At 70.2% G+C, this 228,621-nt stretch carries 194 protein-coding genes, 3 tRNA genes and 5 pseudogenes (1 of these 202 only partly in view); 97 read left to right on the top strand and 105 right to left on the bottom strand.

Features of this window, described 5'->3' with window-relative positions:
• A protein-coding gene (locus ACIBVL_RS04660; RefSeq protein WP_399091637.1) for a WxL protein peptidoglycan domain-containing protein crosses the window boundary here: on the top strand, positions 1–730 show its 3' portion. Its footprint begins 269 nt before the window's first position; 730 of the gene's 999 nt are visible here — the last part of the coding sequence; the start codon falls outside the window, past its left edge; its stop codon occupies positions 728–730.
• Here ACIBVL_RS04660 and ACIBVL_RS04655 read toward each other — a convergent pair.
• Together ACIBVL_RS04655 and ACIBVL_RS04650 are read right to left on the bottom strand one after the other, a co-directional pair.
• Positions 727–1,065: a P-II family nitrogen regulator gene (locus ACIBVL_RS04655; protein WP_399091634.1), complete on the bottom strand. Its 339-nt coding sequence runs from the start codon at positions 1,063–1,065 to the stop codon at positions 727–729. The genes ACIBVL_RS04660 and ACIBVL_RS04655 overlap by 4 nt on opposite strands.
• A complete protein-coding gene (locus ACIBVL_RS04650) occupies positions 1,062–2,435 on the bottom strand; it encodes an ammonium transporter (RefSeq protein WP_399091631.1) in 1,374 nt (457 codons plus the stop codon). Before ACIBVL_RS04650 ends, ACIBVL_RS04655 begins: the two co-directional genes overlap by 4 nt.
• 113 nt (positions 2,436–2,548) lie before the next feature.
• Between ACIBVL_RS04650 and era the strand changes: the two genes are divergently transcribed.
• Positions 2,549–3,502 (top strand): GTPase Era, encoded by a 954-nt coding sequence (gene era, locus ACIBVL_RS04645; RefSeq protein WP_399091628.1) that lies wholly within the window; start codon positions 2,549–2,551, stop codon positions 3,500–3,502.
• A gap of 21 nt (positions 3,503–3,523) precedes the next feature.
• Here the strand turns inward: era and ACIBVL_RS04640 are convergent, their stop codons facing one another.
• The 4 genes from ACIBVL_RS04640 to ACIBVL_RS04625 form a co-directional block, all read right to left on the bottom strand.
• Positions 3,524–4,486, bottom strand: a complete 963-nt coding sequence (locus ACIBVL_RS04640; RefSeq protein WP_399091625.1) for a hypothetical protein — start codon at positions 4,484–4,486, stop codon at positions 3,524–3,526.
• Positions 4,486–9,618, bottom strand: coding sequence for a tetratricopeptide repeat protein (locus ACIBVL_RS04635; RefSeq protein ID WP_399091622.1), 5,133 nt, complete (start codon positions 9,616–9,618; stop codon positions 4,486–4,488). The genes ACIBVL_RS04640 and ACIBVL_RS04635 overlap by 1 nt, the downstream gene beginning before the upstream one ends.
• The gene (locus tag ACIBVL_RS04630) at positions 9,615–11,042 is read right to left on the bottom strand and encodes an esterase/lipase family protein (RefSeq protein ID WP_399091619.1); all 1,428 of its coding nucleotides are present in this window, start codon (positions 11,040–11,042) and stop codon (positions 9,615–9,617) included. Before ACIBVL_RS04630 ends, ACIBVL_RS04635 begins: the two co-directional genes overlap by 4 nt.
• Positions 11,043–11,161: 119 nt before the next feature.
• Positions 11,162–12,022, bottom strand: coding sequence for a helix-turn-helix transcriptional regulator (locus ACIBVL_RS04625; RefSeq protein ID WP_399091616.1), 861 nt, complete (start codon positions 12,020–12,022; stop codon positions 11,162–11,164).
• 148 nt (positions 12,023–12,170) lie between these two features.
• Here ACIBVL_RS04625 and ACIBVL_RS04620 point away from each other — a divergent pair, with 148 nt between their 5' ends.
• A complete protein-coding gene (locus ACIBVL_RS04620; RefSeq protein WP_399091613.1) occupies positions 12,171–13,031 on the top strand; it encodes an NAD-dependent epimerase/dehydratase family protein in 861 nt (286 codons plus the stop codon).
• 9 nt (positions 13,032–13,040) lie between these two features.
• Here the strand turns inward: ACIBVL_RS04620 and ACIBVL_RS04615 are convergent, their stop codons facing one another.
• Genes ACIBVL_RS04615 through ACIBVL_RS04600 form a run of 4 tightly spaced genes read right to left on the bottom strand, consistent with a single transcriptional unit; the run spans position 13,041 to position 17,035 of the window.
• Positions 13,041–14,300, bottom strand: a complete 1,260-nt coding sequence (locus ACIBVL_RS04615) for an MFS transporter (RefSeq protein WP_399091610.1) — start codon at positions 14,298–14,300, stop codon at positions 13,041–13,043.
• Positions 14,297–15,619 (bottom strand): GH1 family beta-glucosidase, encoded by a 1,323-nt coding sequence (locus tag ACIBVL_RS04610; protein ID WP_399091607.1) that lies wholly within the window; start codon positions 15,617–15,619, stop codon positions 14,297–14,299. Before ACIBVL_RS04610 ends, ACIBVL_RS04615 begins: the two co-directional genes overlap by 4 nt.
• 58 nt (positions 15,620–15,677) lie before the next feature.
• Positions 15,678–15,944 (bottom strand): protealysin inhibitor emfourin, encoded by a 267-nt coding sequence (locus ACIBVL_RS04605; RefSeq protein ID WP_399091604.1) that lies wholly within the window; start codon positions 15,942–15,944, stop codon positions 15,678–15,680.
• 20 nt (positions 15,945–15,964) lie between these two features.
• A complete protein-coding gene (locus tag ACIBVL_RS04600; protein WP_399091602.1) occupies positions 15,965–17,035 on the bottom strand; it encodes a M4 family metallopeptidase in 1,071 nt (356 codons plus the stop codon).
• A gap of 333 nt (positions 17,036–17,368) precedes the next feature.
• Here ACIBVL_RS04600 and leuA point away from each other — a divergent pair, with 333 nt between their 5' ends.
• The 3 genes from leuA (at position 17,369) to ACIBVL_RS04585 (ending at position 21,268) form a co-directional block, all read left to right on the top strand.
• Positions 17,369–19,099: a 2-isopropylmalate synthase gene (gene leuA / locus ACIBVL_RS04595; protein ID WP_399091599.1), complete on the top strand. Its 1,731-nt coding sequence runs from the start codon at positions 17,369–17,371 to the stop codon at positions 19,097–19,099.
• A gap of 174 nt (positions 19,100–19,273) precedes the next feature.
• Positions 19,274–19,969: a TerB family tellurite resistance protein gene (locus ACIBVL_RS04590; RefSeq protein ID WP_399091596.1), complete on the top strand. Its 696-nt coding sequence runs from the start codon at positions 19,274–19,276 to the stop codon at positions 19,967–19,969.
• A gap of 108 nt (positions 19,970–20,077) precedes the next feature.
• Positions 20,078–21,268: an exo-alpha-sialidase gene (locus tag ACIBVL_RS04585; RefSeq protein WP_399091593.1), complete on the top strand. Its 1,191-nt coding sequence runs from the start codon at positions 20,078–20,080 to the stop codon at positions 21,266–21,268.
• Here ACIBVL_RS04585 and ACIBVL_RS04580 read toward each other — a convergent pair.
• Positions 21,247–22,170, bottom strand: coding sequence for a hypothetical protein (locus ACIBVL_RS04580; RefSeq protein ID WP_399091590.1), 924 nt, complete (start codon positions 22,168–22,170; stop codon positions 21,247–21,249). The genes ACIBVL_RS04585 and ACIBVL_RS04580 overlap by 22 nt on opposite strands.
• The gene (locus ACIBVL_RS04575; RefSeq protein WP_399091587.1) at positions 22,167–22,700 is read right to left on the bottom strand and encodes a SigE family RNA polymerase sigma factor; all 534 of its coding nucleotides are present in this window, start codon (positions 22,698–22,700) and stop codon (positions 22,167–22,169) included. The genes ACIBVL_RS04580 and ACIBVL_RS04575 overlap by 4 nt, the downstream gene beginning before the upstream one ends.
• A gap of 80 nt (positions 22,701–22,780) precedes the next feature.
• Between ACIBVL_RS04575 and ACIBVL_RS04570 the strand changes: the two genes are divergently transcribed.
• Entirely contained in the window at positions 22,781–23,233 is a 453-nt protein-coding gene (locus tag ACIBVL_RS04570) for a protein phosphatase (protein ID WP_399091584.1), read from the top strand.
• Here ACIBVL_RS04570 and ACIBVL_RS04565 read toward each other — a convergent pair.
• On the bottom strand, positions 23,214–23,681 hold the full coding sequence (locus tag ACIBVL_RS04565) for a GNAT family N-acetyltransferase (protein ID WP_399091581.1): 468 nt from the start codon (positions 23,679–23,681) through the stop codon (positions 23,214–23,216). The genes ACIBVL_RS04570 and ACIBVL_RS04565 overlap by 20 nt on opposite strands.
• A 151-nt stretch (positions 23,682–23,832) precedes the next feature.
• Here ACIBVL_RS04565 and ACIBVL_RS04560 point away from each other — a divergent pair, with 151 nt between their 5' ends.
• The 7 genes from ACIBVL_RS04560 to ACIBVL_RS04530 are packed head-to-tail and all read left to right on the top strand — an operon-like array spanning position 23,833 to position 31,251.
• A complete protein-coding gene (locus tag ACIBVL_RS04560) occupies positions 23,833–24,645 on the top strand; it encodes an SCO2525 family SAM-dependent methyltransferase (protein ID WP_399091578.1) in 813 nt (270 codons plus the stop codon).
• 12 nt (positions 24,646–24,657) lie between these two features.
• Entirely contained in the window at positions 24,658–26,520 is a 1,863-nt protein-coding gene (locus ACIBVL_RS04555; RefSeq protein WP_399091575.1) for an SCO2524 family protein, read from the top strand.
• 3 nt (positions 26,521–26,523) lie between these two features.
• Entirely contained in the window at positions 26,524–27,444 is a 921-nt protein-coding gene (locus tag ACIBVL_RS04550) for an SCO2523 family variant P-loop protein (protein ID WP_399091572.1), read from the top strand.
• On the top strand, positions 27,441–28,427 hold the full coding sequence (locus ACIBVL_RS04545) for an SCO2522 family protein (protein WP_399091569.1): 987 nt from the start codon (positions 27,441–27,443) through the stop codon (positions 28,425–28,427). Before ACIBVL_RS04550 ends, ACIBVL_RS04545 begins: the two co-directional genes overlap by 4 nt.
• 1 nt (position 28,428) lies before the next feature.
• On the top strand, positions 28,429–29,397 hold the full coding sequence (locus ACIBVL_RS04540; RefSeq protein ID WP_399091566.1) for an SCO2521 family protein: 969 nt from the start codon (positions 28,429–28,431) through the stop codon (positions 29,395–29,397).
• Positions 29,398–29,440: 43 nt separating this feature from the next.
• Positions 29,441–30,403 (top strand): hypothetical protein, encoded by a 963-nt coding sequence (locus ACIBVL_RS04535; RefSeq protein ID WP_399091563.1) that lies wholly within the window; start codon positions 29,441–29,443, stop codon positions 30,401–30,403.
• Positions 30,400–31,251 carry a DUF6879 family protein gene (locus ACIBVL_RS04530; RefSeq protein WP_399091560.1) on the top strand — a complete coding sequence of 284 codons (852 nt, stop codon included), beginning with the start codon at positions 30,400–30,402 and terminating at the stop codon, positions 31,249–31,251. The genes ACIBVL_RS04535 and ACIBVL_RS04530 overlap by 4 nt, the downstream gene beginning before the upstream one ends.
• A 9-nt stretch (positions 31,252–31,260) precedes the next feature.
• On the opposite strand, the gene ACIBVL_RS04525 is transcribed toward ACIBVL_RS04530, so the two are convergent.
• Positions 31,261–32,520 carry an MFS transporter gene (locus ACIBVL_RS04525; protein ID WP_399091557.1) on the bottom strand — a complete coding sequence of 420 codons (1,260 nt, stop codon included), beginning with the start codon at positions 32,518–32,520 and terminating at the stop codon, positions 31,261–31,263.
• A gap of 133 nt (positions 32,521–32,653) precedes the next feature.
• Between ACIBVL_RS04525 and recO the strand changes: the two genes are divergently transcribed.
• Positions 32,654–33,400: a DNA repair protein RecO gene (gene recO, locus ACIBVL_RS04520; protein WP_399091554.1), complete on the top strand. Its 747-nt coding sequence runs from the start codon at positions 32,654–32,656 to the stop codon at positions 33,398–33,400.
• Positions 33,401–33,437: 37 nt separating this feature from the next.
• A complete protein-coding gene (locus ACIBVL_RS04515; protein ID WP_399091551.1) occupies positions 33,438–34,274 on the top strand; it encodes an isoprenyl transferase in 837 nt (278 codons plus the stop codon).
• A 162-nt stretch (positions 34,275–34,436) separates the two neighbouring features.
• On the opposite strand, the gene ACIBVL_RS04510 is transcribed toward ACIBVL_RS04515, so the two are convergent.
• The 4 genes from ACIBVL_RS04510 to ACIBVL_RS04495 are packed head-to-tail and all read right to left on the bottom strand — an operon-like array spanning position 34,437 to position 37,551.
• The gene (locus ACIBVL_RS04510) at positions 34,437–34,847 is read right to left on the bottom strand and encodes a Fur family transcriptional regulator (protein ID WP_399091548.1); all 411 of its coding nucleotides are present in this window, start codon (positions 34,845–34,847) and stop codon (positions 34,437–34,439) included.
• Between the two features lie 59 nt (positions 34,848–34,906).
• Entirely contained in the window at positions 34,907–35,809 is a 903-nt protein-coding gene (locus tag ACIBVL_RS04505; protein ID WP_399091545.1) for a metal ABC transporter permease, read from the bottom strand.
• Positions 35,810–35,819: 10 nt separating this feature from the next.
• Positions 35,820–36,578: a metal ABC transporter ATP-binding protein gene (locus ACIBVL_RS04500; protein WP_399091542.1), complete on the bottom strand. Its 759-nt coding sequence runs from the start codon at positions 36,576–36,578 to the stop codon at positions 35,820–35,822.
• Between the two features lie 19 nt (positions 36,579–36,597).
• A complete protein-coding gene (locus ACIBVL_RS04495; RefSeq protein WP_399091539.1) occupies positions 36,598–37,551 on the bottom strand; it encodes a metal ABC transporter substrate-binding protein in 954 nt (317 codons plus the stop codon).
• Between the two features lie 195 nt (positions 37,552–37,746).
• On the opposite strand from ACIBVL_RS04495, the gene ACIBVL_RS04490 reads away from it, so the two are divergent.
• The 6 genes from ACIBVL_RS04490 to ACIBVL_RS04465 all read left to right on the top strand — a co-directional run bounded on the left by ACIBVL_RS04490 (position 37,747) and on the right by ACIBVL_RS04465 (position 43,894).
• Entirely contained in the window at positions 37,747–39,129 is a 1,383-nt protein-coding gene (locus tag ACIBVL_RS04490) for a glycine--tRNA ligase (RefSeq protein WP_399091536.1), read from the top strand.
• A gap of 199 nt (positions 39,130–39,328) precedes the next feature.
• Complete coding sequence (locus ACIBVL_RS04485; protein WP_399091533.1) at positions 39,329–40,279, top strand: hypothetical protein; 951 nt, start codon at positions 39,329–39,331, stop codon at positions 40,277–40,279.
• On the top strand, positions 40,227–41,171 hold the full coding sequence (locus tag ACIBVL_RS04480; protein WP_399091530.1) for a hypothetical protein: 945 nt from the start codon (positions 40,227–40,229) through the stop codon (positions 41,169–41,171). The genes ACIBVL_RS04485 and ACIBVL_RS04480 overlap by 53 nt, the downstream gene beginning before the upstream one ends.
• A gap of 110 nt (positions 41,172–41,281) precedes the next feature.
• Entirely contained in the window at positions 41,282–42,304 is a 1,023-nt protein-coding gene (locus ACIBVL_RS04475) for an aldo/keto reductase (protein WP_399091527.1), read from the top strand.
• A 25-nt stretch (positions 42,305–42,329) separates the two neighbouring features.
• Positions 42,330–42,941 carry a TetR family transcriptional regulator gene (locus tag ACIBVL_RS04470; protein ID WP_399091524.1) on the top strand — a complete coding sequence of 204 codons (612 nt, stop codon included), beginning with the start codon at positions 42,330–42,332 and terminating at the stop codon, positions 42,939–42,941.
• Between the two features lie 50 nt (positions 42,942–42,991).
• The gene (locus tag ACIBVL_RS04465; protein WP_399091521.1) at positions 42,992–43,894 is read left to right on the top strand and encodes a UTP--glucose-1-phosphate uridylyltransferase; all 903 of its coding nucleotides are present in this window, start codon (positions 42,992–42,994) and stop codon (positions 43,892–43,894) included.
• A gap of 19 nt (positions 43,895–43,913) precedes the next feature.
• Here ACIBVL_RS04465 and ACIBVL_RS04460 read toward each other — a convergent pair whose 3' ends face one another.
• From ACIBVL_RS04460 to ACIBVL_RS04450, 3 genes are all read right to left on the bottom strand, one after another.
• Positions 43,914–45,047: a serine hydrolase domain-containing protein gene (locus ACIBVL_RS04460; RefSeq protein WP_399091518.1), complete on the bottom strand. Its 1,134-nt coding sequence runs from the start codon at positions 45,045–45,047 to the stop codon at positions 43,914–43,916.
• Between the two features lie 71 nt (positions 45,048–45,118).
• Positions 45,119–45,337, bottom strand: coding sequence for a hypothetical protein (locus ACIBVL_RS04455; protein ID WP_399091515.1), 219 nt, complete (start codon positions 45,335–45,337; stop codon positions 45,119–45,121).
• 84 nt (positions 45,338–45,421) lie between these two features.
• The gene (locus tag ACIBVL_RS04450; protein WP_399091512.1) at positions 45,422–46,852 is read right to left on the bottom strand and encodes an MFS transporter; all 1,431 of its coding nucleotides are present in this window, start codon (positions 46,850–46,852) and stop codon (positions 45,422–45,424) included.
• Between the two features lie 101 nt (positions 46,853–46,953).
• Here ACIBVL_RS04450 and ACIBVL_RS04445 point away from each other — a divergent pair, with 101 nt between their 5' ends.
• Entirely contained in the window at positions 46,954–47,817 is an 864-nt protein-coding gene (locus ACIBVL_RS04445; protein WP_399091509.1) for a helix-turn-helix transcriptional regulator, read from the top strand.
• A gap of 38 nt (positions 47,818–47,855) precedes the next feature.
• Here ACIBVL_RS04445 and ACIBVL_RS04440 read toward each other — a convergent pair whose 3' ends face one another.
• Positions 47,856–49,301: an MFS transporter gene (locus ACIBVL_RS04440; protein ID WP_399091506.1), complete on the bottom strand. Its 1,446-nt coding sequence runs from the start codon at positions 49,299–49,301 to the stop codon at positions 47,856–47,858.
• Between the two features lie 78 nt (positions 49,302–49,379).
• Between ACIBVL_RS04440 and dusB the strand changes: the two genes are divergently transcribed.
• A complete protein-coding gene (gene dusB / locus ACIBVL_RS04435; RefSeq protein WP_399091503.1) occupies positions 49,380–50,534 on the top strand; it encodes a tRNA dihydrouridine synthase DusB in 1,155 nt (384 codons plus the stop codon).
• On the opposite strand, the gene ACIBVL_RS04430 is transcribed toward dusB, so the two are convergent.
• The 3 genes from ACIBVL_RS04430 to ACIBVL_RS04420 form a co-directional block, all read right to left on the bottom strand.
• Positions 50,535–52,688 (bottom strand): CDP-alcohol phosphatidyltransferase, encoded by a 2,154-nt coding sequence (locus ACIBVL_RS04430; RefSeq protein ID WP_399091500.1) that lies wholly within the window; start codon positions 52,686–52,688, stop codon positions 50,535–50,537.
• Between the two features lie 166 nt (positions 52,689–52,854).
• Positions 52,855–54,795: a glycogen debranching N-terminal domain-containing protein gene (locus ACIBVL_RS04425; RefSeq protein ID WP_399091497.1), complete on the bottom strand. Its 1,941-nt coding sequence runs from the start codon at positions 54,793–54,795 to the stop codon at positions 52,855–52,857.
• The gene (locus tag ACIBVL_RS04420) at positions 54,792–56,198 is read right to left on the bottom strand and encodes an MGH1-like glycoside hydrolase domain-containing protein (protein WP_399091495.1); all 1,407 of its coding nucleotides are present in this window, start codon (positions 56,196–56,198) and stop codon (positions 54,792–54,794) included. Before ACIBVL_RS04420 ends, ACIBVL_RS04425 begins: the two co-directional genes overlap by 4 nt.
• 120 nt (positions 56,199–56,318) lie before the next feature.
• On the opposite strand from ACIBVL_RS04420, the gene ACIBVL_RS04415 reads away from it, so the two are divergent.
• Both ACIBVL_RS04415 and ppdK read left to right on the top strand, forming a co-directional pair.
• Positions 56,319–57,539 (top strand): ROK family protein, encoded by a 1,221-nt coding sequence (locus ACIBVL_RS04415; RefSeq protein ID WP_399091492.1) that lies wholly within the window; start codon positions 56,319–56,321, stop codon positions 57,537–57,539.
• A 422-nt stretch (positions 57,540–57,961) separates the two neighbouring features.
• Positions 57,962–60,709 (top strand): pyruvate, phosphate dikinase, encoded by a 2,748-nt coding sequence (ppdK, locus tag ACIBVL_RS04410; protein ID WP_399091489.1) that lies wholly within the window; start codon positions 57,962–57,964, stop codon positions 60,707–60,709.
• Positions 60,710–62,133: 1,424 nt separating this feature from the next.
• Here the strand turns inward: ppdK and ACIBVL_RS04405 are convergent.
• The gene (locus tag ACIBVL_RS04405; RefSeq protein ID WP_399091486.1) at positions 62,134–62,265 is read right to left on the bottom strand and encodes a hypothetical protein; all 132 of its coding nucleotides are present in this window, start codon (positions 62,263–62,265) and stop codon (positions 62,134–62,136) included.
• A 213-nt stretch (positions 62,266–62,478) separates the two neighbouring features.
• On the opposite strand from ACIBVL_RS04405, the gene ACIBVL_RS04400 reads away from it, so the two are divergent.
• The 7 genes and pseudogenes from ACIBVL_RS04400 (at position 62,479) to ACIBVL_RS04370 (ending at position 71,595) form a co-directional block, all read left to right on the top strand.
• Positions 62,479–63,396 (top strand): pentapeptide repeat-containing protein, encoded by a 918-nt coding sequence (locus ACIBVL_RS04400; protein ID WP_399091483.1) that lies wholly within the window; start codon positions 62,479–62,481, stop codon positions 63,394–63,396.
• 199 nt (positions 63,397–63,595) lie between these two features.
• Positions 63,596–65,060: pseudogene (locus ACIBVL_RS04395) on the top strand (ABC transporter ATP-binding protein); the annotation flags it as partial.
• Between the two features lie 733 nt (positions 65,061–65,793).
• Complete coding sequence (locus ACIBVL_RS04390; protein ID WP_399092064.1) at positions 65,794–66,480, top strand: ABC transporter ATP-binding protein; 687 nt, start codon at positions 65,794–65,796, stop codon at positions 66,478–66,480.
• Positions 66,477–68,774: an FtsX-like permease family protein gene (locus tag ACIBVL_RS04385; protein ID WP_399091480.1), complete on the top strand. Its 2,298-nt coding sequence runs from the start codon at positions 66,477–66,479 to the stop codon at positions 68,772–68,774. Before ACIBVL_RS04390 ends, ACIBVL_RS04385 begins: the two co-directional genes overlap by 4 nt.
• A gap of 438 nt (positions 68,775–69,212) precedes the next feature.
• Complete coding sequence (locus tag ACIBVL_RS04380; protein ID WP_399091477.1) at positions 69,213–69,887, top strand: O-methyltransferase; 675 nt, start codon at positions 69,213–69,215, stop codon at positions 69,885–69,887.
• A gap of 137 nt (positions 69,888–70,024) precedes the next feature.
• On the top strand, positions 70,025–70,954 hold the full coding sequence (locus ACIBVL_RS04375; RefSeq protein WP_399091474.1) for an oxidoreductase: 930 nt from the start codon (positions 70,025–70,027) through the stop codon (positions 70,952–70,954).
• Positions 70,955–71,028: 74 nt separating this feature from the next.
• Positions 71,029–71,595: an antibiotic biosynthesis monooxygenase gene (locus tag ACIBVL_RS04370; RefSeq protein ID WP_399091471.1), complete on the top strand. Its 567-nt coding sequence runs from the start codon at positions 71,029–71,031 to the stop codon at positions 71,593–71,595.
• Positions 71,596–71,685: 90 nt separating this feature from the next.
• On the opposite strand, the gene ACIBVL_RS04365 is transcribed toward ACIBVL_RS04370, so the two are convergent.
• Both ACIBVL_RS04365 and ACIBVL_RS04360 read right to left on the bottom strand, forming a co-directional pair.
• Positions 71,686–73,779 carry a SulP family inorganic anion transporter gene (locus ACIBVL_RS04365; RefSeq protein WP_399091469.1) on the bottom strand — a complete coding sequence of 698 codons (2,094 nt, stop codon included), beginning with the start codon at positions 73,777–73,779 and terminating at the stop codon, positions 71,686–71,688.
• Positions 73,776–74,381, bottom strand: coding sequence for a carbonic anhydrase (locus tag ACIBVL_RS04360; RefSeq protein ID WP_399091466.1), 606 nt, complete (start codon positions 74,379–74,381; stop codon positions 73,776–73,778). The genes ACIBVL_RS04365 and ACIBVL_RS04360 overlap by 4 nt, the downstream gene beginning before the upstream one ends.
• Positions 74,382–74,659: 278 nt before the next feature.
• Here ACIBVL_RS04360 and ACIBVL_RS04355 point away from each other — a divergent pair, with 278 nt between their 5' ends.
• Both ACIBVL_RS04355 and ACIBVL_RS04350 read left to right on the top strand, forming a co-directional pair.
• The gene (locus ACIBVL_RS04355; protein ID WP_399091463.1) at positions 74,660–75,646 is read left to right on the top strand and encodes a winged helix-turn-helix domain-containing protein; all 987 of its coding nucleotides are present in this window, start codon (positions 74,660–74,662) and stop codon (positions 75,644–75,646) included.
• Positions 75,646–77,133 (top strand): ATP-binding protein, encoded by a 1,488-nt coding sequence (locus ACIBVL_RS04350; RefSeq protein ID WP_399091460.1) that lies wholly within the window; start codon positions 75,646–75,648, stop codon positions 77,131–77,133. Before ACIBVL_RS04355 ends, ACIBVL_RS04350 begins: the two co-directional genes overlap by 1 nt.
• A 25-nt stretch (positions 77,134–77,158) precedes the next feature.
• Here ACIBVL_RS04350 and nirD read toward each other — a convergent pair whose 3' ends face one another.
• From nirD to ACIBVL_RS04320, 6 genes are all read right to left on the bottom strand, one after another.
• Complete coding sequence (nirD, locus tag ACIBVL_RS04345; RefSeq protein ID WP_399091457.1) at positions 77,159–77,521, bottom strand: nitrite reductase small subunit NirD; 363 nt, start codon at positions 77,519–77,521, stop codon at positions 77,159–77,161.
• Positions 77,518–80,115: a nitrite reductase large subunit NirB gene (gene nirB / locus ACIBVL_RS04340; RefSeq protein ID WP_399091454.1), complete on the bottom strand. Its 2,598-nt coding sequence runs from the start codon at positions 80,113–80,115 to the stop codon at positions 77,518–77,520. Before nirB ends, nirD begins: the two co-directional genes overlap by 4 nt.
• Positions 80,115–81,329, bottom strand: a complete 1,215-nt coding sequence (locus ACIBVL_RS04335) for an NAD(P)/FAD-dependent oxidoreductase (RefSeq protein ID WP_399091451.1) — start codon at positions 81,327–81,329, stop codon at positions 80,115–80,117. Before ACIBVL_RS04335 ends, nirB begins: the two co-directional genes overlap by 1 nt.
• Before the next feature lie 182 nt (positions 81,330–81,511).
• Positions 81,512–82,228 carry a class F sortase gene (locus ACIBVL_RS04330; protein WP_399091448.1) on the bottom strand — a complete coding sequence of 239 codons (717 nt, stop codon included), beginning with the start codon at positions 82,226–82,228 and terminating at the stop codon, positions 81,512–81,514.
• 115 nt (positions 82,229–82,343) lie between these two features.
• Entirely contained in the window at positions 82,344–82,886 is a 543-nt protein-coding gene (locus ACIBVL_RS04325) for a hypothetical protein (RefSeq protein WP_399091445.1), read from the bottom strand.
• Positions 82,887–83,102: 216 nt separating this feature from the next.
• Entirely contained in the window at positions 83,103–83,540 is a 438-nt protein-coding gene (locus tag ACIBVL_RS04320; protein ID WP_399091442.1) for a gamma-glutamylcyclotransferase family protein, read from the bottom strand.
• 170 nt (positions 83,541–83,710) lie between these two features.
• On the opposite strand from ACIBVL_RS04320, the gene ACIBVL_RS04315 reads away from it, so the two are divergent.
• Together ACIBVL_RS04315 and ACIBVL_RS04310 are read left to right on the top strand one after the other, a co-directional pair.
• Entirely contained in the window at positions 83,711–85,357 is a 1,647-nt protein-coding gene (locus ACIBVL_RS04315; protein ID WP_399091439.1) for a M4 family metallopeptidase, read from the top strand.
• 101 nt (positions 85,358–85,458) lie between these two features.
• Positions 85,459–86,139, top strand: coding sequence for a DUF6215 domain-containing protein (locus ACIBVL_RS04310; protein ID WP_399091436.1), 681 nt, complete (start codon positions 85,459–85,461; stop codon positions 86,137–86,139).
• Positions 86,140–86,224: 85 nt separating this feature from the next.
• On the opposite strand, the gene ACIBVL_RS04305 is transcribed toward ACIBVL_RS04310, so the two are convergent.
• Entirely contained in the window at positions 86,225–87,730 is a 1,506-nt protein-coding gene (locus ACIBVL_RS04305; protein ID WP_399091433.1) for an MFS transporter, read from the bottom strand.
• A gap of 191 nt (positions 87,731–87,921) precedes the next feature.
• Between ACIBVL_RS04305 and ACIBVL_RS04300 the strand changes: the two genes are divergently transcribed.
• Positions 87,922–88,656 carry a TetR/AcrR family transcriptional regulator C-terminal domain-containing protein gene (locus ACIBVL_RS04300; RefSeq protein WP_399091430.1) on the top strand — a complete coding sequence of 245 codons (735 nt, stop codon included), beginning with the start codon at positions 87,922–87,924 and terminating at the stop codon, positions 88,654–88,656.
• Between the two features lie 173 nt (positions 88,657–88,829).
• Here the strand turns inward: ACIBVL_RS04300 and ACIBVL_RS04295 are convergent, their stop codons facing one another.
• Together ACIBVL_RS04295 and ACIBVL_RS04290 are read right to left on the bottom strand one after the other, a co-directional pair.
• Positions 88,830–90,935, bottom strand: a complete 2,106-nt coding sequence (locus tag ACIBVL_RS04295; RefSeq protein WP_399091427.1) for a molybdopterin oxidoreductase family protein — start codon at positions 90,933–90,935, stop codon at positions 88,830–88,832.
• Positions 90,936–91,107: 172 nt separating this feature from the next.
• Entirely contained in the window at positions 91,108–91,785 is a 678-nt protein-coding gene (locus tag ACIBVL_RS04290; protein ID WP_399091424.1) for a vancomycin high temperature exclusion protein, read from the bottom strand.
• A 188-nt stretch (positions 91,786–91,973) separates the two neighbouring features.
• On the opposite strand from ACIBVL_RS04290, the gene ACIBVL_RS04285 reads away from it, so the two are divergent.
• The 5 genes and pseudogenes from ACIBVL_RS04285 to ACIBVL_RS04265 all read left to right on the top strand — a co-directional run.
• Positions 91,974–92,753 (top strand): sirohydrochlorin chelatase, encoded by a 780-nt coding sequence (locus tag ACIBVL_RS04285; protein WP_399091421.1) that lies wholly within the window; start codon positions 91,974–91,976, stop codon positions 92,751–92,753.
• Between the two features lie 221 nt (positions 92,754–92,974).
• Positions 92,975–93,637: a hypothetical protein gene (locus tag ACIBVL_RS04280; protein ID WP_099935260.1), complete on the top strand. Its 663-nt coding sequence runs from the start codon at positions 92,975–92,977 to the stop codon at positions 93,635–93,637.
• A gap of 95 nt (positions 93,638–93,732) precedes the next feature.
• Positions 93,733–94,317 (top strand): YrhB domain-containing protein, encoded by a 585-nt coding sequence (locus tag ACIBVL_RS04275; RefSeq protein ID WP_399091418.1) that lies wholly within the window; start codon positions 93,733–93,735, stop codon positions 94,315–94,317.
• An 85-nt stretch (positions 94,318–94,402) separates the two neighbouring features.
• On the top strand, positions 94,403–94,603 hold the full coding sequence (locus ACIBVL_RS04270; RefSeq protein ID WP_399091415.1) for a hypothetical protein: 201 nt from the start codon (positions 94,403–94,405) through the stop codon (positions 94,601–94,603).
• Positions 94,604–94,768: 165 nt separating this feature from the next.
• Positions 94,769–94,954 (top strand): annotated as a pseudogene (locus ACIBVL_RS04265) (transposase); the annotation flags it as partial.
• A 65-nt stretch (positions 94,955–95,019) separates the two neighbouring features.
• Here ACIBVL_RS04265 and ACIBVL_RS04260 read toward each other — a convergent pair.
• The gene (locus ACIBVL_RS04260; protein ID WP_399092061.1) at positions 95,020–95,646 is read right to left on the bottom strand and encodes a TetR/AcrR family transcriptional regulator; all 627 of its coding nucleotides are present in this window, start codon (positions 95,644–95,646) and stop codon (positions 95,020–95,022) included.
• Between the two features lie 81 nt (positions 95,647–95,727).
• Between ACIBVL_RS04260 and ACIBVL_RS04255 the strand changes: the two genes are divergently transcribed.
• On the top strand, positions 95,728–96,117 hold the full coding sequence (locus ACIBVL_RS04255; protein ID WP_399091413.1) for a Dabb family protein: 390 nt from the start codon (positions 95,728–95,730) through the stop codon (positions 96,115–96,117).
• 66 nt (positions 96,118–96,183) lie between these two features.
• Here ACIBVL_RS04255 and ACIBVL_RS04250 read toward each other — a convergent pair.
• A pseudogene (locus tag ACIBVL_RS04250) lies at positions 96,184–96,494 on the bottom strand (transposase); the annotation flags it as partial.
• Positions 96,495–96,732: 238 nt separating this feature from the next.
• Here ACIBVL_RS04250 and ACIBVL_RS04245 point away from each other — a divergent pair.
• The 4 genes from ACIBVL_RS04245 to ACIBVL_RS04230 all read left to right on the top strand — a co-directional run bounded on the left by ACIBVL_RS04245 (position 96,733) and on the right by ACIBVL_RS04230 (position 102,598).
• On the top strand, positions 96,733–97,992 hold the full coding sequence (locus ACIBVL_RS04245) for a deoxyguanosinetriphosphate triphosphohydrolase (protein ID WP_399091410.1): 1,260 nt from the start codon (positions 96,733–96,735) through the stop codon (positions 97,990–97,992).
• Between the two features lie 133 nt (positions 97,993–98,125).
• Positions 98,126–99,391: an NAD(P)/FAD-dependent oxidoreductase gene (locus ACIBVL_RS04240; protein ID WP_399091407.1), complete on the top strand. Its 1,266-nt coding sequence runs from the start codon at positions 98,126–98,128 to the stop codon at positions 99,389–99,391.
• 29 nt (positions 99,392–99,420) lie between these two features.
• A complete protein-coding gene (gene dnaG, locus ACIBVL_RS04235; RefSeq protein WP_399091404.1) occupies positions 99,421–101,322 on the top strand; it encodes a DNA primase in 1,902 nt (633 codons plus the stop codon).
• A gap of 115 nt (positions 101,323–101,437) precedes the next feature.
• Positions 101,438–102,598, top strand: a complete 1,161-nt coding sequence (locus tag ACIBVL_RS04230) for an RNA polymerase sigma factor (RefSeq protein WP_399092058.1) — start codon at positions 101,438–101,440, stop codon at positions 102,596–102,598.
• Positions 102,599–102,632: 34 nt separating this feature from the next.
• On the opposite strand, the gene ACIBVL_RS04225 is transcribed toward ACIBVL_RS04230, so the two are convergent.
• The 4 genes from ACIBVL_RS04225 to ACIBVL_RS04210 all read right to left on the bottom strand — a co-directional run bounded on the left by ACIBVL_RS04225 (position 102,633) and on the right by ACIBVL_RS04210 (position 108,363).
• On the bottom strand, positions 102,633–104,561 hold the full coding sequence (locus ACIBVL_RS04225) for an ABC transporter ATP-binding protein (protein WP_399091401.1): 1,929 nt from the start codon (positions 104,559–104,561) through the stop codon (positions 102,633–102,635).
• Complete coding sequence (locus ACIBVL_RS04220) at positions 104,561–106,294, bottom strand: ABC transporter ATP-binding protein (RefSeq protein WP_399091398.1); 1,734 nt, start codon at positions 106,292–106,294, stop codon at positions 104,561–104,563. The genes ACIBVL_RS04225 and ACIBVL_RS04220 overlap by 1 nt, the downstream gene beginning before the upstream one ends.
• 145 nt (positions 106,295–106,439) lie before the next feature.
• Positions 106,440–107,894, bottom strand: coding sequence for an FGGY family carbohydrate kinase (locus ACIBVL_RS04215; protein ID WP_399091395.1), 1,455 nt, complete (start codon positions 107,892–107,894; stop codon positions 106,440–106,442).
• Positions 107,895–108,057: 163 nt separating this feature from the next.
• The gene (locus tag ACIBVL_RS04210) at positions 108,058–108,363 is read right to left on the bottom strand and encodes a YtxH domain-containing protein (protein WP_399091392.1); all 306 of its coding nucleotides are present in this window, start codon (positions 108,361–108,363) and stop codon (positions 108,058–108,060) included.
• A 124-nt stretch (positions 108,364–108,487) separates the two neighbouring features.
• Here ACIBVL_RS04210 and ACIBVL_RS04205 point away from each other — a divergent pair.
• From ACIBVL_RS04205 to ACIBVL_RS04195, 3 genes are all read left to right on the top strand, one after another.
• Positions 108,488–108,560, top strand: a tRNA-Asn gene (locus tag ACIBVL_RS04205).
• A 5-nt stretch (positions 108,561–108,565) separates the two neighbouring features.
• Positions 108,566–108,638: transfer RNA gene (locus ACIBVL_RS04200), tRNA-Asn, on the top strand.
• Between the two features lie 179 nt (positions 108,639–108,817).
• Positions 108,818–108,891 (top strand) — tRNA-Ile (locus ACIBVL_RS04195).
• Positions 108,892–109,157: 266 nt separating this feature from the next.
• Here the strand turns inward: ACIBVL_RS04195 and ACIBVL_RS04190 are convergent.
• Positions 109,158–110,147: a helix-turn-helix domain-containing protein gene (locus tag ACIBVL_RS04190; protein WP_399091389.1), complete on the bottom strand. Its 990-nt coding sequence runs from the start codon at positions 110,145–110,147 to the stop codon at positions 109,158–109,160.
• A 246-nt stretch (positions 110,148–110,393) separates the two neighbouring features.
• Between ACIBVL_RS04190 and ACIBVL_RS04185 the strand changes: the two genes are divergently transcribed.
• Positions 110,394–111,431, top strand: coding sequence for a phenylacetaldoxime dehydratase family protein (locus ACIBVL_RS04185; protein ID WP_399091386.1), 1,038 nt, complete (start codon positions 110,394–110,396; stop codon positions 111,429–111,431).
• Positions 111,432–111,472: 41 nt separating this feature from the next.
• Positions 111,473–112,492, top strand: coding sequence for a carbon-nitrogen hydrolase family protein (locus tag ACIBVL_RS04180; protein WP_399091383.1), 1,020 nt, complete (start codon positions 111,473–111,475; stop codon positions 112,490–112,492).
• Between the two features lie 214 nt (positions 112,493–112,706).
• Here ACIBVL_RS04180 and ACIBVL_RS04175 read toward each other — a convergent pair whose 3' ends face one another.
• Entirely contained in the window at positions 112,707–113,720 is a 1,014-nt protein-coding gene (locus ACIBVL_RS04175; protein WP_399091380.1) for an AraC family transcriptional regulator, read from the bottom strand.
• A 198-nt stretch (positions 113,721–113,918) separates the two neighbouring features.
• On the opposite strand from ACIBVL_RS04175, the gene ACIBVL_RS04170 reads away from it, so the two are divergent.
• Positions 113,919–114,152: a type II toxin-antitoxin system VapB family antitoxin gene (locus ACIBVL_RS04170; protein WP_033530157.1), complete on the top strand. Its 234-nt coding sequence runs from the start codon at positions 113,919–113,921 to the stop codon at positions 114,150–114,152.
• Positions 114,149–114,556 (top strand): PIN domain nuclease, encoded by a 408-nt coding sequence (locus tag ACIBVL_RS04165; protein WP_399091376.1) that lies wholly within the window; start codon positions 114,149–114,151, stop codon positions 114,554–114,556. Before ACIBVL_RS04170 ends, ACIBVL_RS04165 begins: the two co-directional genes overlap by 4 nt.
• 417 nt (positions 114,557–114,973) lie before the next feature.
• Here ACIBVL_RS04165 and ACIBVL_RS04160 read toward each other — a convergent pair whose 3' ends face one another.
• Together ACIBVL_RS04160 and ACIBVL_RS04155 are read right to left on the bottom strand one after the other, a co-directional pair.
• On the bottom strand, positions 114,974–115,924 hold the full coding sequence (locus ACIBVL_RS04160) for a phosphotriesterase (protein ID WP_399091373.1): 951 nt from the start codon (positions 115,922–115,924) through the stop codon (positions 114,974–114,976).
• Between the two features lie 73 nt (positions 115,925–115,997).
• Positions 115,998–116,687, bottom strand: a complete 690-nt coding sequence (locus ACIBVL_RS04155; RefSeq protein ID WP_399092055.1) for a GntR family transcriptional regulator — start codon at positions 116,685–116,687, stop codon at positions 115,998–116,000.
• Positions 116,688–116,919: 232 nt separating this feature from the next.
• Here ACIBVL_RS04155 and ACIBVL_RS04150 point away from each other — a divergent pair, with 232 nt between their 5' ends.
• The 8 genes from ACIBVL_RS04150 to ACIBVL_RS04115 all read left to right on the top strand — a co-directional run bounded on the left by ACIBVL_RS04150 (position 116,920) and on the right by ACIBVL_RS04115 (position 126,641).
• Entirely contained in the window at positions 116,920–117,735 is an 816-nt protein-coding gene (locus tag ACIBVL_RS04150) for a sugar isomerase domain-containing protein (RefSeq protein ID WP_399091370.1), read from the top strand.
• A complete protein-coding gene (locus tag ACIBVL_RS04145) occupies positions 117,732–118,424 on the top strand; it encodes an SDR family oxidoreductase (RefSeq protein WP_399091368.1) in 693 nt (230 codons plus the stop codon). The genes ACIBVL_RS04150 and ACIBVL_RS04145 overlap by 4 nt, the downstream gene beginning before the upstream one ends.
• Positions 118,421–119,749 carry an FAD-dependent oxidoreductase gene (locus tag ACIBVL_RS04140; RefSeq protein WP_399091365.1) on the top strand — a complete coding sequence of 443 codons (1,329 nt, stop codon included), beginning with the start codon at positions 118,421–118,423 and terminating at the stop codon, positions 119,747–119,749. Before ACIBVL_RS04145 ends, ACIBVL_RS04140 begins: the two co-directional genes overlap by 4 nt.
• 183 nt (positions 119,750–119,932) lie before the next feature.
• Positions 119,933–120,904 carry an ROK family protein gene (locus ACIBVL_RS04135; RefSeq protein WP_399091362.1) on the top strand — a complete coding sequence of 324 codons (972 nt, stop codon included), beginning with the start codon at positions 119,933–119,935 and terminating at the stop codon, positions 120,902–120,904.
• Positions 120,905–121,239: 335 nt separating this feature from the next.
• Entirely contained in the window at positions 121,240–122,898 is a 1,659-nt protein-coding gene (locus ACIBVL_RS04130; protein ID WP_399092052.1) for a glycoside hydrolase family 13 protein, read from the top strand.
• An 80-nt stretch (positions 122,899–122,978) separates the two neighbouring features.
• Complete coding sequence (locus tag ACIBVL_RS04125; RefSeq protein ID WP_399091359.1) at positions 122,979–124,334, top strand: ABC transporter substrate-binding protein; 1,356 nt, start codon at positions 122,979–122,981, stop codon at positions 124,332–124,334.
• Between the two features lie 10 nt (positions 124,335–124,344).
• Positions 124,345–125,724: a carbohydrate ABC transporter permease gene (locus tag ACIBVL_RS04120; RefSeq protein ID WP_399091356.1), complete on the top strand. Its 1,380-nt coding sequence runs from the start codon at positions 124,345–124,347 to the stop codon at positions 125,722–125,724.
• Positions 125,721–126,641 carry a carbohydrate ABC transporter permease gene (locus ACIBVL_RS04115; protein WP_399091353.1) on the top strand — a complete coding sequence of 307 codons (921 nt, stop codon included), beginning with the start codon at positions 125,721–125,723 and terminating at the stop codon, positions 126,639–126,641. The genes ACIBVL_RS04120 and ACIBVL_RS04115 overlap by 4 nt, the downstream gene beginning before the upstream one ends.
• Positions 126,642–127,201: 560 nt before the next feature.
• Here ACIBVL_RS04115 and ACIBVL_RS04110 read toward each other — a convergent pair.
• Positions 127,202–128,236 carry a LacI family DNA-binding transcriptional regulator gene (locus ACIBVL_RS04110; RefSeq protein ID WP_399091350.1) on the bottom strand — a complete coding sequence of 345 codons (1,035 nt, stop codon included), beginning with the start codon at positions 128,234–128,236 and terminating at the stop codon, positions 127,202–127,204.
• 522 nt (positions 128,237–128,758) lie between these two features.
• Between ACIBVL_RS04110 and ACIBVL_RS04105 the strand changes: the two genes are divergently transcribed.
• The 5 genes from ACIBVL_RS04105 to ACIBVL_RS04085 all read left to right on the top strand — a co-directional run bounded on the left by ACIBVL_RS04105 (position 128,759) and on the right by ACIBVL_RS04085 (position 132,491).
• A complete protein-coding gene (locus tag ACIBVL_RS04105; protein ID WP_399091347.1) occupies positions 128,759–128,950 on the top strand; it encodes a hypothetical protein in 192 nt (63 codons plus the stop codon).
• 9 nt (positions 128,951–128,959) lie between these two features.
• Positions 128,960–129,199, top strand: a complete 240-nt coding sequence (locus ACIBVL_RS04100) for a TIM barrel protein (protein WP_399092049.1) — start codon at positions 128,960–128,962, stop codon at positions 129,197–129,199.
• A 171-nt stretch (positions 129,200–129,370) separates the two neighbouring features.
• Positions 129,371–130,339, top strand: a complete 969-nt coding sequence (locus ACIBVL_RS04095) for a sugar ABC transporter substrate-binding protein (protein WP_399092046.1) — start codon at positions 129,371–129,373, stop codon at positions 130,337–130,339.
• Positions 130,340–130,434: 95 nt separating this feature from the next.
• Positions 130,435–131,454: a Gfo/Idh/MocA family protein gene (locus ACIBVL_RS04090; protein ID WP_399091344.1), complete on the top strand. Its 1,020-nt coding sequence runs from the start codon at positions 130,435–130,437 to the stop codon at positions 131,452–131,454.
• A 74-nt stretch (positions 131,455–131,528) separates the two neighbouring features.
• Positions 131,529–132,491 (top strand): sugar phosphate isomerase/epimerase family protein, encoded by a 963-nt coding sequence (locus ACIBVL_RS04085; RefSeq protein WP_399091341.1) that lies wholly within the window; start codon positions 131,529–131,531, stop codon positions 132,489–132,491.
• A gap of 184 nt (positions 132,492–132,675) precedes the next feature.
• On the opposite strand, the gene ACIBVL_RS04080 is transcribed toward ACIBVL_RS04085, so the two are convergent.
• The 3 genes from ACIBVL_RS04080 to ACIBVL_RS04070 form a co-directional block, all read right to left on the bottom strand.
• Positions 132,676–133,095 (bottom strand): ester cyclase, encoded by a 420-nt coding sequence (locus tag ACIBVL_RS04080; protein ID WP_399091338.1) that lies wholly within the window; start codon positions 133,093–133,095, stop codon positions 132,676–132,678.
• 44 nt (positions 133,096–133,139) lie between these two features.
• On the bottom strand, positions 133,140–134,090 hold the full coding sequence (locus ACIBVL_RS04075) for an alpha/beta fold hydrolase (RefSeq protein WP_399091335.1): 951 nt from the start codon (positions 134,088–134,090) through the stop codon (positions 133,140–133,142).
• A 100-nt stretch (positions 134,091–134,190) separates the two neighbouring features.
• The gene (locus tag ACIBVL_RS04070; RefSeq protein WP_399091332.1) at positions 134,191–134,955 is read right to left on the bottom strand and encodes a 3-oxoacyl-ACP reductase family protein; all 765 of its coding nucleotides are present in this window, start codon (positions 134,953–134,955) and stop codon (positions 134,191–134,193) included.
• Between the two features lie 128 nt (positions 134,956–135,083).
• Between ACIBVL_RS04070 and ACIBVL_RS04065 the strand changes: the two genes are divergently transcribed.
• Both ACIBVL_RS04065 and ACIBVL_RS04060 read left to right on the top strand, forming a co-directional pair.
• Positions 135,084–135,677 carry a TetR/AcrR family transcriptional regulator gene (locus ACIBVL_RS04065; protein WP_399091329.1) on the top strand — a complete coding sequence of 198 codons (594 nt, stop codon included), beginning with the start codon at positions 135,084–135,086 and terminating at the stop codon, positions 135,675–135,677.
• 113 nt (positions 135,678–135,790) lie between these two features.
• Positions 135,791–135,970, top strand: a complete 180-nt coding sequence (locus ACIBVL_RS04060) for a TetR/AcrR family transcriptional regulator (protein ID WP_399092043.1) — start codon at positions 135,791–135,793, stop codon at positions 135,968–135,970.
• 453 nt (positions 135,971–136,423) lie between these two features.
• On the opposite strand, the gene ACIBVL_RS04055 is transcribed toward ACIBVL_RS04060, so the two are convergent.
• A complete protein-coding gene (locus ACIBVL_RS04055; RefSeq protein ID WP_399091326.1) occupies positions 136,424–137,233 on the bottom strand; it encodes an IclR family transcriptional regulator in 810 nt (269 codons plus the stop codon).
• Positions 137,234–137,625: 392 nt separating this feature from the next.
• On the opposite strand from ACIBVL_RS04055, the gene shiA reads away from it, so the two are divergent.
• The 3 genes from shiA to ACIBVL_RS04040 all read left to right on the top strand — a co-directional run bounded on the left by shiA (position 137,626) and on the right by ACIBVL_RS04040 (position 140,924).
• A complete protein-coding gene (gene shiA / locus ACIBVL_RS04050; RefSeq protein WP_399091323.1) occupies positions 137,626–138,984 on the top strand; it encodes a shikimate transporter in 1,359 nt (452 codons plus the stop codon).
• A gap of 320 nt (positions 138,985–139,304) precedes the next feature.
• Positions 139,305–140,291 carry a zinc-binding dehydrogenase gene (locus tag ACIBVL_RS04045; protein WP_399091320.1) on the top strand — a complete coding sequence of 329 codons (987 nt, stop codon included), beginning with the start codon at positions 139,305–139,307 and terminating at the stop codon, positions 140,289–140,291.
• An 84-nt stretch (positions 140,292–140,375) separates the two neighbouring features.
• The gene (locus ACIBVL_RS04040) at positions 140,376–140,924 is read left to right on the top strand and encodes a TetR/AcrR family transcriptional regulator (RefSeq protein WP_399091317.1); all 549 of its coding nucleotides are present in this window, start codon (positions 140,376–140,378) and stop codon (positions 140,922–140,924) included.
• 495 nt (positions 140,925–141,419) lie between these two features.
• Here ACIBVL_RS04040 and ACIBVL_RS04035 read toward each other — a convergent pair whose 3' ends face one another.
• The 4 genes from ACIBVL_RS04035 to ACIBVL_RS04020 form a co-directional block, all read right to left on the bottom strand.
• Positions 141,420–142,457: a hypothetical protein gene (locus ACIBVL_RS04035; RefSeq protein ID WP_399091315.1), complete on the bottom strand. Its 1,038-nt coding sequence runs from the start codon at positions 142,455–142,457 to the stop codon at positions 141,420–141,422.
• A 12-nt stretch (positions 142,458–142,469) separates the two neighbouring features.
• Complete coding sequence (locus ACIBVL_RS04030) at positions 142,470–142,679, bottom strand: hypothetical protein (RefSeq protein ID WP_399091312.1); 210 nt, start codon at positions 142,677–142,679, stop codon at positions 142,470–142,472.
• Positions 142,680–142,700: 21 nt separating this feature from the next.
• Positions 142,701–143,519: an SDR family NAD(P)-dependent oxidoreductase gene (locus tag ACIBVL_RS04025; protein ID WP_399091309.1), complete on the bottom strand. Its 819-nt coding sequence runs from the start codon at positions 143,517–143,519 to the stop codon at positions 142,701–142,703.
• Positions 143,520–143,672: 153 nt separating this feature from the next.
• Positions 143,673–143,873 (bottom strand): hypothetical protein, encoded by a 201-nt coding sequence (locus ACIBVL_RS04020; RefSeq protein WP_399091306.1) that lies wholly within the window; start codon positions 143,871–143,873, stop codon positions 143,673–143,675.
• A 181-nt stretch (positions 143,874–144,054) separates the two neighbouring features.
• On the opposite strand from ACIBVL_RS04020, the gene ACIBVL_RS04015 reads away from it, so the two are divergent.
• A complete protein-coding gene (locus ACIBVL_RS04015; protein ID WP_399091303.1) occupies positions 144,055–147,627 on the top strand; it encodes a BTAD domain-containing putative transcriptional regulator in 3,573 nt (1,190 codons plus the stop codon).
• 125 nt (positions 147,628–147,752) lie between these two features.
• Here the strand turns inward: ACIBVL_RS04015 and ACIBVL_RS04010 are convergent, their stop codons facing one another.
• The gene (locus tag ACIBVL_RS04010) at positions 147,753–150,134 is read right to left on the bottom strand and encodes a GMC oxidoreductase (protein WP_399091300.1); all 2,382 of its coding nucleotides are present in this window, start codon (positions 150,132–150,134) and stop codon (positions 147,753–147,755) included.
• A gap of 1 nt (position 150,135) precedes the next feature.
• A complete protein-coding gene (locus ACIBVL_RS04005) occupies positions 150,136–151,248 on the bottom strand; it encodes an alpha/beta fold hydrolase (protein WP_399091297.1) in 1,113 nt (370 codons plus the stop codon).
• A 715-nt stretch (positions 151,249–151,963) separates the two neighbouring features.
• Between ACIBVL_RS04005 and ACIBVL_RS04000 the strand changes: the two genes are divergently transcribed.
• Entirely contained in the window at positions 151,964–153,187 is a 1,224-nt protein-coding gene (locus tag ACIBVL_RS04000) for a DUF4190 domain-containing protein (protein ID WP_399091294.1), read from the top strand.
• A gap of 79 nt (positions 153,188–153,266) precedes the next feature.
• On the opposite strand, the gene ACIBVL_RS03995 is transcribed toward ACIBVL_RS04000, so the two are convergent.
• Positions 153,267–153,590 (bottom strand): hypothetical protein, encoded by a 324-nt coding sequence (locus ACIBVL_RS03995; protein WP_399091291.1) that lies wholly within the window; start codon positions 153,588–153,590, stop codon positions 153,267–153,269.
• 597 nt (positions 153,591–154,187) lie between these two features.
• On the opposite strand from ACIBVL_RS03995, the gene ACIBVL_RS03990 reads away from it, so the two are divergent.
• The 10 genes from ACIBVL_RS03990 (at position 154,188) to ACIBVL_RS03945 (ending at position 163,303) form a co-directional block, all read left to right on the top strand.
• Positions 154,188–154,613: a hypothetical protein gene (locus ACIBVL_RS03990; protein WP_399091288.1), complete on the top strand. Its 426-nt coding sequence runs from the start codon at positions 154,188–154,190 to the stop codon at positions 154,611–154,613.
• A gap of 159 nt (positions 154,614–154,772) precedes the next feature.
• Positions 154,773–155,603 carry an ABC transporter ATP-binding protein gene (locus ACIBVL_RS03985; RefSeq protein WP_399091285.1) on the top strand — a complete coding sequence of 277 codons (831 nt, stop codon included), beginning with the start codon at positions 154,773–154,775 and terminating at the stop codon, positions 155,601–155,603.
• Positions 155,604–155,617: 14 nt separating this feature from the next.
• Positions 155,618–156,472 carry an ABC transporter permease gene (locus ACIBVL_RS03980; RefSeq protein ID WP_399091282.1) on the top strand — a complete coding sequence of 285 codons (855 nt, stop codon included), beginning with the start codon at positions 155,618–155,620 and terminating at the stop codon, positions 156,470–156,472.
• Between the two features lie 169 nt (positions 156,473–156,641).
• Positions 156,642–157,757, top strand: a complete 1,116-nt coding sequence (locus tag ACIBVL_RS03975) for an ABC transporter substrate-binding protein (RefSeq protein ID WP_399091279.1) — start codon at positions 156,642–156,644, stop codon at positions 157,755–157,757.
• Positions 157,758–157,840: 83 nt separating this feature from the next.
• The gene (locus tag ACIBVL_RS03970; protein WP_399091276.1) at positions 157,841–158,902 is read left to right on the top strand and encodes an LLM class flavin-dependent oxidoreductase; all 1,062 of its coding nucleotides are present in this window, start codon (positions 157,841–157,843) and stop codon (positions 158,900–158,902) included.
• Positions 158,902–159,561 (top strand): cysteine hydrolase family protein, encoded by a 660-nt coding sequence (locus tag ACIBVL_RS03965; protein ID WP_399091273.1) that lies wholly within the window; start codon positions 158,902–158,904, stop codon positions 159,559–159,561. The genes ACIBVL_RS03970 and ACIBVL_RS03965 overlap by 1 nt, the downstream gene beginning before the upstream one ends.
• A gap of 5 nt (positions 159,562–159,566) precedes the next feature.
• The gene (locus tag ACIBVL_RS03960) at positions 159,567–160,892 is read left to right on the top strand and encodes an NtaA/DmoA family FMN-dependent monooxygenase (protein WP_399092039.1); all 1,326 of its coding nucleotides are present in this window, start codon (positions 159,567–159,569) and stop codon (positions 160,890–160,892) included.
• A gap of 1 nt (position 160,893) precedes the next feature.
• A complete protein-coding gene (locus ACIBVL_RS03955; protein WP_399091270.1) occupies positions 160,894–162,306 on the top strand; it encodes an MFS transporter in 1,413 nt (470 codons plus the stop codon).
• Entirely contained in the window at positions 162,306–162,806 is a 501-nt protein-coding gene (locus tag ACIBVL_RS03950) for an NAD(P)H-dependent oxidoreductase (protein ID WP_399091267.1), read from the top strand. Before ACIBVL_RS03955 ends, ACIBVL_RS03950 begins: the two co-directional genes overlap by 1 nt.
• Positions 162,803–163,303 carry a flavin reductase family protein gene (locus tag ACIBVL_RS03945; protein ID WP_399091264.1) on the top strand — a complete coding sequence of 167 codons (501 nt, stop codon included), beginning with the start codon at positions 162,803–162,805 and terminating at the stop codon, positions 163,301–163,303. The genes ACIBVL_RS03950 and ACIBVL_RS03945 overlap by 4 nt, the downstream gene beginning before the upstream one ends.
• Positions 163,304–163,589: 286 nt before the next feature.
• Here the strand turns inward: ACIBVL_RS03945 and ACIBVL_RS03940 are convergent, their stop codons facing one another.
• From ACIBVL_RS03940 to ACIBVL_RS03920, 5 genes are all read right to left on the bottom strand, one after another.
• Entirely contained in the window at positions 163,590–164,165 is a 576-nt protein-coding gene (locus ACIBVL_RS03940; protein ID WP_399091261.1) for a DUF1097 domain-containing protein, read from the bottom strand.
• A gap of 2 nt (positions 164,166–164,167) precedes the next feature.
• Positions 164,168–165,202 (bottom strand): alpha/beta fold hydrolase, encoded by a 1,035-nt coding sequence (locus tag ACIBVL_RS03935; RefSeq protein ID WP_399091259.1) that lies wholly within the window; start codon positions 165,200–165,202, stop codon positions 164,168–164,170.
• Positions 165,203–165,257: 55 nt separating this feature from the next.
• A complete protein-coding gene (gene fmdA / locus ACIBVL_RS03930; protein ID WP_399091256.1) occupies positions 165,258–166,505 on the bottom strand; it encodes a formamidase in 1,248 nt (415 codons plus the stop codon).
• Positions 166,506–166,540: 35 nt separating this feature from the next.
• Entirely contained in the window at positions 166,541–166,822 is a 282-nt protein-coding gene (locus tag ACIBVL_RS03925) for an FmdB family zinc ribbon protein (RefSeq protein WP_399091253.1), read from the bottom strand.
• Positions 166,823–166,933: 111 nt separating this feature from the next.
• Entirely contained in the window at positions 166,934–168,028 is a 1,095-nt protein-coding gene (locus ACIBVL_RS03920; protein WP_399091250.1) for a substrate-binding domain-containing protein, read from the bottom strand.
• A 164-nt stretch (positions 168,029–168,192) separates the two neighbouring features.
• Between ACIBVL_RS03920 and ACIBVL_RS03915 the strand changes: the two genes are divergently transcribed.
• Positions 168,193–168,633 carry a MarR family winged helix-turn-helix transcriptional regulator gene (locus ACIBVL_RS03915; protein WP_399091247.1) on the top strand — a complete coding sequence of 147 codons (441 nt, stop codon included), beginning with the start codon at positions 168,193–168,195 and terminating at the stop codon, positions 168,631–168,633.
• Between the two features lie 98 nt (positions 168,634–168,731).
• Here the strand turns inward: ACIBVL_RS03915 and ACIBVL_RS03910 are convergent, their stop codons facing one another.
• Both ACIBVL_RS03910 and ACIBVL_RS03905 read right to left on the bottom strand, forming a co-directional pair.
• Positions 168,732–169,073, bottom strand: a complete 342-nt coding sequence (locus tag ACIBVL_RS03910) for a hypothetical protein (protein WP_399091244.1) — start codon at positions 169,071–169,073, stop codon at positions 168,732–168,734.
• A gap of 475 nt (positions 169,074–169,548) precedes the next feature.
• A complete protein-coding gene (locus tag ACIBVL_RS03905) occupies positions 169,549–170,607 on the bottom strand; it encodes an RICIN domain-containing protein (protein WP_399091241.1) in 1,059 nt (352 codons plus the stop codon).
• A gap of 766 nt (positions 170,608–171,373) precedes the next feature.
• Here ACIBVL_RS03905 and ACIBVL_RS03900 point away from each other — a divergent pair.
• Positions 171,374–172,231 carry a hypothetical protein gene (locus ACIBVL_RS03900; RefSeq protein WP_399091239.1) on the top strand — a complete coding sequence of 286 codons (858 nt, stop codon included), beginning with the start codon at positions 171,374–171,376 and terminating at the stop codon, positions 172,229–172,231.
• 75 nt (positions 172,232–172,306) lie between these two features.
• Here ACIBVL_RS03900 and ACIBVL_RS03895 read toward each other — a convergent pair whose 3' ends face one another.
• The 7 genes from ACIBVL_RS03895 to ACIBVL_RS03865 all read right to left on the bottom strand — a co-directional run bounded on the left by ACIBVL_RS03895 (position 172,307) and on the right by ACIBVL_RS03865 (position 183,586).
• Positions 172,307–175,222: a helix-turn-helix transcriptional regulator gene (locus ACIBVL_RS03895; protein WP_399091236.1), complete on the bottom strand. Its 2,916-nt coding sequence runs from the start codon at positions 175,220–175,222 to the stop codon at positions 172,307–172,309.
• 335 nt (positions 175,223–175,557) lie between these two features.
• Positions 175,558–176,388: a hypothetical protein gene (locus tag ACIBVL_RS03890; protein WP_399091234.1), complete on the bottom strand. Its 831-nt coding sequence runs from the start codon at positions 176,386–176,388 to the stop codon at positions 175,558–175,560.
• Positions 176,389–176,492: 104 nt separating this feature from the next.
• Complete coding sequence (locus tag ACIBVL_RS03885) at positions 176,493–179,294, bottom strand: LamG-like jellyroll fold domain-containing protein (RefSeq protein WP_399091231.1); 2,802 nt, start codon at positions 179,292–179,294, stop codon at positions 176,493–176,495.
• Between the two features lie 138 nt (positions 179,295–179,432).
• Complete coding sequence (locus ACIBVL_RS03880; RefSeq protein WP_399091228.1) at positions 179,433–180,269, bottom strand: carbohydrate ABC transporter permease; 837 nt, start codon at positions 180,267–180,269, stop codon at positions 179,433–179,435.
• Positions 180,266–181,222, bottom strand: a complete 957-nt coding sequence (locus ACIBVL_RS03875; RefSeq protein WP_399091225.1) for a carbohydrate ABC transporter permease — start codon at positions 181,220–181,222, stop codon at positions 180,266–180,268. Before ACIBVL_RS03875 ends, ACIBVL_RS03880 begins: the two co-directional genes overlap by 4 nt.
• A gap of 19 nt (positions 181,223–181,241) precedes the next feature.
• The gene (locus ACIBVL_RS03870; protein ID WP_399091222.1) at positions 181,242–182,537 is read right to left on the bottom strand and encodes an ABC transporter substrate-binding protein; all 1,296 of its coding nucleotides are present in this window, start codon (positions 182,535–182,537) and stop codon (positions 181,242–181,244) included.
• Positions 182,538–182,647: 110 nt separating this feature from the next.
• Complete coding sequence (locus ACIBVL_RS03865; protein ID WP_399091219.1) at positions 182,648–183,586, bottom strand: glycosyl hydrolase; 939 nt, start codon at positions 183,584–183,586, stop codon at positions 182,648–182,650.
• A gap of 356 nt (positions 183,587–183,942) precedes the next feature.
• Here ACIBVL_RS03865 and ACIBVL_RS03860 point away from each other — a divergent pair, with 356 nt between their 5' ends.
• The 3 genes from ACIBVL_RS03860 to ACIBVL_RS03850 are packed head-to-tail and all read left to right on the top strand — an operon-like array spanning position 183,943 to position 187,067.
• Positions 183,943–184,986, top strand: a complete 1,044-nt coding sequence (locus ACIBVL_RS03860; RefSeq protein WP_399091217.1) for a glycoside hydrolase family 43 protein — start codon at positions 183,943–183,945, stop codon at positions 184,984–184,986.
• 9 nt (positions 184,987–184,995) lie between these two features.
• Positions 184,996–186,036 (top strand): LacI family DNA-binding transcriptional regulator, encoded by a 1,041-nt coding sequence (locus ACIBVL_RS03855; protein WP_399091214.1) that lies wholly within the window; start codon positions 184,996–184,998, stop codon positions 186,034–186,036.
• A 2-nt stretch (positions 186,037–186,038) separates the two neighbouring features.
• Positions 186,039–187,067 (top strand): LacI family DNA-binding transcriptional regulator, encoded by a 1,029-nt coding sequence (locus ACIBVL_RS03850; RefSeq protein ID WP_399092036.1) that lies wholly within the window; start codon positions 186,039–186,041, stop codon positions 187,065–187,067.
• Positions 187,068–187,180: 113 nt separating this feature from the next.
• Here the strand turns inward: ACIBVL_RS03850 and ACIBVL_RS03845 are convergent, their stop codons facing one another.
• Together ACIBVL_RS03845 and ACIBVL_RS03840 are read right to left on the bottom strand one after the other, a co-directional pair.
• Complete coding sequence (locus ACIBVL_RS03845; protein WP_399091212.1) at positions 187,181–188,002, bottom strand: glycoside hydrolase family 32 protein; 822 nt, start codon at positions 188,000–188,002, stop codon at positions 187,181–187,183.
• Positions 188,003–188,387: 385 nt separating this feature from the next.
• Positions 188,388–189,026 carry a TetR/AcrR family transcriptional regulator gene (locus tag ACIBVL_RS03840; RefSeq protein ID WP_399091211.1) on the bottom strand — a complete coding sequence of 213 codons (639 nt, stop codon included), beginning with the start codon at positions 189,024–189,026 and terminating at the stop codon, positions 188,388–188,390.
• Positions 189,027–189,166: 140 nt separating this feature from the next.
• Here ACIBVL_RS03840 and ACIBVL_RS03835 point away from each other — a divergent pair, with 140 nt between their 5' ends.
• Together ACIBVL_RS03835 and ACIBVL_RS03830 are read left to right on the top strand one after the other, a co-directional pair.
• The gene (locus ACIBVL_RS03835; RefSeq protein ID WP_399091208.1) at positions 189,167–191,521 is read left to right on the top strand and encodes an MMPL family transporter; all 2,355 of its coding nucleotides are present in this window, start codon (positions 189,167–189,169) and stop codon (positions 191,519–191,521) included.
• Positions 191,522–191,796: 275 nt separating this feature from the next.
• The gene (locus ACIBVL_RS03830; protein ID WP_399091205.1) at positions 191,797–193,281 is read left to right on the top strand and encodes a ricin-type beta-trefoil lectin domain protein; all 1,485 of its coding nucleotides are present in this window, start codon (positions 191,797–191,799) and stop codon (positions 193,279–193,281) included.
• A 171-nt stretch (positions 193,282–193,452) separates the two neighbouring features.
• On the opposite strand, the gene ACIBVL_RS03825 is transcribed toward ACIBVL_RS03830, so the two are convergent.
• From ACIBVL_RS03825 to ACIBVL_RS03775, 11 genes are all read right to left on the bottom strand, one after another.
• Positions 193,453–194,622, bottom strand: coding sequence for an esterase-like activity of phytase family protein (locus tag ACIBVL_RS03825; protein WP_399091202.1), 1,170 nt, complete (start codon positions 194,620–194,622; stop codon positions 193,453–193,455).
• The gene (locus ACIBVL_RS03820; protein ID WP_399091199.1) at positions 194,619–195,575 is read right to left on the bottom strand and encodes an ABC transporter permease; all 957 of its coding nucleotides are present in this window, start codon (positions 195,573–195,575) and stop codon (positions 194,619–194,621) included. The genes ACIBVL_RS03825 and ACIBVL_RS03820 overlap by 4 nt, the downstream gene beginning before the upstream one ends.
• The gene (locus ACIBVL_RS03815) at positions 195,575–196,708 is read right to left on the bottom strand and encodes an ABC transporter permease (protein ID WP_399091196.1); all 1,134 of its coding nucleotides are present in this window, start codon (positions 196,706–196,708) and stop codon (positions 195,575–195,577) included. Before ACIBVL_RS03815 ends, ACIBVL_RS03820 begins: the two co-directional genes overlap by 1 nt.
• Positions 196,705–198,285 (bottom strand): ABC transporter ATP-binding protein, encoded by a 1,581-nt coding sequence (locus ACIBVL_RS03810; RefSeq protein WP_399091193.1) that lies wholly within the window; start codon positions 198,283–198,285, stop codon positions 196,705–196,707. The genes ACIBVL_RS03815 and ACIBVL_RS03810 overlap by 4 nt, the downstream gene beginning before the upstream one ends.
• 16 nt (positions 198,286–198,301) lie before the next feature.
• Positions 198,302–199,396 carry a BMP family protein gene (locus ACIBVL_RS03805; protein ID WP_399091190.1) on the bottom strand — a complete coding sequence of 365 codons (1,095 nt, stop codon included), beginning with the start codon at positions 199,394–199,396 and terminating at the stop codon, positions 198,302–198,304.
• 124 nt (positions 199,397–199,520) lie between these two features.
• Positions 199,521–200,249, bottom strand: coding sequence for a purine-nucleoside phosphorylase (gene deoD, locus ACIBVL_RS03800; protein WP_399091187.1), 729 nt, complete (start codon positions 200,247–200,249; stop codon positions 199,521–199,523).
• The gene (locus ACIBVL_RS03795; protein ID WP_399091184.1) at positions 200,249–201,007 is read right to left on the bottom strand and encodes a glutamine amidotransferase; all 759 of its coding nucleotides are present in this window, start codon (positions 201,005–201,007) and stop codon (positions 200,249–200,251) included. The genes deoD and ACIBVL_RS03795 overlap by 1 nt, the downstream gene beginning before the upstream one ends.
• Positions 201,008–201,067: 60 nt before the next feature.
• The gene (locus ACIBVL_RS03790) at positions 201,068–202,126 is read right to left on the bottom strand and encodes a LacI family DNA-binding transcriptional regulator (protein WP_399091181.1); all 1,059 of its coding nucleotides are present in this window, start codon (positions 202,124–202,126) and stop codon (positions 201,068–201,070) included.
• Positions 202,116–203,459 (bottom strand): amidohydrolase, encoded by a 1,344-nt coding sequence (locus ACIBVL_RS03785; protein ID WP_399091178.1) that lies wholly within the window; start codon positions 203,457–203,459, stop codon positions 202,116–202,118. The genes ACIBVL_RS03790 and ACIBVL_RS03785 overlap by 11 nt, the downstream gene beginning before the upstream one ends.
• Positions 203,460–204,005: 546 nt before the next feature.
• Positions 204,006–205,334, bottom strand: coding sequence for a trypsin-like serine peptidase (locus tag ACIBVL_RS03780; RefSeq protein WP_399091176.1), 1,329 nt, complete (start codon positions 205,332–205,334; stop codon positions 204,006–204,008).
• Positions 205,335–205,661: 327 nt separating this feature from the next.
• Positions 205,662–206,147, bottom strand: coding sequence for a hypothetical protein (locus ACIBVL_RS03775; RefSeq protein WP_399091173.1), 486 nt, complete (start codon positions 206,145–206,147; stop codon positions 205,662–205,664).
• Positions 206,148–206,604: 457 nt separating this feature from the next.
• Here ACIBVL_RS03775 and ACIBVL_RS03770 point away from each other — a divergent pair, with 457 nt between their 5' ends.
• On the top strand, positions 206,605–207,306 hold the full coding sequence (locus ACIBVL_RS03770; RefSeq protein ID WP_399091170.1) for a class I SAM-dependent methyltransferase: 702 nt from the start codon (positions 206,605–206,607) through the stop codon (positions 207,304–207,306).
• Between the two features lie 119 nt (positions 207,307–207,425).
• A pseudogene (locus ACIBVL_RS03765) lies at positions 207,426–208,164 on the top strand (SpoIIE family protein phosphatase); the annotation flags it as partial.
• A 200-nt stretch (positions 208,165–208,364) separates the two neighbouring features.
• Here ACIBVL_RS03765 and ACIBVL_RS03760 read toward each other — a convergent pair.
• From ACIBVL_RS03760 to ACIBVL_RS03745, 4 genes and pseudogenes are all read right to left on the bottom strand, one after another.
• Positions 208,365–209,264, bottom strand: a complete 900-nt coding sequence (locus tag ACIBVL_RS03760; protein ID WP_399091168.1) for an SDR family oxidoreductase — start codon at positions 209,262–209,264, stop codon at positions 208,365–208,367.
• Positions 209,265–209,322: 58 nt separating this feature from the next.
• Entirely contained in the window at positions 209,323–210,063 is a 741-nt protein-coding gene (locus ACIBVL_RS03755) for an SDR family oxidoreductase (protein WP_399091165.1), read from the bottom strand.
• 115 nt (positions 210,064–210,178) lie between these two features.
• Positions 210,179–210,478: a hypothetical protein gene (locus ACIBVL_RS03750; RefSeq protein WP_399092097.1), complete on the bottom strand. Its 300-nt coding sequence runs from the start codon at positions 210,476–210,478 to the stop codon at positions 210,179–210,181.
• 214 nt (positions 210,479–210,692) lie between these two features.
• Positions 210,693–211,094 (bottom strand): annotated as a pseudogene (locus tag ACIBVL_RS03745) (SDR family oxidoreductase); the annotation flags it as partial.
• Between ACIBVL_RS03745 and ACIBVL_RS03740 the strand changes: the two are divergent.
• A complete protein-coding gene (locus ACIBVL_RS03740; RefSeq protein WP_399091162.1) occupies positions 211,083–211,955 on the top strand; it encodes an ABC transporter ATP-binding protein in 873 nt (290 codons plus the stop codon). The pseudogene ACIBVL_RS03745 and the gene ACIBVL_RS03740 sit on opposite strands and share 12 nt — an antisense overlap.
• Here the strand turns inward: ACIBVL_RS03740 and ACIBVL_RS03735 are convergent.
• From ACIBVL_RS03735 to ACIBVL_RS03695, 9 genes are read right to left on the bottom strand one after another with little or no spacing between them, the layout of a single operon-like run.
• Entirely contained in the window at positions 211,891–213,282 is a 1,392-nt protein-coding gene (locus ACIBVL_RS03735) for a hypothetical protein (RefSeq protein WP_399091159.1), read from the bottom strand. The genes ACIBVL_RS03740 and ACIBVL_RS03735 overlap by 65 nt on opposite strands.
• On the bottom strand, positions 213,279–214,640 hold the full coding sequence (locus tag ACIBVL_RS03730) for an MFS transporter (protein WP_399091156.1): 1,362 nt from the start codon (positions 214,638–214,640) through the stop codon (positions 213,279–213,281). The genes ACIBVL_RS03735 and ACIBVL_RS03730 overlap by 4 nt, the downstream gene beginning before the upstream one ends.
• Entirely contained in the window at positions 214,637–215,308 is a 672-nt protein-coding gene (locus ACIBVL_RS03725) for a cysteine hydrolase family protein (RefSeq protein ID WP_399091153.1), read from the bottom strand. Before ACIBVL_RS03725 ends, ACIBVL_RS03730 begins: the two co-directional genes overlap by 4 nt.
• Positions 215,305–215,559, bottom strand: coding sequence for an acyl carrier protein (locus tag ACIBVL_RS03720; protein ID WP_399091152.1), 255 nt, complete (start codon positions 215,557–215,559; stop codon positions 215,305–215,307). The genes ACIBVL_RS03725 and ACIBVL_RS03720 overlap by 4 nt, the downstream gene beginning before the upstream one ends.
• Complete coding sequence (locus ACIBVL_RS03715) at positions 215,556–215,990, bottom strand: holo-ACP synthase (protein ID WP_399091149.1); 435 nt, start codon at positions 215,988–215,990, stop codon at positions 215,556–215,558. Before ACIBVL_RS03715 ends, ACIBVL_RS03720 begins: the two co-directional genes overlap by 4 nt.
• Positions 215,977–217,014: a methyltransferase gene (locus tag ACIBVL_RS03710; protein WP_399091147.1), complete on the bottom strand. Its 1,038-nt coding sequence runs from the start codon at positions 217,012–217,014 to the stop codon at positions 215,977–215,979. Before ACIBVL_RS03710 ends, ACIBVL_RS03715 begins: the two co-directional genes overlap by 14 nt.
• A complete protein-coding gene (locus ACIBVL_RS03705; RefSeq protein WP_399091144.1) occupies positions 217,004–218,041 on the bottom strand; it encodes an NAD(P)H-dependent flavin oxidoreductase in 1,038 nt (345 codons plus the stop codon). The genes ACIBVL_RS03710 and ACIBVL_RS03705 overlap by 11 nt, the downstream gene beginning before the upstream one ends.
• Positions 218,028–218,870, bottom strand: a complete 843-nt coding sequence (locus ACIBVL_RS03700) for an aminoacyl--tRNA ligase-related protein (RefSeq protein ID WP_399092033.1) — start codon at positions 218,868–218,870, stop codon at positions 218,028–218,030. The genes ACIBVL_RS03705 and ACIBVL_RS03700 overlap by 14 nt, the downstream gene beginning before the upstream one ends.
• A 2-nt stretch (positions 218,871–218,872) precedes the next feature.
• Positions 218,873–219,757 (bottom strand): diiron oxygenase, encoded by an 885-nt coding sequence (locus ACIBVL_RS03695; protein WP_399091141.1) that lies wholly within the window; start codon positions 219,755–219,757, stop codon positions 218,873–218,875.
• 425 nt (positions 219,758–220,182) lie between these two features.
• On the opposite strand from ACIBVL_RS03695, the gene ACIBVL_RS03690 reads away from it, so the two are divergent.
• Both ACIBVL_RS03690 and ACIBVL_RS03685 read left to right on the top strand, forming a co-directional pair.
• Positions 220,183–220,869 carry a TetR/AcrR family transcriptional regulator C-terminal domain-containing protein gene (locus tag ACIBVL_RS03690; protein WP_399091138.1) on the top strand — a complete coding sequence of 229 codons (687 nt, stop codon included), beginning with the start codon at positions 220,183–220,185 and terminating at the stop codon, positions 220,867–220,869.
• Positions 220,870–220,986: 117 nt separating this feature from the next.
• Positions 220,987–221,976, top strand: coding sequence for an NAD(P)-dependent alcohol dehydrogenase (locus ACIBVL_RS03685; RefSeq protein ID WP_399091135.1), 990 nt, complete (start codon positions 220,987–220,989; stop codon positions 221,974–221,976).
• Between the two features lie 249 nt (positions 221,977–222,225).
• Here ACIBVL_RS03685 and ACIBVL_RS03680 read toward each other — a convergent pair whose 3' ends face one another.
• The 6 genes from ACIBVL_RS03680 to ACIBVL_RS03655 all read right to left on the bottom strand — a co-directional run bounded on the left by ACIBVL_RS03680 (position 222,226) and on the right by ACIBVL_RS03655 (position 228,535).
• Positions 222,226–223,197 (bottom strand): hypothetical protein, encoded by a 972-nt coding sequence (locus tag ACIBVL_RS03680; RefSeq protein ID WP_399091132.1) that lies wholly within the window; start codon positions 223,195–223,197, stop codon positions 222,226–222,228.
• Between the two features lie 217 nt (positions 223,198–223,414).
• Positions 223,415–224,404, bottom strand: coding sequence for a zinc-dependent alcohol dehydrogenase family protein (locus ACIBVL_RS03675; RefSeq protein WP_399091129.1), 990 nt, complete (start codon positions 224,402–224,404; stop codon positions 223,415–223,417).
• The gene (locus ACIBVL_RS03670; protein WP_399091126.1) at positions 224,401–225,288 is read right to left on the bottom strand and encodes a carbohydrate ABC transporter permease; all 888 of its coding nucleotides are present in this window, start codon (positions 225,286–225,288) and stop codon (positions 224,401–224,403) included. Before ACIBVL_RS03670 ends, ACIBVL_RS03675 begins: the two co-directional genes overlap by 4 nt.
• Positions 225,285–226,244 (bottom strand): carbohydrate ABC transporter permease, encoded by a 960-nt coding sequence (locus tag ACIBVL_RS03665; RefSeq protein WP_399091123.1) that lies wholly within the window; start codon positions 226,242–226,244, stop codon positions 225,285–225,287. Before ACIBVL_RS03665 ends, ACIBVL_RS03670 begins: the two co-directional genes overlap by 4 nt.
• Positions 226,245–226,323: 79 nt before the next feature.
• Entirely contained in the window at positions 226,324–227,679 is a 1,356-nt protein-coding gene (locus ACIBVL_RS03660) for an ABC transporter substrate-binding protein (protein ID WP_399091121.1), read from the bottom strand.
• A 94-nt stretch (positions 227,680–227,773) separates the two neighbouring features.
• On the bottom strand, positions 227,774–228,535 hold the full coding sequence (locus tag ACIBVL_RS03655; RefSeq protein WP_399091118.1) for a DeoR/GlpR family DNA-binding transcription regulator: 762 nt from the start codon (positions 228,533–228,535) through the stop codon (positions 227,774–227,776).
• Positions 228,536–228,621 lie beyond the last annotated feature (86 nt).

Below are 228,621 nucleotides of genomic sequence, written 5' to 3'. Positions count from 1 at the left end.
CGTGAAGTCCCCGGGGGAGAGGATGCGGGGCGTGGGCGCGTGGGCCGAGCTGCCGAAGGACCGGGTCACCGTGGCCGGCCACAAGACCGTCACCGTGCCGTTCACCGTCAAGGTGCCCGAGGGCGCGGAGCCCGGCGACCACCCGGGAGCGATCGTCGCGCTCGACGAGCGGATCGACCAGGGCGACGGCGCGGTCGCGCTCGGCGTGCAACGGGCGGTCGGCGCCCGGGTCTACCTCTCGGTCGGCGGCCCCACCCTTCCCGCCCTCGCCGTCGAGAACGTCCACATCAGCCACCACCAGCCCCTCGTCCCCGGCCTCGGCGACAGCACGGCGACGATCTCCTACACCCTGCACAACACGGGGAACGTCACCCTCGAACCGAAGGTGCGGCTGACGGCGAGCGGCCTGTTCGGCCGCGCGCTCCTGACCCGCGACCTGAAGAAGATCCCCTCCCAGCTGCTCCCCGGCCAGCGCGTCCACCTCACCGAACGCTGGAGCGGCGCCCCCCAGCTCGACTGGGCGGACGTGAAACTGACGGCGACCGCCAAGGACACGAAGGAGTCGGCGACGGCGTCGTTCGTGGCGGTGCCGTGGCTGGTGGTGGGGACAGTGGTGGTCGGGATCGCGGGAGGGGTGTGGTTCCTGATCAGGCGGCGCCGCGACCCCCTGGCGGCGCGACCGGCCCCCACACACCCGCAGCCGAAAATCGGCCAGACCAGCGGAGCCTAGAGCGCGTCCGGCCCTCGCTCACCGGTCCGCACCCGTACGACGGTCTCGACGGGCAACGCCCACACCTTCCCGTCCCCGATCTTCCCGGTCCGCGCGGCCCCCACGATCGCGTCGATCACGGCGTCGGACTCCGCGTCCTCGACGACGACCTCGATACGCACCTTCGGCACGAGATCGACCTGGTACTCGGCACCCCGGTACACCTCGGTGTGGCCGCGCTGGCGGCCGTACCCGCTGGCCTCGGTCACGGTCAGGCCGTGGACCCCGAGTTCCTGAAGAGCGGTCTTCACCTCGTCGAGGCGGTACGGCTTGACGATCGCGGTGATGAGCTTCATGCCTGCGGCTTGACCTTCTGGGCGGAGGGGAGGACGGAGTGGGCGACCGGGGCGCCATGGCCCAGGACGCCGTGATCGTATGCGGTCTCGGCGTGAACCGTAAGGTCCAGGCCGGTGTGCTCCTGGTCCGCGTCCGCCCGGAAGCCGATCGTGCGGTCGAGCAGCTTGCCGATGCCGTACGTCACACCGAAGGCGTACGCCGCCACGACCACCACGGCCACCAGCTGCCTGCCGAGCTGGGCGAGCCCGCCGCCGTACAGAAGACCCTCCGCGCCCCCGGTCATCGACTCGACCGCGAAGACACCGATCAGGAGGGTGCCGATGACACCGCCTACCAGGTGGACGCCGACGACGTCGAGCGAGTCGTCGTAGTCCAGCCTGAACTTCCAGCTCACGGCGTACGAGCAGACGACACCGGCGGCGAGGCCGACGACCAGGGCACCGAGGAGGGAGACCGAGCCGCACGAGGGCGTGATCGCGACCAGACCGGCGACGGCGCCGGAGGCCGCGCCCAGGGTGGTGGGGTGGCCGTCGCGCTTCTGCTCGACGAAGAGCCAGCCGAGCAGACCGGTGCAGCCGGCGGCGAGGGTGTTGAGGAAGGCCGCGGCGGCGAGGCCGTTGGCGCCGAGGGCGGAGCCCGCGTTGAAGCCGAACCAGCCGAACCAGAGCAGACCCGCGCCCAGCATCACCATGGGCAGGTTGTGCGGACGCATCGCGTCCTTCTTGAAGCCGAGGCGGGGCCCGAGGACCAGGCACAACGCCAGTCCGGAGGCGCCGGAGGTGATCTCGACCGGGAGACCGCCCGCGAAATCGAGAGCGCCGAGCCCGTTCAGGATCCAGCCGCCCGGGCCCCACACCCAGTGGGTGACGGGAACGTATACGAGCAGCGCCCAGACGGGGACGAAGACCAGCCATGCGCCGAACTTCGCGCGGTCGGCGATCGCGCCGCTGACCAGGGCCGCCGTGATGATCGCGAAGGTGAGCTGGAAGGTGGCGAAGAGGAGGGTGGGGACGGTGCCCTGGACGCTGTCCGGTCCGAGGCCCGCCATCCCGGCGTGCTCGAGCCCCCCGATCAGCCCGCCGCCGATGTCGTCGCCGAAGGCCAGGGAGTAGCCGGCCGCCAGCCACACCACCGTGACCAACGCGATCGACACGAAGCTCATCATCAGCATGTTGAGGACGCTCTTCGTGCGGACCATGCCGCCGTAGAACAGGGCCAGGCCCGGGGTCATCAGCAGGACGAGGGCGGTCGCGGCGAGCAGCCAGGCGGTGTCGCCGGTGTTCACGTGCGCGGCGGCGAGAGGCGTCACGGTGTCTCCATCGGTGCGAGGGCTCGTCAGAGAGTCACCGGCGTGCGTTTCCAGTCGCATACGGATGTGTTTCCGCGACGTTTCGTTGCGTGGAGGTTTCCGGGAGCTCACCACGGAAGGTTCTGCCGCTCGTGTGTGCGGCGGGGCTCGATGGATCAGGGAGAATGGGGGCCATGAGCGTTCGTAACCAGTCATCCGAGCAGCCGGCCGGGACCCTTCACCGTGCCGGCTTCGCCTGCTTCGTGGGCCGCCCCAACGCGGGCAAGTCCACCCTCACGAACGCTCTGGTGGGGAAGAAGGTGGCGATCACCTCCAACCGGCCGCAGACGACCCGGCACACGGTCCGGGGCATCGTGCACCGGCCCGACGCCCAGCTGATCCTCGTCGACACCCCGGGTCTGCACAAACCGCGCACGCTGCTCGGCGAGCGCCTCAACGACGTGGTCCGCACCACCTGGGCGGAGGTCGACGTGATCGGCTTCTGTCTGCCGGCCAACGAGAAGCTGGGCCCCGGCGACCGGTTCATCGCCAAGGAGCTCGCCGGGATCAAGCGGACCCCGAAGGTCGCGGTCGTCACCAAGACCGACCTCGTGGACCCCAAGGCGCTCGCCGAGCAGCTCATCGCGATCGACCAGCTGGGCAAGGAGCTGGGCATCGAGTGGGCGGAGATCGTCCCGGTCTCGGCGGTGGGCGACAAGCAGGTGGAACTGCTGGCCGACCTGCTGGTCCCCATGCTCCCGGAGAGCCCCGCCCTGTACCCCGAGGGCGACCTGACGGACGAGCCCGAGCAGGTGATGGTCGCCGAGCTGATCCGCGAGGCCGCCCTGGAGGGCGTCCGCGACGAACTGCCGCACTCCATCGCCGTGGTCGTCGAGGAGATGCTCCCCCGCGAGGACCGTCCCGCCGACAAGCCGCTCCTCGACATCCACGCCAACATCTACATCGAGCGCCCCAGCCAGAAGGGCATCATCATCGGCCCGAAGGGCCGCCGCCTGAAGGACGTGGGCATCAAGTCCCGCAAACAGATCGAGGCGCTGCTCGGCACCCCGGTCTTCCTGGACCTCCACGTCAAGGTCGCGAAGGACTGGCAGCGCGACCCGAAGCAGCTGCGGAAGCTGGGCTTCTAGGGCCGAACGACAGGCCCTGGGTCACACCGCGCGTGGTGACGGTGCCGGTGCGGTCAGCTGGCCCGTGGCGGTGAGGGCCAGGCGGGAGAACAGCTGGCCGGAGAATCCGAAGAGCAGGGCGACGGCCAGGGCGATTGGGCGTTCGGGGGCGCCCCACGAGTTCTCCAGGAACACCTGACCGAGGAGGTTGAGGTCGGGGTCGGCGAGCATCCGCACGAGCAGCAGGCCCCCGACCGCGGCCAGCGCACCGCCGACCGGCGCGAGGACGAGCACGCCCCAGGACGACGGACGCTGCGAGCGCATCACCCCCACGACCGGCGACAGAAAGCCGCCCAGCGCGCCCAGCAGCATCGTCTCCCGGTGGTCGAGCACCCTGCCGATCAGCAGGATCGCGAACAGCCCGGTCAGCGCCAGCCACAGCGCGACGCGCTGCTGGTCGTAGTCCCGCTCGGCCGCGCTGTCCTCGAGCTCGTGCACGCGCTGCGCGGCGGCGAGCACAAGAGCCCGGGCCTCGGCCGAACGCGGGTCGGCGGCGGCCTCGGCGGCGAGCTTCGCGGCCAGCTCCGCGTCACCCGCATCGCTCGACGCGGCGAGCTGGATCAGCAGCACCTCCCGCTGGGCGAGGACCTCGTCGGGCGGTTCGACACCGAGAAGCCGACGCTCCGAGGCATGCAGCGCCCGCCAGGCCGCGGCGAGCTTCGACAAGGGGATCGCGATCACCCCGTACCGGGAACTCAGCCGCCACACCACCGTGCCACCCAGCTCCAGAGCATCCAGTCGGCCCGCCACGGCGGCGACCACCGCCTTCTCCGGCGAATCGTCGCCACGGGCCGCGGCCAGGCACTCCACCCGGGACCGGCAGTCCCGCAGCCGCGCCTGCAGCAGCCGATAGCGGGGGGCGGCTATCAGCCCTCGGCTGGTGATGTACACGATCAACAGATAGCAGACACAGACCAGTTCCAGTCCCCAACTGCCGACTCGCATCAGGCTTCCCCCTGTTGTGTCGCGATGCGTGAATGATCGCCCATCGCCGCACGGAGGACGAGACTCAGCTCGACGGCCCGGTCCGGGCGGGCGGCGATCAGGGTGGCGATCTCGGAGGCGGCTTGGTGGCGCTCCTCCGCGGTGGGCTCCCGTTGCCGGGCCGCGGTGGTGAGGACGGCCTCGGGGGTCGGCTCTTCGGTGCCGACGGGTTCGTCCGCCAGAGCCCGCGCGGCCAGTCGGTGTACGGCGGAGGCCCAAGGCGCCCCGGAGACGAGCTCCTCGATCACAGCGAGTAGGCCCAGTGTTTCGTGATGCGCGGCGCTCACCGCCTCGCGCAGACCCGCGTGAAGCGCCTGCGGGTCCATGACCGGTCCGTAGGCGGACGCGACTCCGTCCCGGGCCGCCAGCGTCAGGATGGCGCGGTGGATACGGAACAGCCGCTCCATGCCGGGTTCGGAGCTGCTCGCGGCGGCCAGGTCCAGGGCGGTGTCCGGAGCGAGGAGGTCTTCGGCATGCGCTGTCAGGTGCGCTGCCGAGTTCGCCCAGTCGGTTCCTCCGGCGCTGCTGTAAAGCCACTGGACGAGGGCCTCCCGCACGACCAGCGGACGATACGCCGCGTCGATCGGGGTTCCGGCCGCTATGTGTCGCAGCAGATCCCTGTGAAGGTCGGCGGTCGTGTCGATCAGCGTCCATTGGCCGAGCGCCAGGAGGGCTTCACCGCCGAGCAGGTCGGGGTGGGCGTGCAGAAAGACGCGGGAATCCTCCCAGGTCGGGGTGTCGAGCCAGGAAGCCGTCAACTCCAGCGCCGCCTCTGTGACGTCCAGCCATTGCCGTGCCCCGTCCCCGTCGCCGCACAGGCGCAACACGGTCGCCCGCTGCTCGGGGTGCGAACGCACCACCTGGCGCAGGAACCCGCGTGACCGGAGGACGATGCGCGCGCCGACGCCGGCGTCGGCCGGGGGCTGGACGGCGAGCGGACACAGGGTGTGCACGGCTGCTTCGTGGGCTTCGACACTCAAGAGGAATTCGGCGAGCCGGCAGGAGAACTGCGCGGCGACGAGCGGTCGGTCGCTGAACGCGTCGATGGCCTCTCGATAGCTCTGCTCGGCCGCTTCCTCCTGTCCGCCCTCCGTCAGCCGGCGCGCGAGGTTGTCGAGTGACTCGCCGAACTCGGGGAGGTGGGCCACAGGGTTGTCGCGGGCGAGCTCGCGCCGGATGCCGACGGCTTCCCGAGCCGCTGCCAGGGCTTCGTCCCGCCGCCCGACTCCGGCGAAGTGGACTCCGATGTTGTTGAGTGCCATGGCGAGGCCGGAAAGGAAGCCTTCGGGGTTGGCCCGGCAGAGGTCGCGGTAGAGACGGACGGCTTCCTCGGCGGGTGGTACGGCTTCCTCACGTTGCCCGACCGCTGCCAGATGCTTGGCGAGATTGCTGAGTGCCAGGGCGAGGTTGGGGAGATAGGCGGCCGGGGTTTCGCGGGCGAGTTCGCGGCGGAGGCGGACAGCCTCCCGGGCCGGTTCCAGGGCTTCGTCCGGTCGTCCCGCCTCTGCCAGCGCCATGGCGACGTTGTTGAGCACCATGGCGAGGTCGGGTGTATGCGCCGCAGGGTTCTCCTGAGCGAGGTCGCGGTAGAGAGCGGCAGCCTCCTGGGCCAGTTCCAGGGCTCTGTCCCACTGCTCGACCGCACCCAGGCGGAGGGCGAGTGTGTTGAGCGAGTCCGCCAGGTCGGGGGTGTGGATCGCGGGGTTGTCACGGACGAGTCGGCGGCGGATGTCGAGGGCCTCCTGGGCCGCTTTCACGGCTTCGGCGTGCCGCCCGACCTTCGACAGCCGCAAGGCGAGGGTTTCGAGTGAGCTCGCCAGGTCGCGGGTGTGGGCTGTGGGGTTCTGCCGGGCGAGCTCGCGGCGGATACCGAGAGCCTCCTCGGCCAGGCCGACGGCTTCCTTGTGTTGCCCCACCTCCCCGAGTCGCAGGGCGAGGTTGTTCAGTGAGATCGCCAGCCCGCGTGTGTGGATCTCGGGGTTGTCGCGGGCGAGTTCGCGGCGGATGCGGACGGCTTCCTGGGCGGGCTCCACGGCTTCCTGCCGCCGCCCGACCGCCGCCAGCCGCAGGGAGAGGTTGTTGAGTGAGTTCCCCAGACCGGGTGTGTGGGCTTCGGGGTCGTCGCGGGCGAGTTCGCGGCGGATGCGGACGGCTTCCTGGGCGGGCTCCACGGCTTCCTGCCGCCGCCCGACCGCGCGGAGCCGATTGGAAAGGTTGCTGAGAGCCATCGCCAGCTTGGGGCGGTGGATACTCGGACTGTCCTGGGCGAGTTCGCGGTAGAGGGACACGGCCTGTTGGGCCGGAATCACAGCTTCCGCCACCTGTCCGATCTCTGCCCGATGCGCCGCGAGGTTGAGGAGTGACGCCGCCCGGTTGGGCAGATGGACGCCGGAGTCGGGGTGGGTGAACTCGTCGAAGAGGGAGGCGGCTTCCTCCATGGCCTGTGCGCCTTCCTCCCACCGCCCCGCTTCCGACAACTGTCTGGCGAGGTTGTTGAGTGAGGCTGCCAGGTAGGGAAGGCGGGTGGCCGGGCTGTCGAGGGCGAGTCCGCGATGCAGCGAGGTGGCTTCTTCGACCGCTGCCAGAGCCTCGTCCCGACGTCCGACGTCCGACAGCCGACTGGACAGGTTGTTGAGCGAGACCGCCAGATCGGCGAGGTGGGCCTCGGGGTTGTCGCGGGCGAGCCGACGGCGAAGGTCCACGGCTTGCCGTGCCGGTTCCACGGCTTCCTTCGGTCGTCCGGCCCCGCCCAGATGCATGGCGAGGTTGTTGAGCGAGTCGGCGAGGTCGGCGAGGTGGGCGGCAGGATCGGACTCGGCGAGTTCGCGGTGGATGCCAACGGCTTCGTCGGCCAGTTCGACCACGTCGAAGGGGAGCTCGGCCTCTTTGCAGAGCACGGATAGGTCGTTCAACGCCGACGCGAGGACGTGCATGTACGCCGGGGCGTTCGCCTCGACGAGTTGCCGGAGTACGGCGATGCCGACGTTCGTCGCCGGCAGCGCGTGATCCGCGAGATGCCGCCGCAGATAGGGGTTCGCTTCCTGCGGATGCGCCCCGTTCCCGGTCTGCCTCAGGACCAGCGCGGCGAGCTCATGGATGACGGTCCACGGAGCGGGTGTCCTGCCCTCCGCCACGTCGCTCGCCCCGCGTCTTTGCAGATGACCGACAAGCTCCCGGTGATAGAGCCGGTACACGGCCTGCTGCCCGTCGCTGTCCTCCACGATGTACCGGCCGTAGTGCAGCAGGACCCAGTCGATGTCCTCGGGCCCATACGTCGTGCCGTCATGACTCACGGCCTTCGCCACGGTCTCCCACACACCGTGCGCGGGCATGCCGTTGCCCGCCCCCCAGGCCAGTGCCGTCAGGAGATCGTCCGCCGCGTGCGGCAACAGGTGGCCGTCGCGGTGCAGTGCCGCGCCGGAGGCGAGGTCGCGGTCGAAGGCGTCGGTGATGCCCTCCGGGATCAGCTCGCGCCAGGGCCGGTCGGGGTCCGCGGTGAGATGGCGGGCGAGGGAGGAGGCCACGACACGGGCGAAGAGGAAGCCGCCGTTGCCGCCGATGGCCCGCAGGGCCAGCACCGGCGCGATGTCGTCGGCCGTTGCCCTGGACACGCCGTCGGCCACCAGTCGGCTGCGTACGTACACGGCGATGTCCCCGGCCGTGTCCTCCTCCTCGTCCAGATCCAGCACGCGCACTGTGGACCCGACGGTACGGGTCAGAGCCGCGTCGAGGTTTTCCCCCGGCTCGTGGTGGGGCTGGAACGGCCGGTCCCGCGAGGCCAGCAGTACCGTGCACAACCGGCTCAGCGGCACGAGGAGCTGGTCCGCGATGGGGCCCGCCTGCTCCGAGGCCGCCTCGTCCAGGCCGTCGAGCACCAGGACATGGCGTCGCGCGCCCCCCGCCTCCAGGCCCTCCAGCGCGGCGATCAGGCCCGCCGGTGTCTCCGGCGCGGGCAGGCCCAGTTTCTCGGCCAGCGCCTCGGCCATGTCCTGCAGGCGCATGCCCCGCAGGTGCAGTGCCGCGTCGACGCTGTTCTCCCCGGGGTCCGGGTCGTCCTTCGACAACGGGGCGTGGATGAGGACGGCCCGGCGTTCCTCCGGGTGGGAGAGCGCGGCGATACGGCCCGCCACCGCGGACTTTCCCGAGCCCGCGCTGCCGGTCAGCAGCAACAGGCCCGCCCGGCCCTCCGCCAGCCAGTCCGTGATCTCCCGCAGAATCCGGTGGCGCCCGGTGAAGAACCAGCCTTCCTCCGTCGGGTCGATGCCCTTCGCCGCGAGGACCAGGTGCTCCACCAGGGCCTCACGCGCGTTCGGGCGCCACAGGGGGTTGCGGAACATCGGCTCGGGCGTGCCCGCTGAGGCCCGTACCGGAATCTGGCCGCTCTCGGGCCAGTCCTCCATGACGGCCAGGGCGAGGGTCTCGCCGCTGATGCCCTTGTTGCGCACGCTCCACTCGTGCCGGTACCGGCCCCCAGGGAGGGTGCCGTCCCGCGTCGGCCCATGGCGCAGTACCTGCAGCACCGTCTCCAGCAGAAGGCCACGGGCGCCCTCTGCGCGCTCGTGCGCACGACAGGCGGCCAGCACGCCCAGCCAGGCCCTCCGGGGCTCGGGCAGGGTCCTCTTGGCCATCGAGGTGAGGGCTTTCTTCAGGGCTGCGGGGGCGCCCGCTCCCGCGTGGCAGGTGTCGAGGAGGATCAGAATCTGGTCGGCCCGGCCGGACAGTGCCCGGTTGGTGAGGCGCTCGGCGCTGAAGTAGTCCTCGTCGTCGTCGAGGTTCTGCGTCCCACGGGTGATGAGCTGGAGGTCCCCCCCGGCGGTGACCTCGGCGTGTCCGGACCAGGCCACCACCGCTGGGCCGTGCTGCCCCTCGGCCTTCCACTCCGTCGCCCACCGCCCGAGTCCGACGGTCAGCTCGTCCTGGTCCGGGTTGGCGAGGACCAGCGACCGGTAGCCGAAGGGGCTCAACTCGCCCGCCAGGTCCTCGATCTGCTGGACCGCCCCGTCGAGCGGCACGAACCGTCGCGCGTCCTCGTATGCGTCGTACACGACGACCAGGAATGTTCCCTCGTGCCCCGAGACCGCGTCGGCGTTCACCTGTCCTCGCCTTCGTCCCCCACGAGTGCCAGAGCCGTCACCGCGCCGGCCGGGTGGTCCGTCTCCGCGTGGACCGTCACGCAGTACGCCCCCGGGCCGAGGTCCGTGAACTGCCCGCCGTAGCGGCCGCCTCCCAGGTTGCGCAGCGTGCGCTGCGCGCAGAAGCCACCCGGGCCCTTCAGCTGTGCCAGGACGGCCAGTTCGTCCGCTCCCTCACCTGCCAGGGCGGCCTGCGCGTGCACCGGCAGCGGTTCGCCGGCGGCCACCTGGTCGGGGACGCGCACGCTCAACGGGTGGGCAGGCTCGGTGCCCCGCCAGACGCGTGGTGCGGGGGCGAGCCACCCGTACAGCTTCTCCCGCACACCGGCGTGTGACTTGAGGCTGCCATGCAGAGCGAACGAGATCCCGACGGCCTCGCTGTCGAGGGGGACCTCGGCGGGGTAGGCCGCGAACCGTGGCACGCGCCCGTCGCCACCCCCGTCCGCGTCCCCGGTGGTCTCGCACAACCGCAGTCGCTCGCCGTCCAGGGTCGCGGTCGTCGCCGTCGGCTGCCGCACGCCCACCACGGGCAGGCACAGGCGGTCGCTGCCGCCCTGCGCCGCCCGTTGCAAGGCGGCCGTACGGATCTGCGTGTGGAAGCGGTGCGCGTCCCGCAGGAGGCAGGGGTCCACACCGGGCAGGCCGCCCGCGATCTCCCGCGGATACAGCAGTCCCGTAGCGCTCTCGAGGCAGGCGTAGTAGGGCGTGAGCTGGTGCAGGCAGGGAAGGCTGCGGGCGAAGTCCGTCAGGGCGCCGATTCTCGGTCCTCGCCGGCCGACGCGGTGGCCGCTCACCAGGGAGTCCAGCGCCCCGATCGAGCCCCGGTGCGGCGTGCCCAGGGTGATCAGCCTGCGGGTGACCTCCGCGCCGCCCAGGCACTCGACGTAGTAGCGGCCCACCAGGCCGCCCATGGAGTGGCAGATCAGCGCCACGCGTGCGTCCCGGCGCCCGGGTGCGGACGCCTGCCAGCGGCCCAGGGCCTCGTCCACCCGGCGGGCCAGAAGACGTGCGTTGTAGCGGCACGACAGCCGCCAGTCGTAGGCGAACTCCACGAGATTGCCCGGTGCTTCGGACGTCGTACCGTCCAGCGTGAAGGTGTCCGTCAGCCAGGCGAGGAGGCGGTCGTAGCCGGCGATCAGCGGCCACACACCCGGTAACGCGTGCAACGAGCCGAACAGGGCGACCGGTTCGACGCTGTCCCCGGGATGGTCGTCGCCGATGTCCTTCGGAAGGGCCAACTGCTTCACCGAGCTGCCGAACGTTCTGATGGTCCCCCACACCGTTTCCGGCGAAGGCCCCCACACCTCGCGTCCGTCCACCGCCAGGCGGCTGCCCATGATGCCAGGAACGACCACCACCAGGTCCTCGACCGGCTCGCGCTCCATCGCGCACCACCCCCGTTCACCGTGCGCATTGTTTAGTAGGCAGGTGATGCCCGGGGGAGGCACATGGGCAAACAGAGACAAGTGGGTGATGTGGAGCGGTAGTTCTCGAGGTGGGGGTCTCAGTCCCCGTGCTCCACCCCGCTCGTTGCGAAGTCCTGCAACCCCACCACCCGCAGCAACCGCAGCCGTTCATAGGTGACCGTGCCCGGGCGGGCCGTGTGGATGATCAGGTACTGGTGGTGTTCGTGGCTGAGCATGACCTCGCAGTCGAGGTCGAGGAGGCCGACCAGGGGGTGCTGGAAGCGTTTGGTGGCGCGGTGGCGCAGGGCCACCTCGTGGGCGTCCCAGAGGTGGGCGAACTCCTCGCTCTCCGCGCGGAGTTCGGCGACCAGTGCGGCCGGTTCCGGGTCGTCGGGGCGGGCGGCGGTCACTGCGCGCAGATTGGCCACGGCCGCGCGGGCGTGTTCCTCGCGGTCCTCCTCCGGGAACAGGGCGCGCGCGTCCGGGTCCAGGAAGTAGCGGCGGGCCAGGTTGCGTTCGCGCCGGGGGCGGGACATGACGTCGAGGGTCAGGGCCCTGGCCATCGCGTTCTGGGCCAGGACCTCTGCGCAGTCGGTCACCACCTGCGCCGGGGTGTCGTACAGGCGGTCCAGGATCAGCATCAGGCCGGGCGGCACGTGGGCCGACGGCGTCTCGCGGCGCGGGGGCTCCTCGCCGGCCAGGTGGAAGAGGTGGTCGCGTTCGTCGTCGGTGAGGCGCAGGGCGCGGGCCAGTGCCGTCAGCATCTGGCGGGACGGCCGCGGACCCCGGCGCTGTTCCAGGCGCGTGTAGTAGTCCACCGACATGCCCGCCAGCTGGGCCACCTCCTCGCGGCGCAGTCCGGGGGTACGGCGGCGGGGGCCCGGGGCCAGGCCCACGTCCGAGGGGGCCAGCCGGGCCCGGCCGTGGCGCAGGAAGTCGGCGAGTTCGGTCCGGTTCACCTCTCCAGGCTGCGGCACCCGGCCCGGCTTATCCAGGGACTGCCGGTCCCCTGATCGACGGGTCCCTCCCGGCCGGCCCGGCTCCGCCCGAGGGTGGTGGCACAGACCGAGTGGCACAGACCGAGTGGCACAGACCGAGGAGCAGATCATGCTGACACTGGTGACGGGGACGACGGGACAGGTCGGGAAGCGGTTCGTGCCGCGGCTGCTGGCCCAGCGGGAGTCCGGCGAACAGGTACGGGTCCTGGTGCGCGACGCGGTGCGCGGGGAGCCCTTCGCCGAGCTGGGTGCCGAGGTCGTCGTAGGGGATCTGCGGGACGAGGACGCGCTCGCCAAGGCGGTGGCCGGGGCGGACGCGGTGGTGAACGTCGCGGCCTCCTTCCGCGGGGTGCCCGACGAGGAGGCCTGGGCCGTCAACCGGGACGCGGCGGTGGAGCTGGGCCGCGCCGCACTGGCCTCCGGGGTACGGCGGTTCGTGCAGGTCAGCACGGGGATGGTGTACGGCGTGGGACGCGGGCGACCGTTGACCGAGGACGACGAGGTCCGGCCCGGCGGCCAGATGTGGGGTGCCTACAACGAGTCCAAGGCGGCGGCCGAGCGGGAGTTGCTCGCGCTCGTGGGGGAGGGGATGCAGGTACGGATCGGGCGACTGCCCTTCGTCTACGGCGACGGCGACCCGCATCTCGCCCAGTCCCTGCGCTGGGCCGCGCACTGGGCCCCGGCCCAGCGGCTGCAGATGGCCCACCACGCCGACGTCGCCCAGGGGCTGCTGCGTCTCCTGTACGCGCCGGCCGTGAGCGGGCCGATCTACAACATCGCCGACGACGCCCCCGTGACGGCCGTGGAGCTGTACCAGCTCAACGGCGTCGAGCTGCCCGCCGACATGCACACCCATACCGATCCCGACCCGTGGTTCGGGATCATGTCCAACCAGCGGATCCGCCGGGACCTCGGTTTCCGGCCGATCCACCCGTCCGTCTGGTCCGCCCGGGACGCCGGAGCCCTGTAGATCCGGGCTTCAGTCCACCCCCCTGATCCGCCCCACCAGCACCGCCCCCGCCAGTCCGACGACCGCCGCCACCAGGTACAGCACCCGGTAGCCGCCCAGGTACGTCACGATCGGCGCGGCGAGGACGGGCGCCGCGACCTGGGGCAGGGCGTTGGCGACGTTGATGACGCCGAGGTCCTTGCCCCGGTCCATGGCCTTCGGCAGGACGTCCGTCATCAGGGCGAAGTCCACGGAGGTGAACACGCCGAAGCCGATGCCCAGGACCGCCGCCGCGACGATCGCGCCCGGCCAGGTCTGCCAGACCGCGAGTCCCGCCGTCGCCACCGCCATCAGCACCCCCGACCAGACCACGAACGGCTTCCGCCGGCACACCCGGTCCGACCAGACCCCTCCCACGACGACCGTGGCGAGCAGCGTCACCCCGTTCACGGCCGTGAGGATCAGCACGCCCTCCTCGGGGTCGGCGTAGTGCAGCCGGTCCCGCAGGTAATAGAGCAGGTACAGCAGGACCAGCGCGTTGCTGAGGTTCATCAGGAAGCGGGTCAGCCAGGCCCAGCCCAGGTCGGGGTAGCGGCGCGGGCTGAGCCAGAAACCGGCCAGGAAGGCCCGCGAGGACCACCTCGGCCGTTCTTCCACCCCCAGCCGCAGATCCTCGTAGCGCAGCACGTACGGCAGCACGCCCACCGCCGTGAACACCGCGCACGCCACGTACCCGGCCCCCACGCCCCCGGCGGCCGTCGCGAGCGCCGTCCCGCCGACCACACCGAGGACCTGCGCGACCCCCAGCCAGCCGCCCACCGCACCCCGTTGGAGGCGCGGCACCCGGTCCGGGACCGCCGCCGTCACCGCCGCGAAGGCCGCGTTCAGGGTGAGCTGCACCAGGCACCAGCCCAGTGCCATCGTCCACACCCCGTCCGCCACCGCGAGCAGCAGCAGGGAGAGGGCGCCGCCCGCCGCACCCGCCACGATCCACGGCGTACGGCGGCCGTACCGGGAGGTCGTACGGTCCGACAGCGCGCCGAAGAGCGGGTTCGCCGCCAGCGACACCAGCGCGCCCACGCCCGTCACCCAGGCCAGCATGGTCTCCTTGGACATGCCGGAGCCGGGCGCGAAGTCCTTGGCCTGAGAGGCCAGCAGGATCTGCAGGGGGCCGTACCAGCCCACCCAGATCGCCCCGTTGGCGAGGGAGAGCGCCGAGGCCCAGCCCTTCCCCACCCGCTCGACCGGCTCGGCCAGCGCGGCCGCCGGGGCCCGGTCCGCGGTCGTCATCTCTGCGCCCGCAGGACGTCCCGCAGCCAGCCGTACGACGCCTTCGGGGTCCGGGCCCGGTTCGCGAAGTCGACGTGGACCAGGCCGAAGCGGCGCTCGTAGCCCTCCGCCCATTCGAAGTTGTCCAGCAGGGACCACACGAAGTAGCCGCGGACGTCCACGCCCGCCTCCATCGCCTTGTGCAGGGCCCTGATGTGGCCGTCCAGGTAGGCGATCCGGGCCTGGTCGTCGAGGCCCTCGTACGAGCAGCCGTTCTCCGTGATGACCACCGGCGGGAGCCGGTCGCCGTAGCGGTCCCTGAAGGTGGTCAGCAGCTCGGTCAGGCCCTCGGGGACCACCGGCCAGCCGAAGTCGGTCACCGGGACGCCCTCGATCTCCCGGACGGAGAAGGGCAGTTCGGCCGGCATACGGATCCCGCCGAACTCGATCTCCGTGCCCTGCGGGGCGCCCACCCGGGTCGGGGCGTAGTAGTTGACGCCGTACCAGTCGAGCGGCTCACCGATGACCTTGAGGTCGGCCGCTACGTCCCCGGGCATCAACTCGCCGAGCCCCTCCGGGTATTCGCCCAGCAGGAGCGGCTCCGCGAACAGGCGGTTCAGCAGGACGTCGTAGAAGGCCGCCGCCTCCAGGTCGGCCGGCTCCTGGGAGGCGGGCCAGGTCGGGCCGTGGGAGTTGGCGACGCCGATGTCCGTGGCACCGGCCGCGCGCAGGGCCCGTACGGCGAGACCGTGGGCCAGCAACTGGTGGTGGGCCACCGGCAGCGCGTCGAACAGCAGCTGCTTCCCGGGGGCGTGGGTGCCGAGCGCATGGCCGAGCAGGGTGTGTTCGGCGGGCTCGTTGAGGGTGATCCACTTCTTCACCCGGTCGCCCAGCCGGTCCACGACCACCGACACGTACTCCGCGAACCGGGACGCCGTGTCGCGCTCCAGCCAGTCCAGATCCGCCGGCAGGTCCCAGTGGAAGAGGGTCGGGACCGGACGTACGCCCGCCGTCAGCAGTTCGTCGACGAGACGGTCGTAGAAGTCGAGGCCGTTCGCCGCGTTCACCCTCGGCCAGGAGACCGAGAAGCGGTACGCGTCCACGCCGAGCCCCGACAGCAGGGCCACGTCCTCGGCGTACCGGTGGTAGTGGTCGCAGGCCACCGCCGCCGTGGAGCCGTCCTTCACCCGCCCCGGCTCGGCCGTGAAGGTGTCCCACACGGACGGCTCTCGCTCGTCCACCGCGCCCTCGATCTGATGGGCGGAGGTGGACACACCCCACAGGAAGCCGGCCGGGAACTGGGGTATCGGGTGGGCCGCGGCACGCGGATCGTTCGCCATGGGCGGGATCATCCTTACCGATCGGTAAGGAAGTCAACGTCCCGGCGTGAACTACCAGTTACGCCCCTTCCTTAAGGACCTTCGAGATCAGCTCCCGCTGCTCCGGGGTGAGCCGGGGGTCGGCCGCGTACACCGTCTTCCCGTCCACCGTGATCTCGTAAGCGAATCCGTCGGGCACGCCCATGGGCGGCACCCCCTGCCCGGCGGCGACCGCCTGCTCGGCCAGGGTGTGCCACCCCTGGGCGTCGGGCCGCCCCGAGGTGTTCACCTCGGCCTGCCGATCGATGCCCGCGAACCCGCCCGTGCGCCTCACCTGAATACGCATGGGTCCTGTCTAGCCCTCGGTCAGAGAATCCGCACCCCCACCTGTTCCCACGCCTTCTCCACGGCCTGGAACTCGTCGCCGCCGTCGCCGAAGCGCTCGCGCGCCGCCTGGACGGTCAGCTTGGCGAAGTCGGTGAAGAGCGCCTTCGACGACAGCTCGCCGCCGGTCAGCACGTCGTACCAGATCTGGCCCGCCTTCTCCCAGGCGTGGCCGCCGATGGCGGTGGCGACCAGGTAGAACGCGTGGTTGGGGATGCCGGAGTTGATGTGCACGCCGCCGTTGTCACGGCCGGTGCGGACGTAGTCGTCCATGGTCGCGGGCTGCGGGTCCTTGCCGAGGACGTCGTCGTCGTACGCCGTGCCCGGGGCCTTCATCGAGCGCAGGGCCGATCCGGTGACACCCGGGGCGAGGATGCCCGCGCCGATCAGCCAGTCGGCCTCGGCGGCGGTCTGGCCGAGCGAGTACTGCTTGATGAGCGAGCCGAAGACGTCGGACATCGACTCGTTGAGGGCGCCCGGCTGGCCGTAGTAGGTCAGGTTCGCCGTGTACTGGGTGACGCCGTGGGTGAGCTCGTGGCCGATGACGTCGATGGAGTTGGTGAAGTCGACGAAGATCTCGCCGTCTCCGTCGCCGAACACCATCTGCTCGCCGTTCCAGAAGGCGTTGTTGTAGCCCTCGTCGTAGTGGACGCTGGCGTCCAGGGGCAGGCCGTCGTCGTCGATCGAGTGACGCCGGTAGGCCTTGAGGTAGAGGTCGAAGGTGGCGCCGAGCCCGGCGTAGGCGCGGTTCACGGTGGCGTCCCGGCCGGGGTCCTGCCCCTCGGAGCGGACCTTGGTGCCGGGCAGGTCGGTGCCGTGCCCGGCGTCGTAGATGGTGCGCAGCGGCTGGTCGGACGGTGCCTTCACCGTCGGACCCGCCCACAGGCGGAACTCGGTGGTCACCCGGCGCCTGGCGCGCAGCTCGCTGTCGCGCACCAGGGTGCGCTGGGCGGGCCCGGAGAGGGCGGGGTCGTCGTGCCGGGCCAGCTTGTCGAGGACATGCGGCGGTACGACGGTGCAGAAGACGGGCTCGAAGCCCCCGTTCGTCGTCATGAGCGGCACCCTTGCACTGTGTTATGCCGCTGTCACCACAGGCAACCATGATCGGTGAAAAACGGTGACAAACACGGCCGATCCCCAGCGGGGAGTGGTATAGCGCACGTTTCGCCCCTTTGGTCCCCGCGGTCCCGCATACTGATACGGACCCCCGCGACAGAAGCGGCTCGGCTAGGCTGCGGAGCACTATGCGTTTCGGGCTGCTTCTCCTTAGCTGCCGCGGCGAGGGCCTGTAGTCGAGGCCGACCCCCTCCCCGCGGAGCTTGGTGTTGCGTGTCGGCCGTCCTTCCGTCCGGACGTTCTCCGGTCACCCTGAGGAGCCAACGCACCATGGCGAACCGCCAGCAGCCCAGTCAGATGCCGATCCACAAGTACGGTCAGTACGACCAGGTCGACATCCCCGACCGCACCTGGCCGAACAACCGGATCACCGTAGCCCCCCGCTGGCTCTCCACCGACCTGCGCGACGGCAACCAGGCCCTGATCGACCCCATGTCGCCCGAGCGCAAGCGCCGGATGTTCGACCAGCTGGTCAAGATGGGCTACAAGGAGATCGAGGTCGGCTTCCCGGCCTCCGGCCAGACCGACTTCGACTTCGTGCGCTCCATCATCGAGGAAGAGGGCGCGATCCCGGACGACGTCACGATCTCCGTCCTGACCCAGGCCCGCGAGGACCTGATCGAGCGGACCGTGGAGTCCCTGAAGGGCGCCAGGCGGGCCACCGTCCACCTGTACAACGCCACCGCGCCGGTCTTCCGCCGGGTGGTCTTCCGCGGCTCCAAGGACGACATCAAGCAGATCGCCGTCGACGGCACCCGCCTGGTCATGGAGTACGCGGAGAAGCTGCTGGGCCCGGAGACCGAGTTCGGCTACCAGTACAGCCCCGAGATCTTCACCGACACCGAGCTGGACTTCGCCCTGGAGGTCTGCGAGGCGGTGATGGACGTCTACCAGCCCGGCCCGGGCCGCGAGATCATCCTGAACCTGCCGGCCACGGTCGAGCGCTCCACCCCCTCCACCCACGCGGACCGCTTCGAGTGGATGAGCCGCAACCTCTCCCGCCGTGAGTACGTCTGCGTCTCCGTCCACCCGCACAACGACCGCGGCACCGCCGTCGCCGCCGCCGAGCTGGCGCTGATGGCCGGCGCCGACCGCGTCGAGGGCTGTCTGTTCGGCCAGGGCGAGCGCACCGGCAACGTCGACCTGGTGACCCTGGGCATGAACCTCTTCTCCCAGGGCGTCGACCCGCAGATCGACTTCTCCGACATCGACGAGATCCGTCGCGTGTGGGAGTACTGCAACCAGATGGAGGTCCACCCGCGCCACCCGTACGTGGGCGACCTGGTCTACACGTCCTTCTCCGGCTCCCACCAGGACGCCATCAAGAAGGGCTTCGACGCCATGGAGGCCGACGCGGCCGCGAAGGGCGTCACCGTCGACGACATCGAATGGGCCGTCCCCTACCTGCCGATCGACCCCAAGGACGTCGGCCGCTCCTACGAGGCCGTCATCCGCGTCAACTCGCAGTCCGGCAAGGGCGGTATCGCGTACGTCCTGAAGAACGACCACAAGCTGGACCTGCCCCGCCGGATGCAGATCGAGTTCTCGAAGATCATCCAGGCGAAGACGGACGCCGAGGGCGGCGAGGTCACGGGCGGCGACATCTGGGCGGTGTTCCAGGACGAGTACCTGCCGAACCCGGAGAACCCGTGGGGCCGCATCCAGGTCCGCACCGGCCAGTCGACGACCGACACGGACGGCGTGGACACCCTCACGGTCGAGGCGACGGTCGACGGCGAGGACACCGTCCTGACCGGTACCGGCAACGGTCCGATCTCGGCCTTCTTCGACGCCCTGCAGTCCATCGGCATCGACGTACGTCTGCTGGACTACCAGGAGCACACGATGAGCGAGGGCGCCTCCGCGCAGGCCGCCTCCTACATCGAATGCGCGATCGACGACAAGGTCCTGTGGGGCATCGGCATCGACGCGAACACGACACGTGCGTCCCTGAAGGCGGTCGTCTCCGCCGTCAACCGCGCGACGCGCCGCCCCTTCTGACCGGTGGTTCGGGGCCTTGATCGTCGTATACGGCGGTCGAGGCCCCGTCGCTTATCGGCCACCGCCGCGTGGAGGTCACGGAAAGGTCTCGTCCTGGGTACTGACTACTCCTCCCCGATGTGGCTAACATCACGCAGACGTGGCGATGTTGCCGCGGGGTTACGGAGGTGCGACGTGCTGCCAGGACGGGGACGAGACGGCCAGGTCACCAGGCATGCGCGCATCCTGGGCACCCGCACCGCGTGGACGCCCGTCGGGGACGGCGAGTTCTTCTGCCCCGGCTGCGGCGGCGACCGCAACTACCAGCGGCTGACCGGCCGGCGCCGCTTCACCCTGCTGGGCGTGCCCGTGCTCTCGCGCGGCGACACCGGCCCGGTCGTCGAATGCGCGGCCTGCCGGGACCAGTACGGCACCGACGTCCTCGACCACCCCACCACCACCCGCTTCTCCGCGATGCTCCGCGACGCGGTCCACACCGTAGCCCTCGCCGTCCTCTCCGCGGGCGGCACCTGCGCGCGTACGTCCCTGGAGACGGCGGCGGACGCGGTGCGCGCGGCCGGCTTCACCGACTGCACCCAGGAACAGCTCGCCGCCCTCGTCGACGCCCTCGCCTCCGACACCGGCCGCAGCTACGGCGAACCCTGCGGCGCCGGGCTCGCCATAGAGCTCCACGAGGCCCTCGACCCGCTCGCCCCGCACCTCGCCCCGCCCGGCCGCGAGTCGATCCTGCTGCAGGGTGCCCGCATCGCCCTCGCGGACGGGCCGTACACCCCGGCCGAGCGGGAGGTGCTGGCGACGGTGGGGGCGGCGCTGACGCTCCCCGCGGACGACGTGACACGGCTGCTGGTGGCGGCCGGCACGCCCTCCTGACACCCGCCCGGGAGCAATCCCCGGGGGAGCGACCCCTCATGGGGGCAGGGAAGAGGAAGAGCAGCCCGTTGGTGTGCTCGCCGGCCCCGAACCCGTGGGAGTTCCTCGATGACCCTCCTGAGCCGTACCCTCCTCGCCACCGCCGTCTTCCTGACGCCCTTCACCGCCGCCCCGGCCGCCGCCACGACCCGCTGCGCCTCCTCGGTGCCGTACGTCTCCGGGCAGGGCGGCTACGCCTCCTACCGCATCCCGGCCGCCGTCACCACGCTCCGGGGGACCGTCCTGGCCTTCGCCGAGGGCCGCCGGAACGGGCCCGGGGACACCGGGGACATCGACATCGTGCTGCGCCGCTCCACCGACGGCGGCTGCACCTGGGGCCCGCTGACGGTGGTCGCCGCCGGCGCGGGGGACACCCGGGGCAATCCGGCGCCGGTGGTCGACCCGCGCACCGGCGCCGTGGTCCTCGTGAGCTGCGCCAACCCCGGGACGGCGACCGAGGCGCAGATCATGCGCGGGGAGGCGCCCGCCCGCCGGGTGTACGTGCAGCACAGCCGGGACGACGGGATCGGCTTCACTCCGCCCCGGGACATCACGGCCGAGACCGGCCTGCCCGGCTGGCGCTGGTACGCCACCGGCCCCGGCCACGCCCTCGCCCTCACCCGGGGCCCGTACGCGGGCCGCCTCGTCGTCCCCGCCAACCACTCCGCCACCCCGCCCGCCGGCTCCCCGGACACCGGCCGGGAGCCCCGCTACTACGGCGGCCACGCCCTGCTCAGCGACGACGGCGGGCGCACCTGGCGGCTGGGGTTCGTCGACGCCGACCACGACGGCACGGTGAACGTCAACGAGTCCTCGGCCGCCGAACTCCCCGACGGCCGCGTGTACTTCACGGCCCGTGACCAGGGCGGCAGGGCCCCCGGCAACCGGGTGGACGCGGTCTCGCGGGACGGCGGCGAAACCCTGACCCGCCCCTACGCCCCGCAGCCCGCTCTCTCCGGTGTCCCCGTCGTCCAGGGCAGCGCCCTCCACCTCCCGGAGCCCGGTGCCCCCTTGCTCTTCTCCGCCCCCTCCGACCCCACCGCCCGCCGGGCGGCGGCGGTGTGGCGCGCCACGGACCCGGCCGCGGGCTTCACCCCGGCGGTGACCCTGTCGGCGCTCCCGGCCGCGTACTCCGACCTGGTACGGGTGGACGCGGAGACGGTGGGGGTGCTGTACGAGACGGGGACCGCGGGGCCGTACGAGACGATCCAGTTCCGGCGGCTGGACGTCGACGACCTCTACGGCAGGGTGCGGTCGTAGGTCTTGTCGTCGTCGGAGTCGTAGACCAGCTTGCCGGCGGCGTCGTAGCCCTTGACGTGCGGGGCGAGAACGACCTGCTGGTTGAGGACACCGGCGGCGACGAACCAGCCGTGGTCGAGGACCGCCGGGTCGGCGCTGCTGTCGCCGTAGGAGACGGTGACCTTGGCCACGGACGGGTCGACCGTGCCGATCATCCCCCATCGGAACGGAAGCTTCCACTTCCCCTTGTCGATGATCGACTGCTGGTACAGATCGCCGCCGTTGGCGTCGGGCACGACCGGGCCCGCGTCCGGCCCTTCGGCCCCGCTCGCGCTGGTGCTGATGCCGGCGGACACACCGTCCTTGACGTTGCAGATCACCCGGAAGCCGGCCGGCCGGTCGCTCACGCCGACGACGTGGATCCCGTCGCCGGGGGTGTTGGAGTCGCCGGTGCTCTTCGCCGCCAGGATGATCCGGTAGTTGTCCACGTTCCCCTGGTCCCCGCCCATCAGGGACGACACGTGCTCGGTGGCGAGACACTGCTTCAGCGCCTTCGCCGCCTCGGTGAAGGTGATGCCGTCGAGCAGTTGCCCGTCCGTCGCGGGCCGGCCCGGCCCGGACGCAGCGGCGGACGCCGCCGGGGTGCGCGGGGCGCTGACCGACGGCTTGGGCTCCGCCGCCGTCACCGAGCCCTCGGTGCCGCTCCCCCCGGCCCAGGCGTAAGCCCCTACGGGCACCGCGGTCAGCGCCAGCAGTGTCGCCCCGGCCACGGCCGTCCGCCGCCGCCGCTCGGCCACCCCACGCCGCCGGATCGCCGGATACGGCGCCGGAACGGGCCGTACGGCGTCCGCGTCCCGCGCCAGCAGCTCGCGCACCTGCTCCTCGAACTCGTCGTCGACGTAGACGTGCTGTTCCCCGCTCACCTGCTGCCTCCCTGGGCCTGACCGGAAACCGTGCGGCTGGGGGCCAGTCCCGGATACGTACGCAACTTCGCCAGCCCCTTGGACGCCTGGCTCTTGACCGTGCCGGGCGAACAGCCGAGCACCTGGGCGACCTCTGCCTCCGAGAGGTCCTCCCAGTACCGCAGCACGACCACCGCCCTCTGCTTCTTCGGGAGCCGGGCCAGCCCGGCCATCAGCGAGCCCCGCTCATCCACCCGCCCCGTGGCCTCGTCCCGCCCCGCCCGCTCCGGCGGCGCCGCGGTCAACGCCTCGGTGACCCGCCGCTTGCGGAACCGGTCGCTGTTGCAGCTGACCAGCATCCGCCGGACGTACGCCTCCGGGTTGTCGCTCCGAGAGATCCGCCGCCACGAGCGGTACGCCTTCGCCAGCGCGGTCTGCGTCAGATCCTCCGCGTGGTGGACGTCGCCCGTGAGCAGATACGCGGTCCGCACCAGCCGAGACCACCGCGCTCTGACGAACTCCTGAAACCGATCCTCAAGTTCGGCTTGCATCAAGCACCCTCCTCGCCCTCCAGACCACCGGTCGGGGGGAATCGGTTGCCCGCAAGCCACGACCACGTTCCAATGAGGGGATGGACGGTGACGCGTGGGCCTGGCGGACGGGACAGCCCGGGGTGCTCGTACTGCCTTCGGGGCGGAGAGTGCGAGGACGGGGCCTGCGCATACCACTCGACCCGACGGCACCCACCCCCTCGTACGGTCTCTACCTCCTCGCCCGAAGGCCCCCCGAGGTGGCCTGGGAGGCGCGCTGGGTCCGCTGGCCCGACTTCCGCCTCCCCACGGACCGCACCGACGCCCCCGCGGCCCTCACCGAGGCATGGCGGCGGGCGGCGGACGAACGCGTCGAGATCGCCTGCGGGGGTGGCCGGGGCCGCACGGGCACCGCACTGGCCTGCCTCGCGGTACTGGACGGCGTACCTCCCGCCGAGGCGGTGTCCTTCGTCCGCCGCCACTACGACCGACGGGCGGTGGAGACGCCTTGGCAGCGGGGGTATGTGCGGCGGTTCAGAGAACCAGCGTCATGAGGAGGCGGTCTTCGCCGGGGCCGAAATGGTTCTCGCGCGGGCCCTCGGGGTCGGGCGTGAACTTCAGGAACTCGTAGAGGGCGACGGCCGGGGCGTTGCCCGGTTCGACCCAGAGCTTGACGGTGTGCGCGCCCTCGTCCCGCAGCTTCTCCAGCACTTCGGTCATCAGCCGTCGGCCCAGTCCTTTCCGCCGCTTGCCGGGCGCGACGCCCAGGCTGAAGATCCAGCTCTGTCCCCCGCTCGGCGGCGTGGCCAGCACATATCCGCACAGGATGCCGTCCTCTTTCGCCACCAGCAGATGGTCTGCGAACGTGTCCATGAACTGGCGCAGGACGGACTCGGGATACGGATCTTTGGGAAAGGCCTCACGATCGACACGGGCGAGGTCGGGCAGATCCGTGTCGTCGACGTTGTCCACGGAAACGGACAGGGGGCGAAGTGCTGGCATCGCACCAGAATTGCCCGGTGAAACGGACCGTTCAAGTCCCTGGATCAGGTGTCCGGGGACGCGTGCTGCCGTGCGCCCCCCATGCCTCCTTCACCCGAAGGAGATCGCAACGAGGAGAAGCCCGGGTACGACCGTGTTGATACCGTGGGGCATGTCTTTGGGATCACCGGGAAACCCGGCGCAGTTGAACGCAGAGGCACGGTGGGACGCCTTCGACCCCGTGGCCTACGTCCGCAAGAACTACCGCACCGTGCTCCCCGTCGACGCGGAGATCATATCGATCGTCCGCGCCCACTTCAGCGATCATTTCCGTGGATTTCCCGGCCTGCGGGTTCGGGGTATCGACGTGGGCGCCGGAGCCAATCTGTATCCGACCTTCGCCATGCTGCCCTGGTGTGACGAGATCACCTTGCTGGACCGATCCACGCCGAACCTGCACTATCTGAAGCAGCAGTTCGACCGGCACGACCACGGCTGGGACGCCTTCTGGCGGGAGCTGTGCCTGGACGACGCCTATGCCACCATGCACGGCGGGCCCTGGCAGCGGTTCGGCGATGTCGCCCGGGTCGAGCAGGGCGACATCTTCGCGCTGGTCGACCGACCGGAACAGTGGCAGCTCGGGACCATGTTCTTCGTCGCCGAATCCCTTTCCACCTCCTACGAGAGGTTCCGCAAGGGAGTGGAGTGCTTCCTGCGATCCCTCACACCGGGTGCGCCTTTCGCGGCGGCTTTCATGGAACACTCCGAGGGCTACTGGGTGGGAGAAACCCCCTTTCCCGCATGCGACGTGAGCGAATCCGACATCCGTGACAGCATCAAGGGCTACGCCGAACGCCTGCGGATCTACCGGGTCGGCGAGCCGGGGGAGGTGCGCCCCGGCTATACGTCCATGATTCTTGCTTGCGGTTTCCGCCGGGCGGGTAACTCTCGAATGGCCCTTCCGGCGGGGCGAAGCGATCTGTGAGGGGGCCACAGAATGCAGATCAAGCCGCGTCAGAACCTGTTGGAGATCTGGCAGGCTCTGGCCCGTCACTCCTTCGATGCGGGGACCTGGTCCTGGGGTGAGCTGGGCGGGCTCAGCAGCGTGACCGACGCGGAGCGGCTGCTCTGTCTTCTCTACCCGGCCACCGAAATGGAGCCGTTCCGCCTGGACGATCCCGACACCACGCAGCTCGACGTGGAAAGGGCGCTGAGGAACGCGGGCGACTCCAGGGAGCTCCCCGCGAAGCTCGTGGAGATCCTCGCCGACTTCATGGAGAAGCACCGCGGGCAGGAGGGCCCCACCTTCGTCGGTGGCCACTCCTTCGCGCCGGAGGACCCCGAGCAGGAACTTACCCGGGAACAGCGGGACGTCGGCGTCGTCGACTCCTACTCCCTGTCGATCACCGTGTGCCTGGCCACCCTCGGCTTCCTCAAGGTGTACCGGGGCAAGACGAGGCGGGTCTCCACCCTCGCCCTCATCGACCGGCTCCGGGACGAGACCAGCGCCCGGCTCACCGCCGCCATGATCAGCATGCTGCGCTCCTTCACCGTCGACGTCGTCGACAACTCCTCCGACCAGGGACAGGCGCTCACCCGGCTCCTCGGCCGCGGCCGGCTCTCCGACCGGCAGGTCCTGCAGCGCTTCCAGGACCGCTTCAAGTCGCTGCGCGCCCTCATCGCCGAGAGCGTCACTCTCGGCCTCGACGTCGACGTCACCGACGAGCTCCGCAACGAGAACCGCCTCTTCGAGTGCGGCTGGGCCTGGAGCGTGGTGGAAGGCGCCCCCGAGATCGACCTGGAGCCCAGTACGGCCCACGATGTCGGCAAGCAGCCCCAGGGCGTCGCCCGCCCGGTGCCCTATCTCTACTTCACCGTCGTCGCCCTCGACGGCATCGTCGACCTCTTCTCCGAGCGCACCCTCGTTCTCGGCCTGCTCACCGCCGAACAACAGAGGCTGGCCGAGGCGCTGCGGCTGCGCTGGGAGATCACCCAGCAGTACTGGTCCGCCATCGCCCGCTTCGACGACGCGGCCTGGCCGCTGGAGGACATCCCCTGGCGCACCACGCTCCAGCAGTTGGAGTCGGAGTACTTCTCCCTTTCCGTCGCCTCGATCCTCGTCTACGACCTGGTGCGCCGCCGCGCCACCGACGACGACCTCACCCGCACCGTCGCCGTCATGGAACGCCTTGCGGAACGCGGCCGGATCACCAGCGGCACCACTCGTGACGACCCGGCGATCGGCCTGCACAATCCCGGCGTCAGCCTGCCGCTGCTGGGCAGCGAGAAGCTCGGCCCGGCCATGAAGTGGACGATGACGGATTTCTCCGCGCACCTGCTCAAGCGGACGATCCAACTGTGCGCGCTGTCCCGGAACATCGCCTCGCAGGACCGGCTGCTGCGGCTCGCAGAGGGCATCCTCGACCACCTCTGGGCCCGCCGGATCACAGAGGGCGAGGGCGTCGGCCTGTGGGACAACGTGCACGCCGTCTACCCGGAGTGCCCCGCCCGCGAGAGCCCGTTGTCCTGGAGCATCACCGAGCGCGTCACCGAGTGCATGGTCGCCGCACACGGCCTCTACTCGCAGAACCCGATCCGCAGCCAGGAGATGTCCACGCTGGCCCAGGCGGCGCTCAGCGAGGCCGCCCACCTCTTCGGCAAGGAGCAGATGAACCAGCCGGCCCCTGCCCCGAGGAGTCCCCAGGGCGAACAGGTCAGGGCCATCGAGGCCGACCTGCGCCGCGCCCGCCAACTGCTCGACCGGCAGCCCGGCACCGCTCACTCGCTGGCCCTCGGCGTCCTCGCCCGGCTCTACGAACTCGACCGTGCACGGGGCGACTCCGGATCCCGGGGGGTATGAGCCGTGCTGGTCTTCGCCGCCTCCGACAAGGGAGGCACCGGCCGCTCCGTGACCAGTGCCAACCTCGCCTATCACCGCGCCCTCGACGGGGACGATGTCTGCTACCTGGACTTCGACTTCGGGTCACCCACCGCGGCCGCCGTCTTCGACCTGCCCGATGTCGTCTCCGAATCCGAGAGCTGCGGCCTGCACTCGTATCTGCGGGGCAGGATCGGCAAACCGCTTCGGGTCGACGTCTGGGCCCGCACCGAACACCCCGACCTGCGCAATCGGCCCGGCGGATCAGGCCGGCTGGTCCTGCTGCCCGGCGACCGCGCCGGCGGTGAGTTCGTCACCGACGAGGAGAACCTCCACCGCTGTGTCGATCTCGTCCTGAGTCTGCAACGCGAATTCGACGTCATCGTCGTCGACCTGAGCGCCGGACGCAGTTATGCGATGGACCTCGCACTCGTCGCCACCTCACCCCGCGGTGGGCTCGGTCGGCTGAAAACACGTTGGCTCGTCTATCACCGTTGGACCCGCCAGCACGTCATGGCCGCCGCCGAACTGGTGTACGGAAAGCAGGGCATTGTCCAGGCCGGTATCGCCATGGGGCACCGGCCCGACACGCTCGACGGTTCGATCCGTTTCGTCCGGGCGGCCGTACCGGATCTGGAGTCGCTCCTGTGGTCGCGGGTGTCGCCCGCGCAGTTCGCATGGATGCGGAAGTGCGACAAGGAACTCGAGGAACTCGCCGCCGGCCGTGGCATCGGCAGGACCCGCGTGCTGACCTCCATTCCGCTGGAACCCGTCCTGCAATGGCAGGAACGCCTCATCACCGACGAGGACGTGTACGACCGCGGGATCGCCGGCAACGAGACCTGGCAGGCCATGGGGGACCTGGCCCAGCGGGTCACCGACGACAAGTTCTGGGGAGAGTTGTGAACCGGCCCGCGGCCGCCTTCCGGGAGACCAGCGCCGAGCCGCGCACGGAATCCCTCCCGTTCGCCCACCTCTCCCTGGAGTTGGGCCACTTGTACATGGAGGACTTTCTCGAGGGGCCGTCCCGGCTGCGCCGCCACTTCGCCGCCGTACGGCCCTGGGCGGACGCCGCCCGGGCCGGCCTCGGCCCGCTGCACTCCGGCAAACGCCCCCGAATCAGTACCTGCTTCCTGATCGACGACTACTTCTCCCGGCTCTCCACCCCCGCCGAGTTGATACCGCCGCTCCTGGAAGCCGCCGCCGAGGCCGGACTGACCATCGACTACCTGGCCCGCGAGTCGGGATGTGCCGTGGCCGACCCCGCGTACCGGGACCAGGCCGAACCCGCGGAGTCCGTGTTGCACCGGCTGGTGGAGTCCCCGCCGCCCGGCAGCAGCGGCTTCCGCCCGCCTGTCAGCCGCACCGGCTGGCTCACCAACGGCCGGCGCGCCCCCGGTGGGCGCACCTCCGCCGCCCTGGACTCCACGGGCACGGTCTGGCAACCGCCCAGCGAGACCGGCGCCCGCGGCCACTCCGTCTTCATGGACGTCGAGCTGTGGAACGGCCCCGAGGACGACCGCACCTGGTCCTGCGCCTTCCTCGCCTCCGTATGGCAGCTGGTCCGCCTCGGACTGCTGCGCGACAACGGCCGCGCGGTGCTCACCCCCATTCCCTGGGACGACAAGGAGTTCCCGCCCGACTGGGACGCGCTGCCGCCGGTCCTGAGGCTGAACGGGACCGCGCCCCCCTTCACCGCGTACGTCACCTGCAGCGTGCTCCCCGCCCGCTTCCTGCCCGTCGAACACGCCGTACGCGTCATCCTCGACCAGGTCCATGTCGAGGCCGAGGCGCTCGCGCAGGCCGCCGAGCGGTCCGCGGGGGAGGGCTTCGCCGTGCCCACGGCGGTGGTGGACCGCACCTCGTACGTGTTCCCTCCGGGGTTGTGACATGAGCGGCCTGGGCACCACCTCGGGTCCTGTGCTCGTCTGCGGTGAGGTGCGCACCAGCCTGCTGCTCACCCGCGACGCGGTGGACGAGCGGACGGCCGTACAACTGCTGCGGCTGCGCGCCGACGAACGCGTACGGGTTTCCCGGCACCCCAACCGGTACGCCGTCTCCCCGGACGTCCTCACCGGCGTCGACTGCCGGCTGCCCACCGCCACGGGCGCCCGGAGCCGAGCGGTGGGCACGGTGACGGCCCGCGCGGTACTCACCGAGGGCCGGGTCCTGCAGTCCACCGCGTACTTCTCCGCACCCGCATCCGGCCCCGACCGGCGCCAGCCCTGGGGCTACTACCTGGTCCGGCCCGGTCGCCTGATCCCGGTCGGCCGGCTGCCCGAGAAGTCCGTCGCCGAAGGATTCCTGACTGGGCGGCAACCGGGCGTGCTGGACGTCGGATCCATCGCCGAGAGCCTGCTGGCGAGGATCTCCCGGCAGCACTGGATCCTGGACTACGACACCCCGCTCTCCACTGCCGACACCAGCCTGCGCTGGACGGCGGCAGCGGCCGCCGAAGGCGAGGAGGCGTCCCTGCTGTTCACCAAGGCGGAGGACGCTCTGCGGATCGTCGACCTGCGACTGCCGCGCGGCACCGCGCCCGCCGCGGCGGCCGGGCTCTGCGAGGACCTGGCCCTGCACGACTGGCTGCTGACGACGGTGGCGTACAAACTCGACGGACTGCGGCTCGGCTCCGAGGACGGCCGGGCCGTCCTGAAGGTACTGCGCCCGCTCGTCGACCATCTGCTGCACCTGTGGATGCCGCAGGCCCGCGCCGACCGTGCCCTGCACAGCGTCTGGGAGCAACTGGACAAGAACTCCGGCTTCAGCAGGCAGTGGAACACCCTGGCCCAGCGCATCCGCGACCAACTGGCGTTGCAAACGATTCGGTTCAGGAACGAGGTGCCGACCTCGCCCTGACCGGGCACCATCCTACGGATACCTGGCGGGGGGAGAGGCGGGCATGGACGGAGCATCGGGCACACCGGGGTCGGCCGGGACGGGAGGGGTGCGGATAGCGCCCGTCGTGCTCAAGACATTGATCACCGTCGTCGTGAGCACGGTCGCGTACGTGATCACCAACCTGGTCAACCAGTCCGGGGACGACCTGTGGAAGCTCGCGGTGTCCATCGTCATCGGCGGTTCGGCACTCATCGTGCAGTACATGGTCGACTTCGAGCAGCGGCTGACCGCGATGGAGACCGGCCAGCGCGACCGAACCCGAGAACTCCACGACCACTTCGTCCAGCTCAGTGAGGCCGCCGGGCTGCTGAGCGAGCTCGACCAGGCGGGCATGAGCACCAGTGACGCAAGGCGGCTCATCAAGAGCGCGAACCAGGTGGGGCTACAGGGCCCGGAGATCGTGAAGGCCTTCACCCGTGCTGAGATAGAGAGCCTTGCATCGGTCGTCACGGCCCTGACCGGCATGACCGCCCACTGGCAGCGGGACAACAACGAATGGCTCATCAGACTCACCGAGTGCGCCCAACGCACCATCGACGCCACGAGCAGCTCCGTGGACCGGCGCTTCTGGGACACCGACCCGGCGGGACCCTATCTGGACGCGCAGATCGAGGCGATGCGGGATCCCGGGGTGAACATCCGGCGACTCTTCATGATCAACGCCGGTGAGGAGAGCGACCCCGGCTTCTTGGCGCTCTGCCAGGGACAGCGTGATCTCGGGATCAAGGTGCGCTACATGGTCCTCTCCCCGCAGCGGCACACCCGGGCTGCGGCGCGGGACGTCGTGATCTTCGACAGCGCGGTGTACCTGGAGTTCGAGCCGGACCGGCAGCAGAGCAACCTCCAGACCAGGCTGGACGCGGATGCCCGTCGTGTCGACGGCCAGGTCAGGCGCTTCAACGACTTGTGGGAGGCCGCCATCGAGCCGAGCCCGGACCCCGCACCCCAGCCGCAGGCGCAATGAAGCCCCTGGTCGCCGTCGTGGTGGGCGGCGTCGTGTATCTGTTGGCCATTGCCCTTGGACCGTCCGGCGAGGACGGCAGCCCGCAACTCGTGCTGGCCGTACTGTGCGGCGGCATCGTGCTGATCGTGCAGTTCCTGGTCTCCTTCGTGAACCAGCTGCACGCTCTGCAGGACTCCGTGGACAAGCGGCTCGCCGACATCGGGCGGGCGACGAAGCTCTTCATCGCGGTGGAGAAGCTGCGCGGTGACGGGGTGCCCCGGCTCGCTGAGCATGCCACCCAGGTCGTCTCCATGGGACCCGAGATCCTGCGGGCGTTCGCGTACGCCGAGATCGACCGCCTGGCCGCGCAGATGAACGACTTCACCAGCCTCAGCGCGGAGTGCCCCGGCGTGAACGACGACTGGCTGATTACTCTCACACGGTGCACGAGAACGAGCATCGACGCCGTCAGCACCGCGGTCGTCGACGACGGCTTCTGGAGCACCGAACCGGCCGGCCGCTATCTGACGGCCCAGCGCCAGGCGATCACCGAACGCGGGATCACGGTCAGGCGGCTGTTCATCGTCAAGCGCCCCGAGGAGTCCGCCGCCCTCGCCCCGGTCTGCGCCGAGCAGCGGGACCTGGGCATCGACGTCCGGGTGGTCGCCCTGGAGGAACTCCTGCCCCACTCACGCCGCGGCGGGATGATCGACTTCGTTGTCTTCGACGAAGCGCTGTCCTACGAGATCCGCGCCGACCAGCTCAGCGTGAACTCCTTGACCACGATCAACGCCCGCGCGGCCGAGGTCGAACCCCTGGTCCGCCGGTTCAACCTGCTGTGGAACGAGGCCGACCCGGGGGCAGTCTGAGCGCCCAGGTCAAGAAGCTTCGGCTGCCTCAGCGGTCTCCTTGGCCGTCACCGGAGTCTCCCCCCTCCCCCCAACCCCCACCAACAGCAAAGGCGTAACCAACAGCGCCACCCCCGCCGCCGCGAGGGCGGTGCGGGGGTCGGTGAGGGTTGCCAGGGTGCCCCAGAGGGCTGTGATCGTGGCGGTGGTCGCCCGGCCGGCGACCGTCCAGGCCGAGAGGGTACGGGCCACCCGGTCCGTCGGGGTCAGCTCCAGGCGGGTCGTGGCGAGGACGGGGTTGTAGATGCCCACGCAGGTGATCAGGCCGAACTCCACGGCCATCACCAGCGCCAGTCCGCCCGCGCCGGGTCCTACGAACGCCAGCCCGAGCGGCCAGCAGACGCGCAGGATTCCCGTCGTCAGCAGGACGCGGCGGCGGCCGTGGCGGGCGACCAGCCGGGGGGCGAGCCGGGAGCCGAGCAGGCCGCCCAGGCAGGGCATCGCGAAGACGGTCGTGTACTGCCAGGGCTCGAAGTGCAGCGGGCCCAGCATCAGCACGGTCAGCGGCGGCGAGCCGGCCATGATCAGGGCGTTGACCAGGACCGTGTTGAGGAACAGGGGACGCAGACCGCGGTGGGTGAGCAGATGGCGCCAGCCCGCGAGCAGGGCTCCGGCGGTCAGTCGGCCCGTGGAGTCCTTCCGAGCCGGATCCGGCTCCGGGCCGGCGATCGCACGCAATCCCAGTGCCGACAGCAGATAGCTGATCCCGTCCGCCGCGACCGTCACGACCGGGCCGAACAGTCCCATCAACGCCGCGCCGAGCGGCGGCCCGAGCATCGTGGACGTCCACGTCGTCGACTCGAACCGGCCGTTCGCCGCAAGCAGGTTCTCCGGCGGCACCAGCGCCTTCAGGAAGGCCCCGCTCGCCGACGTGAAGGAGATGTCCGCCACCGCGACGACCACCGACACCAGCAGCAGCTGTGCCAGGGAGAGGACGCCGAGCACGTAGGCCGCGGGGACGCTCAGCATGGCCCCGCACCGGATCAGGTCCGCGGCGATCATCACCGGCCGCTTCCGGCGGAACTCCACCCACGGCCCGAGCGGCACCGCGAGCACGGCCCCCACCGCGGGCCCCACGGCCGCCAGCGCCGCCACCTCCGACGGCCCCGCGTGCAGTTCCAGTACGGCGATCAGGGGAAACGCGCTGAAGGCCACCCAGGTTCCGACGCTGCTGACGGTGTACGCCGACCACAACCACCCGAAATCGCGCCCCAGCGCCTGCCGCACCACCCGGCGGATCCTAACGGCCCGGGCACAGCACCCCCGCCGCGTAGGCGAGAATGGGCCGCATGAGCCTGTTCCGCGACGACGGCATCGTGCCGCGCACCCAGAACCCGGGTGAACGGTTCCGGGGCGGTGTGCGATGAGTCTCTTCAGGGATGACGGAGTCGTCCTGCGGACCCAGAAGCTCGGTGAGGCCGACCGGATCATCACCCTCCTCACCCGCGGGCACGGGCGGGTGCGGGCCGTGGCACGCGGGGTGCGGCGGACGAAGTCGAAGTTCGGGGCGCGGCTCGAGCCCTTCTCCCATGTCGACGTGCAGTTCTTCGCCCGGGGGAGCGAGCTGGTCGGACGCGGTCTGCCGCTGTGTACGCAGAGCGAGACCATCGCGCCCTACGGCGGCGGCATCGTGACCGACTACGCGCGCTACACCGCCGGGACGGCCATGCTGGAGACCGCCGAGCGGTTCACCGACCACGAGGGCGAGCCGGCCGTGCAGCAGTACCTGCTGCTCGTCGGGGCGCTCAGGACCCTGGCCCGGGGCGAGCACGCGCCCCACCTGGTCCTCGACGCCTTCCTGCTGCGATCCCTCGCCGTCAACGGCTACGCCCCCAGCTTCGAGGCCTGCGCGAAGTGCGGCATGCCCGGGCCGAACCGGTTCTTCTCGGTCGCCTCCGGCGGCAGCGTCTGCGCCGACTGCCGGGTGCCCGGCAGCGTCGTACCCTCGCCCCAGACCCTGGTGCTGCTGGGCGCGCTGCTCACGGGAGACTGGGAGACCGCGGACGCGTGCGAGCCGCGGTACGTCCGGGAGGGGAGCGGGCTGGTCTCCGCCTACCTGCACTGGCATCTGGAGCGCGGCCTGCGCTCCCTTCGGTACGTAGAGAAATAAGCCGCGAGAAACAAGGGCAAGAGGAGAGACGAGACACATGGTCGTACGCGGGTTCCTGGGGCGGCAGCGTCGGGAGTACAAGGCACCTGAGCCGCATCCCTCCGGCGCCCGCGCGCCGAAGCTCCCCGGCGAACTGGTTCCCGAGCATGTGGCGATCGTCATGGACGGCAACGGGCGCTGGGCCAAGCGGCGCGGCCTGCCCCGGACCGAGGGGCACAAGGTCGGTGCCGAGCGGGTGCTGGACGTGCTGCAGGGCGGGATCGAGATCGGCGTGAAGAACATCTCGCTGTACGCCTTCTCCACCGAGAACTGGAAGCGCTCGCCCGACGAGGTCCGCTTCCTGATGAACTTCAACCGCGACTTCATCCGCAAGACCCGCGACACCCTCGACGAACTCGGCATCCGTGTGCGCTGGGTGGGCCGGATGCCCAAGCTGTGGAAGTCGGTCGCCAAGGAGCTCCAGGTCGCCCAGGAGCAGACCAAGGACAACGACCGCCTCACCCTGTACTTCTGCATGAACTACGGCGGACGTGCCGAGATCGCCGACGCCGCGCAGGCCCTCGCCGAGGACGTGAAGGCGGGCCGGCTCGACCCCGCCAAGATCACCGAGAAGACCCTCGCGAAGTACCTGTACTACCCGGACATGCCGGACGTGGACCTGTTCCTGCGCCCCAGCGGCGAGCAGCGCACCTCCAACTACCTGATCTGGCAGAGCGCGTACGCCGAGATGGTCTTCCAGGACGTGCTGTGGCCGGACTTCGACCGGCGTGACCTGTGGCGGGCGTGCGTCGAGTTCGCCTCGCGGGACCGCCGCTTCGGCGGGGCCATCCCGAACGAGGAACTGCTGGCGATGGAGGGCAGGCCGACCACCTGACCGGCCACCTCGCATCCGTCGGGGGTTCACGGAGGTCATCGACGATCCGGACATGAGACCGCGCGGGACCCCCGCCCTCACCCTGGCCGTGTGCGCCCTGCTGGGCCGGCCCCGCCCGCGCGGCCGCGGAACAACCGGGCGAGGGGCACGGCGGGCAGCGGCTCAGCCCGTGGCGCAGTCCGCGCAGGTGCCGAAGATCTCCACGGTGTGCGCCACATTGACGTACCCGTGCTCCGCCGCGATCGCCTCCGCCCACTTCTCCACGGCGGGCCCCTCCACCTCGACCGCCTTGCCGCAGGTGCGGCAGACCAGGTGATGGTGGTGGTCGCCGCTGGAGCAGCGGCGGTAGACGGACTCGCCGTCGGAGGTGCGCAGGACGTCGACCTCGCCGGCGTCGGCGAGGGACTGGAGGGTGCGGTACACCGTGGTCAGACCGACCGAGTCGCCCTTGTGCTTGAGCATGTCGTGCAGTTCCTGCGCGCTGCGGAACTCGTCGACCTCGTCCAGTGCCGCCGCCACGGCGGCGCGCTGCCGGGTGGCGCGGCCCTTCACGGGCGGTCCAGCGGTCGTCACCGTTGCCTCCTCACGTCTGCGGCTTGCCGGGCCATTGTGCCAGCCCGGGCTGTGCGCGGTCAGACGCCGATCCCATCCCCGGCCCCCCGGCCGGCCGGAATCGCGCACTCGGCCGGGTCCCCGGCGGGCCGGGCGGCGGCTGCCGCACGGGCGCGGCGCCGGGCCAGCGGGGCGGTCAGCGCGCTCAGCGTGAGGAACGCGGCGATGGTCAACAGCACGATCGTCGCGCCGGGCGGGACGTCCTGGTAGTACGAGGTCACCGTGCCGCTGATCGTCACCGTCACACCGATCGCCACCGCGATCGCGAAGGTGGCGGCGAAGCTCCGGCTCAGCTGCTGGGCGGCCGCCACCGGCACCACCATCAGCGCGCTCACCAGCAGCAGGCCCACCACGCGCATCGCGACGGTCACCGTCACCGCCGCCGTGACCGCGGTGAGGAGGTTCAGGGCGCGGACCGGCAGGCCCGTCACCCTCGCGAACTCCTCGTCCTGGCTGACCGCGAAGAGCTGGCGGCGCAGGCCGACGGTGACCAGCACCACGAGGGCCGCGAGGAGGCAGATCGCCGTCACGTCCGAGTCCGACACCGTCGACAGGGACCCGAAGAGGTACGACGTGAGGTTCGCGTTCGACCCGGTCGGCGCGAGGTTGATGAACATCACGCCGCCGGCCATACCGCCGTAGAAGAGCATGGCGAGGGCGATGTCGCCGCGGGTCCTGCCGTACCAGCGGATGAGTTCCATCAGCACCGCGCCGAGCACCGAGACCGCCGTCGCCATCCAGACCGGGGACGCGGAGAGCAGGAAGCCGAGGCCGACGCCGGTCATCGCGACGTGGCCGATGCCGTCGCCCATCAACGCCTGGCGGCGCTGGACCAGATAGATGCCCACGGCGGGGGCCGTGATGCCGACCAGGACGGCGGCGAGCAGCGCCCGCTGCATGAAGGCGTAGTCGAGGAAGTCCATTACCAGCCCATCAGTTCAGCAGGCCCGTGCGCATCGGCTCGTGCTCGTGCGGGTGTACGTGGTCGTGGCCGGGCAGGGCGTGCTGGCCGACCGCCCGCGGGGGCGGGCCGTCGTGGAGCACACAGCCGTCGCGCAGGACGACCGCCCGGTCGATCAGAGGCTCCAGCGGGCCCAGCTCGTGCAGGACGAGCAGGACGGTCGTACCTGCCGCGACCTGTTCCTTCAGCGTCTGCGCCAGGACCTCCTGGCTCGCCAGGTCCACCCCCGCCATCGGCTCGTCCATGATCAGCAGTTCCGGCTCGGAGGCGAGGGCGCGGGCGATCAGCACCCGCTGGTGCTGGCCGCCGGAGAGCGCGTCGACGTTGTCCTTCGCCCGGTCCGTCATGCCCACGAGGTCCAGGGCACGCCGTACGGCCTCCCGGTCGGCCTTGCGGAAGACGCCGAAGCGGGTGCGGGAGAGGCGGCCCGAGGAGACGACCTCCGTGACTGTGGCCGGGACGCCGCCGGCGGCTGTCGTGCGCTGGGGGACGTAGCCGATGCGGGCCCACTCGCGGAATCGGCGCTGCGGGGTGCCGAACAGCTCGATCTCACCCGAGCCGATCGCCACCTGGCCGATGATGCCGCGTACGGCCGTCGACTTGCCGGAGCCGTTGGCGCCGAGCAGGGCGACGACCTCTCCGCGGCGCACGGTGAGGTCGATGCCGCGCAGGACGGGGCGCGAGCCCAGGTCGGCGCGGACTCCGCGCAGGGATATGACGGGCTCGGTCATGCCGCTCTCCGATCGCAGGTCACTTGGCTCCCAGGGCCGTCTGCAGCGCCTTGAGGTTGGCCCTCTGGACCGAGAAGTAGTTGTTGCCCCGGGACTTGTCCGTGATGCCCTCGATCGGGTCGAGGACGTCCGTCTTCAGTCCGGCGTCCGAGGCGATGGTCTTCGCGGTCTTGTCGCTGACGAGCGTCTCGTAGAACACGGTGGTGACGCCGTCGGCCTTGGCCATCTTCTCAAGCTCCTTCACCCGGGCGGCGCTGGGCTCCGACTCGGGGTCGAGGCCGTTGATGGCCTCCTCGGTCAGGCCGTAGCGCTCGGCGAGGTAGCCGAAGGCGGCGTGGGTGGTGATGAAGACCTTGGTCCTGGTGTCGGCGAGCCCGGTCTTGAACTCGGTGTCGAGGCCGTCGAGCTTCTTCACCAGGGCCGCGGTGTTGGTCTTGTAGTCGGCCGCGTGATCCGGGTCGGCCTTCTCGAAGGCCTTGCCGACGCCCTCGGCGACCTGGGCGTAGCGCACCGGGTCGAGCCAGATGTGGGGGTCGAGGCCGGACAGCTCGTCGTTCTCGGAGTCGTCGTGGGAGGCCGCGTGGCCGCCGACCTCGTTGCCGTGCTTCTCCAGCGTGGTGAGGGAGCCGGCGTCGATCTTCGTCTTGATCTCGGACTGGGCCACGGCCTGGTCGACGGAGGGCTGGAGGTTCTTGAGGTAGAGCACCGCGTCGGACTCCTGGAGCCGCGCGGTCTGCTGGGCGCTGATCTCCAGGTCGTGCGGCTCCTGGCCGGGCTCGGTCAGGCTGGTGACGTGCACATGGCCCCCGCCTATCTGCTCGGCGAGGAAGGCCATCGGGTAGAACGACGCGACGACGTCGAACTTGTCCGTGTTGGCCGCGGCGCTGTCGGAGGAGCAGGCGGTGAGGGTGCCGAAGCCGAGGGCGGTGACCGCCGCGAGGGCGGTGCCCGGTATGAGTCGTCGCACGTTCATGACAGTCATTTTCAACTAATATGGAAACCGTTGTCAACAAGCTTCCGGAAAGAGGCCGGCAGGGCCCGTGGGGGCGACGGTCCCGGCCTCGGGAACGGGATCCGATTTGGTCGTGGGGGAGCCCCCGCCGGTACCCTGAATCATTCGCTGGAAGCATCTCGCTTCGTCGTCCGTCGTCGTTATGAAGAGAGCACCGTGGCCGCCGACAAGATCGACACCATCGTCAGCCTGAGCAAGCGCCGTGGCTTCGTATTCCCGTGCAGTGAGATCTACGGCGGTCAGAAGGCCGCCTGGGACTACGGACCGCTGGGTGTCGAGCTCAAGGAGAACCTGAAGCGCCAGTGGTGGCGCTACATGGTGACGTCGCGCGAGGACGTGGTCGGCATCGACTCGTCCGTGATCCTGGCCCCCGAGGTCTGGGTCGCCTCCGGTCACGTCGCCACCTTCTCCGACCCGCTGACCGAGTGCACCTCCTGCCACAAGCGGTTCCGCGCGGACCACCTGGAAGAGGCGTACGAGGCCAAGCACCACCGCGCGCCGGAGAACGGCCTGGCGGACGTGAACTGCCCCAACTGCGGCAACAAGGGCCAGTTCACCGAGCCCAAGCAGTTCTCGGGTCTGCTCTCCACCCACCTCGGCCCCACGCAGGACACCGGCTCCATCGCCTACCTGCGCCCCGAGACCGCCCAGGGCATCTTCACCAACTTCGCCCAGGTGCAGACCACTTCGCGCCGCAAGCCGCCGTTCGGCATCGCGCAGATGGGCAAGTCCTTCCGCAACGAGATCACGCCCGGCAACTTCATCTTCCGCACCCGCGAGTTCGAGCAGATGGAGATGGAGTTCTTCGTCAAGCCGGGCGAGGACGAGAAGTGGCAGGAGTACTGGATGGAGCAGCGCTGGAACTGGTACACCGGCCTGGGCCTGCGCGAGGAGAACATGCGGTGGTACGACCACCCGAAGGAGAAGCTCTCCCACTACTCGAAGCGCACCGCTGACATCGAGTACCGCTTCCAGTTCGGCGGCAACGAGTGGGGCGAGCTGGAGGGCGTCGCCAACCGCACCGACTTCGACCTCTCCGCGCACGCCAAGGCCTCCGGCCAGGACCTCTCCTACTTCGACCAGGAGGCCCAGGAGCGCTGGACCCCCTACGTCATCGAGCCCGCGGCCGGTGTCGGCCGCGCGATGCTGGCCTTCCTCCTCGACGCCTACATCGAGGACGAGGCGCCGAACGCCAAGGGCAAGCTGGAGAAGCGCACCGTCCTGCGCCTCGACCACCGCCTGGCCCCGGTGAAGGTCGCCGTGCTTCCCCTTTCGCGGAACCCGGAGCTGTCGCCCAAGGCCAAGGGCCTCGCCGCCGCCCTGCGCCAGCACTGGAACATCGAGTTCGACGACGCCGGTGCCATCGGCCGCCGCTACCGCCGTCAGGACGAGATCGGTACGCCGTACTGCGTGACGGTCGACTTCGACACCCTCGAGGACAACGCGGTGACCGTCCGCGAGCGTGACTCGATGAAGCAGGAGCGCGTGTCCCTCGACCAGATCGAGAGCTACCTGGCGGGTCGCCTGATCGGCGCCTAGGTGTATTGATCACGAGCGTCGTCCGCCCGGAGGGCCGGGCAGGCGGGACTTTCACCACACGCCCTAGCCGCTCACGGCACCCGGAGCAGTGAGGAGGCCGGCCCCGACGGGGGATTGACGTCGGGGCCGGCCTCACGCTGTTCAGGCGCTTGGAGCAGTCCAGCGGGAAGGGTGCGAGAGATGACCATATTCTCCAGACATGCCACCTTCGCGTGCCCGCCTCAGCGTCATGGCGGCGGTCCTCGGTGTCGTGGCGGTGCTCGGGATCGTATGGCTGGTCAGATCCGCCACCGTCGACAGCGGGACGTCCGCCGACCATGACGCGACCGGCTCCGTCGGCACGCGGACCGGCAGCGGTACGCACGACGACGGAACGACCGCGTCCGGCACCGCCTCCGGCAACGGCACGTCGGGCGGCGGCACGTCGACCGGCGGCGAGACGGCCGGCGACGGCGAGAGGAACGACGGCGGGAGGAATGACGGCGAGACGGGCGGCGACGGCGAGACCACCGACGGCGGCCGGCGCTCCCTGCACGTGAACGGCCTGCACCTCGACGGCGACCGGGGTGGTGAGGGCTGTCTCACCGTCATCAACAAGACGGGCATGACCGGAACCGTCGACAGCGTCTCCTTCGCCGTGAAGTCGGGGCCGCAGGGTGCGGCGGTCCGGTCCGACGACGGCGCGCACTGCTCGGGCGACTACCACCCCGAGGACGATCCCAACGACCGGCCGCCGCCGCCCTGCCGTGCCGTCCGGCTGCCCCCGAGCGGGCGGTGCCTGGCGGGGGTGGTCCCGGCGGCGGGCGCCAAGCCGGGCGCGTACGACGTCGAGGCGTGGGTGCATGTCCGCTATCTGTGCGACGACCCGGAAAACTCCCCCTGCAGCGAGATCCACTGGGGTGCTCGGCCGCCGACGAGGCAGGACCCGGTGTTGGTCATCAGTGACACCAAGTGCAACGTCCCGCAGCCGTCGCTGGACGTCGGGCCGTCGCGGGACGCGCCCCCCGAGCCCGAACCGGACGACTCGCCGGCCCCGGATTCCCCGCCAGAGCCGGACAGCTCTCCTTCCCCTCCCTCCCCTCCTTCCCCGGAGAACGATGACGGACGAGGACCCGCCGCCGACCCCACCTGCCTCACCGGCGGCGGCTGACCCGGCCCCCGCTCAGCAACCCGTCTCCGTCCGGATCCGGCAGTTCGCGGAGGCGGTGGGGCCGACCACGCTGGTGACCGCGCTGCTCTTCTACTTCGGCTACATCGCCACCCGCGCGCGGTACGAGTACTTCGGCGTCCCCGTGGACATGACCGGCCGTTCCAACCAGGACCTCATGCTGGACGGCCTGGAGGTGATCTACGTTCCGGCGGTCATCCTCTTCCTCGCCGCCCTGGCGCTCGTCGGCATCCACGCCCTCGTCCTGTGGGTGCTGTCCCGCGACTCGGGAGAGGGCGGCCCCGCCGCCAGTACCAGCGCGTTCGTCGCGTACGGCTTCCTGCTCATCGGCGTCCTGCTGACCGCGCAGGCGCTCATCGGGGTCTTCACACCGAACTACGAGACCAGCGTGCGGATCGGCATCGTGCCGGTGTCGCTGGCCTTCGGACCCGCGGCGGTGGCGTACGGCGTCTGGATCTACGGCCGGCAGCGCGGACATCCGCTGCTGTCGGAGCGCCTGGCCCGCAACGGCGCGATGTTCGCGATCCTGCTGTGCGTGGCCGGGCTGTTCTGGGCGTCGACGCAGCTGGCGTGGGCGTACGGCCAAGGCCGGGGCGAGGAGGACGTGGAGCGGCTCGCGGACCGCCCCGAGGTCGTCGTCGACACCAGGGTGCCGCTGAACGGTCTGCCCACCGGCGTGACCGAGACACGGGTGGGCGCGGCGGGGCAGACGGCGGGGGCGTACCGCTACCGGTACCAGGGCTTCCGGCTGCTGCTGGCTTCCGGCGGGCGGCTGTTCCTGGTCACTGCGGACTGGGAGAAGGGCCGGGACCAGACGGTCGTCCTTCCGTACAAGAACGACATCAGGGTGCAGCTCGTGCCCCACGGCGACTGACAGAGGGCGGCCCGCGAAGCGCGGCCGGGGGACCGGGGCGACGGCTCGCGGCTGACAAATATTGACTGACAGATATTGAAATCTGTCAGCCATCCTGTGAAGCTGGGTGCATGACCACGCACTCGACGATGCAAACCCGCCCGCTCGGCACCACCGGCCCCCGCGTCTCGGCCCTCGGCCTCGGCTGCATGGGCATGACCGCGCTGTACGGCCACGCGGACCGGGCCGAGTCGATCGCCACCATCCACGCCGCACTGGAGGCCGGTGTCACGCTGCTCGACACCGGCGACTTCTACGGCATGGGCAGCAACGAGCTGCTGATCGGCGAGGCCCTGCGCACCGCGCCCGCCGCGCGCCGCGAACAGGCGCTGACCAGCGTGAAATTCGGCGCGCTGCGCGGCCCCGACGGCTCCTGGGCGGGCTACGACGGCCGCCCCGCCGCCGTGAAGAACTTCGCCGCCTACTCCCTCCAGCGCCTCGGCGCCGACCACATCGACGTCTACCGCATCGCCCGCCTCGACCCGGACGTCCCCGTGGAGGAGACGGTCGGCGCGATCGCCGAACTCGTCGAGCAGGGGTACGTCCGCCACATCGGCCTCAGCGAGGTCGGCGCCGAGACCATCCGCAGGGCCGCCGCGACCGCGCCGATCGCCGACCTCCAGATCGAGTACTCGCTGATCTCCCGGGGCGTCGAGAAGTCGATCCTGCCCACCACCCGTGAGCTGGGCATCTCCATCACCGCGTACGGAGTCCTCGGCCGGGGCCTGATCTCCGGCCACTTCACCGCCGACCGGCGGCTCGCCGCCGACGACTTCCGGGCCCACTCGCCCCGCTTCCAGGGCGAGAACCTCCGGCACAACCTCGACCTGGTCGAGGCGCTCCGCAAGATCGCCGAGCAGAAGGGCGTCTCCGTCGCCCGGATCGCGATCGCCTGGGTGCTGGCCCGGGGCGAGGACATCGTCCCGCTGGTCGGCGCCCGCACCCGGGAGCGGCTCGCGGAGTCGCTGGGCGCCCTGGACGTCGTACTCGACGCGGCGGACCTCGCGGCGATCGAGGAGGCCGTCCCGGCCGACGCGGCGGCGGGCGACCGTTACGCCGCGGCTGCCATGGAGCGCCTCGACAGCGAGCGCTGAAACCCCCTCCAGGTACGGTCTGAGCATGGCACCGCAGACCTCCGAGACCCTGACCGCCGAGCGGATCCTCGAAGCGACCGAGGAGGTGCTGCGGCGCCACGGTCCGGCCAAGGCCACCGTGGTGGACGTGGCCCGCGCGCTCGGCGTCAGCCACGGCAGCGTCTACCGCCACTTCCGTACGAAGGCGGCGCTGCGCGAGGCGGTCACGAAACGCTGGCTGGACCGCACGTCGGAGGCGCTCGCCGGCATCGCCGCCGACACGGCTCGCGACCCGGGGACCCGGCTGCGCGACTGGCTCGCCGCCCTCTTCGAGGCCAAGCGGCGCAAGGCGGGCGACGACCCCGAGCTGTTCGCCACCTACATGGTGCTGTCCGAGGAGAGCGGCGAGGTGGTCGGCGAGCATCTCGCCGACCTGACCGGTCAGCTCACGCGGATCATCGAGGCGGGGGCCGGGGCCGGGGCCTTCACCGCCCCCGACCCGGCGACCGAGGCCCGCGCCGTCTTCCAGGCCACCGGCCGCTTCCACGACCCCGGCTACTTCGAGGTGTGGGAGCGGCCCGAGGCCGACGCCGACTTCACGGCGCTGGTGGACCTGCTGCTGAGGGGACTGCGGGCGGGCCGGCGGGCCGCGGACTAAAGTGTGCGGCCCGACCGTGAGACGACCGAGACAGAACCCGGAGAGACCTGATGCCCCCGACGATCCGCAGGGCCGTGATCCCGGCCGCCGGGCTCGGTTCCCGTCTGCTGCCGCTGACCAAGGCGACGCCGAAGGAGATGCTCCCGGTCGGGGACAAGCCGGTGATCGAGCACACCGTGCGCGAACTGGTGGACTCCGGCATCACCGACATCACCATCGTCGTCTCCGGTGGCAAGTCACTCATCCAGGACCACTTCCGCCCCAACCCCGCCCTGGTCGACCAACTGCGCGCCGACGGCAAGCAGGCCTACGCGGACGCCGTCGAGGAGATCGCCGAGCTGGCCCGCAAGGGCCACATCACCTACCTCGACCAGCGCGGCCCGTACGGCAACGGCACGCCCGTGCTGAACGCCGCACGCTCCTTCGGCGACGAGCCGGTGCTGGTCCTGTGGCCCGACGACGTGTTCGTGGCGGAGGTGCCCCGGGCCCAGCAGCTGGTCCGCGCCTACGAGCGGACCGGCTGCCCCGTGCTCGCCCTCATGCCGATGGACCCCGCCGACTCCCAGCGCTACGGCGTCCCCGTCGTCAAGGAGGACCTCGGCGGCGGCACCCTCCGCATCACCGGCCTGGTCGAGAAGCCCGACCCCGCCACGGCCCCGTCCTCCTTCGCGGCCATCGGCGGCTATGTCATCACCCCCGGTATCGTCGACGAACTCCGCGAGCAGACCCGCCGCTGGTACGAGCACCGCACCGGCGAGATCTACCTCACCGACGCGATCAACGCCTACGCGGCCACCCGGGCGGTCTACGGCCAGGTCATCCAGGGCCGCTGGTACGACACCGGCAACCCCGCCGACTACCTGGTCGCCCAAATGGCCCACGCCCTGGCCCACCCGGAATACGGACCGCTGCTGCGGGGCCTCGTCAGCGACCTCGGCGCCGACGAAGCCTAGGGGGTCCACCGGGCAGGCCTCAGACGCCCGCCGCACACCGCCAGAAGTCCCGCATCAGCGGAGTCGGCGTCGGGTTCTCCATCGCCACCTGCGTCAGCAGAATCGTCACCGCGCCCGTGGCCGGGACGACGTGTGCCGTGGTGCCCGTCCCGCCGACCCAGCCGTACCGCCCGGGTGCGTTCCACGGATCCAGGGGAGCGACGTCGACCTGGCCGCCGTACCCCCACCCCTGGCCCTCCAGGAACAGCGCCCCCCGTTCCCGCTGCGGGATGCTCAAGTGGTTGCTCGTCATGCGGCTCACCGAGGTCGGTGAGAGAAGCCCACCGCCCCCGTTCAGCAACAGCCGCCCGAACGCCAGCCAGTCGTCGGCCGTCGACACCAGGCCCCCGCCCCCCGAGGGAAACGCCGGAACCCCGCTCCACTGCCCGTCCGGCCCGTCGGCGAGCTCCAGCGCGCCGAAGCCGTCGGGACGGTACGCGGTGGTGAAGCGGTCCCGTTTCTCCTTCGGCACCTCGAACGCCGTGTCCTTCATGCCCAGCGGCTCGAACAGCCGCTCCGCCAGGAAGTCGGGCAAGGCGCGGCCCGACGCCCGCGCGATCAGGATGCCCTGCAGGTCGGACGCCGTGCCGTACAGCCATGCCGCTCCCGGCTGGTACAGCAACGGCACCCGGGCCAGATCAGTCAGCCAGGTGTCCGGGTCGGGGTACGCCTGCGGGGCGCGGCCGTCCTTCTGCACGGTGAACAGGGCCCGGACCGCCGGGAGGGCGAAGTCGGAGGGGAAACCCCAGCCGGGGCGGGAGGTCAGCAGATCCTCGACCGTGATCGGGCGGGACGCCGGGACGACGTCGTCCACGGGACCGGACGGCGTACGGACCACGACCGGATCCGACAGCTCCGGCAGCCACTCGGATATCGGGGATTCCAGACCCACCACCCCCTCCTCCACCAGCAACAGCAGCGCCGCGGCGGTGAGCGGTTTGGTGATGGAGGCGATGCGGAAGAGGGAGTCCCGGGCCATCGGGGCCGATCCGTCGGCGTCCACGGAACCGACGGTCACCACCTCCACCTCGTCGCCGCGGGCCACCAGACCCACCGCTCCCGGCACCGTGCCGTCGTCCACGTACCGTCGCAGGGTCTTGTACAGAGCGCTCATGCCGCGGGCCTTCCGGTGCGGGTCGTCCTGTCGTCAGCCACGACACCTACGACTCCCCGCGCGCCCGGAACTCATCGCTGCTGCGCGCCCCCCGACGGATCCACCGTCGCCTGGTGGGCCTCGGCCAGGTGCTCGGCCGCCTTCAGCCAGGGCAGGAACTGCGCGCCCTTGCGCCAGCCGCAGGTGTCACAGGTGATGGTGCGCTGCACACCCGCGCGCCGCACCTGGACGACGTGTTCACGTCCGTGCTGGTCCCAGCGGGTCACCTTGCTCGTGTTGATCTGCAGCATGACGCCTCCCGCAGGGAGTGTGCAGCAAGACCAACATCAACGGGGGATCGGGGGCCGCTGCTTGACCAACCTGTTTCCCTGCCGCTAACCGATCCGCCGCGGCAGCCGCAGACTCAGCAGCCCCGTCACCACCACCCCGCCCACCTGCACGACCAGCGTCGTCAGCAGCGCGTCCCGCATGCCCAACCCCGGCACCAGGGAGAGGAAGAGGGTACCGAGAGTGGCCACACCCAGGGCCAGGGAGGCCTGTTGGGTGGTCACCATCATCCCGCTGCCGACCCCCGCCCGGGCAGGCGGCACCTCGGACATCACGATCCGCATGACCACGGGCAGTTGGAAGGCCTGGCCGGCGCCGGCGATCGCCGCGCCCGGCAGCAGTTCGGCGAAGCCCACGTCGGGCCAGTCGGCGCGGACCGTCAGGACGATCAGCAGGATGCCGATGCCCTGCAGCACCGACCCCGCCGTCACCACCCGCGACCCGAACCGGGCCACCAGCCGGGGACCGGCGAGCGAGGCCGCGAAGAAGGCGAGGGCCATGGGGGCGAGAGCCAGACCGGCCGGGACCGGGCCCAGGCCCGCCCCGCGCTGCAGGGCCACCGCCAGCACGAACATGAACCCGCTGAAGCCCACGGCCAGCGGCGCCATGATCGTCAGACCGCGCCGGAGCGTGGTGAGCGCGAAAAGGCTCGGCGGGACCAGGGGCGTACGGCCGCGTCGGTCGGCCCGGCGTTCGACGACGTAGAACGCCGCCGCGACCAGCGGGAAGGCGGCCAGGGACAGCCAGGTCCACAGGGGCCAGCCCGCCGCGCGGCCCTCGGTGAGGGGGGCCAGCAGTGCCAGCATGGCCGCGGCGAGGAGAACCGTGCCGGGGCCGTCCACCGGCTCCGGGTGCTGCGAGCGGGTCTCGGGGACCGTACGGACGGCGAGGACCAGGCCCACGACCACGACGGGGACGTTCACCAGGAACACCGAACGCCACCCCGTGCCGGCGATGTCCGCCGCCACCAGGACACCGCCCAGGATCTGGCCCGCCACCATGGACAGCCCGGCCGTGGCGCCGTACAGGCTCATCGCCTTGGCCCGGCGCGGTCCCTCCGTGGACGACTGGATGGTCGCGAGGACCTGCGGGACCATGACGGCGGCCGAGGCGCCCTGGGCGACCCGTGCCGCGACCAGCGACCAGGCGCCGGGCGCTAGCCCGCAGACCAGCGAGGTCAGGCCGAAGGCGGCCATACCGCCGAGGAAGAGCCGGCGCCGGCCGAACAGGTCGCCCAGCCGCCCGCCGAGGACGAGGAGGACGGCGTACGCGACCCCGTACCCGGCGACGACGAGTTCCAGGACGGACTCGCTCGCGTCGAGGTCCCGGCCGATGGTGGGCAGGGCGACATTGACGATGAAGAAGTCGATGAGGGGCAGCGCCGCGCCGAGCAGCACGGTGAACAGCCCGAAGGACGTGAGCGCCGTCTTCGGTGCGCGGGCGCCCAGGAGAGGCTGGGTGGTGGTTGTCTGAGTCACTCTGTTGAGGCTGCACCGCGCCCCAGACGGGTACCAGAGTGTTCTTATCCTGGTACAAGGAGCACCTGGCAACAGGGTCCGGGTGGCGGCACGCTGGAGACATGACGACGATGGTCCAGGAGCAGGCCGTGGCCGGGTCGGAGATCCGTCGCCACGAACTCGCCGCCTTCCTGCGCAGCCGCCGTGAGCGGATCACCCCGGAAGAGGTCGGGCTCCCGCGCGGAGCCCGCCGCCGTACACCGGGTCTGCGCCGCGAGGAGGTCGCCCATCTCTCCTCGGTCGGCGTCACCTGGTACACCTGGCTCGAACAGGCCCGGGACATCCATGTCTCGGTTCAGGTCCTCGACGCGCTCGCCCGCACGCTGATGCTCGACGCGAGCGAACGCGTCCACCTCTTCCAGCTGGCCGGCGCCGTCGACCCGACCCCGGCCGCGTCCTGCACCGGCATCACCGACGCCGTGCGCATGACGCTGGACCAGCTCGACCCGCTGCCCGCCTGCGTCCAGAACAGCCGCTACGACATCGCGGCCTACAACCGCACCTACTCCCGCCTCCTGTGCGACCTCGACGCGATCCCGCCCGAGGACCGCAACTGCATGCTTCTGGTCCACACGCACCCCGAGTGGCGGTCCTCGATCGTCCACCTGGAGGAGACCATGCGGCTGATGGCCGCGAAGCTGCGCGCCTCCATGGCCGGCCATCTCTCCGAACCGGCCTGGAAGATGCTGGTCAAGCGGCTCCAGACGGAGTCCCCGGAGTTCCGCGAGAACTGGGAGCGGTACGAGATCCTCGCCAACCGCAGCAAGACCAAGCAGTTCCGCAACCCGCACGTGGGCCTGCTCAACCTCCACCACACGGACCTGTGGCTCAGCCCGGAGCACGGGGCCCGTCTGGTGACGTACACCCCTGTGGACGAGGCGACGCGGGAGCGGCTGGAGAAGCTGTACCTGCTCGCGGTGAGCTAGTGCCGCGGCACCGCCTCCACCTGGCGCCGGCAGAACGCTCAGGCGCTGACGCCCGCCGACTCCCGGACGTCCTTCGCCTCCAGGCGCTCCGCCGTCCGCTCGGCCGTCCGCCGGGCCCACGGCCCGGTGGTCAGGGCACCGAGGACGAGGACGAGCAGCCCGCAGGCGGTGAGGATCCACCAGCCGGGGACGGCGGCGGAGACGAACGTCTCCCGGTACGACGTCACACTCACGCCCGCCGCCAGTACCGCGCCGACCACCGCGACACCGAGGGTCTGGCCCAGCTGGCGGCTGGTGGACGCGACCGCCGCCGCCACCCCCGCCTGGCTGCGCGGCATCCCGGACACCGCCGTGTTCGTGATCGGCGCGTTCACGAAGCCGAACCCCACCCCGAACAGCACGTACCCGAGGAACAGCGTCACGTTCGACGTCTCCGCGTCGAAGGCGGCGAACAGCAGCGCGCTCGTCGTCATCGCGAACCCCGCGACGATCAGCGGCAGGCGGGGACCCCGGGTGCCCACCAGGCGGCCGGACAGCGGCGCGCACAGGAACGTCGGTACGGCCATCGGCAGCATCCACAGACCGGCGTGCAGCGCGTCCAGACCCCGTACGTTCTGGAGATACAGGGTGGACAGGAACAGGAACCCGCCCAGCGCCGCGAACGCGCTGACCGCCACCACCGTCGCCCCGCTGAACGGCGCGGAACGGAAGAACCGCAGGTCGATGAGGGGTTCGGCGCGGCGAGGTTCGTAGAGGAGGAGCCCTGCCAGCGCGGCCAGGGCCAGCGCCGCGAAGGGACCGCTGGTCGCCGGGCCCGCCCCGGGCGCCTCGATGATCGCGTACGTCAGGGAGCCGAACAGCGCGATGACCAGCAACTGGCCGACCGGGTCGGGGCGGCGGGCCTTCGGGGCGCGGGACTCGGGGACGTAACGGAGGGTGAGCAGGAGGGCGGCCAGGCCCACCGGCAGGTTGAGCCAGAAGATCGCGCGCCAGCTCACCGACTCCACCAGCAGCCCGCCGAGCAGCGGGCCCGCCGCCATGGAGATGCCCACGACCGCGCCCCACGCGCCGATCGCCCGGGCGCGCTCACGCGGGTCGGTGAAGGTGTTGGTGATGATCGACATGGCGACCGGGTTGAGCATCGAACCGCCGACCGCCTGGACCATCCGGGCCGCGATCAGCAACTCGAGGCTGGGGGCCAGGGAACAGAGCAGCGAGCCGAGCGAGAACACGACCAGGCCCGCCATGAAGACCTTCTTGCGGCCGATCCGGTCGGCCGTGGAGCCCGCGAGCATGAGCAGCGTGGCCAGTACCAGCGTGTAGGCGTCGATCGTCCACTGCAGCCCGGCGGTGGAGGCGTGCAGGTCACGCTCCATCGCGGGCAGGGCGACATTGAGCACGGTGTTGTCGAGGCTCACGATCAGCAGGCTCATGCAGCAGATCGCGAGGACGAGCTGACGTCGGCGGAGGCTGAGCTCGGGCATGCGACCCATCGTACGCCCAGGTCGATAGTGCGGCTAACTAAAGAATGAGCCGGGTGTCTCACACGGCACAATGGAGGAATGCCCACGACCGCGCCCGCGAAGAACACGACCCTGCAGATCGGCCCGCACACCGTCCGGCCGCCTGTCGTGCTGGCCCCCATGGCCGGGATCACCAACGCGCCCTTCCGCACGCTGTGCAGGGAGTTCAGCGGGGGCAAGGGGCTCTTCGTGAGCGAGATGATCACGACCCGGGCGCTGGTCGAGCGCAACGAGAAGACCATGCAGCTGATCCACTTCGACGCGACCGAGAAGCCGCGCTCGATCCAGTTGTACGGCGTCGACCCGGCGACCGTCGGCAAGGCCGTCCGCATGATCGCGGAGGAGGGCCTCGCCGACCACATCGACCTGAACTTCGGCTGCCCGGTCCCCAAGGTGACCAGGAAGGGCGGCGGGTCCGCGCTCCCCTACAAGCGGAACCTGCTGCGCGCCATCCTGCGCGAGGCGGTCAGCGGCGCCGGCGACCTTCCGGTGACGATGAAGATGCGCAAGGGCATCGACGACGACCACATCACCTACCTCGACGCCGGGCGTATCGCCGTCGAGGAGGGCGTCACCGCCATCGCCCTGCACGGCCGCACCGCGGCCCAGCACTACGGCGGCACGGCGGACTGGGACGCGATCGCGCGGCTCAAGGAGCACGTGCCGGAGATCCCGGTACTCGGCAACGGGGACATCTGGTCGGCCGAGGACGCGCTGCGGATGGTGCGGGAGACCGGCTGCGACGGAGTGGTCGTGGGGCGCGGATGCCTGGGGCGGCCATGGCTGTTCGCGGACCTGGTGGCGGCCTTCGAAGGACGTACGGAAGCCATCGCGCGGCCGTCTCTCCGCGAGGTCGCCGACGTCATGGTCCGGCACGCCACCCTGCTCGGCGAGTGGATCGGCGACGAGTCCAAGGGGGTCGTCGACTTCCGCAAGCACGTCGCCTGGTACCTCAAGGGGTTCGCGGTCGGCTCCGAGATGCGCAAGCGGCTCGCGATCACGTCCTCGCTGGAGGAACTCCGCACAGGGCTGGACGAGTTGGACCTCGACCAGCCCTGGCCCGCCGACGCCGACGGGCCCCGCGGCCGTACGTCCGGCAACAACCGGGTGGTGCTGCCGGACGGTTGGCTGAAGGACCCGTACGACTGCGCGGGCGTGAGCGAGGACGCGGAACTGGACACGTCCGGCGGCTGATCAGCCCTTGCTGGGACGCGGGGTCGACCCGTACGCCGTGAGGAAGCGGTCGCGGAACGAACTCATCTTCCACACCGGGGCGTTGTGGGCCGGCTTGAGGCCGTCGGTCCAGTTCCAGCCGGCGATCTTGTCGAGCACCTTCGGGTCCTTGGCGACGATCGAGATCGGTACGTCCCGGCTGGCGTTGTCACCGCTGACCCGGGCGATCGGCTGGTGGTCGCCGAGGAAGACCAGGACGGTGTCGTCGCTGCCGTAGCGCTCCAGCCACTCGGTGAGGGCGGTCACCGAGTACTGGATCGACTTGCCGTACTCCTGACGGGACAGGGTGGAGTCGGCGATGACGTCGGACGCCTTCTTCCCGGCCGCCTGGATGCCCTGGAAGATCGAGCCGTCGCCGACCTCGTCCCAGCCGACCATCTCCGGGATCGGCCCCCACGGCTGGTGACTGGAGGTCAGGATGATCTCCGACATCAGCGGCTTGTCGCGGTCCTTGCCGTGCTCCAGCTTCTGGAACGCCTCGAGCGCGTACTGGTCCGGCATGGTCGACCAGCTGAACTTCGGCCCCTGATAGCCCATCTGGAAGGCGTTGTAGACCTTGTCGAGGCCGTAGAACTTCGCCTCCGGCCAGCCCTTCTGGACGCCCGGCATGATCCCGACGGTGTCCCAGGCGCCGGTCTTGCGGAACGCCTTGGTGAGGGAGAGGTGGTCGCTGGCCATCACCGTGCGGTAGCGCTGCTGGTTGTCGACCCACAGCCCGGACAGGGTGGTGGAGTGGCCGAGCCAGCTGCTCCCTCCGTACGTCGCCGAGGTCAGCCAGCCGCTCTTGGCGTGGAAGCCGGCCTTCGCGAGGGCCTCGGTGCGGGCTTCGAGGGTCGCGTCGACGCCGGGTGCCATGATCGGGTCCTCGATGGCGCTGCGGCCGTAGCTCTCGATGAACGTGAAGATCATGTCCTTGCCGCGCAGGTCCGGCACGAGCTGGTCGGGCGGGGTGTCGCCGAAGGTGTCCCTGCGGGCCTCCTTCGCGAACGCGGCCTCGTCCCGCAGGGTGCTGCGCACCGACCGGGCCTCGGACTCCAGGCGGCTCGCCGCCCGGTCGGAGGCGACAGGGACCCCCGCGTACTGCAGACCGATCACGGAACAGGTGATCCAGGCGGTGCCGGCGATCAGTGTGCCCCGGGTGGCCCGGCGGGTGTCGAGCATCAGGGCGTTGCTCAGCCGAACCGTCGCCAGCGCCATGAGCGTGACCACGAGGAGGACGAGCAGAACGACGCCGACCGCGGCGGCGACGGCGGTGGTCCTGCCCATGGTGTCGGCGAGGTACGACTGGGCGTCGTCCAGCAGGCCCCAGTCCAGGACCAGGTTGAACGGGCGGCCGAGGTACTCCCAGAAGCCGATGTCGAGCACGTTCACCACGGTCAGCGCACCGAGGACGGCGCCCCCGAGCGCCGCCAGGGCGATTCGCGGCCGACGCGGCAGCGCCAGCAGCACCGCCGCCCCGATGATCGCCTCACCCGGCAGCCGGACGAACCGGTTCACCTGGAGCGCGGCCATCCGGTTCGGCAGCAACAGCGCGCCGATCACCAGCACGAGCGAGAGAACCGTCACCGCCCACCACACCACCCGCGCAGCCCGAGGATGCCGCCCCCGCCAGGCACGCCGGTGAGCGATACGGGCCCTGAGCGACTTGCGCCCACCTGCGCCGACAGCGGCGGAATCCGCCGCAGGGGTGTCGGGGGCGGGTGGGGCTTGGTTGTCGGGCGCGGAGGCGTCGGGTGCCGGGGCGTCCGGGTCGGGGACACGCGGGTCTGCCGTGTCCGGCGCGGAGGCGTCGGTGGCCTGGGCGTCCGGTGCCGGGGTGTCCCGGCCCGAGGCCTGTGAGCCCGCGGCCTCAGTCTCTGCGGCCTCCACCACCTCCACCGCCTCTCCGGCCTCCATGGCCTCCCCGGTTTCCGTGATCTCCGCGGCCCCTTCGCCGTCCCCGGTCCCCCCGGCCCCGGTGGAGCCCCCGGCCTCCTCGGCGCCCCCGGTTTCCGGCGCCGCTTGCGCGGGCTTCGCCGGTTCCTCGGGGCCACCGGCGTCCACGGTTTCCGCGGTCGGGTCGTCCTCGGGTTCTTTCGAAGCCGGCGGCTGGGATGAGCGAGTGGAGACAGGCACCCGAGGGTCCTTCCGTACGAAGCCCGGTGGTTCGGCGGATCCGGCGCGGGAAGTCGGATCCGCCTCAGTTTCGTACGGCCTGCCCTCGGCCCGCGTTCACCCCCCTCGGCCAGTGCTCGGCAAACACCGCGCAAACGTCACGCCAAGCACCCGGCCGGAGCGGGCGTCACGCGCCCCCGACCGCCGTGAGCAGCGCCAACGGAGCCGCCGCCGAGCGGGATTCGCGTACGCACGCGTGCGGGTACGGAACCGGTGCCGCGTGGGTGTCACGGCCGTAGCCCGCGAGCACCTCGGGGAGCCGGTGACCGGTCGCGGTCGCCGCGTCGACCAGGCCGTGGGCGACCGCGCGGGCCTCGTCGTGCAGGCCGTAGCGGGCGAGGCCCAGGGTGATCAGCGCGTTGTCGTGCGGCCAGACCGAGCCGCGGTGGTAGGAGAGCGGGTGGTACGCGGGTTGCCCCGCCGCCAGGGTGCGTACGCCCCAGCCGGAGAAGAAGTCGGGTTCCAGGAGACGCCGGCCGACGACCTCCCCGTACTCCTTGTCCAGCAGCCCCGACCACAGCAGGTGCCCGGCGTCGGACGCCAGCGCGTCGACCTGGCGGCCCTCGCCGTCCAGCGCGAGCGCCGGGAAGGACCGCTCCGGCATCCAGAAGTCCCGCTGGAAGCGGTCGCGGAGGTCGGCGGCCGCCTGTTCGAGCAGCGCCGCGTAGGTCTCGTCCGCCCACACCGTGCGCGCCACCCACGCCGTGCGGCGCAGCGCGTCGTACGCGTACCCCTGGGCCCCCGCCGCCATGACCGCTCCGGTGGCGCGGGTGCCGTCCGCCGAGCAGATGGCGCCGGGGGAGTCCTTCCAGTTCTGGTTGGCGAGGCCGCCCTGGTCGGCGCGGTAGACCAGGTAACCCCGGGAGGTGAGACCGCCGTGGTCCAGCATCCAGGCGATCGCCGCGCGGGCGTTGTGCTCCAGTCGGCGGGCCATCTCCGCGTCCCCGGTCTGCTCGACGTACGCGCCGAGGACGACGAGGAAGAGCGGTGTCGCGTCGACCGAGCCGTAGTAACGGCCGAACGGGACCTGCCCGAAGTGGGCCAGCTCGCCGTGGCGCACCTCGTGGACGATCTTGCCGGGCTGGGACACCGCCCGCGGACCGGTCTCGGTGGCCTGGGCGGCGGCGAGAGCCGGGAGCGTGGCGGCGGCCAGCCGGGGGCGGTAGGGGAGAGCGAAGAGGGAGGTGAGGAGGGCGTCGCGGCCGAGCAGGGTCAGGAACCAGGGCGCCCCGGCGGCCGGTACGCGCAGTTCCTCGCCGTCCGGACCGGTGGCCTGGACCTGAAGCGAGGCCAGATCGGTGAGACCTCGAACGCAAGCGGTCGCCAGTTCGGGCCATTCCGTAGGAAAAGCGACACCTTCCACAAACTCGCCCTCATCCGCAAGTAGCTTTTCAGCCATTGCGGCCGGAGAGCTCGGCACGCGCAGTGCCCGCTTCTCGCCGTGCGGCCGGGCCATCACCCGCAGGATCAGTTCGGCGGAGCCGTGCGCCTCCAGCTCCAGCTTCCACACCAGCCGACGGGCACCGGTGCCGGTCTCCTCGACGCCGTCCGGAGCGGGCTCGGCGGTGACGGTCGTACAGGACTTCCACTCACCGCGCCGGTACGTGAACTCCACGCCGTCGTCGAGGACCTCACGGCGGCGCACGGCGCCCGTCTTCGCGTACGTACGGTGGTCGGAGCGCAGCTCGAACTGGTCCGTGAAGTCGGCGTCGACGGTCAGGGCCAGCCGGACCGTCGTCGGCACCGGGCGATTGCTGACGACCCGTACCGACTCCACGAACGAGCTGTCACCGACGGCCTGTTCGCGGAACAGCGTGCAGGACGGCGGCTCGTTGCGCCCGCCGCGCGGGACGAGCACACAGCGCGCGGTGTCCCCGTCCGCGACCGGCACGAGAGCCTCCGGCACCGCGCCGTCGACCGTCAGCTGCCAGCGGCTGAGGTGCCGGGCGTCCCTGACGAACAGCCCCTCCGGAGAGGAGCCGGCGCCCCGTACCCCGCTGATGTCCCCGTGGTCACCGACGGCGGCGAACGTCCCGCCGTACACGAGCAGATGATGCCGGTCCGTCATGCCCGGTCCCCTCCCTTGATACCCGTGGTGTGCTGGTGGAGCAGGTCGAGCGTGAGCGCGGCGGTCCAGCTGAAGCCGGTCGCGCCGCAGGCCTCGCCGGTGAACGGGTCGACGTACTCGGCGAAGTCCGAGGTGAGCGCGGTGTCCAGGACGGCCCGGCGCAGCTCGTCCGCCTCGGCGGTGCGGCCGTGCAGCCCGAGGCCGCGCTGCAGCAGCCAGGCGGTGTTGAACCAGGCTGGGCCGCGCCAGTAGCGGTGCGGGTCGAAGGCCTCGCCGAGCAGGTCGTAACTGGGGACGAGACGGGTGGTCGTACCGAGACCGAAGTGCGGGCCCTTGAGGGTGTGGACGACGGCCGTCACCACCTCGCGCGGCAGCCCGGGCAGGAGCAGGGGGACGACCCCGGACACCCCGCGCTCGCGCACGAGCCCCCCGCCCCGCACGTCCCGGCAGAAGAACATCCCCTCCGCCGGGTCCCACAGCCGCTCGACGAGCGCCGCCGTCAGCCGCTCCGCACGCCCGTACCGGGCGGTGGCCGTCGCCCCCAGCTCCTGCGCGATCCGCGCGAGGGCGTGCTCGGAGGCGATGAGCAGCGCGTTGAAGGAAGGGTCCTCCACGGCGAACTCGCTCGTGCCGTCGGCGTACCGGGCGTCCCGGTAGTCCGTCGCCAGCCGCACGTACCGCCCGTAGTCGAGATCCGTCGGCCGGTCCTCGGCCGCCCCGTGGTCGAGGTCGGCGCGCCGGAAGGAGCGGGCGGGGGCCGGTGTCACCCGCGCGAGCGGAGCGTCCCAGCTCGGCGCGTTGTCCATCCCCTGCTCCCACGGGTGTACGACGGAGACGAGCCCGCCCCCGCCGAGGTCCCGCCGGTGCAGCAGATAGCGGTGCCAGGCGGCCAGCCGGGGATAGACCCGGGCGAGGAAGCCCCGGGCCCGCGAGAGCCCGGGGTCGGAGCAGTGCACCAGCCAGGCCGCCAGCGCGTGCACCGGTGGCTGCACGATGCCGGAGGTCTGTACGGTGCGCGGGGCGCCCGCAGCGCGCCCCGCGGTCGAGGAGCGCCAGAAGTCGGGGCTCGGGAAGTACGCGTCGAGCGGCACGGAGGGGTTGAAGACGATGTGGGGGATGCGCCCGTCGCCCCACTGGGCGTCCAGCAGCGTCTCCAGCTCGGTCTGCGCCCGGCGTGGCGAGACGTGCCGCAGCCCGATCGCGATGAACGCGGAGTCCCACGACCACTGGTGCGGGTACAGCCGGCGCGAGGGCACCGTCGACGTCCCCGTCCAGTTGGCCGCCAGCACCTCCACGGCTCGGCGGTGCAGCGCCCTGGTGTGCGGCGAACCCGGCGGAGCCGCCGGATCGTATGCAACGGCGTCCTTCGCCGGGCGGGCGATGAGCTGGGCGGTGCGATCCACTCGGGGCTCCCCGAAGACGTCTGGGCCACCGGGTTCGGCGGTGGCTACCGTAGGGTTACGTCTATTTAACACGCAAAACTCAATATGTAATGCAGGCTTGAGAAACACAAGGGGGTGCGCATGACCGGGCGTCCGGGACGGACCGGCAGGGCGGGCAGTCAGGCCAGCGCCGGAGATCTGCTCGAACTGGTGCGCAGCGGGCGGGCGACGACACGCGGTGCCCTCCAGCAGGCCACCGGCCTCTCCCGCGCGACCGTGGGCCAGCGTCTGGACCGCCTCTTCCGCGCGGGCTGGCTGCGCGAGGGCGCCGGCGGCCCCGTCGAGTCACCGCTGGGCGGCCGCCCCTCGATCACTCTGGAATTCGACGACGCCCACGCGGTCGTCCTCGCCGCCGACCTGGACACACGGCACGCGCGTGCCGCCGTCCTGTCCCTGACCGGCGAGATCCTCGCCGAGCACGGCGGCACGCTGGTCATCGACGACGGCCCGGACGCCGTACTCGGCGAGCTGGGCGGATGGTTCGCCGAGTTGCTGGAGAAGGCGGGCCATCGGGCGGAGGAGGTCTGCGGCATCGGCCTCGCCGTCCCGGGCCCGGTGGACAGCGAGACGGGCCGGGTGGTGCAGCCGCCGATGATGCCCGGCTGGGACGGCTACGACATAAGAGGGCGCCTGTCGCGGGCGTTCACGGAACGCACCGGGGCCGCCGAGGTGCCCGTCCTCGTCGACAACGACGCGAACCTCATGGCGTACGGCGAACAGCGCAGCGGATACGCCGACTGTTCGGCGTTCGTCCTGGTCAAGGTGTCGACGGGCATCGGTGCCGGGGTCGTGGTCGACGGCTCGATCTTCCGGGGCATCGACGGCGGCGCAGGGGACATCGGGCATATACGCGTGGGCGCCGAGGCGCTGTGCCGGTGCGGTTCCTACGGCTGTCTCGCGGCCGTGGCCAGCGGTGGTGCCGTGGCCCGGAAGCTGGTCGAGTCGGGCCTGCCGGCGGCGTCCGGCTCGGATGTGCGGGACCTGCTCACCGCCGGGCATCCGGAGGCGGCGGCTCTGGCACGGGAGGCCGGGCGCCGGGTCGGGGACGTTCTGGCGACGGTCGTGACCCTGCTGAACCCGGGCGTCCTGATGATCGCCGGGGATTTGGCCGGAACCCCTTTCCTGACCGGTGTGCGCGAGCTGCTCTACCAGCGGGCGCTGCCGCGCTCCACGGCCCATCTGGACGTGGTGACCTCGAAACTGGGGGACCAGGCGGCGCTGGTGGGGGCGGGGGCGCTGGTCGTGGAGTACCTGTACGCGCCGGAGCGGGTGGAGGAGCGGTTGCTGGCGCTGGGGGTGTGAGGGACGCTCGTATGACATGCGGGTTTCCGTCCGGATACCCGTCCGCATGGTGAAATCGGACCCCGGGTCGAAGCGTGATTCTCGCCACCCCTGAGGGGGGTTCTGCTCAAATGAGCGGATCATGGATCGAATGCACTTCTCCAAGGAGTGGCACTGCGTGCCACCCCCTGATCGTTCATCGATCGAAATCAGACGTGGCGAAGGGTGCTCATATGAGTAGGGCTTGGGGTGGTCGGGGGATGCTTGTGTTCAAGAAGTGAAAACATCGGCGGCCATGCGCTTGCCAAGCCTTGAACTTCGATCCGGTGGCGGACGACTGGTTACAGGCGCATGACGCGCAAGTGGACGTACCCAGGCGCCTTTGATCTGGGTATGTTCCTGGCCGTCAGGGCAGCCACCGCGTCCTCGAGGAGTCGAGACCCGTGTCGGAAAACAAAGATCTCCCGGTAACCGAGTCGGCCGCGAGCGTTGAGGGCGTGAAGTTCGTTTACGACTTCACCGAGGGCAACAAGGACCTCAAGGACCTGCTCGGCGGCAAGGGCGCGAACCTCGCCGAGATGACCAACCTGGGCCTTCCCGTCCCGCCCGGCTTCACGATCACCACCGAGGCCTGCAAGGTCTACCTCGGCAGCGGCGAGGAGCCGGCGGCACTGCGTGACGAGGTGAGTGCGCACCTCGTGGCCCTGGAAGAGCGGATGGGCAAGAAGCTCGGCCAGCCGGACAACCCTCTCCTCGTGTCCGTCCGCTCGGGCGCGAAGTTCTCCATGCCGGGCATGATGGACACGGTCCTCAACATCGGCCTGTCCGACAAGTCGGTCCAGGGCCTGGCCGCCCAGGCCGGAGACGACCGCTTCGCGTGGGACTCGTACCGCCGTCTCATCCAGATGTTCGGCAAGACCGTCCTCGGCGTCGACGGCGAGCTCTTCGAGGACGCGCTGGAGTCGGCGAAGGCGGAGAAGAAGGTCACCGTCGACACCGAGCTGGAGGCGGCGGACCTGAAGAAGCTGGTCACGCGCTTCAAGAAGATCGTCAAGACGGAGGCCGGCCGGGACTTCCCCCAGGACCCCCGCGAGCAGATGGACCTCGCCATCAAGGCGGTCTTCGACTCCTGGAACGGCGACCGCGCCAAGCTCTACCGCCGCCAGGAGCGCATCCCGGGTGACCTCGGCACGGCCGTCAACGTCTGTTCCATGGTCTTCGGCAACCTGGGCCCCGACTCCGGCACCGGCGTCGCCTTCACCCGTGACCCCGCCTCCGGCCACCAGGGCGTCTACGGCGACTACCTGCAGAACGCCCAGGGCGAGGACGTGGTGGCGGGCATCCGCAACACCGTGCCGCTCGCGGAGCTGGAGTCGATCGACAAGAAATCGTACGACCAGCTGATGCAGATCATGGAGACGCTGGAGAACCACTACAAGGACCTCTGCGACATCGAGTTCACGATCGAGCGCGGTCAGCTGTGGATGCTCCAGACCCGCGTCGGCAAGCGCACGGCGGGCGCGGCCTTCCGGATCGCGACCCAGCTGGTGGACCAGGGCCTGATCGACGAGACGGAGGCGCTGCAGCGGGTGACGGGCGCCCAGCTCGCGCAGCTGATGTTCCCCCGCTTCGACGAGCACGCGAAGACGCAGCAGGTCGGCCGGGGCATCGCGGCCTCCCCGGGCGCGGCGGTCGGCAAGGCCGTCTTCGACTCGTACACCGCGGTGAAGTGGTCGCGCTCGGGCGAGAAGGTCATCCTGGTCCGCCGGGAGACCAACCCCGACGACCTCGACGGCATGATCGCGGCGGAGGGCATCCTGACCTCCCGCGGCGGCAAGACCTCCCACGCGGCCGTCGTGGCACGCGGCATGGGCAAGACCTGTGTCTGCGGCGCGGAGGAGCTGGAGGTCGACACCAAGCGGCGCCGGATGACGGTGCCGGGCGGGCACGTCGTCGAGGAAGGCGACGTGATCTCGATCGACGGCTCCTCCGGGAAGGTGTACCTGGGCGAGGTCCCGGTCGTCCCGTCCCCGGTGGTGGAGTACTTCGAGGGCCGTATGCACGCGGGCGCGGACGACGCGGACGAGCTGGTCGAGGCCGTCCACCGCATCATGGCCTTCGCGGACCGCAAGCGCCGCCTCCGCGTCCGCGCGAACGCCGACAACGCCGAGGACGCGCTGCGCGCCCGCCGCTTCGGCGCCCAGGGCATCGGTCTGTGCCGCACGGAGCACATGTTCCTCGGCGACCGCCGTGAGCTGGTCGAACGCCTCATCCTGGCCGACACGGAGACCGATCGCGAGGAGTCCCTCAAGCAGCTCCTACCGCTCCAGAAGCAGGACTTCGTCGAACTCTTCGAGGCGATGGACGGCCTCCCGGTGACGATCCGTCTCCTGGACCCGCCGCTGCACGAGTTCCTGCCCGACATCACCGAGCTGTCGGTGCGCGTGGCGCTGGCGGAGTCCCGCCAGGAGCCGCACGAGAACGAGCTGCGCCTGCTCCAGGCCGTCCACCGTCTGCACGAGCAGAACCCGATGCTGGGCCTCAGGGGTGTGCGGCTCGGCCTGGTCATCCCCGGCCTGTTCACCATGCAGGTCCGTGCCATCGCGGAGGCGGCGGCCGAGCGCAAGAACGCCAAGGGCGACCCACGCGCCGAGATCATGATCCCGCTCGTCGGCACCGTCCAGGAGCTGGAGATCGTCCGCGACGAGGCCGACCAGGTCGTCGCGGAGGTCGAGGCGGCCACGGGGGTGGCGCTGAAGCTGGCGATCGGCACGATGATCGAGCTGCCGCGCGCCGCCCTGACGGCAGGCCAGATCGCGGAGGCGGCGGAGTTCTTCAGCTTCGGCACGAACGACCTCACGCAGACGGTGTGGGGCTTCAGCCGCGACGACGTGGAGGCCTCCTTCTTCACGGCCTACCTGGAGAAGGGCATCTTCGGCGTCTCCCCCTTCGAGACGATCGACAAGGACGGCGTCGGCTCGCTGGTGAAGGCGGCGGCCGAAGCGGGCCGCCGGACCCGCCCCGACCTGAAGCTCGGCGTCTGCGGTGAGCACGGCGGCGACCCGGAGTCGGTGCACTTCTTCCACGAGGTGGGGCTCGACTACGTCTCCTGCTCGCCGTTCCGGATCCCGGTCGCCCGGCTGGAGGCCGGACGGGCGGCGACACAGTCGCAGGGCAGCGACCACCGCTGAGACCCGAGGGGGCTGCTGAGCCCCCTCGGCCACCTGGCCCCGGAGCCGCTGTCGGTCCCCGACCCTCAGCACCGATCGGCGGCGGCTCCGGCACGCAAGATGAGGGCGGCACCCTGTGCGGGGGTGCCGCCCTCTTGGGCATCATCTGCCGAGGCTGTCAAGCTACGCTGCTGACCAGGGAAAATGGCGTTTGCTGGCGTTGGTTGCCGTTGAACCTGCGTAAAGCTGTTGTGCCCTCGTTGTGCCCTCCACATGCGGCTGGTCCCGTCACGAGCCATCACCACAGGGGCCCCGCCCTCCCAGGGCAGGCCCCCTTGTTTTGCTAGTTCAGCGGGGTGACGCGGCGTTGACGGTGGCGTTCGTCGATGCACTAGACACGACCAAGACAACGAGCGGCTTGCAGGCAAGGCTGGGCCGGCAGATTTACTGCGGGCCTACGCAGCCACCTCTGACCTGGCCGAATACAGAATCCCGCTCAACTCGGGGACAGATGGGGGACGATCTTCGTCGTTACCTTCGCAACAGACCGGCCAGAAACATTGGCAAATCGAAGCAAAGTCACCCAAATTGCAACTTCTTTGGGCCAACCTGCGGATGCCTCCGCAGGACCTTCAGCTAAGGCTCCCTCCAGGCACGCCCTGAAAGGGATACTTACTTGGCGGTCGGTTCGGTGATCACGACCGTAGGGTGACAACAGGGGAAGAGCGGTGGATTTCACTTTCTGGGCCGATTGGGCACGCGCATTATTGGGTGCGGCAGTCACATACGCAGCAATCATGCTGGTCTGGACATTGGTAACAAAGACCGCTTCTTTTAGCGATCCGTACGGCCGCACTGGGCGTCATGTCATTCCTGTACCTCTTTGGATAATCCGCCCTCGTACCGGGACTCTCACTGGTAAGTTGCGCGCTTGTTCCGCTCTCCGACGGCATCAGGGATTGCCCACCACACCGCACTCGCTTCATGAGTTAGTAGCAATGGATCGCTCCAGGCGTCAGCTTGCAATGGGCCGCCTCGTCTGGACCCTCGTAATACCTTCTGTACTCCTGCTCGGCAGCGTGATGCTGGGAATATGGCTGCTCTCCGAGCGGTTTTCCACCGGACCATTATCTTCGCTACCCGACCTCTACAAAACTCTCGAAGTCACATTGGGTTCAAAAGGATGGTACAACCGCGTAAGCGAAAACTGCAATTCATGGACCTACCTACGAGGCTGCGAATCAACGAGCGAACCATGGTGGGGCGGTATTGAATCCGGTTTTCTCTTCGGAATATCCCTGGCGTGCCTATTTTGTGCATGGAGGATCCGTCGAATAGCCGCTCGCGAATTTGACGTCTGGGGCAAGCAATACCCCCCAATCTTGGAATGCCTAGGTGCCCTTGCCTCGTGCCGTGACACCTTGCGCCCCACTCCCCCCAACCTATCACTCCTCGACAATCGAATCTCCGAACTGCGCGCGGCGATAAAAGAATTCTCTCGAGTAGGGCTCCCTGGAGACATCGACCGCCGCGCCGAATTCAGGGAGCACGGTGAACAGGTATCCCAGGTCCTTCACGCCGCAATGGGAAAGGTTCTGCGAGACGGTAACGGCTCATTGCCAACACTCATACAATTACTTGCCACCGTTCAGGGCCGGCTACATGAATCGCGGTGGCTCGTACTGCTCGATGCGTCTACGTTGAGCAGCGCAGCCAGCGCCAACCCGCCCCCCGCTCCGAGCTCCCCAACGGCAACACCATCAGCAGATTCGAGAGGGGGACAACGATTCGTGGCCATAGCGACAGCACTACCCACGATTCCAGCTCTCCTTGCTCTGGGGTTCACTGCGGTAACAGTAAGTCAAGCGGCGGACACACTGAAGCTCACCCAGCGGGATCAAATCGCCTCCGACTACAACGATACCGTCGACAATCTTGGCGCCGAATCAATAAACGTCCGAACCAGTGCCATATTTGCCATTCAACGGATCATGCGAGATTCTCCTAGCGACCAGCCTGCACTTGTCAAAATCCTGGCTTCTTACGTCCGGGGGCACGCTAAAATCCCTAGCCCGAAAGAAGCAGAGAAGCTAAGGAAAAATGAGAAAACTCGTCCGGCGGATGATGTTCAGGCTGCCCTTGATGTTCTAGGTTCGCGAGAAATCAACTCAGAGGCGGATCCGGTAGTAGATCTTCAGAACACGTTCCTTGTCGGAGCATCCCTCGGCGGTGGATCGGGTTTCTACGACGCAGACCTTCGCGGTGCAGACTTGACTCGCGCAGATCTACGTGACGGAATGTACGAAAGCGCCTGGTTCGACGATGCCCGGATGTCCGAATCGCTCTTGGGGAACGCCGATTTCGACCAGGCTACTTTCATTAATGCGGATCTCAGTCACGCTTGGTGGAATGGGGCAAGTTTTGAGAATGCGGATCTGACAGGCGCCAACCTGACCGGTGCCGACTTCTTGGGCGACGACGAGGGGATTCTGGATCTGAGCGGCGCAGAATTTTCAGGTGCGGACTTGACCGAAGCAAACTTGACGGGTGCGTACGCCGTTGAGGCCGACTTTAGTAAAGACTCCGCGCAAGATATCCCGGCCGCAACACTCACGCGCACGAATTTCACGAACACTGAGCTTAGAGGGGCCCGACTGGACGGAGCCGACCGGCGAACGGCTCTTTGGGAGGGAGCAAACCTTCCCTGACGGGCGCCGCCCGCTCCTCGTGGCCTGGGGATTCCCAGTCGCTGGCCCTTGCCAGGGGACACCTGGGGGAAGTGCGCGCAGACTCCGGTCCGATGCCCTCACACCTCCCGGTCGCTGCGGCTTTCGGGGTCTCGTTCAGGCTGTGGTGGACTCGCTCTCCAGGTGGCGGAGGAGGGAGGGGGCACAATCTCCTCTCGGAGTGGTGGCAGCGATCACCGTTCGTACCTCTGAGAGCCGACCCGCATCTCTCAGCGTGGCGGCGAAAATTGCTACCCGGTGGTCGAGCCGATTGTCTTCGGCTATTGGACCTGAGCTTTGGGCTGGAGCCGCTTCGGGGCGAGTGATGGCCGACGGCGCGGTCACGTCGGTTGTCGAAGAGTCTCTCGGCAACCTGGTCCTCACCCAGGCGTACGGCTGCCAGGACGCCGAGCGCCGTCGGCTGAGCCAGGAGGCGACGGCGTGGTTCCGGGCCGCCGTCCGCTCGGCCCGCCTCAACCAGGCATACGGTCAACTCGTCCAGGTCATCGAGACGGTCTGCGTCCTGGCGGTCATCAGCATCGGGGTCTGGGAGATCTCTGAGGGCCACATGACCCTCGGCCAACTCCTCGCTTTCGCCGCCCTCCTGAGCTACCTCTACCCACCCATCCGCAGCCTGGCCCAGCTCGGCCTCCTGATCACCGCCGCCACGGCGGGCGCGGAGCGCCTGGTCGAGGTATTGGACACGCGTCCCGCCGTAGCCGACCCGATCGACTCGGCCCCTCGTCCGAGAGGGCGCCCCGACGGAACGGTAGAGGTACGGAACGTCTCCTTCCGCTACCCCGGCGCGGAGAACGGGGCCGCGGCCGTCGAAGGCCTCTCCTTCACCGCGCACCCCGGAGAACTGGTGATCATCACCGGCCCGAGCGGTGCGGGCAAGTCCACCGTCTCGAAACTCCTCCTGCGCTTCTACGACCCCGACTCCGGCTCCGTCCTCCTGGACGGCACCCCCCTTCACGACTACCCGCTGGAGCGACTGCGTGAATACGTGACCCTGCTCCCACAGGAGACCCTGGTCCTGCACGACACGGTCCGCGCGAACATCGCCTGCGGCCGGCCCGGCGCGAGAGGCCATCATCGAAGCGGCGCGGGCGGCCGACGCCCACGACTTCATCACCGCGCTGCCCGACGGCTACGACACCCGGATCGACCCCAACTCGGCCTGCCTCTCCGGCGGCCAGCTACAACGCCTCGCCATCGCACGGGCGATACTCCGCGACGCGCCGGTCCTGGTCCTGGACGAGCCGACCACCGGCCTCGACGCCATCGCCACCCGCCGCATCATCGAACCCCTGCGCCGCCTGATGGCCGGCCGCACCACCATCATGATCACCCACGACCTCAACCTCGCCCCCGACGCCGACCACATCCTCGTCCTCGACACCGGCCACATCACCGAGACGGGCCACCACGCCGACCTCTTGTCCCACGGCGGCACTTACGCCCGCTTGCACGGCTCCCAGAACACGGGCTCCGCGGACAGGGGGGAGACGGGGGCTTGCCCTGTGGGGCGGGAGGGGTACGCGTACGCGCAGGTCGCACCGGATGCGTACGTAGGGCAGACCTATGCCGGGCCGTACGCCTGGACTGACTCTTGGGCTGACTCCTGGGCTGGGCCGGTGTCGTGAGGTGATCTAGGGGACTGAATCGTCGGACTCGATCCACACCGATCGGCGGCGGCTTGGCGCACGAGAGAAGGGCGGCACTCTGTGTGGGTGTCGCCCTTTGCGATGGGTTTGGGGCGGGGTGGCTGGAAGTCGATCACCTGATGGGATGGCAGGTAGGTGACGGAAGGATTCAGCTTGTAATCAATCCGCTACCTTCTGTGACTCCTGGGGTCGGTGGAAGCTCTAGGGCTCGACAGAGAGGGCGAGGAATGAAGAGGGCATGGACGGCCGTGCTTGCTGCGGGACTGTTCTTTGTGGGTGTGGGTACGGCGGCAGCGGACGCGTGGCAGGAGCTCCCTGAGATGCGCCCGGATGGTGTTGCGTTCCGCGACGGTGCCTACCGATTCAATCCTGCTGAGCGGAACCACGGTGCCTTCGAGTGGACGGGATACCTCGAGGATGCCGCACCGAACGATGGCCACAACGTCTACATCCAAGCACGGGTCGAGAGGCACGGCTGGTCCCGTTACAACGGCAAGCAGCGTCGCACGGTCTACTTGCACCACTCCAATTGGGATGGTGCCCAACGCTACACGCAAGACGCCGAAATCAGGGCGTGTCGCGATCGTGGCAGTCTCCGGCCGGACAACTGTTCCCCGACGGTTCACCGTAGGAACCCGTCGCACTGACTCCAATTCGAACTGCTGAGGCCCGGGGTGGGTGCCCGGGCCTCAGCTCGTCATAGGGGAAAAAGATCAACACGTCAGAAGTTCTGTGGGCCAAGGACGTTGAGCTCTGTTACGGCGAGACCCGGGCTGTCACACGTGCGGAATTGACAGTGCGTCGCGGCGAGGTCGTGGCGATCACAGGGCAGAGCGGTTCTGGGAAGTCCTCGCTGCTGTACTGCCTGGCCGGAGTACTGCCTGTAGCCCGTGGGGAGGTGCGGTTCGAGGGAAGCTCCCTTTCGGAGCTGGATGACGAGGAACTTAGCGCCCTGCGGCGAGAACGGTTCGGGTTCGTGTTCCAGTATGGGGAGTTGCTGCCAGAGCTGACAGTGGAGGAGAATGCGGCGTTGCCGTTGCGCCTGGCTGGGCAGCGCAAAGCCGAGGCGCTCACCGCTGCAGGGGAGGTGCTGGGACGGCTGGGGCTTGAGGAACTGCGACAACGCAGGCCCTCGCAAATCTCCGGAGGCCAGAGTCAACGCGTAGCTGTCGCCCGCGCGTTGGTCCATCGACCGGCAGTGGTCTTCGCCGATGAGCCTACAGGATCGCTCGACAGCGCGAACGCTGACGCCGTACTGGAGGAATTCCTGGCCCTGGCCAGGTATCAGGGCACGGCCGTTGTTCTCGTTACTCACGATCCCGCTGTGGCCGCTCGTGCGGACACCCGCTACACCATGCGAGACGGTGTGCTGGCTTGCCAAACCAGGGAGGCGTCGTGAAAGAACTGCTGCTCGGACTGCGGCTGTTGTTGGGCAGCGGTCGAGGCAATCGCGCGCGGTTTCTGCTCATGACGCTCGGTGCCGCAATCGGCGTGTGCTGCCTGGCCATGGTCCTGGCAATCCCCGGGATTCTGGCAGCGCAGGACGCTCGCAAGGCCGCGCGCGAGCCGGAGTGTGTTGTCGACGGACGAGGTATTTGTAACGCCGGCCGCCGAGCGGCTCTCGAACTGGTCCGTACGGATCCCTTCGGTTCTCAGCCCATGACCCGTGTCTTTCTCGCTCGCGGAACCACTCCGATGGATCCCCCGCCGGGCTTGAAGGGGTTTCCTTCGGCTGGCGAATTTTTCGTGTCTCCTCGATTGCATGAGGTACTGCGGGATGCGCCGGGGCTTTCGCAACTGTTTCCTGGTAAGGAGGCTGGACAGATCACCTCCCAAGGACTGGCTCATCCTGATGAGCTTTACGCCTACATCGGCGTCGGTCGGGGCGATCTCGCGGAGGGTGATCGATTTACACGCTTCGGTATGTCCTTTACATGGAGCCCGACGGTGGAGGGCTCAGCGCTCGACATCGTGCGCTTCACTCTTGCCGGAGTGGTCCTGCTGCCCCTTGGCGTCTTCTTGGTGGTATGCGCTCAGCTTTCCGCTGCTTCGCGGAACCGCCGGCTTGCGGCACTGCGGCTTCTGGGGATGAGCCAGAGGGGCGTGCGGCGGGTCAATGCTACCGAAACTGTGGTGGCCGCAATTCTAGGCGCTGTATTGGGGATCGCTGGCTACTGGCTCGTGAACCTGGTCGTTGCCCGGATCGGTCTGCCAGGCTTCAAATGGTATCCGTCTGACGGATCGCTGTCGCGGTCCACGGTCGCCACCTGTCTGGTCGGATGCCCCTTACTGGCCTGGTTCGCGGGGCGATTGGGTGGTCGCCAAGCGGCTTCAAAGCCGCTGGAAGTCCGGCGTAGCGCTGTGGCTAAGCGGCCGGCGAAGTGGGGGTTGCTCCCGCTCGTTCCTGGCCTGGGTGTTGTGACGGGGTACTGCGTGGCTGGGGCGACGGGTCATGCGCCTCGAGACACTGAGCTTTCCTCGATTCTCATGCCGATCGCCGTCGTGTTGGTCGGTGTCGGACTGGTCCTGACTCTGCCGTTGCTGTCCGGGGCGGTGGCTCGGCGTTTTGCTGAGTCGACCCGTTCACTATCTCTCGGGCTTGCCATGCGACGCCATGAGGTCGAACCGGGTGGGGCGTTCCGAGTGGCTACCGGACTAGTTCTTCTGGTGTTCGGAGCTTCTCTCGTGCAGGGTGTACTCATCGAATTGGATCAAGTCACGCGGAATACGTCGGCGACCCAAACATACAAACTCAATCTCGATGCTGCGACGTACGGGCAGCAGCGAGCTTTTGAGGAGTTGCCGGGAATCCGAGGGCATGCGGTTGAGGCGGCCTCGTGGGCCAAGCCTGATGCCTGGCGCAATCCGAAGCTTCACGCTGTGGTGGCCACGTGTCGCCAGGTGCGTGCCATGGCACCTCACTTCGGCCACTGTGAGGAAGGGCAGCCAGCAGTCCTCGTGAATTCCGCCAATACCGATATGGACGCGGAGGCCCGACCAGGGGTTTCTTACCCATTCCATCTGCGGAACGAGAAGGGTGAGCGCCGTGTGATGACTTTGAAGGTCCCACACGCAACCGTCCGGTTCCGGGATGAGTCGGGCCTCTCCGTCTTCAATAGCGGCCAGATTCTCGTGCCTCCGTCTGCGTTGCCTGTAGGCTTCCGGCCGGAGGACGCTACTCTCACGCTGATTAGCCGGTCAGCCCCTGATACCGTCCGGACGGTCCTGGACGGCATTGGGGGAGTTGACCCGACCGTGGAAGTGAGGACGCCTGGAATCAATGTCAGTGCCCTCCAGCAGGTGGCTATCGTCAAATCATTGCTCGCAGTGGGCATGGTCCTCGGCATGGTCATCGGCGTTGCCGCGTATCTGGTAGCGGCAACCGATCGCGCCGTTGAGCGTCGCCCACAGGTGACAGCCCTCGCTTTGCTCGGCGCGCGCGCTCGTACCCTTCGAGTCGTCCAGGCCGTCCAGGTTGTGGTGCCGCTTGTAGTAGGGCTCGTCTTGGCCGTTGTCCTTGGAAAGATGGCGGAGTCGAGTTATCTCGTCACTGGCGGTGGTGCCATCTTCTGGGATGGCGACGGTGTGCCACTACTGTTGGCTTGCGCCTTCGGGACGGTGATCATTGCGGCTGCGGGATCTTGGCCGTTGGTCGGTCGGCGGATCGATCCCGAGTTGATTCGGCGCGACTGACAGTCGAAAGTTGCACGAAGCGAAGGGCGGCACCTGCTGTGAGGTGCCGCCCCTTTCGGTGGTGCCCGGTTTCGATGCGTCGGGTTACTGACTGAAGCGATGCGTGTGAGGAGTCGGTTGCCTCTTAGGGGCAAGCGACCATGCCTGATTCCGGATCTGCGATCCTGACGGCCTTCGGGGAATTTCAGGATCGAACACAGAGATCTAGGCCGTCTCGTCGAGGAAGGTGGAGACAAGCAGGTCGAGCCCCGCCTCCTGTTCGCCGAGGGATCAGAAGCCCACGGCCTCGTGGGCCCACGCTGGCGGGAGGACGGCGGCCAGTGCTCGTCACACAGTCGCCTCGTCCGTCACCCGCACAGGCCGGCCCCGGTCCGGGCGATCTTGAGGTTTAGGCTGGCGGTCGGTAGTGGCGCAGTCATGAGCCAGGGGGAGACGGTCATGTACGAATCCGAAAGCGCCTGGCGGGATGTCGACGCCTACTTTGTCGACACGCTCGTTCCGGAGGATCAGGCGCTGGTCGAGGCTCGGGAGTCCGGGCGGGGGAGCAGCATGCCTCAGGCGGAGGTGGCTGCCAACCAGGGGAAGCTTCTTGCCCTGCTGTGTGGGATGGTCGGGGCGCGCCGGGTGCTGGAGTTCGGGACTCTGGTCGGGTACAGCACCGTCTGGCTCGCGCGGGCCGTGGGGGACGCAGGGCATGTCACGTCGCTTGAACTCGAGGAGAACAATGCCGCCGTCGCTCGGGGCAATCTGGAGCGGGCCGGTGTCGCCGGGCGGGTTGACGTCGTGGTCGGGTCTGCGGCGGAGTCGGCCTGGCGGCTCGTCGAGGAGGGGGTGGAGCCGTATGACTTTGTGTTCATCGATGCCGACAAGCCCAGTAACCCGGAGTACTTGAAGGCCTCGCTCGCGCTGACCCGCGCCGGGAGTGTGATCGTGATCGACAACGTGGTGCGGAATGGTGCCGTCGTCGATCCCGACAGTGCCGATGCGCGGGTCCAGGGTGTGCGGGCGGTGCTTGCGGACATCGCTCGGGATTCCCGGCTGGAGGCGACCGCGTTGCAGACGGTGGGGTCCAAGGGGTGGGACGGGTTCACCGTCGTGAGGCGGGTCCGGTGACGCCGCCCGCCGGGTGGACGCCGGAAGCGCAGGGTCGCGGTGTCGTGGACACGGCGCGAACCGGGGATGCGTGACCGGGAGCGCCGTAGGCTCGGACGAGCAGCGGTGAGCAGCGGAGCGACGGAAGGGCAGCGGTCATGGCAGGCTGGAGCGCGTACGACATTCCCGACCAGGGCGGTCGATCCGCCGTCGTCACCGGGGGGAACAGCGGGCTGGGGTACGTCACCGCGCGCGAACTCGCCCGGAAGGGGGCGCGCGTGGTGCTCGCCTGCCGGAGCGAGGCGCGGGGCGTGGAGGCTCTCGGGCGGCTGAAGCGTGAGGTGCCGGGTGCCGAGGTGGAGTTCGGGCGGCTCGATCTCGCGGACCTCTCCTCCGTACGGGAGTTCGCGATGTCGTACGACGGCCCCCTCGACCTTCTCGTCAACAACGCCGGCGTGATGGCGTTGCCGTACGGGACGACCGTCGACGGCTTCGAGACGCAGTTCGGGGTCAATCACCTCGGGCACTTCGCGCTCACCGGGCTGCTGCTGCCCGCGCTGCTCGCCGCACCGCCCGGTGCCCGGGTCGTCACCGTGTCCAGCATGGCCCATCTGCTCGGCAACATCGACCCCCGGGATCTCAACTCCGAGCGCCGGTACCGCCGTTGGGTCGCCTACGGCCGTTCCAAGACCGCCAATCTGCTGTTCACACACGAGCTGGCGCGGCGGTTGGCGCTCACCGGTGCCGATGTCGTCGCGGCGGCCGCGCACCCCGGGTACGCGGCCACCAACCTCCAGCTCGCCGGTCCCCGGGCGGAGGGGCGGCGGATCGCCGAGCGGCTGATGGAGCTCGGCAACCGGGTGATCGCCCAGCCCGCCGAGGCCGGTGCGCTGCCCGCCCTGTACGCCGCCACCGCGCCCGGGGTTCGGCCGGACTCCTTCACCGGGCCGTCCCTCGCGATGTGGCGCGGGGCGCCCGCACCGTCGAGGCGGGCGCCCTGGACGACCGACGACGCGGTGGCGCGGCGGCTCTGGGACGCCTCCGCGGAGCTGACGGGTGTGTCCTACGACGCACTCAAGGCCGGATGACCGCTCCGCGGACCGGTTCATTCGGCGGCGCGGACCAGGCATGACCCGCGCCGTATGTGGCACCCGTGGTGAGCATGAGCACCACGGAAGTGCGGCGGGGTGAGCCGATCACCACGGTCCTCACCTGGGAGGTGCGCCCCGGTCGGGAGCAGGAGTTCGAGGACTGGACGCGCGGGATCACCCGCTGCGCCAGACGGTTCCAGGGCAACGAGGGTGTCTCGTGGCTGCGGCCCGAGCAGGGCCACCGTTTCCACGCGGTGCTGCGCTGGTCCGATCAGCACCGGCTCGCCGCCTGGCTGGAGTCGGACGAGCGGGCGGCCTGGCACGCGCGGATCGCGGGCGTCGCCACGGAGATCGGCAGCGAGCGGCAGTCGACGTCCGGGATGGAGACCTGGTTCAGCCTGCCCGGCACCACCGTGCAGCCCCCGCCCCGCTGGAAGATGGTGCTCACCACGTTCCTCGGCGCCTATCCCTTCACGCTGCTGATCCAGTCGCTGGTGACGCCCCGCACGGGTGCCTGGCCCCTGCCGCTGCGGTCCGCCGTGTTCCCGGTGGTGCTGCTGCCGACGCTGACGTACCTGGTGATGCCACGGCTGAGCCGCCTGCTGCGGCGGTGGCTGTACCCGCCGCCGGATCACTGACCGGCGAGGCGGGGCCCGGACCGGGCCCCGCCGACACTTCACCTCTTCACCGATGACCTCGGGTTCACCGATGAGTCGGGCGGTCCGTGACTACCGCTGCCCGTAACCCGGCGCGTACTCCTCCGCGTACCGCTGTGCGAAGTCCTCCGGCATGGGGGTGGTGTCCAGGTAGAACCACTCGGCGGTGGGGCCGGGAGCGGCCGCGGCGGCAGAGGGGGCGGAGGCGGTGGCCGGGCGGCGGGGGAGGGAGCCCGGTCGCGGGGACCGGACGGCTCCCGGCCGGGGAGATCGTTCGGCTGCCGGCCCTTGGGGCCAGTCGGCTCCCGGCTGTGGGTGTCGTTCGGCTCCCGGCCCCTGCGGCCAGCCGGCGCCGGGCTGCGGGAACCGCTCGTCACCCGTCGGCGGGAACCGCTCGTCCCCGGGCCAGGGGAACGCCTCGTCCCGCGGGTGCGGGAACGGCTCGTCCGTCAGCCGCGCGGACTCCTCAGCCCTCGCCTCTTCGACCGGACCGGTGTCGGAGGCCGGGTGCTTCCCCGGACCCGGCATCAGCAGCTCCACCCGCAGCCCCTTCCCGCGCTGCTGGGCGGTGAACTGCTCCACCTGGCTGCGGCAGGCGTGGTCGAGGTGGGTCACGCCGGTGAGGTCGAGGCGGATCCGGGGCTTGCCGGCCTCGGCGGCGGCCTCCAGGGCCTCGATGACCTGGGGCAGACGCAGGAACGTCGCGTTCCCGGCCATGACCACCTTCGCGGTGTCCTCCTCGATGTGCTGCCGGATGACGGTCTGGGACATGCGGACGGCCGCCAGGACGATGCCCGCCGCGAGGCCGATCAGGACGCCCTCCAGGAGCGCCGTCGCCACGATGACCAGCGTGGTGACCGTCATGACCGCGAACTCGCCCCGGTCCTGCCGCCACATCTTGGGGAACTCCTCGGGCGCGAACAGCTTCCAGCCGCTGTGCACGAGCACGCCCGCCAGGACCGAGATCGGGATCAGCGCCAGTACCTGGGGCAGGAGCAGTGCGAAGGCGAGCAGCCAGAGGCCGTGCAGGGTGCGGGAGAGACGGGTCTTGGCGCCCGCCTGGACGTTCGCCGAACTGCGGGCCACGACCGCCGTGATGGGGAGGGCGCCGAGGAGTCCGGCGACCGTGTTGCCGGCGCCCTGGGCGATCAGCTCGGGGTTGTAGCGGGTGCGCGGACCGTCGTGCATACGGTCCACCGCGGCCGCCGTGAACAGGGACTCGGCGGAGGCGATCACCGTGAAGGTCAGGATCGCCGTGATGATGCCGGCGTCGGCCAGACCCGCGAACTGCTCCGGGCCCGGCATGTCGACCGCGGCCAGCAGGTTGCCCACCTGGAGGGTCTTCACCTCCACACCCGGGAGCGCGGCGACCGCGATGCCGATGCCCACGGCGACCAGGGCCGCCGGCACCTTCTTCACCGGTCCGGGCGCCTTCTTCCAGAGGAAGCTGAGGACGACCGTGACGATGCCGAGGCCGGCCGCGATCATCGCCTGCGGGTCGGCGACCGTGTCCGCGAGCAGGCCGGGGATGCCGGCGATGTTCTCGATCGGGGTGCCGGGGGCCTTCGCGTCCATCGCCGGGTACGCCTGGCTGAACATCAGCGGCAGACCGATGCCGGCGAGCATGCCCTGGACGACGGCCAGGGAGATCGCCTGGAAGAAGCGGCCCAGCTTCACCAGGCCGAGGACGATCTGGAGCAGGCCCGAGAAGAGCACGATCACACCGAGCATGGCCACGCCGTGCTCCAGCACCGTCTCCGAGACCAGCGCGGCAAGACCGGCGGCCGGCCCGCTGACCTGGAGCGTGCTGCCGCGCGCCGCGCCCACCACCAGACCGCCGATGACCCCCGAGATGATGCCCAGCTCGGCGGGGACACCAGAGGCGACGGCCACACCGATGCAGAGGGGGAGCGCGACCAGGAAGACGACGAGGGACGCGGTGATCTCGGTGGCCAGGTCGGGCCTGGGGCCCTTCTGTTTCCTCTGGTTCGTCCGGTCGGCCGCCGTGTCGTGCGCCGAGCCCGCGGGGGCGCCGTACCTCGGGTCGCCCGCCCTGGGGTCGCCGTACCTCGGGTCGTCTGCCCTGGGGTCGCCGGACCTCGGGTCGCGTGCCCTGGGGTCGCGCGCCCTCATGCCCCGCGTCCTGGTGGCGTGTGCGCCGCTCATGCCGCATGCACCCGGAACAGCCCGTCCTCGTCCAGCTCGTGCACCCGGCCGGTGTCCACCTCGTAGTACCAGCCGTGCAGCCGCAGCCCTCCCGCGTCGAGACGCCGCCGTGCGGCCGGGTAACTCCGCAGCACCGCGAGCTGGTTGACGACGTTCAGCTGGGCGATGTCCGGCAGCCGCGGATCCGCCACGTCCCCGTCCAGGACGGGGGCCAGCCTCGGGCGGGCCAGCTGCAGCCAGGCGTCCACGCCGGGCAGGGCGGACAGGTCGTCGCCGGACTTGAGCGCGCCCATCGCGCCGCAGTGGGAGTGGCCACACACGACGATGTCCTGAACGCCGAGCACCTCCAGCGCGTACTCGATGGTGGCGGCCTCGCCCGAGGCGCCCTGCCTGCCGTGCGGCGGAACGATGTTTCCCGCGTTGCGCAGCTCGAATATCTCACCGGGCCGAGCGCCCGTTATCAGGGCTGGAATCACCCGTGAATCCGAGCAGGTGATGAACAATGCCTCGGGGTATTGACCTTCGGCCAGCCGCTGGTATTCGCCGCTTTCGAAGCCGACCCGTCGTTGGAACGAGCGGGCGCGGTCCAGCAGTGCTTTCACGTTTCCTCCCGGTGCTTTCATCCCAGGTCAGAGCTGGTCGTCGTGGGGGGCCGACCAGGTCCGACGAGTTCCTCTTCACCGTAGGGGAGGCTTTGCCAGGCGAAGGTTAGAGGAACACTAAACCGCCGACAAAAATGGGACAGTTTTCATCCCGGGTGGTCGCGAACTGAGCCGCTGCTCACATTCTTCCGATCGATACGGCGGTTTATCGGTCGTTCGTTGTAGCGTGGCGTCTCCACGGAACACGCGAATTCGGTTCACGGGAGAGACGGGAACGCATGGGCGTACGAGTCCTGCTCATCGAGGACGACCAGACGATCGCCGAACCGCTCGTCGAGGGTCTCGGGCACTTCGGGCTGACGGTGCATCACGTCGGCACGGGGAACGAGGGTTTGAGAGGGCCGTACGGCGATGTCGTCCTGCTCGACCTGGGGTTGCCCGATGTGGACGGCATCGACGTCTGCCGCGGTATCCGGCAGGCCTCCGACGTCCCCATCATCATCCTCAGCGCGCGGGGCGAGGAGGCCGACCGGGTGCTGGGCCTCGAGCTGGGGGCCGACGACTATCTGGCGAAACCGTTCAGCATGCGGGAGCTGGTGGCCCGGGTGCGGGCGGTGACCCGGCGGACCCAGCGCGGGGCAGCGGGGGCGGAGCCGGCCGGTGGGGAGTCCTTCGCGGCCCCCGCCTCCTCCTTCGAGCCGGTGTACTCGCCTCCGGCCCCCGCGTCCCCGCCGGCCGAGGCCCCCGTCGGTGCCGCCGGCCCGCTGGTCGTCGACCGGCGGACCCGGCAGGTGTGGGTGGGGGAGGAGGCGGTGACGCTGACGCCGAAGGAGTTCGAGTTGCTGGCGCTGCTCACCGAGGACCCGGGGGCCGTGTACTCCCGGCAGCAGATCCTCGACCGGGTCTGGGACCCGCACTACGAGGGGCCCACCAAGACGCTGGACGTGCATGTGGCCACGCTGCGGCGGAAGTTGGGCAACCCGGCGTGGATCCAGACCCTGCGCGGAGTCGGATTCCGGCTGGCGGTCCACTCCCAGCCGCCGGCCGCCCCGCAGCCGCCCGCCCCACAGCCCCAGCCGGCCGCCCACGAGTCACAGCAGTACCGGTCCACCGGGTACCAGGACCCGCCCGCGTACGAGCGGCCGGCCTACGAGGAGTCGGGCTACCAACAGTCGGCCTACGCGCAGCCCACCTACGAACGGCCCCCGTACGACCACCCGTTCACCCGCCCCGTCCCCACCCCCCACCCCTCGGCGGCCTACTGATGACGCGGCGTCTGCTGCTCAGTTACCTCACGCTCGCCGCCCTGCTCCTGCTCTGTCTGGAGATCCCCCTGGGGTTCGTCTACTCGCGGGGCGAGCGGGAGCAGGTGATCAACGTGGCGAAGGACGAGGCGGAGTCGGTGTCGGCGTTCGCCTCGCTGTCCGTCTCGGCGGGCCGGGCCGCGCAGGACCTGCCCGAGCGTGCCGCGCACTGCGCGGAACGCATCGGCGGCAAGGTGCTGATCGTCGACCAGGACGGCGCCCTGCTGGCCACCTCGCATCCGCTCAGCGCCTCCGAGGAACGCAGCCTCGCCTCCTGGCCGGGTATCGCCGCCGCACTGCGCGGCACCGCCACCGCGGACGTGCGCACCTCCACCATCGGCGGGGTGGAGTACCTCGCGGTGGCCACCCCCGTACGGCACGGCGCCGAGCAGCAGGGCGCCGTCCGCATCACCGTGCCGACCCGGATGGTGCACGAACGGGTCCACCACGTCTGGCTGCTCCTGGTCCTCGGCGGGCTCGCCGCACTCACCGCGGTCGCCGTCGTCGGGTTCGCGATCGCCCGCTGGACCGGCCGCCCGATCCGTGAACTGGAGCACGCCACCCATGAGTTGGCCGTTGGCGGCACCGCCGTGCCGGTGGCGATCACCAAGGGGCCGCCGGAGGTGCGCAGCCTCGCCGCCACCTTCAACCGCACCGCCGCCCGCCTGGAACACCTCCTGGCCTCCCAGCGCGCCTTCGCCGGCGAGGCCTCGCACCAGCTGAAGACCCCGCTCGCGGCGCTGCGGCTGCGGCTGGAGAACCTGGAGAACGACATCGCCCTGAACGCGCGGGGCTCACTCACCGCCGCGCTGACCGAGACCGACCGGCTGGCCCGGATGGTGGAGGGGCTGCTGGCGATGGCCAGGCTCGACGAGAGCGCCGCCGAGCCGGAGCGGATCGATCTGGGGCAGGTGTGCGCGGAACGCCACCGCGCCTGGACTCCGCTGTACGAGCAGCACGGCGTGTGGCTCGCGCTGGCCGGGGACTACACGGGTGAGGTGCTGGCGCTGCCCGGCGCGGTGGAGCAGATCCTCGACAACCTTCTCTCCAACGCCCTGCGGGTGTCGCCCCCCGGCTCCACGGTCTCCATCGACCCGCGTCACCACGCGCTCCACGAGCGCCGCTTCCCGCACCGCGCCACGGCGCCGGCCTGGGTCGAGCTGCATGTCATGGACGAGGGCCCCGGCATGACCGAGGAGCAGCGCCGTCGTGCCTTCGACCGGTTCTGGCGTGCCCCGGACGCTCCCAAGGGCGGTACCGGTCTCGGCCTGGCTCTCGTGCAGCGCCTCGCCCACGCGAGCGGTGGCGAGGCGGTCCTGCGGCGGGCGCCGCGCGGCGGCCTCGACGCCGTGATCCGGCTTCCGGCGGTACTGGGCCGGACCGCCGTCGCAGTGCCCTCCCAGCGGCCGGCGAGACCCCTGCAGACGGCGGCACCGGGTCGGCGCTGACCCGATGCCGCCGTCTGGTCCGGATTCAGGCCGCCGTCCGCACCTCGTACGTCGCGATGCGGACCGTCTCGTCGTCCAGGCACTGCCCGCTCCGCAGGTCGAAGCGCTGCTTGAGCAGGGGGGAGGCGACGAACGGGCGGCCCTGGTGGGTGCCGGTCAGGCCGCGGGAGAGGACCGCCGCCCCGCCGAACGGGTCGCGGTTGTCGATGGCGTACAGCTCGCCCGCGCGGTCGCGGAACAGGGCGACCTGGCGGCCGTCGGGCAGCAGGGCGGCCACGCCCCGGCCGGGGAGGAGCCGGCTCAGGTCGCAGATCGTGAACCAGCCCTCCGCTCCCTCTCCCAGAAGCAGTTGGACCTTCAGATCGGTCGTCTCGGGTGCCAGGGTCATCGCGGGGCGCTCCCTTCCAGGGGACGGTGGCCGATGGTCAGCAGCGGCAGGTCGGGCTTGATCTGGTCGCGCTCGGGGACGAAGCCGACGACCGGGTCGGGGGTGTCCGGCGCGTTGATGAAGGACACGAACCGGGCGAGCTTCTCGGGGTCGTTGATGGTGGTCGCCCACTCGTCGGCGTAGTTCGCCACGTGGTCCGCCATCAGGGACTCCAGCTCCTCGCAGATGCCGAGGGAGTCCTCCACGACCACGTCGCGCACGTGGTCCAGGCCGCCGGGGATCCGCTCCAGCCAGGTGGAGGTGCGCTCGAGGCGGTCGGCGGTGCGGATGTAGAACATCAGGAACCGGTCGATCAGGCGGATCAGTTCGGCGTCGGTGAGGTCCTGGGCGAGCAGGTCGGCGTGGCGCGGGGTGGCGCCGCCGTTGCCGCCGACGTACAGGTTCCAGCCGTTGGAGGTGGCGATGACGCCGAAGTCCTTCGACTGCGCCTCGGCGCACTCACGGGCGCAGCCCGACACCGCCGACTTGAGCTTGTGCGGGGACCTGAGGCCCCGGTAGCGCAGCTCGAGGTCGATCGCCATCCGGACGGAGTCCTGGACGCCGTAGCGGCACCAGGTCTGTCCCACGCAGGACTTGACGGTCCGCAGCGACTTTCCGTACGCGTGGCCCGACTCGAAGCCGGCGTCCACCAACCGTGCCCAGATCAGCGGCAGTTGCTCGACACGGGCGCCGAACATGTCGATCCGCTGGCCGCCCGTGATCTTCGTGTAGAGGCCGAAGTCGCGGGCGATCTCGCCGATCACGATCAGGCCCTCGGGGGTGATCTCACCGCCGGGGATGCGCGGGACGACCGAGTACGAGCCGTTCTTCTGGAGGTTGGCGAGGAAGTGGTCGTTGCTGTCCTGCAGGGCCGCCTGCTCGCCGTCCAGGACATAGCCGCTCGCGCCGATCGTCGGGGCGAGGGAGGCGATGATCGAGGCGACCGCCGGCTTGCAGACCTCGCAGCCGTCGCCGCCCCGGGCGCCGTCGCGGCCGTAGCGGTCCAGCAGGTCCTGGTAGGTGTTGATGCGCAGGGCGAGGACGATCTCGTACAGCTCCTCGCGGGTCTGGGAGAAGCAGCCGCACAGGCCCTTGTCGACCTCGACGCCGCTCGCCTCCAGCTCGGCGGTGACCAGCTGGCCGAGGACCTTGACGCAGGAACCGCAGCCCGTGCCCGCCTTGGTGCACTTCTTCACCTCGGGCACGGTCGTGCACTGGTGGTCGGTGACCGCGCCGCGGATCGTGCCCTTGCTGACGTTGTGGCAGGAGCAGATGATCGCCTCGTCCGGCAGGGCGGACGGGCCGAGCTGGGCGCCGCCGCCCGAGCCCGCGGGCAGGACCAGCGACTCGGGCGAGATCGGCGGGACCGAACCCGTCAGGGCCCGCAGGGTGCCGTACGCGTCCGCGTCGCCGACCAGGATGCCGCCGAGCAGTGTGCCGTCCCGGCCGATGACCAGCTTCTTGTACAGGCCCGAGCGGGAGTCGGAGTAGACGACGTCCAGGCAGTCCTCGGCGGTGCCGTGCGCGTCACCGAAGGACGCCACGTCCACGCCGAGCAGCTTCAGCTTGGTGGACAGGTCGGCTCCGGTGAAGGACGCCTCGTCCGCGGCGATGGTTGCGGCGGCGGTCTCCGCCTGCTCGTAGCCGGGGGCCACCAGGCCGTACACCCGGCCGTCGGCCGCGAGGGCGCACTCGCCGATCGCGAAGACGTGCGGGTCGGACACGGTCCGGCACTGCTCGTCGACCGTGATGCCGCCACGCTCGCCGACCGTCAGACCGCAGTCGCGGGCGAGCTGGTCGCGGGGGCGGACACCGGCGCTGAACACCACCAGGTCGGTGGCGAGTTCGGAACCGTCGGACAGCTTCATACCGGTGACCGCGCCGTCCTCGCCGACGACGATCTCCTGAGTGCCCACGCCCGTGTGGACGGACAGGCCCATGTCCTCGATGGTGCGCAGCAGGGCCGCGCCACCGCCCTCGTCGACCTGGACGGGCATCAGACGCGGCGCGAACTCCACGATGTGGGAGGTGAGTCCGAGCCCCTTCAGCGCACCGGCCGCCTCGAGTCCGAGCAGACCGCCGCCCACCACCGCACCCGTCGTCGCCCTGGTCTTCGCGTACTCCTCGATCGCGAGGAGGTCCTCGATCGTGCGGTAGACGAAGCAGCCCTCGGCGTCCTTGTTCGGGACCGGCGGTACGAAGGGGTAGGAGCCGGTGGCGAGGACGAGGGTGTCGTACTCGAAGACCTGGCCGGACCTGGCCGTGACCTTCTTCGCCTCGCGGTCGATCGTCTCGGCCGGGTCGCCGACGTACAGCTCGATGCCGTGGGTGGCGATGAACTCCATGTCGGTCATGGAGAGTTCCTCGGGCGTCTTGCCCGAGAAGTACGAGGTGAGCGCGACGCGGTCGTAGGCGGGACGCGGCTCCTCGCACAGGACGACCACGCGGTGCGTGGCGGTCAGGCCGCGCTCGGCGAGCGCTTCGAGGAAGCGCTGGCCGACCATGCCGTGGCCGACGAGCACGATCGTGGGGGTGGCCCCCAGGGTGGCGGTCATCAGGAGCCTCCATCGTTGGTGAGCAGGTGGAGCAGGGGGCCGCCGTCGGACGGGAGCGGCTCTGCTCCCTCCCAGGCGCGCGCCAGCGCGCCGACGGTGCCGAGTTCGCCGACGAGGACCCCGCCGACCAGGCGGTCGTCGCGGACGACGACCTTGCGGTAGGTGCCTCGGGTGGCGTCGGCGAGCTGCACGACGTCGTCGCCGGGGAGCGGCTCGGTCTCGCCGAACGCGGCGAGGTCGAAGGCGCTGTTCCCGGAGAGGGTGAGCCGGGTGAGGGCGCGGGTGCCGGTGTAGCGGGAGCCGGTGTCCCCGGCCAGCGACTCGGCGAGCACATCGGCCTGTTCGAGGGCCGGGGCGGCCAGCCCGTACACGTTCCCGTCGTGCTGGGCGCAGTCGCCGATCGCGCGGATGTGCGGGTCGGACGTACGGAGTTCGTCGTCGACCAGGATTCCCTTGTGCACGGCGATCCCCGCGGCCTTGGCGAGACCGGCGCGCGGGGAGACCCCGCAGGCCAGCACCACCAGGTCGGCGTCGAGCGCGTAGCCGTCGGCCATCTCGACGGAGCGGACGGCGCCGCCGACGCAGCGCACGTCCCGCACCCGGCACTCGGTGTGGACCTCGACGCCGAGGTCCTTCAGGTGCCGGAGCACCAGCCGGGAGGCGCCCGGGTCGAGCTGGCGCTCCATGAGCCGCTCGGACTGCTGGGCGAGCACGACCTGCGCGCCGCGCACCGCGAGGGCGCGGGCCGCGGAGACCCCGAGGAGCCCACCGCCGATCACCACGGCCCGGACGCCGGGCCGTACGGCCTTGGACAGGCCCAGGCAGTCGTCCATGGTGCGGAAGGCGTGGACACCCTCGGGGAGTACGTGGTCCGGGGTGAACAGGCCGCGCAGGGGCGGCAGCACCGGGTTGGAGCCGGTCGCCAGGACCAGCGTGTCGTATGCGATCTCCGAGCCGTCCGCGCAGGCCACGGTCCGCCGGTCGCGGTCGATGCCGGTGACCCGGGTCCGGACCAGCCCGGCGGGCGCGGGCAGCGCGATCACCTCGGGGGCGTACCGGCCGGCGAGCACCTCGGCGAGCAGCACCCGGTTGTACGGACGGTGCTCCTCCTCGCCGACGAGCAGCGCGGGCATACCCAACTCACCGAGCCGGCGGGCGAGACGTACGCCCGCGAGGCCGGCGCCGATCACCACCACACGCGAATTCGAGGTCATGTCATCGAGCGTGCGGTGCGGAGGTTACCCGGTCGCATCACGGTTGTTTCCCGCGAGGAACGCTGCCCTCAGCGGGGGCGGGGCGGGAGTGTGAGGGTTTCCGTGGCCGGTGGGAGGGGGTGTGTGAGGAGTTCGCGGGAGGCCGTCACCTCGGAAGACCCTCAGGTGCGCGGCTCGCGCGCCTACCGGGACCGCGGGGCCCTGGCCAGGCCGGACATCCCCTTCGCCATGCTCGCGTAGGAGCGGTCGCCGGTCCAGTGGCTCCCCGTCAGATGTGCGAACACGACCACGTTGCCCTGGTAGCCGGTCGTCTTCGAGTAGCCGCCGCCGCAGGTGATCACCCGTAGCTCCGGGCGGGCGGCGGCGCCGTAGACCTTGGTGTCGGGGAAGTGGCGGGCGTCGTGGACCTCGACCGCGTCCACCGTGAAGACGGCGACGGTGCCGTCCCGGCGGTCGACCTCGATGGTGGCGTGTCTGCGCAGGGCGCCGAGATCGTAGAAGACGGCGGGGCCCTCGCCGTTGTCGACGTGTCCGGCGACGATCGCGGTGCCCCGTTCGCCGGGGGTGGTGCCGGCCTCGTACCAGCCGGCGAGATTCTTCTTCTCGGCGGGCGGGACGCCGAGGCCGCCGGTGGCGGTGAGGGCCAGGCCCGTCAGGGGGGCGTCCACGTGGATGGCGGGGATGCGGATCCGGTCGGGCGGGGAGGGCGGCAGGGCCGGGGCGGACCCTATGGCTGCGTCGTCGCCGCTGTCGTCGCCGCCCGCGTGGGCGGCCTGGGCGGCGGAAGGCTGCGGTGGGGCATGGGTCTCGGCGCCGCTGCGCAGCAGCCACGCGCCCGCGCAGAGGGCGACCGCGGTGACGGCCGCTATGACGGTGTTGCCGACCGCGCGCATGTGCATCACAACCCTTCTCCTCGGGGCCCGGCCCCGTGCCCCCCTCCGGGCCGCGAGGGGCGTCGGGCCCGGAGGGGGAGGGGACATGCGGTACCGCTGGACGGACAGCGGAGGGTGTCCGTCAGATCCCGTCGCCTCTCGCCCGGCGATGCAGGAGCCAGGTACCGCCCGCGGCGGCGACGGCGAGAGCCGCCACACCGGCCGCGGTCTGCACGGGGTCGGGGCCGAGTGCGCCGCCGACCCCCGTCTTCACACTTCCGCGCGGCGGCACCGGCTGCTGCCGGTCCGAGGCCAGCGTCACGACCAGGTCCCCGGTGATCCGCCGGCCGTCCTCCGCGCACTGGGCGACGATCTCGTACGTCCCCGGCTGCGCGCTCGGCGGCACCCGGAACTCCCCGCTCGCCTCGCCCCGGTGGGTGCCGGGCGCCAGCGTGAAGCGGCCGGCACCCACCGCGCCGGCGTCGCCCGCCGCCGTACCGCCCTCGCCGCACGCCGCCGTGTTCACCGTGACCGGGCCGCCCGGCACCGCGGTGGCGGGGCGGAACCCGAGATCCCCGACATCGCCGTCCGCTCCGTGCACGGGGGCGGCGACCGCGCCCGCGGCGGCGACGGCGAGCGCGGTGCCGGTCAGCAGTCGGGCGGTACGACGGGCGGTGCGACGCATCTGCGGTCCTCCGGGCTCTTCGGGTCGCGTCCCTGCCCTTCCGAGGTAAGTCGCAGCGCGGCCGGCGCGCTTCCTGAGGGGATGTCAGGAATGGGATGAACGGGTGTCAGGTGTCCGGCCGGGCGGGGTGATCAGGCGGTCGTTTCAGCAGGTCACCGGTGTGCGGGCGGCGGGGGCGCGGAAAAGCGGCGGCAGGGGGTGTGAACGGGTGACCGGTCAGCGGTGGGCGAGCCAGTCGCCGCCCTCGACGATCCTCCCCCGGGTCCGCAGCCGGGTGGCCACACCGGGTGCCGCGACGTACACCCAGGCGCGGACCGCGCCGTCGCCGACCGCCACCTGCCGCGTCACTCGCTCGTACAGGTTGCGCGGATCGCCCGGCGTGTACTCCTCCAGCCGGTCCAGTTCGGCCAGCAGCCGCTCGTACGCCTCGGGCCGCGCGGTGACGAGGTCCCCGGCCACGCCGCCGCCGCCCGGCTCCTCCACCGCGTACGGATAGCCGGGGCCGTCGTACAGCACGGCGTCCGTCAGCCGGGCCGGTTCCTCGCGCAGGGTGCGGCCGCGCAGGAACAGGTCGTGGTTGACCTCGCCGGGGCGGAGGGTGCCGTAGACGAAGAACGGGAGGTCGGGGCGGGACGGGGTGGTTGGGATGCTCACGGAAACGATTCTCTCCCGTTCGCCCTCCCCTTCACCGCCCCCTCACCGCTCCGGCACGGAGGCGCTATGGACATGACATGTCATGCCCACTTAAATCGCAGGACGGCATCAGGCACGACCTCAGCGCCACCCCCACACGCGCCCCCCACGGCGCCTTTCCAAGGAGACCGATGAGTCGGATACGGCAGCACGTCCGAGGTTCCCGTCTCGCCACCGCCGGCATCGCCGCCACCACGGCCACCCTGCTGGCCGCCGTACTCTCCCCGGCCGCCGACGCGGCCGACAGACCGACCCGCGCCACCGCGCTCGACAACGCGGCCGCCGCCCTCGCCGACCACGCGGCGAGCCTGGGCCTCACCTCCACCCAGGAGACGTCCGTCCGGGACGTCGTCGTCGACAAGGACGGCACCCAGCACGTCCGCTACGACCGTACCTACCGCGAACTCCCGGTCCTGGGCGGCGACTTCGTGGTCCACCTGGCCCCCGACGGCACGTACCGCAGCGCGAACCGGGCGACGAGGAGCGCGATCTCCCTCACCACCATCACGCCCAGGCTGTCCGCCCCGAAGGCCGCCGACGTCGCCGTGAACGCCCTGCGCGCGGCGAACCTCGGCGAGACCCTCAAGCAGGTCAAGGCCAAGCCGCAGCTGGTCGTCGACGCCCTGCACGGCGCCCCCAGGCTGGCCTGGCGGACCAACGCCGTGGCCCTGGACTCCCTGGGCAACCCGGTCGCCCGCACCGTGCTGACCGACGCGCGCACCGGCGCCCAGATCGACGCCTGGGACTCCATCGAGACGGCGACGGGCGACGGCCAGTCCCTGTACGGCGGCACGGTCCCCCTGGAGACGACCCTGTCCGGGGCGACGAACCAGCTCAAGGACCCGACCCGGGGGAACACGTACACGGGTGACGCGGCGAACAAGACCGACCTGTGCATCTTCGGCATCTGCATCAGCCGCGCCCCGGCGACGCTCTTCACGGACGCGGACAACCACTGGGGCACGGGGACGACGTCCGACCGCTCCACCGCCGCGGTCGACGCCCAGTACGGCACCAACGTGACCTGGGACTACTACAAGAACGTCCACGGCCGCAACGGCATCGGAAACGACGGCAAGGGCTCCTACAACCGCGTCCACTACGGCAACAGCTACAACAACGCCTTCTGGGACGACAGCTGCTTCTGCATGACGTACGGCGACGGCGACGGCACGCAGCTCGGCCCGCTGGTGGCGCTGGACGTGGCCGGTCACGAGATGTCCCACGGCGTGACGTCGAAGACGGCCGCGCTGACGTACTCGGGCGAGTCGGGCGGCCTGAACGAGGCGACCTCCGACATCTTCGGATCGCTGGTGGAGTTCTACGCGGGGAACTCCAAGGATGCCGGTGACTACCTCATCGGCGAGAAGATCGTCCGCTCCGGCTTCGGCCGGGACGCGCTGCGGTACATGGACAAACCCAGCAAGGACGGCAGTTCGGCCGACTACTGGAGCAGTTCGGTCGGCAACCTCGACGTCCACTACTCGTCCGGGGTCGCCAACCACTTCGCCTACCTGCTGGCGGAGGGCAGCGGCTCCAAGACCATCAACGGCGTCACCTACAACTCCCCGACGTCCAACGGCTCGACGGTCACCGGGATCGGCCGGGACAAGCTGGGCGCGATCTGGTACCGGGCGCTGACGGTCTACATGACCTCGTCGACGAACTACGCGGGGGCGAGGACGGCGACCCTGAACGCCGCCCGTGACCTCTACGGCTCCGCCAGCACCGAGTACAACGCGGTGGCGGCGGCGTGGAGTGCGGTGAACGTGAACTGAGGAAACCCGCTTCCGCGGACCCCCGTCACCCGCTAGGCTCCCCCGGCGCGCACGACCGGCGCGCGTCGGGGGACCAGGGTGACCAGGGGGTACCGCGGGTAATGGAGGACTTGACCGAAGAAGTCGCTGTGGCCGGGAAGAGCCCGAACGCGTGGGCCCAGGTGGTCGCGGCGCTCGTGGTGGTCGCGGTGATCGGGGGTGGGCTGTGGGTGTTCCAGAAGAACTCCGGGGACGGGAACGGCGCGAGCTCGATGGCCTGCTCGACGCCGAAGCCCACGCGCGGTGCGACGAAGAACGCCGAGCGCCTCTTGGGCAGCCAGCTCTGCAAGGTGCTGAACCGCCCGGATCTGCCGACGCTGCTCGGAACGCCCGGGGAGGAGGTGAAGTCGGTCGGAAGCGGTGAGGCACCCGTCCCCGAGGGGGACGTCACGTTCACGACGTACTCCGTGCAACTCTCGGCGTCCTACGACGACTTCCCGGTCACCGGGATGGCCGACCTCCTGGGCGGCGACGCGCGGGAGCGAACGGTCCTCGGGCGCCCGGCGGTCCTCTACTCGACCGGGACCATCGCCTTCAGTTTCGACCTCGGCGGCGGCAAGGCCAAGAGCGCTCCCGGTCACCGTGCCCGCGGCCTCGTGGTCGCCCAGGACCCGAAGGACGGCGGCGGCTCCTACGAGATAGCCATCTGGCGCCAGGACTCCGTGCCGCCCGACGACGCCACGCTCCTGCGCGTCGCGGAGAAGGTCCTGCCCACGATCCCGGGGTGGACGGGCGGAGCCTGAGTCCCCGGGGGGCCGCGCACGCGGAGCGCGCCGAAGGCCGGCTCCCGTTGCGGGGCCGGCCTTCCCCGAGTGGGAGTCGTGTCGGTCAGGCGACCGGCTCCGGGGCCTTGGCGACCGCCTCCGCCGCCTCCTCCTTCGGCTTGCGGTCACGCATGACCAGGGTTGCCAGGATCGCCGCTGCCAGGACGCCGATCGCGCTGACCGTGAAGGTGGTCGTCATGGAGGTGGTGAAGGCCTCGCGGGCCGCGTGGATCAGGGCCGGGTCGCCGTTGGCCGCCGCCAGGGCCCCGGCGATCGACTGGCGGGCCGCCTCGGGAGCGTCGGCGGGCATCTCGGCGGTGTAGCCGCTGGTGAGGAGGGAGCCGAGGATCGCGATGCCGAGGGCGGTGCCGGCCTGCTGGATGGTGTCGTTCAGGGCCGAGCCCACGCCCGCCCGGTCCGCCGGGATCGTGCCCATCAGGGCGCCCACCGCGGCCGGCATCGCCATGCCCGCGCCGAAGCCCAGCAGGCCGAGGGCGATCGCCGGGACCGTGAAGCCGGAGGCGGCGTCGACCGTCGTCAGCAGGGCGAAGCAGGCGGCCATCACCAGCATGCCGGAGAGGATCACGAACCGGTTGCCGATCTTCGCCGCCAGCTTCACGCCCAGGCCGTTGCCGATCAGCGCGGCGATGGCGAGGGGGAGGAAGGCGAGGCCCGCCTTGACGGGGGAGTGGCCGAGGACGAACTGCAGGTACTGGGTGAGGACCAGCAGCAGACCGCCGTTGCCGATCTGGACGAGGGCCAGCGAGAGCGAACCGCCGCTGAAGTTGCGGTGCTTGAAGAGGGACAGGGGGACCATCGGCGACGCGGTCCTGTTCTCCCAGACGGCGAAGCCGGTCAGGGAGGCGACGGCCACCGCGAGGCTGAGGGCGGACCGGCCGGCGAACGCGCCGTGCTGCGGGATCTCGATGATCCACCAGACCAGGGCGGTCATGCCGACGGCGGAGAGCACGGCGCCCAGCGGGTCCGGCTTCTGCCACGGTGCCTTGGACTCCGGCATCAGCGCGACAGCGGCGACGACCGCCAGGACGACGACCGGCACGTTGAGGAAGAAGATCGAGTGCCAGGAGAACTGGTCGATCAGCACGCCGCCCAGGACCGGGCTGCCGACCAGGCCGAGCATGGACACCGAGCCCCATGCCGCCATCGCCCTGCCGCGCTCCTCCTCGTCGAAGACGGTGATGAGGATGGAGAGGGTGGACGGCATGATCAGGGCTCCGCCGACGCCCATCGCCGTGCGGACCGCGATCACCTCGCCGGGGTTCGTGCAGACCGTCGCCGCCAGTGACGCCGCCCCGAAGAGCACCAGGCCGATCAGCATCACCCGCCGGCGACCGAACCGGTCGCCGAGGCTGCCCGAGGTGAGCAGGAGGCCCGCGAAGACCAGGATGTAGGAGTCGAGGATCCACTGGGTGTCCTGCGCGCTCGCTCCGAGGTCCTCGGTCATCGAGGGCACCGCGACGGTCAGCGCCATGCTGTCGATCGTCAGGACCAGCGTGCTCAGGCACAGCACGACGAGGATCCACCAGCGGCGTGGATTGCGGGTTTCCATGGGAAGGTCGGGTCCTTTCATCAGCCCTTGCGTACGGTGTTCACGTCATGCGCACACCGTTCCGCCGACTGCTGCGTACGGTGTTCCGTTCGATGCGCACACTGTACGCAGTGTGGAACAGTGTGCGCAAGTGCAGAACTCTGTACGCTGAAGCGCACGATGTACGCCAGTCCCGATCTCCGGAGTGTGCCGTGGCCGCCAAGGCGAAGAACCCGACCGCCGTCCCGTCCGTCTGGACCCGGCAGAAGCGCGAGCCGGACCAGCCCTCGCTGAGCCGGGACGCGATCGTCCGCGAGGCAGTCGCCATGCTGGACGCCGAGGGCGTCGAGGCGCTGAGCATGCGCAAGCTGGGCGCCCGCCTGGGCGCCGGCGCGACCTCCCTCTACCGGCACGTCGCCACCAAGGACGAGCTGATGGAGCTCGCCGTGGACGAGGTCGCCGCCGAGACGTACGCCCCGCCCGCCGACGGCTCCGACTGGCGCGCGGGCGTCACCGAGGCGGCGCGGTCGTTCCGCGGGACGGTGCTACGGCACCCCTGGCTCGCCTCGGTCCTCGGCCAGGCCGGTCTCGTCTACCTCGGGCCCAACCTGATGACGTACACCGAGCGCCTCGCCGCCCTGTTCACCGCGGCCGGCTTCCCCGAGCCGGGCCGCGCGATCGAGCCGCTGCTCGGCTATGTGATCGGCATCAGCACCACCGAGGCGGCCTGGCTCACCACCGTCGCCCGTTCCGGCGAGACCGAGGCCGAGTTCGTCAACCGCCTGATGCCCGCCGCCCGCCGGGCCGCCGCGCCCTACGATCATCTCGCCGGCGAGTACGCCGTGGAGACGTCCGACCCGGCCGTCCTGCGCGAGACCAAGTTCACCTACGGCCTCGACGTCGTCCTGGACGGCCTCGCCCTGCGTCTGCCCCGCCAGGCCTCCTAGGGCGTGTTTCGAAAGTCCCGTCTGGCCCGCGACGCCTGGCACGGCGCCTCGCCGCGTTGTCGGGATCGCCCGCGTACGCCCGGTACGCGGACGACCCTCCGCCTTGCGATGCACCGCACCAGACGCCGCGGGCCCCGCCCTCCGGGCGGACGACGCTACTTTCGAAACACGCCCTAGGAGCCCGCGATCTCCAGCCGTACCGCGCACACCTTGAACTCCGGCATCCGCGAGGTCGGGTCCAGGGCCGGGTTCGTGAGGGTGTTGGCGCGGCCCTCGCCCGGCCAGTGGAACGGCATGAAGACCGTGTCCGGGCGGATGTCGGCGGTGATACGGGCGGGGGCGACCGCCCGGCCGCGCCGGGACACCACGGCCACCGGGTCGCCCTCGGCCGCCCCGAGCCGTGCCGCCAGCCGCGGGTGCAGCTCCACGAACGGCCCCGGCGCGGCGGCGTTCAGCTCGTCCACGCGGCGGGTCTGGGCGCCCGACTGGTACTGGGCCACGACCCGGCCCGTGGTGAGGAGGACCGGGTAGTCGTCGTCCGGTTCCTCGGCGGCCGGGCGGTGTGTGACCGGGGTGAAGCGGGCCCGGCCGTCCGGCGTGGCGAAACCGTCGAGGAACAGGCGGGGCGTTCCCGGGTGCACGCTCGCCGAGGTGTGCTCCTCGGGACCGGACGGCTCCGCCGGGCACGGCCAGAACACCCCGTTCTCCTCCGCCAGCCGACGGTAGGTGATCCCGGAGTAGTCCGCGATCCCGCCCGCGCTGGCCCGCCGCAGCTCCTCGAAGACCTCCTCGGGGTCGGTCGGGAAGCCCTTCTCCACGCCCAGCCGGGACGCGAGGCCGTGCAGGACCTCCAGGTCGCTTCGGACGCCCTCCGGAGGGGTGATCGCCTGCCGGCGGAGCAGGACACGTCCCTCGAGGTTCGTCGTCGTCCCCGTCTCCTCCGCCCACTGCGTGACCGGCAGCACCACGTCCGCGAGCGCCGCCGTCTCGGACAGGACGACATCGCAGACCGCCAGGAAGTCCAGCGACCGCAGACGCTCCTCGACATGGGCCGCGCGCGGCGCGGACACCACCGGGTTCGACCCCATCAGCAGCAGCGACTTGACGTCCGTACCCAGGGCGTCCAGCAGTTCGTACGCACTGCGCCCCGGCCCGGGCAGCGAGTCGGGGTCCACGCCCCACACCTCGGCCACGTGCCGCCGCGCCGCCGGGTCGTCCAGCTTGCGGTAGCCGGGCAGCTGGTCGGCCTTCTGGCCGTGCTCACGGCCGCCCTGCCCGTTGCCCTGCCCGGTCAGACAGCCGTAGCCGGACAGCGGCCGGCCCGCCCGCCCCGTCGCCAGGCAGAGGTTGATCCACGCGCCGACCGTGTCGGTCCCCTTGGACTGCTGCTCGGGGCCGCGCGCGGTGAGCACCATCGCGGCCTCGGGCTCGCAGAACATCCGCACGGTCTCGCGGAGTTGGGGAACGGACACCCCCGTGATCCGTTCCACGTACTCCGGCCAGTGGGCCATGGCCGCCGCGCGGGCGTCCTCCCAGCCGGCGGTCCGCTCCGCGACGTACTCCTCGTCGACCCGCCCCTCGGCGACGACCAGGTGCAGCAGGCCGAGCGCCAGCGCGAGATCGGTGCCGGGGCGGGGCATCAGATGCAGGTCGGCCTGTTCGGCGGTCTTCGTACGGCGTGGGTCGACGACGATCAGCGTGCCGCCGTTCTCCCGCAGTTCGCTGAAGAAGCGCAGGGAGGGCGGCATGGTCTCCGCGAGGTTGGAGCCGACGAGGATCACGCAGCCCGTCTTCGGGATGTCCTCCATCGGGAAGGGGAGTCCGCGGTCCAGGCCGAACGCCTTGATGCCGCCCGCCGCCGCCGACGACATGCAGAAACGGCCGTTGTAGTCGATCTGCGAGGTGCCCAGCACGACCCGCGCGAACTTGCCCAGCGCGTACGCCTTCTCGTTCGTCAGCCCGCCGCCGCCGAACACCCCGAGCGCGTCGGGCCCGTGCTCGCCACGCACCCGCCGCAGCTCACCGGCGATCCGGTCCAGTGCCTCGTCCCAGGTGGCCGGCACGAGCGAGTCACCGGAACGCACCAACGGGGAGGTCAGGCGCACCCGGGACGAGAGCACCGCCGGCGCCGTACGGCCCTTGCCGCACAGCGCGCCCCGGTTCACCGGGAAGTCGGGGCGCTCGACCACCTCGACGCCTCCCGTGGGCAGGGGCGACAGGGCCATCCCGCACTGCAGGGCGCAGTACGGGCAGTGGGTGGGCGTCGAGGTGGTCCGCATGCGTTTCAGCGTGCTTCGGCCGTGTTACACGCCGTGCGGTCTCCTGTTACGGCGGTGTGGTGGTGCCCTCCCCGCCGGCCTCCGCCCGCCGTGAGGCGCACGGCCGGGGCCGGCCGGGGCTACCGGGCCGCAGGTCGAACCGGGCGCGCGGGAGCGCGGGGGCCGCGCGGAGTCACCTGGCCGCCGCCAGCGCCCGTTCCACGCCCTTCTCCCGCGGCCCGAGGAAGCGCGGATCGGGCCGGAACACCGCGTCCAGGGCCGCCTTGCCCGCCGCGAAGACCTCCCGTGCGCCCCCGTAGTACCAGGTCACGTCGTGCTTGGCGGCCACGCCGACGCCGTACGAGTCGACGCCCGCCGCCTCGCACAGCGCGACGGCCCGCCGGATATGGAATCCCTGGCTGATCAGGACGGCCCGGTCCACGCCGAAGATCTTCTTGGCGCGCACGCACGAGTCCCAGGTGTCGAAGCCGGCGTAGTCACTGACGATCCGCCCGTCCGGCACCCCGTGCGCGGTGAGATAGGTCCGCATGGCGTCCGGCTCGTCGTAGTCCTCGCGGCTGTTGTCACCGGTGACCAGGACGACCTCGATCCGGCCCGCCCGGTACAGCTTCGCCGCCGCGTCCAGCCGGTGCGCGAGATACGGCGACGGCTCCCCGTCCCACAGCCCCGCCCCGAAGACCACGGCGACCTCGGTGCGCGGCGCCCCGGCCGTCGTACCGATCCGGCCGGCCGTGGACACGTACAGCCAGGTGGCCGGCAGCAGAGCGAGCACACACCCCGCCATCACGGCCTGCACCAGCCGGCGCCGCCCGGCACGGGTGCGCGGCAGCCGCGGTCGACGGACGTTCATGAGGTGCCCCCTGCGTCGATCTGGGTCGAAATCCCGTTCGGCCTGGGAAGACGCTGAGCGCCGTGATCCGGTTCGCCGCCCGGCGCGGTGGGCACCTCACACCGCGCCCACCCCGGCGGTGAACCCCCGGAAAATACTCGTGACGGTCAGGCAACGGGGGTGCAACCTCGCCCCGCCAGGATCGGTGCATGAGCCAGCCAAGCCTCGTCCAGCTCGCCGGCCGCCGGCGCCCGGCCCCGCCCGCGCTCGTGGTCGTCGCCCACGGCAGCCGCGACCCGCGCGCCCTGAGCACCGTACGCACCCTCCTCGACCGCGTCCGCGCACAGCGCCCCGGCCTGCCGGTGCACCTCGGCCACATCGAGCTGAACGAGCCCCTGCTCACCGACACCCTGGCCGACCTCGACGCCCGCGGCACCACGGACGCCGTCCTGGTCCCCCTGCTCCTCGCCCGCGGCTACCACGTCAAGCGCGACATCCCCGAGATGGCGGCGCGGGCACGGCTACGCACGCGCGTGGCGGCCCCGCTTGGTCCGCACCCCTTGCTGGTGGAAACCCTGTACACCCGTCTGGTCGAGGCGGGCTGGCGCCCCGACATGACGGAGTCCCAGCGCCGCACGAGCGCGGTGGTCCTGGCGGCCGCCGGCTCCCGCGACCCCGACTCGGCGGTCGACACCCGCCGTACGGCCGACCTCCTGGCGGCACGTCTGGGGGTCCCGGTGGTCCCCGCGTACGCCTCGACGGCGACACCGACGGTCCCGACGGCGGTCCACGCTCTGGCGGCAAGGGGCCGGCACCGCGTGGCGGTCGCCTCGTACTTCACGGCCCCGGGCCGCTTCGCGACGGAGTGCGCGGACGCGGCCCCGTGGATCGCGTCGGCGCCTCTGGGCACCCACCCCGCGATGGCGAGCCTGCTGCTCCACCGCTACGACCGCGCACTCGAAGCCGACGGCACCAGCAACGCCGCCTAGGTGTATTGATCACGAGCGTTGTTGAGGCCGACCGTCCTGACCCTGTGATTGCAGGCTCATCCCGGGACTGAATGATCCTGCGCGCGGCTCTTGGGGGTGGGACAGAGCGGCTCGCTGAGATTCCCCACCCACCCCTCGCCGTCACGCACACCCCCTCATGCGGTCCTGACCGGTGCGGCACAATCACGGTCAACTGGGCAAGCAACGGTGGGGGTGGGAACGTGGGGCGTTTTGGCTCGCGAAGCCGACGTAAGGGCATACCGAACGAGCCAGCACTACTGGCGGCGGCTGCTGAGAATCCCGGTGGCAGCGTCGCCGAGATCGACCCGACGTATATCGACGATCCGAACGGCTACGTGCCGCCCGAGGCAATCCGCGGCGCGTGGTTGGTAGACAGCAGCGGGAAACTGACAGGTGAGTACCAGGAGAATCCTCGTCACGGGGTGCCGCAGGACGACTTCAGCAAGCTCACTGACCCTGATCACTGGCTTGGCTGGCTCGGCGATGATCCCGCGATCGCCGTCCGGAAGGGCATCGAAGAGTCCTTGCGAGCCCAGGTGGCAGATGCAGTGGTCGAGTGGGTCAAGATCCTTGAGACGCCTCGGTTTCTCACGGGTGGGCGTCGACATTCTGAGGACGAACAGGTCATGTTGGTGACCCGCGCGGCACTCGCCGCACCGTTTGCGTTGTCCGTGCGCACCACGCAGCACGGGCGTTCCATTCTTCTGGGGGTGTTCTCGTGGGCGGCGGTGAACCTCTCACCGCCCGGAGTCCGCAAGGATCGGCACTGGTTTGACCTGGGTGTGGAGCTCGACTGGGCCGGTGAACGGCTTCAAGGGCGGATCTACGAAATTGACGGTGCGGACGGCACCGCCGAGCGGTAGAGCGGGAAGTCACTCAGCACCGGCGGTCACGTACGTGGCGCTGAGCCATGCGAATTCGCTGGTCGGCAGAGGGGCCGGTACGGGATGCTGCACGCGTGATCGAGGGAGAAGCCGCCGTTCGGGCAGTCGAGGACCAACTGGAGCGCGACTACCAGCAGTGGCGGGCTGTGAGCGCGGACGCGGTGAGGATGGCTGTGGTCCGTGTCGAGGAGCACGAGCTGGTGTGGATCGTCTCCTGGCAGTCCGAGGAGTTCGTACGCACCCGGAACTCGAAGTACGCGCTGATTGGTAATGGGCCGTATCTGGTCGACCGCGTAGACGGGGGACTGCATCAGATCGGCGTCGTCTCCGCGGTAACCGGGGAGTGGGAGGCCGACTACCGGGCTCGGATACGCGGTCTGCCGGTGCGCACTGCAGTGGACGATCTACACGATGCGCTCCGCGGAGTCGCCGCTGCGCGCGGACGCATGCATGCTGTGAGGACACTGCGCCAAAGGCTGCCTGTGCTCTCGCCCGCGGAGGCCATCGAATACGTGGGCGCCTTGCTGGAGGGCGATGCGCCCGCGCGCCTCGTGGCCGTCGCCACCAAGGAACTGGCGGAGCCTCTCAACCCGGTGCTTGCGGTGAAGACCATTCTGAGCGGGGCGGCGATCCGAGCCGGTCAGAGACCCGAGGGGTGACTGGAAAGCCAGTCGGCGTGCCGATCGCGCATCTGGTCCCGTTCTTCGCGCGTGGTGAGGAAGACGTCGGCACCACCGTCGTAGGGTGGTGGATGCGCTGCATGCGGGTGTCGGTGATGAGAATTCCCGCCACCTTGTCGTCGGCGGTATCTCGGAGCAAGTCGTCGATGCAGCCGCGCTGCCAGGGCCGGTGTGCGGCGAAGAGATGGCAATACGTGTGGAACTCGGGGTCAGGATCGTCCTCAACCAGCAGGCTCTGCCAATACCCCGTGGCGGGTTCCACTGACGGAACCTCGACTTCGGTCGTCCAGAGCGGAGTGATCACATACACGTCCGCACCAGCGAACAGCTCATCGAGGACCGTGTTGTAACGCTCCAGGACGACGGTGTACTCGCTCTCGTCCTCCGCATACCGCTTCGACTCCGGCAGGCTGTGAAAACGTACCCAGACATCCCGATTCAGTCCGTGCGGGCAACGGCGAACATCCCGCGCTCCACCTCGGGGTGGGACGGCGGGAAGAAGGTGGGCGGCCGCAAGCGGCACCTGGTGGTGGACTGCCTCGGCCTGGTCCTGGCCGTTGCCGTGACTGCGGCGAGCGTGCAGGACCGCGACTGGGTCGCCAGCGGCATCGCACGTATGCACAACCTGGCCCTCGACCAGTAGAAGGCGCGCCTCTTTGATGGTCGAGCACAGGTTGGGGGTCACTTTCCGTAAGCGCGCAGGAAGACGTCCATCGCAGTGTCAGCGACGGTGTCCGGGACGGCGTCGGGGCGGTACTCCAACGGGCCGGTGAGCAGAGAGAGGAAGTGTTCGGCGGCGAGTTCCGGGTCGCACGGGCGCAGGCGGCCGTCGAGAGCCAGGCGGGCCAGGCGGTCAGCGAGGGCGGAACGCACCCGCAGGACTGTGCGCTCGCGTACGCTCGCCGCCAGGTCGGGGAATTGAGCCGCCTGGGCGCAGGCCAACTGTCGCACGGCGCGAGCGTCTTCGTTGCTGAACGCCCGCAGCAGGCCGTGGGCCACGGCCGTAAGTGACGCGCGCGGGTCACTGTCCGCGACAGCCTCGCGCAGCTGCTCGACGATGGCGAGGCTCTGTGCGCCGACCCGGTCGGCGGCGGCCTCTACGGCCTCGCGGTAGAGGCTCTCCTTGTCGTTCAGGTGACTGTAAATGGTCGGCTTGGCAACGCCCGCCTCCTGCGCGATCTCCTTCACGCACGCCTGGGCGTAGCCGTGTCGCGTGAATACCGCGAACGCACCGTCCAGGATCGCCTGCCGCCGCTCGATCCGTCCACGGGCGGAACGTCCGCCCCCGGTTGACACTTCTGAACCCATGGGTTCAGTGTAATGACTGAACCAGACGGAACGAATTTCTGAACCAGCTGGTTCAGTCTGTATGGGAGGGGTGGGACCGGCGTGATCGTCCACATGCTGCGCTTCACGTTCAAGGAGACCGCGACCGAGGAAGATCGCGAGCACGTACTCGCGGTGCTGCGGCGCACGGCCTCTGTTGAGTCGGTGTCGTTCTCGACGGTGGGCCAATGCCTCGGCGATCCCGACGGCTTCACCCACGCCTACTGCGTGGGCATCACCGACCTGCCGACCCTGCGGCGCTACCTGCACGACCCGGTTCACCTGGCAGGCGACCCGCAGGTCACGCCCTACCTGGCCAGGATCGCCATCGGCCCTGACCTGTCCGACGACATGACGCCCACCCTGGCCCGGGACATCCTCGCCCTGCATGAGGAGAAGGTCGCGCTCTATCCGGAGTGGGCCGCCGAACTCGGCCCGCTGCTGGCGGCCTGAAGGAGCCCGGCGCCAGCAGTCGGCACCGCAACTTCCCAGCGCCCCATCGCAGTTAGCGGGGCGTCGAGCGACGTCCGCGCCGGGTTGAAGACGGACCGCGTCCAGCACCGCCGTCCACGACATTCGCCCCGTCTCCAGCGCGGCCACGATCGAGTACGGCCAGCCGGGGGCCATCTGATGCTTGCCCTCGCCCCGGCCGAAGTTATGGCAGAAAGCCCGGTCAGGGCAGGTGTTGGCATCTGGCCGCAGCCACGGCGAGACGTCTGCGGCCAGCACGATCCGACCGTCCGCCGCCCTGGGCAACGGCATCGAGGCCAACGCGCGACGCAGCCGGGCAACGTCGATCTGTCCCGATTGAGGCCGCCGTAGAGGGCGCCTGATGAACCAAACTCACGACCACGGCCTTCGCGCTGTCCTCTGCCTCTGTGACGGAGCAAAGGATCAGCCGAAGGCCGCTCTCACGTCCTATGAACAGCGAAAACGCCGATCAGGTTCGAGCCGTGTTCGATAGCGGACCTTAAATGACTAGCTAAGCGGGGCTGTCACCCGCGAACGCGCGGAACCCGGCAGACGAGTAGGCACCCGATTGTCACTACCGCCGCTTACTGTCGAGACATGCCCTACGACCCGCCGTCAGCCGAACGCTGGGCCCCCGAACCCGACAAGCGCCCCGGCCGCACCGCCTTCCAACGCGACCGCGCAAGGGTCCTGCACTCCTCGGCGCTGAGAAGACTCGCGGGAAAGACCCAGGTCGTCACCCCGGGGGAGCGCAGCCAGGAATGGGACGCCACCCCCCGCACCCGCCTCACCCACTCCCTGGAATGCGCCCAGGTCGGCCGAGAGCTGGGCGCGGCCCTCGGCTGCGATCCCGACCTGGTCGAAGCGGCCTGTCTGTCCCACGACCTCGGCCACCCCCCGTTCGGCCACAACGGCGAACAGGCCCTGGACGACTTCGCCCAGGACTGCGGCGGCTTCGAGGGCAACGCCCAGTCCCTGCGGCTGCTGACCCGCATCGAGCCCAAACGCTTCACCTCCGAGGGCTCAGTCGGCCTCAACCTCACCCGCGCCACCCTCGACGCCGCCACCAAGTACCCCTGGCCGCGGGGCGCCCACCCCACGGACCCGGCGTCCCGCAAGTTCGGCGTCTACGAGGACGACAGGCCCGTCTTCGACTGGGTCCGCAAGGAGGCCCCCGGCACCCGCACGTGCTTCGAGGCACAGGTCATGGACTGGTCCGACGACGTGGCGTACTCGGTGCACGACGTGGAGGACGGTCTGCACGCCGGCCACATCGCCCCCGGCAGCCTGCGCGCGGAGCCGGAGCGCGCGGAGGTCTTCCGGGTCGCGGTCGGCCGGTACGTCCCCGCCGACACCGACCCGGCCGAACTCGCCGCCGCCCTCGACCGCCTCCTGGGCCAGGAGTGGTGGCCCCACGGCTACGACGGCACGGCGGTCGCCCAGGCCCGTCTCAAGGACGCCACCAGCCAACTCATCGGCCGCTTCTGCCTCGCCGCCGAGGGCGCCACGCGTGAGAGACACGGCTCCGGGCCCCTGACCCGCTACGGCGCCGAACTCGTCGTACCGTACGAGACGCGCCTGGAGTGCGCGGTCCTCAAGGCCGTGGCCGACCGGTACGTCATGCAGCGCGCCGAGCAGGCCCGGCTCCGTGCCGACCAGCGCGTCGTCATCACCGAGCTGGCCGAGGCCCTCACCGCCCGGGCGCCGGAAGGCCTCGACCCCCAGTTCCGTGTCCTGTTCGAACGGGCTCCCGACGACCGGGCCCGCAAGCGGGTGATCGTCGACCAGATCGCCTCCCTCACCGACGCCTCGGCGCGCTCGCTCCACTCCCGGCTGACGGGGCACACGAGACCCTGACCTGCGCGGGGCGGGTGCGCCCAAACGGGCCCGAACGCGGCCCCGGGTGCCCTGATCGGGCACGTCCCCCTTCCCCCATCACGTTGCGTGCGGGACGCTCGCATGTGGCGGTTCCTTTACGAGGAGGCATCACGTGGTCGACGCGGATCAGACATTCGTCATCGTCGGAGGAGGCCTGGCCGGCGCGAAGGCGGCGGAGACGCTGAGGGCGGAGGGCTTCACCGGCCGCGTGATACTGATCTGCGACGAACGCGACCACCCCTACGAGCGCCCGCCGCTGTCCAAGGGCTATCTGCTGGGCAAGGAGAGCCGCGAGAGCGTCTTCGTGCACGAGCCCGCCTGGTACGCGCAGAACGACATCGAGCTGCACCTGGGCCAGACCGTCGACGCCATCGACCGCACGGCGAAGACGGTCCGCTTCGGCGACGACGGCACGCTCGTCCACTACGACAAACTGCTTCTGGCCACCGGCGCCGAGCCGCGCCGCCTGGACATCCCCGGCACCGACCTCGCGGGCGTCCACCATCTGCGCCGGCTCGCGCACGCCGAGCGCCTCAAGGGCGTCCTGGCCGCCCTCGGCCGCGACAACGGCCACCTCGTGATCGCCGGCGGCGGCTGGATCGGGCTCGAGGTGGCGGCGGCGGCCCGCGAGTACGGAGCAGAGGTCACGGTCATCGAGCCGTCCTCGACCCCGCTGCACGGCGTCCTCGGCCCCGAGCTGGGCAACGTCTTCGCCGAGCTGCACCGCGAGCACGGCGTCCGCTTCCGCTTCGGCGCCCGGCTGACGGAGATCGTCGGCCAGGACGGCATGGTCCTCGCGGCCCGCACCGACGACGGCGAGGAGCATCCGGCGCACGACGTCCTCGCGGCGATCGGCGCGGCCCCCCGCACCGGCCTCGCGGAGGCGGCCGGCCTCACCCTCGCCGACCGCGCCCACGGCGGCGGCGTGGCCGTGGACGCCCGTCTGCGCACCTCCGACCCCGACATCTACGCCGCCGGCGACGTCGCGTCCTTCCCGCACGGCCTCTTCGACACCCGGCTGCGCGTCGAACACTGGGCCAACGCCCTCAACGGCGGCCCGGCAGCCGCGCGCGCGATGCTCGGCAAGGACGTCACCTACGACCGCGTGCCCTACTTCTTCACCGACCAGTACGACCTGGGCATGGAGTACAGCGGCTGGGCGCCGCCGGGCTCCTACGACGAGGTGGTGATCCGGGGCGACGCGGGCAAGCGGGAGTTCATCGCGTTCTGGGTGAGGGAAGGACGCGTACTGGCCGGCATGAACGTGAACGTGTGGGACGTCACAGAGCCGATCCAGAAACTGATCACCTCCAGAACCCCGGTGAACACGGAGGCGCTGGCGGACCCGCACGTCCCCCTCGAAAGTCTCCTCCCGTAGCTGTCGGTCCACCCCCGTAGAATCACCTCGTGGCAGGACGGATCAACGACGAGGACGTGAAGGCGGTACGGGACGCGGTCCCGATCGACGCCGTGGTGTCCGAGTACCTCCAGCTGCGCGGCGCGGGCGGCGGCAACCTCAAGGGTCTGTGCCCGTTCCACGACGAGAAGTCGCCCTCCTTCCAGGTCAGCCCCAGCAAGGGTCTCTTCCACTGCTTCGGCTGCCAGGAGGGCGGCGACACCATCACGTTCGTGATGAAGGTCGACCACCTCACCTTCTCCGAGGCCGTCGAGCGCCTCGCCGCCCAGGCCGGCATCACCCTGCGCTACGAGGAGGGCGGCTACAACCCCTCCCACCAGCGCGGCGAACGCATCCGCCTGGTCGAGGCCCACAAGATCGCCGCCGACTGGTACGCGGAACAGCTCGCCGTCAGCCCCGAGGCCGACACCGGCCGGGTCTTCCTCGCCGAGCGCGGCTTCGACCAGGCCGCCGCCGTCCACTTCGGCGTCGGCTACAGCCCCCAGGGATGGGACCACCTCACCCGCTTCCTGCGCGGCAAGGGCTTCACCGACAAGGAGATCCTCCTCTCCGGCCTCGCCCAGGAGGGCCGCCGCGGGCCCATCGACCGCTTCCGGGGCCGTTTGATGTGGCCCATCCGCGACATCGGCGGCGAGGTCGTCGGCTTCGGCGCGCGCAAGCTCTACGAGGCCGACAACGGGCCGAAGTACCTCAACACCCCCGACACGGCGATCTACAAGAAGTCCCAGGTGCTGTACGGCATCGACCTTGCCAAGCAGCACATCGCCAAGACCAGCCGGGCCGTCGTCGTCGAGGGCTACACCGACGTCATGGCCTGCCACCTCGCCGGCGTCACCACCGCCATCGCGACCTGCGGCACGGCCTTCGGCGGCGACCACATCAAGATCCTGCGCCGCCTGCTGATGGACAACGGCTCGGCCCGCGTGATCTTCACCTTCGACGGTGACGCGGCCGGACAGAAGGCGGCCCTGCGCGCCTTCGAGGACGACCAGAAGTTCGCCGCCGAGACGTACATCGCCATCGCACCCGACGGCATGGACCCCTGCGACCTGCGCCTGGCGAAGGGCGACGAGGCCGTCGCCGACCTGGTCGAACCCCGCACGCCGCTCTTCGAGTTCGCGCTCCGCCAGATCGTCGTCCGCTACGACCTCGACACCCCGGCGGGCCGCGCCGCGGCCCTCGACGAGGCCGCCCCGATCGTCGCCCGCATCAAGAACACCGGCGCCCAGCACGAGGTCGCCGTCCAGCTCGCCGGCATGCTCGGCATCCTGGACACCCAGTTCGTGGTCAAGCGGGTCGCCCAGCTGGCCCGTTGGGCCCGCGACCGCGGCGGCAAGGGACCGGCGCCGGCCGGCCGCGGCCCCCAGCAGTACGAGGCCGCCCCCCGCCCCGCCACCGCGGGACCCGCCCTCACCCTCCGCAACCCCGTCTACGCCACCGAGCGCGAGCTGCTGAAACTCGCCCTGCAGCACCCGGAGCTGGTCTCCCCGGCCTTCGACGCGTACGGCGTCGACGAGTTCACCGCCGCCCCCTACGCGGCCGTACGCCAGGCGGTCATGGACGCGGGCGGCGCCGAGTGGGGCGTCCAGGACGCCCAGGAGTACCTGGTCCGCGTCCGCGATGCCGCCCCCGACGACACCGTTCGCGCCATGGTCACCGAACTCGCCGTCGAACCGATCATGCGCCGTACGGTCGACGAGGTGTACGCCGGCACGGTCCTGGTCCAGGTCCGCCGACGGGCCGTCGAGCGCCGCGTCCGGGACGTCCAGTCCCAGCTGGCCCGCCTCGCCGCCGGAGGCGACCAGGCCCAACTGGCCGCCGTACAGAACGAACTGTGGATCCTTCAGCAGTACGACCAGGCGTTGCGCGAGCACGGAGCCGCAGCTCTCTGAACAGGTGGTTACGGGCCGGACTCAAAAAGTCATCGCACGCCCCTCGTGGCGAGGATGTGTCGTACTCCACACTGGGTCCGGTGCCTGAGTCCTCGGAGCGGCCCCCGGAGTACCGCTGCCGCTCACCTCAGCAGCGATCATCCTGGAGGTCGCCCCCGTGCAGACCCAGACCCTGACGCAGAACGACAGCACTGCCGACGACACGGAACCGGACGCCGAGACCGACGTCCTGGTCGCGGTCCCGCCGCAGAACCGTGCCGCGCACCACCCGGAGGCGGAACCGCCCCCGGAGGCCCTGGAAGAGGCCCCGGACGAGACGCCCGAGCCCGTCGAGGCACCCCCCGTCCGGGCGGCCGACACCAGCGGGCCGTCCTCGGACCTGTTCCGCCAGTACCTGCGGGAGATCGGCCGCATCCCGCTGCTCACCGCCGCCGAGGAGGTCGAACTCGCCCGCCGGGTCGAGGCCGGCCTGTTCGCCGAGGAGAAACTCCTCAACGCCCCCGATCTGGACAGCGAGTTGGCCATCGATCTCGACCGGCTGGTCGTGATGGGCCGGATGGCCAAGCGCCGCCTGATCGAGGCGAACCTGCGCCTCGTCGTGTCCGTCGCGAAACGGTACGTCGGGCGCGGGCTGACCATGCTCGACCTCGTGCAGGAGGGCAACCTCGGGCTCATCCGGGCCGTGGAGAAGTTCGACTACGCCCGCGGCTACAAGTTCTCCACCTACGCCACCTGGTGGATCCGGCAGGCCATGTCCCGCGCCCTCGCCGACCAGGCCCGCACCATCCGCGTCCCGGTCCATGTCGTCGAGCTCATCAACCGGGTCGTGCGCATGCAACGCCGCATGCTCCAGGAACGCGGCTACGAACCCACCCCCGACGAGGTCGCCGGCCAGCTGGACCTGCCCCCCGAGCGGGTCGGCGAGGTCCTGCGCCTGGCCCAGGAGCCGGTCTCCCTGCACGCCCCGGTGGGCGAGGAGGACGACGTGGCCCTCGGTGACCTCATCGAGGACGGCGACGCCACGAGCCCCGTGGAGTCGGCGGCGTTCCTGCTGCTGCGCGAGCACCTGGAGGCCGTCCTTTCCACGCTCGGTGAACGGGAGCGGAAGGTCGTACAACTCCGCTACGGCCTCGCCGACGGCCGCCCGCGCACCCTGGAGGAGATAGGCCGCATCTTCGGCGTGACCCGCGAACGCATCAGGCAGATCGAGTCCAAGACCCTCAACAAACTCCGCGACCACGCCTTCGCTGACCAGTTGAGGGGCTACCTGGACTGACGGGGGCCGCCCCTTGGGACGACCCCCGCCAGGCCTAGTCCACCTCGGCCACCGCCTGCGCGAACTGCGCCTGGTACAGCCGCGAGTACGCCCCCTCGGCCGCCAGCAGCTCGGCATGCGCCCCCTGCTCCACGATCGACCCGTTCTCCATCACGAGGATCGTGTCCGCGTCCCGGATCGTCGACAGCCGGTGGGCGATGACGAACGACGTGCGCCCGTGCGCGAGCTTCGCCATCGCCTTCTGGATCAGCACCTCTGTCCGGGTGTCGACGGAACTCGTCGCCTCGTCGAGCACCAGGATCACCGGGTCGGACAGGAACGCCCGCGCGATGGTGATGAGCTGCTTCTCACCGGCGCTGACTCCGCTGCCGTCGTCGTCGATCACGGTGTCGTAGCCGTCGGGCAGGGTGCGGATGAACCGGTCGGCGTGGGCCGCCCGCGCCGCCTCCTCGATCTCGCCCCGGGTGACCTCGCGGGACGCCCCGTACGCGATGTTCTCCGCGATCGTGCCGCCGAACAGCCAGGTGTCCTGCAGCACCATCCCGATCCCGGCGCGCAGCTCGTCCCGCGACATGCGCGCGATGTCGACGCCGTCGAGGGTGATGCGGCCCCCGGAGACGTCGTAGAAGCGCATCAGGAGGTTGACCAGCGTCGTCTTCCCCGCGCCCGTCGGGCCGACGATCGCGACCGTGTGCCCCGGTTCCACCGTCAGCGACAGATCCTCGATCAGCGGCTTCTCGGGCTCGTACCGGAACGACACGTGCTCCAGCGCGACCCGCCCGCGCAGCTCCTCGGGCTTGGCGCCCGCCGCCGGATCCGCCTCCTGCTCCTCCGCGTCCAGGAGTTCGAAGATCCGCTCCGCCGAGGCGACACCCGACTGCACCAGGTTCGCCATCGACGCGACCTGCGTCAGCGGCATCGAGAACTGGCGCGAGTACTGGATGAAGGCCTGCACGTCACCGATGGACAGGGCACCGGACGCGACCCGAAGCCCGCCGACCACCGCCACCAGCACATAGTTGATGTTCGACACGAAGAACATCAGCGGCTGCATGATCCCGCTGTTGAACTGCGCCTTGAACCCGGCCTCGTAGAGCGCCTCGTTCTGCTCCGCGAACTGCGCGGCCGACTCCTCCTGGCGGCCGAACACCTTCACCAGCGTGTGGCCGGTGTACATCTCCTCGATGTGCGCGTTCAGCTTGCCGGTGGAGCGCCACTGCTGCACGAAGTGCGGCTGCGACCGTTTGCCGACCCTGGCCGCCACGACCGCCGACAGCGGCACGGTCACCAGCGCGACCAGCGCGAGCAGCCAGGAGACGTAGAACATCATCGCGAGCACACCGATGATGGTTAGCAGCGAGTTGACGAGCTGGCCCATCGACTGCTGGAGGGTCTGCCCGATGTTGTCGATGTCGTTGGTGGCACGGCTGAGCACCTCGCCGCGCTGCCGCTTGTCGAAGTACGACAGCGGCAGCCTGGACAGCTTGGTCTGCACGTCCTCACGCATCCGGAACATCGTGCGGTTGACGGCCTTGTTGACCAGGCGTGTCGCCACCGCCATCAGCAGACCGGCGACGAGGAACACCCCGAGCGCGAACAGCAGGACCTCGCCGACCTGGTCGAAGTCGATGCCCTTGCCGGGGGTGAAGTCGGTGCTCTTGAGCATGTCGGCGACGCTGCCCTCGCCGCGCTCGCGCATCGAGTCGAGGACCTGCTCCTTGCTCGCGCCCTCCGGCATCTGCCGTCCCACGATGCCCGCGAAGACGAGGTCGGTGGCCTTGCCGAGGATCTTCGGCCCGACCACGTTGAGGCCGACGCTCAGCACCACGCAGAACAGCATGGCGTAGAGGGTGAGCCGTTCCGGTTTGAACTGGGCGAGCAGTCGTTTGCCGGACACCTTGAAGTCCAGCGAGCGATTGTCGGGACCGGTGCCGGCCATCATGCGTCCCATGGGCCCGGCCATCAGGCAGCCTCCGCTTCCGTCAGCTGGGAGAGCACGATCTCCCGGTAGGTCTCGTTGTCGGCCATCAGCTCGCGGTGGCTGCCCGCGCCGACGACCTGGCCCTCGTCGAGGACGATGATCCGGTCGGCGTCGCGGATGGTCGCCACCCGCTGGGCGACGATCACCACGGTCGCCTCGGCGGTCTCCTGCCCGAGCGCCGCGCGCAGGGCCGCGTCGGTGGCGTAGTCGAGGGCGGAGAAGGAGTCGTCGAAGAGGTAGATCTCCGGCCGCTGCACGAGCGTACGGGCGATGGCGAGCCGCTGCCGTTGACCGCCGGACACGTTCGTGCCGCCCTGGGCGATGGGGGAGTCGAGGCCGTTCTCCAGCTTGCTGACGAAGTCCTTGGCCTGCGCCACCTCCAGCGCGTGCCACAGTTCCTCGTCGGTGGCGTCGGGGTTGCCGTAGCGCAGGTTGGTCGCGACCGTCCCCGCGAACAGGTACGGCTTCTGCGGCACGAGCCCGACGGTCCTGGCGAGCACCACGGGATCGATGTCCGCGACCGCCACCCCGTCGACCAGGACCTCCCCGTCGGTCGCGTCGAAGAGCCGGGGGACCAGCCCGAGCAGGGTGGACTTGCCGCTGCCGGTCGAGCCGATGACGGCGGTCACCTCACCGGGCCGGGCCACGAGGTCGATGGCCTTGAGGACGGGCTCCTCGGCACCCGGGTAGCGGAAGCCGGCACCCCGGATCTCCAGATGCCCGTGCCGGCGCAGCTCGGTGACCGGGGCCACCGGCGGAACCACGGACGACGAGGTGTCCAGCACCTCCTGGATGCGCTCGGCGCACACCTCCGCGCGCGGCACCATCATGAACATGAAGGTGGCCATCATCACGGACATGACGATCTGCATGAGGTAGGCGAGGAACGCGGTCAGATCGCCGATCTGCATGCCGCCGCTGTCGATCCGGTGGGCGCCGAACCAGACCACCGCGATCGACGACAGGTTCACCGTGGTCATGACCACCGGGAACATCAGCGCCAGCAGGTTGCCGGTCTTCAGCGAGATGCCGGTCAGATCCGCGTTGGCGTTCCGGAAGCGCTGCTGCTCGTACTCGTCGCGGACGAAGGCACGGATCACCCGGTTGCCGGTGATCTGCTCGCGCAGCACCCGGTTCACGGTGTCCAGCCGCACCTGCATCGAGCGGAACAGCGGCCGCAGCCGCAGCACGATCAGCGTCACACAGATCCCCAGCACCGGGACGACGGCGACCAGCACCCCGGACAGCGGCACGTCCAGGCCGAGCGCCAGGACGATACCGCCCACACACATGATCGGCGCCGACGCCATCAGGGTGAACGCCATCAGGGACAGCATCTGGATCTGCTGGACGTCGTTGGTGGTCCGGGTGATCAGCGAGGGCGCGCCGAACTGGCCGACCTCGCGCGCCGAGAAGGACTGCACCCGGTCGAAGACGGCCGCCCGCACGTCCCTGCCGAGCGCGGAGGCGGTCCTGGCGCCGTAGTACACGGCACCGATGTTGCACACGACCTGCGCCAGCGAGATGCCGATCATCGCGCCGCCGTAGGACAGGATGTAACCGGTGTCCCCCTCGACGACGCCGTTGTCGATGATGTGCGCGTTCATCGTGGGCAGGTACAGAGTGGCGCAGGTCTGCAGCAGTTGCAGCAGCACCAGCAGGGCGATGGGTTTTCGGTAGGGGCTGAGGTGAGTCCTCAGAAGTCGTATGAGCACGCCACGTCTCTCGGAGTCGACGGTAGGGGCATTGGTTGCCCCTGGCCCCTATCGTCGGACACTCCACCCGTGTTACCTCAACCGATTAAGCCGAGAGCAGTGCGATATACGGCCTCAGGTGTGCGGCGATGACCGCTGCTGCCCGTTATGCGCGGAACGCCCCGGGATGGGTCTGCTCCCGCACCGACACGTACTGCTGCCGCACCGCCTGCCCCACCGCCAGCTGATCACCCGGTTCGAGCACCTGTGCAGCCGCCCCCTGCCAGGCCGGCGGGTTGCGCGGATCGAGCGTGCCCTGCTTGGCCCCGAGCGCCCAGGCGGCCTGCCGGGCCGCCCCGATCGCCGCGTAGTCCGCGGGCTGCGGTACGACGACCTGCGCGCCGAAGAGCGAGGGCGCGGCGGCCTGCACGGCGGGCAGCTCGGCAGCGGCCCCCAGCAGGAAGATCCGCCGTACCTCCACGCCCCGCCCGCGCAGTACGTCGAGCGCGTCGGCGAGCCCGCACAGCATGCCCTCGAACGCGGCCCGCGCGAAATGCTCCGGCTTCATGGACTCCCGCCTCAGACCGGCGAGCGTGCCCGCGGTGTGCGGCAGGTTGGGCGTCCGCTCGCCCTCCAGGTAGGGCAGCATCACCAGGCCGTGCGACCCCGGCGTCGACTTCATCGCCAGGTCGGACAGACCTTCCAGATCCGGCAGACCGAGCAGCTCGGCGGCGCCGCGCAGGGTCCGTACGGCGTTCAGGGTGGTGACGACCGGCAGGTGCATGCCCGTCGCGTCCGCGAGGGAGGTGATCATCCCGCTCTGGTCGACGAGCGCCTCCGGGTGGATCGCCATCACGGACCCGGACGCCCCCAGGGACACCACCGCGTCCCCCATCCCGAGGCCGAGCCCCAGTGCCGCCGCCATGGTCTCGCCGGTGCCGGCGGAGATCAGCAGCCCCTCCGGGGTCGTACCGGCCGCGTCGGACGGCCCGATCACCTCGGGCAGCATCACCTGGTGGCCGAGCGCCAGCTCGACCAGGTCGGGCCGGTACCCGCCGGTCGCGGCGGACCAGTACCCGGTCCCGGACGCCCCACCGCGATCGGTGGTTCTTCTCACGGGCCGTCCGAGCAACTGCCAGACCAGCCAGTCATGGGCCTGCATCAGCACGGCCGTGCGCAGCGCGGCCTCCGGCTCGGTCTTGGCGAGCCACCTCAGCTTGGTCACCGGCTGGGCGGCCTGTGGCACGCACCCCACCGCCTGCGCCCAGGCCTCCCGGCCGCCGAGCGCCTCGATCAGATCGGCCGCCGCGACCTGGGCGCGCTTGTCGCCGCCGACCATCGCCGGCCGCACGGTGTTGCCCTGCGCGTCCAGCGGCACCAGGGCGTTCTGCTGCGAGGACACCCCGATGGCCTGCACCCCCTCGAGCAGCCCACCGCCGGCCGCCTCCCCGAGGGAGAGCAGCCAGGCCTGCGGATCGACGTCGCTGGGCCGGCCCCCGCTGTCCGGACTCTCCACCGGGTGCGGCGCATACCCCTGCCTGAGCACGGCTCCGGTCTCGGCGTCGCAGACGACGATACGAGTGAAATCGGGCGAACTGTCCAACCCGGCGACTATCCCCATGCACAAAATTCTGCCGCACGCTCCGCCGGAGTTGAGCCGCGTAGACCGGACGGGCGCGTGCGGTCGTGCGGGTGCGGGCACGTTGTGGCTGGTCGCGCCCGCGCGGCGGGGCCGCATATCGATACGGCCCGCGCCCCCTCAGGTCGGATGCGGCACTCCACGATCAGGGCTTGCTGGTGCCCCAGTCGTCCTCGGCGCCGTTGTGGGCGCTGCGGTCGCGCAGCGAGCGGACCCTGCCGGCCACCGACTCGGGCATGCGGTCGCCGACCTTCGTGCTCACCGCGTGGTACGCCTTGCCCGCGTACTGCCGGCCCTGATGGGCGGCGGTCTCGGCGGTGTTGCGCACGGCCGGGTTCTGGGCGACCTGGCGTGCGGACTTCTTCAGCTGTTCGTAACGCTCGCGCCCGGCCCGCGTGCCCAGCACGTACCCGACGGCGAGTCCGACGACGAACGTCAGCTTGTAGCGCATGGCGGCCACCCTCTCCTGGAACCGATTGGCGGAGCACCCCCCTGCTTGCGCTAATGTATGTGTCGCAGCGAGCGCCCGCCCTCTGGCGAATACCCAGGTAGGTGCGTTCGATGCAACGAGGCATTCCTCCGTAGCTCAATTGGCAGAGCAGCCGGCTGTTAACCGGCAGGTTACTGGTTCGAGTCCAGTCGGGGGAGCTCGGTCCTCCGTAGCTCAATTGGCAGAGCAGCCGGCTGTTAACCGGCAGGTTACTGGTTCGAGTCCAGTCGGGGGAGCATCGTGAACGAGGACCCCGTGGGGGTCCTTTTTCATGTCGGTGTCACGCCGGCGGGAACCGCGCAGGCCGCGGCGCGGTCTCCCTGGTCACGCAAGGTCGACCAGCCGGAGCGTGAGATCGTATGAGCGGCTATGCTGCGGCAGACGGCGCGCACACATGTACGCGACACGCCGCTATGGGGCGGTAGCTCAGCCGGTTAGAGCAGCGGACTCATAATCCGTCGGCCGTGGGTTCGAGTCCCACCCGCCCCACTGTGCAGGTCTGTGATCTGCGGAAACGTCTCAGCGGGCGTGCGGATTCAGGACTTTGGGCCAACGGACTGAATCCGCTGCTCGCCAGTTCAACGCCGTTGTCATCGGCGTTGGTTGGAAACGCTCTGACCTGCACAGACGTATCAAAGGCGACGATGGCGTCGGTGCCGTAGTGGACCGAGTGACCCTCGCCGCCGCTGAGGTCGAGTCCACGCCTGACATTCACGATCCGCTAGTCGTCGCTCTCTCTAGCAGCGGCACCTCGGTCATGCAGGCGAGGAAGGATCTCCCGAAAGGGCGGGAGCCCGGTCCGCCAGGGCCTGCCACTCCCGCGGGGACATCCCGTAGGCGGTACGGAACGCCCGGCTGAAGTGGGCCGCGCTGAGGAAACCCCACCGGTGTGCGACGGCGGCAACCGCAGGCCTGCTCCGACGTGGGCGGCCGAGTTCCCGGCGGCATTCCTCAAGACGACGACCACGGATCCATCCGCTCACCGTGGCTCCCTGCGCCTGGAAGAGGCGCTGCAGGTGGCGTACGGAGATGTGGTGGGCGGCGGCGATCGTCTCGGCCGAGAGGTCCGCGTCCGTGAGGTGGGCGTCGATGAAGGTGCGGATACGCAACAGCAGGGTGTGCTGGGCGGCGTCCGTTCCGGCAAGGTCGCGGCCGAGCTGTTCGGTGATGACGGTGCTGAGCAGATCCGTCACGTTGCGGGCCAGCAGTTCTGCGACCTCAGGACGGCAGGTCGAGGCCTCGGCGGTCAGCTTCGACAGGAACGGTGCGACCATGGAGGCCAGTCCCTGCTCGGGTCCGATCGTCACGCCGGTGATGCGCCGCAGGTCCGATTCCGGCAATCCGAGCGACTGCCGGGGCATCTGGAAGACCACCATCTCGAAACGGCTCGGAAAGTGGAGCGTGTACGGGCGGGTCGTGTCGTAGAAGGCGAACTGGCCCGGACTCAACGGGGCGCTCCGCTCATCCTGGACGACGACGCCGGGGCCACAGGTCTGCAGGCCCACGAGCATGTAGTCGTCGGAGGACTCCGCGATCAGGCGTCTGCTGCGCCGGACCAGCTCCCGGTCGGCGTCGACCGTGGAGATCTGCAGGCACCCGAGTCGCTCCGTGGTGACCGCTCCTGAGAAGGGCTCGCCCTTGGGAGCGGTGACGTCGAGTGGCACGAAAGTGCGCCACACCGCGTCGTGCCAGTAGGCCAGCCGCTCGCTGGGCGGTACGGAATCCGTGGAGAGGACGACGGCCACAACGCCTCCTCTGTCGCAGGTGCAGTGCCTGCACTGTAGCCAGGCGGACACCCGTGGCGCGTTACGCACGCGTATCGATGCTCCTGCGCGCAGATCCGGCCGCGGCGGAAGGCACGGCGTGTCACAGCGGAAGCCGCGATGCGTCGCAATCGGTCAAGTCGTCGGTCGCGAGCGGTCAAATCCGGCCACATGCCCGGCCTAGCCTCAGCCTCCATCCCGCCTGAACACCGGCCGTCGGAGGAGACCATGCCCAGAACCGGACCGCCCGGACACACTCCGCGCTTCCCCGCGTACAGCTCGCGTCTGCCGAAGGGCACGGACGCGTTCGTGTTCGCCCAGTACGCCTGCCAGGCGAGGGCGGCAGACCAGGCGGCGGAGGGGACCGCCGCGCTCGCGGAGCTGTTCACCGGAGCGCACCGGCCGGACGTACTGGACCGCGGATCATTCGTCGACAGCGCCGGCGCCCACAACGTGGTGTGGCTGGCCTACTGGTTCGATCCGCAGACGTACGACCGGTGGCAGCAGTCCGAGTCCGTGCGCTCGGCATGGGACCAGCTGCCCGCCGACGGCCCGGTCGGCCACTGGCGGGAGGTGTGCGTCATCCCGGCCGAGCGCAACGAGACCCTGCACACCCACCGCCGCGAGGACTACGCCACCAGCGGCCTGTCCCAGTACGAGGCGGTCGACCTGCCCGAAACCCCGGTGCACGACTACTGGGGCGCCGCCCGCGACCGCATCGATGCCTCGGCCGTCGAGGCGCTGGAGCCCGCACTGCCGGTGTTCGAGCCCCGGCCCGCCCAGGAAGACGACACCCTCGGCCGGCGGCTCACCGTCGAGGTGCCCGGCAACGTCGCGCTCATCCGCACCGCGCAGGACTGGTCCGCCAGCACCCTGTACCGCGAGAAGTACCTGGCGGACGTCAAGCCGGTCAAGGACCGCGGGGTCGACTTCCTCGCCGCGAACCCCGACTCGGGCTGCATCGCGGCCCGCAACCTCGATGAGCAGTCACCCGACGGCTCACCACTGCAGCGCGCCTGCACCGTCGCCTGGTTCGCCTCGATCGACCACCTCCTGACCTGGTGCCGCTCCCACCGCACCCACCTGGAGATCTACGCCAGCTTCTTCCAGATGGTCTCAGGCGGCGAAGGGCCCCTCGACGTCGCGTTCTGGCACGAGGTGTCGGTCCTGCCCGGCGGCTCAGTCACCACCGAGTACGTCAACTGCCATGCGAGAACAGGCTTCCTGCCGCTCGCCACCCACCACCACAGCACCGTCACCGCCTGACGACAGCCGGCACCGTACGGGCAAGGAAGAGGAGAGAACACATGGTCGACTACACGGGTGCCTTCAAAGCCGCCGCGATCCAGGCAGAGCCGGTGTGGCTGGACGCCGACGCCACGATCGAAAAGAGCATCGCCCTGATCGAAGAGGCCGCCAGGGCCGGAGCGCAGCTCATCGCCTTCCCCGAAACCTTCGTCCCCGGCTACCCGTGGTGGCTGTGGCTGGATTCCCCCGCCGCGGGTTTCGCCTTCTTCGGCCGCTATCACGAGAACTCGCTCACACTTGACGGGCCGCGCTTCGCACGCCTGCTGGATGCCGCACGCACCAACGCCATCGCCGTCGTCGCCGGCTTCAGCGAGCGCAGCGGTGGCAGCCTGTACATGGGTCAGGCGCTGATCTCCGCCGACGGCGAACTCGTCCACGCCCGCCGCAAGCTCAAGCCCACCCACGTCGAGCGCACCGTTTTCGGCGAGGGCGACGGCTCCGACCTGGCCGTCCACGACACCCCGCTGGGCCGCATCGGCGGGCTGTGCTGCTGGGAGCACCTGCAGCCGCTCACGAAGTACGCCATGTTCAGCCAGCACGAGCAGGTGCACGTGGCCGCCTGGCCCAGCTTCTCGGTCTACAAGGGGGCCGCCTACGCCCTCGGCCCCGAGGTCAACACGGCAGCCTCCCAGCTCTACGCCGTCGAAGGGCAGGTCTTCGTTCTCGCCCCCTGCGCGGTCGTCGGCGACGCGGCCATCGACCTGTTCTGCGGTGACGACCCCGTCAAGCAGCAGCTGCTGCAACGCGGCGGCGGCTTCGCCCGGATCTACGGCCCCGACGGCAGGCCCCTGGCCGATCCGCTACCGGAAGACGCCGAAGGCATCCTCTATGCCGACATCGACCTGTCCGCCATCGCCGTGGCCAAGGCAGCCGCCGACCCCGTCGGTCACTACTCCCGCCCCGATGTGACCCGACTCCTGCTGAACACGACCCCACGACGCCCGGTCGAGCAGACGGCCCCCCTCGCGGAGATCTTCCAGGAACCCTCCCTGGCGGAACCGGAGACGGCCCAGGCCTGACGGGATCGCTGTCGGCGCGAGATCGGCACCGTCGCGGCTCGCGAGTCCCGTCCGACGATCACGCTCGCGAGCGGAAACTCAGTGCCGCAGGGGCGCGGCTTCTCCTCAGGAGCGGCGCCGCTGTGCGTCGGAAGCCAGATCATCCCCTGCGGGCCAGTCTGAAGAAGGCAGCCCGACGGCATACCCCCTCGCCGTCCACGGGTCCGACTGGCGATCAGGATGCCCGACCGACAGCCGGCCGCGACACCGGTTGCTGTGCCGCAGGAGAGGCCCGACAGTGCGTACTCGTCACGGCTGACGCTGACCGAACAATCGGTCGGGAGGCTCCCTCGACGAGTGCCTCGTACGTCGTGCCGCACTCGGCCAGCCGACGGCGCAGCGTCCGCTCGCTTGTCGCATGCCGCCGCGCCTGCTCACCGAACGAAGGCGCCAGGGGGAGGCTCTGCGCAACGGAGATCTCCAGCACCTCCAGCAGATCCTGCTGGTCACGGCGGGAAGCCAGCTGCGCGTCGAGCATCTCCAGTGTCGACGCGTAGCTCACCGGATCCCGGCCGGGCATCCGGGTGCGGGCCCACGCGGGGTCGATGGCCAGGCGGTTGGCGGGGGCGTCGAACCGGACCGGACAGCCGAACAGGGCAACGAACACGTCGTATTGGCGGGGTGGCGGGAAGGAGAACTCCACGACCTTCGGCGCGAAGTCCGGACTGACGGCCAGCCTGGACAGGGTGACCACGGAGGCGAACGCCTCCTCGATCAGGAAGGAAGCCACGACCGGGTCCATGGCGGGATCGGGAAGATCGGCATGCAGCACGAAGGCGTCGTCCTCCTCACCCGCACCGGCCGACCACACCACCATCGCCCCGGACAGGTTCTGGTACCTCACGCCCGTCCCGATGGCGTGCCGCAACGTGTCGTCGGCCATCAGGGCGAAGCCGAGCAGGCCCCACGCGGTCAGGTGCTGCGCCGCACCGACCTTCAGCCCCAGGCGCTCGTCCCCGGTGAGCTCCACCGCACGGCGGATCACCGCGCTGCCCTGCCGGTACGACACCCGCAGCGCGGCGGAACGCATGATCGTCTCGTCCAGCCCGACCTGCTTCAACACCGGCCGCAGATCGATGCCGCGCTCGTCGGCGACCACGACCAGGCAGCGCAGGATGTTCGGCTGGATCGTCGCCGACGTGCTGCGACTGGTCCCGGGAGGGTCCGCCGGGCCGGGGATAAGGGACATCGCACTCACCTTCTCCTCGGTGACCACCGTAGGCAGCCGGCATCACCGGTCGCACGCTTTCGGGCCCCCGAAGCCCCCTCAAATGGAAACGCCTCGGCATCCTGCGCGCCCCCCTTGAGCGGTCTGTGCGGTCGGTGGCCGTAGGCAATGTTGGCGATGTATCGTGGATGCATACATTGTGGACGTTGGAGGTGTCCGGTGTCCGTGACTCAGATTGATCTCGACGACGAGGCGCTGGCCGAGGCCATGCGGCTCATGGGTGCCACGACGAAGAAGGAGACCGTCAACGCGGCGCTTCGGGACTACGTGGCGCGGATCAGGAGGCTCGAGGCCGCGGAGAAGCTGGCCGCGCGAGGTGAGCGCGGCGAGTTCGAGCAGGCCGCAGCGGCGCATGAAGCCGAGAAGCGTGCGAGGCGCGAGGCCTTCGAGTGATCACATATCTGGTGGACACCTCGGCTCTGTGGCATCTGTTCCGTACACCAGGTGCGCTGCGCCCCTGGGAGGGACACATCGCCGCCGGGGTGTTCCACATCTGCGAGCCGACACGTGCCGAATTCCTCTACTCGGTGACCAGCCCGTCTCACCGAGATGAGCTGGCCGAGGAACTGGACGCGCTCTGTCTGCTCTCTCCGGTTCCGAAGAACGCCTGGCGGTGGGTCGACACCGCCCAGTACAAACTGACCCAGAGGGGCCGGCATCGGGCGGCGGGAGCGATCGACCTGTTGGTGTGTGCGACAGCTGTACACCATGGGCAGACCGTCCTCCACGTGGACAATGACTTCGCGACGGTGGCCGGAGTCCTCAAGGAAGTTCAGCAGCGAGACGCACGAGCCTGATCTCCGGAGCAGGAACACCATGTCGGCCTCTGACCTCGGCGGTCGATGTCTCCGGGGTGCATCACTACGACCTATCCCCGCATGCGCGAGGCCGACAGCTTCGGCGCACCGAACGCGCCCGCCACCTTCGAGCTATTGATCCGTCGGCCGTGGGTTCGAGTCCCACCCGCCCCAGGAGCGAGCTGTGCCCGGTGGCGTGGTCGCTCGGTGCCGCCGTACCGGCGCATCATCACGGTGCCCTCGTCTGTAGGGCAACGCCGCTGACAACAGGGCCCTCAGGAGTCCGGCCGTCAGGGCGTGCAGATGGTCGCCGCTCTGGGCCAAGGTGAAGGGCGGTGCCAGAAACGCCGTCCAGAGCACGGCCGGCGCCTTGCTCTGCCTACCCGGCTTCGGTGCGGTTTCTCCGCGCGCGGGTGTTCACAAGGGAGACGTCTCTTTGGCCAGCAGTGCCTGGGGGGCATGCCGCAGTACGGTCTCGACCGCCTCGTCGCCCAGGCGGCGACGAAGTCGCGGGACGAAGTCCCGGCCGAGCACGTCCATGCCTGGTCCTCCTCCGTAGGCGATGAGCGATGACTTGCGCCCGACATCGGTTCCCAGACAGATGTGGCCCAGCTTGCCTGCCTCGGCCATGCGCTCGATGAGATCGAGGACGACGGAGTCCGGCCTGTACTTGATCCGCCCGATCGTGTCGTAGACGAGGCGGGCGCCGCGGGCGATCAGGTCGAGGTGGAGCTCCGGATCGGGGTTGCGGTCGGTGTGGGCGAGCAGGACCCGCCGGGCCGGGATGCCGTGTTTGTCCAGGATGTCCAGGGTGGCGTGTGCTGCGGTCCCGACCTCGGTGTGCACCGCCACGGCCACTCCTGTCTTCCGGGCCGCCGCCGCTCCTGCGGCGAACCAACGCTCCTCGTGGCGGTCGACGCGGTGGTAGGAAGCCCCGAGCTTGATGATCCCGGCCTTGTGGGGGGTGGGTGCGGGGCGGGGGAAGTCCCAGTCGTGGGCGTCCATGCCGACCCGCAGGTCGTCCAGGAGCACGTCGAGAAGTGTCGAGTCGTCGGCGTGGCGGGCCCAGTGAGCGGCTGGATAGTGCGCGCTGCGGTGGAAGCCGGTCGCGGCGACGATGTGGATCGCGCTGGTGCGGGAGACTTCGGCGAGCTGGCCGGGGCGGCGCCCGAGGCCGACCGGTGTCAGGTCGACGACGGTTCGGATGCCGCTCGCCGCCACCCGCCGGAGCTCGGCCGCCGCCTTGCCGGTGTCGAGGAACTCGTCCCCCGGGTTGACGGGGGTGCGCAGGAAGACGTGCTCGTGGGCATCCACCTCGCCGAGTTCGTCAGCGGCGACAGGGCCCAGAACCGTTTCGACGTCAGGCACAGCTTGTCTCCTTCCGGCTACCGCCCCGACTCGGGCACGTCGGCCTCATCACGTCTCCCGGCCGAAACACGCCCTAGGCGAGTTCGATGTGGAAGACGAAACGGGAACCCGCGTAGCGGGATTCGGTGAGTTCGACCGGGGTGCCGTCCGCGGTGGTGATCAGCCGGCGCTCGACGAAGATGGGCGCGCCGACGGGCAGGTCCAGAAGCGCGGCGTCGTCGGCGGTGGCGATGGCCGCTATCTGCGTTCCGGTCGCGCGGGAGGGGGCGAAACCCTGCTCGGTGAGCGCCTGATGCAGTGAGCCGTGGGCCAGGTCCTCGCGCAGCAGCCAGGAGCAGGACGGCGGCAGCACGACGTTCTCGATCGCCATCGGCTGGTCGTCGGCCAGCCGCAGACGCCGTACGTGAACGACGTTGGACTGGGGAGCGAGCCTGAGCGCGGTGATCTCTTCCTGACTGCCCGGGCGCAGTTCGCTCGCCAGGACGGTCGATGACACGCTCATGCCGCGCAGGGCCATCTCCTCGGTGAAGGAGCGCAGTTTGCCCATCTGCCGGTGGACCTGCGGTTCCCCCACGAAGGTGCCGACGCCGGAGATCCGGTAGATCGCGCCCTCGGCGACCAGACGCTGGGTCGCCTGTCTGACGGTCATCCGGCTGACCTGGAACAGTTCGCACAGCTCCGCGTCGGACTCGATCTGATCTCCGGGCTTCAGTCCCGCGATTCGGCCGCGTATGTGCCGTTCGACTGCTTCGTGTCGCGGCATGGGCCGGCGAGCCACGGCTTCCCTCCTCTTGTCTATACCGGTATGCATCAACGCAGCATAGGTCGTCGTCCGGTAGGCGTCTACACCCGACCTCCTCTGCCGGAACCAGTGATCAGCTTGGTCCGAATGCTTGACGTCTCGGCGATTGTCGCCATAGCGTGCCGCAGGTCCAGCCTGTCTATACATATTGCCTCGTGCTCTGTTTTCGCTGCCTACCGAGAGGTTTCCGCACGTGCCATCGTGGATCCGTACCGCAGTCGGGATCGTGGAGGAGGTTGCCGAGACCCAGGCCGGCGCCATCGAGGCCGCGGCCCGGATCGCCGCCAGGTCGATCGCCGACGACGGCGTCGTCTACACCTTCGGCACCGGCCATTCGCGCATGCCGGTGGAGGAGATCTTTCCCCGCTACGGCTCCTACCCCGGTTTCCAACCGCTGGTGGAGCTCTCGATGACGTTCCACACCCAGGTGGTCGGGGCCAACGGGCAGCGGCAGGCGATGTTCATCGAGCGCGTCGAGGGGCTGGCCGAGCAGATTCTGGCCAACTTCCGGCTGCGCCCTTCGGACAGCATGTTCATCTTCAGCGTCAGCGGGCTCAACGCCGTCCCCATCGAGATGGCGATGGGCGCGCAGAAGGCGGGCCTGCCGGTCATCGCGGTCACGTCGCTGCAGGAGACCAACGCCGCCGAACCCCGGCATCCGAGCGGATCCCGGCTCGCCGACCACGCCGATGTGGTGATCGATCTGGGATCGCCGATCGGCGACGCCGTCTGCCGCGTCACCGGCCTGGACGTCCCGGTCGGCCCGGTGAGTACCTTCACCGCGATCGCCGTCGTCAACGAGATCAAGGTTCGGGTCGCCGAGCTGCTGGCCGAGCGGGGTGCCATGCCGCCGGTCATCACGAGCTCCCGCCTGGTCGGCGCGGACCGTAGCAACGAGCTGTTCGAGGCTGCCTACCTCGAGTTCGCCCGCCGCTCCGCCGCCGCTCTGCGTACCGCGGACGGTGCCCGCACGGCGGATGGCCCCCGTACCGCGGAAGGTGCACGGTGAAGCGCCTGCTGGTGGTCGGCGCTCAGGGCGGAATCGGCGCCGCGTGCGTCAGCGCGGCGCGGGCAGCCGGCGCTCGGGTCTTCGAGGCCGACCGCGACACGTACGACATCACCGTGCCCGGGGGCGCCGAGGCCGCGGTGGCGCGGGCGGCCGAGACTCTGGACGGTCTCGACGGCATCGTGCACGCGGTGGGCATGTCCGGCCGGCGTCTCGGCGACGGGCCGGTCGACGAGTGCAGCGACGAGGCATGGAGGGAGGTGCACCGGGTCGACCTCGACTCGGTGTTCTACCTGCTGCGCGCCGGTATGCGGCAGCTGTCCGGATCGGGCGGGTCGATCGTCGTCATCGGCTCGGCCCTGGCGAGCACACTCGATGAGGACTTCCTCACCGTGGCCTACGCCAGCGCGAAGGGCGCCCTGGTCCCGCTGGTGCGCTCGGCCGCGTTCACCGGAGCCCCCAAGGGGGTGCGCGTCAACATCGTCGCGGCCGGCCTGGTGGACACTCCGATGGCCGCGCGCGCCATGACCGATCCCGTGATCCAGGACCGCCTGCCGCGGCTGATGCCGCTCGGCGCGCGGGCCTGCAGCCCCGAGGAGATCGCCGACGCCGCCGTGTGGCTGCTGTCGGACGCTTCCGCCCGCACGACCGGCGCGGTGGTCCCCGTAGACGGAGGGTGGCACCTGAGGTGAACGGCACGCGCATCAGCCAGGCGGAGGCCGGGCGTTATCCCCTGCTGTGGAACGGCGATGCGGTGATCGTCGGCGGTGGGTCGGCGGGCTCCGCGGCAGCCGTCGCGGCCGCCCGGCGGGGCGCTCGCACCCTGCTCGTGGAGGGCGCCGCTCACCTGGGCGGTACGGGGGCGAGCGTCCTGGACACCTTCTACGGCTTCTACGCGCCCGGCACGGGTGATCGCGTCGTCGGCGGTGTCGGCTGGGAGGTGTGCCAGGCGCTCACCGATCGCAAGGCGGCCTTCGAGCGACCCAACACCTACGGCGCGGGTACCGGCGTCACCTACGACCCCGAGACGCTCAAATTGGTCTGGGACGAGCTCACGGGCGCTGCGGGGGTGCGCGTCCTGTTCCACGCCCGTGCGTCACGGGTGGTGATGGAGGGGGAGGAGGTTCTCGGGGTGGTCGTCGAGACGGTCGCCGGCCCCGGCTACGTGCGCGCCGGGGTCGTCGTCGACGCCAGCGGTGACGCCGACGTCGCGTGGCGCGCGGGGGCGGCGCTGGAGCGGCCGGCCGAGGACCGTGTCGTGCAACCGCTCACCCAGACCTTCCGGCTCGCCGGCGTCGACGCCGCGGCGACCCCGACGGCGGAGCTGCACCGCCTGATGGCTCTGCACGCGGGCTCGGGAGCGTACGAGCTGCCCCGGCGCGAAGGATCCGTCCACCGGACCACCGAACCCGGGGTCGTCCACACCAACGTGACCCGCGTGAGCGGCGTCGACCCGACCGACCCGTGGCAGCTTTCGGCAGCCGAGCAGGAGGGGCGCCGCCAGGTCGTCGAGTACACGCGGTTCCTCGTCGATCAAGTGCCGGGGTACGAGCGGGCCTTCCTCATCGCGTCCGCGCCGCGGATCGGTGTGCGGGAGAGCCGCCGCCTGATCGGTGAGTACGTCCTGGACAGGGAAGACGTCCTGACGGCGCGCCAGTTCGAGGACGCCATCGCGCTCTGCGGCGCTCCGATCGAAGACCATGCCGCCGGGCAGAGGACGATCTGGCAGTACGTCGGCTCCGGTGACGAGACACCCACCGGCCGCACCTACGGTGTGCCCTACCGGTGTCTGCTCCCTCGCGGCGTCGACGGTCTGCTCGTCGCGGGCCGGTGCCTGTCGGCCACTCACGACGCCCATGCCTCCGTCCGTTCCATCGGGCAGTGCATGGCGACGGGGCAGGCTGCCGGGACGGCTGCGGCGTTGGCGGTCGCCGCCGGGGGCAGGCCTCGCGATGTGGACATCGTCGAACTGCGGGAGCAGCTGGCAGACGACGGCGCCCTGATCTCACCCTGCTGACCATCCTTGCCATAAAAGGCTAGACAGGCCGTGGTTGCGACGCTGGAGGCTGTTGACGCCCTGTCATGTGGTCGCAACCAGCCAAAATTTCAGATTCTTTGCGGTTCAACTGATTGACTGAACGATTTGTCCGGGCCTAGCTTCCCGTTAAGTCTATACAGGCAATACTGATCTGGAGATCGTATGGTCGCGACCAGGAGCGGTCCTCGCCCCGACGGGTCCGCCCTGGGGGTGGACATCGGGGCCACGAACATCAAGTGGGTGCACCGTGCCGACGCGGTCGTCGTCGCGCGGGGCACGCTGCCCACCCCAACCGCCGGCCCCGCGCAGGTCGCCGCGGCCATCGCCGAGATCGCGGAGGCGCACACCGTCGAGGCCATCGGCGTGGCGCTGCCCGGCCACCTGAGCCCGGACCTGCGGTCGACCACCACCATCCCGAACATCGGCGGCGACTGGCAGGACTTCCCGCTGGCGGACACGCTCCAGCGCGCGACCGCGAAGCCGATACTGCTGATGAACGACGCGCGCGCGTTCGCCTCGGCGGAACTCGCCCTGGGCTCCGCGCGCGGTCACACCGACGTGGTCTTCATGACCATGGGCACCGGGATAGGTGGTGCGATCGCCCTGGGCGGCAGCGTTCTGCGCGGGCCCGGCGACAGGATCGGGGAGATCGGTCACATGACCGCCGAGCCCGGCGGTGCCCCTTGTGGATGCGGGGCCCGCGGCTGTCTGGAGACGGTGGCGGGCGGCCGGGCACTGGCAGGCGCCTGGTGCCGAACCCTCGCCTCGCGCGGGATGGGGCACCAGGACCGGCCGGCCACACCCGAGGACCTGGTCCGGGCCGCGCGGTCGGGCGACACCGCGGCCCTGGAGATCCTCGGCATCGCCGGCACCGCTGTCGGCGCGGTGCTGGGATGCGTGCTGGTTCAGCTCGGCCTCTCGACGGTCGTCGTCGGCGGCGGTGTCGCACCGGCCTTCGACGTGATGCGACCAGCCGTCGAGCCGGCACTGCACGACCGTCAGCGACTGATCGGACCGGTGATGCTGCTGGCCGCCGCGCTCGGTCCGTACGCCGGCGCGATGGGTGCGGCGCTGAACGCCACCGCGCATCCCTCCGGTGCCGCTTCCACGCTGCCTCGGTTATCCGCGATCTGACGGTCTTCGGCACCCCTGACAACTGTCGGTGGGCGTCGTCTCCGGCGATCGGCCCTTCGTCTCCACCGGCGGCCGGTCACGCCCATTGCCCATGGCTTCGGCTTCGCCGCCGAACGAATCCGCGCCTGTCGGCTCCGAAGCCCCCGCCCGCCGATCAACCTGCCCACCGGCTTCCGGCCGGCCTCGCAATCCGTTTCCCCACGCGCCTTCCACGGCGCGGGATCCAGCCCCCGGTCCGCCGGCCGTCGCCCTCCCCGCCCGGCGGCCGGTTCCCATCAAGCAGCCCAGCCCAGGACGGTTTCCTGATGATCGACGCGTTCGTCGACGACGGCCCGATGCAGAACGGACCGCGCCCCTCCGAGCGGTCCGAGCACACCGCACAACAGCAGTGGTGGCGCACCGCCGTCATCTACGAGGTGTACGTCCGCAGCTTCCTCGACAGCACCGGCGACGGCATCGGCGACCTCGCCGGTGTCCGCGCGGGCCTGCCGTACCTCAAGCGACTCGGTGTCGACGGCATATGGCTCAACCCGTTCTACCCCTCGCCGCAGTACGACCACGGCTACGACGTCGCCGACTACTGCGACGTGGACCCGGTCTACGGAGACCTGGAGGAGTTCGGCCGCCTGGTGGACGACGCGCACCGCATGGGGTTCAAGGTGCTCATCGACATCGTCCCGAACCACTGCTCCAGCAAGCACCCGTGGTTCCTGCAGGCCCTGGTGGAGGGCCGGGACGGCCCGGCCAGGTCACGCTTCCACTTCGCCGAGGGCCGTGGCGCGGGCGGCGAACTGCCGCCCAACAACTGGCACTCCATGTTCGGAGGGCCCGCCTGGACCCGGGTCACCGAGCCCGACGGCACGCCGGGTCAGTGGTACCTGCACCTGTTCGGGCCGGAACAGCCCGACCTGAACTGGCGCAACCCCGGGGTCGGCGTCTCCTTCGAGCAGGTGCTGCGGTTCTGGCTGGACCGCGGCGTCGACGGGTTCCGTATCGACGTGGCCACCGGGCTTTTCAAACATCCCGACCTTCCGGACTCCCCGGACCCGGCGGCCGACGCCCGGGCCCGCGACACGGTCAACCCCCTGGCGTGGAACCAGCCCGAGACACACGGCGTCTGGCGTGCCTGGCGCGGTATCTGCGAGGAGTACACCGCACGGGACGGCATCGACCGGCTGCTCGTCGGAGAGGTGTCGGTGCGAACCCCGGCCGAGCAGGCCGCGTACGTCCGCCCGGACGAGCTCCATCAGGCGTTCTTCTTCCACATGCTGACGGCCCCCTGGGACGCCCCCACCTTCCGCCGGGTCATCCGGGACGCTCTGCGGGACATCGCCGACACCGGCTCGACCATCACCTGGGTGCTCAACAACCACGACCAGGTCCGCACCGTCACCCGGTACGCGACGGCCGCCCGTGCCCGCGCCGCCGCGCTGCTGATGCTCTCGCTGCCCGGCGCCGCCTACATCTACCAGGGTGAGGAGCTCGGCCTGCCGGAGGTCGTCGACCTGCCGGACGAGGTGCTCACCGACCCGATCTTCCACCGCAGCGGCAGCCGCGTGGGAATCCGCGATGGCTGCCGCGTGCCACTGCCGTGGTCGGGGCACCTGTCCCCGTTCGGCTTCACCCCGGGCGCAGGCGCCGCCAAACCGTGGCTGCCACAGCCCGACTGGTTCGCCGCGCACACCACCGAACGGCTCATGGCCGACCCCGACTCCTTCTGGCACCTGTACCACGACGCGCTGCGGCTGCGCGCGAGCCTGCCGTCGCTCGGCAACGGGACCATGCGCTGGCTGGAGTCCCCGCCGCAGGTCCTGGCCTTCGTCCGCGGTGACGGGCTGGGTGACGGGCTCGTGTGCGCCGTCAACTTCGGCGACGTCCCGTGTCCCGCCCCGGTCCCGGGCACCCCGCTGCTCGCGAGCGGCCCCTGCCCGCCCGGAACCCTCCCCGGCAGCACCGCCGCCTGGTGGGCGGCAGACACCGCTCACCAGGCATGACCCATCTGCCCCCGCCCACAGATTCCGTCCGTTGCTACACGTTCCATCCGTCTTTCCGTCCTTCACAAAGGAGTGACCCCATGAATGGCAGAGCGGCAGCACTGACGGCCGTCGCCGTCCTGGCGATCGGAGCCGCCGGGTGCAGTTCCTCGGACACGGGCGCCGCCGGCTCCCCGGCGACCACCGGTGCCAAGGACGCCTCCACGCTGGACCTGCCCAAGCTCGACGGGCAGAGCCTGCAGGTGGCCGGCGTCTGGACGGGCGCCGAGCAGAAGAACTTCCTCAAGGTACTGGCCCGCTTCGACGAACTGACCGGAGCGAAGACCACCTTCGTGCCCACCGGCGACAACGTGTCGACCTTCGTCGGCAGCAAGATCCAGGGCGGCTCTCCGCCGGACGTGGCTCTGCTGCCCCAGCCCGGCGTGCTGCAGCAGTTCGCCGAGGCCGGCTGGCTCAAGCCGCTCCAGCCGGCCGTGACCAAGGAGCTGAACCAGAACTACAGCCAGGTCTGGCGCGACCTCGGCACGTACAAGGACACCCAGTACGGCGTGTTCTTCAAGGTCACCAACAAGTCCCTGTTCTGGTACAACACCGCGGTCTGGGAGCAGGCCGGACTGACCGACACCCCCACCACCTGGGACCAGCTGCTCAAGGACGGCCAGACACTCTCCGACTCCGGTACCCCTCCGTTCTCCATAGGAGCTGCCGACGGCTGGCTCGTCACCGACTGGTTCGAGAACATCTACCTCAGTCAGTCCGGCCCGGCCATGTACGACAAGTTGACGAAGCATCAGATCAAGTGGACCGACGCGTCGGTGACCAAGGCGCTGACCACGCTGGGCCAACTCTTCGGCAGGCCCGACCTGATCGCCGGAGGCACGCGCGGCGCGCTGCAGACCGACTTCCCCACCTCGGTCGGCCAGGTCTTCTCCGACCCGCCCAAGGCCGCGATGGTCTACGAGGGCGAGTTCATCGCGACCAACATCACCCAGGAGACCAAGGCCAAGGTCGGCACCGATGCCAAGATCTTCCCCTTCCCGGCCGTGGACGGCGGTGAGGCACCGGTGCTGAGCAGCGGCGACGTCGCGGTCGCGCTCAAGGACGGCGAGGGCGCGCGGGCGCTGATGCGCTACCTGGCCTCCCCGGAGGCGGGGGGCATCGCCGTGCAGCAGGGCGGTTTCCTGTCACCGAACAAGGCGGTCGCCTTCTCCGGCTACCGTGACGACACCGTCCGGACCATAGCGAAGAACCTGATCAAGGCCGGCGACAACATCCGGTTCGACATGTCCGACCAGGCCCCGGCCGCGTTCGGCGGAACCAAGGGGCAGGGGGAGTGGAAGGACCTGCAGGACTTCCTCGCCAAGCCCTCCGACGTCGCCGGTGCGCAGAAGCAGCTCGAAGCGGACGCCGCGAAGGCGTTCGCGAAGGCGGGCTGAGGCAGTCGTCATGTCACAGACCCTCTCCCCTCCGTCCCCCGCCGCCCCCAGGGCGGCGGGGCCATCCGCCGGCCACGGGAGGAGGAAGCCCCTGGCCCGTGGGTGGATCGCGGCGTTCTTCCTTCTGCCCGCGCTGGTCCTGCTCGGTGCGCTCGTGGTCTATCCGATCGTGTGGTCGGTGGTCCGCAGCCTCTTCGGCCCCGACGGCTTCACCCACTTCGTCGGGCTGTCCAACTACACCGGCGTCTTCACCGACCACCAGACCCTCGTCGCCATCGAGAACAACGCGATCTGGGTCGTGGTCGCCCCCGTCGCGGCCACGGGCCTCGGCCTGATCTTCGCCGTGCTCACCGAGCGGATCCGCTGGGGTACGGCGTTCAAACTGGTCGTCTTCATGCCGATGGCCATCTCCATGCTGGCCGCCGGCATCATCTTCCGGCTGGTCTACGACCAGGATCCGAGCAAGGGCGTGGCCAACGCCGTGGCGACCGGCGTCCATGACACCTTCTTCAAGGCGTCGGCGTACCCCGGAGCCCACCCCCGGGTCGCGGGCGCGGGCAGCGGCACCTTGACGGGCCCGGTGGGCGGCCCCTACACCGGCAAGCCCATCAGTCCCGGCAGCGGCCCGGCCGCGCTGCCACTGGTCGGAGTGCAGCCCACCACACTGACCGACGTGACGCAGGCCGCTGCGCCGAGCGGCTGCCCGTCCGGCTCCCTGTGCGGCATCGTCTGGCTGGACTTCACACCGGGCGGCGGCACCCCGGGGAAGATCGACCGGGGGGAGAAGGCGCTGTCCGGCGTCCGGGTCGAGGCCGTGCGTTCCGGACGCGTCGTCGCCACGGCAACCGCCGCCAAGGACGGCACCTTCACCCTGCCCGCGTCCCGGATCGGTACCTCACCGGTTCAACTGCGCCTGCCCAAGGCGAACTTCACCGCCCAGTACGCGGGCGTCAACTGGCTCGGTCCGACCCTGGTCACCTGGTCGATCATCGGTGCCTACGTCTGGATGTGGACCGGCTTCGCCATGGTCCTCATCGCCGCCGGGCTGGCCGGGATCCCCCGGGAACTGCTGGAGGCCGCACGGGTCGACGGTGCGCGGGAGTGGCAGGTCTTCCGCCGCATCACGGTGCCGCTCCTGGCGCCGGTGCTGGGCGTGGTCCTGGTCACGCTGGTGATCAACGTCCTGAAGATCTTCGACCTGGTGTACGTCATCGCGCCCGGCGCCAGCCAGCAGGACGCCAACGTACTGGCCCTGCAGCTCTACCTGTCCTCCTTCGGCGGCGGCAACGACCAGGGCACCGGCAGCGCGCTCGCCGTGCTGCTGCTCGCCCTGGTCGCGCCGGCCATGTTCCTGAACATCAAGCGGTTCCGAAAGGAGACGTCACGGTGACAACCCTGCAGGCCGCTCAGGCCGCCCGGGGTGCCCAGGCCCCGCCGACCGCCGCCGGCCGAGCGGGACCGGGCGCCGCCGCCCGAGCGGCTCGCCGGCTCGCCGGCGGAACCACGCAACTCGTGCTGCTCGCCGTCGCCCTGTTCTGGCTGCTGCCCACCGTCGGCCTGCTGCTCTCCTCGCTGCGCGGGCCACTGGACATACAGTCGTCCGGCTGGTGGACGGTCCTCACCAAGCCCGCGCAGTTGACCCTGCACAACTACACCAACCTGCTGGACAACCCGACGATCACGCGTTCGTTCCTGAACAGTCTGCTGATCACCGTGCCGTCCACGCTGCTGGTCGTGGCCGTCGGCTCACTGGCCGGATATGTCTTCGCGTGGGTCGAGTTCCCGGGCCGGGACTGGGTTTTCCTGATCGTCGTCGGACTGCTCGTGGTGCCGCTGCAGGTCGCGCTGGTGCCCATCACCACCCTGTTCGGGGACATCGGGATCTTCGGCAGCATCGTCAGTGTCGTTCTCTTCCACGTCGCTTTCGGCCTGCCATTCGCGATCTTCCTGTTGCGGAACTTCTTCGCGGCGATCCCGCGCGAACTGCTGGAGGCCGCCCGCCTCGACGGGGCGGGCGAGCTGTGGCTCTTCGCCCGGGTCGTCGTTCCGCTGGGCGGGCCGGCGATAGCGTCGCTCGGCATCTTCCAGTTCCTGTGGGTCTGGAACGACATGCTCGTCGCGCTCATCTTCGCCGACCCGGACTCCGCCCCGCTCACCGTCGCCCTGCAACAGCAGACGCGCCAGTTCGGCACCAACATCGACGTCCTGTCCTCCGGCGCCTTCCTCTCCATGATCATCCCGCTCGTGGTCTTCTTCGCCTTCCAGCGTCAGTTCGTCAACGGCGTTATGGCAGGCGCGCTGAAGTAGCCGGAATCCCCGGACCTCCCGGCCCGGGCGGGCATGGTGAAACACCCCTCATACGCGAGTCTGCCGCCGAGTAGGTCCATAGGGACTCCGCTCGGCCTGAACAACACGACCACGTGTTGCCACCGACCCCTGGAATCGGCAACGGGGTGGGGCCTTTCTGCGTCGGAACGGAAATCCGCTGCGGGCAGGTTCCAGAGCCTCGTCCGGGCCGGCGCGAGGGGCAGATGGCCACGGACCGTTTTTGCTGTGCGCGGAGTTGAGGAGGAGGTCCTTTTGTTGTCGGCGGCGGGCGGGGGAGTCTGGCGGGCGAGGTCGGCGCGTCGCTGTCCGGACGGGTCGTGACTGAAGGTGCCGTTTGGCTGCTTGTACAGGAGGATGGCGTCGATCGGAGGCTCACTGAGGCGGGAGATGCCGGCGATGCCGTCGCTGTCGCCGGAACCGTGGCTCTTGCCGGATGCGAGGTCGGTCACGGGAATTGACCTGCGGGGTGGTGTCTGCGGGCATGACGGGGGCGCGGTGGAACTTCGACCAGCTCGAGCCGGGACGTGGAGCAGTGCGGGTCAGGAGCGGCAAGGTGCCCTGGTGGTGCTTCGTATGACGAGGTGTGGTGGGACGACGACTTCTCGTTCGTCGTCCGTCGCCCCGCCCTCCAGCCGGGCGACGGCCCGGCTCACGGCCCGGCGCGCCAGCTGGCGGGCTTCTTGCCCGACCGTGGTGAGTTGGACGTGGGCGAGGCGGGCGAGGTGGCTGTCGTCGAAGCCGACGACCGAGATCTCGTCGGGCACAGGAATACGGGCGCGCAGGAAGGTGTCGAGGACGCCGATCGCGCAGTGGTCGTTGAAGGCGAGGACGGCGGTGGGGCGGGCAGCCTCGGCGAGGAGTGTTCGTGCGGCTGCCGCACCGTGGTCCTCGGTCAGCCCGCCCGGCACGAGGCGGACGCGGTCGGTGAGGCCGTGGTGCTTCATGGCCGACTTGTAGCCGCGGCGCCGGTCCGCCGCGCCCGGTGCCCTGCCCCCGTCGATGTGGACGATGTCGCGATGGCCCAGTGCCACGAGGTGGTCGACCGCCTGTCGGGCGCCCTCGTCGTCGGCCGCGCGGACGACGTCGACGCCGTCGGCGAGCGGGCGCAGCCGGCGGGCCACGGAGACGACGGGCAGCTGCGCCGCGAGTTCTGCCAGCCGGGCCGCCGGGGCATGGGGGCTGAGCAGGATCAGTGCCTCGCAGCGGTCGGCGAGCAGCGTCTCCACCGCCTCCTGTTCGCTGCGGCTCGCGGCGACGGCGCTGAGCGCGATCTGATAGCCGGCCGCCCCCGCCGCGGCGTAGAGCGCCTCGACCATGTCGGCGTGGAAGGGCTGTTGCAGGTCGAACTGCACTCCCACCAGGTGCGAGCGGCTGCTGCGCAGGAGGCGGGCCCTGCTGTCCGGCCGGTAGCCGATCTCCTGCGCGGCCCGCAGCACCCGCTCGCGACTTGCCGCGCTGGGCCCCTTGGCACCGCGCATGACCATGGAGGCAAGCGGCACGGAGACACCTGCCCGCGCCGCGAGGTCGCTGAGCGTCGGCCGCTTTCCGTCCGGGACGGCAGAGCGCGATGGCACCGTCGGCCTTCCTGATCGAGGGTCTTCTCCGAGGTGATCGTAGACCGAGCCGAGCAGGACACGCACTGGTCAACGTTGTTACAACGTTATAAATCCAATGTCCGCACAAACCCTTGACAGGCCGCCCGGCGCCTGGCGTACTGCTCCTGTTCTCTTAGAACGTTATAAGTCGGGAGCTGCGATGTACGCGTTGGCGGTCTGTGCCGAGAGGGTCTTCCGGGACCTGCCGATCGAGGAGCGGGCCCGGCGCATCCACGAGGCCGGCTTCCAGGTGGAGATCCGGGACCGGACCCGGCACGACCTGAACGCACCGGCCCGGACCGCCGCCGAGTTCTCCTCGATGACCGGCTGCATCCGCGGCACCCTGGCCGACCCGGACGGCGCAGCCGAACTCCTGCGCACAGCCGAGGAGTCGATCAAGGCCGCCGAGCATCTCGGCTGCCCCCGGCTCAACCTGCACGGCACCGGCCCGGACAGCGAGGGCCTGCCCGTGGTGCCGGTGACGGCGAGGCCACCGGCGAGATGTGGATCACCGCCCACCGCACGCTCACCCGCCTGGCCGAACTGGGCGAAAGCGCGGGCGTCACCCTCACTCTGGAGAACCTCAACACCGCCTTCGACCACCCCGGCGTCCCGTTCGCGCAGGCCCACGACACCTTCGCCCTGGTCGCGGCAGTCGATCGGCCCGGTCTGCGGATGAATCTGGACCTGTAGCACGCCCAGATCGGTGAGGGAAACCTCATCGAGCTGACCCGCCGCGCGCACAGCGCCGGCCTGATCGGAGAGATCCAGGTCGCCGACGTGCCCGGCCGTCGCGAACCCGGCACCGGAGAGATCAACTATCCGGCCGTCGCCCGCGCCCTTACCGACCTCGGCTACGACGGCACGGTCGCCTTGGAGGCACGGCCCTCCGGTGACAGTCACACCGCCATGGAGCGGTTTCGCGCCGCGTTCACCGCCTGATCCCCATCCCGAGCCGCACAGCCGGCCACCCAGTAGCTCCCCGTCCGACCCACGACGGGATGCCTTGCATCTCGCCGGTGGATCACCCCTTCCCGCAAGTCAGCACAGTGAGGTGCCGAAATGAACCGCTCGCTTCCCTCCCGCTCCCGCAGATTCACCGTCCTGGTGGCCATGACCGCCAGTACGATCCTGGCACTTGCCGGCTGCTCCAGCAGCTCGGGCGGCAAGAAGTCGGAGGAGAGCGCCGGTGGCGTCTCTGCCGGCAAGGCCACCACGCCCCGCATGACCATCGCGATGATCACGCACGCCGTCCCCGGTGACACGTTCTGGGACACCATCCGCAAGGGCGCCCAGGCCGCCGCTGCGAAGGACAACGTCAAGCTGGTCTACTCCTCCGACCCGAACGGGGGCAACCAGGCCAACCTGGTGCAGAACGCGATCGACCAGAAGGTCGACGGCATCGCCGTCACCCTCGCCAAGCCCGATGCCATGAAGGGCACCGTGGCCAAGGCGGTGCAGGCCGGTATACCCGTGGTCGGCTTCAACTCCGGTGTGGACGACTGGAAGAAGCAGGGACTGCTCGAGTACTTCGGCCAGGACGAGACCGTCGCGGGCGAGGCGGTCGGGAAGAAGCTGAGTGCCCTCGGTGCCAAGAAGGTCGCCTGTGTCATTCAGGAACAGGGCCAGGTCGCCCTCGAGGCGCGCTGCGCGGGCGTCGAGAAGGGCTTCTCGGGCACGACGGAAAACCTGTTCGTCAACGGCGCCGACATGCCGTCCGTGAAGTCGACCATCACCGCCAAGCTCAAGCAGGACCCTTCCATCGACTACGTCGTCACCCTCGCCGCCCCGGTCGCGCTGACCGCCACGCAGGCGGTGTCCGACGGCGGCAGCAAGGCCAAGGTCGCCACCTTCGACCTCAACAAGGAACTCGTGAAGGCGATCCAGGACGGCAGCATCCAGTTCGCCGTCGACCAGCAGCCCTACCTGCAGGGCTACCTGGCGGTCGACTCCCTCTGGCTCTACAAGAACAACGGCAACTACAGCGGCGGTGGCGTGGCGCCCGTGTTGACCGGCCCGGCCTTCGTCGACAAGTCCAACGTCGCAACCGTCGCCACGTTCGCGGCCAAGGGAACACGGTGACGCGTACGACTCGGGTCATGGCCGGACCCATGCGGGTTCGGCCGGCCTGCGGCTGACCGCCACCGCCGCCCCCTCATCCCCAGGCAAGGAACCACATGACCCACCACACCTCCCTTGGAGTCGCCGTGATCGGCGCCGGTCGCATGGGCGCCGACCACGTACGCCGGATCAGCGAGGTGACCAGCGGCGCCCATGTGGCCGCGGTCGTCGACGTCGACATCGATCGCGCCAAGACGGTCGCCGCCGACATCGACGGATGCGCGGCCTACGGCGACGTCGCCGAAGCGATGGCCTCACCCGACGTCGACGCCGTAGTGCTCGCCTCCCCGGGCATCGCCCACGAGGCGGCACTGCTCACCGCGTTCGAGCACGACCTGCCCGTCCTGTGCGAGAAGCCCCTCACCCCCGACGCCGCCTCCGCCCTGCGCGTGCTGGAGGCCGAGCAGCGGCTCGGGCACCGCAGGGTGCAGGTGGGCTTCATGCGCCGCTACGACCACGAGTACATCAAGCTCAAAGCGCTGCTGGACAGCGGGGAACTGGGCCGGCCGCTGATGCTGCACAACCGGCACCGCAACCCGTCCTGTCCGCCGGACTTCACCAGCGCCATGCTCATCAACGACTCCGTGACCCACGAGATGGACATCGCCCGCTGGCTGCTCGGCCAGGAGATCACCTCCGTCACCGTCATGCGGCCGCGGCCCTCCGGCAACGCGCCCGAAGGACTGGCCGATCCCCAGTTCGTCGTCTTCGAAACCGACGGCGGCGCCCTGGTCGACGTCGAGATCTACGTCAACGCCCGCTACGGCTACCAGGTCCAGGCCGAGGCGGTGTGCGAGCACGGCACCGCCCGCATCGGCGACCGGCACGACATGCTCGTCACCACCGGCGGACGCTGGGGCGGCACGGTCACCCCCGGCTTCGTCGAGCGGTTCGAGGAAGCGTACGACCGCGAGGTCCAGGCATGGGTCGACGCCACCCGACGCGGCGAGGTCACCGGCCCCAGCGCCTGGGACGGCTACGCCGTGGCCGCGGTCTGCGAGGCGGGCATCCACGCCCAGACCGAGGGCCGCCGCGTCGAGGTGGAACTGGCCGAGCGCCCAGCCCTCTACATCTGACCCCCACCGCCGGCACACCGAACCAGCGGGGACCGACCGCTCCCCGCCCGACCACACCGCAGACGGGACGCAACATGAAGATCGGTCTGAACACCGACAGCGTCGGACAGCTCACCCTCGACGAGACCCTGGACCTGGCCGCCGAACTCCGCCTGGACCACGTCGAGTTCGCCACCGGCGCCTGGTCCACGGCCCCGCACATCGACATCGACCGGCTTCTCGACAGCGACGGCGCGCGCCGCGAACTGCTGGCCAAGGTCGCCGACCGAGGGCTCACGATCAGCGCCCTCACCTGCTCAGGCAACCCCCTGCACCCCGGGCCCAGCGGCCGCGAGCACGACCAGGTCGCGCGCAGGACGATCGCTCTCGCCCCGCTCCTCGGCGTCGACCGCGTGGTGATGATGTCCGGGCTGCCGGGCGGGCCGGGCGACGCCAACCCCAACTGGATCACGGTCTCCTGGCCGCCGGAGACCACACAGATCCTCGACTGGCAATGGACCGAGGTCGTACTCCCGTACTGGCGAGACCTCGTCGCACACTCCCGCGACCGGGGCGTACCCAAGCTCGCTCTGGAGATGCACGCCCACCAGGCGGTCTACAACGTCCCCACCCTCCTGCGCCTGCGCGAGGAGGTAGGGCCCGTGGTCGGGGCCAACTTCGACCCCAGTCACCTGATGTGGATGGGTGCCGACCCGCTGGCCGCCATCGAGACCCTGGGCGAGGCGATCTACCACGTGCACGCCAAGGACACCCGGCTGGAACCCACCCGGCAGGCGCTGACCAGCAGGCTGGAGACGCTGCCGGTCATGGCCGCCAAGGAACGCTCCTGGAACTACGTCACCCTCGGCTACGGCCACGATGACGACTTCTGGCGCGCTTTCTGCCTCGCCCTGCGCCGAGCCGGCTACGACGACGTCCTGAGCATCGAGCACGAGGACGTTCTCGTGGCCCCCGTCGAGGGCGTCACCAAAACCGTCGACCTCCTGCGCCGCGTCATCCTGCGCGATCCCAGCTCCTACAAGCCCCAGGAGATCTGAGAGGGCGGAAACGGAGCGAGCTCCTCCGGTCTGTCGTCAGGCGGCCTTTAAGGACCCGACGGGGCAACAGCGTGAGCCATGAGAACCCCCGGCGAAGGGTCTGTGAAGCGATCAACTTCGACTCTTCGCCGGGGTCCCTTGTCCGGGTCGGCTCGCGCCGCGCTGATGCGTCTTTGCTGCTGCCTCAGTCGGTGAGCTGCATCTGCATCTGCAGTTGCAGCAGTTCCTCGACGTGCCGGACCTCGACGATCCGACCGTCGACCACCCGCGCGAGATCGATGCCGGAGCAGGTCACCTCACGGCCGGTCGCGGGCAGGCCGAACCAAGGACCGGTGTGGGTCGCTGTGACCACCCACTGGGAGACGACCCAGCCGTCGTCTGTCTCGGCCTGGTAGACGACCTCGTGGTGAGGGTTGGTGAACCCGTCGCGCATGGCAGCGACCATCCCCTTCATCCCCTCGATCGCCGAGGGAGCCCCTTGGGGCAGGTTGTGGTCGACGAGATCGGGCGAGACCAGGGTGTCCAGCGCGTCGATATCGCCCGCGTCGAAGGCGGCGAATAGGCGGGTAGGGACATCGCGGGCGGAAGTGGGTTGGGTGTTCATCAGGGGCTTTCCTCTCACCTCGGTGTGCCGGCTTTCGAAGCCGGTCAGGCTGTGGGGTTGGGGTAGAAGGCGTTGATCTCGGCCAGGACGCGGTCGGGTGCTTCGTGGAGGAGGAAGTGTCCGGCGCCGGGGACGTCGGCGGAGGTGGCGTGGGGGGCGGCGTCCTGGAGGGGCGGCAGGACCATGTCGGCGAGGCCGGCCTGGGTGATCATGCGGACCGGGATGGTCAGCGGGGTTTCCTGGAGTTTGGTGTTGTCGGCCTCGTCCTGGGTCTCGGTCCGGTAGAGCTCGAAGCCGGCGTGCAGGACCTGGGGGCGGGAGTACAGCCGGACGAACTCGGTCATTTCGTCGGCGGAGATGTTCTCGCCGGCGGTCTTCATCCCCTGGAAGAAGTGGGTGAGGAAGGTCTCGACCCGGCCGGTGACCAGTTCCTCGGCGAGCGGGTTCTGCTTGTTGAAGGAGAAGTGCCAGAACATCGACTCGATGGCGGCGAACTTCAGGTTCTTGCCGGTCAGGCCGTAGTCCATGAGGAACAGGCCTGCTATCTGCTCGCGGTACTGGGCGGCCAGCGGGTAGGCGACGCTGACGCCGAAGTCGTGGGCGACGACGTGTACGTTCTCGCGGTGGCCGAGGTGGTCGAGCAGCTTGTGGACGTAGGTGGCCAGGACCGTCTTGGCCCTGGAGGGCGGGTTTCCGGTCGAGTCGCCCAGGCCCGGCAGGTCGATGGCGATGACGGTGCGGCCGGGCAGCAGCGAGGGCATGATCTGCCGGTACTCGTACCAGCTCTGCGGCCAGCCGTGCAGCAGCACCATGACCTGCGGGCCGTCGCCGCCGATGACGTGGTGCATCTGCAGGTCGTCGATGGTGGTGAAGCCGTGCCGGAAGAGCTTGGCGAACTCGGCGTCGTCCTTGGTCGCCGCGTCGTAGCCGGGGCTGAGCGGCTCCTCCGACCCGAAGGCCAGGGCGGTCGTGGAGGCTGTGGCGGAAGCGTTCATGGGGGTGGTACGTCCTTTGTGACAGGGGGTGTCGTCGGGCACGGCGGTGCGGCTGGAGGCCGGTGGACCGCGCCTGCTTGCGGCCGCCCGGGCTGGGCGGTCAGACAGCGATGCCCCCGTCGACGTTCCAGCTGGTGCCGGTGATGAAGTGGGCTTCGGGGCCGGCGAGATAGGCGATGGCGCTGGCGATGTCGGCGGGCTCGGCGAATTGGTCGAGCGGCATGAGCTGCTTGAGGGATTCCGCGTACGGGCCGGAGTCAGGGGTCATGTCCGTAGCGGTGGGGCCGGGCTGCACGTTGTTGACAGTGATGCCGCGCGGACCGAGTTCGCGGGCCAGTCCCCGGGTGAGACCGGCGACAGCGGCCTTGGTCAGGGCGTAGACGGTTGCGCCGGGGAAGGGGACGCGGTCGACGATGACGCTGCCGATGGTGATGATGCGACCGCCCTGGCCGAGGTGGGGAGCGGCGGCCTGGACGGCGCTGAACACGCCCCGGACGTTGACCGCGATGAGCCGGTCGAACTCCTCCAGCGGGAAGTCCTCGATCGGCGCGGCGTGGGAGACGCCGGCGTTGTTGACGAGGATGTCCAGTCCGCCGAAATGCTCCGTGGTGCGGCTGACCGCGGCCCGGACGGCTTCGTGGTCCGCGTTGTCCGCCTGCACGGCCAGGGCGCCCGTCGCCTCGGCCACGGCGTCGGCCTGGTCCTTGGCGCTGGCGTAGGTGAAGGCCACCTGGGCGCCGTCGGCGGTCAGACGGCGCACGATCCCGGCACCGATGCCCCGGGACCCGCCCGTGACCAGGGCGGTCTTGCCGTCGAGGGGCCGTACGCCGGACCGGGTGGTGCCGGGGGCGAGCTGGGTGCCCATAGGTGTCTCCGATTCTTCAGCGCTTCACTTACGAACCGAACCGCTCGGTTACTATATCCATGATGACACTAACCTGAGCAACCACGGGATTCCTTCCGTGGCGGCGAACTTTTCTCAAGGAGGCTTCGATGCCCAGCACGGGACGGCCCCGGTCCTTCGACACCGACGAGGCACTGGAGGTGGCGATGCGGGTGTTCTGGGCCGAGGGGTACGAAGGTGCCTCGCTCGCCGCGCTGACCGAGGCCATGGGGATCAACCGGCGCAGCATCTACGCCGCCTTCGGCAACAAGGAGGAGCTGTTCCGCAAGGCCGTCGACCGCTATGTGCAGGGCCCGGGAGCCTTTGTGGCCCCGGCACTCGAGCTGCCCACCGCCCGGCAGGTGGCCGAGGCGATGCTGCACGGAGGCGTGGAGGCCCACACCGCGCCCGGCTGCCCGCGCGGCTGCCTGCTGGTGCAGTCCGCGCTGGCCGCCGGCCCGGAAAGCGAACCGGTCCGCCGCGACCTGGCCGAACGCCGCGAGGCCGGAGTAGCCGCCCTGCGGAAACGGTTCGAACAAGCCCAGGCCGAGGGCGACCTGCCACTCACCGCCGATCCGGAAACCCTCGCCCGCTATGTGCACACCGTCGGGCAGGGCCTCGCGGTGCAGGCCGCCGGCGGCGCCAGCCGAGAAGACATGCACCGCGTCGCCGACCAGGCACTCAGCACCTGGCCGAGTAACTGAAGCCTCGCGGCGCCGGCCGGACGGTCTGCGGGTGCGAACGGATCTGAGTGGTCTGACGGGTCCGGTCGTTGACCAGGTCGAGGCGGGGGCGGGCGGAGTGCGTCAGCGCCTCGATGACCTCCGTGGCCCGTGAGGCGGGGGTGGGGATCGCCACCATGTTCCGCCGCTTCCCCACGAAGGAGGAGCTGGTCGACGCCGTCTTCTTCGACCGCATGGACGCCTGCGCCAACGCGGTCGCCGTCGCCCTGGACGACCCCGACCCCTGGCACGGGTTCGTCGGCTACATCGAGTGAGGGCATGGTGGCGGCCCGCGGCCCGCCTCCCGCCTCGCCCGAGCATGACGCCCTCTGCCAAGGGACGCATCATCCGTCGGCCGTGGGTTCGAGTCCCACCTGCCCCATCAGGCAGGTCTGTGACCTGCGGAAACGTCTCAGCGGGCCTGCGGATTCAGGGCGTTGGGCGAACGGACTGAATCCGCTGCTCGTGAGTTCGACGCCGCTCTGGTCGGGGCTGGTTGGAAACGCTCTGACCTGCGTACACGTATCAGCCCACTGCCGGGGCGAGTCGCCGCAGGTGGGCTGTGCGGGGCGCCCGCGTGCTTGTCCCGGTCGTGTTCCATGGCCTCGGCCAGCTCCTGGAAGAAGTCCGCGGTCAGTCCGCCCACCAGCGCGTCCCGGCTCGCGTAGTAGTGGTGGGCATCGTGATCCGGCCAGGGGCCCGGGCTGATCTGCCGACGTCCGGATCGGTCAGTCGGCTTTGCTCTGGCGTCCGCCGTTGAGCGGTCGTGTGAACCCCTGGTCGGAGATGAGGCGTGCCGCGTCGGCCAATTCGGTGGCGAAACGTTCGACGGCCTCGTAGGTGAAGCGGTGGTCGGGGCCGCTCACGGACAGTGAGGCGATGACGGCGCCGGAGGCGCCGGAGATCGGGACGGCGACGGCGGTGAGACCCTCGTCCCACTCGCTGCTGCTGACCGCGTAGCCCCGCCGTGCCGCTTCCTGCGCCGAAGCGCGCAGCTGGTCCGCGTATGTCTCGTCGTGGGAGGAGGCGAGGGCCAGCCGACGCAGCAGGGTGTCGGGGGCGTCGCGCAGCAGGATCTTCGAGGACGCGCCGGCCCACAGTGGCTGCTCGTCGCCCACGTCGACGACATGGCGCAGCGGGTGGGGGCTCTCCTCGTGGGCGACGCAGACACGGTGGAGGTCGCGGGGGACGAAGATGTTGACCGTCTCGCCCAGCCGGTCCGCCAGTTCGCGCATCACCTTGCGGGTGGCGCGGGGAATCTCCCACTGGCCGCGAGCGAGGTAGGCCCAGCGCCACAGGCCGGGGCCGGCGATGTAACCGCCGGCGTCCGACCACAGCAGGCCACTCTCCTCCAGCGTCTGGACGAGGCGCAGCACCGTGGTCTTGGGAAGGCCGGTGCTTTCGGTGATCTCGCGCAGTGTGATGAGCGGCCGTTCCTCGCTGAGCAGGCCGAGAATGTCCAGGGCGCGTCGCACACTGCGGACTCCGGTGCCGTTCGGCTCCTTCTCCGAGTCGGCCCCTGCGCCGCTGCTTGCCACTCTTCTGCCTCCCCAGTCCATTGCCCACAAGAGGGTACCGGTGCGCCGCTCGTGTGGGGTGCTCTCGTTACTGACGGTAGTCCGTTGTGCGGACCGCGGGAAGCGAAGTGTGCCGGAAATCTTGCAGTAACTCTTGCCTGCGCAAGACCAGGGACCGTATCTTCCCGCCATTCGGTCCAACCGGTCCACACAGCGGATCAGTCGCTCGGGCGTCGCCTCACGCCAGGCGTGGCCCCCGGTGTCGTCCGGTGGCAGGGCTCCCCACCCCGGAGCGCGCAGCGCCGAACGCGACACCTGTCCCCATGGCAGTCGCCTGTCCTGATGTCCGTCCCCCTCTCGAGCCGCCCCTCTCGGCGCGGCCGGTGAGTACAGCATCCAATGGAGTGTGTGAGTTGAGCAGCATCCAAAACCCGGCAGCAGGCGCCGGGACCGTGAACCCCGGTGCGGCGAAGAGAGCGGCCGTAGCCAGTTTCATGGGAGCGGTCGTCGACTGGTACGACTTCTTCCTCTACGGCATCGTCGCCGGCCTGCTCTTCAACGAGCTGTTCTTCCCCGACGTCAGCCCCGCCGTGGGCACCCTGGCGGCCTGGGCGACGTTCGGTGTCGGCTTCCTGTTCCGGCCACTGGGCGGCATCGTCTTCGGTCACTTCGGGGACCGCCTGGGCCGCAAGAAGATGCTGGTCCTCACCATGCTGATCATGGGTCTGGCGAGCACGCTGATCGGTGTGCTGCCCACCCACGCCCAGGCCGGCCTGTGGGCGCCCTTCCTGCTGGTGGTGCTGCGCGCGGCGCAGGGCTTCGCGGTCGGCGGGGAGTGGGGCGGCGCCGCTCTGATGGCCGTGGAGAACGCGCCCGCCAGGTGGCGCTCGCTGTACAGCAGCGGCGTCCAGGTCGGCGCCTCGGTCGGTCTGCTGCTCGCCACCCTGATCACCAAGACGACCTCCGGCGGGATGACGGACGCGGCCTTCAGGTCCTGGGGCTGGCGCATTCCGTTCCTGGTCAGCGCGGTCATCGTGATCGTCGGTCTGGTCGTCCGGGCCAAGGTCGAGGAGTCCGAGGTCTTCACCAAGGAGGTCGCCGCGCGTGGCCAGGACGAGAAGCCGAGCATGCCCCTCGTGGCCGCCGTCAGGTCCAACCCCAGGGGCTTCTTCGCCATCATCGGCCTGCGCCTGGTGGAGCTGTTCACCTTCTACGGGGTGACCAACTTCGCCCTCGGCTACGGCACGGCCGAGTTCGGCCTGAACCGCGACAGCCTCCTCAACGTCAACCTCGCCGTGGGCGCGCTCGCGATCGTCACCATCCCGGCGTTCGCCTACCTCGCCGACCGCTACAGCCGCCGCTCGGTGTACGTGTGGGGGTCGATACTGGGCATGGCGGGCTCCGTCCCGTTCTTCTGGGCCATGGAGTCCGGGTCGATGGTGCTGATCATCGTGTGCGCGGTGCTGCTGGTGAACGGCGCCCATGACATGGCGGTCGCCGTGCAGCAGTCCCTGTTCACCGAGATGTTCGGCCCCGAGTACCGCTACAGCGGCGCCGGTGTCGGCTACCAGCTCGCCAGCGTCGTCGGCGGTGGCTTCACCCCCTTCGTCCTCAGCTCGCTGGTCCTGTGGGCGGACGGCGGCTGGTACCTCGTCGCCGGCTACTTCACCCTCGGCTGCCTCATCTCCCTCGTCGTCGCCCTGCGGATGAGCGGCGGACGGGAGCAGACTCCCGCCGCGGTCCGGGCGGAGCCCGTCAGCAAGATGGTCTGACCCCTGGCGGACCGCCTCGCATGCCGCCTTCGGCAGAGCGCCGGCCCGTCGGCTGATCGCCCTGTGACGGACTGCCCTGTGGGCGGACCGCTCCAGGCCCTTCGCGCTACGGATTCCGGTGAGCCTCGGAGGCTCTCGCAGCCGCCGTACGTCCCAGCCGGACGTACGGCGGCTCTGCTTTTGCTCCCGCGCCGCCCGCCCCTGGCATGCGCCGCCGGGAGCGGCCGGCTGTGCCGAGGAATCTCGAACGGACCCTGGTAAAACCATGTTTCGGATCGTATGGTCCACTAGGCGGACTCGGTGAGATCAGGGAGAAGAAGATGAGAGCAGCGGTTCTCACGGGCACCTGTCGCGTAGAGACGGTCGCGGACTGGCCGGAGCCCTCCTGCGGACCGCGCGACGTGGTCGTGGAGGTGGGTGGTGTCGGACTCTGCGGCACCGACCTCGCCGTGTTCCACGGCAAGCGCCGTCCCCCCGAAGTGCCGTGGGTGATGGGCCACGAGGGCTTCGGACGCATCGTGGCCACAGGCGCTGCGGTACGGGACCGCACGGTCGGACAGACGGTGGTCGTCGAGCCCAACTACGCCTGCCTGAAGTGCGTCGACTGTCTCCGCGGCCTCACATCTGCCTGTCCCCACCGCACCATCGTCGGCCTCAACGCCCCCGGCGTACTCGCCGAACGGATCGCGCTCCCTGGGCACTTCGCCCACCCGGTCCCCGACGTCCTGTCCGGCGCCGACCTCGCCAGCGCCGAGCCGTACACCGTCGCCCGGACCGCCGTACGGCGCAGCGGGGTCACCGCGGGGGACCGCTGCCTGGTCGTCGGAGCCGGGGCACAGGGACTGCTGGTCTGCCTCATCCTCGCGCGCGTCGGCGCCCGTCCTGTGGTCGTCGAGCCGCATCCGCAGCGCGCGGCCCGGGCTCGGCGTCTCGGCGCACTCGCCGACGACGGGCGTGCCGGATTCACCTTCGTCTTCGAGACCTCCGGCCACGCCCCCGCGCTGCGCCCCGCCCTGGACCGGGCGGCACCCGGCGCCACCGTGGTGCTGGTCGGCCTCAATTCCGACCCTCTCCCCCTCACCACCGACGACGTGGTCCGGCGTCAGCTCGTGATCAGAGGCTCCATGATCTACGACCACCCCCACGACTTCGCCGACGCCATGGCCGAACTCGCCAGTGCCCGGCCCGGACGGGCCGTCGAATGCCGATACCCCTTGGAGCAGGCCCAGGAAGCCTTCGCCGGAGCGGGCCGGCGGGCCGGCAAGACCTGGATCAGCATCGGAGGGCTCGGAGGGGCGGATGCGTAAGTCCATTGCCGTGGCGGTCCCGGAAGGCCGGTCCACTACAATCGGGACAGTTGTCCCGCTTGGTCGGAAGTCTGAGGGTCTTTGATGCGTGCTGATGCCGAGCGCAACCGCGAGCGTATCCTCGAGGTGGCGTTGGAGACGTTCGCCGCCGAGGGGCTGTCGGTGCCGGTGGCGGAGATCGCCCGGCGGGCCGGTGTGGGCACAGGGACGGTCAGCCGGCATTTCCCGACGAAGGACTCGCTGTACGAGGCGATCGTGCTGCGTCTGGTGGCCGAAATCGTCGACCGGGCCCGGCAACTGGCCGCGACCCGTGATCCGGGCGCAGCGTTCTTCGAGTTCTTCGCCCTGATGGTCGATCACTTCGCGGCCAACCTCGGTCTGTCGCAGGCGATGAGCGGGACAGGCTTCGACGTCCACTCGGTGGCCTTGGCCCCCGAGCACAATCTGCTGGCCGTGGAAGAGGAACTGCTCGTCGGTGCGCAGAAAGTCGGCGCCGTGCGGCCGGACGTCGTGCGTGCCGACGTCAAGGCGCTCATCGTCGGCTGTCTGGCCCGGGAGCAGCAGGGCCCCGACCCGGAGGCGCGCAAGCGCATGGTCGACCTGGCGTGCGCGGGCCTGCGCGCCCAGCGGTAGCGGCGTCTGCCGACCGCGCCGAGGATCGGGCCGAGGGGACCCGGTGCGGCGAAGCTTGACGCGACGTGTGGGTATTGGGGCCGGGTGATCGGTGGGAGGCTGAGGATTCTTTTGCCGTGAGAGATCATTGCCAATGGAACGCAGGTGCGCAGGTCGGTGCGGAGCTGGTCGCCGAAGGCGTGGGCCGACTGCGTGAGAGCCGGCGACTGCGCCCTGAGGCGGTGGTCCAGCGGCATGGTGTCGCGCCGGCTCTCGACGTAGTCGAGCAGAACGACGGTCAGTGAGGTCCACAGTGGCTCGTCGTCGGGCCGGGCCTCCAGCAGGGTGCGCCACTGGTCGTGCGCTACCGGGTCCGGTTCGGGACGGCGGCTTCCTTGCCGGAGCTACAGATCGGCATGGGACAGGTGCGGAGGCGGGCCGTATCGGCCCGCCTCCGCACCTGTCCCGTCTGCTCGCCCGCGTCGTGGGCTGCCTGGTCGGCACATGTGGTCGTGGCTACGCGCTCGCCTTCTTGCCGTTGGTCCGGCGGGCAGCGGGGCTGTGGGTGAGGATGCTGCGGAGTTCGGCGGTCTGCTGGTCGACGGCCTGTGGGCCGTTGCCGGTGAGCAGGCGTACGGACGGCTCGTAGGCCAGTTTCGGGGCGGAGATGTTGGGGGAGGACGCGACGGTGAAGCCGGCTTCCTTGATGGCCACGTCGACGAAGTAGGGGAGTCGGGTCGTCTTGCCCGGGACGCGCGGGTAGAGGAACCGCAGCGCGAACCGCTCGCCGATCTTGGGGACGGTCGAGATGGTGGCGGCGAGGAACGGGTTGTCGCTGACGAGGTAGGAGCGGCCCTGCGCGTCGACGCGCTGCCGGGTGGAGGTCACCGCTATGGGCGCGTGGCAGATCAACGAGATGGTGACGCCGTTCTCCCGGGCCACGTGGAGGGTTTCGCCGAGCCAGGGGTCGTCACGGAAGTCGACCATGGGGGCGTGACCGCCGGGGGCGTGGATGAAGTCGAAGTCGGCGAAGGTGAACGGGTCGGCCGGGTCGCGGTGGCGCTGGACGAGTTCCCGCAGGGAGTGGAAGGTGCCCTCGGGCAGCTTGTCGAGGCGGCGGATCAGTTCGGGGCGGTACTCGGCGAGCTCCGGTTCGCTGTTGGGCAGTAGTTCGGAGACCGGGATCCGGCCGATGTGCCGCTCCAGCAGCCGGACTTCCTGCTCGCGGCGGGCGACCAGCTCGGGGTGGCGCTGCCGGAAGGCGTTGACGTCGAACGAGCGGCGGCGCTGCTGCATGCGGAGGGGGAGGGTCTTGGCGCCGGTCTTCTCGATGGAGTGCACGGACAGGGCCATGCCGTTGATGTCGAGTTGCGGGGCGTTGCCGTCGGTGGTGGCGAAGGTGAATTCGTAGTCGTTCTCGAACTCCTTGAGCACCTGAGCCATCTCGACCAGGAAGAACCCGGTCGAGATCGACTTGACCTCGGCCGGCTCGACCAGCGGCAGCCGGCGGCCGGACGAGATGAGGATCAGTGCGCGGCGCTTGGTGGTGGGCATGGTGGGGCTCCTTCAGCGGGCCTCGGTGGTGTGGGTCGGGTGGGCCCGGTCGGCCCGCTCCTGGTTGCGCTGCTGTCGGTTGTGCGGGACGAAGGTGACGTCGAAGGTGCTTCGCTGGAGAAGCACCTGCTGCCTGCGGGTGAGGGAGCCCGAGCGGTTTGCCGCCCGGGCTCCCTCAGGCGCCGGCGGTACGGGTGGCACGCCGTGGAGTGGGCGTGTCATGGCCCGAGGGCCGGAAGTTCTTTACTTGCCTTCCGCGGCCTTGGACACGTGCGCCCACTCGGCCCAGGTCTCCAGGCGCTGCTGGTACACCGCGGGTACCCACTGGGTGGGCTGCTCACCGAACAACACGCGCAGCGGCGGCTCCTCGGCGTCGACAAGCTGGAGAATCGCACCGCCGACACCCTCGGGGCCGGGCATCTGGGCGGCGGCGCTCATCTCGGTCAGCGACGCGTGCAGCGGGTCGTAGGCGTCCTTGCGGTGCGCGGTGAAGGCCGACGAGTTCTTGAAGTCGGTGGCGAAGCCGCCGGGTTCGATCACCGTGACCTTGATGCCGAAGGGCGCGACTTCCTGGGAGAGCGCCTCGCTCAGGCCTTCCAGCGCCCACTTGGAGGCGCTGTAGCCGCCCGCGCCGGCCAAGGTGGTCAGCCCCATGACCGAGGAGATCTGGACGATGTGGCCGCTGCCCTGCGCACGCAGGACGGGCAGTACCGCCTGGGTGACGTGGAAGACACCGAACACGTTGGTCTCCAGCTCGTCGCGCAGTTCCTGCTCGCCGAGTTCCTCCACGGCGCCGACCAGGGCGTAACCGGCGTTGTTGACCACCACGTCCAGCCGGCCGAACCGCTCCTCGGCCGCCGCGACCGCCTCGAAAACCTGCGTACGGTCGGTGACGTCCAGACGCAGCGGCAGCACCGCGTCGCCGAACCGCTCGACCAGATCGGTCAGCGTTTCGGTGTTGCGGGCGGTGGCCGCGACCCGGTCGCCGCGCTCCAGGGCGGCGAGGGCGAACTCGCGGCCGAAACCGCGCGACGAACCGGTGATGAACCAGACCTTGCTCATGACGTAGACCTCCTGTGGGGATGGACGGCCACCCACAAGCGGGATGGCTATCCCGATTAACTATACGGGATGAGTATCCCGCTTTTGGGTTCGTCGTGGAGGCGGACGGCGGTGGCGGCCCGCGGCTCCGCGGTCAGCGGCCTTGCACTGATGTCACCTGGATGCGGACTCTCGGCTCAGGGCCTGGATCTCGCGCGGGAAGCTCGCCCCGGTGAGCTGCACCGAAGCCGTCCACAGACGGCGGGCGGCCACCGGGCCGCCGACGGCGGCCGTGCGGCCCACGAGGGTCGGGGCGCCCTTCGACTCGCCGCGACCGGCGGGGTCACTGTCGCTGCGTGAGCCGGCCCGGGACATCGGTGTCAGTCACGCGGCGCCGGGGCGCCACCTGAACGCGTTCGTCGGGGCCGTGGTGTGTCGCGCCGTTCCTGTCCTGGACCAAGGCGCGCCGCCGAACGTCGGTGAACCTTGGACAAACGTTGAATGAGCTGGTCGAAGGTGCTATGCCAGGGTGGGAACTGAGACTCGGGGGCATGCTGTGACGGTTGAGTTCGCTGTGCTCGGCAGCGTCGAGGCGCGTGTGGGCGGACGGATCGTCGATCTGGGCCACGCCCGGCAGCGGTGTGTGCTCGCAGTGCTGCTTGTCGACGCCAACCAGGTGGTTTCGGTGGACCAGCTTGTCGAGCGCGTCTGGGCCGACCGTCCTCCACAACGGGTCCGCAACACGCTCTACGGCTACCTCTCCCGTCTGCGGCAAGCCTTGGCCATCGCCGAGGGGGCGGATATCGGCCGGCGATCCGGTGGTTATGTCCTCGACGTCGAGGCGACGGCAGTGGATCTGCATCGTTTCCGTGACGCTGCCGCACGGGCCCGGGCGGCCGTGCGGAACGAGCAGGACGAGCAAGCGGCAACCCTGTTCGGGCAGGCACTCGGCCTGTGGCGGGGAAACGCTTTCGCGGGTCTGGACACCCCTTGGATCAACGCCCTCCGCGACGCGGTCGACCAAGAACGGGTCGCGGCCGAACTGGACCACACCGACGTTCGGCTCCGCTGTGGTCACCACACCGCAGTGCTGGCCGAATTGTCCGCCCGGGTCGAGACACACCCACTGGACGAACGGATGGCCGGTCAGTTCATCCTCGCCCTGTACCGCTGCGGCCGCCCGGCCGACGCCCTCAGCCATTACCAGCAGATCCGGCTGCTGCTGGCCGAAGAAGTCGGCTGTGACCCCAGCCTTCCGCTTCGGCAGCTGCACCAGCAGATCCTCACCACCGACCCCGCACTGAACGTCCCAGCCGCCGGGCGTGCTCCGGGGTCCGCACCCGCTCTCGTGCCGCGCCCGTTACCCACGCCCCCGCCGGTGCGCACCCCACGGGGCGGCGCCGACCTCCCCGGCCCGCCGACACCGCGGCGTCCCCGGACGGGGAGCCACCTGGTCGGGCGGGCCACGGAGCTGACGGTCCTCGACGGCGCGATCGAGGATGCCCTGGCCGGTGCGCCAGGGGTCGTCGAGGTCGTCGGGGAACCGGGTATCGGCAAGACGCGGCTGCTCGGCGAGCTGGGCGAGCGCGCGAGACAGCGCGGTTTCGTGTCCTTGACCGGCCGCAGCGTGGAGTTCGACCGGGCTCCCTACGGTGCGTTCGTGGACGCCTTGGACGACCACCTCGGCCATGAGGACTTCCTCCGGCTCCGGCACGACGGGTTGCCGCCGGGCGCGTTCGCCCTGCTGAGCACGGTCTTCCCCGCGCTCTGTGACCGGTTCCCGACAGGGCCGGAGCCGGTGAAGGTCGAACGGTACTGGTTCCACCGGGCGGTGCGGACGTTGCTGGAGACGCTGAGTGCCGACGGCGGGCTCGTGCTCAGCCTCGACGACCTGCAGTGGACGGATGACGGTACGGCCGAGCTGATCGATCATCTCGTACGGCACCCGCCAAGGACACCGCTGCTGCTCGCGCTCGCCTACCGTCCCCGGCAGGCCCCGCCGCGACTGGCCGCGGCACTGGCCCGGGCCGGAACGGAGGGAAGAGTGGCCAGGGTCGAGCTGGGTCCGCTGTCCCCAGCCGAGGGAGCGGAGCTGTGCGGGGCCAGGACGGATCACTGGCGTTTCCAACGGCTGTACGAGGCCAGCGGCGGCAACCCGTTCTATCTGGAGGCGCTGGCCCGAAGCGCCGGGAACGAAAGCCCGCCGGCGGCGCCGGCCGTCTCGGCACCTGTCGTCGGCGATCTGCCGCAGTCGGTGCGGGCCGCGCTGCTGGAGGAGCTGGGAGGGCTGTCGGCCACTGCGAGGGTCTGTACACAGGCGGCCGCGGTGCTCGGCGACTCTTTCGAAGCCGGCATGGTGGCAGTCGTGGCGCAGACCGGTGAGGCACAGGCCCTTGCCGCCCTGGACGAGGTCGCGGAACGGGACCTCGTACGCCAGGTAGGCTCCACGCGCCAGTTCCGGTTCCGCCATCCGCTGGTGCGGGCAGCGGTGTACCAGGGGGCGGGCGCCGGCTGGCGGATCGAGGCGCACACCCGGGCCGCGGACGGCCTGGCCCTGCACGGCGCACCGCTGACCGCCCAGGCGTCGCACGTTCAGCGTTCGGCGCGCGTAGGAGATGAACATGCCGTTGACGTACTTGTACGGGCCGCCCGTCAGGTGATGACCATCGCACCGGCCACCGCCGCGCACTGGACACAGGAAGCCCTGCGGTTGCTCGGCGAGCAGAGCCGGCTGCGGCCCGAACTGTGGCTCCAGCAGGCCGATGCGCTGGGCATGGCCGGACGACTGCTGGAAAGCCGCGCCGTCCTGCGCAAGGCAGCCACCCTCCTGCCCGCGCGGGCCCGGGGCCGACGGGCCCAGGTGACCGCCCTGCGCGCCACCATGGAGTGGGCGCTCGGCCGGTACGAAGAGGCCACGGCTCTGCTGCTGCGGGAGTTGGCGGACCACGAGGGCCAACTGCAGCCTGAGACGGCCACTTTGGAGTTGGGCGTCGCGGTGGTGGCGCTTCGTAAGAACGACTTCTCCACGGCGATCGACTGGGGCGAACGCGCGTTGCGGTCGGCGGAACGTATCGGTGACCCGCCGCAGACCACCGCGGTCCGCGCTCTCCTGGCCCTGGCGCACACCTTCGCGGGCGACGCCCGGGCGGCCGACCACCTCGGCCCCGTGGTGGAAGTGCTCGACGACACCGACGACCAGGCACTGGCCGGGCAGATGGACACGCTCGTCATGACGGGCTGGACGGAGATGCTCCACGGACGCTACGACCCCGCACTGCGCCATCTCCGCCGAGGCCTGGAAGTGTCCCGCCGCACCGGCCAGAGCCTCCTGCTCGCCGATCTCTTCGCCGCCTCCGCCTACGCCAACCTCTGGCTCGGACGCCTGGACGAGGCGGCGGCCTACGCCGACGACGCCCTGGAGGCGGCGTCACTCGTCGGCAGCGGCGAGCCGCGCTCGTTGGCCGAGGTGGTGAGCGCGGCTGTCCTGATGTGGCGGGGAGACTTCGTCGGAGCACTGAAGATCTGTGAGGAGTCACTCTCTTCGGCCGGCCCCGCAGCGGGCGCGCACCGGTCGGCGATGGTCGGGATGCTCGGCCAGACGCTGCTGCTCAACGGCGATCCGGAGGGCTGTGTCAGCAAAGTACTCGAGGCGGGCGGCGGCCCGCACCTGCTCGGGTTCGAAGCCCCGGTCCGCCCGATGTGGTACCGGCTGCTGGCTGTCGCGGAACTGGCCCTGGGTGACGTGACAGCTGCCGAGACGTGGGCCGACCGAGCAGCCGCTGCCGCGGCGCTCGACCTGTCACCCGGCTGGCGCGGTTTCGCGTTGCAGGCCCGCGCCGAGGTACAACTCGCCCGGCAGAACCCGGCGGCGGGTCCCACCGCGTGCCAGGCCGCTGCCGAGTTTCGCGCGGCCCGGATGCCCCTCAACGAGGCCGTGGCCCGGCTGACCGCCGGTACCGCACTGTCCGCCTCCGGCCGCCAGGCCGAAGCACTCGCCGAGTTGGAAAAGGTGAAACCCTTGGCGGATACCTGCGGGGCCCTCGCCCTGTCCGAATTGGCTGATCACGAACACCACCGAATCGCCGTCCGGACCCCGCCTCCGACAGCTGGTACGACATCCGGCACATAAGGTTCCCGAACAGCACAAGCTCTGGTGGAACTCGGGCTTCGTCCGTCTCGGCGTCGGGAGAGTTCAGCCGCTTGTCGACGGAGTCCGCCCGGAGGGCGGCGGCGGAGTTTCGGGTTTCGAGCTTCTCAGGGGCGCCGCAGGGCGTAGGTGTTCCAGAGTTCGCCGGCGAAGAAGCGGCCGAAGCGAGTGAGTGCCGCGGTGCCGTGCGGGCCCGTTGTGCGGAACGTGGTGAGCAGGCGGGCGAGATCGGTGGCGCCGAGATTCGCCGTCCCCGTGCCCAGCGTTTCGGCGTCGGTCCCGCCCGGTTCGTGGACGTGTCCGTTCAGGACGCGGAAGGCCAGCCTGGTCGTGTCGGCCCACAGGCGGGTCGGGGCGCCGGGCGCCAGGTCCTTGCGGCCGGCGAAGGTGCGGGGGTGCCCGTCGCCGTCGGTGAAGTGGAGCAGGTAGCACATCGTGCCGCGGCCGTCCGCGAACAGGCGGACGCCGCCGTGCAGCACGGGGCGGCGCCCTCCGAGGGAGGGGCTGTCGATCCAGCCGTCCGCGCGCGCCTCGTGGTCCGGTTCCTCCAGGAAGGCGTCCACGTCGTCGGCCGTGACGGTGAGCCGGAACGCGAACGGTTCGGTACGAGACCCGTCCGCACCGGGTGCGTAGCGTCCGCGCAGTTCCTCCGTGAACTGGAGCGAGGTGCGGCGGGGGTACGTGCGGTGCGCGACCGCCCGTGGAGTGGCGGGCCGGTGCTCCAGCAGGCGGGTGCACATACGGTCGGCGAGGGCCGCGATGGTGAGGGCCGGATTGGGGCCCACCGGGCCGGGCATCGCCGCCCCGTCCGCGACGTACAGGCCCGGGTGGCCGAAGACCTCGCCGTACGGATCGCAGACCCCGGTGCCGGGGTGCCGGCCGATGGGGGCGCCGCCGAGCGGGTGCACCGTCAGGACGCGGTCCCGGCGCCAGAGCGGATGGTCGGCGTATCCGCCGCCGAGCGCCCCGGCGATCTGCCGCATGAGTGTGCGCGTCCGCTCGAACTGGGCCGCGCTGCCGCCCCGTACCGTCCAGCTGCTGTCCAACCGGCCGCCACGCATGCGCAGTTCGCCGTCCGGCACGTCTCGGCCCATCGCGAGCAACGGCAGGGACGTACCGGTGAACGCGCCGTCGCCGAGGAGCTCGGCGAACGCGCCCGAGAGGCTGGGATCCGGGGCGTGGGAGATCCGGTCGAGCAGTCTCCCGGCCAGGAAGCGGGCCGCCCGGGAGACTCCCTGCGGTGCGTGAGCGCCTTCGACGAGCCACTCCACGAAACCCGGGTATCCCGCGTCCTGGATGTACCCTCCGCGCCCCGCGCCCGGCACGCCGTCCAGTTCGTCGGGCAGCCGGAGGGAGCTGGTGATGACCGGACCGCGGCTGGGACGCATCGGCCGGGGCTCGTCGCCCCGCCTGGCCCGGAGCACGAACGCGAGGTGGTCGCCGTTCGTCGAGAACCGGCTGCCGATCGCCGGGCTCAGACCGGGCAGGTCGCGGCGGGAACGCAGCAGCAGCGAGACCGTGTTGTAGGTGCCGGCGGCGAGGATCAGACGGTCGCAGCTGATGGTGCGGAGCGTTCGGGAGGTACGGGGCGATCCGGAGGTGTGGGGTGATCCGGACGCGACTCCTCCGTCCCCGCGGCGGCCGTCCGGATCACCCCTTTCCCCTCCCCCTTCGCCATCTGGTCCGGGTCTTCCGTGCCTGACGTAGTCCACCGCGTATCCGCCTCGCGCGAGTGCCCGCACCGCGCGCACCTCGTGTCCGGTGCGCAGGTCGGCACCGTGACGCCGGGCCGCCGACAGGTAGGTGTGGTCGAGGCTGTTCTTGGCGCCGTCGTTGCAGCCGAGGTTGCACTCACCGCACAGCCGGCAGGTACGGCGACCGACACCGTGCAGGTTGTCCTGGTCGGTGTCGGCCATCGGCATTCCGGGCTCGGGGTCGGCGCCCGGTTTCGGGGCGAAGCTGATCGCGAGCGGCGGCCGTTCCGCCGTCAGGCCCAGCCGTTCGGCCGCTTCACGCATCGCGTGCGCCCGGGGTGTGTCCGTGTAGCCGGGGCGGTCGAGCGGGTACGGGACCGGGCGGAGCATCCGTTCGACCTCGTCGTAGTGCGGGTCGAGTTCGGCGCGGCCGACGGGCCAGGCCTCGTAGCCGCCGCCGGGCAGCGGCTGTTCGTCGACGAACCAGCGTTCGTCCTTGCGCAGCAGCACGCTCGCGTAGATGAGAGATCCGCCGCCCAGTCCGCTGGCGACGACGGAGTCGAAGGCGCGGAAGCTCCACACGTCGAACAGGCCGTGCAGGCCTGCCCGCGGGTCCCAGAACGCACGGCCGAGTTCGGCCGGGGAACGGGCGAAGCTGCCGGGCGGGTAGGCGCGTCCGCGTTCCAGCAGGACCACCTGCTGTCCGGCCGAGGCCAGCCGGTACGCGGCCACGGAGCCGCCGAATCCCGAGCCGACGACGACGGTTCCGACGTGTTCGGCGTGCGACTCCGTCATCTCATACAGCCCTTCGGTGGAGGAAGTCGAGGAGGTGCGGGAACACGTCCCGGTGCGCGTCCCGGCCGATGATCGTGTCCACGTAGCCGTAGCCGGGGGCGACGAACAGTTCGTAGCGGTCGGGGTCAGCGGTCTCCCGCGACATCGTCTCGTGCTCCTGGACGACGGAGTCCCCGAAGACGCGGTTGTTCTCGCCGGTCAGGAACAGCACCGGTGGGCCGCCCTTGGCCGCCGTCGCGAGGTAGTCGTCCGGGAGGCACGCGTGGCGCGGCTCGGCGGCGTCGTACTTCACGGCACGACCCGCTCGTACGATCCTTCCGATGTGCCGGTGGTAGCCCAGCCCGACAGGGCCGAGCAGGTCCGCGACGCGGTCGTGAGTGACGGGGTCGAGTCTGTCGTGGCTGTAGAGCGCGGGCCAGCCGGTGCCCCACATGAAACTCACCATGTGGCAGGCCGGGTTGTCGCACTCCGGGTGCGCCAGTGACACCAGGCGGGCAAACAGCCCGCTCCGGCTGAACCAGGCCGCGTCGCCGCCCCGCGGGTCGAGTTGGGACAGCCCGAGCGCGCCCTCGACGAGCGCGGGGCCGTACGCCAGCTTCCAGCGCGACCAGGCCGGTACGCGCATCAGCAGGCCGACCGCGCTGGTGACGACGCTGGTGACGTCCCGTACGGCGCCGGCGTACAGGCTCATGAGGAAGGTCATCGACCCGAGACAGTGCGCCACGACGTGCACCCGCCGTTCGCCGACATGCCGGCGCAGTTCGGCGAGCGCGGCCGGGTAGTCGTACAGGGCGATGTCGTCGAGGGTGTGTGCGTGCGGTTCCGTGTTGTACGGGAAGCGGTTGCTCATCCGCATGTCGAGCGTCCATACGTCCGCGAAACCGTTGTCGAGGAGGCAGGTCGCCAGATTCCGGTGCTCGGGCATGATGAACAGGTCGCTGGACGCGGTCAGTCCATGTACGAGAAGGACGACGTCGTCGCATTCCGCCCGGCGGAAACGGGTCAGCTGGAGGCCGAGTCCGTCGTCCGTGGTGACGGGGTGGACGGTGACCTGGGCGTCGGGAACGCCGGTTGTGGTGTGACGGGGGACGGCGGCGCCCTCCTGGATCGGCATGATCGTCCCCCCTCGGTCGGTCGGCCGCCCCACGATGGCGTCGGCGGCCGGGCAGAGGTCATCGTGGCGCTCCCGGCTTCGGTGTACCTGCGGAAAACCTGGAATCGGCAGGTCACGGCGCACGACGCGGGCGGCGGTCTCACCGGCGAAACGCTGCCCGGCGATGACGGGCTCACGCGGACTTTGCCTGCCGCGGCACTGGTTCGGCGTCCATTTCGACAAGAACAGCTCGGCGTGTTCCGGCATTCGCAGGTCGGTGACGCGTCCCCGTCCGTGGCCGACGCCGGCTACGTGGTGGATCACGTGATTCCACGGATGCCGACCGGGCGAGCGGTGGGCCAAAGTCGTGCGTGTCCGTGGCTTCCGTGCGCTCGTAGGCCGTGGGGGGTGGAGCACGAAAGGAGAACCCGGTTGTGAGGCGTGTGGTCGGTGACCGCCGGCGAGAGACCGTCCGCCTGGGGGAGGGCGTGCGTGCCCATCACGTCCTGTGGCCTCCGACCTTCCGGGGCGCCCCGCCCCCGACCCGCCTCCCGGCGAACGCACTGGCCGTGATGGTCTTCGTCACCGCGATCTGCCAGGTCTACGTCCACGTGACTGCCGACTCGCCGGTGGGAGGCCTCGCTGCCGCGCGCGGGTTATGCGTTGCCGCAATCCACACGTATTGACAGCGACTCGAACAGTCGCACGTCAGTCCTGAATCAGGAGCACGGTACCCGTGTCCATACCCCCGTCCTCCGGGTCCCAGCAGCCCCAAAACCTGTACCCGTCCCCACAGGTGAAGGACCCGAATCCGCACCCCCAGGGACCGCAGGTGCCGCACCCCCACCCCCCTTACCAGGTCTGGGGCCAGGGCTACGCCCCCTTCGCCGGCCCCGCCCCGGTCAACGGCGTCGCCATCGCCGCCCTCGTGCTGGGCCTGCTGTGCTTCCTGCCGGCCGTGGGGCTGGTCCTGGGGATCATCGCGCTGGTGCAGATCAAGAAGCGGGGCGAGCACGGCAAGGGCATGGCGATCGGGGGCGCGGTGGTGTCGTGCCTCGGACTCGCCCTGTGGGCGGTGTGGCTGTTCACGAACGTCGTCTCCGACGCCTGGGAGGGCTTCGTTGAGGACACCAAAGGCAGCAGCACCTACTCCCTCGCCAAGGGCGAGTGCTTCGACGTCCCAGGCATGGGCTTCGACCAGAACGCCGACCACGTCGACACCGTGTCCTGCAACTACGAGCACAATGCCGAGGTGTTCGGCACCGTCCCGCTGTCCGACGGCGACTACCCGGGCCACGACTACGTCACCGACAAGGCCGAGGACGAGTGCTGGACGCTCCAGGACACCTACGCGATGGACCACTGGAGGCTGACCGACAAGGTCGACGTCAACTACCTCACGCCCACCGCGGAGAGCTGGGCCTGGAGCGGCAACAAGATCACCTGCGTCTTCACCCACACCGGCGCGTACGGCTGGCTGAACGGCCCGCTGCGCAGGGACGAATCGATACTCGACGCCGACCAGCTGGCGTTCCTGAAGGCGATGAATGCCGTCGACGAGGTCCTCTACGAGGAGCCCGAGGAAGACGCCGAGGAGGATCTGGACGCCAACAAGGACTGGGCGGCGGACGTCCGGGACGTTCTCGGCGAGCAGGCGGACGCGCTGCGCGGCCACACCTGGCCGGGCAACGCGGAGAGGTCCGTCGACGCCCTGGTGGAGGACATGCAGGACGCCCGCGCGGACTGGGCGAAGGCCGCCACGGCGGGTGACGCCGACACGTACCGCCTGCACTACGACAACGGCTACGAGTACGTCGACGGCGACACCACCGTCGGTGCCCGCGAGGCCCTGGGTCTGGCCATCACCCCGCCCTCGAGGACTTCTCACTCACCGGTAACTCCCGGGCGACGGGCCTCCGACAGGTTCGACGCTCCCAGCGCGATCGCGACCGCCAGGTGAACCAGTACTGCCGCACGGTGCCGGCCAACATCTCCCCGCGTGTCCTCGGACCGGGGACCTGTGGAACGCGTGATCCGGCTCATGACCCGGGCTGGGCCACCACCGGGTCGCTACCCGGGAACCGGGGCCCCGCGCGGTGACGACGGGCGCCGAGCGGGCTGAGTTCGAAGACCAACCGTCCCAGCGCGATAAGGGTGCCCTGCCCGAAGACGAGAATCAGCCACCACCCGACATCCCAGTACCAGTTCTCGGTCCAGGGCTGTGCGATCGCCAGCGTCCCGATGAGGTGCGAGACGGCGATGACGATGCCCGCCCGCCGCTGCCGGGGCCAAAGGAACGGCAGCATCGCCCAGAGCGCGGAGGCCAGCACCAGCCAGGGGGCGAAGAACGGCAGACCGGACATGATGGGCCTCGATATCGGTAGAGAGCGCAGTCCGGCTACCGTCGCACCGGCGGTCCCGCCGTACCAGCTCGGCCGGATATCGCACGGATCACGATGCACCCCTGGCAGCCCGCCGGGTGGAGCTGTCACACGCGCGGCCATACGCGCGCAGCTGGCCGTCGCGCGGCGCTGCTCCCGCGCGTACGGCCAGCGACTTCCCATCGGCCGTCACAGACAGCCATCAGATGTCCGCAGGCCAGGGAACCTCTTCTGCTGTCACACGGGTCGGCGTGCCCCTCGCGAGCCCGAGGGAATGCCCGGGCTTACCGGCTTTTCGCTATCCGCTCGCGTGGTCGGTGGCGTTCGAACAGCAGCCTGGTTCGGGCGAGTTGGCCGTCGGCAGGCATGGAAGAAGGGCCTCTTGGCAGCTCGCGGTTGTCGAGTCCAGCGAGAGCGAGAGGTCCTGTTGTCGAAGTGCCGCGTGTCAGCGTTGCCGGGTCCAGTCCATCGCGCTGGCGTGGTCCCTGGGCGGTGCTTGGACCCAGATGGGACGCAGGGACAGGAACAGACCGACAACGTGAAACACGGGCGAAACGGGCGCTTCCTAGACTCCGGCGCGTGCGCCTCACAGTCCTTGACGCCCCTACCGAGTGGAGCCGGTTCACCGAGGGGTCCATCGAACGCCGCATGCTGCTGGCCCTCGGCGACCGGCTCGGCACCAGCCTGCGGCCGAAGCCGCTCATGCTGCCCGACGGCAGCCGCGTCGAGGTCGAGGGAATCGACGCCGCGCGCCGCGTGCTCGTCCAGCTCGTCAGCAATCAGGGTGCCTACAAGCCCGCCTACCGCAACAAGGTCATGGCGGACATGTTCAAGCTGCTCTGGCTGCGGGACTCGGTGCCGACCGCCGAGCGCACGGTACTCCTCGTCACCGAGCTGATCGTGCAGGCCCTCGGCGGCTGGGTGGCACGCGCGGCGGCGGACCTCGGCATCGAGGTCTACGTCTTCGACGGGAACACGGTCGTAACACTGGGGAGCCGAGCGTAAGGTCCACGAAACACAGTGCGGTCAGATGGCGAAACACGGCGCTCCTAGTGTCGGGAGCACCTAAGCGGATTTCCGCGTCGCAGTCTCGCACTCGCTACGCACGCTCTCCGACTTCCAGGATCGAGCCTTCGCGCTCGCGACATGGATGGGAGCGTGAAGGTGACTGGTACGCCAGCACTTGAGCTGCGGTCGGTGCACCGGGTCTACGGGTTCGGGCCGTCCGCGACGAATGCCCTCGACGACGTTGATCTGACGGTGCCGTCCGGCCGCTTCGTCAGCCTCATCGGGCCCAGCGGCTGCGGCAAGTCGACACTGCTGCGCCTCGCGGCCGGCCTGGAGCGGCCCGACCGTGGCGAGGTCCGGGTGCACGGCGTCCCGCCGGCGCAGGCATGCGCCGCCAAGATGATCGGGCTCGTACCGCAGAGCCCCGCCCTGCTGCCGTGGCTGTCCGTGCTCCGCAACGTCACTCTGCCGCAGAAGATCAACAAGGGGTCGGCCGGGCGCCGCGAGCGCATCGCCGGCTTCGTGGAGCGCGAGTCCGCGCCGGCCGCCCCCGATATGCGCGAGCTCCTCGTCAAGGCGGGTCTCGGAGAGGCCATGCACAAGCTCCCGGCGCAGATCTCCGGTGGTATGCGGCAGCGTGCCGCGATCGTACGCGCCTTCGGCCTGCGGCCCGACGTACTCGTCATGGACGAGCCGTTCTCGGCGCTCGACGAGTTCACGCGCGAGAGCCTGCAGGACCAGCTGCTCGACCTGTGGGACGAGCTGAAGACGACGGTGCTGTTCGTCACCCACTCCGTGTCCGAGGCCGTCCGGCTCTCCGACACCGTGGTCGTCATGGCCCCGCGCCCCGGCCGCATCGTGGACGTCATCCACGTCGACCTGCCCCGGCCACGCGGTGATCGCCTCTTCGGGGAGCGCCGCTTCCACGAGTACGAGGACCTGATCCGAGACCGACTGCGCCGGGCCTGGCGCGGCGAAGCCGCATGAGCGGGGGCCTGGAGATGACCGTAACCGACGAACACGCCACCCTGGCGGCCGAGAGCGAGCGGCCCGTCGAACCGTCGCGCTTCAGCCTCAGGCATCCGAAGTCCCGAATCGGGTGGGTCCGGCCCTCCGTGTGGGCGCCTCTCCTGGTGATGCTGGCGGTCCTCGCCGTCCTGTGGCAGTGGGCGGCCCGGGAACTGCCCTACCTGCTGCCGCCGCTGTCGAAGATCGGCGGCTCGCTCACCAGTCAGTTCGGCTACTACGTCGACAACGCCCTGGTGACCGTGGGCGAGGCGTCGGGCGGCCTCGCGATCGGGTTCGTCGCCGCGTTCGTCCTCGCGGTGCTGACGAGTGAACTGCCGCTCCTGCGCCGGGCCGTCATGCCGCTCGCCGTCGTGCTCAACGTCACCCCGCTCGTGGCGATCGCGCCCGCCCTGGTCGTGGCCTTCGGCTTCGGTCCGCTGCCCAAGCTCGTCATCGCCGGCCTGATCTGTTTCTTCCCGATCCTCATCAACACGGCGGCCGGTCTGGGGTCCGTGCCGCAGCAGGTGCTGCAGGTGTACCGGACGATGGATGCCGGCCGCTTCGAGCTGCTGTGGCACGTGCGCATCCCCAACGCGTTGCCGTTCCTGTTCGCGGCGCTGCGCATCGTCTTCCCGCTGTCGATCGTCGGCGCCGTGGTGGCCGAGATGTCGGCGTCGGGATCCACCCGCGGCCTCGGCACCGCGATCAGCACGGCCTCGTCCATGAACCAGCTGCCGGTCGTATACGCCTCGATTCTCGTCCTGGCCGTCATGGGCGTGCTGCTGCTGCTTGCCGTGACGCTGGTCGAACGCCGCGTGCTGCACTGGCACGACAGCGCGCACAACTGACTCGGCCGCCGCGTCCCGCTGCTCTCCCCTCCCCCTCTTCCCTTCCCTCACTCAGCCAGTGGCCCGCGATGGCGGGGCGCTCGGCACCTCATGCCCTCACGCGCACCGTTTCCCGGCGGTCATCGCCAGTTTGGAGTCACCCATGTCACCCACGTCACCCACGTCACCCATGCGGTACCGCCTCATCAGACCCGGGCTCGCCGCCTTCGCCGCTGTCGCGCTGACGGCCGGCGCCGCGGGATGCGGCGCGGACTCCGCCGCCGACACCTCGGCGGGCTCGGCGGGTTCCGCGATCTCCGCGAAGCGTTGCGCGGAGAACAAAGCCGCCGGCACGATCACCTACCTGTCGGGCTACCAGTACCAGTCGTCGGTGTCGATCCTCGAATACGTCGCCGCGCGCAAGCTCGGCTACTTCAAGGACCTCTGCCTGAACGTCGTCCTCAAGCCCGGCAGCGGCGACACGGCGCAGAACACCAAGCTGCTCGCCAGCGGTCAGGCGACCGTGGGGCCGGTCGCCGAGCAGGACGTCATCCAGGCCCGGGCCAACGGGATCGACATCACGGGAATCTCTTCGTACTCGAACGCGGGCCTCGAGGTCCTGATGACGAACAAGGACATCACCAAACTGACGCAGCTCGACGGCAAGGTCGTCGGCCACAAGGGCTACGTACCCGCCACCGTCAGGGCGATGCTGGTCAAGGCCGGGGTCAAGTGGGACTCGCTCAGGCTGGTCAAGCAGGGCTACGACCCCTCCGTACTGCCGCGCAGGCAGAACGGCCTCGCAGCCCTCACGGGATTCGTCTCCAACGAGCCCAACCAGCTCAAGGCGGCCGGCCACCCCGTCACGGTCTGGAAGCCGGTCGACTACGACGTCCCGAGCTCGCTCGGCGCGATGGCGGTGAACCCGGCGTTCGCCAAGGCGCACCCGCACGCCGTCGAGGACATCCTGCGCGCCGCGCTGCACGCCTACGGCTACTGCGACTCCAGCGACAAGCACATCGCCGAATGCGTCGGATACGCGGCCGAGCTGTCCGGACCGACGTACGACAAGAAGCTGAACACGACCATCTGGAAGACCGAGACGCGTTACGTCAAGGACCATCCGACGCCCGGACAGCCGCTGGGCGGCATCGACCCCGAGAACGTCGCGGGGATCGTCGACATGCTGCACCAGTTCGAGATCGTGCCCGGCGGTGTGACCGCCGACCAGGCCGAGGGCTGGTTCGACACCTCCTACGTCGAGGACGTCTACGCCGACGGCAAGCTCGTCTGGCCCGCCCCGTAGCCGCATCGCGCCGGGGCCGCCGCGCTCGCCGCCCTGGCTCATTCCTCCACGCGGATCAGACATCTCATGAAAAGGCGCACCACATGCCCGCGAAAGACTACGGAATCTTCCTCCCCATCGGGAACGGGGGATGGATGCTGTCGACGACCGCTCCCCACCCCGAGGCGAACTACGCGTGGAACAAGCGCGCGGCCCTGCACGCTGAGACCATCGGCCTCGACTTCATCATGTCGATGGCGAAGTGGCGCGGCTTCGGCGGCAGCACCGACCACTGGGGCCGCTCGCTGGAGTCGATGACGATGATGTCGGCGCTCGCCGAGGCGACCAGCCGGGTCAAGATCTGGGCGACGATGCACGCGAACGTCCACAACCCCGCCATCGCGGCGAAGATGTACACCACCCTCCAGGACATCTCCGGCGGCCGCGTCGGCATGAACATCGTCAACGGCGCCTACGCGGGGGAGTTCGAGCAGTTCGGCGTGTGGGACCCGCAGCTCGGTCACGAGGACCGCTACCGGATGACGGAGCTGTGGACGGAGGCGGTCACCCGGTTGTGGAGCGAGGACTCCGTCACCCTGCGCACGCCGTACTTCGACCTCGTCGACTGCGAGTCCCGCCCGCATCCGGCCGTCCGCCCGACCATCATCAACGCGGGCAGGTCCGAGGAGGCCCGCCGCTTCCAGGCCAAGTACGCCGACGGCGCCTTCTTCGCCGCCGACAGCCTCGCCGAGATGCGGGAGCTGTCGGCGGACGTCCACGAGCGGGCGAAGGCGGGCGGCCGCGTCTGCAAGACCTATTCCATGCTCACCGTCGTCCAGGACGAGACCGACGAACTCGCCGCCAAGAAGGTGAAGGAGTGGAGCGCGGGTCTCGACCGTGAGGCGCTCACCCAGATGAGCCGCACCTGGGGCATGCCCGAGGAGCAGGCCCGCGCGTGGGCCGAGGGCGCGGGTGGTGAGGCGGCGTTCCAGACCCCGTACGTCGCCGGATCGGCGCGGACGGTCACCGACCACATCGAGTACATCGTGCGCGAGGCCGACCTCGACGGACTCATGCTGATCTTCCCGGAGTACGACGAGGACATGCTGCTGTTCGGTGAGACCGTGCTGCCGGCCCTGCGCGCCCGGGACGAGGTGGCGGCCTGATGTCCGATCTGCGTGACAGACAGCTCGCCCACCTCACCCGGCCCGGCAGCAGGCCCGCGCTGGTCGTGGTCGACGTGCAGCGCGACTTCGCCGATCCGGACCGCCTGCGGGCATACGGACCGACGGATGCCGCTCTGGCGGCGCTCGACCAGGCCGTCACCCGCATCGCCGACCTGGTCGACGCCGCCCGTGCGGCCGATGTCCCCGTCGTGTGGGTCGAGTTGGGCAGTGACCCCGGGCGGCCTTGGCGGGCGGGCAACTGGCTGCGGGGAGGCGACTACGACGCCCTCATGAGCCCGGACGAGCCGTGCGTGCTGGGTACGCCGGGCGCCGAGTGGTACCGGATGGGGCCCGCCGAGGGCGAACCGCGCGTGGTCAAGCGCGCGTACAGCGGATTCCTCGGCACCGATCTCGAGGAGCGGCTGCACGCGGCCTGCTGCGACTGGCTCACCGTGGTGGGCCTGACGAGCGAGTGCTGCGTGTACGCGACCGCCCAGGACGCCGTGCAACTGGACTGGCCCGTTCTCGTTCCCCGGGACGCCACGGCCGCCTACGACCTCGACGTCCATGCCGCGGCGCTCGTGCAGCTGGGACTCAACGTGGCCGTGATCGGCGACACCGACGAGGTCGTCGACCTGTGGAAGAAGGCAGCCCTGTGACCGGCATGCACATCGCCTTCGACCTCTCCTTCACCCACACCGAGGGCGCGTGGGCACGGCAGGGCTCCTGGGCCGGACGGGACTTCCCGGACGTACGCATGTACATGGAGCTGGCGCGGACGGCCGAGCGTGCCGGGGTCGGGATGCTGTTCTTCGGCGACGGCAGCGGCATACCCAGCACCTGGCGGGGGAGCATCGAACCGGCCGTGGAGTGGGGCATCCAGTGGCCGCGCCACGACATGTCACCGGTCATCGCGGCGATGTCCACCGTGACCGAGAAGGTCGGCTTCGGGCTGACGTACTCCTCGACGTTCATGCACCCGTTCTACGTGGCCCGGCTGTTGAACTCCCTCGACCACGTGACGAGTGGGCGCATCGCCTTCAACGTGGTCGCGTCGACGCGTGGCGCGGACGCGGCGAACTACGGCTTCGGCGAGCTGATGGAGCACGACCTGCGCTACGAGCGGATGGAGGAGTTCATCGCGGTCTGCCGCGCCCTGTGGGACTCGGTGGCACCCGACGCCATCGTGCGCGACCGGGACACCGGCCGGTTCGCCGATCCGGGGAAGGTGCACCCGATCGACCACGAGGGGCGCTTCTTCACCGTCAAGGGCCCACTGGCGTCGGTCCCCAGTCCGCAGCACCACCCGCTCATCGTCCAGGCGGGCAACTCGCCCCGCGGCATCGCCGCCTCGGCACGGTTCGCCGATCTCGTCTTCGGCTTCGGCGGCGACCTCACGGCCCAGCAGCGCCACCGCAAGCTGCTCGACGAGGCACTTCTCGCCGAGGGGCGCGAACCGGACCGCGTGGGCATCCTCTGGGCCACGCAGGTCATCGTCGGCCGTACGGCGACCGAGGCACGGGAGCGCCGCGACGCGGTGCACGAGTTCTGGAACGAGGAAGCCGTCGCCACCCACCTGTCGCACAACGCCGGGTACGACTTCTCGACGCTTCCGCCGTCCTTCCGCCTGGCCGAGGTGCGCGACGAGATCGTCGCGGCGAACGCCAGTCCCGCGGGCCTCGTCGGCTCCCTCATCGCGCGGTTCGGGGAGGACCACACGATGAGCCGCGGCGAGTTCTTCACGCACGGCAGTGAGCGCGCGACAGGTCTCGATCACAGCATCGTCGGCGACCCCGCCACCGTCGCCGACGCGCTGGAGGAGAACTTCGCCGCGACCGGGTCACGCGGCGGCTACATGATCTCCTGCCCGCCGGCCATGCCCTCGGGTTTCACCGACATCAGTGAGCTGCTGCTCCCCGAACTGCGCCGCCGCGGTGCCCTCGCACCCGCCTACCCCGGCGCCACGCTGCGCGAGAACCTGGCGGTGTGAGATGACCGCAGGGAGCGAGCGGCGCCACTGGCTCGCCCTCGGCAGCCTGTGCGCCGGGTTCTTCATGCTGCTGCTGGACAGCACCGTCACCTCGGTCGCGCTGCCCGCGCTGATCACCGGCCTGCACACCAGCCAGACCCTCGCGATCTGGGTCAACAGCGGCTACCTCATCGCCTACGCGGTACCCCTGATCACCGCGGGACGACTGGGCGACCGCTACGGCCACCGGCGCGTCCACCTGATCGGACTCGCCGCCTTCACGCTCGGGTCGCTGCTGTGCGCGTCGGCCACCACCGTCGAGGCGCTCATCGGCTGGCGGGTGGCCCAGGGCGTCGGTGCCGCGCTGATGACACCGCAGTGCCTCACCCTCATCAAGGCGCTGTTCCAGCCGCCGCGCCTCGCCGTCGCGCTGGGCGTCTGGGGCGCGGTCGGCGGCGCGGCGGTGGCCGCCGGCCCGCTGGTCGGCGGCCTGCTCGTCGCCGTCGGCGGCTGGCCCGCGGTGTTCTGGGTCAACGTCCCGGTCGGCGTGGCGGCGATGGTCGCCGTGTCCGCGTTCGTACCCGTCCTGCCCCGCCAGGAGGTGGGCATCCCGGTGTGGGCGATCTGCGCGAACGCCAGCGGCGTCGGCGCACTCGTCCTCGGCATCCAGGGCACGGATGCCGTGAGCACCGACGCGTGGGGCGTACCGCGCTGGGTGCTCACCGCCGCCGGCGCGCTGATCGTCGTGGCCGTGGTCTGGCTGCAGCGGCGCGACGGGCGGCGCGCGCTCGTGCCGGTCGCGTTGCTGCGCAGCCGCGGGTTCGTCATCGCGGCCTGGGGCGGCGCCGCCGCGGCCTTCTGCGCGGGCTCGGCCATGATCCCGCTGATGCTCTACCTCCAGCGGGAGCGCGGGCTCGCCCCGGGCGCGGCGGCACTCACCCTCGTACCGATGGGTGTGGTGTGCCTGCTCGGAGCTCCGGTCTCGGCCCGGCTCAACAACGGAATCGGGCCACGCGGCGTCGCCGCCCTCGGCTCGTCCGCCCTCGTCCTGTCCCTCGCGGCCTCGGCGGTACTCGTCGCTGCGGACGCGCCGATCCCCGCCCTGACCGCCGCATTCGCGGTGTACGGAGTGGGCAACTCGTTCGTCTGGTCGCCCCTGTCGATCGCGGCGGTGACCACGGTCGCCGCGGACGAGGTCGGGGCGGCGTCGGGAGCCTTCAACGCCGTGAAGCAACTCGGCGCGGTACTGGGCAGCGCCGCCGGCGCCGTGCTCCTGGCCGGATTCGGCTACGCCGCAACCCTCGGCGGACTCGCCGCCGCCGGACTGCTCTGTCTCCTCGCCTCCGTGTTCCTCCGGGTCGACCGCCCAGGGGCCGGATCTCCCGCGGCGTCAGCCGCCGCTCCTGCTCCCCATCTACCCACAGGAGTCGCCTGATGAAGGCCGTCGCCGTCATAGGAAACCCCAAGGCGGGCTCGCGCACCCGTGATGCCGCCGAACGCCTCGCCGGGGCCCTCGGGCTGGACTGCGAGGTCCTCGAAGTCGCCGGACTCGGGGCAGGCCTGGTCACCTGGGGCGATCCGGCCGTCACCGCGGCCGTCGAGCGGGTGCGGTCGGCCGACATCGTGATCGCGGCGTCTCCCACCTACAAGGGCACCTACACCGGCCTGCTCAAGCTCTTCCTCGACCAGATCGCCACGGAGACCGGCCTCGCCGGACAGGTGGCGCTGCCCCTCATGCTCGGCGCGGGACCCGCGCACGCCCTCGCCCCCGAACTCACCCTCAAACCCGTACTCGTCGAACTCGGTGCGACCTGCCCCGCGCAGGGTCTCTACCAGCTCGACTCCACCTACACGACGGATGACTCACTCGCCCGCTGGGCCGGGCAGTGGGGCCGGACCGTGCTCGATGCCGCGAAGACGAGGACCGCACGATGACGACCATGGAAACCCTCACCTCCGATCTCGGCGAGCTGAAGAGGGCGTTCGCCGCATTCCCGTCAGGGGTCGCAGCCCTGTCGGCGCGCGTCGACGGCGACCCGAGCGTCATGATCGTCTCGTCGTTCACCGTCGGGGTCTCCGCCGAACCGCCCTTGGTCTCCTTCGCCGTGCAGCACAGCTCGACGACCTGGCCGGTGCTGGCCCGCGCGCGGGCGATCGGCGTGTCCGTCCTGGGCGAGGAGCACGGCGACAAGGCCCGGCAACTCGCGTCCCCCAGCAAGGCAAGCCGGTTCGCGGGCCTCGGCACGGAGGAAACGGCATCCGGCGCGATCTTCCTTCAGGGCGCCCCGGTCTGGCTGGAGTGCGCGATCGAGCACCACTACCCGGCCGGCGACCACGACATCATCGTTCTGCGTGTGCTCGCCATGATGGCCGACGACGACCGCAGTCCGCTCGTCTGGCACCAACGGACGTTCAAGTTGCTGGCCGACTGAGGCGATCCCGGTGCCGTGACGTCCGCGCGCCGACGCATGACCAGAGGGAGAGCGGGGCCTCGTGGCGGTCCGGGTGTCCTTCGGGACGGCTGGGCCGGCGTGGCGGGGAGCATCCCACCACCCCGCCGGGCTCGGCCGCGGCGGGGTGCGGCTGCCGGTCCGCGGTGCGCGTGCCGGTCGGCCCCGCGTCTACCGACGCCGTCCAACTCGATCTCCGGGCACAGCCGCGTGGGGCGAGCCGTGGTCGGCCCACCCCACGCAGCGGCGGCTCGTTCCGGTGGCCGGGTCAGGCGGGTGCCTCGCTCGTCGAAGGCGTCACCTCCGTGGTCTCGTGCTGCTTCTCGGGCTCCGGCGTGACGGCCGCCTTGGCGAACATCAGCCGTATTCCGAGGGTGGCCGCGAGCGGGCCCAGGGCGCACATCGAGGCGGCGCTGACGAACGAGGCTCCCAGATTCCCCGCGTCGTAGCCGAATCCGCCGAAGTAGGTGGCGAAGGTCGACGCGAAGCCGAAGAACATCGCCGGGATGAGCGCGAACGGCTTCAGCCGGCCGGTCGCCAGCAGCGTTCCGTTGACGAAGAAGATCACCACACCCAGGGCCAGGGTCTGGGCGAACTCCCCGGTGCCGAACATCGTGCCGGTCTCCCGGTTGAGCAGGACGGCCACCACCGCGAACCCGGCCCCCGTCGTCGTGGCGGTGATCATGGAGATGGCGTTGGCGATGCTCGGGCCGCCCTGCATGAACGTCCCGGCCCAGGTGATGAAGATCGCCCAGGTCGGCATGTGGAGCGGGCTGAGGAGCAGGAAGACGGTGGCGAAGGCGATGATCGAGGCGCTGACCTCGTGGGGAAGTCTGCTCTTCATGGCTATGCCAATCCGCCCGGCTTGGCCAGCAGTTCCCTGATCCCGGTGTCGATGAACTCGGTGTCCTTGGGACTGCTGCCGCCGCCGGCGAAGTGGCCCCAGATGCCGGGAATCACACGGAGTTCGGCCCCCGGTATGTGACTGACGGCCCACTCCTCGTCCTCCGGAGGGAAGTAGAGGTCCTTCTCGGCGGGCATGTCGAGCGTGGTCGCCTTGATGGAGCCCAGTGCCGCCTCCGTGTCCCCGCCGAAACCGGGGGTGAGCCCGACGTCGCCGTTCTGCCAGGTCCAGAGCATGGTGAGGAGGTTGTTCGGGTCGCGGCCGTCGAGGAAGAAGCCCTCCCAGAAGCCTACGAGGAAGTCCTCCAGGGAGGTGTAGCCGAGCTTCTCGTACTCCTTCTCCCAGTAGAACGCCTGCGAGAAACCCCATCCCGCGTAGACCCGGGCGAGCGCGCGCAGTCCGGTGGTCGGCCACTTGTCCGCCTCGTACCAACCGCCGTTGAAGACCGCGTCGGCGGTCAGCGCGGCCTTGACGCCCTCGAGGAAGACCTTGTTGTGAGCGCTGGTGCGGGGGGACCCGCAGAAGGGCGCGATCCTCTCGACCATCTCCGGATGGCTGACGGCCCACTGGAAGGTCTGTCCGGCGCCCATCGACCAGCCGGTGACGAGCGCGATCTTCTCGATGCCGAACTCCTCGGTGACCAGTTTGTGCTGGGCCTCGATCTGGTCGTACACGGTGATGTGCGGGAAGCGCGCGCGGTCGTACGGCGGAGGCGTGTTGCTCGGCGAGGTGGACAGGCCGTTGCCGAGCATGTTCGGGACGATGATGAAGTAGTGCTCCGGGTCCAGCGCCATGCCGGGGCCGATGAGCCACTCGTTGTCCCAGTGCCGGCCGGAGTACCAGGTGGGGTACACGATCACGTTGGACTTGTCGGCGTTGAGCTCGCCGTAGGTGGTGTAGGCCAGGTGCGCCCCGCGCAGGGTCGCGCCGTGCTGGGTGGTGAAGTCGCCCAGTTGGAAGGTCAGATGGTCGCTCATCGGGTTGCCTTTCAGGACGTTCAAGACGTTCAGGACGTGCAGGTGTGCAGGGTGTTCAGGAGGTGACGGCGCACTGGCCGCGGTCGGCCTTCCTCGGCCCTTCGGCCGTCGGCCGGATGTCGAAGTCGAAGATCGCCGTGGGGAGGTAGAGGGTGCTGCACGCGTTGGGGATGTCCACGACTCCGCTGATCCGGCCCTCGATCGGGGCGGAGCCCAGCAGGAGGTAGGCCTGTTCGCCGCTGTAGCCGAAGGTCATGAGGTAGTCGACGGCGTTGAGGCAGGCGTTGCGGTACGCCATCGTCGCGTCGAGATAGTGGTTGGTGTCGGTCCCGTGGTCGACGGAGATGCCGACGAACGAGATGAACTCGGTGTACTGCGGCGCGACGTTGCCGGGCAGGAAGATCGGGTTGGTCGTGACCCCGTACTTCTCCATGCCGCCCTTGATCAGGTCGACGTGCAGGTCGATGAAGCCGCCCATCTCGATGGCGCCGCAGAAGGTGATCTCGCCGTCGCCCTGGCTGAAGTGCAGGTCGCCGCCGGAGAGCAGGGCGCCGGGTACGAGGACGGGGTAGAACACCCGGGAGCCGCGGGTGAAGTTCTTGATGTCGTGGTTGCCGCCGTTCTCCCGGGCCGGGACCGTGCGGGCCCCTTCGGCGGCGATCAGGGAAGCGAGCTCGCCGGTCGCCGTGCCGGCCAGCGCGTTGTCGGCGAGCGGCGGCAGGGCGAGGGCCGGCACCCGGTGCGGGTCGGTGTCGATGAGGGCCTGCTCACGGGCGTTCCAGCGGGCGAGCAGCTCGGCGGAAGGCGCGGTGCCGAAGAGGCCGGGGTGGGTGATGCCGGTGTAGCGGACGCCGGGGATGTGGCGCGAGGTGGCCTGCTGGCCGTGGAAGTCCCAGACGGCTTTGTAGGAGTCGGGGAAGCGGTCGGTGAGGAAGCCGCCGCCGTTGTTCTTGGCGAAGACGCCGGTGTAGCCCCAGCCCTCCCCGGAGCCCTCGCCCTGCGACTGCGGTACGGGGCCCAGGTCCAGGATGTCGACGACGAGCAGGTCGCCGGGCTCGGCGCCCTCCACGGCGATGGGGCCGCTGAGCATGTGGGCGTGGGTGAGGTCGACGTCGCGGACGTCGTTGGCGGAGTCGTTGTTGCCGATCTGGTTGTCGGTCCAGTCGCGGCACTCGATACGGAAGTCCGTACCCGGCTTGACGGTGACGGCGGGCGGGATGTCGGGGTGCCAGCGGTTGTGGCCGGGGACCTTCTGGTCGCGCATGGACATGGCCTGGTCGACGCTGAAGACGACTTCGGGCATGGACTGCCTCCGAGAACGGGTGTCGGGCAGAGGGGTCAGGGCTTCGGCAACTGGGCGTGCCGCGGATCGGCGTACCCCGCGGTTCGGCGGCGGGCCGGCGGCACGTCGGTGACGACCCGGGGTTCGTGGGCGCTGGCTTCCTGGGCGTGCAGGGCGCGGGCCAGCGCGGCGGACGTGCGGCCGAGCATCGGGGCGGTGAAGACCCGGCGGGCCTGCTCGCCGCAGACTTCGCAGGGTTCTTGGGGCAGGGCGCGGCCGATCGGACGGATCACGTCGAAGGGGCCGCAGTCGGTGCAGCGGTAGCGATAGGTGGCCATGGACAACCAACCTCCAAATGCTTCGAAGCAAAAGTATTTCCGAGCGAAGCAATTGGACAAGAGTTGGCCGTGTTACGTGCGGGTAAAAGGATGAGCGCCGCGGTGTTTCGGCTACGGCAGCTGCTGGATGACGTCCCATCGCAGCCCGTCGGCCGCGGCGAGGAACACCCGCTGCTTGAGGTGACGGTCCTGAATCCGGACCGTGCCGCGCGGAGTCTCGTACTCGAGCCCCTCGGCGGCCGCCTGGATCCGGGCGACGTCCACGGCCCCGGCACGACGAAGCAGCTCGGTGAGCATGCGCACGCCCTCGTAGCAGGACTCGCCGAGGCTGTTGAGCACCGGCGCCCGGGGCCCGAACCGGCGTCCGTAGGCGGCGGCGAAGTCGAGGCCGTACGCGGTCGGCAGGTCCTCGAAGTAACCGGCCGAGGTCATCAGGCCATGGGTGTTCTCCGGTCCCGTGGCCAACAGGACGTTCTCCTCGATCAGTGAGCTGAACCGGAGGTGGTCGCGGTCGAGCCCGGCCGCGGTGAACGCCCGGTTGAACAGGACGGCGTCGTCACCGATCAGCAGCATGAGGACGGCCTCGCAGCCGCTGGCCTCGACTCGCGCCAGAACCGGCCCGAAGTCGTGGGTGCCGAGCGGCACGTACATCTCGTCGCAGACCTCGCCGCCGAGTTCCCGCAGATAGCGGTGGGCGGCGCGGGCGGAGGAGCGGGGCCAGACGTAGTCGTCGCCGACGATGGTCCAGCGCCGGATGCCGAGTTCGCCGGCGAACCACTGCAGCGCGGGCCGCAGTTGGCTGCCCGGGGTCTCGCCGGTGAGGAACACACCGGGGGAGCGCTCGCCGCCTTCGTACAGCGCGGTGTAGACGTATGGCACGCGTCCGTCGATGCGCGGCGCGACGACCTCGCGGACGGCGGAGATGTGCCAGCCGGCCACCGCGTCGACGACGCCTCCGGAAATCAGGGCGTCGACCTCGCTCGCCACCTGCTCGGGGGGCGCACCGCCGTCGACGAGTACCAGCCGCACCTCCCTGCCCAGCACCCCCGACTCGGCGTTGACCTCCTCGGCCGCCAGCTGGGCACAGCACTCGCAGGAAGGACCGAAGATCCCGGCGGGGCCCTGGAGCGGAATCACCAGGGCGACATCCAGCGACTCCCCGGTCCGGCCTGCCGGAGAGCCGAGCCGGACGGCCTTCTCGATCATAGTCACGCACACTAGTGATTGGTTGCTACGAGAATATTTCCCAGCGATAAGAAAATGACTGTATCGTGGAACCGCTCCACAGGAACCCTGTCTGCCGCGGGAGCCCGCACCACTGCGAGCGCTGCAGCGCACCCCCCACACCCACCACGGATTTTGGCAGGGCGATGACCTCGACCACCCCCGCGACCGCACTCGACCTCGACCTGGCACGAGCTCTCACGCTCGTGGAGCGGACTGTCGTCCAAAGACTCGGTGAGGCGCTGAAGGCGGAGGGCGCGACGCTCGAGGAGTGGCGTGTGCTGTCGTTTCTCGGCGACGGCGCCGGACATCCGATGACCGAGGTCGCCGAGTCCGCCCTGCTGACGGCGCCGACCCTGACCAAGGTCGTCGACCGCATGGTCTCCCTCAACCTTGTCCTGCGACGGATCGACGACGCGGACCGGCGACGCGTCCTGGTGTTCGCGTCGGAGCGCGGCAGCGAGGCGCTGACGCGCTGGACGGCGGCGGTCGAACGCGAGCGGGAGCACATCGTGACAGCCCTCGGCGCCGAGGAGACGGCCCTGCTGCGGACGCTGCTGCAGCGTGCCGCGAGGCGGCTGGTCTGACGGGGGCGAGCCCGGGACCGGCCAGGGGTTGCGGTCAGGACAACGAAGTCCCGGGTGGATCGGGCGTCGGCTGACGGCAACCGTGCCGCCGCGCGAAGTCACGAACCAAGCTGAGGAGGAACGTCTGACCGCACGAGGCGGACTCGCGCGGCTGGTATGCGGCCGGGCAGGTAGACGAATCCGTTGCCGTTGTCGAGGAGCAACCCCTCATCGATGCCGTCCACGGACCAGAGATCAACCGGCCCGCCGGTGTTGTTCATCTGAAGGAAGAACTCTGCTTCCTCCTCGCCCCGACAGACGAAGATCCCCTCCACCTCGGGGCGGCGGCTGCCGGCGATTCCCCGTGCGGCGCTCATCCGGGCCCAGTCCAGGCCATGCTGTGTGATCGACTGCCGATTGAGCATGGACGAAACATGGAAGAGGTTCGAGGTGTCAAACACGCCAGGAGTATAGGAGGCAGTGTTCGACCCTGATCGTCAGGCAGTCGTCCTGGTCGGTGGTCCGGCTGGTGCCGCGTGGCAGTGCCCCCGGCCGCGGGTCAGGGGTTGGTGGTAGCGGGGCGTGCCGGCTGCCACAGGTTCCGGACCAGGGTGTGTGGTGAAAGTCCCGCCTGCCCGGTGGCGCCTGGCACGCACGCTCGCTGCGTTGTCGGGGTCGCCCCGACACATCCAGTACCGGGGCGGCGCGGACACAGCCCCTGAGAACTGCCCAGCACTCAGAACAAGCAACGTTGCAGTACTAGGGCGTCTTTCGAAAGTCCCGTCTGGCCCGCGACGCCTGGCACGGCGCCTCGCCGCGTTGTCGGGATCGCCCGCGTACGCCCGGTACGCGGGCGACCCTCCGCCTTGCGATGCACCGCGCCAGACGCCGCGGGCCCCGCCCTCCGGGCGGACGACGCTACTTTCGAAACACGCCCTAGTTGGAGAAGTCCTGCGTCATCCAGACGGTCCCGTTCGAGTCCCGGTACACCGAGATGCCGACGTGGGAGAACGAGGAGCTGAGGATGTTGCGCCGGTGGCCGTCGTTCGGCGGTTGCTCGGCGAGCATTTGCTGGGTGAGGTCCACCGCCGCCTGGGCGATGGCCGCAGAGTCGGTACTGACGCCCTCGGACTCGCCGATGTTCTCGCCCGCCGCGGTCCACTTGACGCCCGCAGCCGTCTCCCGGGCCCCCAGTGAGGCTTCCCCCGGGCACTGGTGGGACAGCCCGCAGCCGCCGGCCATCACGCTGGTGTGCGCTGCGGCGCTGCGGTTCAACCCGTCGCTGATGGTGTAGTCCGGCAGGCCGGCCGCCTTTCGGGCCTGGTTGATCGTGGCGAGCACCTGCTGCGCCGGGTCGACGTCGGCGCTCGGCGACGGCGTGCCGGCGTCGGCGCCGGCCACCGCCGTCAGCTTCCACTGCTGGTTGTCGCCTCCGGTGTCGTGGTACTGGATGATCGCCGCGCCGTCCGCCGTGGAAGCCCCGTTCACGTCCAGCACCTTGCCGCCGTTGCGCGACACGATCTTGACGGCGCCGTCGGCCAGGTCATCGATCCGCCACTGCTGGTTCGCCGCCCCGGTGTCGGTCGCCTGCTGGACCGCGGCGAAGTCCGCCGTCGAGGCGCCCTTGACCTCCAGTACCTTGCCGCTGTTGTGGTTGACCAGTTCGTAGTAGCCGTCGCCGGTGGATTTCAGCTGCCATTCCTGGTTTTTGCCGCCGTTGTCCTGATACTGGATGATGCCCGCGCCGTCCGATGTGGAATTCCCGTTCACGTCCAGCACCTTGCCGCTGTGCACGGATATCAGGTGGTAGTAGGCGGTTGAGTCGATTGTCGCGGCCTCGGAATTCTGCTGAGCGAGCAGAAGCAAAGGACCGAGAACGGCGGGTATGCCGATCAGCAGGCCCGTCGCGGTCCACTTCCGGCGGTGCCGGCCGCGGGTCCGCCCGGACTGGGTGAAGTCCTGCGGGGACAGTCCTTTTTCACTTGTGTCACTCATGCGGCAGATCTCCTTGATCATGATTCTTCGCCACGGTGGTCGACGGCTGTAGTTCGGTCATCCGTTTTGCACCGCGTTATTCTGTTTTGGTCGAATCGGGGTCTCTGGGAAAAGACACCGAATACGTCTTCAGTGGTAGCCGAGGAGAAAAAGGTTGCCGCATTGGGCGGGCAATTGTCCGCCGACCGGATACAGCGGTTACCGGCTCAGCGCGTGACGCGGCGGGTACGGTGAAGGGCTGCCGCTCTGGACGGCGTCCATGATCTCCAGGGCTGGCGCGCAGATCACGTCGGGTGATCTCGGGTCGGGCGGTCATGGCTCGAGGACAGCTGCCCGGGTAGCGTGCCCGTCGGCTTCGGCCGGGCTGCGGGTTCGCCTTGCGCCAACGGTCGTACGGCATGGCGGCGACTCCGGAGGAGATCGCGGCGGACGGGCGGCGATGACACGTACGTACATGGAATAGGTGTTTCTACCGACGTGCCCCCGACACCTGTGCCGTTTCCTTGCGTTCATGACGACACCGGGCGGTCGCAGCGGTCGCCGACCACGACCGGCAGACGTACCCGCACCGGGCTACGAGCCGAAAGCCGACGGACCTCCACCCCGCACCCGGCTACAGCTTCGACGTCGACGAACTCTTCCCCTCTCCCGCGTCCTGAGCCCCTTGCCCGCGGGCCGGGCGTGCACCGACCTCCTCATCACATCAACAGGCCCTGCCACAAGGACAGTCCGGCAGGGCCGTCCGACCTCGTCCTGGGGGATTCACATGCGTTCACACACCGCGACCACCGTCCTTTCCGGCGCCGTCGTCCTCTCTGCGCTCGTTCTTCCGGGGGCTGCCCAGGCGGCGGAGCACCCCGGGGCGGCGACAGATCTCGGAGCCTTCGCCTCGCGGAGCGTCCAGCCGAGAGACGCGCTGGGCGGCACCACGTTCAAGGACGGGGTCGTCAACAACGGCAAGGACATCGTCCTCGGCGTCACGGGCAAGAAGGCCGTTCCCGTCACGTTCACCGCCTTCGACGAGGAAGGCGTGGCCCTCACGCAGGCCTTCCTGTGGCAGGGCACCGACAGTTCCAGCACGGACACCATCACCGGTGGCCTGGGGTCGGACGACTACCCCGCCTGCACGGAGACGCCGGTCCAGAACGGCTACAGCTACAGCTGCAAGACGGTCTTCACCATCGATCCCGCGGTCGACTTCAAGGACGGCAACGGCACCGCGGGGACCTGGAAACTCTTCCTGGGCGCCTACGACCTCTACGCGAACGCCAGTTACGACGACGACGTCGCCAGGACCAAGATCAAGCGCGCCGCCAAGGTGACCGCCAACGCCTCCCCAGAGCCGGTGAGGAAGGGCAAGACCATCACGGTCACCGGCAAGCTGAGCCGCGCCAACTGGACCACGGGCAAGTACGCGGGATACGCGAGCCAGCCGGTGAAGTTGCAGTTCCGCAAGAAGGGCAGCAGCACGTACACCACACTCAAGACGGTCAAGACCAGCAGCACCGGCACCCTCAGCGCCACCACCAAGGCCGGTTCCGACGGCTACTACCGCTTCGTCTTCGCCGGCACCACCACGACCGGCTCCGCGTCGGCGCCCGGCGACTTCGTCGACGTCAGGTAGGCGGCTTACCGGCCGAGACCGCGGGGGCCGGCGCGCAGAGGCCACCGGCCACCGCCGAGGGCACCCGGACCAGGCTCAGCCCTGCTCCGCGCGGCCGTCCCCGAAACGGCTCCCGGTGCGGCGGCGGGCCATCAGCGTGGCGAGGGCGGTACGCGAGGAGACCCCGGTCTTGCGGAACGTGCGGGAGACATGGGTCTCGACGGTCCGCCGGCTGACGTAGAGCCGGTCCGCGATGGCCTGGCTGGTGAGCCCCTGCGCCACCAGTTCGGCTATCTCCAGTTCCCGGGCGGTCAGGGTGGCCAGCCGCTCGGTGAGTTCGACGCGGTCCGGGGAACCGTACGGAGCCTCGGAGCCGCCACCGGGCGGACTGGTGGCGTCGGCGAGGCCGACCAGCATGCCGCTGCCGCCCGCCTCGGCGAGCCGGCGCCCCCTGAGCCAGGCGTGCCTGCCGCCCCGGCCGCGGCCCGCCGCCGCTTCCAGCGGGGCGCCGAGCAGCAGGGAGTGGGCCTCCCAGAAGACCGCGCCGCAGCGGGCGCTCTCCGCCGCTGCCTCCGCGAACAGGTCCGCCGCCGCAGCCGTGTCCCCCCGCGCCAGCGGCAGATGGGCGGTACTGCGCAGCGCGGATGCCCGCTGCATCGGCAGCCCCAGTTGTTCCGCCTCCTTTCGCGCCCGCTCGGCCCAGCCCCGGGCCTCCTCGGACCTGTCCGTCATCAGTGCGGACGTGACCAGGACCTCCAGGTAGAGCGGCCGCATCGAGGGCTGGATCCGCTGCAGTTCGGGGCCGCCCGCCTGGAGCATCGCGTCCCGGGCGCGGACCGGGGCGCCGGCCATGAGCGCGGCCCAGCCGAAGATGCACCAGGCCGTGGAGGCCCACCAGTCGACCCCCGTACCGGCCGCGGCCACCGCCTCCTCGGCGACGGCGAGAGGGCGCGGATCGTCCGGCGGGCAGGCGGCGACGAGTGCCGCGGCCCTGCTCGCCAGGGCGAGCGCGAGCAACTGGTCGCTGCCGATCCCACGGGCGATGTCCTCGGCCTGCTCGGCGAGTTCCAGCGCCGAGGAGATCCGGCAGGTCTGGACCCGGACATGGGACAGGCACAGCAGCAGATGCGGCACGACATAGAGCTGGCCGCTGCGCCGGGCGATGTCGAGGCCGCGCTCCGCGTGCCGCTCCGCGTCCGGGTAGTGCTCCAGGAAGGCCTCCGCCCAGCCGAGCCGGGCCAGTGGTTCGCACAGGGCGGTGAGGTCGTTGTCGGGCAGGGAGTCGACCAGGGCGGCGGCCTGCCGGGCGAGTCCGTGCGCCGCGGTCATGTTGCCCTCGTACGCCTCTCCCAGGGCGGCGACGGCGAGGACCCCCGCCTCCCCGACCTCGTCCCCCGTGGACCGGGCCGCCGCGAGAGCCGCCTCGACCTCGGTGCGCACCTCGGCGTACGAGGTGTCGCTGTCCTGGGGCGCGGCCGAGCCGAGTTCCAGGCCGAGCCGGACGACGTCGGCCGGTGCCGGGCGGCGGGCCAGCTCGCGGCGCAACAGGGCGACGGCCTCGGTGCAGCGCCCCAGATGGCGCTCCACCAGCGCGCACAGGACGACCGCGCGCACTCTGAGGCTTTGGTCCTCGCCGGTGGTCGGGCCACGGGGTGACCGCCGCGGGGTGGCGATCAGCTCCTGGAGCAGGTCGCGGCTCTCGCGCAGGCCACCGCACGCGGCCAGGGCGCGGGCCCGCCGCAGGAGCAACTCCCGGCGCCGGGCGGCATGTTCGGGTGTGTGCGGAAGATGGCGGAGTGCCACATCGAGCCAGTGGGCGCAGCTCGCCGGGGCCGTTCGGGCGGTTCGTGCGGCGGCCTCGTCGAGCACGGCCACGGCTGCCGGGTCCCAGGCGGTCAGCGACTGTTCCACATGGTGGGCCCGCTCGGCGGCGGAGGCCCCTGCGCGAGCCAGTTCCTGCGCGGCGAGCCGGTGGATCTCGACGCGCCTGAGGAAGGGCGTGCTCTCGTGGACGAGGGTTCGCACGACCGGATGCCGCAGGGTCAGCAGACCCTGCGGGGCGGAGCGCAGCAGGTCGCGGCGGGTGAGAGCGTGGACGTCAGCGGTGAAGGCCGTGCCGGAACGGCCGGTCACCCGGCTTACCATCGCCGGGGTGGCGTGCTCGCCCAGTACCGCCACGGCCTCGACGATGCCACGCCGGGAGGGGGCGAGCACGGTCAGTTCGTCCAGCAGCAGGGTGCCGAGCCCAGGCGGTGCCGTGGACTCGGGCGGCGTACCCGCGCGGTGGGCCTGAAGGAGGGTCAGGAAGTAGAACGGGTTGCCCTCGCTCGCGGCGTACAGCGCGGCGGTCTCGGCGGGTGGCAGGCCGGGGCCGGCCAGTTCGGCGCAGTCGCGTGCGCTCAGCGGCATCAGGCCGAGTCTGACCACCGTGCCGGTGTCGAGCCCTCGGGTGAGCCTGGCGGCGAGGGACTCGGGACTCTGGCGGTCACGGCGTGTCACGGCCAGGACGACGGGGGCGTGCACGGGATGGCGTACGAGATGGTCCAGCAGCTCCAGTGACGCCGGGTCCGCCCAGTGCAGGTCGTCGAGGGCCAGCAGCAGCCCGGACGGGGCGGCGAGCCGGGCGAGCAGGACGGCCGTGGACCGGTGCAGTCCGAAACGGTCGACCGCTCCGCTCCGCTGCAGGAGGGGCGCCACCGCCTCACTCTCCTGGAAGCTGTCCAGGGCGTGCGGGTCGAGGTGAGCGAGCGCGTCGGTGAACACCTGGAACGGCACCTGCCGCTCGTACTCCGTGGCTCTGCCGCGCAGTACCGTCATTCCGCGTCGGCGCGCCCGGGCGCAGACCTCGCCGAGCAGCCGACTCTTGCCGATGCCGGCCTCACCGGTGATGTCGACGAGCCGGGAAGGGCCGCTGGCACGGAACTCCTCGCCCTTCGCCGTGCCGCGCGCCTCGCCTGCCGCACGGTCGAGCAGCGCGTCGAACCGGGCCAGTTCGACGGAGCGGCCCAGCAACGGAGCCCCGTTCCCGCCGTCCCCAACTACCCCGTCCGCTCCCACCGTTGCTCCCTAGTCTTTACATTCCCCTCACGCATCATTCTCTCCTGGTGATCGTCGTAACCGCTGCGTCGGCGAATCGGAACGGACGGATCTCACAGGGCGGGCCGCCGGTCCGGGGGAGACGCCCTGGGGACGCAGTGGCGGATCGTGCGCCGAAACCCGGACATCGTCGGCATGTGCGCCGGCGTCCGTGCGCTCCGGCTCCGCCGCCGGGAGCTGAGTGCGGTCACTGGGCCGGCGGGTTCCTGACCCTGGTCCAGGGCGGAACGCTGCGGCAGGAGTTCGCGAAATCAGGTGACCGGGACGGCGTCGAACACCCTGTGATGCACGCGGACGTGAGCCGATCCCGCGAGGTGCTCGATCAACGCCCGGTAGCGGGCCAGGACGTACGCCTGGCGGACCTCCTCCTGTGCCGTGGCGAACGACTGGTGCGGGAAGTCGCCGCGATGGGCGGTGAAGTAGGACCTGAGGGCGCTGTCCGACGTGGTGATGGCCCGCGTGTCGGTGAGCCGGTCCCGGAGGGCGGCGGCGAGGTTGCTCAGGACGTAGGTGAAGTAGTTCGACTCGGTGTACTGCACCGGGCCGTAGATGACCTGGTGGGCGGCGACGGCCTTTCGGCGGCGCGCGTTCTCCGTCCGCCAGTTGCGCAGGAAGGCGTCGTACCCGGAATCCGCCACGAGACCTTGGCGGTGGGCGAGGTCCAGCTCGACGGCGGCCCTGGTGACGTCGGAGAGCGCCCGCTCGCGGAGGTAGGCGGCGGGTGTCTGGCCGTCGTGCTCGGTGGTCCAGAAGCGAGGGCCGTCTTCGGCTCCGAACTTCTGCCGGAAGTGGGTGAAGGTGGCCGCTCTCTCCTGAGCGAGGTAGAGGGCGAGCTCCCGTACCGGAATGTCCTGACCGTCGATCGTGGCCACCACGGCCGTGGCCGGTGGCGCCGGTGGAGTCGGCGGCCGGCTTTGTCGCATGCCGGGCAGCAGGACCGCTGCGGTGACGGCCGCCGCCGCCACCAGCGCGGTAACGGGTATCGGCCAGAGCGGCACGCTACGGCGTGGGCCACCGCGGCTGCCGCGCGGACGGTCTTGCGCCGGTGTCCGGTACCGGTGCCGGTGCGTCGACGTGCTCATCGCCGACTCCTCTCTCGTGGGGCCGTCCGAAGGGGCGACGGGTGCCCGGCCCGGAACACGTGCTTCCATGCCCGGGTGGGCACCCGTCCCGTCCCGCCGCTGGTTCAGCCGGCGGCGAGCGTCTGGATCTCAGCGGTGGTGAGAACCCGGTTGTAGAAGTGGACGTCGTCGATCTGGCCGTTGGTGAAGTCCACCGGTCCCTGGTTGTAGGTGCCTGCGCCGATCAGGGTCGCGCCGTTCGCCTTCCAGGGGGAGGTGAACGACGTGCTGCCCTGGAGGGTGCCGTTGACGTACAGCGAGATCGTCTGTGCGCTGCTGTCGTACGCGCCGAGGACGTGGTACCAGGTGCCCGTCGTCGCCGCGGAGCCGGCCGTCACCGTCGTGGCCGCGGACGCGTTCGCGTCGGAGGCCCGGGTGACGAAGGTGAACTTGCCTCCTGACAGTTGCAGGTAGAACGGGCTGACCTTGCCGCCGACGAGGCTGGCGAAGGTCTGGTTGTTGCCGCTGACGGAGTTGAGTTTCACCCAGGCGCCGACCGTGTAGCTCTGGCTCGTGTCGATCACCGAGGAAGGGACGACCGCCATGGTCACGGCGGTGCCGTCGAAGCTGAGCGAGTCGCTGCCGATCTTGCCGCTGCCCGCCCAGGTGGCGTTGCCCTCGGTGTAGCCGTCGTCGGTGTTGCCGAGCAGGTTGGTGACGGTCTGGCCGCTGCCCTCGTCGAGCTGGTAGTAGCCGGCGGCGCCGGTTCCGAGGGCGTACGCCTCGCGGGCGGTGATCGCCCGGGGGATCATGCGTACGTCGTCGACGGCCCCGTTGACGAAGTCGACGTTGGCGCCGTTCCACTTCGCCCGGCCGATCGTGGTGTGGCCGGTGGCCTTCCACGGTGAGGAGAACGCCGTGGTGCCCTGGAGCTGGCCGTTGACGTACAGCGCGATGGTGTGGGCGCTGTTGTCGTACACACCGGTCAGGTGGTACCAGGTGCCGGTGGTGGGGCTGCCGCCGGTGACCTGCTTGTACGTGGCGCCGGTCGAGTCGGAGCCGCGGACGGTGAAGGCGAAGGTGCCGTTCGACAGCTGCAGGTAGAAGGGGCTGATGTTCGAGCCGTCGATGCTCGCGTAGGTCTGGTTGCCGGTGAGGCTGTTCGGCTTCACCCAGGAGGAGACCGTGTAGCTGCCGCTGGTGTCGAGGGCGGTGGTGGGGACGTCCAGCCAGGAGTTGCTCGCGCCGGTCAGGCTGATGGCGCCCGCGCCCACCTTGCCGGTCGTCCAGGAAGCCCCTGCCTGCAGCGTGCCGTTGTTGGCTCCGCCGGTCAGGTCGGCGGTGGCGGTGCCGGAGCCCTCCTCGAGCGGCCAGTACGCGCCCGCGTGGGCCGTGGGTCCGGAGACGGCCGGGCCGTTGTAGGCGCCGATGTTGGGCGCGGCGGTGGCGGAGACGGAGTTGCCGAAGTAGTCCTGGCCGCCGTTGCCGGAGACGACCGCGCCCGCGCCGAGGGCGGGCGAGCCGCTGCGCAGTTTGTAGACCGCGGCGGAGGACCGGCCCGTTCCGCCGGCGCCCGGGTTCACGAACAGCGGATCGGCGGTGATCTTCGCGGAGTCGGCCGGTTCGCTGCTCGGATGGTTGCCGTAGAACAGGTTGTGGGTCCAGGTCGTTCTGGTGGTGGAGTAGCCGCCGGTTCCCAGCTTGTAGATGATGTTGTTCGAGAAGGTGACCGTGCTGTTCGGGGTGCCGCCGGTCACGCCGCCGTTGTCGCCCTCGCCCATGTAGATCGTGTTGTTGTACACCTGGGCGGTGGTGCTGCTGTCGACGCCGCCCATGCCGGGGAAGACCGCGTTGGACGCTCCGTCGTTCTGGCTGATGTTGTAGCGGATCACCGAGGACTTGGCGCCGAAGCCGCTGCGGCAGCACCACTCCGTGAAGCCGAACGGGTTGTCGTGGCTCCAGTTGTACTGGATGACGGTGCCGGTGTTGTTGTTGTCGATGTCGAAGGCCTGGCCGTCGACGAAGTTGCGGTACTGGCGGGAGACCTCGTTGTTCTGGAACACCGCGTTGGTGGTCCACCCGTTCCACAGGCCTGCGCCGGAGTAGCGGTAGCCGTTGTTCGTGGCGACGTTGTTCTGGATGACCGGTGAGGCGCAGAAGACGCAGACGATGTCGTTGCCGCCCATGTCGGTGAGCGTGTTGCCGTCGATGACGACGTTGGTGGTGTTGATGTCGTGGTTCAGGCCGACGAGCGAGCCGATGTAGATGCCGCCGGCGTCGTCGTGCGTCAGCGTGTTGTTGCTGATCCGGACGTCGTCCCAGCCGCTGGTGGTGTTGTTGTCGGTGACGTCGAAGGCGATGCCGGAGGACTGGCTCGGCTGGACGGGGTTCTGGACGTTCGCCCAGTAGCCCTTCACGTCGTGGATGTTGTTGTTCAGGATGTGGATTCCGGCGAGGATGCCGGTGGTGTCGTTCTCCAGCTGGATGCCGCTGCGCAGCGCCGCGCTGGAGGCCGGATTGGTGATCTCCAGGTTCTGGATCGTCCAGTACTGCTGGTCCTTGAGGTAGATGGTGGCCGCGGCGCCCCCTCCGTTGAGGATGGGAGCGGCACCGGATCCGTAACTGGCGATCACGATCGGGTTCCCGGAGGCGCCGGATCCCTGGGGCTGGAGTTCGCCGGTCCAGGAACCGCCGGCCTGGAACAGGATCTGGTCGCCGGCCGTGAACGTCGTCGCGTTGACGTTCGCGAGCGTCTTCCACGGGGTGCTGGTGCCGCATCCGTCGTTGCTGTCGCTGCCGGACGACGACGAGATGTAGTACGTGGTGCAGGTCGCCGCGTGGGCGGCCGTGCTGGGGATGATCACCAGTCCCAGCGTGGCTGCCGCGCTGCCCAGGGCCGCCATGAGGCGGCGTGGCCATCTTCGCATTGCGTTCCTCTTCGAACGGAGCGGATGAGTGAGGTGGAGCAGACCCGTGCGCACGCCGTGCCGGGCGATACGGGGAGGAGGGCGCGCCGAACGCAGTGGTCGATCTGAGGGGGGCGGTCAGCTGGGCAAGGGCGGGGTTCAGCCCTTGACGGCGCCGCTGAGCAGGCCGGACATGATGTGCCGCTGGACCGCGACGAAAAAGACCACCATGGGGACCAGGGCCATGACGCTGAGGGTCAGGAAGGCCGGCCAGTCGACCTGGAACTGCCCGACCGAGGTGTAGACCTCCAGCACGATCGTGCTCTTGCCCGGGTCACTGAGGTACACGTTGGGGGTGTAGAAGTCGTTCCAGATCCACATCGTCTGGAACACCGCGACGGTGGCCAGGATGGGCCGGATCAGCGGCAGCACGATCCGCCAGAAGATCTGCCAGGGACCGCAGCCGTCCAGCCGGGCGGCTTCGATGACCTCGAACGGCAGGGTGGCCATATAGCCCTGGATCACGAACCAGCAGAAGATCGATCCGGCGCTGTAGACCAGGACGAGGCCGTTCAGGCTGTTGACCAGGCCCAGTTTGACGAAGATCTGGTAGACGGGGATGAGCGTGGACTGGGTGGGTACGACGAACGCGAGCAGCAGGAGCCTGCCGAAACGCCGGTTGAACCTGGTGGGGCGGATCGTCAGGGCGTAGGCGGCCATGGCGCCGATCAGCACCATGAGGGCGACCGAGAACACCGTGACGTAGAGGGTGTTCGCGAAGGCCGCCGCGACGGGGACCTGGTCCATGACCCGGCGGTAGGTGGAGAAGTCCGGCGAGGTCGGCAGTGCCAGCGGTGAACCGGTGGTCTGCGCCTGCGTCTTGAGGGTGTTGACGAGGACGTAGTAGAAGGGCAGCGCCATCACCGCGGAGAGGGGCAGCATGTAGGCGCTGGTGAGCCAGCCCCGAGTGCGCGGCCGGGAGAGGATCGCCGTCACCGGAACCTCCTTTCCAGCCTGCGGGTCACGGAGAGTTGCAGGGACAGCACCGCTGCGACGGCGATCAGGAAGATGACACCCAGTGCGGCGCCGAGTCCGTAGTCGCCCTCGGCGATGCCGCGTTGTACGAGTACCTGGGTGATGGTGTAGGTGTCGTAGCCGGGCCCGCCGCGGGTGAGGGTGAACGGCAGGTCGTACACCCTGAGGCCGTTGATGAGCAGTAGGAACTGGCTGACCGTCATGGCCGGCGCGAGCAGCGGCAGGGTGATGCGGAAGAACTGCTGGCGCGGTGTGGCTCCGTCGATGGTGGCGGCCTCGTAGTAGTCCCGGGGGACGGACTGCAGGTAGGCGAGGTAGAGGACGGCGTGCCAGCCGGTCTGCGCCCAGACCCCGACCACGATCACCGAGACCTTGGCCAGGGTGTTGTCCGACAGCCACGGCACCGGGCCGACTCCGAAGAGGCTGCCCAGTACGGAGTTGATCACCCCGGAGGACAGTGGCGACAGGACGAACGTCCACACCAGGCCGAGGATCGCCATGCTGGGCACGGCGGGGAAGAAGAACGCCGCACGGACCAGACTCCGGCCGGGGAAGCGGCGGTTGAGGATCACCGCGAGCGGGATGGCCAGGACGGTCACGATCAGGGTGGTCGCCACCGCGTACAGCAGGGTGAAGCCCAGGCCCGTCAGCACCGAGGGATCGGTGAAGATCTGCCGGTAGTTCCGCAGCCCGACCAGGTGCCGGGTCGGTGAGGAACCGCTGTAGTCGGTGAAGCTGTAGTACACCGACTCGGCGAGCGGCACCAGGAACAGCACCACCAGCACGGCGGCGATCGGCACCAGGAACGCCTGCGTGGTCAGCTGCTCGCGCAGCCGGCGGCGGGCGGGGCGGGCGCCGCCGGGGGCGGCGCCGGCGCGTGTCCGAGTGGGGCGGTCGGAGGTCTGGATTGCCATGAGGGCTGTCGCTTCCCGCTTACTTCGCGTCGAGCTGCTTGAGCTTCTTGTCCAGCGCGGCGGGGATGTCCTTGGGCTTGACCGACCCCTGGACCATCTGCTGCATCTGGGTGTTGAACTCCTGGATGAGCTCGTTGGAGTGACGTGGCCAGGCGACGACGGGAAGGTAGATCTTGCCGGAGCGGGCGCCGAGGGCCTGGTTGGTGATGCTTTCGGCGAAGCTCGGCGTGAAGTTGCTGGTGGTGGTGATCGCCCCGCTGGACTTGCCGTACGCCTGCACGGCGTCGGGGCTCGCCAGGAACTGGAGGAACTTCAGGGCGGCCTCGGGGTTCTTGGCCTTGGCGTTGATCGCGTAGCCCGGGCTGGCGGCACCGGTCCAGTAGCTGTTGCCCGGGGTGATGCCGGGGATGGCCTCCGTCTGGAAGGAGAGGTGGGGGGCGCTCTTCTGGACCGCGGGCACGTTCCAGGTGCCGGCGCCGAACATGGCCACCCGTCCGTTGGCGAACTCGCTGACCACCTGGTCGCTGGTCAGGCCCAGCACGGCCTTGGGCGTCAGTTTCTCGGTGTACAGCTTGCAGTAGGCGACCAGCGGTTCGGTCCAGGTGTCGGCGAAGGTGGTCTTGCCCGCGAAGATGTCGGCGTCCGGGAACGCGCCCTGGCCGGCGAAGTACCCGCCGAGCAGGCCCCACAGCGCCATGAAGTTGCCGTCGTGCGCGGCGTCGTAGTAGGGGGTGATCCCCTTGTCCTTGAGCTTGCCGCACAGCTGAAGGAAGCCGGCCCAGCTGTCCGGCAGCCTGTCCGCCCCGGCCTTGGCGAGCAGCTCCTTGTTGTACATGATCCCGCCGGCCCAGGAGGAGATCGACAGTCCGTACACCTTGCCGTCGACCGTCATGAAGTCCTTGTTGGCGGAGTTCATGGGCTCCAGGAACTTCTGGCCGGTCAGGTCCTTCAGGAAGCCGCCGCCGACCAGCTGCTTGTCCTCGGCCGTGAGGATGAAGACATCGGCGCCGGTGTGGGCCTGCAGACGGGTCTGCAGGGTGGAGACGTACTGCGGCACCGGTGGGGCGTAGGAGAAGGAGACGGAGGTGCCGGTCTGCTTGGTGAACAGGTCCAGCACCGGCTTCATGATCGTCTGCGTGTCCCAGGAGAAGAAGGACACGGAGCCCTTGCCGCCTCCGCCGCTCGCCGCGGTGCTGGTGGAGCAGGCGGCGGCACCCAGCGCGGTGCCGCCCAGGACGGCGGCCATGAGGCTGCCCTGCACGAAGCGTCGTCTGCTGAGCTGGGGGGCGCCGTTGTCGGTGTGGTCGATGGACATGGTGGTTCCTCTCGGGGAGCGCGCGGGGCGGGGTGACGGTGTGGTGTGCTCGGGTGTGGCGGTACGGGTGTCAGGGCCGGGCGGGGTGCCAGGGACGGTGTCCGGAGGCGTCAGGGCCGGGGCAGGGCGTGGAACGGGACGGCGTCACGCTCGAGCAGCAGCCGGTCGCCGTCGGCGGTGAGCCGGGCCAGCTGCACCACGGAGCGGCGCTGCGCCGGTCCGTCGCTGTCCGGAGACTGGGGGTCCCGGTCGGGGTGGGTGAAGTAGAAGATCCAGGCCGCGTCGGGTCCCGCGACGACGTCGGCGTGGTGTCCGACGCCCTGGTCGTCCGCACGGGTGCCGGATCCGTCGAGGATGCGGCCGGCCGGGGTCCAGTCCTCCAGGTCGGTGGAGCGGAACACGTCCTGGCCGTCCCAGCAGTCCACGATCATCCAGTAGCGGCCGTCCAGGGCGAAGACGTTGGGCCCCTCGTGCGGCCGGTGTTCCAGTACCGGGCCCCGTACCCGCCAGTCGTACAGGTCGGTTGAGTCCGCGGCCCAGGTGTGCGAGCCGTGGGCCTCGTCCTTGTACCACATGCGCCAGCCCGAGCCGTCGGGCAGCGGGTGGACGCAGGCGTCGATGACCTGTCGTGAGCTGAGCGCCACCGGTCCGGCGTGGACCCAGTGCCACAGGTCGCCGCTGGTGTAGTGCAGGATCCGCCGGTCGTGCCCCTCCCAGCGGTCCGGCACACCGCGGATGTAGCTGACGTACATGTGGAACACCCCGTCGGGCGCCCGGACGATCTCGGGGGCCCAGAAGGTGTTGGTGCCGGGCTCGAACGGGAGGCTGTCCAGCACACCGCGGTAGAGCCAGTCGCGGCCGTCCGTGCTGGTCGCGACGCCGATCGCGGTGCCGTGCACCCAGGCGACGCCGGGCGCGGACACGTCGGAGCGACGCTGTGTGTAGAACATCCACCACTGCCGGCCGTCGTACTGCACGACGGGATCGGTCGGGCCCGCGTGGACGGGGTCCTCGTACAGGGGCGCCGGGACGGGGACAAGGGAGGCCATGACGACCTTCTTCTGCCGGCGACAGCCGGCTTCGTCGGGAGGACAAGCCGAACGAACCGGATGAACCGGGTGTTACGGCTGGGTGAAGCGGGATCAGAATGTCCGCCAGGTACATCGTCGTCAACCCTCTCCGGTCGGTCCTTTTCCAGACCGACATCAAATGGCACCCCCGAACATCCCTGGCGCGTTCGTGATCTCTGCAGGTCACAGCCGCCCGCTTCGTCGTATCCTCCAGTCCCGGGTCATGCCGCAATGAGGTCTGTCGTGCGTCACCGGACTGCCCGCCCTTTGACAACGATGAACCTCCGATGCGAAGCTCGCCCCACCCCACCCCCGCAGCCGAGGAGACAGGCTCCGTGCCTCAGAGCGCCCACCGCGACCACCAAGCCACGGGTACGGCACAGCCGGCCCTCGGTGCGGGGCCCGAACGGCCCGCCGGCTACCTCTTCGCCTACTTCGCCGGCGAACACCGCCCCGACGGCGAGCGGATCCGCTTCGCGCTCTGCGACACCCCCCGCATGGACCGCTGGACGGAACTCACCGGTATTCCCCCGCTCGCCCCGGCGGACGGAGGCGCCCGGGACCCGTTCCTGGTGCGGGCCGCGGACGGCAGCGGGTTCCATCTGCTCGCCACCGACCTGCGTATCCACGGCGGCGCGGGCTGGGAACAGGCGATCGCGCACGGCAGCCGCGACCTGCTGGTGTGGAGCTCGGCCGACCTGCGCGGCTGGGACGGGCCGCACCGGGTCGAGGTCATGCCGGAGCAGGCCGGGTGCGTCTGGGCGCCCGAGGCCGTCCACGACCCGGTCCGGGAGGAGTACCTGGTGTTCTGGGCCTCCACCGTCTACCCGGACGACGACCCGGGGCACGAGAGCCCGTCGTACCAGCGCATGTACTGCGCGGCCACCAAGGATTTCCGCACTTTCGGCGCACCACGTGTGTGGGTCGACAAGGGTTATCCCGTCATCGACTCCACGGTCGTGGAGCATGACGGCTGGTTCTACCGGTTCACGAAGGACGAGAGGCTGCCCGGCACGGCGGATGCCCCGGATGCCAAGTTCGTCTTCGTGGAGCGTTCCCGGGATCTGACCGCCCCGGACTACGAGCCCGTCGCGCAGGGCGTGGGCCGCGGCGCCGAAGGGCTGCCGGGGCTGGCGCACGCCGAGGGGCCGATCGTGCTTCCGGCCCCCGACGGGCGGGGCTGGCTGCTCCTGCTGGACGAGTTCCTCGGCCGCGGCTACGTGCCCTTCCGGGCCGACCGCCTGGACAGTTCCGTGTGGCTTCCCGCGGCCGACCCGGAGTTCTGCGTACTGCCTCCGGGGCTCCGCCACGGGTCGGTGCTGCCGCTCACCGAGGCCGAGTGCGCGGGGCTGCGCGGTCCCGCCCCGGCCAGAGTCTAGGGTTCGGTCATGTCCACGATGCATGACGTGGCCAAGCGGGCCGGGGTGTCACTGAAGACGGTCTCCCGTGTGGTCAACGGCGAGCCCAACGTCAGCGAACAGACCCGGCGAAAGGTCCACGCCGCCATAGCGGAGCTGGACTTCCGGCCCAACTCGGTCGCCCGCAACCTGCGCACCGGCCGGATCGACCTCGTCGGACTCGCCCTGCCCCACCTGTCCCAGCCCTACTTCTCCTCGCTCGCCGAAGAGATCATGCGGGAGGCGGAACGCCATGGGCTCACGGTGCTGATCGAACTCACCGAAGGAGACGCCGAGGCCGAACTCGCCCTGGTCCGGGAGCACGGTCCGCACCTGGGCGGGCTGCTGATGTACCCGGTGGGGTTGTCGGACGCACAGGCCCTGACCGTGGCACGGACCGTGCCGACGGTGTTCGTCTCCGAACGTGCCTACGACGCGCCCGTCGACCGGGTCGCGATGGCCAACCAGGAAGGCGTCCGGGCCCTCGTCGGGCACATGGTGTCGCTGGGATACACCCGGATCGCGGCTCTGGGTGCCGACCACACCGGCCGGCCCGAGCGGGCGGCCGCCCACCTGCGCCTGGAGGGCTACCGGGACGGGCTGCGCGACGCCGGCCTGCCCTACGTCCCCGACCTGGTCCTCGAAGTGGGAACCCCCCACTGGAACCGCCAGGAGGGAGCCACGGGCATGCGCCGGCTGATCGAAGGAGGCATCCCCTTCGACGCCGTGGTCGCCTTCGCGGACGCCCTGGCGCTCGGTGCCCTGCACGCCCTGCAGGAAGCGGGGGTGAGGGTCCCGGCCGAGGTGGCCGTCGCCGGGTTCGACGACACGGACGACGCCCGGTACGCCCACCCGTCGCTCACCTCCATCGCCCCCGGCAGGGCCCAGATCGCACGGGAAGCCCTGGCCCTGCTGAACGACCGCATGAACGGTACGGTCGAGCGGGATTCCGCACGGCTGGTCGTCGCCGACCACCAACTGACCGTCCGTGAATCGACTCTGGGAGGGATGGCCGCATGGGGCGGAGCGTGACCATGCGTACCGTGGCCGAAAAGGCGGGCGTGTCGACGAAGACGGTCTCCAACGTCATCAACGGCACCGGCTCCTTCAGCCCGGAGACGGAACGACGCGTCCGTGCGGCCGTCGAGGAACTCGGCTACCGGATAAACCCCTTCGCCCGCGGCCTGCGCTCACAGCGCACCGGCACCATCGCGCTGATCCTCCCGAACGTCTACCAGCCGTTCAACGCGGAGCTGGCCGAACAGGTCATCCGGGCTCCGGAGACCCAGGGACTGAAAGTGGTCGTCGAGACCACGCGCGGAGACGCCGAGCGTGAACGAGCCGTCCTGTCCACGTCGCACAAGGAACTCGTGGACGGGGTCATCTACGTACCGCAGGCCCTCACGGCCGCGGAGTACCTGCCCCTGCCCCTCACCCAGCCCACCGTCGTCCTCGGCGAGCGCCCCGCTCAGGCGGCCGGGATGCATCTGGACTACGTCGAGATCGCCGACGAGCAGGGCACGCACGCGGCCGTCAGCCACCTGCTCGCCCAGGGCCGACGCCGCATCGCGGCCCTGTGCGAACAGGCGGAGCCACGCGCCGGCGGTCGACGTCTGCGCGGTTACCGCAGAGCTCTCGAAGACGCCTCAGTCGCCTACGACGACTCGCTGGTGATCGGCGTGGACGACGCCGACCTGTGGTCCTCCGGCGCCGGTGCGGTGGCCCGTCTGCTGCGCACCCGCGTCCGCTTCGACGCCTTGTTCTGCTACAACGACGTGGTCGCCATCGGTGCGCTGTCGGTCCTGGCCCGAAGCGGCGTCTCCGTCCCGGACGACGTGGCCCTGGCGGGCTTCGACGACATCGAGGCGGCCCGCTTCGCCTCACCGCCCCTGACCACCGTCGACCCGCAGCGCGGGACGATCGCCCGCACAGCGGTGTCGCTCCTGCGCTCCCGGATGGACCTGGAGGACTTTCGGGATCTCCCCGGCCGCTGCGAGAGCGCCGGGTTCGTCCTGCGTGTGCGCCGGTCGTCCTCGGCCGCCTCAGGCCTCTCCGGTGCCTGAGCGGACAGGTGCCGTTTCGCCGGCGCGGTCGTTGACGCCCTACGCCCCTCCGGGCGGGGCCGACGTACGCCGTGAGCCGCTCCTGGCCGTCCGGCGCACGGACCTCGGGCTCGTCACGGCCAGAGGGACTTCAGTTGCCAGGCCTGCATGTGGTCGAGGGTGGCGGTGCCGCCTTCTGCGAAGGCGTCGATGCCGGTGCTGGTGGGGTCGGGGAAGACCTGGTCGGTGAGGACCACCTGTTCGCCGCGCGTGTTCTGGGCGTAGACCTCGACGGAGGAGGCGTCGACGAGCACGTGCAGGGTCAGTTGACCGCCGTGCAGATCGAGGGGAGCGCGCTGGACACCGGAGAAGGTGGGGTCGAAGTCGGTGGCGCCGGAGTCGGTGCGATCGATGTAGACCTCGCCGGTGGCGGTGTCGTAGCCGACGCGGGTGCGCTGCCCGCCGCCGGTACGGACGTCCAGGCCGAAGCGGTCGGCGGTGCCGGCGGTGAGGTCGGCCTGGAGTTCCTGGCTGCTGCCGTGCACCGCGAGGGGGGTGGTGGTGTTCGCGATCCGTGTGCTGGGCAGCCGGGTGGCGGCGCCGCGCAGGGCGGTCAGTTCGCGGACCGGCTGCTGGATCAGCTGGACCTTGCCGTTCACGGTCCGCAGGGAGAGCTGGCGGGGGAAGGAGTCGGCGCTGCGCCACGGGCTGGTGGGGATGGCCTGCCCGTAGTTCCAGTTGTTCATCCAGGCGATCATGACGCGGCGGCCGCCGGGCGCGTCGGTCCACGTGTTGGCGGCGTAGAAGTCCGCGCCGTAGTCGAGCCAGTGGGCGCGCTGGGTGGTGTTCAGGGCGGGCCTGTCCGCGGCGGTGAACTGGTCGGCGAGGACGTGTCCCCAGCCGCCGGGGTTGGCGTCCACGATCTGGATCTGGGCCTTCTTGCCCTTGTAGGCCATGGTGTTGAAGGAGGCCCAGTCGAGGTTCTCGGAGTCGGCGCCGGTGGCGCTCCGGACGACCTTGCCGTCGACGAGCAGGTTGACGCCGGTCTCGATGGAGGGGGGCCGCCCCGCCCGGGACGGATGCGGTCGCGGGCGGGGCGGCGGAGAACGGCCGGGCGATTGTCGGACGGCAGCTTGTCAGCGCATGGTCATTCGCAGTGGCCGCTACTGGGGCACGTGTACGGCGCGTCCCGTCTGTGCCGCCCGCGAGCGCGGCCGTTGTGGGACCCGGCCACGTCCGCCGCCGTCACGCCCGCGTCCATGGCCGGCCCGGCGCGGGGCCGCGTCGCCGTGCCCCAGGCGGAGCAGGCGTACGCGGTGTCGTGGGCGGGCGGCTGCGGGATCAGGTGCGTGCGACGTTGCTGACCGCGGTGCGCAGATCGCCCTCTTCAACTCGCAGCGGGGGCAGGGGGGTTGCGTTGGCGGGGTTGAGCGAGTCGAAGAGCAGGGCGATGAAGCGGGCGCGCAGGGAGGGTGCCGTGCCCGGCAGTGCGAGGCCGGCGACGGCCATCACGAGGAAGCGCGGAATGTCTTCGGCGGTGAGGTCGGGGCGGATCTCGCCTTCCTGTTGCGCGCGCAGCAGGAGGGGGTGGAGGGAGTCGCTGAGGCGTTGGAGGGCGTCCACGGCGACGTCGGTGAAGTTGCCGGCGAAGGTGACCAGTCCCTGTTCCTGAGCGATCAGGCCGAGCAGATGTGTGGCGATGTCCTGGAGGGACTGGCGCGGGTGGGGTGCGTCGGCGGCACCGTCGATCAGGGGGAGCAGGTCGGTTTCGAGGATGTCGTCGAGGACGGCCCGGACGATGGCTTCCCGGTTGGGGAAGTGGCGATAGAGGGTGGCGATGCCCACGCCGGCCTCGGCCGCGATCTGTTCCAGGGAGGCTTCGCCCGTGCGCAGCACGGTTCGTCCGGCGGCGGTGATGCGCTCCACGCTGGAGCGTGCGTCGACCCTGCGCCGGGGGGCGCGGTCTTTCGTGGTCGCCATGTGCGGCTCCTCTCTGCTCCGGCCGGCTCCGGAGAAGGCTATCCGCACCTTGGATGATAGTTCCCTATCGGTTTGATAGTACCCTCTCACTTCGTGTGCGGTGCGGCCCCGTTGTGGGCGCGTGGAGAGGGGAGAGAACTGTGTCCGTCCTGTTCTACCGGCTGGGAAGGTTTGCCTACGGCAAACCCTGGTACGTCATCGCGGGCTGGCTGGCCGTGGTGGCGGCCGTCGTGGCGCTGCTCGCGACCAGCCCCGTCAAGCTCAGCAACGAGGTGCGCATCGACGGCACCCCGTCCCAGAAGGTCATCGACGATCTGGCCACATCCTTGCCGGAAGCGTCCGGGGGCCAGGGCATGTTGGTCTTCAAGGCCCCGGACGGTGCCCGGATCGACGACGTGGGCGTTCGGACCGCCCTGTCGGCGGCAGTGGACGCCGTCTATGGCCACGACCACGTCATCGACGCCAGGAAGGTCCTGGCCCGGGAAGTCGCCAAGGGGGAGAACAGCCCACTGTTGCGGGCCCAGGCGGCGGTGGCTCGGGCTGCCGGACAGTCGTCCTCCGGCAAGACCCCCGTACCTTTCCAGGCGGACGGTCAGCCGGTGGCGGGAGTCACCGTCTCGGCCGACGGCTCGACGGCGCTGATGCAGTTCCAGTTCGACGAGCAGGCATACGAGCTTCCCTCCGGGACGATCGACAGCATCGTCGAGGCCGCCGAAGGCGAGTCCGCACCCGGCGGCCTCGAGGTCCTGCCGTCGGCGAGCATGATGGAGATCCCCGAGGTCGTCGGTGTCGGGGAGATCGTCGGCGTCGTCGTCGCGGCCGTCGTCCTGCTGATCACTTTGGGATCGGTCGTGGCGGCGGGGCTGCCCCTGGTCATCGCCCTGGTCGGCGTCACGGTGGGGGTGGGCGGCGCCTTCACCCTCTCCACCGTCTTCGAGATCCACTCGCTCACCGCGGTACTGGCCCTGATGCTGGGACTGGCCGTGGGCATCGACTACGCCCTGTTCATCGTCAACCGGCAGCGTCGGCTGATCCTGGACGACGGCCTGGACGCGCACGAAGCGGCCGGCCGCGCCATCGGCACCGCCGGAAGCGCGGTCTTCTTCGCCGGCAGCACCGTCGTCATCGCCCTGATGGGGCTCCTGGTCGTCGGGATCACTCTGCTCAGCACCATGGCCGTCGTCGCCGCCGCCACGATCGCGATTTCCGTCATGCTCGCCCTGACGCTGCTCCCGGCGCTGTTGGGTCTGGTCAAGGAACGCATCTGCTCGAGCCGGACCCGGAACACGGCGCGGCAGCGCAAAGCCGTCGCCGCGCCCGCGCGGGCAACCCGCTGGGGAGCGCGCCTGGTCCGCCACAAGTACCCCGCTCTCGCGGCCGCGTTCCTGGTTCCCGCGATACTGGCGGTGCCTGCCGCCGACATGAAGCTGGGCCTGCCCTCCGGGGCCAGCTACAACAGCGGCACCCCGCAGCGCCACAGCTACGAGCTGGTCAGCGACGCCTATGGGCCCGGCTACAACGGCCCGCTCCTGGTCGCCGTCAGCCCCACCACAAACGAACACCCCCTCACTCCCGCGACGCTTGCCGCGGTCACCTCCGACCTGAAGGACATCAAGGGCGCGACCGCGGTCTCACTGGCAGGGATGAACAGCACCGGCACCACGGCCATCCTCAGCCTCGTTCCCAGCAGTGGCCCGAATGACGACGCGACCAAGGATCTCGTCACCGCCGTACGGAACAAGAGCCCGCAGATCAGCGACACCCATGGTGCCGCCATCGGCATCACCGGCTTCACCGCCCTCGCGATCGACATCTCCGACCGGCTCGCCGACGTCCTGCCCCTCTACGTGGCAACCGTGCTCCTGCTCTCCCTGATCGTCCTCCTCCTGGTCTTCCGCTCCTTCATGGTCCCGGTGATGGCCACCCTCGGCTTCCTGTTGAGCATCGCCGCCACCTTCGGCCTCACCACGGCCGTTTTCCAGTGGGGCTGGCTGCAGGACCTGATCGGACTCGACGCCACCGCTCCCGTCGTGAGCCTGCTGCCCATCATCATCACCGGCATCCTCTACGGGCTCGCCATGGACTACCAGATGTTCCTGGTCACCTCCATGCGCGAAGCGCACGTCCACGGCGCCACCCCGCGGGACGCCACCATCGCCGGTTTCGCTCGTGCCAGCTCCGTCGTCGTCGCGGCGGCCACCATCATGGTCTCCGTCTTCGCCGGATTCATCTTCAACGCCCAGCCCATGATCAAGCAGGCCGGCTTCGCTCTGGCCGCGGGCATCCTCATCGACGCCTTCGTCATCCGCATGACACTCATCCCGGCCACCATGGCACTCGCGCAGGAGAAAGCCTGGTGGATCCCCTCCTGGCTGGACCGCCTGCTCCCCGACCTCGATGTCGAGGGCGACAAGCTCGCGCAGAGGATCCCGTTGCCCCACCCCGCGACTCCCCGGTCGCAGGGCACGGCCCAGAAGACGGAATCCGTCAACTGATCGGCTGCCGTGGGGCGGGGCGGTCGATCGGCGAGGGTGTGCCCGATGGACCGCTCCGGCTCCGGTCAAGGGGGCCGCGCCGTATTCGGAACCGTCATGCGTCTTGTCACCCGCGTGGGCGCTGTGCCAATGTCCGCCATGGTTACGTAAACATGGCCGGTTCAGGCGGGTCCAAGTCTGTACCCGGACCCAGGTTTCATCAGGTTCATCAGTGCCTCGGCTCAGGTGACGAACCCGTACTCCGCCCTCCGCGATTCCCTGTCACTGGAGACGACATGACCAAGACCCCTACGAGGTCCAGAAGACCGGCCACTCTGCTCATGGCCGGCCTCGGTGCGACACTCATGTTCCTGAGCGCCCCCGCTCCCGCCCTCGCCCAGTCGGCCGCCGACACGTCAGCCGCCGCGCAGGCGTCGGTGAACACCACGTCGAAGGGCGGTACCAGTGACTTCCGCGGAGTGAACTGGGCCGACCCGCGCGACAACTACGCCAGTGACGCCGTGGTGCCGAGCGGGCTGTCGGTGACCGACACCTACCGCACGGTGTACCGCACCACGGACAAGATGGTGCGCGGCTTCAAGAAGAACCTGGGCGCCAACACGCTACGACTGCCGATCAACCCGGCCAGCGTGGGCACCACCTGGTGGAAGTCGTACCGGGCGACGATCGACGCGGCCACGGCCTATGGCGACAAGGTCATCGTCAGCTACTGGGAGGCCGACTCCAGCAAGGACGGCCTGGTGGACGACCCGGCCGCCTGGAAGAAGATGTGGAACACCGTGGTGCGGGAGTACAAGCACAACCCACGGGTCTACTTCGAGCCCATGAACGAGCCGCACGGCTACACCCTGGACCAGTGGGTGTCCGTCACCAGCGGCTGGCTGGCCCAGCACAAGGACGTCCCGCGCGGCCGTGTCGTGATCAGCGGTACCGGCTACAACGACAACGTCACCGGTGTCGGCGCGGCACGTGCCCTGCGGGGAACGCTGCTGTCGCTGCACTTCTACGGCTTCTGGGCCAGTCACACCCAGCAGTCCGAATGGGTCGCCGACCTCGAGGCCCGCCTCGGCACGTACGCCGGCCGCACCATCATCGACGAGGCCGGCGCCCCGATGACCATCGGCCTGAACTACGGCGCGTGGAACGGCAACATCTACACCTCGTACCTCGCGGCCGTGGCCAATACCGCCCGTAGCAAGGGGATGGGACTGGTGTACTGGCCGGGCCTGCGCTTCGGCGACGCCTACTCGATCGAGTCGCTCGACGCCAAGGGCAACCTCGTGGACAACAGCGCCACCGGAGTCGCGCTGCTGCGCTGGGGTTACGGCTTCGGCAAGACCCCGCCGGTCAACAACCTGCCGCCCGCGCCTCCCGGCGAGGTCCTGCGCGGAGTGGGCTCGGGCCGCTGCGTCGACGTGCCCGGCTTCAGCACGGTCAACGGCACCCAGCTCGACCTCTGGGACTGCAACGCCGGCGGCAACCAGTCCTGGAACTGGGACACGGACAAGCAGCTCACCGTCTACGGCAACAAGTGCATGACGGTGGGAGGCACCGGAGCCACGGCGGGAGACCCCGTGGTCATCACCGACTGCACCGGCGCGGCGGCACAGCAGTGGAACGTGAACGCGGACCTCTCCGTGACCAGCGTCGCGAACCCGGCGCTCTGCCTGGACGCGGCCGGAGCGGGCACCGGCAACGGCACGTCGGTCGACGTCTGGTACTGCAACGGCGGCAGCAACCAGCAGTGGACCAGGAGCTGACGCCGGCACCTGGGTGCCCCGGCCACTGACGGCGCCGTCGCGCTTCGCCCTACGGGCGAGGCCGACGGCGCCAGGTCAGAGCGGAAAGGCCCCGTAACCGGTCACGCGGCGCGTCATCGTGTCCGCGGACGTGGACGAGGCCGGCACCGTCGCGAACCGGGGACCGACACCTCAGATCCCGTGGGCCGCGAAGGCGATGAACTGGGTCACCTGGCGTGCGGCGAAGTTGTCGTCGGAGACCAGGACGACGGTGCGGCGGCCGTCGGGGAGGCGGGGGCCGAGGGTGATGCCCTCGACGTTGTCGACCCGGGGCAGCCCGGCCACGTCGGACAGGTCGGTCACGAGCGTCTTGCGGACCGGCCGGACGGGCCGCGCGGACGGGTCGGTGAGGGAGTCGCGGCCGAGGACGTCGGTGGCACCGTGGAGGTCGACCAGGTAGATGCGGGCCTTCCAGTTGTTGTCGCTGTAGATCGAGGCGCGCTCCAGGAGCAGGAAGCGGTCGTGGCCGAGGGCCACGATGTCGCTGACGCCGTTGGTGTCGGTGCTGCCCGCGGGGGGCGCGGCGAACAGTGGTTCCAGGGGGTAGGCGTACTGGGCCAGCGGCTGTCCGGTGCGTGCGTCGTGGACGGTGATCCGGGTGAGTGCGCCATGCCCGGGGGTGGGGTCGTCGCCGTCCTGGTAGAGGGGGTCCTCCATGGCTGTGACGATCCGCCGCCCGTCCGGGGTGAAGGTGACTCCTTCGAGGGTCTGGTTCTTGCGGGGGCCGAAGTCCTGCGAATCCATGTGCAGTTGAGGGGGCAGCGGGAGCTGTCCGGTGTGGGCGCCGTTCGTGGTGGCGCGGCGGATCCAGGGGTCGCCGAGGAGGGCCGGGCCGTCGGACGGGACGATGCGTTCGCCCTCGCTCGTCCAGGCCAGGTCGCCGTCGCGCGGGTCGACGGCGATGCCCTCCGGGTCGGGTGCGACCGTGGAGGTGGCGGTCGACGTGGGCGGGAAGACGGTGCCGTCCGGGCGAAGCCAGGGGTGGGTGCCGGTGAGTTCGACGCCCTTGAGGGCGCCGTCGGCGAAGTCGACGTGAGCGGTGTAGAAGCGGGCGGGGCCGGTCTGCGACCGGTCGTCGCTGATCACGTAGTACGTGCCGGTCCTCGCGTCGTAGCTGATGGCGGACAGCCCGCCGACGGTGGTGCCCTGGAAGGTCACGGCGTTCGGTAGTTCCCGCTCGCCGAGGAAGTCCAGCCGTATTCCGTTGTCCTGAGCGGCGGCCGGGGTGCCGACGAGGGCGGGGAGCGCGGCGAGCACGACGGCGGTGGCGATGGCGCGGGCGCGGACGGCGCGGATGCTCATGGGGTCTCCAAGGTGGGCAGGCCGGGCGGTGATGCGGGAGCGGTGCGGGACGTGCGACGGCGGCGCCAGGCGAAGAACGCGAGGGTCAGCAGGGTGAAGCCGTACGGGATCGCGGAGACCAGCTGGGACGGGACGGCGAGGTTGCCGAGCTGGACGGCGAGGGCCTCGGCGGCGCCGAAGCCGAGGGCGGCGAGGAAGACGCCCCAGGGGCGGAGCGCACCGAGGAAGACGGCGGCCAGAGCGATATAGCCGCGGCCGGCGGTCATGCCGGTGACGAAGAAGGACACGGCGCCCATGCTCAGGAACACTCCGGCCGCCCCGGCCAGTGCGCCGCTGAGCGCGAGTGCGCGGAACTGGACCCGGTGCACGTGGATGCCGACCGAGCGGGCCGCCTCGGGGTGCTCGCCGACCGCGCGCAGATGGAAGCCGAACCGCGCCCGGTACAGCAGCCAGGAGACCGTGGGAGCGGCGGCGAGGGCGGCCCAGGTCAGCACGTTCTGCCCGCTGAGCACCGAGCCGAGACCGGGAACGTCCTCGATCAGGGGCAGACGGACCGAGGGCAGCGCCCCGCTGTGCAGTCGGCTGGTCCCGCCCTTGTCGCCGAGGAGGGCGTACACGGTGTACGCGGTCGCGCCCGCCGCCAGGAGGTTGAGGCCGATGCCCGCGATGATGGCGTCCGCGCCGAGGTACAGGTGCAGCACGCCGAGCAGCAGGGCCAGGAGCGCGCCCGCGGCGATCCCGCAGGCGGCCCCGGCCCACACCGAGCCGCTGTACCCGGCGACCAGCGCGCCCGTGCAGGCGGCGGTCAGCATCGAGCCCTCCAGGGCGATGTTGGGCACTCCGGCCCGCTCGGCCAGCAGACCACCGAGGGCGGCGAGGACGTACGGCGTGGACACCCCGAGGATCGCCGCGAGGAATCCGGCGCTGAGCACGACGTCGAGGACGGGGCCCATCAGCGGGCCTCCCTTCGGGCGAGGTACCGCTTGACGAGTTCGGGCAGCGCCCGGGCGGTCACGAGCAGCACGATGACCGCCTGGATGATGGTCACGGCCTCGGAGCCGACGTCGGTCTGCTGCTCCATCACATCGCCGCCGACGCGCAGGTACGAGTAGAGGAGCGCGGCGGCGACCACGCCGACCGGGTTGTTGCGGCCCAGCAGGGCGACGACGATGCCCTCGAAGGCCAGGCCGCCGGCCATGTCGGGCTGGAGCCCGCCGTAGATTCCGAGGGCGAGGTGCGCCCCGGCCAGTCCGGCCAGCGCGCCCCCGATGACGAAGCTCCACTCGATGGTGCGCGGTACGTCGATGCCGCCGTACCGGGCGAAGTCCGGGTTGGAGCCGGTGATCCGGATGCGGTAGCCGAGCGGTGTCCTGGCGAGCAGGAGCCAGACGGCCGCGGCCACCGCGAGCATGCCGAAGAGGCCGATGTTCGCCTGGTCCAGGGGGACGCCGAAGAAGTCCGAGAGCAGCGGCAGCGCCGAGTCGGGCCGCACCGGGGCGGACTGCACGGCGCTGCTGTCGGGCGCCTTGATGCGGTCGGTGAGGAGATAGTCGAAGACCCGCACGACGACGGCGTTCACCATCAGGGTGGCCACGATCTCGTTGGCGCCCAGGCGGGCCTTCATCACCCCCGGGACCGCGCCCAGCGCGCCGCCGGCGAGCGCGGCGACGCCGAGCGGCACCAGGACGGCGGCGACGGGCGGCAGGTGAAGGTTGATCGCCACCAGGGCGCTCGCCAGGGCGCCGGCGTACACCTGACCCTCCGCGCCGAGGCTGATCTGCCGGGCCCGGAAGGGAATCGAGACGGACAGTCCGAGCAGCGCCAGGGTGGTGGCGTCGGCGAGCCAGCGGCCGATCCGGGGAGTGCGCTCCAGCGGGCCGGTGAGCAGGGCGTTCAGTGCGCCGGTGGCGTCCTTGCCGGTGGCCAGGACCACCAGGAGGGCGATGAGGACGGCGACGGCGACGGTCAGCACCGTCATCGTCAGCTCGACGGCCGCCGTACGCCGCCGGGTGGCCAGGAACTCCCGGCGTCCCCGCGTCTCGGGCCGCCCCCGCTGTTCCGCTTCGGGTTCAAGGGTCGAGGTCATCGGACACCTGCCGTGATCCGCTCGTCCGGATGCCGCTCCACACCGAGCATGTACAGGCCGGTGGCCTCCTCGGTGAGCCCGGCCGGGTCGTCGAAGCGGGCGACGAGACGACCGTCCTTGATCACCAGCAACCGGTCGGAGAGCGCGAGCAGTTCACCGAGGTCGGCGGAGACCAGCAGCACCGCCGCGCCCGCGTCCCGGGCCTCGACGAGCCGCTCGTACATGAAGTGCATGGCGCCGATGTCGACGCCCCGGGTCAGCTGCGCGGCGAGCAGGAGACGAGGGCGGGCGGACAGTTCACGGGCGACGACGACCTTCTGCAGATTGCCGCCGGACAGCGCACCGGCCGTCGCGTCGGGATGCGGGGCGCGGATCGCGTAACGGCCGATCAGATCCTCGGCCAGCTCGCGTATGCGGTGGGTGCGCAGGATGCCGCGGCGGGCGACGGGGGGCCGGTCGTGGCGGTCGACGATCAGGTTGTCGGCGATGGAGCTGTCCAGGGCCGCCCCGTTGGACAGCCGGTCCTCGGGTACGTGGGCGACGCCGGCCCGGCGGTGGCCCGCCGCGTCGAGATGGGTGACATCGGCGTCGTCCACGGTCACCGATCCGGCGGTGGGGCGGCGCAGTCCCGCGAGCAGTTCGACGAGTTCGGTCTGGCCGTTGCCCTCGACGCCCGCGAGGCCGACGATCTCACCGGCCGCGATGTCGAGGGACACGCCGTGCACCGACGGGCCGTAGAGCCCCCGCACCCGCAGGACTCCCGCTCCGGGCCGCGCCGGAGGTTTGCCCACGTCGAGGGACATGTCCCGGCCGACCATCATGGACGCGAGCCGCGCGGGCGTCGCCTCCTCGGTGCGTACGGTCGCGATCACCGAACCGGCGCGCATGACGGTGACGCGATCGCTGATCTCCCGCACCTCCTTGAGCTTGTGCGAGATGAACAGCACGGTCATGCCCGAGTCGCGCAGCCTGCGGACCGCGGTGAACAGGTCGGTGGTCTCCTGCGGGGTGAGTACGGCGGTCGGCTCGTCGAGGATCAGGACACGGGCGCCGCGGTGAAGGGCCTTGAGGATCTCGGCGCGCTGGCGCATCCCCACGGACACCTGATCGACCCTGGCCGCCGGGTCGACGGCGAGCCCCGCCTCCTCCGCCAGTGCGGCGGTGCGTTCGGCGGCGGCCACGCGGTCGACGCGGCCCGGTCGGCCCGGCTCGACGCCGAGGACGACGTTCTCGGCGATCGTGAACGACGGCACCAGCATGAGGTTCTGGTGGACCATTCCCACACCGAGGGCGATGGCGTCCTGCGGGCTGGAGAACCTGACCCGCCTGCCATGGACGCTGACATGCCCGGCCGACGGCTGTTCGAGTCCGTACAGCAGCTTCATCAGAGTGGACTTGCCGGCGCCGTTCTGCCCGACGATGGCCCTGATCTCGCCGGCGGGCACCGACAGGTCGACGTCGCTCACGGCGCGGGTGCCGTTGGGGTAGGTCTTGCCCAGCCCCGTGGCCGCCAGGGCGGGCGGGGCGTGTTCCGCGGCCTTGTGCACGGTCGCGTCGGTTTCCTCGATGGGTTCCACCAGTGATCCTCGGAGGTCAGAAGGCCGAAGGGACCTTGACGGCACCGGACTTGACCTTCGCGGCCTGCGCCTTGAGTTCGGCGCGTACGGCGGCGGGGACGAGCTTGTCGAAGTTCGCGTTGTCCACGTAACCCACGCCGTCCTCGGCCAGGCCCACGGCGGCGGTCCTCCCGTAGGCGAGCGTGCCGGCCTTGTTCGCCTTGGCCGCCAGGTAGAGGGCGTTGCCGGCGTTCTTGAGGACGGAGGTGACGACGGTCTGCCGCTGATCGGGGTCGGTGAGCGTCTTGTACTGGTCGGAGTCGACGCCGAAGGCGTACCGCTTGGCGGCGACGGCCGACTCGAACACCCCGAGCCCGGACGATCCGGCGACGGGCCACACCAGTTCGGCTCCCTGCCCGTACATGGCCGAGGCGATCTGCTTGCCCTTCGCCGGGTCGCCGAACGGGTTGTCGCCGCCGACGTACTGCACGAGGACACCGGAGGACGGATTTCCGCCTGCCGCCTTGAAGCCTGCCTTGAAGCCGATGACGAAGTCCTCGATGACCGGTATTTTGACTCCGCCGATCACGCCCACTTTCCCGTTTCCGGCGCTGCCGGGAAGGGACTTGGCGGCGACGAGTCTGTCGGCGAGGAATCCGGCGAGATAAGCGGCCTCGTTCTGCTTGAAGGTGACCGAGTAGACGTTCGTGCACTTGTTGGAACAGCCGCTCTTGCCCGTGTAGTCGACGGAGCCGTCGAAGAGCCAGAACTTCTTGTCCTGGTATTCCGGGGCCAGTTTGGAGATGAAGCCGACGGTGTCGACGGTGCCCGCGGCGAGCACGTCGTAGTCGTCGCCGGCGGCGGCGTCCTCGAATCCGGAGGACCACTTGGTGCGGTCGCTGCCCAGCTCGACGACCTTCAGGCTGTAGCCGAGGTCCTCCTCGGTCTTCTTCAGGCCCGCGTACGCGGAGTCGAAGAAGGAACGGTCGCCGAGGTTTCCGTTGATGACGAACTTGATTCTCGGCTTGCCGGATTTTCCGGACTGGGCGGAGCCGGAGTCCGTCGAGGCGCCGCATGCGGCGAGGGTGAGGGAGAGCGCGGCGACGCCCCCCAGAATTCTGATCTTGTTCATCGTCTGGATTCTCTTTCTCTGCGGGGTTCTCTGGGCGGGTTCTCTGTGGGGTCCGTTTTTAGGCGCTGGCCGAAAGCTATGCAATGCAAAACGTTTTGGCTACGGGTCTTTGTGCTCTCTCCCGTTAGGAGATTGTTTCCGGGAGCAGTGCGGTGGCCGCGATGGTGACGGCCCTGTCGAAGTCGGTCTCCCGCTCGGCCGGGGTGAGCGCCTCCGCGTGGCGCACGTGGTCGCTGACCGTCAGGACGGCGAGCGCGCGGCCGCCCTCGGCGGCGGCGGTCGCGTACAGGCCCGCGGCCTCCATCTCGACGGCCAGGGTCCCGTGCGCCTCCAGCCGCTCGAACAGCGCCGGACGCTCCAGATAGAAGTGGTCGGTCGTGAACACCGGCCCGATGTGCGCGCGCGGTCCGGCTCCGTCCCCGGCCTCGGCGGCGTGCGCGGCTGCCGCGGCCAGGTCGAAGGAAGCGGCGTGGCTGAGGTGCACTCCGTCGATACGTCGGCTGCCCATCGCCGAGTCGGTGTGGGCCGCGGTGGCCACGACGACGTCCCGCAGCCCCACCGAGGCGGGGATGCCGCCCGCGGTGCCCACTCGCACGATGCGGCGCACGCCGTAGAAGCGGAAGAGCTCGGTCGCGTAGATCGTGACGGACGGCATTCCCATACCGGAGGCCAGCACGGACAGGGGCACCCCTCGGTACGTTCCGGTGTATCCCTCGACGCCGCGCACGTCGGTGACCAGCCGGGCGTCCTGAAGGATCGTTTCTGCGATACGGCGTGCTCGGCGCGGGTCGCCGGGCATCAGCACATCCGGCGCGAAGTCGCCGGGGGCGGCCGAGATGTGGGCGGTGACCATCAGGCCTCCTCTGTCGGGGTGTCGGCCAGCCAGCGGACCAGGCGGTCCCACAGCTCGGGATAGCCCTCCCAGCCCAGAAAGGCGGGCGGGGCCCAGTGCGGCGCCAGGTCGGACGTGAAGGCCGCCGACCTGCCCGCGCCGTAGCCGCCCACCGCCAGCAGCGGATGGCCTGCGCACTCGACGAGCAGGTCCGCGCCGTCCCGTACCGCCACCTCGTTGAGGCCGAGCAGATCCGGCCAGGTCGCGTCCAGCCCGTCGACCACCGGGTGCCGGGCGAGGACCCGTGGCGCGGCCCCGGCGGGCAGTTCCACGCGGTCGTCCCGGTCGTGCAGGGCGACCGGCAGCGCGGCGGCCAGCGGAGTGCGGCCCCAGCGGGCCTTGGCGTCGATGCCGGTGAAGGTGAGGTAGCCGCCCACCATCAGCAGCCCGCCGCCGCGCTCGACGTAGCCCCGGAGCAGTTCCGTGCGGTCCGGCGCGGGGACCGAGTGGGCGAAGGTCTGCGGGGTGAGCTGGAAGCTGTTGGCCCCGACGTCGCTGATCACGACGACGTCGTACGGCTCCAGGCCCTCGGCGGTGGCGGGCACTCTGCTCGCTATCTCGTGCGCCGGGACGTACGTCACCGTGTGACCGCGGTCGCGCAGCGCGTCGAGGAAGACCTGGGCGCCTTCGACGTACTCGGAGGTGAAGAAGGAGTCGAACCCCTTCTGATGGACGGAGTGGGTGAACCAGGACTCGCCCACGACGAGGACATGGGGCATCGCTGCACGACCCTTCATATGAGGTGTGAGGTGTGAGGTGGTGGGGCGGCTGTGCCCCGGTCAGCGGGCCGGGCGCACGGGCGCCGTACTGGCGCGGACCTTCAGCCGGACCGGCAGGATGTGCCGGGAGGCGGGGGGCACCTCGTCCCGATGGACGTAACTCAGGAGTTGGGCGCCGGCCGTGCGGCCGACGTCGTAGGCGGGCTGGTGGACGGTGGTGAGGCGGGGGTGGACACGGGAGGCGAGCATGATGTCGTCGAAGCCCGCAACCGAGACGTCGTCGGGGACACGCAGGCCCGCGTCCTCCAGGGCGGCGACCGCGCCGAGCGCCATCAGGTCGTTGGCGGCGAACACCGCGGTGAAGTGACGTGGGCCGCCGCCGTCCAGGGCCGCGGCGACCAGGTCGTAGCCGGACCGTTCGACGAACGCGCCCTCGACCTCGGTGACGCCCGCGTCGCCGAACGCCTCCCGGAAACCGGAGATCCGCTCCAGGCTGCTGACCAGGTCCACCGGCCCGCTGATCGCCAGCACCCGGCGGTGGCCCAGCTCCCGCAGGTGCTGCCCGATCAGCCGGCCGCCCGCGCGGTGGTCGGCGGTGACCAGGATGGTCTGCTCCAGCAGACCGGGGACGACCTCGTCGGCCAGGGCGATGGGAAACCGTCCCAGCAGCGACGCCAGCCGGCCGTGGGAGGGCGGCGAGCCCGACGCGTACACCATGCCGTCGATGAACCGGCCGCGCAGCAGTTCCAGGTAGCGGTCCTCACGGTCGGGGTCGAACTCGGTGTTGCACAGGATGACCCCGTAGCCCATGTCGTGGGCGGCGTCCTCGACGCCCTTGGCGAGCTCGGCGAAGAACTGGTTGGTGATGTCGGGCACCAGCAGCCCTATGACGTTGGTGGAACCGGCCTGGAGGTTGCGGGCCGTGGAGGCCGGCACGTACCCCAGCCGGCTGACGACCGAGCGAACCCGCTCGGCCGTCTCCTCCGCGACCGGCCGGTTGCCGCTCAGCACGTGCGACACCGTGGTCGGGCTGACCCTGGCGGCGGCCGCCACGTCCTTGATCGACGCGGGCCGCCGCGCCCGGCGCCGTCCCGCGTCCTCGTCCTGCTCACGGGTCATAGTGCTGCACCGCCCTGCCGTGCGAGGTGTCCAGCAGCGCGGGCACGCGTGCCTCGATCTCGGCCAGCAGCCCCGGCAGGTCCACCGTCAGCAGCCGGCCGTCGCGCACCACGACCCGCCCGTCCACGACGACGGTGCGCACATCGCTCGCCCGCGCGCTGTAGACCAGGGCCGCCACCGGGTCGTGCACCGGCCGGCAGTGCGCTCCGCCCAGGTCGACCAGCACGATGTCCGCGGCCCGGCCCGGCTCCAGCGCGCCGATCCGGTCCCCGAGGCCGAGCGCCCTGGCTCCGCCGCGCGTGGCCAGCCGGACCGTGTCGGAGACCGTCATCCAGGTGGCGTCCCGCTCCGACTGCTTCTGGGTCAGCGCGACCAGCCGCATCGCCTCCCACACGTCCAGCGTGTTGTGCCCGGCCGCCCCGTCCGTCCCGGCCCCGACGGCGACACCGGCGTCCAGCAGGTTCCGTACCGGAGTGAGCGGACGCAGGGCGTGCTTCAGATACACCTTCGGGCAGCAGGCCACGCCCGTACGGTCCCGGTGCGCCGCCAGCAGCGGCAGGTCGTCCGGGACGATTCCGCACCCGTGCGCGATCAGCGCCCCGGCGTCCAGCACCCCGGTCCGCTCCAACACCCCGATCGGGGTGATGCCACGCCGCGCCAGGCTCGACTCGGTCTGCTCCAGATGCTCGGCGGCGTGAATGTGGATGCGCAGGCCCGTCTCCCGGGCCAGCTCCGCGACCCGGACCAGGTCCGCGTCCTCGACGGTGTAGGGCGCGTGCGGGCCCAGTGACGCCGTGACCCGTCCGTCGCCCGTGCCGTGCAGGGCGGCGGCGGTCTCGGCGCTCTCCTCCAGGGCCGCGCGGCCCCGGCTGCTGAAGTAGGTCGGCGCGATGTCCGCCCGGATACCGGTACGCACGACGGCGTCGGCGATCCGCTCGGCGTGGAAGTAGTGGTCGGCGAACGTGGTCACCCCACTGAGCAGCATCTCCGCACAGGCCAGCTCCGCGCCGAGGCCGATGTCGGCGGGGGTGAGGTTGACCTCCATGGGCCATACCCGCTCGTTGAACCAGGCCTCCACGCTGACGTCCTCGGCGGCGCCGCGCATCAGCGTCATCGGGCCGTGCGTGTGGGCGTTCACCAGCCCGGGCACGGCGACCAGTCCCGTACCGTCCACGGTCTCCGCCCCGGCTGCCTCCGGCGCGGAACCCGCCGGGCCCAGCCAGGCGATCACTCCGTCCTCGACCAGGATGTCCTGGTCCGTCTCCACTCGGCAGGGGCCCTGCTCCGGCATCACGAGCACCGAGCAGGACGTCACGATCAGTCGGCGCGTCATGCGGATCCTTTCCGTCCGAACCGGACGCTAAGGATCCAAAACGTTTTGCACAACCCCTGTCATGCCGAGGTGCGGACAGGCCATGGACCTCGGTCACGCCGCCCTCGGCCCTTCCCGGCTCGGTGGAGAGGGGGCTGCTGGTCAGGTGCTCGGCTGTCTGTGATCGGCACCCGACCGACATGCGCGGCCTGTGCCGTGCCGGCCATCACGCGGTGGGTCACCTCAGGGACGGCGGTCCCGTGGCACCCGGGACGGCGACAGAAGCCGGCCGCCCTGGCCGAGTCATGTGCGGAGACCGTCGTGGCGATCGAGATGGTCGCATCGGTGCGGGCGGCGGTGACGGCCCCACCGCCGCCGGTGCCGCGCGACCCGCCGGCGTTCCCCGAGACGCCGCCCGAGTCCTGCGAGCCGCCGTCCGTGCCGGCGCCCTCGCCGCCGGGCCGAGTGGTGCCGAACTCCCGTTCCCGCGTGGCCGTGACGGGAACGCAGACAGGGAGGCGGGCTTCCCTTTCGCCGCCTCAGGGCCTGCCCTGACCGCCGGGATGGTCAGGGCGTGAGGTGCTGGACCGTGTCGTAGAGCAGTTGGTCGTTGTCCTCGAAGTGCGGGGCGATCATCCAGACCCCCTCGCCGCCGACGAAGTTCGGGTACTTGGTGGAGCTCACCCCGACCTGAGTGCCGGTGCCGCTGACCGGGTCGAAGTTCTGGAACCAGGGGCCGCCGCTGGCGCCGCCCGTCATGTTGCAGGTCATCTCATAGTCGGTCTTCAGGATGAAGTCCTTCCAGGTGCTGCCGTTGCACTCCACGAGTGAGCGCCCGTCGTAGCGGTAGCGCGAGATCTGACGGGTGGTGTCCGGTTCCTGACCCGGTGCCGGAACAGGTGTGCTGACGGTGTCCCAGCTGCCCTCGTTGGGGTAGCCGAAGGCGAACATGGTCTGGTTGTAGGGCTGGTTGAAGGCCACGTGCTGGGAGCCCACGACATCCGCCAGGCGCACACCGGGTCTGGTCGGGTCGGCGACGGTGAGTGCCGAGACGTCGTAGTTGAAGTTGGACAGGTTGACTGTGTTGGGGTTCAGCGTGGCGAAGTCGTTCCACTGCGCGGTGGTGTAGACGGCGGTGGCGGGCCAGAGCCCGTAGGGGGCCTGGTCCAGGCCGACCTTGGTGCCGTCATAGCCGGGAATGAACATCCACGCGTCGTCGGTGGCGCTCACCGAGCCCTTCTGGATGGTGCCGGTGAGCGAGCCGAGCGCGACCACGGCCAGCGGATTGGCCACGCAGTGGCCCGCTGACAGGACGGTGCTGCCGTTGCCGCTGTCCACCGCGTTCGCCGAGCACTCGGTGGGGTAGGCGACGGTGCGGACCGTGGTGGTGGTCCCGTCCGCGACGGCGGTCACCGTCGTGCTGTCCTTGAAGATGTGCTCCGCGGTGGTGTCGGCCGGCACGTAGGCGCCGGTGGAGTCGACATGGAACCACTGAGTCGAGTCCACGGTGCCGATCGCGTCCCCCGGCCGGCTGGGCCGGGTGGTGGCCGGCCAGGCCAGCGTCTGACGGTAGTACAGTCGCCCGACCGTCTGGTGCACCGCGCCGGGACGGCTCCAGATGCGGCCCTCGTCCAGATTGCTGTAGTTGGGGCCGTCGACGCCGTAGTCGGTGTTGTTGGCGTTCCACAGGGCCATGTCCTCACTGGTCCAGTACGCGATGACGGCGTTCTGCCGGTCGGTGCCGGTGGCCCAGGCCGCCTGGTTGACCGCGACCGGCGGTCGCACCGTGCCCGAGTCGGTGTCGTCCGCTCGTACTCCTGCGGCACTGGCCCCCAGCGCACCGAGCGCGAGTGCTGCTGCCCCGAGCGTTCTGATCGTTCTCTGGATTCGTCGCATGGGGAGTTCTCCGATCTGCCGAGCGACGGCAGGCCGGCCCGATGGTGTGCCCACGAACCGGTGCTCGACGCCAACCTGTACTGGGCGGTCGCGCCTGTCAGTTGAGGGCGGGGGGAGTCCTCCCCCGCAGGACTCCCCCGAGGCCCCGCCGTCCGAAGTGCCTGACCGGGCATCGGGGCGTGCACCGCCGAATGCCTTCGAGCAGGCACCGAGCGGTAGCGCCACCCCGTCGCGTCACGCGGCGGCAGCGAACGAACGGCGGTCGGCCGCGTCGACCGCCGGCTCGCGAGATCACGGGGGAGCCCGGCCGGCGCTTCCCCGTGACGGTCAGATCTGGAGCCAGTTCCCGGTTGCGATACCGCCGCCGCTGCGATTCTCCTGGATGGCCCAGCTGTAGATCGATTCGCTCTGGTTCCAGGTGAGGTTGCTGAAGGTCGCGTACTGGCCGCACGTGGTGGTCGTGTGCCAGGCGCCGTACTGTTTGCCGGTGCTGCTGGCCGTTTCGGTGACGATGCGGATGCGCGCGTAGGTCACGCCGGTGTTGCAGGGGAATCTCACCGACATGGCACCGGTGAGCTGTCTCCTGGAGGCGGAGAAGGTGAACGTGCCGCTTCCGCACACGTAGCTGTCGCAGTAATCGCTGCGCCCGGCGGCGGCCGCCGCCCCAGCGCTGTTCGGCGCCGACGGAGCCGCGGAGGCCGGGGCGGCTGTGGCGAGACCGGCCAGGGCGATCAGGCAGCCGGCCAACGTGGCCGCACTTCGGATCCTGGATATGGGCACTGTGGGTTTCCTTCCGTCGATGTTGCGGACCATGTGACCGATCGCCGGGCCTTGGCGGCTGTCGTTGAGCCGTTCCGGGGGGCGAGGTCCTGGACCAAGATGCTCGGCCGACCGTCGGGGAACCTTGGACAAACGTTGAATTGGCTGATCGAAAGTGCTGTGCCAGGGGGATCCCCGGGACTCGGGGGGCGATGGCGGTTGAGCTGTCCGGCCTCGACCGCCGGCCCGGAGGACTCGCTCAGCTGCAACGAGCGAAAGCATTGTTCGCCGGCCGCGGGGCAACGGCCCTGTCCGAACTGGCCGATCAAGAACACCAGCGCATCGCCGCCCGGACTCCGCCTTCGACGACCGGTGTCACACCTGAGAGGTGGGACGGGAGCCCAGCCGCCGTCACGAAGTCGTGAGGCCGGCCGGAAACGGGCATGAGGATTTCGCCTCGGACAAAGCCGGTGAGCGTCAGGTGCTCTGTATGCGTGGAGGAGCGGCGGGTATGACGAACGCGGATGATGGTGCGACGCGGGTCCGTGAGGTGCGGCAGCGGCTGGCGCGGGAGGGGCCGCCGAGGACGCGAGACCACGAGGGAGACTTCGAGACCGTCACGGTGCCCGAACGCCACTGCGACCAGCTGCGCGACCTGATGGTGTCCGAGGGAGCCGAGAAGGTCGTCGAGGTCGGTCTCGCATACGCAAGTTCTGCGCTCGCCATCGGTGAGGCGCTGGCAATCGTCAACCGTCCGCTTCCTCGGCACGTCGTCATCGACCCGTTCCAAGAGCGCGAGTACTCCAACGCGGGCTGGGATCTGCTGTGCTCTGCGGGGCTGGACTCGATCGCCACGCTCATGCCCGCCCCTTCCTCTGTCGCGCTCCCGCAGCTCCTCGGCGAAGGCTTCATCGCCGACGCGGCATTTGTGGACGGCAGTCACCGGTTCCACGAAGTCTTCGTCGATCTCTACTTCTTGCGCAAGATCGTCCGGCCCGGAGGTCTGATCATCGTCGACGACGACTGGTGGCCGTCCGTGCACACAGCGGCGCGCTACTTCGAGCGAAACCTGGGATGGACAGCGATTCCCGACGCCTTCCCCGACGAGACGATCGGCGTCGGACCTCAGGGCAGGCAAGAGGCTCGCTGCAAGGCCTTTCGCTTGCCTGACCCCTCGTTCGAGCCTTCCTTCGAGGACTTCCGCGCATTTTGACCGGACCGAGTACGGATGGAAGCCCGGACCCGCGCGCTACCGGCAGCACGACCGAGCGGGTTTCGCCCCACGCGCTCCGGTTCCCCGTCACCCCGCACGCCCGCCCTGCCTGTCGGGATCCCCGGAACGTACCGGATCAGGCAGGCGTCGAGGTGGCCTCCCGCTATCTGCCGACCGACTCCCGGGCGGGTGTGGGTGGCGACTGGTTCGACGTCATCCCGCTGTCCGGTACCCGGGTCGCCCTGGTCGTCGGAGACGTGGTCGGCCACGGGGTGCAGGCCGCGGCCGCCATGGGACGGCTGCGGTCCGCCGTCCGCACACCGGCCGATGTCGATCTGCCACCGGATGAGCTGCTCACCCATCTCGACGACCTGGTGGCGCACACCGACTCCGACGAGGACGCCGTTCCGGACGACAGCGCCACCGGCTTCGGCGCCAGCGTCGCCCTGCTCGCCGTGCGCACCCGCTCCCTCAGCGCGGACCAGGTCGCCTCCTGGGATCTGCCGGCGGATCCCGCCATCGTGGCCCGGGCCCGCAGGGCGGTGTCCGATCAACTGGCTCGGTGGGGGCTGGAGGAGTCCACGTTCGTCACCGAGTTGGTGGTCAGCGAACTGGTCACCAACGCCATCCGCCATGCCGATCCCCCCATCGGCTGCGACGGATCGACGACAGGAGTCTCCCTGCGAGGTGTCCGACGCCAGCAGCACAGCTCCCCACCTGCGCCGTGCCCGCGTGTTCGACGAAGGCGGACGTGGCCTGCTGCTCGTCGCCCAGCTCACCCAGGGCTGGGGGGCCCGCCAGACCACCACGGGCAAGACGATCTGGGCCGAACAGGTACTCCCGGCCGTGTCTCCCTGACCTCGGCGGCCCTGCGTCCGGCCCGCTCCTGCGCGTCCTCCGGTCACCGAGGGCGTCCGTCCGAAACGCGGTGGCGCACCACCTCGGGCCGGCGGCCACGGTAGCGGGACCGCACGCACCCGCCGCAGGTGACGGCTCCTGTGGTGGTGAGGGGAGCCGGGGCGGGAGGCTGAGTCCGTCCTCCCGGGCGGGCACGGGTTTCACCGGTGGATGGTGAGCAGGTCGGCGAGGTCGATGCGGGTGAGGAATTCGCGGCGGATGCGGTCCGCGGTGTCGGAGACCTCCTCGGATCCGTCGTCGGCGGGGTCGATGTGAACGCGGTAGGGGCGCTGTCCGGCGGGCAGGGCGACGATACGGGCGATCTCGTCGGAGACCAGCGACGCGGACGCGCCCTCCGGGGCGAGGGCGGCGAGCTTGGTCGCCACCTGGTCCATGAGACCGGTGTATCTGGTCTCGTACTCGGCCTCGACGGTGGTGTCGTCGGGGTGGCCGGAGTGGGCGAAGTGGTTGGTGCCGCTGGTGAACGAGCCGGGGACGACGATGGAGGTTTCCACGCCCCAGCGGGCGAGTTCGCCGGCGTAGGACACCGCGAGGGAGTCCATGGCGGCCTTGGCGGCGAAGTAGGGGGCGAGGTAGGGCGGGGTGCCGCCCTTGACGCTGGTGCTGGAGACCCAGAGCACCAGTCCCTGTCCGCGTCGGCGCATGCCCGGCAGCGCGGCGCGGTTGACGCGCTGGGTGGACAGCACGTTCACGTTGTAGAGCTCGGCGAGCTGGTCGGGGGTGAAGGCCTCGGCGGGCCCGGTCACCATGTGGCCGGCGTTGTGGATCAGCACGTCGATGTGGCCGTGCTCGGCCTCGATCCGTGCGATGGCGGTGTCGACCGAGGCTTGGGAGTTCACGTCGAGCTCGATGGAGCGCAGGTCGGCGCGGTGCTCCTTGGCGTAGTCGGCGGCGGCCTGGACCTGGGGTGCGTTGCGGCCGGTGGTCTGGCGCATGCCGGCGTAGACCGTGTGGCCGGCGTCGGCCAGCGCGCGGGCGGTGAGGGCGCCGAAACCGCTGGAGGCGCCGGTGATGACGACGATGGTGCCGGTGGTGGACATGGGAGGTGGTTCCTTTCAGCAGTGACAGCGGGGGCGGGATGGTGCTGTACGGCAGGGGTCAGGCGAGGCCGCCATTGGCGTAGAGGATCTGTCCGTTGACCCAGCGCGCGGGGCCGGCGAGGAACGAGACGACCTCGGCGATGTCCTCGGGCCGGCCCAGCCGCTCGAGCGGGGTCGCCTTGGCGAAGTTCGCGATGGTGGCGTCGTCCTTGCCGTTCAGGAACAGCGGTGTGGCCGTGGGGCCGGGCGCGACGGCGTTGACGGTGATGTCCCGGCCGCGCAGTTCACGGGCCAGGGTGAGGGTCAGGCCCTCGACCGCGGCCTTGCTGGCGACGTAGGCGCCGTAGGCGGGAAGCTGGGTGCGGACCACCGAGGTGGAGAAGTTGACGATGGTGCCACCCGGGCGGACGCGGCGCGCGGCCTGCTGGGAGACGACGAAGGTGCCGCGGATGTTCGTGCGGTGCATGCGGTCCAGGTCGGCGAGGTCGAACGTCGCGATCGGCGCCAGGATCATGATGCCGGCGGTGTTCACGACCGCGTCGACGCCGCCGAAGGCGGACTCGACAGCGTCGAACGCCGCGCTCATCGCGCTCTCGTCAGCGACGTCGCCTCCCACTGCGAGGGCCCTGCCGCCGGCCGTGGTGATCGCGGCCACGGTGTCCTCGGCCCTGCCCTTGTTTCCCGCGAACTGCACGGCGACCGCGAAACCGTCCTGGGCGAGCCGTTCGGCCACGACACGGCCGATGCCGCCCGAGCCGCCGGTGACCAGCGCCACGCGATCGGTGGTGGAGGTGCTCATGGTTCTCCCCTTCAGTGAGGCCAGATGTGAACGCCACGTTCATATAAGCAATTAATGAACGTGACGTCCATATGTGTGGGTAAGATTTTTCCGACGCGCGAGGACGGACACCTCTTCACGGCCGAAATGGCGATCTCGGGTGAGGTTGTGCCCGTCTTCGGCGACGTGGCCTGCTGCTCGTCGCCCAGCTCACCCAGGGCTGGGGGCCCGCGCCCCGAGTGACGTCCTGGAAGTCGATCGTCTGCCCGGTCACCTCGGCGATCGTGGCCACCTGCTCCCGAGAGGTGAGCGCTTCTGGTCCGCTCAGGGTGTGGCCCTTGCCGACGTGCCCGTCTTCGGTGAGCACGACGGCGGCGCAGCGGACGATGTCCTCGGGGTCGATGACCGCCAGGCGGCCCTCTCCGGTGGGGTCCACGACCTTGCCGGCCCGGATGCCGTCCAGCCACCACGGGGCATTGGACGCGAAGCCGTTCGGGCGCAGGTAGGTGACGTTCAGCCCGGACTCGCGCAGGAGGTCCTCGCGCCGCGAGGGTTCCGCCGATGGCGGGGTTGTCGCTGATCGGCATCAGGCGTGCCCCGACCGCGGACAGCATGACGATCCTGGCGTTGCCGGCGTCGCGCACGGCGTCGATCACGATCTGGGTCTGCCCGGTCCCGTTGCCCACCTGCATGAGGAAGACGGCGTCCACGCCCTTGACCGCGGTGGCCACGTCGTCGGGGTTGTCGAGATCGCCGACGACGCGCTCGATCCCGGCCGGCTGGTCGGCCGCTCGGGCGGGGCCGCGCACCAGTATCGGGACGGGGTGGCCCTGTTCGTGCAGCTGCCGCGCGAGCGGGCCGCCGACGTTGCCCGTTGGCCCGCACCTTGATCCGTCGGCGGTGGCAGGGCTCGGCCGGGCGCGGGGTCCCCGCCCCCGGCAATCGGCCGGTGAAGCGCGGCGAGGATCCGGGGGAGTGGCGGCCCGACCGCGAAGCGGCCTCTCACGGACGGTACTTCGGCAGACGGGTACGCTGCCCGAATGACCGGTCACTCAGCGGGTGAGAGCGCGTCCCGTCCCGTCATCGCCCTGTCCGGGGTGAGTGTTCACCGTCGTACGACGGGCCAGGAGGTCGTCCTGGACTCGCTCGACTGGACCGTACACCGGGGAGAACACTGGGCGCTGCTGGGGCCGAACGGCGCCGGCAAGACCACCATGCTGCGTCTCGCAGGCGCTCTCATCCACCCCACCACGGGAACCGTGGACGTGCTCGGGCACCGCCTCGGCCGGGTGGACGTGCGGGAGTTGCGTGCCCGTATCGGCTTTGTCAACGCCGCGCAGAAAGTGCCCCTGGACGCCACCGCCCACACCGTCGTCCTCACCGGCGCGACCGGCACGGTGCAGCCGCTGTGGCGGATGTACGACACCACTGCCCGGGAACGCGCCCATGTGCTCCTGGCCGAGCTGGACTGCAAGGATCTCGCCCAGCGCGCCTACGGTGACTGCTCGGGCGGGCAGCGCGCGCGGATCCTCATCGCACGCGCCCTGATGTCCGACCCCTCCCTGCTGCTGCTCGACGAGCCGTTCAACGCACTCGACCTTCCCTCCCGGGAGGACCTGGTGGACGCGTTGCACCGCCTCGCGACCGGTCGGCCGGGCCTGTCCACGGTGACGGTCACCCATCATCCGGAGGAGCTGCCGCCGTCCACCTCGCACGCCTTCCTGCTGCGGGAGGGCCGTGAGCTGGTCTCCGGTCCAGTGGAACCAGTGCTGACCTCGGAGAACTTCACCGCGTGCTTCGGGCGGCCCATCCGCGTCGAGTCCCATGACGGCCGTTGGTACGCCCGCTCTACGGCCGTGCCGCCAGCGCGTCGCCGACGCGAGCCTCCGCCCCCTCGGGACTCCCGCCCATGAACCGCACGAGAGCGGCCAGGCTTCGGAGGAATCCTTCGCCGAGGTCGGCCGCCGGATGGTCCTCCCGGTACTTCAGCCCCAGCCGCATGCGGTCGCGTCCCTCCACGACCAGCAGCATAAGATCGGGTCCGCGTCTGAGCCGGACGTCCGGGGCGAACGCGTCGAGCGGCACCCAGTCGCCGACCAGCCCGGAACCGGGCAGCCGTCCCGAGGACGGCACGGCCTCCATGACGGTCTCGTCCACGTAGTTGAAGAAGGCACCCGCGAGCTCCGGTGCGATGCCCGGCGGCAACGCGCCCGACCACAGGGCGTCGGCCCTGTCCTTTCCGATGTGCGACAGCGTGCTCGCGCACATGAGCTGGAACGCGCAGTTCGCGACGAGTCGGCCGAGGGCGGCGTCGTCGTCGGCGTGGACCACGACCGGGCCCTGCATGAACCTCTTGTCGGCCGAGAGACGGGCCTGTTTCGTCCGGCGGTTGCCCGTGAGGGCGAGGGGGCCGCTGACCGGGCAGCCGCTCGCCTGGCTCAGCGCGAGTCCGAACGCCGTGAGCAGCACCGCGGGGAGCGGTGCGCGCAGGGACGCGGACGCCCGTGAGGCGTCGGCGAGGAGGTCGGGGGTGGAGAGCCACACGGTGCGGTAGGTGCTTCCGTTGCCGTGCAAGCCGCTGTCCACGGTGGTGTCGGCTCCGTACCGCTCCAGCAGACCGGTCAGTTGCCGCGCCTGTCCGCGCCAGAAGTCCTCGGCCCGCTCCCGGTATCGCGTGGCCTCGGGCAGTTCCTCCCAGTCCACCACGTCGAGGGGCTGCTCGGGCACGCCGGGCAATGCGGCCGACGGAGCGGTGAGCAGCGCGTGGAGGTCCTGACGGAGGACGTTCATTCCCGCCACGTCCAGCGCGGCGTGGTCGGCCACCACGCCGATGTCCCGCACCTTGCCGCCGTGGTGCGCGACGAGGAAGCCTACGGGCCACTCGCGAGCCAGATCGAAACAGGTTCCGCGGAGCTCCTCGAAGGCGTCGGCCGCGGCGGCCGCCTCCACCGTGCGCACGACCGTGTCCAGTTCGGCCCGTGTCCGCGGTGCGGCACAGACCTGTTGCCGTCCATGGGGCCCGGCGGTGGGGTCAGTGAGGCTGCGCAGTGCCTCGTGCCGGGTCAGCAGTACGCCGATCGCGTCCATGACCTCCGCGAGGGGCACGTCACCGACGCTCACCGCCGCGACCGAGTTGTTGTCGCAGCTGGTGTCGGGCTGGTCGGGCTGCCCGGCGAACCAGTCCTCCTGGGCGTGGTTCAGCCGGCCCTGCCGCTCGCTGCGGAGAGATGTGCTCCTCACCGGTCCTCCTTCGGATCCTCGTCGGTCGCGCGTGCCCGTCGGCGGTAGTGGGCGAAGCCGGGCCAGAAGACAGCGGTGATCACGACGCCGGCGAGACAGAGAAGGCCGCCACTGACGACGGACAGCCGCAGGCCCCAGTGCGCCACCGCACCCGATTCGATGTCGCCCAGCCGTGGTCCGCCCACCACGAACAGCAGGAACAGGGCGTTCACCCGGGAGCGGAGCAGGACGGGTGTGTGCCGCTGCATCATCGTCACCCGCAGGACCGCGCTCACGGCGTCGGCCGCGCCCGCGACCAGCAGGAGCAGCAGGATCGCCCAGAGACTGTTCAGCACCAGCCCGGTGGCGGCGATGGCCAGACCCCACACGCCGACGGAGACCATCACTCCCAGCCCCTGCCGCCGCACCCGTCCGATCCAGCCGCCGGTGGCTCCGGCCAGGAGGGCGCCGAGCGCCGGAGCGGTGAACAGCAGCCCCAGCGATCCGGACGGCCATCCGCCGTGGTCCGTGACCAGCTGCGGGAACAGGGCCCGGGGCATCCCGAAGACCATCGCGAACAGGTCGATGACGGCGATGGCCTGGATGAGCGGGTGGCGCAGGAAGAACCGTACGCCGGACCACAGACCCCGCAGGGCCGGCCCGGACGGGCCCGCGCCGCCGGGGTTGCCCCCGCGTCCGGTGCGGATGAGGTAATAGCCGACCGCGGCCACGGCGAAGGTCAGCGCGTCGACGACGTACACGGCGCGTACGTTCCACAGGGACAGCACCACACCGCCGACCAGGGGACCGGCCAGGGAAGTGATCTGGAAGAGGGTCTGGTTGAGCACCTGCCCCGCTTCCAGGTCCCGGTCTCGCAGCAGGGACGGCACCAGGGAGTCGCGTACGGGCTCGTCCATGGCCGTGCACAGGGCCAGGGCCGTCCCGAGTGCGACCAGGAACGCCAGTCCCGTCGTCCCGCTCAGCCCGACTCCGAGGGCGAGCGCGGCCATGCACAGACCCTGCGCGATCTGGAGGGTGACGAGCATGGCTCGGCGGTTCACCCGGTCGCCCAGGTGGCCGCCGGCGAAGGCGCCCACCACGAGGGACACGAGCTGTGCCGCGCTGACGATGCCCACGTCCAGCGAGTTGTGCCGCAGCAGGTACGCCTGCGCCGCCAGCGCGACCACCGTCATCTGGCTTCCGGTGAGGGAGGCCACCTGGCTGATCCAGAACACCCGGTAGTCCCGGCTGCCGCGGATCGGACTCAGATCGAGTGTGACCTTCGACAGCAGCCGGGCCACCCGCCGGGCGGGCAGCGCCTTCGGCTGCCCGCCCGACCGTGTCCGGTGGTCCGCCTCTGTCTCCTGACGGACGCTCACCGGTGCGCACCCACCGGAAGGAGGCGCTCGCGCAGCGCGGAGACGGTCAGCAGACGGACCCCGATCCCTTCGATCTCGGACAGCGCGCTGTCACTCACCCGGGAGACCGCGTCGCTGAGCAGGGCGACCCGGTAGTCACGTTCCGACGCCTCGAAGATGCTGGCCCTGGGGCAGTTGGGCAGGTTGCAGCCCGCGAACACGACCGTGTTGACGCCCAGTTCGTCCAGCAGTTCCTGCAACGAGGTGCGGTAGAAGGCGCCCCAACGGGGCTTGAAGACCGCGTACTCACCGGGGCCGAGCCGCTGTGGCCGGCCTGCCAGCAACAGGTCGGCGTCCAGGTCGGGCGCGTTGTCGGGGGCCAACCCCGGTGCCAGCGCGCTCCCCGCACTTCCCGGCGCCGCGATGCGCACCCCGCCGCCGATCAGCCCGCGCCTGACCAGGTCCACATCACCGCTTGCCGGATCGTAGAGCCGTACGACATGGATGACGGGGCGGCCGGCGGAGCGGAAGGCGGACACGGCGGACCGAAGGGCCGGCAGGACTTCCGTCGTGCCCGGGATGCCGTAGGGGGCGTCGGACAGGAAGTCGTTCTGGACGTCGATGGTCACCAGCGCGCAGGACGCGAAGTCCGGTGCGGTGTGCGGGTCGTCGACCCCTGGCGCACTCATCGGGCGGCCTCCGCGCCCTGACCGGCCGCAGCCAGGAAGCGGGTCTCGATGGCGGCGAGGCTGCGGAAGTCCTCGGCGGTGATCGTGCTGAGATCGATGCTCGTCTCGGTGACCTCCTCCAGGAGGTAGACGAACTCCAGGAAGGCCAGGGAGTCGATGAGCCTGCCCTCGATGAGGTCGTCGTCCTTGCCCGGGGGCTGCGTGAGATGCGGGTTCTTCTCCATGATCCAGTCGACGATCCGGTCGTTCATGCTTCTCCTCCGTTGTGGTGATCTCTGGCTGTGCCCGGTGCGCCGGTGGCGCCCGCGGCGATGGCGGCGGCCCAGGGGCCCTCGTGACTGATGCTGATCTCGATGGCATCCAGGTGACGCTCGAACGCGAGCCGGGCCGCCCGGCCCGACAGGTGGGCACGGGGAACTCGGCCCGCCGGGCCGAGGATCTCCACCTCGGCCCAGCGGATGATCTCGCCTTCGGGGGCGAGCACCTTGATGACGGCTTCCTTGGCGGCGATCCGGCCGCTCAGCGTCTCCAGCCTGCCGTTGGAGACCTGCTCGAGTTCCGCCCGCTCCCGGTCGGTGAAATGGTCTGCCAGCAGTCGGCCCGCCGAGGAGTCCATCAGCCGCGAGACCCGGGCGACGCTCACCAGATCGACGCCGACTCGCACCGGACTAAGCCCGCTCATGGCCCCCGTCCGCGCCGGGTGCGGCGCCGACGGTGCCGACGAGCAGCTTCGCGGACGCCTCCGGTGCCTGCACCACCTCGACGTCGGTCAATCCGGCCCGCCTCATCAGCTCCGTCATCTCGGCCACGGTGTAACTGCGTCCTCCGTCCCACAGGGCCAGCGCGGAGAGGTTGTGCAGCGTGGTGAAGAGGGGAGCGGTGCGCGTCTCGTCGAGGAAGTGACCGTGCACCAGGACCCGGCCCGACGCCGACAGCGCCTCGCGGGCCCTGCCCAGGATGTCGAGGGCCGCCTCGGGGCTCTCCTGGTGCAGGACGTTGGAGAGCAGGACGACGTCCACGGCTGAGCCGAAGCGATCGGTGTAGTAGTCGCCGGCCCGGACCCGGACCCGGTCGTCGAGGCCGGCCCGTGCGACCGTGCGTTCCGTCAGCGGGAGCACGGCCGGCAGGTCGATCACCTCGGCGGTCAGGCCCGGCCACTGCTCGCAGAAGGCGATGCTGTACGTCCCCGCGCCCCCGCCCACGTCGATCAGCGTGCCGGCGCCCTGCTGGGGGACCAGCCGCGCCAGCGCGGCGGCGCTACGGGAGTTGTACTCGTGCATGCCGAGGATGAAGTCCGCGGCGTATTCCTCGTCGTCGCCGAGTCGCAGAGCCCGGTCCTCCACCGGCTGCCCGTTCCGCAGGGCCTGTGTGATACCGCCCCAGGGGTCGTACCAGCGGGACATCACCTTCACCCAGCGCGTGACGGACTCCGCGGATTCCTCGACGAGCAGCCGCTGCGCGTGCGGGGTGTTGGCGTACTCGCCGTCGCCGGAACGCGTGAGCAGGCGCAGTGCCACGCAGGCGTCGAGCAGTCGCAGCGCCGAGTCCTCGGGCAGACCGCCGGCAGCGGCGGCCTTCTCCACGGTGAGGGGACCTTCGGCGAGCACCTCGAACACTCCGGTGCGCACCGCCGCGAAGAGCGTCTGGGCCTGCCAGTATCCGAACGCCATCTGGCTGATCTGGGCCATTCCCAGGTCAAGTGCCATGGATTACCGACTCCTTCGGGGGGAGAGCCGCCGCGAGGGCGTGGGCGTGGCTTTCGCGGAGCGCGGCCACGATGTCGGCCGCGGGGAGCACCGCCCGCACGGCGCCGCATCCGTGGCCCGCGTACCTGGCCATCTCGTCGATCCGGCCGGTGGTCTCCGTCGTGGGCGCGGCTGCCGAACCGCGCGGCACGGGGTAGCGGCCGCCCGACACCGAGGTCCAGGCGATGAACTGCGAGGGGAGTGGGGAGGGGCTGTCGGTCACCGCGCTGCGCAGGACGCGGTGCGGGCGCAGGGGCCAGCCGATCTCGAAGCGGTCGGTCACCACGGTGGCCGTCGCTCCCTGGGCGTCGATCAGCGCGCTCTTGTACAGCTCGTGCGCACCGGATTCGCGGGCGGCGACGAAGGCCGTGCCCAACAGCCATCCCTCGGCACCGAGTTCACACAGCTCACGCATGCGCCGTCCGTCCGCGACACCACCCGCGGCGAGCAGGTGCACCGGTGCGTTCAGGGCCACGGTGCGGGTGATCAGCTGATCAAGGGGCAGTTCCCCCAGGAGGTGCCCGCCCGCTTCCGTTCCCTGGAGTACGACGGTCCGGGCGCCCAGGTCGGCGGCCCGGGCCGCGTCGTCCGGTGTGCCGACCTGCACCATCAGGGTGAAACGGGAGCCCTCCAGTTCGGACGGGAGCCATGCGGGAGGCAGTCCGTAGCTGTTGAGCACCATCGGCCGGTCATCGGTCGTCGCGGACACGGCTGCGGCGACCTGCGCACGGAGCAGTGTCTCGCCGGCGACCTCCGGGATCACGTTGACTCCGAAGGGCCGTGTCGTGAGGGCCGCCGTCTCCTGGACGGTCGTACGGCAGCCGTCCGCCGGCAGTTTGTACAGTGCGACGGTGCCCAGAGCGCCGGCCTCGCTCACGGCGGCGGCCAGCCGCGGTGTCGCGATGCCACCCATGCCTGCCTGGACGAGGGGGAAGGAGACCGGCAGCCCGGCGGGCAGGAGGCCGTCGGCCACGTCAAGGCCGGTCATCGTCCAGCCTCTCCAGGGCCTTCTCCGCGGAGCCGTAGCGGAGCTCCAGGGCGTGAATCCACCGTTCCACGCCGAAGGCGGTGCAGCTGGTGTACGCCGGAGCGTCGTCCCAGGTGATGTCGAGCCGGCTGCCGAAGAAGTTCCGGTGCCTGTTGATCGAGGCGATGGCCGTACCGTCGGGGATGACGAACTCGTGCTTGACCGGATCCAGCGCGGTGAGTTTCGCGCGGGAGCCGTCGCGGTCGTAGAACGGGTCGTTGGCCGTGACGACCTTCAGCTCCAGGCCGAGTCCGTCGGCGAGCCGCTGGACGAACTCCCGGGAGAGCGCGAGGTGTTGCTCGGCACCGTCGCGGTGGCCGAGGTAGATCACTTCCCGCATGTGGAAGCCCCGGAGCCGGCGCAGCCCTTCGAAGTGGTCCTCGTTGCGGAAGCAGCGGCCGACGGCCGTCAGCCGTACCTCTTCGGAGAGCCGGCGGCCCCGCAGCGACAGCAGCATCCCGTAGCAGGTGGCGGAAGGCAGGACGTACCCCGTGGGCTCGTGCGACACGGCCGGGAGCGCCGTGACCGGTGTTCCCGCCGCCAGCAGCTCGGCGCCCTGCTCGGAGAAGCGTCCTGTGGTGAGGCACAGGTGCGGGAAGTTCTTGAAGTAGTCCAGGTCTGCCAGCCACTCGGCGGGCAGGAGAGCCGGAGGGACGAGAGGGTGCGCGCCGACCTCGCCCGCGAGCTGCCGGAACCGCTCGTCGAGTTTCTGCAGCAGGAGCGCGCGGGGCGGGTCGAGCGTGACCAGACCCGCGCCCGGATCGGTGGTCGTCAGGGCGGGAGTGGTCACGCTCACGACGCCACCTCCGCGTCCAGGACGCCGATACGGCGGTAGAAGGCGCGGGTGCGCGCCGTGATGCGGTCGTGGGCCGGCCGGCGTGCCGGATCGGCGAGCAGCCTGCGGCGCAGGCCGTAGGGGTCCGGCAGGCCCGCGTCCTTGTAGACGTCCACGCTGTAGAGCTGGGCCACCGACGCGTCGATGTACCGGCCGATGTACTCCCGGGCAGACGCGATTTCCTCGGGCGTCGATTTGTCCAGCATGGCCTGGTACAGGGCGCGGACCAACTGGCCGCCGAAGGCAATGTGACGGGATTCGTCCTGGTGGTGGATGCGGTTGATCGCGCGGATGGTTTCCGGCAGGGACTCGTCTGCGGCCATCGTGCTGTTGAAGTAGTCGACGATCTGCTCGAAGATGAGGATCCTGCTGAAAACCAGGAAATTGGCGACGAGCGGTGAAGTGTTTTCCTGGGGGAATTGGAGCGAGCGGTCCTCGTACAGCTTTTTCCCGTACCTGAGGCAGAATTCTGCGAAGAACCACATGTGCTCGTTCTCCTCGCCGAGGAAATGGTGGAAGAACGGGGTGGGGACCTCGAAGCCCGGTGTGTGGATGCGCTGCACCACTTCGAGGAGCAGTTCCCTGATGCCGTGCACGTTCAGGCTGTAGAAGTGGATGCTCTCCCAGCGGGACAACTCCCTGAGCTGCTCGGACGTCAGGCCGTCGGCCTCGGCGGTCCCGTGGACGGTGAGCAGGTGGGGGCTCATCCACATGGCGTCCTGTGGAATGCCGTCGGGCCATTCGAATGTCTGGTACGGGTTGTAGTAGTCGTCGACCGAGGCGCGGGCGAGTCGCTCGACCGCCGCCGCCATTTCACTGTCCCAGATGGTACTTACGGACATGCTCGAGGTCCTTTGCGGGTGAGCCGGGTAAACGGGATAGAAAGCGCTCTCTCAGATGGTCGGCGTGAGCGCCTCGGGAAGCATAGGGATCATGGATTACTTCATACAACGGTTGTGTGAACCATTGGCCGAAGTAGGTCCGGCACCGAAAGGGCAGCTTAAAGATCTCCCAAAGTGGGTTTGACGGAAGCATGACATACTCGAAAAAAGGGGCGGCCCGTTTCAGCATGTGGGCGGCTCGGGGGTGTTTTCACGCCATCGGGCGGGTCTTGCGGCCGAGTTGGTCTCGCATGCCGAGACGAAGCCGCTCGCGGGCGGCGGGAGGAGGGCGACGCCGACGGGGGCCCGGCCGCTGTACCGTCGTCAAGGGGAAGGACGGTCGGCTCCGGGCCCCGGCCGTACGAGAGGGGATCGTGGAGACAAGCATGCAGGCCGGCTCCGCCGCGCAGCCGCGCGCGCCTCTGAGCAGGGAGCGGGTTCTGGGCGCCGCCGTCGCGCTGGCCGACGAAGGGGGAGTCGACGCGCTCAGCATGCGCAGGATCGCGCAGGCGCTCGGCGTCGTGCCCATGGCGCTGTACAAGCACGTGGCCAACAAGAACGAGTTGCTGGACGGCATGATCGACGTCCTCGTCGGTGAGATCGACCCGCCCGCCGGGGACGCCGACTGGAAGGACGCCATTCGCCGACGGGTGCTGTCGGCCCGCCGCATGCTGCTGCGCCACCCCTGGGCGCCCGGGGTCATCGAGTCGCGGATCAAGGCGCGGACCACGCCGACCCCTGCGGTCATGGAGTACCTGGACTCCATGATCGGAATCTTTCGGGCCGGGGGGTTTCCGATCGATCTGGTCCATCACGCGATGCACGTCATGGGGAGCCGGCTGCTGGGCTTCTCCCAGGAGTTGTTCGAGGACGCCTCCGACCGCGAGCCGGATCCGGACGCGCTGCCGCCCGAGGAGATGGCCGCGCGTTACCCCCACATCACCGCACTGGCCATGGCGGTCGCTCACGACCGGGATTCCGTGGTCGGCTCGGGTTGTGACGACCAGTTCGAGTTCGAGTTCGCTCTGGACCTGACGCTGGACGGCCTCGAGCGGCTCCTGGGTGCGACCTGACCCGCTGGCGACGCACACCCTCCTTCACCCCTTGACGGGTGTACGGCGTACACCTACCGTGCCATCAACGGGGTGTACGCCGTACACCCCGACGTCGCCACGGATGGGGGAGACCCGGTGAAGGCGATTGTTCAGGAGCGGTTCGGCCCGCCGGACGTCCTGCGGCTGGCGGACACCGACCGGCCGGAGGTCGGAGCCGATGAGGTGCTGGTGCGGGTGCGCGCCGCCGGGCTCAACCCCTACGACTGGCACATGGTGCGCGGCGACCCGTTCGTGGCGCGGCTGATGGGGGTTGTGGGGCTGACCCGGCCGAAGTGCCGGGTGGCCGGCATCGACGCGGCCGGGCAGGTGGAGGCGGTCGGCGCCGACGTCCGAGGGCTCGAGCCCGGTGACGAGGTACTCGGCTTCTGTCCGGGCTCCTTCGCCGAGTACGCGCGCACCACCGCGGATCTGTTGGTGCCCAAGCCCCCGAGCCTGACGTTCGAGCAGGCCGCGGCCGTACCCCTGGGGGCGGTGACGGCCCTGCGTGGCATCCGGACCGTGGGCCGGGTGCGGGCCGGTCAACGTGTGCTGGTCAACGGGGCGGGCGGCGGCGTGGGCACGTTCGCCGTTCAGATCGCCGCCGCCTTGGACGCGGAGGTCACCGGGGTCTGCAGTGCCCGCAACGTCGACTTGGTGCGCTCACTGGGCGCCGCGCACGTCGTCGACTACGCCGAGGAGGATTTCACCGACCGGCGCACGCACTACGACGTGATCCTGGACAACGTGGGCAACCGGCCGCTGAGCCGGCTGCGCCGGGCGCTCGTCCCGACGGGCACCCTGGTGGCCAACGGCGGCGGGTCGCCGGGCCACGTGTTCGGGGCGTTGGGCTCCATGCTGCGACTGAGCGCGGTCGACGCGGTCGCCCGACAGCGGCTCCGCCCGATCGTCCCGTCGCCCCCGGCCGGACCGACCCATGAGGACCTGCTCGCCGTCACCGCGCTCATCGAGGCCGGCAAGCTCACCCCGGTGGTCGACCGGACCTACGCCCTGGCCGACACGGCCGAGGGTGTGCGCCATGTGGAGCAGGGCCATGCCCGCGGCAAGGCGGTGGTCACCGTGCCGTGAGCACGCGCGGTGCCGGCCTCACGGGTGACCGCGCAGGCCCGGTCATGAGACCGCGGAAGCGGTCGGCGGCGGGCCGCGGGTGCCGCCCGCGAAGGTCCCGTCGTACGACGTCAACCGTTCTCGGTGATCATGTCGATCAGGCCCTGGGCCGTGTTGTCGGCGGAGTCGATCCCCTTGACCTCGGCACCCTCGAAGGTGGCGTCGTCGGTGGGGCGGAGGAACATGGCCTGCTCGAACTACGGGCCGTCCTCAGGCGCTGAAGCGTTCGACGAGCGTCCTCATGGTGTCGAAGGCGGGCTTGGGAGTGTAGTCATCGGTGGTGAGCCCGAACTGGTGGAACAGTCCCGGCCGGGAGCTGTCGGCGTCTCGCAGCGCGAAATGCGTGTAACCGCTCAGGTGGAGTCGCTTGGAATGCGCGGCGACCACTCCTACGACGGTCTCGACGACTTCGGCCTGCCGGTGCGGGGGCCGTTCGGGCCCGGTGGGCCAACCGTGCTCGGTGATGTGCAGCGGTAGATGCCCCAAGCCGGCGGGGGCCAGCACCGACTCACGGTGATGACGGAGGAGCCCTTCGACGGCGTGCCCGAGATCGGATGCGGCGACGGGCTGGAAGACGTCGGGGAAGAAGTCCAGGCCCACGTAGTCCAGTTCGGTGATGAAGTGCGCTCCCCCGCGCTTGGTCAGGTCGGTGACGAAGGAGGTGGCCGGCCCGAAGAGGGGAGTGGTGTTGAATCCCACGCGCAGGTGCGCGTGCCCGAGTTCGCGTGCGCGCGCTTTGACGACGGAGACCCCACGGACGATCGCTTCGCGCACCGCCGGGTAGTAGCCGTCCAGCGTCGGGTTCGACGTGACGTCGGGTTCCTCCGTGACCTGCAAGGTGCTCGTGACCGCGCCGTACTGCTCGACCAGCTCGCTCAGGAAGGCGCAGTAGCCGTCGACGTCCCCGGCGGTGGACTGGTACTGCGCCACCAGGTCCAGGCGGCGCCCGCGGACGGCGTACCGGGCTGCGGCGGCCGGCGCCGCGGTCGCGTGCGGCTCGCCGAGGCGGGTGGTGTCGTCGAAGCCTATGTAGGCGCGTACCAGGAACGGGCGGCCCGGTCGGCCCTGGAGACGGTCGAGTGCGCCGGACACGCGGACCGGGTCGTCGGGCAGGCCGCCGGCCAGGCCCCCCGTGTCATCACCGGTGGTCCCGCCCGGGTAGATCCCGAAGACTATGGCCATGCGCGCCTCATCCGCGGGTGGGGAGGCCGGCCAGGACGGACTCGGCCGTGGGGCGCGAGAGGCCGGCGGTCTGCGCCGGTCGGCTGAGCGTGGCTGGTCGCCGGTACGACGGAGATCATCGGCAACGCGCTGCCTCGCTGACGCGTTCGGCGGAGGCGCCCGCGGCGATCAGCACCTGACCGCCGCGGTCCGCCGCAAGCCCGAGACCGCGCCGCGGTCAGGGCAGGACGACGATCTTGCGTCCCTGGCCGGCCGCGAACTGCTCGAGCGCCTGCGGGTACTGGGCCAGCGGCAGCCGGTGGCTGATGAAGATCTGCGGGTCGAGCACCCCGGCGGCGAACAGTTCCGCCGCGCGCTCGTAGCTGTGCAGCACCGCCATGGAGCCGGTGATGGTGATCTCCTGGTTGTAGATCCTGTACGGCGAGATGGTGGCCGTCGTGGCGTAGTCGGAGACCCCGAACTGGAGAAACGTGCCGGCCTTGGCGACCCGTTCCAGGCCGTCCTGGATGGCGGCGGCGTTGCCCGTCGCGTCGATCACCACGTCCCAGCCGGCCGGCCGGCCCAGCTCGTCGGCCCCGGCAGCGGCTCGGGAACAGCCCAGTTTCTCGGCCGTGGCCAGCCGCTCGGGGTTGACGTCGACGACGTCCACCGAGGCGGCTCCGGTGCGCTTGGCGAGCTCCAGCATCATCAGGCCCATCGTCCCGCTGCCGTAGATGAGCACATGGGAGCCGAGTCTGCTGTTGAGCACGTCGTAGCCGCGCACGGCGCAGGACAGAGGCTCGATCAGGGCCGCGTCCTGGACGTCCACGTGGTCGGGCAGCCGTACGCAGTTGGCGACGGGCGCCACGGCGTACTCGGCGGCGCCACCGGCCACGGTCACCCCGATCGCCTGCCACCGGTCGCAGAGGTTGTTGCGGCCGGCCCGGCAGTAGCGGCACTCGTTGCAGTACAGCGAGGGGTCCACCGCGACCCGGTCGCCGACGGCGAGTTCGGTGACCTCGCTGCCGAGGCCCACGACCTCCCCGGCGAACTCGTGCCCCGGCACCACGGGCAGGGTCGGTGCGAACTCGCCCTGGAGGATGTGCAGATCGGTGCCGCACAGCCCGCAGGCCGCCACATCCACCACGACCTCGCGCGGTCCCGGAGTGGGGTCGGGCACCGTGGTGACGGTGACCCTGCCGGGAGCTTCGATGACAGCGGCTTTCACTTGACTGCTCCTAGGGAGAGGCCGCGGACCAGTTTGTCCTGGGCGGCGAAACCGGCGATGAGGACGGGCAGGGAGACCAGCGTGGCGGCGGCGCACAGCCGTGCGAGGAACAGGCCCTCGTTGGTGATGAAGCCGACCAGGAACACCGGTGCGGTGGATGCCTGGGTCGCGGTGAGGTTGACGGCGAACATGAACTCGTTCCAGCTGAAGATGAAGCAGATCAGCGAGGTGGCGGCGAGTCCGGGCATGGCGACGGGTGCGACGATCCGCCACAGGACGGTGAGCAGGCCCGCGCCGTCGACCTCGGCGGCCTCGAGGATCTCCTTGGGGACCTCGGCGAGGAAGGAGCGCATCATCCACACCGCGATCGGGAGGTTCATGGCGGTGTAGAGGATGACCAGCGTCCATACGTTGTCCAGCATCCCGGCGTCCTTGACGATCAGGTACACCGGCAGCAGGGCCGCGATGGCGGGGAGGAACTTGGTGGAGAGGAAGAAGAACATCACGTCGGTCCACTTCTTCACCGGCTTGATGGACAGTGCGTAGGCCGTCGGCACCGCCAGTGCGAGCACCAGCAGGGTCGAGAAGACGCTCGCCATGGCCGAGTTGAGGAGGAAGGGGGTGATGTTCCGGCTGAACAGCAGTTTGTACTGGTCGACGGTGAGGGGCGCGAAGGGGGTCGGTGGGTTGGTCGCCGCGTCGGCTTCCTGGTGGAAGGAGGTGAGCACCATCCAGGCCACCGGCGCGAAGAACACGAGTGTGGCCAGCCAGGCCACGAACGTCCACAGCGGCGACAGGCGGGGCTCACCGCCCTGGTCGTCGCGGTTGCGGATGAGTTTCCTGAGCCTCGCCCCGGGCGCGGCGACTGCCGCGTGAGCGGTCATCGGGACACCTCCTCGCGGAACAGTGACGCGATGGTGCGCAGCGCGAAGGTCGCGATCACGATCGAGCCGAGGACGACGACGACTCCGGCGGCGGCCGCCTGGCCGTACTCGTATTTGCGGAACATGGTCAGGTAGATCTCGTAGGGCAGGTTGGTGGTCTGGGAGCCGGGGCCGCCCTGGGTGATGGTGTAGACCGCGTCGAAGGTCTGCACGACGTAGATCGTTCCGAGCAGGATGCCCAGCTCGATGTACTGGCGCAGATGCGGCAGCGTGATGTGCCGGAAGGTCGCCGTGGCCGACGCGCCGTCGACGCGGGCCGCCTCCAGGACGTCGCCGGGCTGGGCCTGCAGGCCGGCCAGCAGGATCAGCATCATGAACGGGGTCCACTGCCAGACCAGTGAGACCACGACGGCGGGCATGGGGGAGGAGGAGATCCAGTCGATCGTGGGGCCGTTGTCGGCGCCGAAGAGGCGGTAGACGGCGTTGAGGGTGCCGTTGAGCAGGCCGTAGTCGGGGTTGTAGATGGCGTGCTTCCACAGCAGCGCGGCCGCGACCGGCATGACCAGGAACGGCGCGATGAGCAGGGTGCGGGCCAGTCCGCGGCCCACGAACCGGCGGTCCAGCAGCATCGCCAGACCGAGGCCGAGGACCACGCTGACGAGGACCACCGAGGCGGTGAGGACGACGGTGTTGAGGACCGCGGTGCGCAGCCGTTCGTCGGTGAAGACGAACGTGAAGTTGGACAGGCCGACGAAGTGCCGCTCGCCCGGTTTGAGGATGTTCCACTGGAAGGTGGAGATCACGAGCGTGGCCACGAACGGCAGCTGCGTGACGACGATGGTGAAGACCAGTGCGGGCAGCAGCGGGATACGGCGCTTCCACGTGGCCGTGTCCGAGGACTTCTTGGTACGGGCGGGTGGGGGTGCTGTCTTGGGGGGTGCGGTGAGTGTGGTCATGAAGGGTTCCTCTGCCGGTGACGGCCGGGGTGGGGGAAGCGGTGCCCGGCCGGCGGAAGGGCCGGCCGGGCAGTGACGGTCACTGGTAGTTCTTGGCGACGTCCTCGGCGAGCTTCTGGCCGTCGTCGAGGGCCTTGTCCACGCTGGTCTTGCCGGCGATGGCGGCCGAGATCTCCTGGGTGACCTTCGTGCCCAGGTCCTGGAACTCCGGGATGGCCACGTACTGGATGCCCACGGTCGGCCGGGGCTGGACGCCCGGGTTGGCCGGGTCGGCTCCCTCGATGGACTTCAGGGTGATGTCACCGAACGATCCGGCGGCCTTCTGGTACTGCGGGAGCTCGTAGGTGCTGGCCCGCTTGCCGGCCGGGACCCGCGACCAGCCGAGCTTCTCGCCGACCAACTTCTCGTACTTCTTGCTCGACGCCCACAGCATGAACTGCGAGGCGGCGTCGGCGTTCTTCGTGGTCTTGGGCATGGCCCACGCCCAGGCCCACAGCCAGCCGCTGCTCTTGGTCTCGACGGTGGGTGCGTAGGCGTAGCCGACATGGCCGGCGATCTTGCTGGAGCCGGTGTCCTCCAGCGACCCGGCCGCGCTGGTCGCGTCGTACCACATGGCGACCTTCTTCTGGCTCATGGCGTTGAGGCACTCGGTGAACCCGGCCTGCGGGGCGCCCGCCTCACCGTGCTTGCGGACCAGGTCGACGTAGAAGTTCGTGGCCTTCTTGAACGCCGGGCTGTTGACCTGGGCCTTCCAGTCCTTGGTGAACCAGGTGCCGCCGAAGGTGTTGACCACGGACGTCAGCGGCGCACCCAGCTCCCCCCAGCCGGCCAGACCGCGCAGGCAGATGCCCTTCATGCCGGGCTCGGCGCCGTCGACCTTGGCCGCGATGTCGGCGATCTGCTGCCAGGTCGGGTGCTCGGGCACCGTGACGCCCTTCGCGCTCATGACGTCCTTGTTGTACATGAGCATGGAGGACTCGCCGTAGAACGGCAGGGCGTAGAGCTTGCCGTCCGAGCCGGACAGCGACGTGACCATCGGCTTGAGCAGGTCGCTCGTGTCGAAGCCGGTGTCCTTGTCGGCGTAGGAGCCGAGCTCGTGCAGCCAGCCGTTCTTGGTCCAGATCGGGACCTCGTAGGCGCCGATGGTGGCGACGTCGTACTGGCCGGCCTGGGTGGCGATGTCCTGGGTGACCTTGTCGCGCAGCTCGTTCTCGGGAAGGATCGTGAAGTTGACCTTGATACCGGTGTCCTTGGTGAAGGTGCTCTTGGTCAGTTTCGCGATGTCCTCCATCTGCGGGTTGCCGACCATCAGCACGTTGATGCTCTTGCCGCCGTCGCCGGAGCCGGAGGAGCCGCCCGCCCCGCTGCAGGCGACCAGCAGCGAGCCGGCGGCCGTGGCCGTGATGAGGACGTGGGTCATTCTTCGTGCGCGCATGACTGACTCCTGGGGATGTCTCGAGGGCGTGCGGAACCAGGCCCCCGGGCTTGCGAGGGCGGTGTGGGAGGGGGATGGGACGGGGGATCGCGGCTCAGGCCCGGATGACCTCGGGGCCCAGCAGTGAGTAGCGGTGTGCCTCGGAGGCGGGCAGAGCGGTGTCGGTGACGATCGCCTCGAACTCGGTGACCTCCGCGAAGCGGCAGAAGCTCACGGCGCCGAACTTCGTGTGGACCCCGGAGAACACCCGGCGTCTGGCGACTCTCATGACCTCGGCCTTCAGTGCGCTGACCGCGGGGTCGGGGGTGGTGAGTCCGTACTCGCGTGAGATGCCGTTCGCTCCGACGTACGCCAGGTCGATGACGAAGCCGGACAGCATGCGGGTCGCCCAGTGGTCGACCGTGGCCAGCGTCCCGCCACGCACCCGGCCACCGAGCAGCAGCACCGTGATGTTCTCGGCGCGGGCCAGGTCACCGGCGGTGGCCAGCGAGGACGTGACGACGGTCAGAGGCCGGTCGCGGGGCAGTGCGGCGGCGATGAGCTGCGGGGTGTAACCCTCGTCGATGAACACGGTCTCGGCGTCCCCGAGCAGCTCGGCCGCGCAGGCCGCGATCCGGGACTTCTCGGGGACGTGCATGGTGGTGCGGAAGGCGAGCGTGGTCTCGAAGCCCGCGCTCTCCACGGGATGGGCACCGCCATGGGTACGGCGCACCAGCCCGTGCTCCTCCAGGACGTTCAGGTCCCGCCGCACGGTCTCCTTGGAGACCCCGATGTCGGCGGCGAGCTTCCCGACGTCCACGGATCCGGTGCGGCGTGCCGTCTCCAGGATCACGCGTCTTCGCTCCTCGGTGTCCACCGCGACACCTCCGTTCCACGGCTCCGCGCGGTGTGCCCGCGCCAGAGGATGTCCGGTGCCCTGCCCGTTTGGGCGACCGGTGGCTA

This window comes from Streptomyces sp. NPDC049687 (assembly GCF_044465285.1).
Classification (GTDB): domain Bacteria; phylum Actinomycetota; class Actinomycetes; order Streptomycetales; family Streptomycetaceae; genus Streptomyces.
The sequence above is the reverse complement of the archived record's forward strand: the minus strand, read 5'-3'. Positions and strand labels throughout refer to the sequence as shown.

Coding starts and splice junctions, on each gene's coding strand:
- ACIBVL_RS04655 (WP_399091634.1), bottom strand. CDS start 1,065: ATGAAGCTCATCACCGCGATCGTCAAGCCGTACCGCCTCGACGAGGTG.
- ACIBVL_RS04650 (WP_399091631.1), bottom strand. CDS start 2,435: ATGCGACTGGAAACGCACGCCGGTGACTCTCTGACGAGCCCTCGCACC.
- era (WP_399091628.1), top strand. CDS start 2,549: ATGAGCGTTCGTAACCAGTCATCCGAGCAGCCGGCCGGGACCCTTCAC.
- ACIBVL_RS04640 (WP_399091625.1), bottom strand. CDS start 4,486: ATGCGAGTCGGCAGTTGGGGACTGGAACTGGTCTGTGTCTGCTATCTG.
- ACIBVL_RS04630 (WP_399091619.1), bottom strand. CDS start 11,042: ATGGAGCGCGAGCCGGTCGAGGACCTGGTGGTGGTCGTTCCTGGCATC.
- ACIBVL_RS04620 (WP_399091613.1), top strand. CDS start 12,171: ATGCTGACACTGGTGACGGGGACGACGGGACAGGTCGGGAAGCGGTTC.
- ACIBVL_RS04615 (WP_399091610.1), bottom strand. CDS start 14,300: ATGACGACCGCGGACCGGGCCCCGGCGGCCGCGCTGGCCGAGCCGGTC.
- ACIBVL_RS04610 (WP_399091607.1), bottom strand. CDS start 15,619: ATGGCGAACGATCCGCGTGCCGCGGCCCACCCGATACCCCAGTTCCCG.
- ACIBVL_RS04605 (WP_399091604.1), bottom strand. CDS start 15,944: ATGCGTATTCAGGTGAGGCGCACGGGCGGGTTCGCGGGCATCGATCGG.
- ACIBVL_RS04600 (WP_399091602.1), bottom strand. CDS start 17,035: ATGACGACGAACGGGGGCTTCGAGCCCGTCTTCTGCACCGTCGTACCG.
- leuA (WP_399091599.1), top strand. CDS start 17,369: ATGGCGAACCGCCAGCAGCCCAGTCAGATGCCGATCCACAAGTACGGT.
- ACIBVL_RS04585 (WP_399091593.1), top strand. CDS start 20,078: ATGACCCTCCTGAGCCGTACCCTCCTCGCCACCGCCGTCTTCCTGACG.
- ACIBVL_RS04575 (WP_399091587.1), bottom strand. CDS start 22,700: ATGCAAGCCGAACTTGAGGATCGGTTTCAGGAGTTCGTCAGAGCGCGG.
- ACIBVL_RS04570 (WP_399091584.1), top strand. CDS start 22,781: ATGGACGGTGACGCGTGGGCCTGGCGGACGGGACAGCCCGGGGTGCTC.
- ACIBVL_RS04565 (WP_399091581.1), bottom strand. CDS start 23,681: ATGCCAGCACTTCGCCCCCTGTCCGTTTCCGTGGACAACGTCGACGAC.
- ACIBVL_RS04560 (WP_399091578.1), top strand. CDS start 23,833: ATGTCTTTGGGATCACCGGGAAACCCGGCGCAGTTGAACGCAGAGGCA.
- ACIBVL_RS04555 (WP_399091575.1), top strand. CDS start 24,658: ATGCAGATCAAGCCGCGTCAGAACCTGTTGGAGATCTGGCAGGCTCTG.
- ACIBVL_RS04540 (WP_399091566.1), top strand. CDS start 28,429: ATGAGCGGCCTGGGCACCACCTCGGGTCCTGTGCTCGTCTGCGGTGAG.
- ACIBVL_RS04535 (WP_399091563.1), top strand. CDS start 29,441: ATGGACGGAGCATCGGGCACACCGGGGTCGGCCGGGACGGGAGGGGTG.
- ACIBVL_RS04530 (WP_399091560.1), top strand. CDS start 30,400: ATGAAGCCCCTGGTCGCCGTCGTGGTGGGCGGCGTCGTGTATCTGTTG.
- recO (WP_399091554.1), top strand. CDS start 32,654: ATGAGTCTCTTCAGGGATGACGGAGTCGTCCTGCGGACCCAGAAGCTC.
- ACIBVL_RS04515 (WP_399091551.1), top strand. CDS start 33,438: ATGGTCGTACGCGGGTTCCTGGGGCGGCAGCGTCGGGAGTACAAGGCA.
- ACIBVL_RS04505 (WP_399091545.1), bottom strand. CDS start 35,809: ATGGACTTCCTCGACTACGCCTTCATGCAGCGGGCGCTGCTCGCCGCC.
- ACIBVL_RS04500 (WP_399091542.1), bottom strand. CDS start 36,578: ATGACCGAGCCCGTCATATCCCTGCGCGGAGTCCGCGCCGACCTGGGC.
- ACIBVL_RS04495 (WP_399091539.1), bottom strand. CDS start 37,551: ATGAACGTGCGACGACTCATACCGGGCACCGCCCTCGCGGCGGTCACC.
- ACIBVL_RS04485 (WP_399091533.1), top strand. CDS start 39,329: ATGCCACCTTCGCGTGCCCGCCTCAGCGTCATGGCGGCGGTCCTCGGT.
- ACIBVL_RS04480 (WP_399091530.1), top strand. CDS start 40,227: ATGACGGACGAGGACCCGCCGCCGACCCCACCTGCCTCACCGGCGGCG.
- ACIBVL_RS04475 (WP_399091527.1), top strand. CDS start 41,282: ATGACCACGCACTCGACGATGCAAACCCGCCCGCTCGGCACCACCGGC.
- ACIBVL_RS04470 (WP_399091524.1), top strand. CDS start 42,330: ATGGCACCGCAGACCTCCGAGACCCTGACCGCCGAGCGGATCCTCGAA.
- ACIBVL_RS04465 (WP_399091521.1), top strand. CDS start 42,992: ATGCCCCCGACGATCCGCAGGGCCGTGATCCCGGCCGCCGGGCTCGGT.
- ACIBVL_RS04460 (WP_399091518.1), bottom strand. CDS start 45,047: ATGAGCGCTCTGTACAAGACCCTGCGACGGTACGTGGACGACGGCACG.
- ACIBVL_RS04455 (WP_399091515.1), bottom strand. CDS start 45,337: ATGCTGCAGATCAACACGAGCAAGGTGACCCGCTGGGACCAGCACGGA.
- ACIBVL_RS04445 (WP_399091509.1), top strand. CDS start 46,954: ATGACGACGATGGTCCAGGAGCAGGCCGTGGCCGGGTCGGAGATCCGT.
- ACIBVL_RS04440 (WP_399091506.1), bottom strand. CDS start 49,301: ATGCCCGAGCTCAGCCTCCGCCGACGTCAGCTCGTCCTCGCGATCTGC.
- dusB (WP_399091503.1), top strand. CDS start 49,380: ATGCCCACGACCGCGCCCGCGAAGAACACGACCCTGCAGATCGGCCCG.
- ACIBVL_RS04425 (WP_399091497.1), bottom strand. CDS start 54,795: ATGACGGACCGGCATCATCTGCTCGTGTACGGCGGGACGTTCGCCGCC.
- ACIBVL_RS04415 (WP_399091492.1), top strand. CDS start 56,319: ATGACCGGGCGTCCGGGACGGACCGGCAGGGCGGGCAGTCAGGCCAGC.
- ACIBVL_RS04380 (WP_399091477.1), top strand. CDS start 69,213: ATGTACGAATCCGAAAGCGCCTGGCGGGATGTCGACGCCTACTTTGTC.
- ACIBVL_RS04375 (WP_399091474.1), top strand. CDS start 70,025: ATGGCAGGCTGGAGCGCGTACGACATTCCCGACCAGGGCGGTCGATCC.
- ACIBVL_RS04370 (WP_399091471.1), top strand. CDS start 71,029: ATGAGCACCACGGAAGTGCGGCGGGGTGAGCCGATCACCACGGTCCTC.
- ACIBVL_RS04365 (WP_399091469.1), bottom strand. CDS start 73,779: ATGAGCGGCGCACACGCCACCAGGACGCGGGGCATGAGGGCGCGCGAC.
- ACIBVL_RS04355 (WP_399091463.1), top strand. CDS start 74,660: ATGGGCGTACGAGTCCTGCTCATCGAGGACGACCAGACGATCGCCGAA.
- ACIBVL_RS04350 (WP_399091460.1), top strand. CDS start 75,646: ATGACGCGGCGTCTGCTGCTCAGTTACCTCACGCTCGCCGCCCTGCTC.
- nirD (WP_399091457.1), bottom strand. CDS start 77,521: ATGACCCTGGCACCCGAGACGACCGATCTGAAGGTCCAACTGCTTCTG.
- nirB (WP_399091454.1), bottom strand. CDS start 80,115: ATGACCGCCACCCTGGGGGCCACCCCCACGATCGTGCTCGTCGGCCAC.
- ACIBVL_RS04335 (WP_399091451.1), bottom strand. CDS start 81,329: ATGACCTCGAATTCGCGTGTGGTGGTGATCGGCGCCGGCCTCGCGGGC.
- ACIBVL_RS04330 (WP_399091448.1), bottom strand. CDS start 82,228: ATGCACATGCGCGCGGTCGGCAACACCGTCATAGCGGCCGTCACCGCG.
- ACIBVL_RS04325 (WP_399091445.1), bottom strand. CDS start 82,886: ATGCGTCGCACCGCCCGTCGTACCGCCCGACTGCTGACCGGCACCGCG.
- ACIBVL_RS04315 (WP_399091439.1), top strand. CDS start 83,711: ATGAGTCGGATACGGCAGCACGTCCGAGGTTCCCGTCTCGCCACCGCC.
- ACIBVL_RS04310 (WP_399091436.1), top strand. CDS start 85,459: ATGGAGGACTTGACCGAAGAAGTCGCTGTGGCCGGGAAGAGCCCGAAC.
- ACIBVL_RS04305 (WP_399091433.1), bottom strand. CDS start 87,730: ATGGAAACCCGCAATCCACGCCGCTGGTGGATCCTCGTCGTGCTGTGC.
- ACIBVL_RS04295 (WP_399091427.1), bottom strand. CDS start 90,935: ATGCGGACCACCTCGACGCCCACCCACTGCCCGTACTGCGCCCTGCAG.
- ACIBVL_RS04290 (WP_399091424.1), bottom strand. CDS start 91,785: ATGAACGTCCGTCGACCGCGGCTGCCGCGCACCCGTGCCGGGCGGCGC.
- ACIBVL_RS04285 (WP_399091421.1), top strand. CDS start 91,974: ATGAGCCAGCCAAGCCTCGTCCAGCTCGCCGGCCGCCGGCGCCCGGCC.
- ACIBVL_RS04260 (WP_399092061.1), bottom strand. CDS start 95,646: ATGGGTTCAGAAGTGTCAACCGGGGGCGGACGTTCCGCCCGTGGACGG.
- ACIBVL_RS04245 (WP_399091410.1), top strand. CDS start 96,733: ATGCCCTACGACCCGCCGTCAGCCGAACGCTGGGCCCCCGAACCCGAC.
- ACIBVL_RS04225 (WP_399091401.1), bottom strand. CDS start 104,561: ATGGCCGGGCCCATGGGACGCATGATGGCCGGCACCGGTCCCGACAAT.
- ACIBVL_RS04215 (WP_399091395.1), bottom strand. CDS start 107,894: ATGGGGATAGTCGCCGGGTTGGACAGTTCGCCCGATTTCACTCGTATC.
- ACIBVL_RS04210 (WP_399091392.1), bottom strand. CDS start 108,363: ATGCGCTACAAGCTGACGTTCGTCGTCGGACTCGCCGTCGGGTACGTG.
- ACIBVL_RS04185 (WP_399091386.1), top strand. CDS start 110,394: ATGCCCAGAACCGGACCGCCCGGACACACTCCGCGCTTCCCCGCGTAC.
- ACIBVL_RS04180 (WP_399091383.1), top strand. CDS start 111,473: ATGGTCGACTACACGGGTGCCTTCAAAGCCGCCGCGATCCAGGCAGAG.
- ACIBVL_RS04175 (WP_399091380.1), bottom strand. CDS start 113,720: ATGTCCCTTATCCCCGGCCCGGCGGACCCTCCCGGGACCAGTCGCAGC.
- ACIBVL_RS04155 (WP_399092055.1), bottom strand. CDS start 116,687: ATGCCGCGACACGAAGCAGTCGAACGGCACATACGCGGCCGAATCGCG.
- ACIBVL_RS04135 (WP_399091362.1), top strand. CDS start 119,933: ATGGTCGCGACCAGGAGCGGTCCTCGCCCCGACGGGTCCGCCCTGGGG.
- ACIBVL_RS04130 (WP_399092052.1), top strand. CDS start 121,240: ATGCAGAACGGACCGCGCCCCTCCGAGCGGTCCGAGCACACCGCACAA.
- ACIBVL_RS04125 (WP_399091359.1), top strand. CDS start 122,979: ATGAATGGCAGAGCGGCAGCACTGACGGCCGTCGCCGTCCTGGCGATC.
- ACIBVL_RS04120 (WP_399091356.1), top strand. CDS start 124,345: ATGTCACAGACCCTCTCCCCTCCGTCCCCCGCCGCCCCCAGGGCGGCG.
- ACIBVL_RS04105 (WP_399091347.1), top strand. CDS start 128,759: ATGTGGATCACCGCCCACCGCACGCTCACCCGCCTGGCCGAACTGGGC.
- ACIBVL_RS04095 (WP_399092046.1), top strand. CDS start 129,371: ATGACCGCCAGTACGATCCTGGCACTTGCCGGCTGCTCCAGCAGCTCG.
- ACIBVL_RS04090 (WP_399091344.1), top strand. CDS start 130,435: ATGACCCACCACACCTCCCTTGGAGTCGCCGTGATCGGCGCCGGTCGC.
- ACIBVL_RS04085 (WP_399091341.1), top strand. CDS start 131,529: ATGAAGATCGGTCTGAACACCGACAGCGTCGGACAGCTCACCCTCGAC.
- ACIBVL_RS04080 (WP_399091338.1), bottom strand. CDS start 133,095: ATGAACACCCAACCCACTTCCGCCCGCGATGTCCCTACCCGCCTATTC.
- ACIBVL_RS04075 (WP_399091335.1), bottom strand. CDS start 134,090: ATGAACGCTTCCGCCACAGCCTCCACGACCGCCCTGGCCTTCGGGTCG.
- ACIBVL_RS04070 (WP_399091332.1), bottom strand. CDS start 134,955: ATGGGCACCCAGCTCGCCCCCGGCACCACCCGGTCCGGCGTACGGCCC.
- ACIBVL_RS04065 (WP_399091329.1), top strand. CDS start 135,084: ATGCCCAGCACGGGACGGCCCCGGTCCTTCGACACCGACGAGGCACTG.
- ACIBVL_RS04060 (WP_399092043.1), top strand. CDS start 135,791: ATGACCTCCGTGGCCCGTGAGGCGGGGGTGGGGATCGCCACCATGTTC.
- ACIBVL_RS04045 (WP_399091320.1), top strand. CDS start 139,305: ATGAGAGCAGCGGTTCTCACGGGCACCTGTCGCGTAGAGACGGTCGCG.
- ACIBVL_RS04040 (WP_399091317.1), top strand. CDS start 140,376: ATGCGTGCTGATGCCGAGCGCAACCGCGAGCGTATCCTCGAGGTGGCG.
- ACIBVL_RS04035 (WP_399091315.1), bottom strand. CDS start 142,457: ATGCCCACCACCAAGCGCCGCGCACTGATCCTCATCTCGTCCGGCCGC.
- ACIBVL_RS04030 (WP_399091312.1), bottom strand. CDS start 142,679: ATGACACGCCCACTCCACGGCGTGCCACCCGTACCGCCGGCGCCTGAG.
- ACIBVL_RS04025 (WP_399091309.1), bottom strand. CDS start 143,519: ATGAGCAAGGTCTGGTTCATCACCGGTTCGTCGCGCGGTTTCGGCCGC.
- ACIBVL_RS04020 (WP_399091306.1), bottom strand. CDS start 143,873: ATGTCCCGGGCCGGCTCACGCAGCGACAGTGACCCCGCCGGTCGCGGC.
- ACIBVL_RS04010 (WP_399091300.1), bottom strand. CDS start 150,134: ATGACGGAGTCGCACGCCGAACACGTCGGAACCGTCGTCGTCGGCTCG.
- ACIBVL_RS04005 (WP_399091297.1), bottom strand. CDS start 151,248: ATGCCGATCCAGGAGGGCGCCGCCGTCCCCCGTCACACCACAACCGGC.
- ACIBVL_RS03995 (WP_399091291.1), bottom strand. CDS start 153,590: ATGTCCGGTCTGCCGTTCTTCGCCCCCTGGCTGGTGCTGGCCTCCGCG.
- ACIBVL_RS03980 (WP_399091282.1), top strand. CDS start 155,618: ATGACCGTAACCGACGAACACGCCACCCTGGCGGCCGAGAGCGAGCGG.
- ACIBVL_RS03975 (WP_399091279.1), top strand. CDS start 156,642: ATGCGGTACCGCCTCATCAGACCCGGGCTCGCCGCCTTCGCCGCTGTC.
- ACIBVL_RS03970 (WP_399091276.1), top strand. CDS start 157,841: ATGCCCGCGAAAGACTACGGAATCTTCCTCCCCATCGGGAACGGGGGA.
- ACIBVL_RS03965 (WP_399091273.1), top strand. CDS start 158,902: ATGTCCGATCTGCGTGACAGACAGCTCGCCCACCTCACCCGGCCCGGC.
- ACIBVL_RS03960 (WP_399092039.1), top strand. CDS start 159,567: ATGCACATCGCCTTCGACCTCTCCTTCACCCACACCGAGGGCGCGTGG.
- ACIBVL_RS03955 (WP_399091270.1), top strand. CDS start 160,894: ATGACCGCAGGGAGCGAGCGGCGCCACTGGCTCGCCCTCGGCAGCCTG.
- ACIBVL_RS03950 (WP_399091267.1), top strand. CDS start 162,306: ATGAAGGCCGTCGCCGTCATAGGAAACCCCAAGGCGGGCTCGCGCACC.
- ACIBVL_RS03945 (WP_399091264.1), top strand. CDS start 162,803: ATGACGACCATGGAAACCCTCACCTCCGATCTCGGCGAGCTGAAGAGG.
- ACIBVL_RS03940 (WP_399091261.1), bottom strand. CDS start 164,165: ATGAAGAGCAGACTTCCCCACGAGGTCAGCGCCTCGATCATCGCCTTC.
- ACIBVL_RS03935 (WP_399091259.1), bottom strand. CDS start 165,202: ATGAGCGACCATCTGACCTTCCAACTGGGCGACTTCACCACCCAGCAC.
- fmdA (WP_399091256.1), bottom strand. CDS start 166,505: ATGCCCGAAGTCGTCTTCAGCGTCGACCAGGCCATGTCCATGCGCGAC.
- ACIBVL_RS03925 (WP_399091253.1), bottom strand. CDS start 166,822: ATGGCCACCTATCGCTACCGCTGCACCGACTGCGGCCCCTTCGACGTG.
- ACIBVL_RS03920 (WP_399091250.1), bottom strand. CDS start 168,028: ATGATCGAGAAGGCCGTCCGGCTCGGCTCTCCGGCAGGCCGGACCGGG.
- ACIBVL_RS03915 (WP_399091247.1), top strand. CDS start 168,193: ATGACCTCGACCACCCCCGCGACCGCACTCGACCTCGACCTGGCACGA.
- ACIBVL_RS03905 (WP_399091241.1), bottom strand. CDS start 170,607: ATGAGTGACACAAGTGAAAAAGGACTGTCCCCGCAGGACTTCACCCAG.
- ACIBVL_RS03900 (WP_399091239.1), top strand. CDS start 171,374: ATGCGTTCACACACCGCGACCACCGTCCTTTCCGGCGCCGTCGTCCTC.
- ACIBVL_RS03890 (WP_399091234.1), bottom strand. CDS start 176,388: ATGAGCACGTCGACGCACCGGCACCGGTACCGGACACCGGCGCAAGAC.
- ACIBVL_RS03885 (WP_399091231.1), bottom strand. CDS start 179,294: ATGCGAAGATGGCCACGCCGCCTCATGGCGGCCCTGGGCAGCGCGGCA.
- ACIBVL_RS03875 (WP_399091225.1), bottom strand. CDS start 181,222: ATGGCAATCCAGACCTCCGACCGCCCCACTCGGACACGCGCCGGCGCC.
- ACIBVL_RS03870 (WP_399091222.1), bottom strand. CDS start 182,537: ATGTCCATCGACCACACCGACAACGGCGCCCCCCAGCTCAGCAGACGA.
- ACIBVL_RS03865 (WP_399091219.1), bottom strand. CDS start 183,586: ATGGCCTCCCTTGTCCCCGTCCCGGCGCCCCTGTACGAGGACCCCGTC.
- ACIBVL_RS03855 (WP_399091214.1), top strand. CDS start 184,996: ATGTCCACGATGCATGACGTGGCCAAGCGGGCCGGGGTGTCACTGAAG.
- ACIBVL_RS03850 (WP_399092036.1), top strand. CDS start 186,039: ATGCGTACCGTGGCCGAAAAGGCGGGCGTGTCGACGAAGACGGTCTCC.
- ACIBVL_RS03845 (WP_399091212.1), bottom strand. CDS start 188,002: ATGGCCTACAAGGGCAAGAAGGCCCAGATCCAGATCGTGGACGCCAAC.
- ACIBVL_RS03840 (WP_399091211.1), bottom strand. CDS start 189,026: ATGGCGACCACGAAAGACCGCGCCCCCCGGCGCAGGGTCGACGCACGC.
- ACIBVL_RS03830 (WP_399091205.1), top strand. CDS start 191,797: ATGACCAAGACCCCTACGAGGTCCAGAAGACCGGCCACTCTGCTCATG.
- ACIBVL_RS03825 (WP_399091202.1), bottom strand. CDS start 194,622: ATGAGCATCCGCGCCGTCCGCGCCCGCGCCATCGCCACCGCCGTCGTG.
- ACIBVL_RS03820 (WP_399091199.1), bottom strand. CDS start 195,575: ATGGGCCCCGTCCTCGACGTCGTGCTCAGCGCCGGATTCCTCGCGGCG.
- ACIBVL_RS03815 (WP_399091196.1), bottom strand. CDS start 196,708: ATGACCTCGACCCTTGAACCCGAAGCGGAACAGCGGGGGCGGCCCGAG.
- ACIBVL_RS03805 (WP_399091190.1), bottom strand. CDS start 199,396: ATGAACAAGATCAGAATTCTGGGGGGCGTCGCCGCGCTCTCCCTCACC.
- deoD (WP_399091187.1), bottom strand. CDS start 200,249: ATGGTCACCGCCCACATCTCGGCCGCCCCCGGCGACTTCGCGCCGGAT.
- ACIBVL_RS03795 (WP_399091184.1), bottom strand. CDS start 201,007: ATGCCCCATGTCCTCGTCGTGGGCGAGTCCTGGTTCACCCACTCCGTC.
- ACIBVL_RS03790 (WP_399091181.1), bottom strand. CDS start 202,126: ATGACCCGTGAGCAGGACGAGGACGCGGGACGGCGCCGGGCGCGGCGG.
- ACIBVL_RS03785 (WP_399091178.1), bottom strand. CDS start 203,459: ATGACGCGCCGACTGATCGTGACGTCCTGCTCGGTGCTCGTGATGCCG.
- ACIBVL_RS03780 (WP_399091176.1), bottom strand. CDS start 205,334: ATGCGACGAATCCAGAGAACGATCAGAACGCTCGGGGCAGCAGCACTC.
- ACIBVL_RS03775 (WP_399091173.1), bottom strand. CDS start 206,147: ATGGTCCGCAACATCGACGGAAGGAAACCCACAGTGCCCATATCCAGG.
- ACIBVL_RS03770 (WP_399091170.1), top strand. CDS start 206,605: ATGACGAACGCGGATGATGGTGCGACGCGGGTCCGTGAGGTGCGGCAG.
- ACIBVL_RS03760 (WP_399091168.1), bottom strand. CDS start 209,264: ATGTCCACCACCGGCACCATCGTCGTCATCACCGGCGCCTCCAGCGGT.
- ACIBVL_RS03755 (WP_399091165.1), bottom strand. CDS start 210,063: ATGAGCACCTCCACCACCGATCGCGTGGCGCTGGTCACCGGCGGCTCG.
- ACIBVL_RS03740 (WP_399091162.1), top strand. CDS start 211,083: ATGACCGGTCACTCAGCGGGTGAGAGCGCGTCCCGTCCCGTCATCGCC.
- ACIBVL_RS03725 (WP_399091153.1), bottom strand. CDS start 215,308: ATGAGTGCGCCAGGGGTCGACGACCCGCACACCGCACCGGACTTCGCG.
- ACIBVL_RS03720 (WP_399091152.1), bottom strand. CDS start 215,559: ATGAACGACCGGATCGTCGACTGGATCATGGAGAAGAACCCGCATCTC.
- ACIBVL_RS03715 (WP_399091149.1), bottom strand. CDS start 215,990: ATGAGCGGGCTTAGTCCGGTGCGAGTCGGCGTCGATCTGGTGAGCGTC.
- ACIBVL_RS03710 (WP_399091147.1), bottom strand. CDS start 217,014: ATGGCACTTGACCTGGGAATGGCCCAGATCAGCCAGATGGCGTTCGGA.
- ACIBVL_RS03705 (WP_399091144.1), bottom strand. CDS start 218,041: ATGACCGGCCTTGACGTGGCCGACGGCCTCCTGCCCGCCGGGCTGCCG.
- ACIBVL_RS03695 (WP_399091141.1), bottom strand. CDS start 219,757: ATGTCCGTAAGTACCATCTGGGACAGTGAAATGGCGGCGGCGGTCGAG.
- ACIBVL_RS03690 (WP_399091138.1), top strand. CDS start 220,183: ATGCAGGCCGGCTCCGCCGCGCAGCCGCGCGCGCCTCTGAGCAGGGAG.
- ACIBVL_RS03680 (WP_399091132.1), bottom strand. CDS start 223,197: ATGGCCATAGTCTTCGGGATCTACCCGGGCGGGACCACCGGTGATGAC.
- ACIBVL_RS03670 (WP_399091126.1), bottom strand. CDS start 225,288: ATGACCGCTCACGCGGCAGTCGCCGCGCCCGGGGCGAGGCTCAGGAAA.
- ACIBVL_RS03665 (WP_399091123.1), bottom strand. CDS start 226,244: ATGACCACACTCACCGCACCCCCCAAGACAGCACCCCCACCCGCCCGT.
- ACIBVL_RS03660 (WP_399091121.1), bottom strand. CDS start 227,679: ATGCGCGCACGAAGAATGACCCACGTCCTCATCACGGCCACGGCCGCC.